Genomic DNA, 170,816 nt, shown 5'->3' with positions numbered 1-170,816 from the left:
TTCATTTAGCAAAAGCAGCCAATGCCGCTTTTCTAGTGTCTGGGGATAAACACTTATTAGAACTGCGGCATATATTTCCAGAACTGCAAATAACAACCCCCGCAGAGCTTTTAAGGCATATTTCAAAACATAACTAACAGTCATTATAATAAATTTACAGGAAGGCGTACCCATGAGGGTGCGCCTTTCTGTTTTTGGAGGCAATAATGAAAGGCACGAATATTTCTGAACTTGACTCTCTTCAGCCCACCGACCTTAATGCCGGTCAAGTTTTCAGCGGCAAGCCCTCTGGCACCACGGTCAGGGGCTATGCCGTTCCTTCGGCCTACACCCCGGCAATTGATCACGACTATATCTTCCATGAGTCGAGCCGCGACATGGTGGTCTGGTTCGTAAATCTTCAAGGGGCACAGGGGGCACATGAACCGCTCTATGTCTTCGGCCCCACAGGTTGTGGCAAAACAAGTTGCATCAAACAACTGGCAGCCAGGCTCAACTATCCGATCTTTGAGGTCACCGGCCATGGGCGGCTGGAGTTCGCCGATCTGGTGGGGCATCTGACGGTCAAAGACGGCAATATGACCTTTGAATATGGCCCTCTTGCCCTTGCCATGCGGTATGGGGCAGTTCTGCTGCTTAATGAGATCGACTTAACCTCACCAGAAATAGCCGCTGGCCTGAACAGCGTTTTGGACGGCTCCCCCCTATGCATTGCAGAAAATGGGGTGAAATTATCCAGCCGCACCCCATGTTCCGTTTCGTGGCCACGGCCAATACCAATGGCGCTGGCGATGACACGGGCCTGTACCAAGGCACACAACGCCAGAATCTCGCCTGGCTCGACCGCTTCACCATCTGCGAAGTGGGCTACCCTGATGCAACTGTGGAGAAAAAGCTGCTGTCCCAGCGCTTCTCTTCGCTGCCCGAAACGCTCTGTGCCACTATGGTGGACTATGCCAATGAAGTCCGCAAACTGTTCATGGGTGAGGCATCAACCGGCAACCTCACCAACACCATAGAAGTCACCTTCTCCACGCGCAGCCTGCTGCGCTGGGGGGATCTGACCGTGCGCTTCCAGCCTCTGGCCCACCAGGGCATACAGCCTGTCACCTATGCCCTCGACCGTGCCCTGGCCTACCGCGCCAGCCGCGAAACCCGCGCCATGCTGCACGAACTAGCTCAGCGCATGTTCGCGCAACAGGTGGAAGCTGAAACCCTCAAAACCGAAACGACTGAAGCAGAAACCTTGCAAGGTGAGCAAGCCCTGCGCTTCATGCGCAGCCATTTGAGGAACACTCCCACGGTAGCGCCCCGTGTCCATCTGGAGGTAGTTCATACCCTTTCCGGCAAGAAACAGAGCGGTAAGTTCTGGATCGGCGAAGCCCGACCTGAAGGCCTCATGCTCCATTGGGGCAAGCCGGACACTGCCGGGCAACAACACGTTATCTCCGCTGAAAATTGTGCGGGTAACAATTCCGTGCTGGAGCTTGAAGCCCGCGCAGCCAAAAAGCTCACGGAAGGTTACTTCCTCAACACTACAAAAAGTTCATTTTAGGAGACTGTTATGACACCGATTGTTTCTGACATTCGCATTCTGGACAATTTGCTGGCCCTTAACCTCAATGTCAGTCTGTGGTCAGCCCGACGCAAGATGAGCCAGGAGGACCTGGGCGGCGCGGAACTGCCACCCGAAGACCTGGCGTCCCTTGGTTCCAAACGCATCGCCGACCCGGAAAACCTCAAAGTGTTCGGCACACTCAAGGCCCGTGCCTTCAACTATCTGGACAGACACGGCGTGCGCTTCATGTCCGGCTGGGCCATTCCTGAAGAAAAAGCCGGTGAAATCGTGCATGAGCTTTGCAACATCCGCAACAACTTCCAGAAAGAAAAGGAATCCTTTCTGGCAGGCTATGACCAAAATGTGCAAAGCTGGATAGAAAAGCATCATCAATGGGGCGAGATTATACGCAACTCCATTGTGGGGCCGGACTATGTCCGCGCCCGCATGGATTTTCGCTGGCAGTTGTACAAGGTGTCTCCGCTGGAGCAACATATAGATAACACAGCCGTGCTGGAAGCTGGTCTGGCAGAAGAGGTGCAGGGTCTCGGAGGAACGCTCTTTGGCGAAGTGGCCAAATCCGCCGAAGACATCTGGCGCAGGGTTTACCACGGCAAGACGGAAGTAACCCACAAGGCCCTTTCTCCTCTGCGGACTCTGCATACCAAGCTCACGGGCTTGTCGTTTGTGGAACCGCATGTAGCTCCTGTAGCAGATATCGTGCAGGCCGCACTGCTACGCATACCCAAGAAGGGCAATATCATCGGCACAGACTTGCTGCTTCTGCAAGGTCTGGTCTGCCTGCTTAAGGACAGTGATGCTCTGGTGGCACACGCCCAGAAAGTTATCGAAGGCTACGGCCCGGCCTTTGTGCTGGACGCCTTGCTGGCTGGGGCGAACAGTATTTCCGACCTGGATAGCGGGGATGACCGAATCGATGGCAATGTTGATGGCGACCCGGATGACACGCCCATCCTGCCGGATACGCTCTCAGTGGAAACGGCTGTGCCGCATCCCGCCATTCCCAGCCTAGGCCTGTGGTGACGCCATGATACGTACAAAAGACGTTCTCAACTGTCTGCCCCTGCTGGCGTCCGTGCTGGGCGACCAGTACGGGGTACAGGTACGTATCGGTGGCAATGAAGCCTGCACTAACGGCAAGGTCATTCAACTGCCCTCATTGCCGATGGATTGCGAACCGGAATTGCTGGCATTGGCAAGGTCGTTTATCGATCATGAATCCGGCCATATCCGGCATACGGATTTTGGCGTGCTACAAGCCGCCAACCTTGATCCTGTGACCTTCAACCTCTTTAACTGCCTGGAGGATTGGCGCATCGAGAAAAAGCTGTCTGGCATTTTCCCTGGCTGCCGACACAACTTAAACTGGTTGATACGACGATTCTTTGTGGAGCAGGCACAGCCAAGGGCCGGGGATGATTCCCCGGCCCTTGCTGTTTTGGACTATGTGCTGTTGACCGTGCGGGCTTGGGATGTGGAAGAAGTTAACATTCCACGCATGGTAGCAGCAGAGGTGCTACGCCAGCACTTCCCCGGCCTGAAAGAAGTGCTGGATGCCATTCTGGCCAAGGTTTTCATCCATTGCCCGGACACGGCTGCAGCCATTGCCTCTGCCCGTCAATTGGCCCAGAGCATCCGGCAGTGGGAGCCGCAACAGCAAGAGAAGAAAACCAGAAGAAACGGAGCTGACCACACTGATTCTACCTCGCAAGGAGATCAGGATATTTCGTCTGATTGTGCATCTCAAACGCAGCAGCCCATATTCCCAAGCAAGGCCAAAGCCCAGCTTACAGCCCTATTCCATGCCGAAGCCCAAGACCTGCCTCAAAACCTGGGTGAGCTTCTTTCAACGGTACTTAATCTTTTTCAGGCAGAATCGGCCTTTGAGAAGGTTACGGTGGCTATTGAAGGGTTTCGACAGTCAGGGGCATTACCGGAAAAGCAGAAACTGCAAGCCCTTCAGGCCAGCATTGCCTTGCGCACACGTCTTCAGGGGCTTTTGCAGGCTCGGACACAAAAACGCTGTAGCATCGGTCGGCGCGGGGCCTTACACACCGGATCGCTCCATCGGCTGCAGACGGGCAATCCGCGTATCTTCTGCAGGGAGGCAGAACAAACCGACCTCAACACTGCTGTGCATATCCTGCTGGACGTCAGCGGCAGTATGAGCGGCGCTCCCATCGTTCTGGCAAGGCAGGCGTGCTTTGCTGTGGCAAAAGCGCTGGAAAATATCAAAGGCGTAAATCCTGCGGTCACGGCTTTTCCCGCGCTGGCTTCCACAAGTTCTGTATTCCCCATCATGAGGCATGGTCAAAAGGTGCCGGACAGCTTTGACATCAACGCTTCAGGTGGAACCCCTCTGGCTCCGGCTTTGTGGTGGGCTATGCAGACAATGCTGTTCCTCAGGGAGCAACGAAAAATAATTCTCATCATCACTGACGGTGTGCCTGATAGCACACACGCAGCAACCCACGTCGTGGGCGTAGCGCAAAAGCTTGGTTTTGAGGTGTATGGGCTTGGCATCCGTGATGAACATATATCCCATCTGCTGCCGCAGACCAGTCGGGTCATCAATGATCTGCCTGACCTGGCCCCCACCATGTTTGACATGCTTCAGGACGCTCTGCTGAAAGGATGGGCATCATGATGGTACCACTGGACTATTGCCGCTGGAGCCCGGCACGGCCTGTTTTAACCATTATCAACTTCAACCGACAGCGCATCCCGCGCTGCTGATACCCAAGGAGGTTGTATGAACCCATTGGCATGGATACCTGTTGCCATCGCTGTGCTGCAGGTCATCAAAGAAAACTGGGACGACTAACCATTAACAGGCACATAGGGGCGAGGTCAGACCCGCCTCCTGCATTTATGTAACTGAAAAGGAGAATATTCATGAACGGTAAGTGGGCATTTATAGGCGGCATACTGGCCGGAATCGCCGGGGTATTCACTGCAGCGGCGGTTGCGGTGGAACTGGAAAACGGGAAAAGTGTCAGCTGCGATACCGTGAATGAATCGCAAAGGCTGGCCTTGCCTGAAGGCGAAGGCCGGTAGAGGGCAGGCTGATTGCAGGACGGGAAGCGTGGGGACAGCTCCGCTTCCCGTCCTTTCGTACATGTTTTTCTACTGAGGAGTGCTATGTGTCCGTCAAATCTTGAGCCACTATTTCTCGAAGGAAATTTTTGAAATAAGTTCCTCATAGATTTGTTTTATTGAAAACTTATCACCATATTGCCTTCCTGCCAGATTTTGAATTTCATGTCCAAACACCTGTCTAAACATGTCTGTATGCATATTTCTAATTTTGAAAAAATTTGAGAAGGAGTGACGGAGCGAATGAAAACTTTTTCCATCAGCAATTCTCTTTTCTTTTAGGAGCAATCCAAACGCTTTTCCAACCTGCTTACCATATTTTGGAGATTTTTCTGTTTTATTTAGAGCTGGAAACAACCTAATTTGATTATTTTTTATTACATCATCGCGGTATAATATAAGTCCCAATTTTATCATATCGTCATGCAGTGGTATTTTTCGTTTTGCATTTTTTGTTTTTAATATTTTATCACATAGTCCATCAGAACTATCTTCTCGAATATCAATTAAAAATATGCCATTTTCGTCATAGATATCCTCGCAATGAAGTTGGCATATTTCTTCAAGTCGCATCCCGGTATAGAGAGCAATCAAGGGAGCCCAGTAAAAAGCGGGATTTTTAAAGGCACCTGGCTTATAATCCCCATTAAAAAATATCAGCTTTATATCATCATCAGAGAGGGGAAGCCTCTTCTCTATGTCCTGTTGTGTGTCTTTAATGCCAAGGCCTTGAGCAGGGTTGCGCTCAATTAAATTTTCACGCATAGCCCAAGTAAACATTCCGGAAACTGCTTCCACAATTACATTGATACTCTTAATACTTAATGATGTTTTATTTTTGTGCTTTTCAATAAAATCTTCAACAGAAAGCTCAGATTTATCTAACTGCTCGCGCCAGCGCGGAGGAAGTTTTTGAAGCGTATCTCTAAAGTTACGCATATCTTTTCTAGTGATTGAATGTATTGGTTTATCACCGATAATCCGTAATAGGCTTGTAACTCTGTTCTTGTGGTCGGCAAGAGAGCGCTGGACCCATGCGCCATCATTAATTTTTATAATACAGTATTTCTCTATCAGTTCACTAAGATAGGGAGTTGTTTCTTCAGCAGGCATTTCAATTTGTGGGTATGGTGTATATTCTGCTTGATGGTAGGGTTGCTCGTATGAAAAATCTCCCTTAAGCCTCGCTGCCCTGATTTTTTCGAGGCTGATCTGCATAGCCAAAAAACTTCTGGTAAGTCCATCTACATTATCACGAGAGACTTCTGAAGCTTCGAATACACCGCTTTTAACGAGTTCAAATACACACCGCTGAATATCGTTATCAAAATTTTCCCCTGTATTGAGATTGTAAAGTAAATTTGCAGCAATCTCTTCACTTACTTGTGCCAAATCAACCCGTTCGACGAGGCCCTTCTCATCTTCAATTTCAATGATATCAGGAGGCTCAGGCGATACTGCTTCTTGGTCAAGCTGATACTTCAAATATCCGTTCAGCCGTTTACGAATATCGGAAGGGGGTAAATCTCGTTTGCCTGGCGCATCAAGGATTTTGTCCAATTCATTCTGAAGAAATTTGCGAAGTTCAGCAATTCTCTTCATGTTTTCTGTAAAATCATCATGCTCGCCCATCGTCCAACGCTCCAAAGATTCTGTAGTCAAGGAATGCAGATAAGCAGCCATACGCGCTGCCTGGGATTGATAGGCAGTTCGTAGGCTGATTCGGATTTCCTTCGTTGAGCCTCCCCTAGCGAATCGCTTAGGAAGTTTATAGCGATAGTAGAAAATCCTTCCCTTTAGGTAAAGGAAGGGGGATTGGCGATTACCTGTGTAGCCAAGCATAATTTCGGCTCCTTGTGACCCAGCGAGTGACCCAGTAAAGGTGTCGCTTGGAAAGTTGGAGTCACCATAACTACCCTGCTCTTTTAACTTATCAAGCAATACAGCCAGTTGGTTCGAGTCCTTTTCATTCGCCTGCCGAGTCCCGCCCTCGGCACCATGAAAAAATTAAGGATTACAGCTGAATAGTTGTAATCCTTTTTTTGTTTTTCTGGCTTGAAATGCGCCCTTCCGGCCTGCAACTTTTCCGATTTTGACTATTCCCATCAGGCGGATCACGAATGGGATCGCGTATGCCCAACGCAGAGGCGCAAAGGCCCTTCCTCAGATACCCCGCTTAATAGCTCCGTTCCAAACCAAAACTTTCTTCTTACTTCGCATGATGATGGCAAGTATGAAGAATTTTCGGCTTTCAAAACACTTTATCTCAATATTTTAAGTAAGAATCCCAATTCGGCGCAGGGTTGCTCGCAGTCACCTTGAAGTTTGCTACTGCTGTAATTTTTTGAGCTGTTGTGCAACGAATATCATAGAGATTTCATCTGAATTATGAGGTATATTTTGAGAAAGGGATATGGGCAACAGCAAGTTGGTCAGCTGAAGAAATATTTTCAATAATGATACTTTTTATTGCCTTATAAACACGCTGGTTAGACGGGAAATTAGCCAATAGCGCCATTGTGAAAAATAATTTCTATCCTTGCAAGCTTGACACTTTTTTCTCAATGGTCCATTTTTGAATCGTGGTAAGTGTGCGAGAGAGTCCTTTGCACTGAATGCCAGAGCAGAGGCACCGAAGGGGCAAAGCCGAAAGGCTGAAACTCTCAGGTAACAGGATCGTACATCTTAGTGCTGCTGAATCCACTTGTGGAGACAGGGCGTGCCATTAAACCGCAGGTACGCTTATGCTTCACGTCCTTATTACAAACAATCCCCGCTTTCAGGAGATGACCCCCGAGGGGTTGAGCGTCAAGCTCATCTCGGGCTGATCCGCGTCCGTTGTTCGCGCGGCGCGCGATCAAATCCATCAGGGTTGGCATCTCGCCAATCATCCTCTTTACGGCAATTTTCTGCCCCGACAGATGCCGTACCGCTCACTGATTCTGTCATCTTGTGCTCAATCGCCTTCCGGGGCTTCCACTTCAGTGGACCTCCCATCTCTTGAACTCATCGAGCAGGCTCAGGCCCGTTACGACGCCGCTACCGCCCATGCGCCTATTCGCATTGACGGTGACGCGTTGCGGGACTGCGCCTTTGTGGACGTGGAGCTTCTGCGCGCAACTATTGAGAGCCTGGGCTGTAATATCAAAAGCCTTTTGAACCTCAATGGAAGGCATCCGGCGCCTGCGCCAGGCGTGCTTTCACACCACAAGGAGATGTAACGTGAAGTTGGAACTGCACCGCATCACAGTCAGCAAGCTGATCTTTGGTGCACACACAGGCGTCAGCGGCGGTGTGCTTACTGTTAATAAGGAAGAACTAACTGCCCTGCTCATGCAGGACGAACGCCTTGGCGGAGTTGAAATTGACGCTGCCCATCCCGGTGAAAGCACGCGCATCATGCCAGTGAAGGATGCCATTGAACCGCGTTGCAAGCTTGAGGGGCCGGGCGAGGTTTTTCCCGGCTGGATTGGCGACGTGGAAAACACTGGTGAAGGCAAGACCCTGGTTTTGAGCGGCATGGCCGTGCTGACCACGGGCCGCGTGGTTGCCCCGCAGGAAGGCATTGTGGATATGACCGGCCCCGGCGCAGACTACACGCCCTTTTCAAAGACGTGCAACCTTACCCTTTCCCTGTCTGCCGTAGCCGAAATGGAACCGCACCAGTGCGAGGCCTGCTTCCGCCGTGCCGGACTGCGCGCCGCGCACTATTTGGCCGCAGCTTGCAAGAGCGCCAAGGCCGACAAAGTTGAAAGCTTTGATTTCCCGCCACTCAGCGAGGCCATGCACGCCCATCCAGGTCTGCCCAAGGTGGCTTATATCTACATGCTGCAATCTCAGGGTCTTTTGCACGACACATGGGTTTACGGCGTGGACGCCAAGCGAATCCTGCCCACCATGATCAGCCCCACAGAAATTATGGACGGCGCAATTATTTCGGGCAACTGCGTATCTGCCTGCGACAAGAACAGTACCTACGTCCATCTTAACAACCCCGTGATCAGAAGCCTCTACGAGCATCACGGTAAGGACCTCAATTTCGTGGGTGTCATCATTACCAATGAAAACGTCACCCTGGCGGACAAGAAGCGCAGCTCTTCCTATGCAGTCAAGCTGGCCCGCATGCTGGGCGTCGAGGCCGTGGTCATCAGTGAAGAAGGTTTTGGCAACCCCGACGCCGACCTCATCATGAACTGCCGCAAGTCCGAGCAGGCTGGCATCAGAACCGTACTCATTACGGACGAATTCGCCGGACGCGACGGCTCCAGCCAGTCACTAGCCGACTCGTGCCCAGAGGGCAATGCCTGCGTCACTGCCGGTAACGCCAACGAACTTATCGTTCTGCCGCCCATGAGCAAGGTCATCGGCGATCTGGCCCCTGCTGAAACCATTGCTGGCGGCTTCTTCGGCTCTGTGCGCGAAGACGGCAGTCTTGAAGTGGAATTGCAGGCCATTCTTGGCGCGACCAATGAACTGGGCTTCAACCGCATCGGTGGCCGCACCCTGTAAGGGGAGCGCTGCCGGCTCAAGGAGCAGGAGATCATCATGGCATATAAGCTTATACACTATATCAATCAGTTTTTTGCCGGAATCGGCGGCGAAGAAAAGGCCGACATAGCACCTGAAGTACGCGAAGGGCTTGTGGGCCCGGGCGTGGCTTTCAAGGCGGCGTTTGGCGGTCAGGCAGAAATAGCGGCAACGTTCATTTGCGGTGACAACTACTGCGCCAATCACCTTGATGAGGTGGCCGCCCAGATGGTGGAAACCGTAAAGCGCTTTGGGGCCGATGGCGTCATTGCTGGCCCGGCCTTTAACGCTGGCCGCTACGGCACTGCTTGCGGCGTTGTATGCGCGGCTGTCAACAAGCAGCATGGCCTGCCTGTGGTCAGCGGCATGTACCGTGAAAGTCCCGGCGTGGACCTGTACCGCAAGGAAGTGACCATCATTGAAACTTCCGACAGCGCCCGCGGTATGGGCAAGGCCGTACCCGCCATGGCCGCTGCCATGCTCAAGCTTTTGCGCGGCGAAGAGATCGCCGATCCCGAAGCCGAAGGCATATTCCCCAAGGGTATCCGCAAGAACATGTTTTACTCCGAACCCGGCGCGGAACGCGCGGTGCGCATGCTCCTCAAGAAGATCAAGGGCGAGGAGTTCAAGACTGAATACGCCATGCCCATCTTTGACCGTGTTGAACCGCGTCCGGCCATTGCAGATCTGAGCAAGGCCACCATCGCCGTGGTCACTTCCGGCGGCATCGTGCCCGAAGGCAACCCGGACCATATCGCCGCTTCGTCTGCGCAGAACTTCGGGTCATACAGTATTGAAGGCGTTAACGATCTTGAAAAGGGCAAGTATCTGACCGCACACGGCGGCTACGACCAAACTTACGCCAACCAGGACCCCGACCGTGTGCTGCCCATTGATGTGCTGCGCGATCTGGAAAAGGAAGGCAAGATCGGCAAGCTCTACAATGTGTTCTACACCACCGTAGGCAACGGAACTTCCGTGGCCAACTCCCGCAAGTTCGGCACTGAAATAGGCTCACAGCTCAAGGCGGCTCATGTGGACGGGGTAATCCTCACATCCACGTGAGGCACGTGCACGCGTTGCGGTGCAACGCTCGCCAAGGCCATTGAAGAAGCCGCTGATGTTCCCGTAGTCCATATGTGCACCATTGTTCCCATCTCTTTAAGCATCGGGGCCAACAGAATCGTACCCACGGTTTCCATCCCCTACCCCCTGGGCAATCCCGAACTGTCCCCCGCAGAAGAAAAGCACCTTCGCCGCGACCTGGTGCTTAAGGCGTTCAAGGCTCTGACCACCAAGGTGGACGGGCAGACGGTATTTTAAATCCCCTCCGGTAAGGCTTCGGCGGTTCTTGGGTGTTGTGCCCCTCGGGCCGCCGGGCCTGAAGACGGAAAAGAACAGCAGATTTTGCCAGGTGGTTCAACGCATGCCTCAGCTGCAAACGGGCTGCCCCGACAAGGAGTTTTTATGGAAAAGCGTGAACTGGTCATCATCGGCGCTGGCCCGGCGGGACTTTCCGCCGCTATCTACGGCAAGCGCGCCGGTCTTGACACTCTTGTGCTTGAAAAGGGCCGCCCGGGAGGCCAGATCCTGACGACCAGCAGGGTTGAAAACTACCCCGGCATCATCGACGGAACAGGCACGGGGCTGGCCGACGCCTTTCGCGCCCATGCGGAATTTTTCAAGGCAGAATTTCGTTCTGTTTCTGTGCAGAAGCTCGAAGTTCGCGATGGAGAAAAAATAATAACCCTCAAGGACGGCAGTGAAATTGCCGCCGGGGCCATCGTCGTGGCCAGCGGGGCTCATTTTCGCAAACAGGGCTGCCCCGGAGAAAAGAAATACACGGGCATGGGCGTTTCGTACTGCGCAGTGTGTGATGCCGCTTTTTTTGAAGACCTTGAAGTGGCCGTCATAGGCGGGGGCAACACCGCCGTGGAAGAAGCCTGCTATCTCACGGGCTTTGCTTCCAAGGTTTACCTTATTCACCGCCGTGATGAATTCCGCGCCGACAAGCTGGTGGTAGAGCACGCCCTGGCCAATCCCAAGATCGTGCCCGTTATGGACAGCGTGCTGGAATCCATTGAAGGCAGCGATATGGTGGAAAAGATTGTGGTGCGCAATGTGAAGACCAATGAGCTGCGTAACATCGAACTGAACGGCGTGTTCATCTTTATCGGCACATTGCCCAATGCCGAGTTCCTGCACGATCTGCTGCAAACAGACGCCGCTGGCTGGATTATTACCGACCCCAAACTGCAAACTTCAATCCCGGGCATCTTTGCGGCTGGCGACGTGCGCGACACCTCGCTGCGTCAGGTGGTAACGGCGGCTGGCGACGGTGCGCGGGCTGCCATGTCAGCTTACTCATACCTGCAATTTTAAGCACGCGGAGGATAGCATCATGACGACTGTTGGCATCAAGGCTGCCGCGTACTGCCTGAATTTTGCGCCGGAGCTGGCCCTGCATTATGGGGGCACTCCCGCTCAGGAACGCAAGACCAAGCCTGACTCCGAATTTTTGCGTGAACTTCCCAAGCACGCACAAACCTGGGAACAGGCCGCTGCCTATGCGCCCAATAAAACCTATGTGGGCAGCATGAGTCTGGAAGAGCTGGAAAAGGCCCCTGCTCCCTGGATTGACAATCTGGGCGAGACGCAGCGCTTCGGAAAGTTTGGTGAAATCATGCCCGAGGACGAATTCATCGGGCTTATGGATATATGCGACGTCTTCGACCTCATATGGCTGGAAAAAAAGTTTGCGGCAGCTGTAGCCGTGAAGCTGGCCCAGAACCCGGTCATGGGCGAAAAACAGTTGGCCCGGCTGGAAAAAGGAAGGCCCGAGGCCGAACTGCTTGAAGTTATTGAAAAGCACCACGCCCTGCCCCTCTATATCGAGGGCAAGCTTGTGGGCTGCTGCCGCCGGGCACACGATACTGATGAAAATCTCGAAGCAGGCGTCATGCTGGAGAATATGGCCAGCAAGGCAAGCGGTGTGCTGGCTCTGCTGCATCTCATCAAAAATGCCGGCATGGCCCCGACGGACGTGGATTTTGTAGTGGAATGCTCTGAAGAAGCCGTGGGCGACGCCATGCAGCGCGGCGGCGGCAATATGGCCAAGGCTCTGGCTGAAATCGCCGAATGCGTTAATGCCAGCGGCTTTGACGTGCGCGGTTTCTGCGCTGGGCCCGTGGCGGCCCTCATCACCTCTGCCAGCATGGTTGCCAGCGGCGTGCGGCCCAATGTGGTTGTGGTCAGCGGCGGTTCGGTGCCCAAGCTTTACATGAACGCGCGGGACCATATCAAAAAGGGCGTTGTGCCGCTTGAAAACTGCATCGGCAGTTTTGCCCTGCTGCTGACTCCTGATGACGGCCAGACCCCTGTCATGCGGCTGGACGGCATCGGCAAACACACGGTGGGCGCGGGTGCTTCGCCTCAGGCCATCACGACGGCCATCACTTTCGATCCTTTGGCCAGCGTGGGCCTGAAACTTACAGATGTAGACAAGTACGCGCCTGAACTGCACAACGCTGAAGTAACCCTGCCCGCAGGCGCTGGCAACGTGCCAGAGGCCAACTACAAAATGATTGCCGCCCTGGCCGTTATGAAGGGCCAGATTGAGCGCGGGGATATTCCCAAGTTTGTGGCAGAGCGCGGCATGCCCGGTTTTGCTCCTATTCAGGGGCACATTCCTTCCGGCGTGCCCTATGTGGGCCACGCCATTGAAGCCATTAAGGAAGGCCGCATCAAGCGTGCAATGATTATAGGCAAGGGCAGCCTTTTCTTGGGCCGCCTGACCAACCTTGCCGACGGCGCTTCATTTATTATGGAAGCTCCGGGGGCAGGCGCGGCAAAGGTGCAGAGCGTCAGCCAGCAGGATGTGACCGAAATGCTGCTGACAGCGTTGGGCGATATGGCGGCCAACCTGCAAAAGGGTCAGTAGGAGGCAGGCATATGGCTAGTCAAGACAACAAGCGCGCCATCCTTGGCAAGGCTCTTGAGGATCTGGTGACGCGGGCGCGTAGCGGGCGCGAACCGTGCCGCATCGGCCTCATGGCTGCTGGCGGCGAGCATTCTGATACCGAATTTCTTTCGGCTGCCGCTACGGCCATGAAAGAAGACGCTTCTTTGACTGTGGTCGGAGTTGGCCCACGGCCTGCGGGACTTATACCTGCAGGCATGGACTGGATTGAAACGGGCTGCGACGGCGGCGAATTGGCCGCAGGTATGGAAAAAGCCATGGAAGAGGGACGCATTCAGGGTGCTGTGGCCCTGCACTATCCCTTCCCCCTGGGAGTGACCACAGTAGGCCGCATCCTGACCCCTGCTCTGGGCAAGGCCATGTTTGTAGCCTGCACCACAGGCATGAGCGCGTCCCAGAGGCAACAGGCGCTGCTGCGCAACGCTGTTCTGGGCATGGCTGTGGCCAAGGCTATGGGGCTTACGTCGCCCTCGCTGGGCGTGCTCAATGTAGACGCGGCTCCGCAGGTGCTGCGAGCGCTGAACCGTATGGCAGAACGCGGCTATGAACTTCGTTTTGGACAGAGCGTCAGGGGCGACGGAGGCTCGTTGCTGCGAGGCAATGACCTTTTACGCGGCGCTGTGGACGTGTGCGTTATGGATACGCTCACGGGTAACGTGCTTATGAAGCTCTTTGGCGCGTTTACCTCTGGTGGAGCCTATGAAACCACAGGCTGGGGCTACGGCCCCTCGGTGGGCGAAGGCTGGAACCGGGTGGTGAGCATCATATCCCGCGCTTCGGGCGCTCCGGTCATTGCCAACGCCCTGGCGTACACAGCCGCTGCCGTGCGCAGCAACCTGCCCGCTGTGGTGGCTGAGGAGCTGCGCCGGGCCAAAGCCGCCGGACTGGACGAAGAACTGGCTGCCTTTGAAAAGGCCGGGGCGACCCCGATGGCTGAAGTGCAGGCTCCGCCTGCTGAACCCACGGACGAGGAAATTCACGGTGTTGACGTGCTGGACCTTGAACAGGCGGTATGCTGCTTGTGGAAGGAAAAAATATACGCCGAGGCGGCTATGGGCTGCACCGGGCCTGTGGTCAAGCTGGCCGCGGCCAATCTTGAGAAGGCCCGTGAAATCCTGACAGCCGCCGGGTACATGTAATCCTCCGACAGGCGGGCCGACCTTGCCGGGTTGTCCAGCACAGGCCCCGGCCCGCCCTTATCGACAAAGTTTCAACATACGCAAGAAAAGCGAGGTGCATAATGATTATTGTCGACAAGGAAAATTATGAAGCCGAGGTACAGCAAAGCTCCATGCCCTGCGTGGTGGACCTGTGGGGTCCGCAGTGCGGCCCCTGCCTTGCCCTCATGCCCGATGTGGAAAAGCTGGCCGCAGAGTATGACGGCAAGGTAAAATTCTGCAAACTCAACGTGGCGGAAAACCGCCGCCTTGTCATCAGCCTGCGCGTCATGGCCGTGCCCACCATCCTGTTCTACAAGGACGGTGAATGCGTGGCGCGTTTGACGGGAGACGCCGTTTCCCTTGAATCCATCAAGACAGAGACGGAAAAATTGCTCTAGGCAGTGTCAGCACCAGAGCGTTTCCTGTTATCTCTGCGTCGAACATAAGCTTTTGTTTTAGCCGAGCACCCTAAGGGAACACATCGACATTAAAGGCATGTTCTTCCTGATGTGACAAGGAAATTAACCTCGTGGCAACAGTGTTCAGAGGTTTTCGCATCGGCTCCGCCACGACGGAGTTGGCGCGACAACAACGTGGAAGACGGGCTGCCGCATCGGCCCGTACAGATAAAATGCCCATAATCATAAGGAGTAAAGCAATGGCTAAGCTCGAAGGAAAGAAGCTTCTGCTGCTTGGTGAAAGGGACGGTGTACCCGGCCCCGCCATGGCAGATGTCTTCGCCAATTCGGGGGCAGAGATCCTGTTCTCTGCCACCGAATGCTTCGTTTGAACGGCCGCAGGAGCCATGGATCTGGAAAATCAGCAACGTGTAAAGGACGCCGCTGAGAAGTTTGGTGGTGAAAACATCGTGGTGGTTCTCGGTTCTTCCGACCCTGAAGGGGCGGAGATCTATGCCGAAACCGTTACCTTGGGCGACCCCACCTTTGCCGGATCCCTGGCCGGAGTTCCGTTGGGACTCTGCGTGTACCACGTGCTTGAACCGGAAATGAAGGAAGCTGCCGATCCCGCCAAGTGGGATGAGCAGATAAGTATGATGGAAATGGTCCTTAATGTGGATGCCTTGGTGGCCGCAGTGAGCAAGATGCGCGCGGACAACAGCAAGTTCAAGCTTTAAGTTAATAGCCCCATTAGACAAAAGAGTCCCGCGCTCACTGTTTTAGTGAACGCGGGACCAATTTTTACGAATAAAATCATGCAGACCTGGGCATACACGCTAACGTAATCTGTTGTGGGCAGTGTACCCTATCGCCCAGAAAGTATTCCTATCACCCAGAAATCGAGTCCTTCCTACTCTGATTGAATTGCATGCCTGAAAGCCGCCTGCGCCAGTCTGCCATTGGCAATAATCAAAATACAATCTGAAACAGCTTTGTTATTGTAATAATCGCGACATCATTACTGCCTGCTGCACACATCATGCCCATCATCGACGGCAATAAACAGAAGTGAACAATGTGTAGCACAAGGCTACACCTGTAGCATTATGGCGCAACCAACGTGGCAACATCATGCGTCGGCCCTGAACATAACAAAAAAACATCCATATTTTTTATATAGTTATTTTTTAAGTACTGTTGGTAGATTTTTTGCTAGGGACTATGCATAAAAATCCAATGGAGGATACATGAACAACATTCACGGTATTTTCGCAGTAACGGTGACGCACTTTAATCAGGACGGCAGCATCGACTACAGCGCGATATCCAACCATATCCAATGGCTGCTCAAATCAGGCGTACACGGTATCATGCCCGTGGGAGCCACTGGCGAATGGCCTGCGCTTTCTATTGACGAACGCAAAAAGGTTGCCGAGTTCACGATGAAAGAGGTGAATGGCAAGGTTCCGGTCATTGTGGGCGCCATTTCGCCCAATGTTGATGTTTCAGTTGAACTTTCAAAACATGCAGGCTCAATCGGCGCCGCTGGTGTCATGATTCTTCCCCCTCCTGGCGTACATCCCAGCCAGCATGAAATTTATGAATTCTACAAGTACCTCTCCACCCAAAGCCCCCTGCCGGTGATGGTGTACAACAACCCTGGCAGCTGCGGTGTGGCCGTTTCGCCCGAAACCCTGATAAAATGCGCCCAATTGCCCAACATGGGTTTTCTTAAAGAATCCAGCGGTGATATTATGCGCCTTACCCGCTCTGTGGACGAGGTGGGCGACAAACTGGTGGTTTTCTGCGGATGCGAAAGCCTTGCTTACGAAAGTTTTGTCATGGGCGCCAAAGCCTGGGTTTGCGTGCTTGCCAACGTGGCCCCCGCCATGTGCGTCAAGCTGTACAACCTTATTGTTAAAGAAAAAAATCTTGACGAGGCACGCAAGGTATATCGGCAGATGCTGCCATTGTTGCGTTTGCTTGAAGACACGGGCGAGCTCTGGCAGGTGGTCAAGCATTCTCTTACGCTCAAGGGGTTTGGAACGGGCAAATTGCGCCTGCCCCGCCAGCCCCTTTCTGAAGGAGTGCGTATTGAACTTGAAAAAGTGCTCAAACAGGCCGACTTTTGCTAACATTCCTCATGAGGGGCGGCTTGGGGCCGTCCCTCATACACATACCTGAGCAACAAAAGCAAAGGGAACTACCATGAGCAGCAAAGACACCGCCGGAGCCGTAGTTATCGGCGGGGGGGCGGTAGGTACAGCAGTAGCCTGCTATCTTGCCATGGACGGGGTTGATGTAACCCTTGTTGAGCATGGCGAGTTCGCCTGGGGGTCCAGCCGCCGCTGCGACGGCCATGTGGTCACCTACGACACGCCGCCCGGCGCATACAGCCAATTTTGCAAATACGGACAGGATATGTTTCATGCGGCAGAAAAATTTCTGCCAGTAGACTTTGAATTTTCGCCAGAAGGTCTTGGGCTGCTGGTAGATGACGAACGGGATCTAGACGCGGTGTGCGCCAACTATGAGGGCAAAAAAAATGAGGGAGTTGACGTCACTCTGTGGGACAGAGACGACTTACGCCACCACGAACCCAATATTGGCGACAGCATTCTGGCTTGCCTGAATTTCAATGGTGATTGCAAGCTTAACCCCATGCGGCTTTGCCAGGGGCTTGCCATGCATGCGGAAGCCAATGGCGCAACCCTCATGACCAGAACCAGCGTCACAGGTCTGCGTACCGACAAGGGACGGATCACAACGGTTGAAACGGACAAAGGGCTCATCCATACTGATAACGTCATCCTTGCCGCAGGCGTCTGGACGCCCCTGCTTGCCGACATGGTGGGGCTTTCCGTTCCTGTTCGTCCACGGCAGGGGCATGTTCTCGTTACCGAACGCGTGCGCAACCTGGTGGGCAAAAACTATGCAGAATACGGCTATCTTCTGGCAAAGGGAGGCAAAACCCGCAGCGATGCCACGCCTGAAATGGAGCACTTTGGCGTTGCATTTGTGCTTGAGCCCTCGCATGCAGGAACAATTCTGCTTGGCAGCAGCCGCCGCTATGTTGGCATGAACATTCGCCCTGATCCAACGGTCATGCGCATTATCGCGCAGCGCGCCCGCCATTTTTACCCCGCCTTGGCCGATACGAGAGTCATCCGCTGCTACGCGGGTTTGCGTCCCTGCACTCCAGACGCCAAACCCATCATTTCGCCCACGCCTCTTCAAGGGCTTTTTGTGGCCACCGGGCACGAAGGAAACGGCATTGGCCTCTCGCTTATCACGGGCAAGCTTATTTCAGAAATGGTACGCGGTCAGGCTCCTTTTATGGACATCAGCTATATGGCCCTAGACAGATTCGGCACAAGCTCTGTGACGCATTCTGCCGGAACAACCACCGCCTGAGGAGAACAATCGTGTTTGTCAAAGTTACCCCTTCTGCGGCCAGGCAGGTGACCATTTACTTTGAAGGACAGCCCCTTGAGGTTGACGAAGGCATAACCGTTGCTGCCGCCGTGCTGGGATCATCCCACGGCTGGACCCGCACCACGCATGGGGGGCACAAACGCGGCCCCTATTGTCATATGGGTGTATGCTTTGAATGCCTCATGACCATTAACGGCGTTCCCAACCAGCAGGCCTGCCTCATTCCTGTGGCAGAGGGCATGCGGGTAAGCCGCCAGACAGGGGTTCCCAATTTTGACAAGGAGAGTTGCAACCATGCGTAGCACTTGGGATGTCATCATTGTCGGGGCTGGTCCCGCAGGTATGTGCGCAGCCATTGAAACAGCACGCCAGGGTCTGCACACGCTGGTACTTGAGAGGCAGGCCGAACCCGGCGGTCAGATATTCAAAAGCATCGGTTCGTCTGCCCTCGCTCGCAGTCTTGGGGCAGACTATTCTTCCGGCTTGCCGCTGCTGGAAGAATTCAAAAGCTGTGGCGCAACGTTTCTGCCCAGCGCCAATGTATGGGATATCGCCCCAGACAGAGTATATTTCAGCATACCGGGGCAAAGCCGTTGCATGACCGCCCGGCAAGTTGTGCTTGCCACGGGAGCAATGGAACGCCCTGTACCGCTGCCAGGCTGGACCCTCCCTGGCGTTATGGGTTCGGGAGCTTCGGATATATTGCTCAAGTCGGCCTCACTTTTACCGCAAGGCCCAGTAGTGCTGTGCGGCAACGGCCCCCTTATCTTTCAGGCCGCTGTACACATGCACCACTTCAAGGTTCCAGTGGCGGCAGTTCTTTTCACAGGCAGGCTCAGCAACATGCTGCGCGCCATGAAGCATATGAAAGGAGCCTTGTCGCGCCCAGGTTATTTCCTGCACGGCGTGAGCATGGCCGCGCAAACCTTTTTCAAGCAAAAATGTGTTTTCGCTGTTCGCGACCTCAAGATAGAACAGGCAGAACCGGAAAACCTGAGAATCAATTTCACCGCCTTGGGAGGCAGGAAGAAAAGCCTCTCTGCCTCAACGGTGCTGCTGCACGAGGGCGTCATTTCAGAAAGCCGCATCACCCGCCTTGCCCGGTGTCGCCATACCTGGGACGAACGCCAGCGATACTGGCATGTCAGCGCCGATGAATGGGGCCAGACCAGCGTGCCAGGCATACGTACGGCGGGCGACGTGGCCTGCGTTCGCGGCGCAGTTGCTGCACAGAGTGAAGGCCGGCTGGTTGGCCTGGACATCTGTCACGAACTGGGCCGTCTGGACATGACCAACCGCAACCGACGCGCAGAAATCCACATGCGCAGTGTCCGGCAATGCCGTGAGTTGCAGCCATTTCTTGATGAATACTTCGCTCCCACTCCATCCTTGTTACAGCCGACGGACGATGCCGTGGTCTGCCGGTGCGAAGAACTTACGGCCCAAGAACTGCAGCAGACCATCAAGCAAGGCTGTTTTTCGCCAGATGGTCTCAAGGCCCAAGCCCGTCCCGGCATGGGAACCTGCCAGGGCCGTATGTGCGGGCAAGCTGTGGCTGAAATGATTGCCCATACACAGGGGCTGCCTCTGGACCAATTACCGCAGTACACAGCCCAGCCGCCGCTTTTTCCTCTAAGTTTGGGTGAACTGGCGGACATGCCTATGCCCCCAGACCTCAACTAGAGCAGGTTAGCTTTGGGAACAGCACGCTCAAAGTCTAAAGCACGCCTGTTATGGCGCTTAACCACGCAAATTAACAACTCGCGACCTTGCGGCGGGCGCCTGCTCACGCAGCGCCTGGGCATGTCAGAGTGATAATGCCCCAGCCGCCAAAGACTTTTACAACAGGAGAATCCACCATGTCTCAGTTCCTTACCTGCCAGGAATATGAAAATCTGGCGGCCAGCCTGCAATACCCCACCCTGGCCTTTATTGGCGGCAAGTTTATTTCCGCCGCATCGGGTAAAACCTTTGCCACCATCAACCCCGCTACTGGCAAAGAGCTGGCTCAGGTTGCAAGCTGCGGCAAAGAAGACGTGGACAAAGCGGTGGCTGTGGCCCGCAAAACCTTTAATTCCGGGGTGTGGTCCAAAATGCACCCCACAGAACGTAAAAAGATCTTTCTCAAGCTTTGCGCCCTTATGGAAAAACATATTGTTGAGCTTGCGGTGCTTGAAAGTATCGACAGCGGCAAGCCCATCCGCGAGAACCTGTGTACTGATCTGCCTGAAACCATTGAATGCCTTGAGTGGCATGCCGAATTTACCGACAAGCAGTACGGCAGCACTTCGCCTTCAGGCGATCTCAAATGCGGCCTTATCGTGCGTGAGCCGGCAGGCGTTATAGCCTGCGTGCTGCCCTGGAACTTTCCTCTGCAAATGGTAGGCTGGAAGCTTGGTCCAGCACTTTCCGAAGGCAATAGCGTCATCATTAAACCCGCCAGTGTTACCTGCCTTTCTACCTTGCGACTGGCAGAACTGGCGGCAGAGGCCGGGGTTCCCGAAGGTGTGCTTCAGGTGCTGCCGGGCCCCGGCGGCCTGGTTGGCGAAGCGCTGGGCCGCCATATGGATATCGACGTTCTTTCGTTCACTGGCTCCACTGATGTGGGCCGCCGCTTTCTGCAATACTCTGCCGAAAGTAATCTGAAGCGTGTGGTACTGGAGCTTGGGGGCAAAAGCCCCTTTATACTGCTTGAAGACTTTACCGACCTTGAGCACGCAGCTAGCCATGCCTGCTCCGCCGCATTTTGGAATATGGGTGAAAACTGCACGGCCAATTCGCGCATCATCGTGCCTGCACGCAAGAAAGAAGCCTTTCTTGATGCTTTTCTGGCAGCTCTCAGCGAGTGGAAGATGGGCAATCCCCTTGACCCCGCCAACGCGCTGGGCTCAATGGTGAGCGAACAGCAATTCAAAACTGTCATGGGCTATATTGAAAAGGGTAAAGCCGAGGGCGGTCATATTGTCACAGGCGGCAAAGCGGCCCCTATCGGCAGCGGGCTTTTCATAGAACCTACAATTTTTGACAACGTGGGGCGCGACGCTACGGTGGTGCGTGAAGAAATATTTGGGCCTGTTACAGCCATTCTCACGGCCACATCCGATGAAGACGCGCTGGCCATGGCCAATGATACCTGCTACGGCCTGCATGGCTCTATCTTCACCGAATCGCTGACCAAGGCTCACACCTTTGCCAGCGCGCTCAAAGCGGGCACAGTATCCATCAACTGCTTCAGCGAGGGAGACAATACAACGCCCTTCGGCGGATACAAACTTTCCGGCTTCGGCGGCAAGGACAAGGGGCGCGAGTCTCACGACCAGTACACCGAGCAGAAAACCATATTCATCAATCTTGACAGATAGCCACGACAGGCCTGGTCAACCCTTCCTTGCGGTGACTGACCAGGCCTCAACTCAAGAGGAGCCGCCATGAACCTGTCTAACATGATCCAGACGATTGATACCCATACGGCTGGCAATCCAACGCGCAATGTAGTGGCTGGTTGCCCTGCCATTCAGGGAACAACCATGCAGGAAAAAATGGCCTATGCCAAAGAACATCTTGGCTGGCTGATAAGCTCTCTCATGCTGGAACCGCGCGGGCACAGCAATATGTCGGGCACCATATGGGTTCCTCCCTGCAATCCTGAAGCTCATATGGGCATACTCTTCATCGACGCTGGCGGGCTTATGCCCATGTGCGGGCACAGCACCATCGGCTGCGTCACTGCCATGCTTGAAAGTGGAACTATTATTCCTGAAGGCGACGTGTGCAATGTCAATATCGACACGCCCGCTGGCCTGGTACGAACCAGGGCGGAAATGAAGGGTGGTAAGGTAACTCGCGTGACCTTTCGAAATGTTCCCTCTTTTCTGTTCTGTTCCGGGATTGTTGACGTGCCGGGCATAGGTGAAGTGCCTTATGACGTTGCGTATGGCGGCAATACATACGCCATCACCGACGCCAAATATTTTCCGGGTCTGAACCTGCGCTCTGGCTACCGCTCAGCGATTGAAAAGGCCGCCCAGGCATTCGGCGGAGCTGTGCGCAATGCAGTAGATTTCAAGCATCCAGAGCAACCCTTTATCAATGTCATCACCCACGTGATGTTCTACACCAAACCTGACGATCCAAAAGCCACCTACCGCAACACGGTGGTCTTTTTGCCAGACTCCCTTGACCGTTCCCCGTGCGGCACTGGCACTTCGGCCCGGGTAGCCGCACTTTTTGCGAAGGGTGAGCTGAAGCTTAACCAGGAATTCGTGCACGAGAGCGTCATTGGCACGCAATTTACAGCGCGGATTGTGGAACCAGCCACAGTGGGTCCCTGCAAGGGGGGAGTGCCGGAGGTAAGCGGAACCGCCTACCTTACTGGTTTCCACAAGTTTGTTATTGACCCTTCCGACGCGCTAAAGAACGGATTCAGGCTGGACTAACAGCGAGTTATATAAAGAAACGGACATCGGTTTGTGGGGTAAAATGACTCCGCAAAAGAGTGCGAGCTAGCCCGCATTAGTTACATCAATAAGTTCTCACAAACAGCATCCACGGATCGCAGCATTTTTGTTTCTACGCAGGCTTTGCACCATTTGCGCGTCTTATCGCTCTCCCTTGGTGCAAAGCCTGCACTTTTATGTATTCTGCGCGCATGCTCTGACGCCTTCTGCATTGAACAGCATGAAGGCGCAAAAATGCCATAAATATATACTTTGGTAATACCGCAAGGCACGCTTTTACGTTTCAAACGCCTAGCTCTGCTATTGGCAAAATTACTCTCATCCCCTGATTTGCTTCTTTTCAAAGCTTCGGCTGCTCACGCCATAGCAATGGCTGTTCACAACAAACAGACACAAAATACTCTTTACACGTAACCTTGTTTCAAAAAAATACATTTGTAGCATTTTGCTGCACTGCAACAAAATTATAATTTCGAACGATACCGTATAGTTTAATTATTGCAGACAGTTTCATTGTGGCAAATTTTTTGCAACACAATGAAATCAAACAGCATACAACGTTGGTTAATTTTCAATGTGATTACCGAATGGGGGGGGTGGGACAAGGTTTACTTCTAATTTAAATAACACTTGGCACCCATACGCAGGGGGAGGAAGATTTTATGGCTGAGCAAGGTAAGTTCAAAAAGGAATTAAATACTACAGATCTGACTTTTGTAGCCTTGGGAGCTATTTTTGGGTCAGGGTGGCTGTTTGGCGCAAGTTTTGTGGCGCAGTATGCGGGCCCTGCCGGTATTATTTCTTGGGTCATTGGTGGTATCACAGTATTCTTCCTTGGCCTTGTATACTGTGAGCTTGGAGCAGCCTTACCCAAGGCTGGCGGCATTATTCGCTTTCCTGTGTTTTCCCACGGTGAACTTGTGGGGTATCTGCTTGCCTCACTGACAGTCATTGCCTTTTCAAGCCTTATTGCCATTGAAGTTGTAGCCGCGCGCCAATATGCTGCAGCATGGCTACCCTGGCTTACAGCTGATCCTTCAGGCTCGCCAACTCTGGCAGGCTGGATAGCGCAACTTTTGCTGACAATCCTTTTCTTTATAATCAACTATAACGGTGTAAAATCATTCGCTATTGCCAATAATATCATCAGTCTCTTCAAGTTTGTGGTGCCTGCGTTGGTTATGATAGTGCTGATGTTCTACTTTCAGCCTGAAAATCTTACTGCGCACGGCTTTGCACCATTTGGAAGCCACGGTGTGCAGATGGCAGTAACCGCCGGGGGCGTCATTTTTGCCTATCTTGGCTTGACTCCTGTGGTTTCTGTGGCCAGCGAAGTAAAAAATCCCCAGCGGACCATCCCCATCGCCTTGCTGTTATCCATCGTACTTTCCACCATTATATATATCGTACTGCAGCTGGTTTTTCTTGGCAGTATTCCCCCGGACATGCTTTCTGAAGGCTGGGGCAGCATAGCCGCAAAGTTTTCTCTTCCCTATCATGACATTGCTTTGCTACTGGGTCTTGGTTGGCTGGGTATACTTGTAGTGGCCGATGCAGTCATTTCACCCGCCGGAACAGGAAATATCTACATGGTCGCGACCCCCCGGGTCATTTACGCATGGTCGCGCAGTGGCACATTCTTTAACCGGTTTTCTGCCGTGGACAGAAAATCGGGCATTCCCCGTCCTGCTCTTTGGCTCACACTTGGGCTTTCCATATTCTGGACAATGCCCTTCCCCCCTGGAAGGAACTCATCAACGTGGTTTCCGGCGCATTGTGCCTCAGTTACGCCCTTGCCCCCATTGCCTGCGGCGCACTGCGCATAAACGCTCCTGACCTCCCCCGCCCCTTCAGGGTGCGCGGATTGAAGATCATATCTCCGCTGACCTTCATCATTGCATCCCTTATTGTGTATTGGTCGGGATGGAGCGTTATTTGCTGGCTGTTCCCCATCGAACTACTGCTGTTTGTTGCATACATTCTGGCCAGCAAAAAAGTGCCGACCCAACACGTAAGTCTTCAGCAACAAATCAAGTCGACCCTCTGGCTTGTGGCCTACTACATACTGACCTTGATCATTTCCTATCTTGGATCTTTCGGCGGCAAGGGAATCTTGACCTCGCCCTGGGATGTTGTCGCTATGGGGCTTGTAGCGCTTCTCTGCTACTATTGGGCTATGAAAACATGTCTGCCCAAGGCCAATATCACCGAAGCCCCCGACGCTGATTAGCTCTTTTGCGTCCACCCTTAACTTCATGCGCCGTAGCCTCCCCGTTACGGCGCATGTCTCTGTTGTTACAACAAGGCAACGTGCTTCAAAACATTTTTTCCCCTAATACGCGCAGAGCAGATAAACATCAAAAGTGTTTATCTGCTCTGGCTGCCAGAATACTATGACACGTCCAATACCAAGTATGCGTCGCAATCGCAGGGGTGCTCAAGCCCTGCACAAGTAGCGGGCCTCCAAAAATTATTGTCCCAAACCGTATTTTTTCATTTTCCGGTACAGAGTCGTTCTGGCTATGCCCAGAGTTTCAGACGCTTTGCTAATATTTCCGCCGGATGCCTCAAGAGTTTTTCGCACCAAATCTTCGCACAGGTCGTCCATAGAGGTGTGCCCAAGGGGTATATGAGGTTTGGCATCAACCAGAACATTTTCATGCTGTTCGAAAATATGGCGCGGTAAGCAGTCAAGCCTGATGGAGTTACCGTCTGCGAGGATACACGCTCTTTCACAAACATTTTGCAGTTCCCGCACATTTCCCGGCCACGGATATGCCTTGAGCGCTTCAATCACGGCCGGCTCAATTGTAGCCAGAGTCATACCCATTTCCTTACAGAGATTGCGCCAGAACATCTTTGCCAGCAATTCAACATCGCCTTTGCGCTCACGAAGAGGCGGCAACTCTATTTCCACAACGTTAAGCCTGTAGTAGAGGTCAGAACGAAAAGTTCCGGCCTGCACCTCATTAGCCAGATTTACGTTGCCCGCCGCAATTACGCGTGCATCAAGCCGAACGAGGCGATTGCTGCCAAGAGGCGAGAATACCATTTCCTGAAGTACGCGAAGCAGTTTGGCCTGAACAGACAGGGGCAAGCTGTTCACTTCGTCTAAAAACAGTGTTCCGCCATTGGCTGCTTCAAGCCGTCCCTTTTGTCCCCCCTTCCGAGCACCGGTGAACGCGCCCTCTTCATGACCAAACAGTTCGGCTTCAATAAGATCATTGGGAATGGCGGCACAGGAAATACCGACAAAAGGCCGTTCAGGGTTGCTTCCTGCATTATGGATGGCCTGAGCGAACAATTCTTTGCCAGTACCGCTTTCACCATAAATGATTATACGCGATGCTAACCGGGAAGCTCGCCGGGCAAAGTCAATCGCCTGCCGCAAGGTATGGCTTGCCCCAAGAATGTCTGTGAACTGGTATCGTGCGGTGTGAACTGACGCGACCTCACGGGCCGCCTGAGGATCTTTTCACGGAGACGGGGACGAAGTGCCATCCCGGTTTCTGACTCTACCGCCTGCGCTGCTGGAGTCAGGATTCAGCGAAAGAGCCATGCCCACAAGATTTCCTTCATCCAGCTCTACTGGTGAAAAGGTGCAGGCAATGCGCTGAGGACCGTGCTCTGTAAGAAACGTCAAACTGTCGTGCCCCAACCTTTGTCCAGACAGTGCCAGCTGCAGACGCTGCACGTCAGAAGGACTTACAAGTGAAGTTGCACTTCTGCCCGACAGCTCCAGCCCGCGTGACGTGAACAATTTCGAAGCGTGCCTGTTGGCGTGAGTGATGCCGCCATTATCGTCGAGCACCAGCAAAGGATAGCTCAACGAATCGTGCGCACTGCGTAATAAGGCTTTAAGCTTTTGCCCGGTAACTTCAATGTTCTGTTGCCGCACCCGCATGCCGATATAGTTGGCGAAAGTGGTCACCATTGCGAGCGCCTGTATGTCAGGGCTTGCAATGTTGCCTGAAATGGTCAGCACAGCCAATACGCCAGAAGCATCGGCCAGAATAGGCGCAGAGGCGCAACGCCACGAATGCAGGCCCGCATTATAATGCTCGTAACCAAATATTTGCACAGGGCGGCAACGCTCCAAAGTCATGCCAATGGCAGAAGCTCCAACCTTGTTGATGCTTCTGTCAGCGCCCGGCATATTGTATTGGGTACGGGCCATATCCAAGAGATCTTTATCACCCACAGTAGCGATAATATGACCGGATGGCGCGGCAAGAATGGCCATATACCCGGTGCCTTGTATGCATGAATTCAGCATCTCCAGCACAGGGGACGCCGCAGTGAGCAACGTGGCAAATTCGTCGTACAAGTCGTCCAAATGCTGTCTCTCCAGCACCGGAACATCAGGAACCCGCATGGGGTCTATACGAGCGGCCCTACTGAGCAACCATCCGTCCAAAATATGATCAGGCACGCGCCCACGGATTTCACCACCATCGATAAAATCCTTCCAGGCTTCATGAATGCTTTGCTGATATACGGGATTATGGGGGGAAACCTCGACCGGAAGACACCTCATGTTGTCACTCCTCCTGATCGTGTAGCGGGAATAAAACAAAGTTGTAGCATAACGCTACAATTATTAAATATTGTATCAATCCGAACTTTTTTGTGCAACACAGATTACTTTGATAATATCAACACTATTTACAGCGGTTTTTTATTAGCATTGAAAAGATCTCCACGCAAAACATTCACATTTAATTTATATAGTGTAACAAATTAACATATAAATAACATACCATTATAATAAACAATTGAGCTTCTGAACAAAAATCATGCTTAGTTTCTCATAAAAAAATTTGATGAATGCTGAGCTATAATCGGTAACGTCCAGTTTTGCCGAATATAGCGATAATTGAACACGTGATTTACTCACAATCTATGCTTGGCATTCCAATTCGGAGGGGAGAGCAGAAATATCCAACCTGGGGTTGCTGCTTTATAAGGCATTGGCACAATAAGGTGCCACGCGAGGCTGACAAAAAATTTTCACGAAGGGGATATAATTGGGATAATACTGAAGTAGTCTTGATAAATCACATAAATCATCAGATATTGAAAACTTGCTGAAGCTTATAGCAAAACCCTCTGGCTTTAATTATCACTTCTACTCTTAGTTTTGCATGGTCGCAGTAGATAAAAAAACGCAATTCACGCGCCAATCTCTCTTTGTCAGACCACCACCAAAACAAGGCACGGCATACAAAAGGTATGTCGTGCCATAAACCTCAATACTTGAGTGGCAATTTTCAATGCCTACTTTCGTCACATGCTGGCTTCTTCAAAAAAAGCGTCTGGCTGTAAGATAATCACGTCAGAACTGTTTCTGTCAAAATCCCATATGCCTTCTGCCTGCCACTGGCGCATCACCTTGTGGATGGAAGTACGGTGCATGCCCAGCAGATCTGCCATTTCGCGGTAGGACATATCGCGGTGAGCACATAGTGGATTTGACCCCGGCACAATTCGCGAAGCAAGGTACTTGCAAACTCTGGTCAGGGGCGATTCCAGGCTGAGCGATACGAGTTGCTTCGCCAATAGCCCGACCTTTTTGGAGTAGCTCTCACAAAGATTGATCAAAAGCTCGGGTTTTTCCCTACTCAAAGCCTCAACATCTTGCCTGGAGAATGCATGCAGGTAGCAATTTTTTGTGCACTCATGATAAAATCTGACCCGCCGAGCTGGAAACCGGCTTATCATAGAGCTTGATTCAAAAAGTACAGTTTCATTAAAGCAGCAGCCGTTACCCAGATACCACAATGTTTTTTCATTACCTTTAGCGTCCAAAGCCATCAAACGCACCCTGCCGCTGAGCAAATAATACATCAGCGGCGATTCATCGCTGAACCTCCAACCTTTTCCCCATCGCCGCGGCTTGTCGCTAACTACCTTGCCCCAGCATTCATTATGCTTAAACAATTCTATAAAAGACATGATTTCCTCCTGTGCAAAGAGGTTCTATTCTGCACTCGCGTCCTAGCATAGCCATAAGAAGAAACATGTATAGTACCATTTTAAGACAAAAATTTAAAAACAAATTAAATATTTATTTATAGGTATCGATTAAAAGGCAATTCAGGCCAAGATAGCAGCTTGTTCATAAAAGAACGTTACCCCGCTTTTTTTGTGAATAGTGTTGCACGAACTACAATTTTTACGGTCAGCCAAGGCTAATGTGCAAGGCACGAGAAGGCTTGACGACAGTAAAGCAAGAAGCAAGCCCGATTGTGTAAAAAATAACCTTGCCGAAAGGAGAGTTACATGGGCCATCCGACTATCTATCCCACAGGAGTTACAGTTTATAACCCGGAAAAAGCATGGAGCGGCTTTACTATTCTGCAAGCTCCCGATAACGGCGCCTTACTGATTGGCATGAATGGGCACGAAGTTCGTATGTGGAAGGACCTGCATGGCTTTCCCAATAAAATGTTTCCCGGCGGCATGCTCATGGGCAGCACCGGAACCCGTCATCCCAAGCATGGCCTGCAAGACCAGCTTGATCTTGTGCAGGTAGACTGGGATGGAAATATCGTGTGGAAATTCGACAGGGCAGAATTTGTAGAAGACCCGGGCAGCGAAGGCCGCTGGATGGCGCGCCAGCATCATGATTTTCAGCGTGAAGGCAGCTCCACGGGCTACTATGCCCCAGGTCAGGAGCCCAAGATAGATTCAGGCAACACGCTTGTTCTGTGCCATAAAAACACCATTAATCCCTACATCAGCGACAAAATGCTTGTCGATGACGTCATCTACGAAGTTACATGGGACGGCGACATCGTTTGGGAATGGAACTGTGCAGACCATGTAGAAGAAATGGGCTTTACCGAAGCAGCTCGCAACGCCATGTGCCGTGACCCCAACTTCCGCGGGGGCACCATAATGGAAAATGCCCCGGGCGTTGGCGACTGGATGCACGTCAACTCCATGTCCACGCTTGGCCCCAACAAATGGTTTGATGCAGGCGATGCCCGCTTCCACCCGGACAACATTATCATTGACGGGCGCGAAACCAACATCATTCTGATCCTGGACAAAAAGACGGGCAAAGTTGTCTGGCAGCTTGGGCCCGATTATGACCGCACGCCCGAAGAAAAAGCCATCGGCTGGATTATCGGCCAGCATCACGCCCATATGATTCCTCGCGGCCTTCCCGGCGAAGGTAACATTCTGGTATATGACAACGGTGGCTGGGGCGGATACGGCAACCCCAACCCTGGTGCCCCCCGAGGCGTCAAGGCTGCGCAGCGCGACTATTCCCGCATTCTTGAAATAGATCCCGTGGCCATGAAGATTGTGTGGCAGTACACGCCGCATGAAGCTGGCTTCCTTGTTCCGCTTGACGCCTACCGTTTCTACAGCCCCTTCATCAGCTCGGCACAACGCCTGCCGAACGGCAATACACTGATATGTGAAGGATCTGACGGCCGCGTATTTGAAGTGACCGCCGAACATGAAATCGTTTGGGAATACATATGCCCTTACAAGGGGCACATCAGCCTGCCAATGAACTGGGTGTACCGTGCATATCGCCTTCCCTACTCATGGGTACCCCAGGCGGAAGTTCCCGAAGAAAAAGCCATTGAACCAATGAGTGTAAAAGACTTTCGCGTAGCTGGAGCAGCCCCCTTTGGCGCCATGTCCACAGTCAAAGTCAAGGGCACCATTGGCTACTACAGCGGCGCTGGTCACTGCGTGGCTGCTACCGAATAAACCGTCTCCATACCCAATCCCATTGCCATGAGACCCCGGATATGCCGCCGGGGTCTCTTTTTTATTCTGGCAGTTACGAAAACGTAGTGCCAACAATTTTTATCTTCAGGCAGCCGTGCAGCTACAATTCCAGATCCATACGCGACCTGAAGAACGTAAGCCTGCTCGGCTAGCCTCGGCACGGATAAATAAGTCATATAGATCAATACCCGCAGCCCGATTTTGCGGCGGTTGTACGATATGGCAGTTTATTGGGGGCAAAATAGCAAAGGCCCCTGAACAGAAGATTTTATCCGCCGTCAGGGGCCGCATGACCGATCGGTAAAAAGGCTAGAAGGTATAGCGGAACGACACAGAAACGCGCCAGTTGTCATCAAACTGTGAATCCTGGGCACCGCGCCACGTATCTGAATCCAGGTGCAATTTAACGTAAGCGCCTTCCAGGTTTACCTGAAGATTTTCATATATCTTATAGGTATTGGAGAGGCTCGCTTCCCACGCATGGTCGGTTGTCGTCAGATAGGCCATAGGCCCGTCTGCCCGTGTGGGATAAGAAACCATGTTGGCCTTACGCGGCATATCCGAACTGTTGGTGCCGTGAAAATAGGCAAGCTTGAGAGTGTGCTTCAGGTCATCAATGAAGCTCACATCCTTGATGCTGCCCACAAATCCCATCATGCCGCCGGGGTTATGCCCCAACACCTTCCAGGAATCCAGGTCAAAGAAACCGCCGCCAAAGCCCAAAGGCGTCACTGGCCACGGCGTATTAAAAACGGGCAACCGTTCAGAACCATTGTACGGGTTGTCGTCGTCGCCGCTGCCATACCAGGCCAGCACTCCCGGCGTACCCCAACCGAGCTTGTAATCAACCCGCATGGCCGCATACCAGCCCTGGCGCAGAAGCTGAAAGGTTTTACCAGCGCCCTTGGGGTCAAACTGGGTGTAGTTTTTTAATTCGCCCATATCCACACGGCCATATGTACCTTCAACGGCAACATCCCAAGGCTCCCACTGGCTCAGATTGACCGTCAAACCACCCCACCAGCCATTTCCCCAGGTATTGCCAGCATTGCGGTAGTTCTTTTCAAACGTCTGGAAGTAATTCATGCCGCTACCAAGTATGGGCATAAGCCCGCCACGGGGCGCGTAGATAGCAGGTTCGCGCTGAGAGGCATTATCATTTATGCCGCGCAGGCTGTTTTCCCCAATAAGGGCGTACATTCCCCAAGGTGAAATTTTTATTCCTTCTGCCTTTATGGGCAGTACAAGGGCAAAGACATCCAGATTATCCAGGTAATTTTTTTCAAGACGTCCGCCTTGGGTATTCTGGGAATTGTCATTGTAGGGCCTGCCCCAGAAAAATGTAGAACCAATAGAAAAATCATTGTTTTCGTAAATTGGAGAATTGACCGTAATGCCGGACGTAAATTGCCCGTACACGGCGCTCCAATCGGTTACGAAACCGGGCAACAACAAAGGCTGTATGCCCATTCGGATTTTGGTTTCAGTTTGTGGCACCCGCCAGTCAATATAGGCAGCACGAATGCCAACGACATTACTGCCGTCACCTCCAAGAGCCGCACCATCCTTGGCTGATCCCCAATACTGACCATTTGTGCCTACGGTAACAATCAGACTACCTGACACGTTTTCGCTGGCTACAGCGTCCAATTGAAAGCGCAGACGCTGCAAAGCTTGAAAAGAATCACTTCCTTTCACGCCAAGCGGAATAACGTTGGAAGTTTCAAAACTGACGTCAAAGGCCCCCTTAACCTTAAAATCTACGGCATTGCCCCGAACTGCAATCAACATGAACACGGCACAGAACAGCAGGCAAAACAATTTGCTGCCAAAAGTTTTCATGGCTTCTCCTGTGAATATAGGTGCACCCCCTGCACCCCCGCTTCATTCACAGGACAATGGCTTTTTAATTTTTTCACATGTGTCGTCTGGGCAACACTTTTCGCAAATAACCCCTTTTTTCACATAATTGTTTATTGCTTTTGCGCTAAATATGGAAAGACTTGGCTCGCACAATAATAAATTTATAAAAAAAAATGAAAAAATGTTGCTCAGCCTACAACAATACGCAACTAACTAGTTAATAAAAGTACAACCTCCTGCTCCCGTTGAAGTAGAAACTTTCGCCAACGCACAAAATTCATGAATAAATCCTAGCGCCAAAGGAAAAACCCATGCCAGGCCAAGAGAGAATACGCAACAATTACTTCGACGGACTTCAAGTCACCGGTCGCCATAAAGCTGTATTTTTCATTATTATGGTGGCCTATTTTTGCGAACAAATGGACAACTGGAACTTCGGCTTTATCGCCCCGGCCCTGATGCAGCACTGGGGGCTGACAATGCGTGACATTGGCACTGTCACGTTTTGGTATTTTACTGCCATGACATGCGGCGGCTTTGTGGGCGGGTTCATATCCGATCTAATTGGACGCCGAAAAACATTTCTTATTGCCATCACCCTGTTTTCGACGGCGTCCATCATCAACGGATTGACGGACGACTTTCATGTTTTTGTAGCTTCACGGGCTCTTACGGGATTTGGGGTATTTTGTCTTATGGTTTGTTCCCAGGCCTATATTGCTGAAATGGCTCCAGCGGAAAGCCGGGGGAAATGGCAAAATCTCGTGGCGGGTGTCGGCTTTTGCGCCGTGCCTGTCATCGGCATGCTTTGCAGAGCTATCATTCCACTACATGAAGAAGCATGGCGCTACATATTCTATCTTGGCGGTATGGGCTACATCGCCCTGTTTATCGCCTGGAAGTACCTGGATGAATCCCCACGCTGGCTGGTAAGCCGTGGGCGCATCAAGGAAGCGGAATTTGTCATGCGCGACCTGACTCATCTGGATATTGACCTTTCTGAAGCTGCCAGCAAAGGCGCTACAAAAAAGCCGCCCATGCGTGAAGTTCTGCTGGGTATGATCAGCCAGAAGTACATCAAAAGAACACTGGTCATCCTTGTGTTGGTGCTCTGCACCAACCCCGCGACTTTTGTAGTGACAAACTGGACTGCCACGCTGCTCAAGGCTCACGGCTTTACCCTTGAAGAATGCCTGATGGCTACGACCCTCATTTCAATCGGCGTTCCCCTGGGCCTCTTCGCCTCCAGCGCCTTTACCGATATGGGCGGTCGCAAGATACCGCTGGTCATCATGCTGGCTGCAATGGCGGTGCTGGCTCCCATATTTGGCAATGTCAGCTCTTACTGGACCGTTGTAGGCGTAGGCGCTCTGCTCACTGCCTTTGTTATGGGCCTGGGATTCACAATTTTTTCCTATACGGCAGAATCCTACCCCACCCATTTGCGCAACACCGCCACGGGGTTCCATTCTTCCATTGGCCGTCTTGCCGTGGCCTTTTCCCAGCCGCTCATTCCTCTAGTCTACGCGGCATACAGCTTTGACGGCGTGTTTTACATATTCAGCGCGCTTTGCGTTGTGCCAGCTCTTGTGCTGGCCCTGTGGGGCGCCCGTACGGGTGGCAAGTCTCTCGAAGATATTGCCTGACCTTCAACCCAAATCTATTTCAGACTGCCGGGCGGGCAGATTCATCTATCAAGACTTGCCTGCCCGGCTCACTTAATTCCAAGGAGAATGCCGTGAGCATCACCCTTTACACCGCGCCCGACTGTATTCGATGCAAAATTGTTAAAAACTTTCTTGCCGAACGCGGGCTGGACTACGACACCATTGATTTCAAAGCCGATGCGCAAGCATTTAACACTTTTTACCGCACCAACCGCAAATCCATTTACCGTAACCCCGAAGGTGTGGAATTTCCTCTTTTTGATGATGGAAAGGTTATCAAGCAGGGATCAGGAGAAATTCTGGCCTATCTACTTTCCGGTCAAGTTCTCGAGAGCTGCGTGACCAGAAGCGACATGCTACACGGTAAAATTTCTGGCATCTACCCTTCCCAGTGCCCTGATGGACAAGAAGAAAATATGCTTACCCTTGTTGACCGCCTTGCAAAAGGCGGCCTGCAGGTATGGCTGCAAGTGGATGGACGCAAGCCCGCGCTGCTGCAAAATTTTTTGTGCAACAAGGACGTGCGTGTCATTCTTAATGTCGTGGGCGGAAACGCCAGCACAGAGCGCACCCTGGGCGGCGCCCCCACAAAGAGTGAACTTGCTGAAACCATTGACCTTGTGCGCAATACGCCGGAAGGCATCATCCGCTTTTTTGCAGTTCCCCAGTCACGCGAGGACGGCACATGGTCCTGGCCTGACAGGTCCGAAGCCGTTGCAGCGGCTCAAATGGTGGCCGAGGCCTGCAACTTGCCTACCCTGCCCTACAGTATCGACGCCGTTACGCCAGAAATGGCCTGGGATATGCGCGGGCTTGAGGCGCTGCCGGAACAAACGCTGCTCATATATCGTTCCGCTTCACGCCAGTTTCTGTTCAAAGCCGACATCGCCAAGTAAGAGGATCATACCGTGCAATCATATGATGTTATTGTAATTGGCGGCGGGCCTGGCGGAACTACCGCAGCCCGTATTCTGGCCCAAGCAGGCAAGAAAGTAGCATTGATTGAAGACAAGCACTGGGGAGGAACCTGCCTTAACGCAGGCTGCATTCCTACAAAGATGTTGCTTGGGGCAACGGTCCCGCAAAGTCTTTTACATGCCCAGGAACGAGTGCGTCTCGCCCAAGGCTCTATACAGGTTGACTTCGCTGCTCTGCAAAACCGTGTCGCACGCTTTACCAAGGGAACAAGCCAGACCCTTGCAAAAACGTTGCTTGGCCTGGGTATTACTCTTTTTGAAGGTATCGGTGTTTGCGCGGGACAAAAGGATGGTCAGGCCTGCATACAGGTCACCACAGACGAAAGCCTTGCTGAGCTGACAGGAAAGAAGGTCATTCTGGCCTGCGGCACATCATCCGCAAGCTTCCCCGGCCTTGTGCCCGACCACAACAATGTTCTGGATAGTACGGATCTTCTGCGTATTCCGGCTGTTCCAGAAAGCCTGATTGTGGTGGGCGCAGGAGCTATTGGTCTGGAAATGGCAGATTTTTTTTCAGCTATGGGCAGCGCCGTTACTGTAGTGGAGGCCGCTCCGCACATAGCACCTACAGAAGACGCAGACATAGCCAAAGAAATGCTTCGTGCCCTGACCAAAAAGGGCATTGCCTGCCATGAAGGAACAAAGGCCAAAAATTTAACGTCCGTTGACGGCAAGGCCCAACTGGAGCTTGAGGATGGCACCGTCATCACGGCAGCCAAAGCCTTGATCGCTGTGGGGCGCTTTCCCAATACGAAAACCCTCGCTGTTGATAGCCTTGGCGGCAGCCTCACAGCTCGCGGCTATGTTCAGGTGGACGAAACCCTGCAAAGCGCGCCCGGCCTGTATGCCATCGGGGACGTTAACGGACTCACCCTTCTGGCGCATGCGGCAGAGCATCAGGCCGCCTATGTGGCCAAACACATTCTGGGCGAAACAGAAGGCGCGTATGTGCCCGGCCCCGTTCCATCCTGCGTATACGGCAGTATGGAAATCATGCGCGTTGGCAAAACCGCCAGTGAGCTTTTGCGCCAGGGCAAAGCTGTGGACGTATCCCAGGCTGCACTTTCAGCCAACCCCATTGCTCAGGCCAGCGGAGGCACAGCAGGTTTTGTAAAGATTGTTTGGCACGATGGTCAAATAGCAGGTATCGCCGCTGTCGGGCACGGTGTATCGCACCTTGTGACAGTGGCCCAATTGCTCATAAAGGAAGGATACACAGAATCCAGGCTGGATGAGGTCATGTTCGCCCACCCAACGTTGGATGAAATAATGCCTATGGCCATACGAGCGCCCAAATCCACTGCATCCAAGATATAAGGAGAGCAATATGCACTTTCCAGACGACAGGCTGTATCATTCAGATCACCTTTGGGCACAAGAACAGCCAGATGGGTCTTGGCTTATTGGCATTACAGACTATGCCCAGGATCAGCTTGGCAGCGTAATATTTGTGGATCTGCCGCAAATGGCAGCCAGCTTTGAACAGGGGCAATCCTGCGCATCTATTGAGTCTGTAAAAGTGACCAGCGATGCCATCATGCCCATTGCTGGCACAATTGCAGAAACCAACGCAGATCTTGCCGACACCCCTGAACTGCTTAACAGCGATCCTTATGGGCAAGGCTGGCTGGTACGCGTCACTGCTGGCAGCCATGCTGCGGGAAGTTGCCTGAACAGTAGCGCATACACTGCTCTTATCAAGCTATAAAACCCACAAAATAAAACCGGCAGGTTACTGGTGTAGTTATACCAGTAGCCTGCCGTTTATCTATTAATCTCGCCACATGCGTGTCGTACACAGGCTACAACAGCCATAAACTTTGTTGTTTTTGGTGGATTGGCCCGCTTTGCAGGGCAACGCCAGAGAGTTTTTGTAAATCATTCTTTTGTCCAGCTGGCGGCGTTGAAAGGCCATTTTTTACTCCAGTCATGTACCCTGGCAATACACTTCTTTCGCAAAAAGCCTTTTCCATCGCTTGGTACAAAATCGTTTATTGAGAAACAGCCCCTTAGTTGGCCAAATTTTTATGGATCTCCACAGCTTCTATGTCCACTATATCCAGCCAGTGACGTACTTCAATGCCCTTGGGAACGGCAGAAGCAAGCTGCATGACGCAACCGCTACATCCGGTAACGACATGCCGGGCTTCTGAAGCAAAACCTTCAATAGATTTTTGAGCTATCTTCATCGACAAGCCGGGATTACTCATTTTAAGGATGCCCCCCATGCCGCAGCATAGCCCTGTGCCTTTTTTCAAACCGGGCAGACCACGCTTGAGCAGGGGCATATCCGGGTCCACAGTATTCCAGTGACAGGGTTGGTGGTACGCTATGACAGAAGGGGCCTGCCCGGTGGTCTGTATATGCGGGTTTTCCAGCAAGGCAGACAGTGCCTGGCACTTATCTTTCCACTCCTTGCCTTCATCTTCAGCCAACAAGGCAGCGTATTGCTCAAGACTGTGTTTGCAGGAAGCACAGAATGTGGTCACCAATGGTTTGCCCAGCGAGCGCCATACTTCCAGATTCTGATTGCGCGCGCTTTCTTGCGCCTTGTACTGCCCGGCATGGTGCAGAGTTCCTCCGCAACAGGTGAACCCCGCCGGATCAAGAACATCATAACCCCAAGCCTGTAGCAGATTTTCCGCTTTTTGCACCCAGCGTGGCCGCGCGTTCTTTGCTGTACACCCACTGAACAGAACAACACGTTTGCCCTGAACACTTTCGCGTGGTTGAAGCAACATCCAGGGAGCACACGGCGGCATATCCACCAAGGCACGGGCAGTTTCCAGCAGAGAACGCAGATTGTCAGGCACTATGGCCTCTGGCGTGAGCATGGCGAGCTTTCCGGCCATGGGCCAAAGAGGGCCAGCCCTGCGTATCCATACTTCCCATAGCGCCTGCGTCCAATGGGGATTTTTCGCGCGGGCATCCGCTAGAAGATCCGCGGTGGAAAGCTTGCGTGCACAGGTTCGCTGGCAGCGGCCACATCCGGCGCACATGCGCGCAAGCTCACGCACTGCGGCCCAGGAAAGGGTATCCTCTGCTCCGCTGCCGTAAGTGTCGTCAAGTGGCTCCATGAGCAGACGCTTGGCCTTTGGCGCATATTCCTCACGCTTGAAAATTTCATACACCGGGCAAACGTTCAGACACTCGCCACACTGCGTGCAGCCTCTTTTCATCTTAATACCCTTTGCCGGGGTTGAGTATTCCCTTGGGGTCAAAAACACGCCGAATGCCGCGCATCAGGGCGTGTTCATCCTTACCGAGCTGCTTGCTTACGTCTTTGAGGTATCCTGCCCCGTGCTCGCCTGAAAGACTACCGCCAAATTCCAGAGCGGCCGCATCCAGTTCATGATGCGTTTTTTCAGTACGCCGGGCATCGTCAGGATCAGAGGCATCATAGTGAAGATTTGCGTGAATATTGCCATCACCCGCATGACCAAAGGCAACAAGCCGTTTGCCGTTGGATGCGGCGATCTTTTCAAAACGGCGCACTGCACTGAGAATAGAACCACGGGGAACGGCCATGTCACCGCCGATACGGTCTGGCCCCAAAACATAAGAAGCCGCCGAGACTCTGCGACGGTACGCCCAAATTTTGTCCTCTTCATCCTTGCCCACGCCTTCCATACGCCACAGAGCATCATGAAGCTGATGAGAAAGGCGGGCATTTTCAAATGGAACAGTATCGTTGCTGCCGTCTACCTGAAAAAGCAGGAGCGATTTGACCGTATCTGGCCAGGGTACTTCGCTAGTTTTTGTTAAAATTTCCAATACGGTCTCATTCATGAATTCAACGGCGCAGGGCAAAATACCTGCGGCAAAAACCTTGCCCATTGAGGCAAGGGCAGCATCGAGCGAGGCATACCCTACCAGCACAGAGGCAGAAGCTTCGGGCTTGGGAATGAGCTTCAGGGTAAGCTTGGTGATTACGCCCAGCGTTCCTTCACTGCCAACAAACAGGCGGCCAATATCAAGGCCAATAACATCCTTGTGCGTACGGCCCCCAAAGCGGAGCAATTTGCCGCCTGGGAGCACGGCTTCAACACCAATTACGTAATCTCTAGTAACACCGTATTTAACGGCACGCAGGCCGCCTGCACAGGTAGCCACATTGCCGCCCACACTGGTGGCTTTGGCGCTGGCAGGATCGGGCGGATACAGCATTCCCAGTTTTTCGCATTCCTCCTGAAGCTGGGCCGTGCTGACGCCAGGCTCAACCTCGGCCACAAAGTCATCCCTGGAAATATTCAGAATCTTATCCATACCAAGCATGGAAATGACTATGCCTGGAATAGTGGGCACACATCCGCCTGACAAACTTGTTCCCCGTCCGCGTGTGTGAACAGCAATATTTTCAGTTTCAGCCCACCGCATAAATTCGCAAACCTGATCGCTGTTTTCAGGACGAACCACGGCTAGCACCGTACCGACCTTCAAACTGGCATCAGAAGCATAAACACGCAGCACTTCAGGGTCAAAAGCTACCCCACCCGGAAACAGTTTTTCAAGAAATTTTTTATGTGCAGACGTGAGTGATGACGTATAGTTATCCAGCATATTGCCCTCCAGATCAGAAGGCGGCAAAGAAAATATCAGGATGGCATATCCCCTAATTTTCAAACCACCGCAAAATCGTATGAACTAATGCCATGATGCAGTTTATTGACCGAGATTATCATGCATTCATATTGATGCTGGCATAAATATGGATGCGAGCTCTGGTTCAAGCTGGCAAACAGCCTACAGAGTGGGTCACGCCAAACATAATCCGGCCAGGCTGAGATCGCCTGACAGACAGCAGGCCCCGCCTCCAGATAAATGTGAACCGAAAAATCTATACAAGGGGCAGGAGTAAATAGCCACAGCTGATCGCGCAGGTAACCTTAAAAGCTACCTACACAACCGGAAAGTAAGAACGTTTAAATCAGGAGGTGAAAATCAAGAGAGGATATATTGGCGAGACAAAGACCATCCAAAAAACATTTGTAAAATTTTTCAGACGTAAAAAAACCTTTGTGGATTCACTGCACGTTTATACATTGCCAGGTGTAGCCGGACTTTTGCATCACTATCAACATAAAACAGCTAAAACTTCAGGCATCAAAAAATCTGCTACATCCAGTTTAAATCATTTTGTGTAATATTTTTTATATCCTGTGCCATGCATCATAATTTTAATTATCACAAATATTTTTTAGAGGAGCCACACAGACTTTATTTCTTCCTTCTGCTTTTGCCGCATACAATGCAGCATCAGCAAGTTTTATGGCATGGTCCTGCAACTCACTGCAACTATACATGTCTGCCCATGAATCTAGCAAAACTGCTACTCCAAGGCTGGCATGCAAGGTAACTTCTCTTCCGTCTTCCAACTTCAGTGGTGAGTTCTCAATCGCAGCTCTGATCCTTTCAGCAGCTACATAGCCCTGTGACAAGTCGGCATTACAGAAAAGAAAAATAAACTCTTCCCCACCGTATCGCCCCATAATATCTGACTTTCTCAGGCTGAGTTGAGCTTGTTCCGCAACAAATTTCAGGGCGCTGTCGCCTTCAACATGACCGTATGTGTCATTAAAAACTTTAAAGTAATCAATATCCAGCAAGCAAAAGCAACAGCCTTTGCGTAAGGAAAAAGAATTTTCCAGTTTTTCCTTAGCCATAGAGAAGAACGAACGGCGATTGAAGACACCTGTAAGAGGGTCATGTTGCGCAAGGTACTTAAACTCAGCTTCGCTTTTTTTAAGCTTTTGCAAAGTTTCGCTACGGCGCTTCACTTCTTCTTGAAGAGATACGGCAAGATTAGTTAAAGCCTCTTCTTTTTGCTGCAATGCCTGAATAGTCGTTTCCAACTGCACAACCATCTTATTGAAGGAAGATGAAAAATCTCCCATAAAATCCATACGTTGTGCGTAGTCACCCCTTTCAACCTGCTGCACCTTCCAGGCCATATGGCGCAAGTTGGCCTGCAAGGCCTTGCAGAATCCGGCTACAACGCCGCGCAAGGCTATCTGTTGCGAGAGATCTCCACGAGCGAACGACGCCATAACCTCACGCAAATTCATCATTTTTTCATGAAACTGGACAAATTTTTCGTCTTCTGCAAATTCTTCAGGAATCTGTGGAGGCTTTGCTGTCTCCAGCAATTGCTCTGCGTGGCCAAGAACCATGTGAGCTATTTCTGTGCGATTATTGCCGTTCATAGAAGAGTAATCCTCATCAGATTCAGTTCATCTCTAACCGACGGCATTGGCACTGAACCGGCAGGTGCGGGCGCCTGTGCACCAGCAGTCAATTTCACGCACTTCAAATTTTTTGCCCGTGAAAGATTCCAGAATTCCCTGAATAAACCCTTCGTCATAAACACAGATTTGTTCATTGGTGTCAGGCAGGCCGGAACAATCAAGATCTTCTTCGACATTCAGTGTAAAACACAAGTCTTCAAGATTGATTGATTCAACCCTAAAAAGGCCCATTCCCAGATCCCTGAACTTGTTTTCAATAACCATCACTAAACCGGGAATATCTTCTACATCCGTACAAAATTTATTGAAAAACTCTCTTCCGGCAACTGCGCCAGCCCTGCGAAAGATCTCATCTGTCTTTTGATGTCCATAATCTTCTTCCAGAATATCGCGCAGCGTATATTGCAGCAGTCTGTAAACCTCAACGCGCGTGGTTGCGCCAAGGCTTGGGCGCGCTATAGCCAACTGGTCGCCAATGGTGCTCCAGGAAAACGTATACTTTCTTTCAGTAGTCATAAAAACCATCCCCATTTCATGTGGCGGAAACCCATCCCAAAGATATCAGCTCCGCCTGTTCACCCAAAAATCTGCAACTCGCCCAACCAGATCTTCTGAAGGCGTAAGGACTCCGTCACCATCTTCCCAGGCTGCGGGGCATGCCTGATGCGGATGTTTATCAACATACACATAAGCCTGCATTTTTCTCACCAGTTCCGCTGCGTTTCGCCCGACATTGTAATAGTTGACCTCTGTTCCAACCAGGATGGATTCAGGATTTATGATGAACGTGCCTCGCAGGGCTGTTCCCGCTTCTTTGTCGTACACTCCAAAAAAATCTGCTATCTCCCCAGTTGTGTCAGACGCCATAAGGAAATTGACATCCCGAAGCAGTTTTTCGGCTTTGCACCACGCCAGATGAGAAAACTTTGAGTCTGTTGAAATAGAAATAACCTCAACACCCATATTTCTCAGCTGCTTGTAGTATCCGCCAATATCGGCAAGCTCTGTTGGGCAGACAAAAGTGAAGTCTGCCGGGTAAAAGTAAATAACAAGCCATTTTCCGGAAAGGCTGTACTCAAAAAAACTGTGTTCCTCGAAGCTGTCCGAGCTTGGGTTGTACGTAGAAAAAGCGAAATCCTTAATCTTTTGGCCCAACCCGGCGGGACATGTTCTTTTATTGTCGTCATTATCTTGCATTGGAGCGCTCCTTGTTTGCTATTTATCAATCCAACTGATTTTCAAAACTCACAGAAACTGAAACGCACAGGTCCAGTTTCAAATGGCATTCAGCCCAGAGTAGTTAAAGGCAAGCCCTGAAAAAACAGCCAGCACAAGAACGTCAAAAACGTATCCGCACCCCGCTTCTCTGAGGAAAAAACCTGAAAGAGCGCGGGCATCATAACAGTTCGTTGGATACAGCCCCCAAAAGCCAACTTCACTTATGACAAGCTGGCAGCAACAAACAAAATGCTCCTCAATTGTTTATATAGTATAATACAAACAAATGATCTTGAAAAAATCAATCTTATCTATACACAGATATTATTGATAAAACAGCCAAATATGACCAATACATTCAAGTATAACATTTAAAATATGAACATTCTTTATTTCTATACAGGATAATTTTAAACAAAAATACAGAATATCGATCATACACAAACATATAAACACACGACCCACTGTTCATCTAAACTATCAGGCGGAAAATCAAATATCATTTCAATCTGACATATTTCACCGTGAGAACAAGACAGCGGTCATTTCATTAAAGAAAGGCACTTGTTTGCACCTGGCTAAAATAAAAATGACCGCGTTATGTGATCGCTGACAAAGCGTGACTATCATACTCCAATAAATCCTGCCGCCATGCAGGCATTCGATGCCCCGAGGATCTTTTATCGGGGCAAATGAGCAGTAATAGACTAAAAACCAACGTGATATTGGACAGTGCCTTCACGAGATAAATTTCAGTTGTATCACGGAAAACGAGCGCGTTATGCAGGCAGTGTATCCAGATGGGACTGGGCAGCAATAAAAGGAGAAATTCCACGCGTAAGCAAATGAAAAAGCGTTCTCGACGACACGGTTTAGCCATGTATAATTGTATAGTGGGGACAGGTTCAACAAAAGGAGTACAAACTCTGCCCATACTGGGTGTTGAGCGAGCTTGCGTGGCTATTTGTCACCTTGCGAATCGGCTTTTGCCTCAGCTTCAATCAATTTTCCCTGCTTATCGCAAAGCCCTACAAGAACAGTTTTTCCATTATCAGCAACCTTGAACTGACCAAACCGGGCCTTTTCATACTGTCGAGCCGTACCTTCTTGAAAGTAGAAGGCTGTGGCAACGGTGGTAACGGCATGTCCACGTTCTTTGTAAGCAAGAAGAAACTCGCCGGGCAGCAATGGCTTGCCGTCATCCAGTCGAATAAAGGACGCCGCCAGTGGCACAGGCTCATTAACAATACGCAATACGGCAAAGCCTTCTACAGCCGTATCCTCGACCCTGCTTTTTGTCTGCGATACATTGCTGTTGTCACGCGCGGCTCTTGCCTTGGACAGAGCTGCGCGAATGTCGGCATTAACAATATACCTGAGATCCATATAATCACCCATAAGCAACGCCCGTGGGTCCACGGGGGCTAGTGGCAACAATATGGTCTTGCCGTTGGCAAGCACCGTTTCCATCTTTTGCACAGAAAAGGCATAGCCAGCAAAAAAGAGTAGCAGAACCGCCAGTATGTAGAACTTACGCATGACTTGCCTCCTGCTTCGACATTTTCGTCTTCCAGATTTGCAAAATCAGGGCAAGCAATAACAGCAGCACGCCAGTTATCGTCAGGTAGGCGGATTTCATCGAAAACGGCACTGCAAGGTTGTAGTAGTAGAAAATCATGTAGGCCAGCAGGTACGCCAATACAAAGCCCTGCATGACAGCGTTGCCCAACTGTCTTGCCAGAACAAGACCAAAAACAGCTAAAGTCGCTCCTGGCTGGTACCGTGAAAGAACAATAAATATAACCATGCCAATCATGACTGCCGCCCGTACTTGCCAACTTCGCTTCCGGGTCAGAAAAAAAGCTACGCACGCTGTTCCTACAGCAGCCCCCAGGCCAATACCCGCCGCACCTATAACCGGAATGCTCAAAAAATGATTAAGGCCATAGGGCAGGCCAAGAGCGGCTATCTGGAATAGCAGCATCCCCGCATAAGCCCCAAAAAACCACGCGTCAGCGATGGGTCCTCGTGAGCTGCCACGCCATTTTCCTTCGCGCATGCAGAAGTACGCCAACCCCAAGCCTACCAGTATCCACCATAGCGTGGAAAGGTTGACGGCAATACTTACCAGATGAGCAGAAAGCCCATCTCCCAATCCCTCATAGAGCAGGAATGAAATTCCAATTGCCACACAACCGCAAATGGATGCAGCTGCCAAAAAAGTATAGGCGGCGGCACGCATGAAAATGCTGATGCCAACGAGCAGAACAGCCAACGCAAAGCAGGCCAGCATAGGTTTGTCGAATGTCAAAAAGAGGGAAATGGCAATTCCAACAGAACCTGTGATGGACAAGGCGAAGCCAAAATGCCGCGAAAATATTTGATTCCCGGCTACCAGCATACGGCCCACAAACAGTATTGGCACTGAGACAACAAGAATGCTCAACCATTCATATGAATCGATTCCCAGTGTGGCAAACAGCAAAAAGCCCAAAAAACAGACAAATAGAAGCGCCGTCAGCCAGCCCCCCAATGATAACAGCAGGCGTATATACCACGGGGATATGGGTTCTTCCAGCCTTGGCAAGGAATCCTCCGCCTGAACCGCGCCGTGGGCTTGCAGATTTTTCCATAATGCCTGCCACGAAACATCAGGCCGGGCACGGCCAAAAACAGTAAAGCCAGAAGAATTTGAAAAACCTGTTGCGGCTTCGCTCTTTTGCTCGACAGCCATGCTCCGTTGCAAATGCAGCAGAATTTTTGCCAATCCCGCAGTGATGCCGGCAATAAGAAGGCCCCACAGCAAAAAAGCAGTAACCACGCCGGCATCAAAAAACAGCTCGCTCTTGGCCAGCACAGCGATCAAAATAACTGTGCCCGCTCCAAGCAATGATGCAAGCATAAAAAGATCAGGTTCTTTTTTTCTATACCACCAGCATGAAAGGCACGCGATGATCACCGCAAAAAGGACAACAAATTGATGGGGCAGCCATAATACCAAACCATCCGCCACATAATATGCATCAAAGATAGTGATAATCAGATAGGAGGTAGTTCTGACAATCAGATCAAAAAAGAGAAGTCTGGGCAGCCAGCGCGACCGCAACCATGCGCGGGATTCCTTTTGTCCTGCCCTGCGCGCGGCCCATTCCCAAAGTGCAACGGCGCAGGCGATGACAAGCAGCCATTCAGGAAGGACAAAAAATTGGCTAAAAGCATCAAAGGGCGACGAAAGACTGCGCCCAAGCCAAAGAGCTACAAAAACATTGCCTGAAAGCCAGGAAGCAAACCATAATCCGGCCTGTTTTCCTGCAATGGCGAGCAAAACCAGCAAGACTGTCCATACCCTGAACAGTTCCCAAAGCTCTGCTCCTGTCTGATAGGTCTGACCGAACACGGCCAGCATCGGCCCCATTGCAACCCCGCAGGTCAGCAGCAAGGCCTGCCCAAGACGAGTATCCAGCCCCCGAATGACGGCCCCGATACCTCCACCCGCAACAACCAGACCTACAAGACCCATGCGCTGGAAAGGACGCATATCGCCCCAGTTCCAGGCAATGAAACAGATGAGGCCTGCCAGGAAAAAAAGCACGCCGCCAAGTATGGAGACCTGACGCCAATAAGCCAGCCATGCACTACCGTCTGGTCTGAACCCGCAAAAATCAAGCGCCTTGGACCATGCTGTGGGCGAAATGCCCCCGCTATCACAGAGAAAACTCAGGGAGCTGCGTGTCAAAGGCGGTAAAAGTTCTTCAGTAGCGGAAGCGCGCTCCACCACAGGAATATCCGTATCAGAATGCGCGGAAGCGCTCACTTCATTCATAACCTGCTCTCATGGCTTGAAATATATACATTTAAACCGGCAATTTTCTGATTGCCTAAGCCCAATATACCATAATAGGCATGAATGGCGATAACAATTATTATACTTGTTTGCGTATCCAACCGCCTGTACAATACTTCCAAATAATTGCTGCAAGCATAAAAAAAGCGGAGCATCTGCCCCGCTTTTTTATGGTATTTCTGTATGTTGCGTCAGCTGAAATAGCCGCTTTGGCGCATAAGCTCCTGCCCATTGGCAAGTGAAGGAACAAGGGTCGCAACCATAATGAAATAGTGCACGGCCACAACGCGGAACGAATATTTCGGCAAAACAAAAATGAAAATAAAGCAGATGGCGGCAACAACAAAAACCAGAATATTGGCCTCCTGCGATCCCCATGCGATGCCCGTCAGCCAGATCAATGCGTAGATGCACCAGGCCAGAACCATCGCGCAAAGGAAAAGCACATTAAAACGGGGCTGGTTACGCCAGCTCTCCAGATAAGCTGCAATCATTTATTTTCCCGTGGCCGCCACGGAGCCGAGCTTGCTCCCAATGGCGATGCTTGCGGCAATATTGCGGGCCGCCGTGCGAAGGTTGCTTTCCCCCGCTTCCAGAGCTTCTGCGATTGTGCAGGGGCTAGAAAGGATGCTGAATACAGCGTCAATGCCGTGATTATGCACAACATCGGCGTCGTGACGCAGTGAACCGCCTATGCCGATAACAGGCTTGCCGTAAAGTTTCGCTACGCGGGCGACACCTACAGGAGCTTTGCCAAAGGCAGTTTGGCCGTCAATGCGGCCTTCTCCGGTAATCACAAGGTCAGCGTCTTTGACCACGGCGTCCAGCCCCACGGCCTCAGTGACGATTTCGCTTCCAGGGCGCAGTCGCCCTCCCAGGAAGGCATACATGCCCCCACCCATACCGCCAGCTGCGCCAGCACCCGGTATTTCGGACATATCCACGCCAAGATCACGAAGCGTAATCTCGGCAAAATTTTTAAGGTAGCCGTCAAGCTGCTGCACCAATTCAGGGGTAGCCCCTTTCTGAGGGCCAAAAATGGCCGATGCGCCACGCGGGCCGCACAGGGGGTTGTCCACATCGCAGGCAACGTCAATGACGCACTCTTTCAAGCGAGCGTCAAAGGTAGACATGTCAATGCTGGCCAGCTTGCCAAGCCCAAGTCCGGTGGGTTCGATTTCCTGACCGTCAGCATCAAGCAGTCGCACGCCAAGGGCCTGAAGCATGCCTGCTCCGCCTTCGTTGGTGGCGCTTCCGCCAATGCCGAGGATGAATTTACGGGCTCCGGCATCAAGAGCAGAACGAATCAATTGACCAGTGCCGTAGCTTGTGGTGCGCAGAGGATTGCGCTTTTCAGGCGGCACAAGCCCCAAGCCGCTGGCAGTGGCCATTTCGATCACAGCCGTACTGCCGTCACCCGTAAGGCCGTAAAAAGCTTCCACTGGTTCACCCAGGGGGCCTTTGACAGTTACGGATATGCGCTGACCACCAGTAGCTTCTACCATCGCCTCAACTGTTCCCTCGCCTCCGTCAGCTACGGGAACCTTGACGTAGACAGCATCAGGAAACACTTCTCGAAAGCCCAACTCAATGAACGTGGCTACCTGTAAGGCCGACAGACATTCCTTGTACGAGTCCGGCGCAATGACAATTTTCATGAAATGCTCCTTTTGGATGACACTGGCATTCTGGCCAAGATACTATATGACAGGATGGTGTAAAGTTGGGGTATCGGCTCTGGGCCGGGAAGACAAGCCCCCCGGCCCAAAATACTTGAGAAAGGCTTAGAGGAACATCTGCAGCAAGAGTGTGCCGCCGAGGCCAAGAACAGCCGCGATGGTCGTACCCGCAGTATAGGTTGCGTACATCGAACCCATAGGAATGCCAAGTGATTCCTTGACGAACCAGAAGCCGGAGTCCGTCACCTGTGAAGCGCCGATGGCTCCAGCGCCGATAACGATGGCCATAAGAGCCGGATCAATCTGGGGGTTAGCGCCAAGCACTGGCAGAATAAGCCCCGCCGCAGTCATCATTGCCACAGTGGCGCTGCCCAGGGCAAAGCGCAAAGTAATGGCGATAACCCAGGCCAGGATCAGGGGGCTGATCTGAATGCTGGTCAGCACCTGCTTGAGCACGAGGCCCACGCCGCTGTCCGTGATAATCTGGTTAAGAGCGCCAGCCGCGCCGATAACAAGCATGATGGAAGCCAGAGGAGCCATACCGGCTTCACTGAATCGTCCAAGCTGGTCCCAGTTGAAGCCACGGCCAAGGCCCAGCACAAAGTAGGCCACCACTGCCGAAATGAACAGGGCGATCATCGGCGTGCCGATGAAGTTTACATAGGTCATATAGGCAGGCGGATTATGCTTGTCAATGTTCAGTTCCACAACTGTCTTGGCGATCATGAGCAGCAGGGGCAACAAAATGACAAACAGCGTTCTGCCGAAGGGGGGCAGCTCCGATTCCTTGCGGGGTTCAGTGTCCGCATAGGCGCCAGTCAGGGGAACGGGGGGCAGACGCTTGGCAATAAACTTGCCATAGATGGGGCCTGCAATGCAGGCGGCGGGCAGGCCCACGATCAGACCAAAGAAAATAACCTTGCCCACATCGGCCTTGAGCAGGTCGGTGACGGCCATAGCCGCAGGATGGGGCGGCACGATGCAGTGAACAGTGGTCAGGGCCACCACAAGCGCCATACCCACCTGAATGAGAGGCAACTTGGATTCCTTGACGATGGAGAACATAAGAGGCGTCAGCAAGATGATGCCTACCTGAAGAAATACAGGGATACCGCACACATAGCCAACGATCATCATGGCCCAGTGCGCTCTGGACTGCCCCAGAATGCGAATAAGCGTTCGGGCCAACCTTTCAGCCGCGCCAGAAACTTCCATGAGCTTTCCCAATATTGCGCCAAGCGCAAGAATTGGCGCGAGGAAGCCCAGAGTTTTGCCAAGGCCGCCTTCAAAGGCCACGACAATTTTGGCCAGTTCCATATTGTGCGTCAGCGCCAGGAACAGGCTTGCAGTTGTAAGTGAAACAAACGCGTGAATTTTGAAGCAAATACACAGCACGATGACTATGGCAATGGCAATGGCAAGCATTGTCATTGAATAGCCAATACCAAAGGCTTGGACGGTTCCCATCATCACTCTCCAGACAGCTAGTTACAGTGCAAAGCCGGTATCAGCCGGCTCCAAATACTCCTGGAAGAGCGGCCGACCCTCCGACGGCTGCTCTTCCAGGGAAAGCATTCCTTAGCCATTGGCCTTTTTGAAATTGAATGCATAAAGCGCCGCCAGGCGAATAGCCTCAACCATACTCACAGGACTGGCCTTGCCCTTTCCGGCGATATCAAAGGCAGTGCCGTGGTCAACCGAGGTGCGCAATATGGGCATACCAAGGGTAAGCGAAATAGTACGCTCAAAGTCCACCATCTTGGTGGCGATGTGCCCCTGGTCGTGATACAGCGAAAGCACAGCGTCCCACGCGCCTTTAAGAGCAAAGTGGAACACCGAGTCCGCCGGGTTTGGCCCGTGAACATTGAAGCCGCGCTTTTTGGCTTCTTCAATGGCCGGAACGATCTCAACGTCTTCCTCATTGCCGAAAAGGCCGTGCTCGCCGCAGTGGGGGTTCAGCCCGGCTACGACAATACTGGGATTTTCAATACCCAGCAGGCGCATGGCTTCAGAACAGCGGGCAATGTAATCCAGCACGCGGTCTTTTTTCACAGCCCGGCAGGCATCCATGAGCGAAAGATGCCGAGTGAGAAAGAACACGCGCAGGCTGTGTACCTGAAACATGGTAAGCGGGTCTTTTGTGCCTGTGAGATCGCCAAGAATTTCAGTATGCCCGATGTAGGGCACCCCGCCAGCCTTGAGGGATTCTTTGTTAATGGGTGTGGTGGCCAAAGCATCGGCCTTGCCAGCCATCGTGATTTCCACAGACTTTTTAATGTACTCAAAAGCTGCTTTGCCGCAATGGCCCTGGACCTTGCCGTACTCAAACCCGGCCAGATCCACATTGTCCATGTTAAGAATGTTGGCTGCGCCTTCGCGCCAACCTTCAAGGTTTTCGTCAACTTCATTGAAGTCGGGGCTGACATTCATGATGGCAGACGCGCGCTTCATGATTTCAGTGTTGCCCACCACAAGCACGCGGGCCATATCAGTGACAACAGGGTCCACCAGGGACGCTGCCAGAATTTCCGGGCCAACTCCAGCCGGATCGCCCATAGGAGCGCAAATCAACGGTTTCATATATGTATCCTCGTTTTTTACTGTTCAGACAGTCCTTTTTGAAATGCGAAACATTTCAAAGCTAGTCTGCTCTAGGACGGGCGCTTGCGAGTGGAAATCTTGGTGAAGAGATACTCCACACATTCCACCAGGCTGTTCTTGTCGCCCACAAAACCACCCTTGGTAATCATTGGCAGATCGGCCTGAACACCGCCAATAATATGACCATACACAGCCAGGGGTAACACTTGGTCGCGCACTGTGAATCCGCCCGCCTTCAAGGTGCGGATAACGGATACCGTAACCTCGCCGCCCGACGTATACAGGCCGCCAATGCGCAAAACTTCTCGGCGCAACACCTCATCAGTCACGTTTGCGATGGCCTCATTGATGCGTTGCGAAATCTCTGAGTGAGTGAGGTTCATCTTTTTCGACATTTCATCCAGAGAAAAAACGTCTTCCTTGTTGGCAGCCGTGCAAACGCCAAGCACGGTGGTGCCTGCCGGCGGAGTGCATACAACATCAAGCACCCGGGCGCACTCGCTGGCAGCCTCATCTTTTCCTGTCAGAATCTTGCTGACATTCATTGGCACAAGATGGCAGGGATGCGCCAGACGCAGAGCCTCCATTTGCACGCGGGTAAGTTCGCTGGTGCTGCCAACGGCAAGGAATACCCTGTTTTCGAATTGTGACCGGGGAGCCTGCACACGAACGGCAGCCAGCTCGGCTGTGAAGGGGCCGGGGTCAACAGATACCAGAGGGTACGGAGCGTCGGCCAGAGATTGCGCGATGGTTGTAATATCTTCATCGGCCACGGCGTCGCAAACTACCACGCGGCAGCCTTCGGCACGCAGGTCTTCAATGGCCTGCCGCACAGCGGCTGGTCCGCCAAGAATTTTTTCAAGAGGAACAAAGCCGCACTTCATTGTGCTTTGTTCGGCAAAAATCTTGAGAACTGAAGTGTCTTTGACGGGCGTGGCCGCATCCTGGGCAATGGGTGAACGCTCCAGAGGCACGCCATGCACGATCTGATACCCACCCACGCAAATACGCCCAGAAGACGGATAGGACGGCACCAGCACGGCCAAGGATTCCTCATGACCGTAACTATCGTCCATAGCCTTGACGGCAGCCTCAATTTCCGCCCCAACATTACCGCGCAAGGTGGAGTCCACCCGCTTGGAAATCAGGGCTGGCTTTTCGGCACAGAACATTTTTACCGCCGCGTAAACGGCGTCCCATGCCTTTTGGCGTGAAAGTAGACGGCTTTCGGCATTCAGCGAAACCGCAGTGAACGCTTCGAAGTACTGGGGGTCCCATTTATCCAGTCCAAGGCAAGTTGCACTTGAAAAGCCCTTGGCCGTGAGCAGCGCCCCGTTGGCGTTAGCACCTGTAAAATCGTCAGCAATTACAGCTATATTCATGGCAAACTCTTTTGACCTGTTGGCCGTTTGGCCAGGCCTGACAAAGGTTCGTAAAATGACTGCCTTTATTCAATTCCGGCATAAAGCAACCGAGCGCCGTTGGCTTCCAGATTTTTCCGGGCATCTTCACTGAGCCCGGTATCTGTAATAATGCGATAAAACTGCTCAACTCCGGCCACTCGCCAGGGGCTGAACTTTCCGTATTTTGATGAATCAACCAGAAGAATGCTCTTGTCAGTGCTATCCATAAGCTGAATCTTCCGATTCATTTTTTCCGAAGAACTGGTGGTCACTCCGTGCTGCTCACCCCACACATTGATGCCTACAAAGGCCACTGTCGTGCGAACACGGCGCAAGTAAGCCACAGAGTCGGTATCGTTGCAGGCCCGGCTGATGGGGTCTACCCTCCCCCCGGCAAGAAACACCTCTATGTGGGCGTTGCCTGAAAGAAGCATAGCAATTTCCAGATCGGGAGTAACAACCGAAAGATGCTTGAAAGGCAATGTGGGCAACAACCGCGCCAGCTCAAGGGTAGTCGTGCCCGCGTCCAGGCCAATGAAGTCACCCTCCACAATAAAATCGCATGCGGCGTGCGCTATGGCGACCTTTGCCTCTTGCATACTGGCAGCTTTGTGGGACCGGGGGATGTCATGCGCCTCAAACCCAACAGGAACTGCGCCGCCCCAGGTGATTTCAAGCTGATTCTGTTCTTCCAGCACCTTAAGGTCACGGCGTACTGTCATAACGGAAATACCCAATGTTTCCGCAAGTTCACGGCTATTAAGAGCGCCCCTGTTCTTAATCAGGCGGGCCATCTTTTTTCGGCGTTCAACAGGCAGCATGGCAAAACTCGTTTCGTGACATTTTGATGTTATTTTTTAGTCAATTTTGTTATTTTTTGTTATGATCTGTTCCAAGGAAATCGTCAAGATATCAGATGAAAAAAGCTCCAGGCTCAATACCTGGAGCGATGATTTTTTTACATATTTTTTTTCTATGTTGTTTTTTGTGACATTTTCTTCACATAAGATTTGTTTTGAACAAAATTTATGGTTTTACATTACCATTTTATGTTAAAAAATAGCAAAAACACAGTTCTTCTGAACATCGAAAATTCCACTATAATTACAGGGTAAAACAGCACATCTAGTTTAAAATCATACCCAACAAACTCTACGAGCAAACATACGTACGCACATTAACGCATCGCTTAAGCGCGTAAATAAACATAATATTGAACCATACCTGTATATTATCCTCTTTCACCTTGATACAAACTTAAAATCACATACACGATAATTACAAATTGCTTTGAGAAAGCATGAATTCGTTGTATAGCTGGTGCTGAAGGATTGCGAACTGACCTGCCCAAACAAGGCAGGCTTTCTGCATTTATCAGTATTGGACACGAAAACGTGTTGAAAACGTACAGGAGATTTACGTGAACAAGGTATTAACCATTGCGCTGGGCCTATGGCTGACATGCGTCTTCTCAGGCAGTGCTATGGCCAATAGCGATATTGTTACCGCCTCAGACCATGAAGCAATACTTGAAATCGCCAAGGGCTTTGGCAGCGCAGAATTGAGCCAGACGGCCAAGGGCGCGCCCATTATCAAGGGCCGCATGGACGGCACCAAGTACGCCATCTGGTTTTCGGGCTGTACTGACGGCAAGAACTGCAGCGCCTTGCAGTTTATTTGCATATGGAAAAGTAATGATTTCTCGCTTGAGCAGATCAACACCTGGAATGCGCAAAAAATGTACACCAGGGCGTATATTGACCGTGATTCTGACCTTATTCTGGAAATGGACATCTTCATGCGTTATGGCATGAGCAAGAAGAATCTGGATGAAGTGTTTGACCTGTGGCAAACATCAGTGAAGCATTTTTCACAGCAGCTTTCCCAGAAAACTCAGCCCAATTAGCGCGACTTTATCCGCATCACACAAAAAAACCGACCCTTGGGTCGGTTTTTTTGTGGCCTATTGATCTAAAAGAAAAATAAATGGATGGAAAAACTGAATCCGCTAGCTCTTTACAATTTTTTCAAAGCTACTCTGCGTAAAAACTCAGGATCAACTTTTTTGCAAGGGCTGACAGGCCAAACCATCTATCGTGCATGCTCTTTCTGCCAGCCCCTTTACAGCTGTTACGCAGAAGGCCCGACGGGATTAACAGAACCCGCAAAGGGATATGGTCCCGCAAAGGTCACGTCTGTAGGAATCTGGCAGACGTGCGTGTTTAATGTCTGTTTTTCCCAATGGTGCAAAAGATACCCTGGCGCTTCCATACGGAAGGTATCGCCACCTTCGGGTGAAAGATCCAGATCTATCTGCATGGCCGCCGAAGGCGCGGTTACGCACAGACGCCCTTGCCACTGGGTGATTATTGGCCGGTGCATATGCCCGAAGCACAAACGCACCTGCGGATTGGCCGCAACAACATCCGCAAATCTTAGCTGATTTTCAAAAGGCTCATCCATAACACCCAAGCCCGTGCTGAACGGCGGATGGTGCATGAAAAGCAGCGTCTGAACATCTGGCCTTTTACCCAGTTCATCCACGAGCCAAGACTCCACTGCCGGAAAAAAATGGCCGGAGTGTGAACCAGGATGCATGCTGTCCAGCACGATCAGGCGTAGATCATCTTTTTCAACAGTGTAGCAGATATGCGGCGCTACCTTGGGATCCGACGGGCACCAGTCCTGCAGTACGGTCTGCATTCTGTCACGCCTGTCGTGGTTTCCAGGCAAGGCATAGACAGGAATATTCAGAGCGCTAAATGCCTCAAAAAGGAGGTGGTAGGCATTCAGGTCGCCGCTGTCAGCCAGGTCGCCGCTAAGAACGATAATATTCGGCTTTTGGGCCATCGCCTTCAGGTATGCCACGGTAGCATCAAGGCAGCGCTTCGTGTCTACAACCCTGAACGACAGCTTGTTATCGCCGCGCAGGTGTGTATCGGATAATTGCAAAATACGCATAACGTACCCCTAGACTTGCGGATTTGCCTCGGCCTGCATGACGTTACGCTCATGCGCCAGGCGCTCGGCTCTATTATGCCGACGTTGAATGGTAAAGGCCGAGAATGCGCTGGTTGCAGCAGCTATGAGCACAAAGATGCAAATGTAGAACGGGTTGCCGTCATTCCACTGCATGAGCACTGTGCACACACCCGGCACAATGCCAGCCACAAGAAAACCCGGAAACTGGTAAACAATTGATATGCCCGTGTAGCGCACTTCGGCGGGAAAAAGATCCGAAAAAAGCGCGGCTTCCGGTCCAAACACACCAGCATAACAAATGCTGAGGGGAATGGCGATGGCAAGACCGATAAGGAACATGTTGCCGCCACTGCTCTGCATAAGCCAGAAAGCCGGAAAGATCGTCAGGCCGCATGCCAGGCTGGCAAGACCGTAAATACGTCCACGCCCAAAGCGGTCGGCAAGACGGCCTGCAATAAGAATAAAGGGACACATCAACAAAGCCGCAATCATAACTGCTGTAAGCGCTTCTGTGCGGGTAACGTTAATGTATTGCACGAGGTAGCTGATGGAAAATACAGCAAGAACGTTAAAGAACACGCCGTCAATCCAGCGCGCGCCCACACCAAGAGCAATATTGCCGGGGTAGTTTTTGCAAACGGTGACAATAGGCAGAGCCTTTTTCTCAGTATGGCCTTCTTCCTGAACCTTGCGGAATTCAGGCGTTTCAAGAATGTGGGTACGCACATAAAGGGCAACGCCAATCAGCACGACACTGAAAATAAAGGCAGCGCGCCAGCCCCACAGCATGAATTCTTCATTGGTCAGCAGCCACGAAAGCAGGGCTACCACACCAGAAGCAAGGCAAAGCCCCGTGGCCAAGCCCATCTGCGGAATACTGGCGTAAAAAGCTTTTTCACGTTCATCGGCATATTCATAGGTCATGAGCACTGCTCCGCCCCATTCGCCGCCAAGGCCCAGCCCCTGGCACAACCGCAGCGTTTGCAGCAGAATGGGAGCAGCAATGCCAATGGATGCGTAGGTAGGCACCAGACCAATGCCGACAGTGGCTATGCCCATGATGAGCATGGTAAGGATAAGCATGCGCTTGCGGCCCAGCTTGTCGCCGTAATGCCCAAAGATGAACCCGCCCAGAGGACGCGCCAGATAGCCAATAGCAAAGGTGCTGTAAGCCAGAATAGTTCCAATGAAAGGGTCTGTGGTGGGGAAATAAAGTTTGTTGAACACAATGCCAGCCACGACCCCGTAGAGGAAAAAGTCGTACCATTCAATGGTGGCGCCGAGCAAACTGGCAATAACCACCTTGCGCATTTCTTTTTTGCTGGTAGTAGGTTTTCCCTTTCCTGCGTTTGGCATGTTCCCCTCCGCGGCTTTGACAGGGGTGCCCCCTGCATCTGCCATTAAAATTTTTAATAATTTTTCAACAACAAATGAGAACAATTAAAATTTTGAGCTAAATAAAATTTTCTATTTAGTTCAAACACGAAAAAACAGCCTACAAATAGGCATTTTTCACTGGCATTAGCACGCTGCAGATTTTTATGTCAATTGAAACATTATTAAATTTTTCAACTTATTTTATTGACTCATAGAAAAGTACATGGGAAGTTATGAGCATGAAAAGTTGCTCATAACTCATATTGGCCTCATACCCGCACGTACTGGTGGGGCATAACCTTTGGCCAAAGCCGGAAAATACACGAGAGTGGGCATAAAGGAAGAAAAGATGACTGTTGACGGTGAAAACCGGGGAACCGCAAAAAAAGCAACGCTGGCGGACGTGGCCCGCATGGCGGGAGTATCCCCCGCTACGGTTTCAATGATTCTTAACGGGCGCGAAGGCGTTTCTTTTGCGGAAGAAACCATTAAGGGGGTTGTGGCTGCCGCTGCCAAACTCAACTATGGCCAGGGGCGGCGCGGCAAGGCGGCAATGGGCGACGGCCCTGTCATATTGATAGTCGTGCCCAACGTCACCAATCCGTATTATGCCACCATTATTCAGGCCATACAGCAGGCAGCAGCGGAAAAAAACTATACTTCCTGTATATGCACAACGTATCGTAGTCTTGAAAGTGAACTGGCGGCTGTGCAGCTTGCGCAGTCCACTGGCATGTCGGGCATTATCTTCACCATGCTGGCTCATCCCGATGAAGTCCTTTCCCGCGTAGGACGCAAAATGCCTGTAGTTGTTATGGGCGACAGGCGCGTTGACCTCAACGTGGATACGGTTGAACTTAACAACTATGATGCAGGCAGCCTTATTGCCCAGCATATGTGCGAGCTGGGACACAAGCACATGGCCTATATCTCCACAACGCTGGATGCCAGCAACTCCATACGCGTGCAGCGCCTTAAAGGACTTCAATCCACCATCAGCCGGCTCTGCCCGGAGGGCAGCCTGCTGGTAAAGAGCCGCAACATCGCGCCTGAAGTTGAACTGAACAACCTGCTCATCGAGCATACTGTTGGGCATGAGCTTGCCAGCAGTTGCTTTGAAGACAAAAAGATTACCGCCTTCATCGCTGTAAACGACATGGTCGCCTATGGCGTCATGGACGCCGTGCTTGATGCCGGTTTCAGCATTCCCGGCGATTACAGCGTTTGCGGGTTTGACAATCTTTTGCCCTCAAATTTCGGCAAGGTGGCCTTGACCACCGTTGAGCACTATATTCAGGACAAAGGGCATAACGCGCTGGACCTGCTTCATGCGAGAGTCAGCGGGCAACTTTCAAACCGCAACATTACCCGGGTTGAAATAAGCCACAGGCTCATTGCGCGTTCTTCGACGGGAGCCCCCAGGGCAAGTCAGACCGAGTAGCGAAAAATAGCATATTGTGCGGGCTGAAGCGCTTTCCTGCGGTTTTTACCAGCAGACATCGTGCCTGGAGCCCAGGCCGTGCGACATAAAGTAACGGTCAGCTTCACCACAAAGTACGATATGCTTCCAGTAACCTAGACATACAGCAGGGTATTACATGCTGGAAACCACCGTTGTAATTATCGGGGGCGGCGCTACGGGCACAGGAACGTTGCGCGACCTAAGTATGCGCGGCATACCCGCCATCCTCCTCGAACAGGGAGGCATTGCGCACGGCACCAGTTCACGCTTTCACGGCCTGCTGCACAGCGGGGCGCGGTACGTTGTTAACGACAACGAATCCGCTCGCGAATGCATTGAAGAAAACATGATCGTACGCCGCATCGGCAGACAGTGCGTGGAGCAAACTGAAGGTTTTTTTGCGCTTACGCCCCAAGATGATCCTTCCTATGTGGAAAAATTCATTGATGGATGCCGCACGGCGGGTATCGACGCACAGGAAATTGAAGTTGCCGAAGCGCTGCGGCTGGAACCGCATCTTTCGCCTGAAGTACGGCGCGTGTTTCGCGTGCCTGATTCGTGCGTTGACGGCTTCCGGCTGGTTCTGCACAACGCCATGTCTGCCCAAAGGTATGGCGGGCGTATGTTCACCTATCACGAAGCCACAGGCATCACGCTGCGCAACGGACAGGTCTGCGGCGTAACAGCAGTCAATCGCCATACTGGAGAAACGGTTGAAATAGCCTGCCAGTGCGTCGTCAATGCCGCTGGATCGTGGTCGGGACATATTGCAGGCATGGCGGGCCTTGATGTTTCCCTTTCGCCCGACAGAGGCACCCTAATCGTCTTCAACCACCGCTTCACCTCCAGGGTAATCAACCGCCTGCACCCGAGCGGCGATGGCGATATTTTTGTGCCCCACGGGTCCATTACCATTCTGGGCACAACATCCGCAGCCACCGACAAGCCTGACGATACAACTCCAACCACCGAAGAAGTTCTGCGCCTGCTCGACATCGGCGAACCTCTTTTCCCTCAAGTGCATCAGTACCGCATTTTGCGGGCTTTTGCCGGAACACGGCCCCTCTACACCCCCGGTGGAACTTCTGGGCGCAAGGCCAGCCGCAATTTCCACATAGTCGACCATGCAGACGAGGGGCTGGAGGGCATGGTCAGTATTTTTGGCGGCAAGCTGACCACCTATCGCCTTATGGCCGAACGCGTTGCCGACAGGGTTTGCGCAAAGCTGGGGCAGTGCGTTCCGTGCAAAACAGCAGATGAGCCCCTTGTACATGATGTGGACGAAGCCACGCTCAAACGCGCCGCCCGCTTTTTCCCCATGCAGGGGCTGCACCTCATGGCCGACCGCCTTGGAGATGACCTGCCGGGCGTGCTGGAACTTGCCGAAAAGCAGCCAAACAACCCCCTGCTTTGCGAATGCGAAATGGTGAGTATGGCTGAAATTGAATATGTGGCGCGACAGCCAGCCATTTTTTCCCTTACGGATATACGCCTGCGCACACGGTTGGGCATGGGAACCTGCCAGGGGGCCTTCTGCTCCCTGCGCACGGTTGGCGCTTTGACCGAGCACGGCGTTCAGCTTGAACTGACGCCCACAGACAATGTGCGGCGTTTTCTTCAGGAGCGCTGGGGCGGACTGCGTTTTGCCCTCTGGGGCATGCAAGCCCGTGAAATGGAACTGAGCCGGGCCATATACGCCTCCACCCTCAATCTTGACGGAGCCGAGCATGAGCAGGATTGTTGACGTTCTTGTAGTCGGGTCCGGCATGGCCGGGCTGGTGGCTGCCCTGACTGCGGCCAGCCAGGGCAAAAAGGTGCGCATGCTCACTACCGGCATGGGTTCTCTTGCCATAAGCGGCGGCAATATCGACCTGCTCGGCTATGTTGACGGCAAGTATGTGCCCGATCCCTGGGCAGGCATGGCTCTGCTGCCAGCCGGGCATCCATACAGACTTATGGGTCAGGAAAATGTGCGCGCGGCCCTGAATTTTTTTCAGCATCATATGGCTTCCCAGCAATGGGGCATGCATCCGGCTGCCAGTTGGGACGGGCAGGCCCGCAACGTTCATACGCCGACTATTATGGGCACGCTCAAACCCACATACCTTCTACCGGAAAAAGTAAATGTCGACGCCTTAACGTCGGCACGCCGCGTGCTTGTACTCAGCGTGGAAGGTCTGCGCGATTGCCGTCCGGCCCTGGTCGTAAGCCAGTTGCGCCGTTATAAGGCATGGGCCGACAGAGAGTTTTTACAGATGACGGTCCCCTCTCCCCTTGGGGAAGCGCACCGCAGCGCGAGCGCTCTTGACCTTGCCCGTTTGATCGACAGGCCCCAAAGCCGTCAGTGGCTGATTGAAGCTCTAGCCGCGCATGCAGGGTCCTGCGATCTTGTGCTGCTGCCCCCTCTTTGCGGTAGCAAGGCACAGCCGGAAAACTGGCAGACCATAGAGAACGCCGCGGGTTGTCCCGTTGTGGAAATGCTGTCCATCCCCCCTGGTGTGGGCGGGTTGCGGCTGCGCGACGCCCTGTTGCGCGCGCTGCGCGATCACGACTTTGAAATGGTTGAAAACGCCAAAGTTCTGCGGGCCGAAACCAGCGATAAGGCCTGTACCGCCCTGGTAGCTGAAGCCTCCGGGCAGGAACGCCGCCACGAAGCCAAAACCTTTGTACTTGCCACAGGCGGCATTCTTGGCGGCGGGCTGGAGCTTGCCCCCGGTAAAATACGCGAAAGCGTCATGGGACTGGATATAGCTGCCCCTGCTGATGTTGAGCAGTGGGCGTCTCCTGACCTGTTTGGCAAACACTTCTTTGCCAGTGCTGGCGTTTGCGTTGACAACACCATGCGCCCTGTGGACTCACAATCCGCTGCGCGCTGGTCCAATGTCTTTTTTGCAGGGCGCAGCCTGGGCGGCTACGACTACGCAGCTGAAAAAAGTGGTCACGGCGTTGCCGTGGCAACGGGCTGGCAGGCGGGGCGTATGGCCGCCGCGGCTTCGGAGGAATAAAAATGAGCGTCCACATAAGCCCAGATAACTGCATCGCCTGCACCACATGCGTGGTGCATTGCCCGGTGGCCGACGCCACGCCCAATTTTCTTGGCCCGCGCATGATTGGCCCTGCGTACGAACGTTTTCGTCTTTTGGGACTGAACGAAGACCCTTCCTTGCACTATTGCTCCAACTGCAAGAACTGCGACATCACCTGCCCGCACGGCGTGCCTGTGTCCAGCCTGAACATGATGGCTCGGGCCGACCAGTGCCAGAAAACGCCTCCCGGCCTTCGGGACTGGATTCTGGGACACGGCGAGCTTATGGCCAAATGGCTGCATCTTATCCCTGCGGGCCTGAAAAACTTCGGCATGCTCAACCCGTTTACGCGGCAGGTGTTACATAAACTCGGCATTCATAAGCGTGCCCCGCTGCCCGCCTTTGCAGGCCGTAATTTTCGCCATCTCGCCCGCCAGGTAAAACAGCCCGACACAGGACGCAGCGTGGTATTTTACCCCGGCTGCTATGTTGACGTGTACGACCCGCAGACGGGCCTGGACATGATATGGGCAATGAACCGCGCAGGTTATAAGGTTATTGTACCGCAAGACCTTGTGTGCTGCGGCCTGCCAATGGTTGCTAATGGTTTTTGGCAACATGCCAGAAGCAATGCAGAGCATAACCTTCGCTCGCTGGCCCAATGGCGCGATCAGGGTTTACCAGTGGTTACCGGCTGCCCGAGCTGCGCCCTGATGTTTCGCGTTGATTTGCCCGAGTATTTCCCGGATCTGGGAGAGAAGTACGGCGCTTGCCGCCTGGAAGATGCGCAGGATTTTCTGCTGGCCTGTGCTGACTCCGGCGAGCTGGATCTTGCACCAGCAGCATCTGGAAAAAATCAGCCAGACATGAAAATCATGTATCATGCTCCCTGCCACTTGCGCGCTCAGGGCAACGGCCTGCCCAGCCTTGAACTGTTGCGGCGGCTGCCAGGAGTCAGCGTTAGTAACGCACACGCAGGATGCTGTGGCATTTCAGGAAGCTACGGCTTTAAAACAGAAAAGTATGAAATTGCTCAACGGGTCGGGTCTACGCTCTTTTCCACAATTCGGGAAAGCGGTGCGACGCTTACCGCTTCTGAATGCGGCACATGCCGGGTACAAATTGAGCACGGCAGCGGCACTTCCTGCCAGCACCCCGTCAGCATTCTGCGAAGCAGGTTGGAGCATTCTGACGTTAAAAAAGCTTAAATGCTCTACCGCTGTGCAAAAATGCAGCACGCCGTAACGCTTTGTGAATTATAACAAAATTGCATTTCAGCAGAATGGCAACTGGGGAATATGAAATATTTCAAAAGTAAGCTGCTGAAAAATAGAAGAATCAGCTGACGGGGCTGTATAGCTGAGGATCAAGGCAATGAACATGCCGCAACCGGGTCTGGCACGCCCCCCAGGAAAGCCCCACGCCAAACCCCTGCAAAACAACATTCAAGTTTTTTTCTCGGGCAGTGGAAGCCAGCTCGCCACAAAGCACGCCAGGAATTGACGCAGAATTCAAATTTCCATAACGGGAAAATGTTGCTACAGGGACTTTTTGCGCCGGAATGCCCGTTTTTTTAGCCACGGTTTCAACAATATACCGATTGCCCTGATGCATGACGAAGTAGTCGATCTGCTCCGCACTATAGCCGGAGCGTTGCAGAATATCATGCAATAACCGGGGCTGTTCGGACATGGTGAAGGAAAAAATACCCACACCGTCCATATGAAGATTATCAAGGGAACGGGCACTTCCGTCTTCGGAAACCACCTCTGCTCCTGTTAATGGAGATGCTGGCATACGCCCGCCGCCCGCCGGAATGTACAATTTTTCCAGTTCGTGACCATCGGCGCGCAGAACAAAATACATTTTTTCCGCATCAGGGCAAAACCGAATCCAGGCAGCGCTGCCAGCATCGCCAAAAATTGGCGCTGTGGTGTGGTCATTTTTGTTGGCAACACGCGAGAGCGTATCCCCGGCGCAAAGCAATACTCCATCGCCACCTGCCGCCTGGGCCATCATGCCAGCCAGCCACAAACCATAGACAAATCCGGCGCAACCCTGGCAAACATCAAGAGCTACCGTTTCCTTGGAAAGGCCAAGGGCGGCATGAAGAACATAGGCGTTCCCCGGCATGAGATAGTCTGGGGTCTGGGTTACTGAGACAATGGCCGTGACATCCTGAGGGGCAATATCCATCGCCAGCATGAGAGAAGTTGCAGCCTGACGGCACAGGTCACTGGTTGTAGTGCCGGATGCGGCAACCTGCCGTGCATCCATGCCCAGCCGCTTCTGCAAACGCGCCAGCTGCGTACGGTCATTGCCCCAGTGCTGCGGTTCGTCTTCAAGGCGCAGCGTGGTTTCCCCCAGCACAACGGAGCAGCCTGCAAGCTCCACATTGTCCAGCACATAATTACCCATGCAGCGCCACCTTCAAGTTATTCTTGCTGTTAATCTCGTACGATAGCGTATTTTAAAGCTGGGCGAAAGGTTTCATAAAGCAGTATGGCCGCTAGGGGCTGTCTCCAAATAAATGATTTTGCGCCAAGGGCAAGGAAAAAGGCCTTTTTTACGAAAGGAATGTACTCTTACGGTACATGACTGGAGTAAAAAAGGGCCTTCTGACGCAGCCAGTTTGACAAAAGAATTATTTAGAAACAGCCCCTAGAGCGGCCACACAAAATAACGGCCCGGGATTGACCCGGGCCGTTATTCTTTACATGGCTGAATCCTAGCCGCCACTTTCGGTGGTCAACTGCACATACATTGTATTGCCGCTGGCATCGTTGTATTCAGTGTAGGTTTCGCCATTCAGCACCTTGGTTTCATCACTGGCAGTCCAGCCAGAATTCAAAATGGCATCATCGGATGTGGCGCGAACGAAGATGTCAGTATTTTCATTGGCGCTGTTCTTCAGGTTGAACAGGCTGTCGAGATTGTTGTTTTCTCCAAACATAGGCTCGTCGCCCGAACCCACGAAATCAAGCAGCACACTTTCATAGCCATCGCCGACCTTGCCGATATTGTGCAAGGTCTGGTCAAATTCTTCCTGATTGGGATTCTCTGCGCCATTGAACCGAACAAAGAGCAAATCACTGTCTCCTGTCAGGTCGTCATGGGAGCTGAAATCATACTCATAGGCATTGACCACCAGATCCAGATTGGTTCCTTCATCAATGACCCGTACGGCAATATCATGATTGCCAACACTGTTCATGATCAAGTTGTAGGCGTCTGATCCCATATCAACGCCTTGCAGGATAATTTCATGAAAATTATTGATATTGTTCTCAATAGCTCCGTTTGCAAACCAATTTCCGTAGTACTGCATGAAGGTGTCGTGGTCAGGAGCGGAAAGGATCAACAGATTGTATCCGTCACCGCCATCAATATTGAGCCCACCAGAGGCACCAATATCCACGGCTCCGTTCAGCTTCACCACGTCATCGCCGCCACCCGTCTGAATGGTTACGCGCCCGGTGCCGTCGGTAACAATGCCACCATTGATTTCAACATAGTCGCCACTGTAACCGCGAGAAACAATCTGCACATGGCCGCCGTTGATGGCTTCAATGGCGATGCCATTGGTCATACTTTCAAGGTCGGTGCCCACCTTGGCAGAAATGATGACAGTCAGGGCCGAATCTGAAGTAGCATTTTGAATGGCGTTGGAAATCGTGATTCCGGGGGCATAATTGCTGTTTCCGTCAGATTGAACGCCCACGCTGTGGTGCGCATCAGTGGCTTCAATATTGACGTTATTGGAGATGATCTGCACGGAGCTTTGTCCGGTGGCGGCAATGCCCACACTGGTTGATATACTTCCTGCTTCGGGATTGCCCGTAGCCGTGACCGTGAGCGAATCAGCCCGAATATCCACGCTCGAGGGAGCGTAATAGGGAGAACCGCCCATAGGAATCTCAGCATCCGCAGACAAAATGCCGGTATTGTGCGTTGCGCCTCCAGCCGAAATGGTCAGCTGATTAACGGCATCAAAATCGTATGCCGTTGTGTACCCAAGGCTTGTTGTGTTTGGCAGCTTGTTTCCAGATCCATCATATGCGTCTCGCCACAGGTTATCTTCTGAATCAGACATGATAACGAACTTATGCCCGCTGGCTTCGATGCCCACGCTATAACTGTCCGCCGAAAGTCCGGTTCCGGCTTCAACTCGCGCGTTTATTTCCGCCTCTTTGGCTCCAAGCGCCAACACATAGCTGGCGCCATTATTATATGCATAGCCGCCGTAACCGTCAGGATAAAGGGCATAGCCCACATAAACGCCTGTAGCTGAAGTGGCGCCGCCATTGTCGACTGCGGTGACGTTCAGCGTAAACCGCTCATCTGCGCTGATGACAAAGGTTTCTTTTTTGTGCGTATGTGTCGCATTAATACCAATGATATGATTTATGGCTGAGCTGCCGTCAGCCCCCACAGTACCATTCAGGTTAATGTTCTTGCCCGTGAGGGATGAGGACGCCACAACAGCGGCATCAGGAATGTAGTCATACGGGCTGCTCGCTGGCATGGCCGTTGCCCCGTTGTAGTGCACCACGGCGATATTTTCACCATTGGCACTTACTGACAGCTTCACGTTCCCCTGTTCAGCCTTCAGGTCGGCAGTTCCATTGCTTATCTCAAGGGCAGAAACCCATTTTTGACCGGAGCCAGAGAGGTGCTGGCCCTGCATGGCGACGTCGACATTGATGTTGCCGCTATTGGAGGCAACGTTTACGTCGCCAAACTGCGCATTGATGCCAGCAGCTTCATAACTGCCGTTCTGCGCACCCAGATTCAGGGCAACATTCACATCCTTTTCAGCCCGGATGTCCACAATGGCCTGCTCGCCACGGTTTGAATCAAAATCCAGCTTCTGAGTTAAATAAGGATTTTGGGAAGGAGCAAATTTGTCAGCAAGATACTGTTGGTAAAGACTATAAGTATATTGATATTGTTGATTTTTATCTGAAAAATCCCCTTCCACTGGCAGATCATTACCTCCAAGCCCAACACCGGAAAATACGCCAAAAATGCTGGAGGATTGATCCAGCGATCCGCTCTCTGTCCTGTTATTAACGGTGATGTCAATATTGCCATTAGCTGCAGCTACGTTTACGTGCCCGTTATCCGTGGCGGCAACCCCGGCAACAGCAGTGTTGACGCCAGCCGTTCCGGTCAGATCAGCGCTGACCTTTACATCGCCTGCGGTGGCGGCAAGATTAATCTCTGAATTGTCGAATTCCCTATTGATGTAATGACTGCCCCAGTCTCCAAGAGTGCCCGCATTTTCCAGCACGCCCCCCGCAGAATGCGCACCAGTGATGACGGCATTTTGGGCAGCAGATCCGGCCGCCACTGAAGCCACGCCGACGGAAAGCCCCTGCGCCTCCAGAGAAACGCTGCCCCCGTCTGTAGCGTAAGCGCCGCTGACGTAGGCAGCGCCATCCGTTGAAAAACTGGCTTGGTCACTTACGGTCTGAATGCTCAAATCACCGCCAGTCACCCGAACTTCATTCTGGGCGGCCGTACCTTGAGAGGCCACGGTAGCCGTCACATTTGCCGTATAGTTTGTGGTGGTCCCACCATCATAACCAGGTCCATAAGGATTATGATCGACAAATCCGGGCAGGGGGTCGTGATGTTCCACTCCCTGTAGAACCGCGGCATTATCATTATTGCTGATACGCAAAGAGCTTGTGCCAGATTTCAGGTCAATCTCAAATCTGCTCTGCCCGCCATCAGCCGTAAGCGACGTCTCCGTGAGCTGATAGTGCATCTCGCGGCCGCCGCCAGCATCATACGCGCCTTCGCCCGCCGGAGGACGCGGCAGCTTGATGGCTGCTGCAATATCCGCTGTGCTGGCGTTTGTAAGGTGCGCACCGTGTGCGACCTCGCCAGCCCAAGTCTGATCCGTCACCAGCATGGTAGCATCTTCGGGAGCCTTCCAGACAATGGAGGTCATGTCATTGTGGTCGGCGGTAGAGGCAACCCGCACTCCGTGGCTGGACTGCTGCCCGCTGCCGTCAGTGAACACCAAGGTGTAGTTTTCTGAAGCTGCCGCGCCGCCAGCCGGGTTCGTGAGGGTAAAAACAAGTTCGCCCTTTACCGGGTCATACACGGCCTGATACCCGTCAAGATTGAATGTCCAAGTGCCGTCGGCGTTGGCAGCACCAGCGTAGCTTGCACTGCCGTCAAAGTTGGTGATGGTGAGCATATTGCCTGCCACACCGCCGCTGGCAAGACGTTCCAGTTCAAGGTGAACTTCGGGATTATCCTGTCCGTCAGCGCCAAGAAGCGCTACGTTCGAATATGTGAGTGAATAATGCAGTGGAGGTTGCGTTCCGACCCCACTGCCAGTGTTTCCCCCACCGGAGCCGATTGTGCCAGTGGGCTGTCCCGCCATAGCGGCAAGCAGTGAACTTTGCATGCCTGGATCACTGAAAGCGTTCTCAGCTCCGGGGGCATAGGCCATACCGTCAAGGTGCTCGACTCCGCCGGCAAGTTCGCTTCCAGAAAATTCATTGTAGCGGGCGGAGCGCTCTGCGGCAGAGGGGCCTGCGGCTGGCGCGAGATCAGGCCCAAAAGCGCTGAAGAAATCGGCGCCGCTGATACGCTGCCCGTCCACTTCAAAGTCGGGCGTATTATCCTTTGTATATTCAGTATAAAAATCCGCCAGCTTGATGCTGCCTCCGTCATCAAACCGAAAGACAAGACTAGTATCATTCTTTTCCAGAGTTATCTGGTTTGCGGAAAAATCTGCAATAAATGTAGCTTGTTCTATTGAATGAACCACGCTCTGCTGTCCGACAGCTGGACGAGTAAGGAATATATTGCTCATGATGCCCCCTGAACCTGGTCATGGTGCTTGAGTCAAGTAACACACGGCAACACTCTCAGACTGTACGTCTAAAAAAAGTTGTGCCTAGGTTACACTAAAAAAAGGGGATATTATAGGGGAGACCCGGAAGTAATCACCGAGTATCCGGGGAGGCAAGAACGCTCCCCAATCAGCTATTTATGTAACATAACCAGCTGACTGATTAAACTAAGGGGAAGGCGAACACATAAAAGTTCACGCTTCATACGCAGGTAATCGTGTGTATACTACCTTGTTGCATCGAAACTAAATACTGAAATAGCATCTGTCAACACGTAAGTATCAAATTAAACCACGCTGCCACAATTTTAACCGTCAGAAATAATAATAAAAAAATATACAAATAGATATAACTTAGAAACATTGCAGTAATTTCATAGTAATAACTGTTACTACAACTTGAAGCATCATATATAAAAACAAATAAAAATTTATTTAGCTTTTTACTTGCCTATAACCGTTTGAACCTATGCCCCATGGGGACTTTTCCAATTCTAATCCGCAGAGGGCGCGCGTGGGGCGGCAGCTGGCTCTTCAGATACTTCCGCAAAGCCTCAACAGCTATTTCCACGCCCTCCTCAGCCTGACATAACAATTCAACATGCATGCCGGTCAGCGGATTGGGCACGCCTTCAGCCCTCGCCAAACTTACGCCAGAAAAAGAAAGCGCGGTATTTTCAACTTCAGCGGGCAGCACTTTAAGACCACCCACATTAATCACGCTGTCTGCCCGGCCCACAATACGTAACCACGATCCGTCAGTTTCCACCATATCTCTGGTATTGAACCAACCTTCCGCGTCAAAGGGCGAAGGAGCATTCAAGTAGCCCAACATCCTGTTCTCGGCCCTGATGTGCAGCTCGTGATCTTGAACACGGCTTTCCACGCCTTCACCGCCGATCTGTATCCAGAGTTCATCGCGCTTTCGCGTGCGCACCCGCAGAATACCCAGCTCAGACATGCCGTAAGTCTGCCGGATATCCACCTGTGGCAAAAGGTCAGCAATGGCCGACAGGGTATTCTGGTCCATTTGTTCGGTTCCATAAGTGATAAGCCGCAAAGACGGCAAAGCTTCCGCATCAAGAAGCCCACTGTGGGCCAGCATTCGCAAAAATGTCGGCGTTGTGGGCAACAGTTGAACGCCATAATCGCGAATATCTTCAAATACGGCGGTCACGGTGCGGGCTGTCGGGCGCACCACGCGGCCATTGTTAAACAGGGTATGGAACAGGGTGTTCAGACCGCCAATATGGTCGAACAGCAAAAACCCCAATGTCGTCCAGGCTGGTCGCGGGGTGGCATAGCGTGCAAGGAATTTTTCAAAATCGTGTAAAATAGCCTTGGGGCTGCCAGTGCTTCCTGATGAAAAAAGAAGCAGCCCGGCGTGGCCCAGAGAACGCAACTGATCAAGCAGTAGCTGTTTGCTCTGCTTTTTCTGCCTCCGGGTAACTTTGCCATCTGCAATGACTACATCGGCATGCCCTGCTGCGAAACAGTATTCGTGCTGAGTGTAGTTTGCTGATGTCAACGGCATGACGATGGCCTTTGCATCCACAAGCGCCAGCAAGGCACGTATGCCGGGGGCATCAAAATCCCCCACAAGCGCCACTACATCGCCGGGCGCAATGCCCGCACACAAATCAGGCGCTTGTGCGATGTCGGCAAGGCTGAGACTCTGCCCCTGCCCGAGCAGAAAGGGGCGCTCAGGATCTGCGCTGCGCAGGCAAAGATCACGATAAAGACTCACACGCCCCCCACATGAAGACACTGGCCGGAAATCATGCCGCTCGCATCATCCAGCAGCCAATGAACCGTTTTCCAAACGTCTTCAAGCGTTCCCTGACGGCGAACAACCTGTCTTTCAACCAGGGCGTCAAGCTTGTGCTGTGGCACCCCCGCAATGAGTTGGGTGGGAATGGGGCCGGGAGCCACAGCATTGACCGTTACCCCCCAGGAAGACATTTCACGCGAGAATGCCCGCGTGAATCCTTCCACGCCAGCCTTGGCGGCCACATAGGCGCTCTCGCCCTCAAGCCCAAGGGCTACGGCAATGGATGAAAAATTTATTATCCTGCCCCCCTTGCGGCGTGCCAGCAAGCGCCCCGCCTGAGCAGAACAGTACATGGTTCCTAGCAGGTTGACTTCCACAATGCGGCGCATGGTCTCTGGCGGCGTTGTCACAGTAAGGTTCATTGATGCAATCCCCGCAGCGTTGATGACGCCCCACAAGGGGACGTGCCGCAGCCGGGCAAAACAATCAGCCACCTGCTCTGCAACGGTGACATCACAGGAGAGCACTTCGCACGGAATATCAGCAGGCGGCGTACGGCAAAGCCCTGTCACGCCATACCCTTCCTGCATGGCGCGCATAGCCAGATGCCTGCCCAGACCGCCACTGATGCCAGTTATAACAACATGCCGACCAGCCATGCTATTCCTCTTGCCCAAGAGCTGGCAGAGAACAAATATATTCTACCAGGGTACCCACAGTGTGGTAAGGGCTGTTTTTTTCTGACATAATACTGTCATGAACCCATACGAAGCGAATGTTATGGTCTGTGCAATATTCTTCCAGGGCCAGCATCAGCTCCACCAGCATCAATGACGAAATGATTCCGCCCTTGCTCATAAGAGGAGTTTTTTCTTCAATCACCGGAGCAGCGTTGTCTTCTTCTGCCAAAATACGCAAAATGGCAGCACGGATAAAATCGAAAACGTCTTCCTTCATCATTTGCAATAACTCTCTATTTAATCGTATAAAATCATACTGTCTGGATGAAAAACACCATCAGCAGGGCGATATTCTTCACCTGGGAAAAATATGGCCAGTAAAAAACATGATTGTTTATATGTAAATCAATGAACACAGTTATTCATCGGCACAGTCGTAAAACACAGTCTTTTAAAAAGTAGAATAAAAAGCACATTCCTTCAAATGGCAAATCAGGCGTCATTTCTGACTGATTTTTCAGCCTGTAAAGGGAAGAAATATGGCCAATACACACTTCACGCACGCGACACTCGCCGCCATTAGCTCGGTTGTAGCCGAGAATAAAATATCCATAGAAGACGAGCTTGAGTATTTTTCAGAAGACCCCGCACAAGCGCAGCGGTTTGCGGCTGTGAGCGGCCTGCACACACGGCGCAGGGCTGACGATGACGTTACGGCATCAGACATGTGCGCTCAGGCAGCGAAAAATCTTTTGCAGCGCACCAGTACAAATGCAAATGACATTGGCGCCATCCTCTTCGTAAGCCACAGTGCGGACTATTTGCTGCCCGCAAGCGCGGCCATTCTGCAACACAAGCTGGGCCTGCCCCGAACCTGTGTGGCTATGGACATGAACGCCGGGTGCGCGGGTTTTGTAAATGGGCTGTGGATGGCGGCAAGCCTTGTTGAGTCGGGGGCATGCAAAAAAGTGCTTCTTCTGGCTGGCGACACCCCGGGGCGCTTTCAACCTGCCGCCAACAGGGTTGTAGGCCCGATTTTTGGCGATGCGGGAACCGCAGCCTTGATTGAACACAGCGAAACGCCCTCAACCATGAGCTTTTCCTTCGGCACAGACGGCAGCAAGCATGAAGCCCTGATTATTCCCGGCGGCGGAAGCCGTATTCCATATGTGGATTCTGAAGGAGCGGACAGCCCGTTTAATCAGACCATAGCCGACGGCAAGGGGAATCCCTGGACCCTTGGCAGGTATTGTTCCATCTGGATGGACCCAATGGGGATCTATACTTTCAGCACCGCCGTCGTCCCTCCGCATATAAAAGAACATCTCGCCTTTGATGGACTTGAGGCAGAAAGCATAGACAGGCTTTTTCTGCATCAGGCAAACAAGATCATTGTGGATTCCATTGCCAAAAGAGTCGGAATCAACAAAGACCGTGTACCGGATGAATCTTTGCGCCTCTATGGCAATATGGGCGTGTCGTCCATCCCTGTTCTTATCTGCGCTCATTACGCCAAGGAAGATTCTGATCTTTCAGCCACAGGACACAAGAACAGCATGCTCTGTTCTTTCGGGGCCGGCCTTTCGTGGGCTTCGGCCATACTTTCGCTTGATAAAACAATTGTTTTGCCTGTATGCGACTACATAAAAGAAAAAACGGAATCCAGGGCGAAGCGCATCGAATACTGGCACAGCAAGTTTTCTGGTCCCAAAACCAATGAGGACGCGCCATGATAATTGACCCCATTATTCCGAATGGTCCTTCCATAACCCATCATGAAATCGAGCATGTAACTTCAGCCTGCGCAACGGGCTGGAACATGCGGGCCAGCAGTTACACCAACGCATTCAGACAGCTCATGGCCCAAGTCACCGGGCATAAATACGCTTTGGCGCTCTCAAGCTGCACCGGAGCCATGCATATTGCCTTCAACGCCCTTGGCCTGAAGCATGGCGATGAAGTGCTCGTGCCCGATCTGGCAGATTTTTCTGTGGCTGCATGCGTGATATATTGCGGAGCAACTCCGGTTTTTTGCGATGTTGAACCTGATACCTTGTGCCTTTCATCAGAAGATGCGGCCAGCAAAATAACCCCCAGAACAAAGGGGTTGATAGCTGTGCACCTTTATGGGCAGCCATGCCGCATGGAGCCACTGCTGGACCTCGCAGCCAAAAACGGACTCTTCGTTCTTGAAGACGCCGCGCAAGGCATCGGAAGCAGCATCAATGGCCGCCCGGCAGGTTCGTTCGGACATTTTTCCACCTTCAGCTTCAAAGGCAACAAATCTGTCGTCAGTGGTGAAGGCGGCATACTGCTTACGTCAGACGACCGATTGTTTGATCTCGCCGCAAGATTGGCCGCTGGGGGCCGCACGCCGGACAATCCTTTTGCCTATGATTTTGTCGGATTCAACTACTCCATTTCTACACTGCAAGCAGCACTGGGCTTTGCCCAAACCAGCCGTCTGGATGAGCTCATTGCCCAAAAGAAGCAAATTCATTCATGGTACAGCGAACGTCTTTCAGGCATGCCCGGTATCCGCCTGAACGCCGAACCGCAGCATTGCCAACCCAGTTTTTTGACCAACCTTCTTTTCATCGATGCCCCCAGTATCCAGCGCGTCAAGATGATTACCCAGTTGCGCGCAAGCAACATCATAGCTGAACCTGTGTATTTTCCCATATCTTCAATGCCCATGTTCAAACAGGCTGAAACGCCTGTCGCCTATGCTGCCTCAACCAAAGCCATTTGTCTGCCAAGCGGCCACAATAGAACGGAAGAGGAAGTGGACTATATTTGCAGAGCCATACAGCAAGTTATGAAGGAACCGGGACGCGACAAAGCCCAAATTCCTCTGACTGGCTGGCTTAAATACAAATCAGACTCATTGGAGTTTTTTGCCAGAATCAAAGAAGAGGGCTTTATCATTCCTTTTGAGCACGAAGGGCATTCCTGCGAACTCAGAGTGGTAACAGCTGCCAATACGCAAGACGCAAAACTGGTTGAAACACTCACCCGCTGGCGTGAAGCAAGCGCCGCAGCTTTTCTCACCCGCACTGAAGTAACTGAACAAACCATGCAACAAATTTTGAACAATTATGTTAGTGCACTACGGGATTATGTTCTGTTTTTCATTTTCAGCGACGGCTATCTGTACGGGCAGGTGGCTCTGAACGACTTTGCGTTTCAAAAACATGAATGCTGCATTGACGGGCTTTATATTGAAGACCATGCCCCCAAGGGCCTTGCAGCGGCTGCCTGCGAAACCATCTTTGCATGGGCAGAGAAATCACTTGAAATAAAAAATATTTTCAATCATGTGGTGGCAAGCAATAAAAAAGTTCGCCTTCTTGCAGCAGCCCAAGGCTTCAGGGAAATCAGCCGTACCGCCCTCTACAAGGAAAAAATTCCCGGAGGCGAAATATTTCGGCCCATGTATATGCCGGGCCATGATACTCCTGACGAGTACCTGCTGATTTGCAAAAAATCACTTTCCAGCAAGGAAATATACGACAGCAAATAGAGCTTTTTTAACTGCCCCGCTGGTTCCATCTATAAAAAAACAATAAAGGACAGAGTATTATGATAAGCCAGGAAGAAATACACAAAATACTCGCCGAGGCTCTGCGCATGACCCAGGAAGGCGGAGACGTCTCTCACAAGTACAGCCCGTCCTTATCGCTAATGGGTACCGACGGCATACTGGATTCACTTGATACAATGCTATTTTTAGATAATATTGATGATCTTCTTACGAAAAAAATGGGAAAAAGTGTTGCCGTGGCTATGGACTCGGCTTTTGAGCACGAAGACAACCCCTATCAGACCATGCAGTCGCTGGCAGAATATCTGGTGTCAGTTCTGAATGGAGAAGAAGGGTAAGCAAAAAGATTCCCAGCGTATTGTCCGGCATCGGCTATCAGATAAAGCCCTAATGCCGTCCTTTCCGCTGCACTACGGAAATCTAAACCGGGATTTATACGCATGCACCCTCAAGAAGACGCCCGCGCCTGCCTGCAGGAACTTCAGCAAAAGCCTCCGGCCCTCCCCTTTGAGCCGGATCTTCTTCCTATGCTTTTTGCCGCAACGAAAAGCAGTTCGGCTACTCCTGCCAAGGGGCTGGTAACACTTATTGAGCGGAGCCAAAAACTGACCACTCGTGTTCTGGCTACTGCCAATTCCGCTGCATACGGCCAGGAATTCAAAGTATCCACACTACACAGAGCCATAAATATTCTGGGCTTAAAAACCATACGAACCCTGGTGGTTATGGTGGGCATGGCTGCTGTCATCAAAGGGGCAAACCTGCCAAAGGGCTTTAGCGTCAGAGAGCTGTGGGTGCATGAATTAAAAACTGCAACTATTGCCAAGATTCTTGCCGCAGAACTGGGCGGCCCCAATGGAGCGTGGGGTTCCACCGCCGATGAAAAAAATCGTCTGATAATGGACCCTGACGAAGCCTATATCGCTGGTCTTCTTCACGATATTGGCAAGGTTTTTTTTGCATCTACCCGCCCGGACCTGTGGGAAACGATGGAAAACATGCGTAACGAATCCAGCCAGCAATATTTTGAAGTTGAAAATGCTTACTGGAGCATGGATCATGCGCTTATTGGGGCGGTTATTTTATATCAGTGGAAACTCCCCCTTATTCTCACAGAGCCCATAAATTGGCACCACTCCCCTGAACTGGCCCCCACTTGCAAAACGGAGGCGCGGCTTATTGCCGCAGCCAATATAATTGCCCGCAACGAACCAGATGCAGAAGGAAACCTGTGTGAAGAGGCCATTGCCCTTCTGCCGGAGCGCTGCGATATTGCTGCTATTGGCACAGCAATAGCACAATGTTTGGCTGCCACAGATAATGAAGCCTTCACGACTCTTGTTGAATAGATTGAATGTCCGCATAATCCGCAAGCATAGTTCCTGAGGATAAGAATGCAGATAGATCGTGGGCTGGATAAACTGCTGCATGGTCAGTACGACGAGGCTCTGGAGGCATTTTGCCAGTCCAGTCCTTCGCCACAGGCTGAAAAGCTTTGCCAGATAACAAAGGCACTTGCTGAAACAAAAGATTACGCAACGGAACTTGCAAAAGGAAATCTTTCCGTTTCACCGCCAGCTTCTTCAAATTCGTTTGCAGCGGAGCTTACTACGCTGCACATGAACCTCAGACGCCTTGCGCGCCAAATGCTCATGGTCTCAGCCGGCTATCCGGCGTTGCCCGCAGACTACATGGGTGAACTTTCCGACGGCCTTGATTTTGTCATGAATCAGGCTGCGACATTAAAAAATCAGGCCGAGTACGATAAAAGTCATGATTCCGAAACAGGCCTTCTCAACCGCAAGGCCTTCGTGCGTTCGGTTCGCGGTATTCTTCAAGAGCAGCCGGACAGGGTTGGGGTGCTGTTCTGTTGCGAACTGGACAACATCAAATACATCAATGATGCCTATGGCTACGATAATGGCGACCTATACCTGAGCAGGGTTGCGGAAGTGCTTTCGGCCTGCACCTATGGCACAAGTTTTCTCGCTCGCCTGGCTGGCAACGAATTCGCCGTGTATGCTCATGGTTTCAACAATGAGGACGATGCCTTCGGTTTTGCGCAAGGCTGCCTGAAAACCCTGCTTAATACCCGGGTTATGCTGCGAAACGAAGAAGTGTGGATTCGAGCCTCAAGCGGCGCCGCAGTTTACCCACATGACGCTCTTGAAGGCGATATTCTCATGAACTGTGCCTATCACGCACAGCTTGAGGTCAAGAGCCGCAACCGGGGTACCCTGATGCGATTCTGCCCGGAAATTTATCGCAGAAAAGCCAATGTATTCGGCAGGCAGGAAAAACTGAATGAGCTGCTCGACGGCAAACTGCTGCGCTTTGCCTTTCAGCCCATTGTCAGCCTGCACGATGCCCGTATAATCGGCTATGAAGCGCTGATGCGCCCCACCATACCGGACTTTTCCAATCCGCTGGATGTTCTGGCTCTTGCTGAAAACCAGTCCAAGCTCCTTCAGCTTGAAAAGGTGACGTTTGAAATCATCTTTGAATGGGTTTACAGCCACAAGCATCTGCTTGCTGACAGAAAAATCTTTTTCAACACTATCTCCACCCGGTTTTTAAATTTGGCGGAACTGCGCGGCATTCACCCGCAGTGCGAAGACATATGTAAAAATATGGTGTTCGAGATTCTGGAGACAGCAACCGTAGAAAATTCGCTGGCGCAACAGGTCAAAGACTTTCGCGCAGAGATGTCCACTCAGGTGGCTCTGGACGATTTTGGCTGCGGCCATTCTAATATTCTGCGGTTGATTAACCTTTCGCCTGATATTCTTAAAATCGACAGATTTTTTATCAAATCCATTCACAACACTTCCGCATCGCAGAAAGAACTTCTTTCCGGCCTGCTGAACTATTGCCGTGCCAAGGGAATTTTGAGTCTTGCTGAAGGCGTGGAAACTTCAGACGAACTGGCCAGCGTGATACGTATGGGTTTTGACTATGTGCAGGGTTTTTATCTAGGCCGGCCAGAGAAACATCTGAATGAACTTGATAAAAGCATCCAGGCTGAGATTTTGGATTTTCGCCAAAAATTTTCTCCACACAAATAAAAACGGAAACTGTGAAATGGTACGACAACCATTGATATCCGGCAATTTTTATGGCCCGAAACACTGCTGAGTTTCGGGCCATTTATTTTGCACAGGCAAGCTGGTGGAATACAAAGCCCGTAATCAGGCAACATGCGGCCCGCCAGCCCTCCTGTGCTATCAACTGCTATTGAGGGGCAACACCCAACCGCAAGGCGGCCTCTTCAAGGCTGCGTTGGGCATATGGCATTTTTTCCTTTATGCGCGCCTTATACTGCGCCTTTACCGCTGTCACAAGCTCCGGTTGCGCCACCTTGGGTGATCCGCTTGTAAATGGCGGCGCGGGATCGTACTCGAGAACCAGCTGTTTTGCCTGGGCAGCTTCTTGCCCAGCAATGAGAGAAAGCAGCACAAGGCCAAAGTCCACACCAGAGGTGACGCCAGCCCCTGTAACGCGGTTGCGGTCATGAACAACACGGCTATTCGTGGGAACAGCTCCAAAATATGCCAGCTCATCCAAAAGCGTCCAGTGCGTTGTGGCCTTGTAGCCCTTCAGCAAGCCTGCCGCGCCAAGCAAAAATGAGCCCGTGCAGACACTGCTGACCCATTGTGCCTTTTGCCCCACAGCGGCTAGCCACTCTATCATATCTTTTTGCATGATCTGTTTGTACGGGTCGCTTGTGCCGGGCACACACAAAATGTCCGTATCCGTGATGTCCGCAAAGGTTGCTGTGGGCAACAAAACAAGCCCCTTGTCAGCCTGGCTTTCGGCATGGACAGGCTCTTTGTCCCGCCAGACATAGTCAACCCTGAACTGTGCCCCGGCAAGCACTTCTGCCGGACCAATCAGGTCCAGCGCCGTCATGCCCTCATAAAGCACAAAAGAGATGTGCGGCAGCTTGGCAGCTGGTTTCGAGCCAGAAATGCCCATACTTTCGTCAGTTTTTGCCATAGAATTGCCCGGCAGAGACATCGCCGCGGCGGCAGACAGCATGGAAACAGTAAAATCTCGTCTTGTCATTGGTACTTCCTTTATTGAGGCAATAATTGAAGAAAATACCATAAGATGCGCCTTGAAAAAGCTCTTCTCGTGCCAATCAGCAACGGGATTTTGCCATCTTGCATAATGCAGATTGGCTTCTTCCAACCACTGAGGTACAGAGGCAGCATGTTTCACCTGCAAACAGCCAAGGCACTGTCATGAAATCAAATTTAGCAACGCATAGAATAGGTATTCTGGCGCTTGAGGGCTTTGTTCCCTTTGACTGCACAATTCCGTATCAGATGCTCTCAATGGCTGTCCCAGGTGGCAGCCATGCGGCATACGAAATCTGTTTTATCGGAGAAAAAAATATTGTCTCTTCCGAGCAGTTCAGCATTACCCAAGTGCTTCCCCTGACTGCCATTCACGATATGGAAACAATTATAATTCCAGGGATTATTCAACCGTTTTCCTACCACAATACCGCTGTTTTTGAGGCTTTGCGCATGGCTTATACCGCTGGCATCAGGTTGGCTTCCATCTGCACAGGTGCTTGCATACTGGCGGCTGCTGGTTTGCTGAACGGCCTGTCTGCCACAACACACTGGGCAATTGTTGAAGAATTTGCCCAAAAGTATCCACAAGTCGCCGTTGAACCAGACATTCTGTTTTGCGACAATGGGCAGATCCTCACTTCAGCCGGGCTTTCTTCTGGCATTGATCTCTGTTTGCACATGGTACGAAAAGATTTGGGAGCCGCTGCGGCAGAAAAACTTGCCACCTATTTTGTTGTGCCACTTGAACGAGACGGCGGGCAAAGACAATTTGTAAAGCATTCCACACCACAGTCTGCCAGCAATTTGTCTGCCCTGCTGCTGTGGTTGCAGGAAAATATGCATAGAACCATGACATTGCAGCAGATATGCCAGCAAGGAAACATGAGTCTGAGAACACTGAACAGGAAATTTCAGGAACAAACTGGTGTGCCGCCCATGACATGGCTGACCAGGGCGCGCATACGGCGGGCGCAAACACTTCTTGAGTCCAGCGCAATGTCGGTGGAGGAAATCGCTGCCATCACCGGATTTGGTTCAGCGGGATCGTTTCGGGATCATTTTCGGCATATCGTGGGTACAAGCCCCACGGCCTGGAAAAAAACACACAATCTTTATTACGCGCAGCAATCTTGATCTGCTCGCCCCCACGCGGGCATCTGCCACACACCAGGCTGCTTTCGTGAGGCTAGAGGTTAATCGTTTGGTTTAAATATGAGCTTCGTGCTCATTTCGGCATTGCACCGGATTAAAAGTAAAAAATGACATCCTCACAGCGCAATGGCTTGCGGCATAGCGTCGCGCTATAGGAAACAGTAAGCGGGTAAAGAACCACGAATGAATACACGGCCTGGGGCAATTACGCCGCAGGCCGTGAAAAGATGACGATATAAGAGGATGTTTACTGTGCGTCTTCAGTATCACGCACTACTTCAAGAATGGGCGGTAGGGCGCGTATGGCCTCAATGAGCTGATACAGTTGCGTGGCGTCGCGCACTTCAACAGTAAAGCGCAGCTTGGCGCGGCCATCCACCAGGTTGTCCATATTCAGCCCGGTGATATTCACATTGTTCTTGGCCAGCACCTGCGCCACAAGAGCCAATACCCCGTGCTCGTTCTTGGAAATAATAAAAATGCCAGCCTCATATGGCTTTTCTTCCGCGCCATCCCAATGGACAGATATGAGCCTTTCCGGCTCCATATTGGCCACGTTGGGGCAGTCTGCGCGGTGCACACTAATGCCAAGCCCACGGCTGATATAGCCAATAATTGGGTCGCCGGGCACAGGATTGCAACACTTGGCAAAACGCATGAGCACGCCGTCCACGCCAGAAATGCCCACCCCTTCAGTCTTGCGGGTGGCGGCATCCTTGCTTTCCTTGACAGTGGGCGTTGCAGGTGCGGCTGCGACCGCGTCAGGATGCAAAACAGCATATAGCTTGTTGAGCACCTTGCGCGGCGTGGTATGGGCATAGCCTACTGAGGCTATCAGATCATCCACGCCTTCAAAGTTCATCTCTTGGGCCACAAGGGCCATGTGGCCTTCTTTGATGGCCTTATTGACATTAAGACTGACCTTGCGGCCTTCTTTTTCCAGCATGTCCCGCCCGAGGGTGACGGCGTGGGAGCGTTCTTCAGTACGCAGATAGTGCTGAATGCGGCTGCGGGCCCTGGCGGTTTTGACAATCTTGAGCCAGTCCCTGTTGGGATTACGGCTGGGGTCTGTAACAATTTCAACAATATCGCCGTTCTTCAGCTCCGTACTCAGGGGCATCAGACGGCCATTAACCTTTGCCCCGGAACAGTGCTGGCCGACCTTGGTGTGGATGATAAAGGCAAAATCCAGAGGCGTGGCCCCTTCGGGCAGCTCTTTCACATCGCCTGCAGGCGTGTAGACGTAGACCTCGTCCTTGAAGAGATCCATCTTGAGCGAATGCATGAACTCGCGAGAGTCGGTTTCTTCACTCTGCCTTTCAAAAATTTCGCGCAGCCAGCCGAACTGCTCCAGATCTTTGCTGTTGACGCGCCCTTTTTCCTTATACAGCCAGTGAGCGGCCACGCCGTGCTCGGCCTGACGGTGCATATCTTCAGTACGAATCTGAATTTCAATGCGCTCGCCCTCTGGCCCGATGACTGTGGTGTGCAGACTTTGATAGCCGTTGGTTTTGGGCATTGAAATATAGTCTTTGAACCGGCCGTGCACGGGCCGCCACTGCGAATGCACAAGGCCAAGCGCGGCGTAACAATCCTTGATATCTTTGACCAGCACACGAAAAGCCATAATATCGTGCATTTCGTCCAGAGTCAGGGATTGGGATTGCATCTTCTTATAGATGCTGTGCTTGTGCTTGATGCGCCCGTAAACCTGACCTTCAATGCCGTTTGAGGCCAACAGGTCTTGAATGAGCTCCACGACCTTGGCGATAATCTGCTTTTCCACCACCTGATGCTTGTCGAGCCAGTGGTCTATCTGATTAAAAATGTCTGGGCGCAGATATTTGAAACTCAGGTCTTCCAGGTCACGCTTGAGGATATACAAGCCAAGGCGGTTGGCCAAAGGCGCATAAATATCCATTGTTTCCTGGGCGATTCGCTTTTGCTTGTGGGCTTTTTGAAAATCAAGGGTGCGCATATTGTGCAGACGGTCAGCCAGTTTGACCATAAGCACACGCATGTCGTGGCTCATGGCCAGAATCATCTTGCGTATGTTTTCAGCCTGCGCTTCTTCCTTGTTTTCAAACGGGATCATGCTGATCTTGGTCACGCCGTCGACAATGTCGGCAACGTCTTCGCCAAAATTCTCGTCCAGTTCTTCAATGGTGGCCTTGGTGTCCTCCACCGTATCGTGCAGCAATCCGGCAGCCACGGTGGCTTCGTCAAAGCCCATTTCAGCCAGGGTGTCGGCCACTGCCAAAGGGTGAGACAAATAAGGCTCACCTGAAAGGCGCGTCTGCCCCACATGAGCAGTAGCGGCGAAAACATAGGCTTTCTGGATAAGCTCCAGATCAGCGGCGGGGTTGTGCGCCGCAACTTTGTCGAGAATTTCCTGTATACGAATCATGCGTAAGTCCCATCCGGGGCGTAAAATCTTTGTTATGTTTTTGACTATGTTCTCACTTGCGCGGCCTTGTCAACGTTACAGGCTGTGTGAAAATCCCTGTATTTTCAGTAAAGCCCGCTAAAAGCCCGGCAAGGCGATGCCTTGCCGGGCTGCAAATACAATTGATCTGTCATCGTTTCGGCACAAACTGGGCTTACTCTGGCGTAAGGCTGTATTCTTGCAACTCTTTGGGTACCCACCACTTTTCAAAATTGTACATTATGCCCGCAAGTGTCGGCTTAACCCCTTGAAAGCGCTTTTGCACGACGGGCAAGGCGTAGGGTACGAAAAGAAAGCAATAGGGCTGCTCCGCATCAAGTACTTCCTGCATGCGGTAGTACAACTGCGCACGCGTTTTCTGGTCAGGCGTTGACCGCGCCTCTTCCAGAAGCCTATCCACTTCGGCATTTTTGTAGTAGGTAAAGTTGAGGCCTCCCTCAAAAGCCTGTGAGGAATGCCAGACCTGATAAATATCCGGGTCCTGGGGGGTGGTCCAACCGAGAATTATGGCGTCAAAGCGCCCTTTATTGACAAATTCGCGAATAAAGGCAGCCCATTCTACCGTGCGGATGCGCACGTCAATGCCAACTGCCCTGAGTTGCGATTGCATTACGGTGGCTGTGAGAATGCGCTGCTCATTGCCCTGATTGGTCAGAATGGTAAAGGAAAACGGCTTGCCGTCCTTGTCCAGCAGGCCATCACCGTCGCTGTCGGTAAAGCCCGCCTCGGCCAGCAGGGCACGGGCGGCAGCAATATTTTGCGGCATGGGTTTCAAGGTTGGGTGGTACGCCCATACGCCCGGCTTGAACGGCCCAAAAGCCGGAATCCCCTGCCCCATCAGCACGCCCTGAATAATGCTCTCACGGTCAATGGCCTGCGAAATAGCCCTGCGCACGCGTACGTCTTTGAAAAACGGATGCTGCAGGTTGAAGCCCAGAAAAACATAGGATGAATCCAGGTAGCGAAACTTGTTGAAATCACGCTCCCATACCGGCCCCGAAGTCTGCCGCAGATATTGCAATGGTGAAAGACCCATAACGTCAACCCGCCCAGCGCGAGTCTCCATAAACATAGTAGCGTTGTCGGGAATGATGCGGTATACGACCTCGGCGATATGGGGTTTGCCATCAAAATAGCTGGCGGAAGCTTCAAGAATGATACGACTGCCCGGTTCCCAGGATTTAAGGCGGTAAGGGCCGGCGCCTACTGGTTTTCGCGAAAGAGGCGTGCTACGGATGTTCTGCCCTTCCAGTAAATGCCGGGGCAGTATGGGCTGCATCCATGTGGACACAGACCGCGCAAAAAAATGTTCATATTCTACTTCAAAGGTGTAGCGATCAATCACGCGAAAATTTTTTATGCGTGAAAAGTCCTCGGCGTAAGGACTGCCCGTGGCCGGATCAGCCACAACCTTGCAGGTGTAGGCCACGTCTTCGGCAGTAAGCTCGACGCCGTCTTCCCAAAGGATGCCCTTGCGCAGGGTGAAGCGCATGAGCCGCCCTTCGTCTTCCATGCTCCAGCTTTCGGCGGCCCAGGGCTCGACCTGGAGGTCCTTGTCGTAACGCAGGGGCGACACATAGATAAGATTGGCCACTTCATGCGACGCTGAATCAGCAGTAAGATAGGGAATCAGATTGGATGCTTCCCCAATGCTGCCAAAAAGAATGCGCCCACCGTCAACGGGGTTGTCCCAAGCTTTTTCTTTTGGATTCCCTTCATTAGCAAAAAGAAATGAAACACCAAAAGATCCCATAAAAACAGTCAGTAAGAGCGTGATTCCAGCCCTGACAATTACACTCAACATACTGTTTGCTCACTCAAAATTTATTTTTTCCATATTGTGAAGCTTCATATTGCTTTCGCCCCCCTACCTGTGCTATTTATCGCAAACATCATAACAGCGCCCTGTCATTGAAAAAATTCAACAAGTCTGACAGGGAATTTTGGGGAACGCATGAGCCGATCAGAACAAAGCGTCGTACGCGAAATGTGCCAAGCCTTTTTGCACGATAGCGTGCCGGAATACATACGCGACGCAGCGTACTATATACTGTCCGAAGGTGAGGTGCAAAAAATAAATATTCAGGAAGGCGAGACCTGGGACGTACAAGGCGTCATTCAGGGTGACGACCTGCAGGTCTATACGCCCAGCCTGAGTTTGACCATCACCGACCGCAGCACGCGACACCAGTGCAACTGCTCAGATGCGTTCACAGGTATTTGCCGACATGTGGCGGCCCTTGCTTTGCGCCTTGTGGAAGAGCTGCGCAAAGAGCAAGGCGATGCCGAAGAAAGCCCGCCACCAAGCACGGACTGGAAACAGAGTTTCCGCAATTTTTTCTCAACGGATATGGAGCCAGAACCAGGCCGCCACTACCTCATCTTCCGGTTTGAACCGGAACAGGGGCGTCTTCTGGTATCCTTCTTTCGCGGGCGTCAGAACAAATCCGGGCTGTCCAGCGTACACAATGAAGTAACGCTGGAACAGATCATCAACAATCCCGACTGGTGCGAATTTTCGCCGCAGCTGCCCCATGTGGCCCGGCAGATTGGTCAGCATCTCGATTATTACGGACACAGGGTTGAAATCCCCCAGGGTCTGACTTCGTGGTTTTTCTGGTCAGTGCGTAAGGAATATTATCTGCTCTGGAAAGACACAGACAAGCCCTGCCGCATTGAAAGCACGCCTTTTGCCCTCAAACTCAAGCCCATCCTGGACGATTCCGGCTTTAGCTTCGAAGTGCTGCTCAAGCGTGAAGGCCGCCCGCCCCTGCCCATTCGGGCTGGCGCTGCCAGCCGCGCTGCTGCTGAAAGCCGTAGCTCGCAGAACGAAAGTTCCGCCCCTGAAGACGCGCCCATTACCTTTCACGGGCAAATGCCGCTGTGGGTCTGTTACCAGCATAATTTCTATCCGGTGCAGACGGGCCTTTACCCTTCACTCGTGCGCAACCTTATTTATGAGCGCCCTGTGGTGCCCCACGAAGAAATATCCGAATTTCTCGACAGGGTGTGGACGCGCCTGCCCGCTTCGGAGCTTTACGAGCCGCAGCAATTCCTCAAGCAGATGGAACCGGTGTTTCAGCCGGCCACCTATAATCCCAAGCTCTTTCTTGATGAGGAAGGCAGCCTGCTCACCCTTGAGATCGACAACATCTATGAAACCCGACACGGCGAGTTCACGCTCAACGGGCCCAACCCGGACTTTCAGACCGGCAGCTATGCCTATGAAGGACAGACCTTCCTGGTGCGCCGCCATCAGGACGAAGAAGCCCTGCTGATGACCGAGCTCGCTGGCATGGACTTTCAGGCCCGTTCGAGCAAGTTGTGGTTTCTTGAGCCGGAAGAAGCCATTGCCTTTCTGCTGGACTACTACCCCAAGCTGGTTGAAAACTACCGCGTCTACGGCGAAAAAGCCCTTTCACGCTACAAGGTGCGCACGGCCACATCCAATATTACCGCAGAAGTGGTCAGTAATGAAAAAGAAAAATGGTTCTCGCTGGACATCACGGTTGACTACGAAGGCCAGTCACTGCCCCTTGAAAAAATCTGGAAGGCGTGGACACGCGGCAAGCGCTATGTGCAGTTGAAGGACGGCTCGTACACGAGCCTGCCCGAAGCCTGGCTTGAAAAGCTTTCTCACAAGTTGACGGCCCTGGGTCTTGACCCCTCCAAGCCGCCGCAGCACAAGTTCAAACAGTTTGAAGCCCCGGTGCTGGACAGCTTGCTTGAGGACCTGCCCGGCGCTGCCACAGACTCTTTCTGGAACAACCTGCGCGAGAAAATACGTTCCTTCCGTGAAGTGCGCCCCATTGAACCTCCCAAGGGGCTCAATGCAGACCTGCGCGCCTATCAGGTGCAGGGGCTCTCTTACCTCAACTTCTTGTCTGAATACGGCTTCGGCGGCATTCTGGCTGACGAAATGGGTTTGGGTAAAACCGTTCAGACGCTCGCCTTTATTCAGCATATGGTCCAGAACAGTCAGGGCGGCCCCAACCTTATCGTGGTGCCTACCTCAGTGTTGCCCAACTGGGAACGTGAAGCCGAAAAATTCGTGCCCAGCCTCAAGCTGCTGACTATTTACGGCACGCGCCGCGAAGGCATGTTCAAGCATATCTCCAGCTCTGACCTCATCATCACCACATATGCTTTGTTGCGGCGCGATCTGGAAGAGATGGAGAAGTACGAATTCAACACCGTTATTCTGGACGAAGCCCAGAATATCAAAAACCCCAATACGATCACAGCCAGAGCCGTGCGGCGCATCAACGCCCGCATGCGCCTGTGCCTGTCGGGCACGCCCATCGAAAACAATCTTTTCGAGCTCTGGTCGCTGTTTGAGTTTCTCATGCCCGGCTTTCTGGGTTCACAGCACGCATTCCAGCGTGGCATTGTCAAACCCATCAAGGACGGCGACGCCGAAACCCTTGATTACCTGCGTACTCGCGTGCGCCCGTTCATTTTACGCCGTACCAAGGCCGAAGTTGCCAAGGATCTGCCGCCCAAGGTGGAAAGCGTCACCTGCTGCGCGCTTGAAGACGCTCAGGCAGAGCTTTACGCCGCCTTGGCGCGCAAGCTGCGTGCCCAGGTGCTTGCCGACGTGGATCAAAAGGGTTTGGCCAAGAGCCAGATGTCCATTCTGGACGCCCTGCTCAAACTGCGCCAGATCTGCTGCCACCCCCGGTTGCTCAAGCTGGATATGCCCGGTTTCTCCAACAACCTGCCTTCCGGCAAGTTCGACGCCTTCAAGGATATGATTATGGAAATTGTGGAAGGTGGGCACAAAGTGCTTGTCTTCTCACAGTTTGTTCAGATGTTGCAGATTATCAAGCAGTGGCTTGAGTTCTCGCAGGTGCCCTTCTGCTATCTCGACGGGGCCAGCAAGGACCGCTTTGATCAGGTGGACCGCTTTAACAACACCCCCGAGATTCCCATTTTCCTTATCTCGCTCAAGGCAGGCGGCACGGGCCTCAACCTTACCTCGGCAGACTACGTTATCCACTATGACCCCTGGTGGAACCCCGCTGTCGAAAGTCAGGCTACTGACCGTACCCACCGTATCGGCCAGACCAGACAGGTGTTTTCCTACAAGCTTATCTGCCAGAACACAGTGGAAGAAAAGATACTCAAGCTTCAGGAAGCCAAGCGCGGCGTGGCCGAGGCCATTATTCCCGGCCAGGACACGTGGAAATCTCTTACACGCGAAGATCTGGAAATGCTTTTTGACGTGTAACAGCTGCCAGCAGGCTGCCGCATAGGTTCAGCCAGCAGTGCCTAAAACATAACAAGGGCTTACTCCACATGGGGTAAGCCCTTTATTCTTCGGCAGCTATTGTGGCCGTCCAACCGCCCATCCGCCAGCCCAAGCATTTTTAACTGAGCCTTGCAGCATGCCGCGAAGTTTGCCGGAAGCCGCGTTAATTGCAAGCGCCGAAAAGCCACATGCCCCCCTTCACGGGTGGTCTGCTTGGTATGTCGCCCGCGCTGGATAAGGAGTAACAGGACCGTAGATTGGCGAAGCAATACTACGAACCGGGTAACGTCCTTTACTTTTTGCAGCAAATATCGCATGGTCTGCGGATTATAACAAATAGACTCAGGTATCAGCCGCATGATTCAGGTAAGCCATCTTCTTAAACGTTTCGGCAGCAATGTTGTTTTACAAAACATCAACATGCATGTCCGCCAGGGCGAAATTTTCGGCATTGTCGGGCATTCCGGCGCCGGAAAGTCTACACTTTTACGCTGCCTCAACGGGCTTGAAGCCTATGATGAAGGCAGCGTCAAGGTTATGGGCGTGGAAGTGGCTTCGCTCGACCCCCGCGACCTGCGCCAACTGCAAAGCAAGATGGGCATGATCTTTCAGAATTTCAATCTGATGGCCCGCAAAAACGTTTTTGATAACGTGGCCTTTCCGCTGCAACTCTGGCACAGATCTGACCGCGAAAAACGCGTCATGGAACTGCTTGACCTGGTGGGTCTGGCAGACAAGGCGCGGCAGCGTGTGCAAAGCCTGAGCGGCGGCCAGAAGCAGCGCGTGGGCATTGCCCGCGCACTGGCCCTGAACCCCAGCATTCTGCTTTGCGACGAAGCCACCTCTGCCCTTGACCCCAAAACAACCTCGTCCATTCTTGACCTGCTTGAAGACATCAACAGGCGGCTCAACCTGACAATCATCATGGTTACGCACCAGATGGAAGTGGTCAAACGCCTCTGCCACAGCCTGCTGCTGCTCGACGGCGGCAAAACTGTGGCCCTGGGCAAAACCGAAGATCTTTTTCTGTCGCCCACAAAAGACATGCAGGCCATTGTGGAGAATGAGTACACCCTCATTCCCGGCGGCACCAATATCAGGCTCATGTTCCCGCGCGAAATTTCGCAGCAGAGCGTCATCACGCAAATGGCCAGAAGCCTCGGCATAGATTTTTCCATTGTAGGCGGCAAGCTTGAGCGGTACCTTGATGATGTTTTCGGCTTCCTCATTGTCAATGTGCAGGATCAGGACATCGAAGCCGTGTTGCGCTACCTGAAGGAACACCGCCTCTACTGGGAAATACTGGAATACCCTGTGAAGCAGGCTACGGATGCAAGTAATGAGTGAATTGAGCACCCTCGCCCAACTGGCGCAGGACTTTGAACCTCTGTGGGAGCGTCTTCAGGACAAGATGCCGGAAATCCTCACCGCCACCTGGGAAACCCTTGAGATGGTGATGCTTTCTACCTTCTTTTCACTACTCATTGGTTTTGCCCTGGCCATACTCATGATTGTGACCAACCCCATTGGCCTGAGCCCTTGCCGCCCGGTTTACCGGGTTGTGGACTTTGTGGTGAACCTGGTGCGCTCCTTTCCCTTCATCATTCTGCTGATCGCCATTATCCCCTTCACACGCTTTGTGGTGGGCACGTCCATTGGCAGCGCAGCGGCCATAGTACCCCTTACCATTGCTGCGGCTCCCTTTGTGGCCCGGCTGATCGAAACCTGCTTTCTTGAAGTGGACAAGGGTGTTATCGAAGCGGCCCGATCCTTTGGGGCCAGCAATTCGCAGATCATCTTTCGCGTTCTCTTTCCCGAAGCGCTGCCCTCGATCGTGCTCAATATCGCTGTCATTGCCATTACCCTGCTTGGGTACTCGGCCATGGCTGGCACTGTTGGCGGCGGCGGCCTGGGCGACCTGGCAGTCAAGTACGGCTACAACCGCTTCCAGGTTGATATAATGATCTATTCCGTTATCATCCTGTGCGTGCTGGTGCTGCTTATTCAGGGCATCTGCAACTTTTTGTACAAGATACTGCGATAAAGTCCCGCCAGTTACTCTACGGGACTTGATTCTTACCCGGCACAGTCTTACCCAAGCAAGGAGCCACCATGAAACGTCTGCTTCTGTCCCTGGCCATGATTCTGACTCTGGCCGTTCCTTCGTTCGCCGCCGAAGACATCGTCATTGGCGTCACCCCCTTCCCGCACAAGGACATCATGCTTGTGGCCAAGCCCCTGCTGGCCAAAGACGGCTACAATCTGGTCATCAAGGAATTTACCGACTACGTGCAGCCCAACATGGCTCTTGCCAACGGCCAGCTTTTCGCCAACTTCTTCCAGCATGCGCCGTATCTGGACAACATGAACAAGGAAAAGAACCTTGGTCTTGTTTCCATCGGCAAGGTGCATATCGAACCGCTGGGCGTGTATTCCAAAAAAATCAAGAAACTGTCTGACCTCAAGAAGGGCAACGCCGTTTCTGTTCCCAATGACCCCACCAACGAAGCCCGCGCCCTGCGCCTGCTTGAAGCCAACGGCATTATCAAGATCAAGCCCGGCGCTCTCGTGACCGTGGCCGACATTACTGAAAATCCCCTTGGCCTCAAGTTTCATGAGCTGGACGCCGCTCAGTTGCCCCGCACCCTGGACGACGTGACCGCCGCCGTTATCAACACCAACTTTGCTGCTGAGGCCGGTCTTATCCCAGCTCGTGACGCTCTGGTTCTGGAAGGCAGCGAGTCCCCTTACGCCAACATTCTCGTTGTGCGCGAAGCCGACAAGGACAGCCCCAAGGCCAAAGCCCTGCTGAAGGCCACTCAGTCGCCCGAAGTCAAGGCCTACATTGAAAAAGAACTGGTGGGCAAAGGCATTATGCCTTCGTTCTAGAGCACTTGAGCTTTTTCAAAGTTAAGCGAATACCTTAAAGGTATTGGGATGCCAATTCTCAAAACCTGAAAGCCAAAAGTCTTTTTTGAAATGCCGGGGCAGGCCTAGCTTGTCCCGGCATGATTTAGCCGCGCAGGAAACCACAACAAAATAGTTGTTTCCTCCGGTTCAAAACTGAATGAAATTTTTGAGGCGGCTCCGACGGAATACTGCTTTCCGTTTGGGCCGTCTTTGCCTCAAGCCGCCAATGTGCTAGCATGGACGCGTACGGCATCAAGGCAGAAAAATGCGGGAGACAGCCATGTCTACGATGGACACCTGGAGAGGAAGTAAGGCCAGTGAAACCCATAAAGCTTTTATGGGTTGGGGCGGCCTGACGGTCAACGACGACACTGTCGACATCCTCGACATGTTACGCGCGTATTATGACGTTGCCGCAGGAGAATCCTGCGGCCAGTGTTTTCCTTGCCGCAGCGGCCTCAAGCGCATTGCTGCACGCCTTGCTGAAATCTGCCAGGGGCAGGAACGCCCGGACGATCAGAACTATCTGCGCGAACTGGCTGCGATGGTTCGCACCAGCGCCCGCTGCGATATTGGCCAGACGTCGCCCCAGCCGCTGCTGGATGTGCTGGAGCAGGCTCCGCATCTGCTCAAGGCCAGAAAGACCACAGGCGGCAACTACACCAGCCTGATCACCGCGCCTTGCGTCAACGCCTGTCCAGGGCACGTCAATATTCCTGACTATATTGAAGAAATTCGCTTCAGGCGTTTTGAAAAAGGCTTGGAGCTGGTTATGAACAACTGCCCCATGCCTGGCACCATTGGCCGCGTGTGCGAGCGCCCCTGTGAATCCGCCTGCAAGCGCGGTCTCAAAGGCGCGCCAGTGGCTATTCGTAACCTCAAGCGCTTTTTGTTTGACCGTAACGCCGCCCTCAACAACCCGCCTGAGCCACAAAGTCTGCCTGCTACGGCCAAAAAGGTTGCCATCATTGGCGGTGGGCCTGCAGGTTTGTCCTGCGCATACTACCTTTCCCTTTTGGGAGCTGCACCCACAATTTTTGAAAGGCATGACGTCTGTGGCGGCATGGCCAAGTTCGGTATTCCCGATTTTCGCCTGCCGCCCGCAGTTCTGGTGCGCGAGGTAAATGTGGTGGCCGCCGCTGGTTGCGAAATTCGCAATGGCGTTGAAATCGGGCGCGACATTTCTTTGGACCAACTGCACGAAGAGGGCTTTGAAGCGGTATTTATCGCTGCTGGCGCGCCCCACGCGCCGGGCATGCGCTGCGAAGGCGAAGACAGCTGCCCGCAGGGTTACCTCAGCGGCATCCACTATCTTCATGAAGCCACCCGAGGCAGGCAAGCCGTGACTGGAACCCGCCTTGTGGTGGTTGGCGGCGGCAATGTGGCTATGGACTGCGCACGCACGGCCCTTCGCCACGGCTTCAAGGAAGTGCGCGTGGTTTACCGCCGCACAGAAGCTGAAATGCCTGCCGACCCGGTGGAAATTGAAGAAGCCAAAGAAGAAGGCACGCTCTTTACCTTTCTGGCCGCTCCCCTGCGCATCGAAAGCAAAGACGGCCGCGTTACCGGGCTTGTCTGCCAGAAAATGGAGTTGGGCGCTGCCGACGATTCAGGCCGCCGACGTCCAGTCGCGGTTGAAGGGGCCGACTATGAACTGCCCTGCGATGCCATCGTGTACGCCATTGGACAAAAAGTGGCTCTGGAAGTCATTCTTAAAGGCAAGGACGGCGCTCTTAACAAGTACCGCACCCTCGACGCACACGAAATTACTGGCGAAGTCACCACCCTGCCCCGCATTTTTGGCGGCGGGGACTGCGTGACAGGCCCAAGCTCGCTTATTGCCGCCCTGGCCGCTGGCAAACGCGCTGCCACGCACATTGCAGCCCATTTGAACGACTCTGCCGAAGGGCCTTCTTCACGAGAAGAACTTGAGCAAATGCTCATGGGCGTAAATATGCTGGATGCAGAAGAAGTTGCGCCCCTGGAAGATCCAACGCCGGCCATGCCCATTCATGCCATTCCCTTGCGTGAACGTCTGAGCGGCTTCACCGAGGTGGAAACAGATCCGCTGGAGTGGGAGGCCGTGCGCGAATCGTCACGTTGCTTGCGCTGCCTGCGCGTTGTTATGACGGCACACTAGATTTTAGCACATATTTAATTGATTTTTTTCAAAATACGCGCAAAACATACTGGCGCAATCGCCAATGCTTTTCCCCGGTATGCGCGCAAACGGCAACAGTGCGGATATGAATGTGCCATGCACAGCAATAATAGCACATCAGAGCATCCGCCCTCGAGAATCGGTCGCGGCCTGATAGCCGCCTGACGGCGGGCACATGCCAGTGCCTGTTTTGCGGCAACGATTTGCAAGCAAATCCTTGCGGGCATTCCAGCATGAAGTGCCCTGACAGTGCTGCGGAATTATGATGGACAGGCCACCACGGCCCAAACGGGAGTTTCTATGTCATCTGTCACCATCAATGGAACACAGGCATCCTTTCAGCCTGGACAGACCATACTGGACGTTGCCGAGTCTCTCGGCATTTATATCCCCACCTTGTGCTGGTTGCCCAAAACCGGGCACGGCAAGGTGTGTCGCATCTGTTCCGTGGAAGTAAAGGGACGTGATCGGCTGCTGCCCGCGTGTTCTGCGCCAGCTGAAGACGGAATGGTAATTGAAACCGATTCTCCGCTTGTGCGTGCTACGCGCAAAAGCATTCTTTCCCTGTTGGTGGCTGAAGGCAGGCACGACTGTTTCTTGCGCAAGCTGCCCCCCGATCTCTGGCCGCCGTACCAAAAAGCGGCGGGAGACATGCCGCACCGTGAGCATCCCTGCCCTGCCGAAGGCAAGTGCCAATTGCAGGCCCTGACGATGAAGTGCAACGTGCCCGTGAAGGACCTAGTGCCAGAACCGGGGCATTTTCCGCTGGATGACGAGCACCCGATGATCACACGCGACTTCAGCCGTTGCGTGCAGTGCGGGCGGTGCGCCTCAGTCTGTTCGGCCATTCAGGTAAATGATGCCATTCCGCCGCAATTTGGGCGTCGCGCTGAAAAAGAATCCTGGTGGCCCGTGGTGGATTACACACGCTGTACCCACTGTGGCGAGTGTGTTCAGGCATGTCCCACAGGCGCGCTTACGGCCAAAAAGGCTTACGGCCTTGCTGTGCGCGAAGACAAGGTAGATACGGTGCGCACCACCTGCCCCTACTGCGGCGTTGGGTGCCAGTTGAACCTGTCCGTCAAGGATGACCGCATCATTGAAGTCAACGGCGTTGAAAACGCCAGCCCCAACAAGGGCAGCCTGTGCGTCAAGGGGCGCTTTGGCTATGACTTTATCTACAGCAAAGAAAGGCTTACCGATCCGCTTATTCGTCGGCAGGATGGCTCATTCAGAAAAGCCTCCTGGGACGAAGCCCTGGACCTCATAGCCGCAAAATTTTCTGAAACTATTGAGAATCACGGCCCGGACGCAGTGGCCGGGGTGGCATGTGCCCGTAGTATCAACGAAGATAACTACCAGATGCAAAAACTCTTTCGCGCGGTGTTCAAGACCAATAATATTGATCACTGCGCGCGTACCTGACACGCCCCCACCGTGGCCGGTCTGGCCACATCGTTTGGTTCAGGTGCTATGACAAACAGCTTCGCCCACTTGGGTGAAGCCAAGATGCTGTTACTCATAGGTTCCAATATCACGGAGGCTCACCCCGTGGCAGGAACCCTTGTTAAACGGGCCGTGCGCAACGGCTGCCGACTGATTGTCGCCGACCCGCGCCGCACAGCCATCGCCAAAGAGGCGGAAACACATCTGCAACTCCGTGTGGGTTCAGATATTGCCCTGCTCAATGCCATCATGCATGTGCTCATTCGTGATGATCTGTACGACAAGCATTTTGTGGCACGGCATACTATTGGCTTTGAAGAACTGCGTCGCAATGTCGCTGACTGCACCCCGGAAAAAGCAGCGCCCATCTGTGGCATTGCCCCGGAAGTTATCGAACGCACAGCCCGTGACCTGGCCTCGGTCAGGCCGGCCATGCTGGCCTATACGCTTGGCATTACGGAGCATACCTGCGGTGTTAATAACGTGCTGGCCTGCGCTTCGCTGCAAATGCTGCTGGGCAATATGGGCAAGGCGCTGGGCGGCGTGAACCCCCTGCGTGGGCAGAACAACGTGCAGGGCTCCTGTGATATGGGCGCGCTGCCGGATACCTACCCTGGTTACGGCAAAGTGGCAGACAAGGCTGCAAGAGAAAATCTGGAGCACTTCTGGGGCACATCCTTGCCTACAGGGCCGGGTATGATGATGCCCGACATGCTGGACGGCCTCAAATCAAAAAAAATCAGGGCCATGTACATTTTTGGCGAAAACCTCGCCAACACAGAGCCTGATATCAGCCATGTGGAAAGCTGCCTGTCTTCTGCCGAATTTCTGGTAGTACAGGATATTTTTCCCAATGAAACAACGCGGTTTGCACATGTGATTCTGCCTGCCGCTGCCTGGGGTGAAAAAGACGGCACCTTCAGTAACAGTGAACGCCGTATCAGCCGGGTGCGCGCTGTCAGCCCGGCCCCTGGTCAAGCCAAGATGGACTGGTGGATCTTCAAACAGCTGGCGGCCCGCTTTGGACACCAGTGGCAGTCCGACTCGGCCCAGGATTTATGGGACAATGAAATATCCGTGCTGGCCGAGCTGTTTCGGGGTATCAAATACCGCCGTATCGAGGGCGACGGCCTGCAGTGGCCCTGCACGCATGAAGACCATCCCGGCACCCCTGTGCTGCACAAGGACGGCGCATTCACGCGGGGCAAAGGGCTTTTTGTGTCGGTAAAATGGACTGCCGCTGCAGAAGTGGCCGACGAGGAGTACCCCTTTGTGCTCAGTTCCGGCAGACGGCTCTACCACTACCATACGCGCACGCAAACGGGCCGCAGCAAAGGTCTTAATACGCTTATGGGGCACGACACGGCAGACATTTCCACTGCCGATGCCGCCCGCCTTAAAATTGCTGACGGCGAGACCATTCGCGTATCTTCCCGCCGGGGATCTGTGCTGGTTCGAGCCAAGGTAACGGACGACATGCCGCTGGGCATGGTGTGGATGGCCTTTCATTTTCGGGAAAGCAACGCCAACTGGCTTACCAACCCGGCGATGGACCCGATTACCAAGACAGCCGAATACAAGGCATGCGCTGTAAGGGTTGAAAAAGCAGAAGCGGCTGACGCTGCCCCCAGATAATTCGGCGCAGTCCTGCCAGCCCCAGTATTGGGTGCTACGCAGGGCTGCGCTTGCCTAGCGATCAGTTTCGCAGGCTTGCCTGCTGCGGTAGAGCATGGCGTTTTTTGGCTATGACTGCGCTGCAGTACTAAGCGCGGTGTTTGGCTGACATTTTCACAGTCAGTCATGGCAGCCAAAACCAGTTACGAAAAAATCATACCTTTCAATTTACCAGACAGCCCGGCAGTGCCGGGCTGTCTTTTCGTATTCATAACAGTGTGTAATATTAGCAATAGTTTGTATTTTCAGCATACAGGCAGCGGCAATGACATATTGTCATGACGATTATTTCTTCTCATTTTTTTCACCTTTCCGCTTTATCATGCATTTTTTGCTGGTGATTTTCATTAACAATAGGTAATTTGGATCACTAATATCTGCAACTCATCGCAGGTGTACCCTGCCCTGGAGGATCTCTGATGCTTACATCACCCTACAAAGAATTTTACGAAGCCATCGCGGCCTTTATTCCAAAAAATCGCATATATACCGACCCACTACGCTTGCTGGCCTATGGTACGGACGCTAGCGTCTACCGCCTCACCCCGCAACTGGTAGTGGACGCCCTGGATGAGGCCGAAATTGTTCAGCTCATGGGTGTGGCCGACCGCCTGCGCGTACCCGTGACTTTTCGTGCGGCAGGAACCAGCCTTTCTGGCCAGGCAGTGACGGATTCTGTGCTGGTGCGCATCGGGCAAGGCTGGAAAAACTGGCGCGTAGGCGAACAGGCTGAAAAAATCACCCTGCAGCCCGGCATCATCGGCTCTGGCGCCAACAAAATTCTGGCAGAATTCGGCAAAAAAATCGGTCCTGATCCTGCCTCTATCGACAGCTGTTTCATTGGCGGTATTTTTGCCAACAATGCCAGCGGCATGTGCTGTGGCACCTCCGACAACTCATACAAAACCGTGCTTTCTACCCGTATGGTTTTGTCCGACGGCACTCTTGTTGATACGGCAGACGCCAAAAGCCGCGCCGCTTTTGCCAAAACTCACGGGCACATCCTTGAAGGCCTGAAGAATTTGCGCAAAAAAATTATGGATGATGCCGCCCTGGCTGACCGCATTCGCCGCAAGTTCAAAATCAAGAACACCACGGGCTACAGCATCAACGCCCTCGTTGACTATGAAGATCCCTTTGAAATCCTGCAGCACCTCATGGTGGGCTCCGAAGGCACGCTGGGCTTCATTGCCGAAGTGACCTACCGCACCGTGGAAGAAGCTCCCTTCAAGGCGTCCGCCCTCATGTTGCTGCCCACCATCACGGCGGCCTGTGACCTTGCCTCGGCTGTGGCCACTCTGCCTGTGTCATCGGCAGAACTTATGGACAGAGCCTCCCTGCGCTCGGTGGAAGGCACACCCGGCCTGCCCGAAGGGCTGGACACGCTGGACGACGCCGTCTGCTCCCTGCTGGTTGAAACCCGTGCCTCAACCAAGGAAGAACTGGACAAAAACATCGCCACCATTAATGACGCCTTCAAGGACGTGCAGTTTGTTCGTCCCCACGCCTTTACCGACAAGGCTGAAGAATACAGCAAACTGTGGCTGATTCGTAAGGGCATTCTGGCTTCGGTGGGAGGCATGCGTCCCGTGGGCACATCCATTGTTATCGAAGACGTGGCCTTTCCTCTTGAACGTCTTGGTGAAGCCGCCGCTGACCTGCAAGCCCTCTTTGCCCGTCACGGCTACACAGTGGCCCCCTTGTTCGGCCATGCCAGAGACGGCAACCTGCACTTCGTTTTCTGGCAGGACTTTGGCTCGCCCACAGAAGTGGCCCGCTATGCGGCCTTTATGGACGACTTCTGCAAGCTCATTACTGAAAAGTACGACGGTTCTCTCAAGGCGGAACACGGCACAGGCCGTAACGTGGCCCCCTTTGTAGAAATGGAATGGGGCGCAGCCGCCTATTCCATCATGAAATCCATCAAGGAACTGCTGGACCCCAAGAGCATTCTTAATCCTGGCGTGCTCATGAATTCTGACCCGCAAGGGCACATCAAGAACCTCAAGCCCTTGTATCCCGCTGACGAGCTTGTGGACAAATGTATGGAATGCGGCTTCTGCGAATCTGTTTGCCCATCACGCGACCTCACGCTTACGCCGCGACAGCGCATTACCGCCTACCGCGAAATATGCCGTCTGCGTGAAACAGCGCCCGACAGCAAGGAACTGAAGAAGCTCGAAAAACAGTATGAATACATGGCCAAGGCCACCTGCGCCGCCGATAGCCTGTGCCGTCCCCGCTGCCCCGCAGGCGTGGATACTGGCGTATTCATCAAAAGTCTGCGTAAGAAAGATGCTGGCAACCTCAGCAACAAGATTGCCGGCAGCATTGCCGACCACTTTGCCGGAACCTGCCGCGCCATGTCGCTGGCCCTTACTGGCGTGGACAAGCTGCACCGTGCTCTTGGCAGCACCTTTATGGAAAACGGTTCAAGGTTGCTACGCTGCATCACCTTCAACAAGGCCCCCTTGTGGAACAAAGACATGCCCACAGGCGGCAGCAAGATACGCCTGCCTGAAACGCACAGTGCCAACCCCAAACGGGTGGTGTACTTCCCCAGTTGCATAGCCCGTAACATGGGCCCCGGCGAAGAACACACAGACCGCAGAACTGAGCCGGAAGCTGTTATCAGCGTGCTGCTCAAGGGCGGCTACGACGTTATTCTGCCCAAAAATCTGGACAAGCTCTGCTGCGGTATGGCCTTTGCCAGCAAGGGTCTTTCTGATGCGGCTCATAAAAAAGAAAAAGAACTGGAAGCCGCTCTTAAGGAAGCCAGTAATAACGGCCAGTATCCTGTACTGTGCGAAACCAGCCCCTGCCTGCTGCACATGAAGCAGACCCTTGACCCGTCTCTCATTCTGATGGAACCCATTGAGTTCATTCTTGAGAAGATGGACGGCTGCCTCAAATTCACCAAGCTGCCCAAAACCATCGCCCTGCATGCCACCTGCTCTGTGCGCAAGATGGGCCTTGAGGGCAAGCTTGAAAAGCTGGCCAAGATGTGCGCTGAAAACGTCATCGTTCCAGACGGCATCAACTGCTGCGGCTGGGCAGGCGACAGAGGCTTCACCCATCCCGAACTCAACGAATCCGCACTCAAGGGCCTGCGCATGCAGGTCAGCACATGCGAAGTGGGCTATTCCTCAAGCCGCACATGCCAGATCGGTCTTTCTCTGCATAGCGGCATTCCGTATTACTCCATCGTCTTCCTGGTGGACGAAGCCAGCGTATAGGCGCAAACCACCTATCCCAGCCTGACAATACAAGGGCCGCTGAGTGCATCAGCGGCCCTTTAAAATTACCCGGTCATGAGCGCAGTCATCAACACAATAAAAAATTTTCAAAAAATCACACGCCAAACAAGCTCCGCACGATCTTGATGCAAACCCGGCAGCATCGTGTTTTAGCGGTGAAGCATTGCATGTGGTGAGTGCAACATTTTTCAAACGCAACCTGCTTCCGGTATTACGGATGGGGCATTCTCTGCGCCCAGCCCTGCGCAAGTTGTACATAGGTGGCAACGGCCCGTCGCTAACGGTCTGTCGAACCCAACATGCCAAAACTATGCCTGCAGAGCGATGCTCCCCGGTTTAATTATAGTTTGCACGGCTTTTGTATGTGTAGGACTTTACTTTGCCCGCCAATCACGTATGGTGCCGAGGACGTGACAGCCCGCGAAGATATTTCGCTGTCCGGCGCCCCGGTTTACCGGGTAGCCGAAGGGCCGGATGCCGGAAATGCCGGGCGTGCGGATTCTTTTTTCATCTACGTAATTCTTTATTATTTTGCGTAGTTAGAAAAAATGTAAAAAAAAATCTACACATGCCCCTTTTCAACCCGCCAGCGTGTCTTATTTCATGACTGGTGCGGGGCCCGATTGGACAGCATGTTCATCAAGGCCTGTAACGCGCAATATTTCCAGCGCGGCCGCTTGTTTGCGTCCAATGCTGTGTCCCCCAAGGGACAATAATAACATTTCCGGGAGGATCTGACGTCATGAAGCTGAAACCCCTTAACGACCGTGTTCTGGTCAAACGCCTTGAATCCGAAGAAAAGACCGCCGGTGGCCTGTTCATTCCTGATACGGCTAAAGAAAAGCCGTCCAAGGGTCAGGTTGTGGCTGTGGGTCCCGGCAAGGTAGGGGATAATGGCGAGCGCGCCCCTCTGGCCGTCAAGGCCGGCGACGAAGTGCTGTTCAACAAGTACGCTGGTACTGAAGTGAAGCTTGACGGCGTTGACCATCTGGTCATGCGTGAAGAAGACATTCTCGCCATCATCGACTAGCTCCCACCTTTGCGAATTACCATTTAGGAGGAAATGTCCCAATGTCTGCTAAAGAAATTTTCTTTGACGTTAAAGCCCGTGAAAAACTTTCCCGTGGCGTAGATAAGCTTGCCAACGCCGTTAAGGTTACCCTTGGACCCAAGGGCCGTAACGTGGCTATTGAAAAGTCCTTCGGCGCTCCCGTTATCACCAAGGACGGCGTGACGGTTGCCAAAGAAATCGAACTGTCTGACAGATTCGAAAATATGGGCGCTCAGCTCGTTAAGGAAGTGGCCTCCAAAACTTCCGACGCCGCCGGCGACGGTACCACCACCGCTACCATTCTGGCGCAGGCCATTTACCGCGAAGGCATCAAGCTTGTGGCCGCTGGCCGCAACCCCATGGCCATCAAGCGCGGCATCGACAAGGCTGTTGAAGGCCTGATCGCTGAGCTGGCCAATCTTGCCAAGCCCACCCGCGACCAGAAGGAAATTGCCCAGATCGGCACCATTTCCGCCAACTCCGACACCACCATCGGCAACATCATTGCCGAAGCCATGTCCAAAGTGGGCAAGGAAGGCGTCATCACCGTTGAAGAAGCCAAGGGCCTCGAAACCACCATGGACGTGGTGGAAGGCATGCGCTTTGACCGCGGCTACCTGTCCCCCTACTTCGTGACCAATCCCGAAAAGATGGTTTGCGAAATGGACAATCCCTACATCCTGTGCACCGAAAAGAAAATCTCCAGCATGAAAGACATGCTGCCCGTGCTTGAACAGGTTGCCAAGGTGAACCGTCCCCTGATGATCATCGCTGAAGACGTGGAAGGCGAAGCCCTGGCCACTCTGGTGGTCAACAAGCTGCGTGGCGCCCTGCAGGTTGTGGCCGTGAAGGCCCCCGGCTTTGGCGACCGCCGCAAGGCCATGCTGCAGGACATCGCTGTGCTCACCGGCGGCCAGGTGGCTTCCGACGACACCGGTTCCAAGCTTGAAAGCATGACCCTCGCCGAACTTGGCACCGCCAAGCGCGTTGTCATCGACAAAGAAAACACCACCGTTGTTGACGGCGCTGGCAAAGGCGACGACATCAAGGCCCGCGTGAAGCAGATTCGCGCCCAGATCGAAGACAGCTCCTCTGACTATGACCGCGAAAAGCTGCAGGAACGCCTCGCCAAGCTGGTGGGCGGCGTAGCCGTGGTTCATGTGGGCGCTGCCACCGAAGTGGAAATGAAGGAAAAGAAAGACCGCGTTGAAGACGCCCTCAATGCCACCCGCGCTGCCGTGGAAGAAGGTATTGTGCCTGGCGGCGGTACCGCCCTCATCCGCGTGGCCAAGGTCCTTTGCGACATCAAGCCCGCTGACGACGACGAACTGGCTGGCGTGAACATCATCCGCCGCGCCATTGAAGAACCCCTGCGCCAGATCGCCCACAATGCCGGCTTTGAAGGCTCCATTGTGGTTGAAAAAGTGCGCGACGGCAAAGATGGCTTCGGTTTCAACGCCGCTACCGGCGACTACGAAGACCTCATCAAGGCTGGCGTTATCGACCCCAAAAAGGTGACCCGTACAGCTCTGCAGAACGCCGCTTCCGTGGCCTCCCTGCTGCTGACCACCGAATGCGCCATTGCTGAAAAGCCCGAACCCAAGAAAGAAGCCGCCATGCCTGACATGGGCGGCATGGGTGGCATGGGCGGCATGGGCGGCATGTACTAAGCCAGCCCACAGCTTCTCAGCTTATAGAGTGATAAGGCCCCCGCTATGCGGGGGCCTTTTTGCAATAGAGGGACTCACTATGATCCGTTATGGCTTTGCCTGCAAAACCATCGGCTTGCCAAATGCCTTCCAGACCTGCCTTACCCTGGGGCGCGCCAGCCATGACAATTTGCTGGCCGCAAGCCGAACGAATTTGCGTGCCTTGGAAAGTGTGCTGCGTTATTGCCAGCAAGAGTCATTGGCCCTCATGCGCATTAGTTCTGATATTATTCCTCTGGCTTCACATGAAGCAGTACATTTTGACTGGCAGGCTGAGCTGAAATCCGAGCTTGCAGCGCTGGCCGATGCCGTGCGCCAAAGCGGCGTACGCCTTTCCATGCACCCGGGCCAGTACACAGTGCTCAATTCGCCTCACAGCGATGTGGTTCGCCGTGCTGTGGCCGACCTTGCTTTTCATGCTGACTTTCTTGAAGCCATACAAACCGGGCTTGATTCTCGCATTGTGTTGCACCTTGGTGGTGGCTACGGAGATAAAAAAAACTCATTGGAGAGGCTGCGCGCAAACCTTGCCGCTCTGCCCTTGTCTATCAGGCAACGGTTGGCGCTGGAAAACGACGAGCGCATCTATACCGTTGAAGACGCATTGAGTTTGTACGATGAATTTGCGTTGCCTGTCATTTTTGACGTTTTTCATCACGAATTGAATCCCCCAGACCACGGCGACATGTTGTATTGGCTCGATCAGGCCAAGCTGACATGGAGTACGCACAGCGGCAGACAGAAAATCCATTATTCGCAGCAACTGGCAAACGGCAGACCGGGTATGCACTCCCAGACCATCAGCATGAAGCCATTCATGCAGTTTCATGCCCTGCTCGGCACGCGTGATCTTGATGTCATGCTGGAGGTCAAGGACAAGAATCTTTCGGCCATCAAATGCGCCAATTTAACATGGCCCGGTCTTCCCCGGCGTAAGCTCACAGAAGAATGGGCGCGCTACAAATACTTTGTGCTGGAACGCTCACCTCAAGGCTATGCAGCGATACGCCAGTTACTCAAGAGCGATAGGCCGTCAGCCGAAGAGTTTTATGCAATTCTTGAGAATACCCACGCCTGCGATCTCGAACCGGGCAAGGCCAGAAATGCGGCAGAACATGTGTGGGGATATGTAAGCAAGGCGACCCCTCCCAAGGAGGCAGCCCGTATGCATAAAGACCTTGAAGAGCTTGGCTCAAGCCTTGCCCCGCTGGCCCGTATAAAGCGCCGTATACTGTCTCTGGCAGAAGCTCAGGGGCATGACTATCTTGTGAACAGTCTTTATTTTTATCTATAGTATTGCTATGGCCAAGCGCCCGCATGATTCTGCCAACGTGTGCTGCTGCATATCCGCGCAGACATGACCATATGAGTGCTTATTGCTCTCAATTGATGCCGTGTTTGATAAAATCCCGTTAGGCCGTAGGTACTGGAGCAGATTAACTTTGAAATGCATTACATTTCAAAGTTGTCATTCTGCCGAAAAATGCAATTTTCGGCAGAATCCATGCCGCGTGGCACATACCAGCCTGTCACAACAATATTTACATGCAAAAGAGCCCGGAACCAGTGGTTCCGGGCTCTTTCTTACATCTATTGAACGCCAGGTTTGCTAATCTTTCAGCAGGCGGGCTGCCTCAAGGGCTTTGGCCTGTTCCTCGAAGTTCTGGAAGCCAGCATGGTGCAGGGAATCCAACACAGTGTCGTCCCAGTTCCAAGTGGCGTAGATCACAGGCTTGTGGAAGGTAGAACGGAAGCTCTGCAGTTCAGCACGGTAGAAGTCTTCCTTGGGGGTATCAAGATGCTCGCGGAACTGTTCGTGCCGACGCTGCAACTCGCCTTCATACCATTCCTGAATATCCTGCGGGTTCTTGTACTTCTTGAGGATATGGCCGTAACCGGCCTTTTCCATAAGTCCCGCAAGACGCTGGTGGTGCTGCTGGCCAAGCCATTTGCCAAGATCCGAAGTGGGGATCTTTTCAGCTTCAACTGCAGCGATGTCAAACACGGTCTGATAGTACGTGTCAGGCACCACCGAGGCGGACGTAATGCCCGCAATGGCCACCAAACCGCGCAGAATCAAGCTGTTTGACACGCCCTGGCCGCAGAAGCCCACTTTCTTGCCGTACTTGAGCCCGGTGAAGATACTCACCAGTATGGCCCAGACAACAGCGGGATCTTCTTCGTCATAAATGTGCGCAAGGCGCGCATTATCGCGGTCAGTGGCAAGCACCATCTGGGTCATGTCGTTGGAGCCGATAGAGAACCCGTCAAACTCCGAAATGAACTGCTTGGCCAAAATGGCGTTGGAAGGCAGTTCAGACATGAGGATAATCTTGAGGCCGTCCTGGCCGCTCTTGAGCTTGTGCACCTGCTCAAGGTAGCTGCGCATGGAGCGGGCTTCTTCCAGAGTACGCACGAAGGGCAGCATCATACGCAGGTTGCTGCCGCCATATACGCCCCTAGCCAGCTTGAACGCCTCAATTTCCCAGTCATGAATGTTACGGGAAACACCACGATAACCAAGCATGGGGTTGTCTTCAAAGTGTTCGAAGAGGTTGCCGCCAAGCAGGTTGCGGTATTCGTTACTCTTGAAGTCAGTTGTGCGGTAAGTGATGGGCTTGCCGTAGAAGGCCATGGCAAAAAGAGCCAGGTTTTGGGCAAGAGTTTGCACATAGTGCTCTTTGCCGGTACGGAAGCCGCGTGCTTTAATCATGCTGCGGATTTTTTCCGTCAGATTGCGCACGTCGTCCATTTCTTTCTTCAGACCAGAACGCAGGCCCACTTCTTCACGCAGGTGAGCTATATTTGCCATAAGGCGCGTTACGCCCGGCAGGTTTTCAATACGCTTCACATGAGCGTCGACACTGGCCTCGATTTCGGCAATACGCTTGCCAGACTCGGGGTCGTTGCTGTTTTGCAGGGCAAGCTCATCATCATAACCCATGATGATGCGAACATGGTCAGCCAGATCGGGAGAAGTTTTAAGAACTTCAATACGACGTGAGGCCATTTCCATGTGCTGGTCAATTTTGTGTTCCAGCTCACGCATCTTGCGGTGCTGCAACAGCACGTCTTCAGCAGTAAGGTTATTGCCGCTATCAGCCAGGGCACCCAGCTCAGCAGCAAGGCCCGTGATTTCGCCAACGTGTTCGCGCAGGTTAAGATTGAAGACGATAAGCCCAACAGACATCTGTTCGCGCAACACCTTGGAAAGGCGGTCTTCAAGCTCCTTCAGCTTGGCATGTACCACGCCTTCAAGCTCGCCCTTGTCAAAGGCTTCCAGAGCTTGAGGATGGATGCTGATATTGCCCAGCATGAACTCAGCCCGCAAAAGGCCCACTTCAAACTGGTCAAAATTGCGCAAGCGGGAAAGAAAGAGCGCCTGGCCAACGTCGGCAAGCACAAGGCCAACCTTGGTCTTGGTGGCGGGCAGCTTGGCCACGTCCATTTCGCCGCCCACTTCGTGCAGGGGCAAAAGGCCGCGGTACACACGCCCACGCGTGCCGTCAACCGTGATCTCGGCACCATCCAGAGCGCGCAGTACATCCAGACGCTGAATACCGATAACGGCGGCAATGCCAAGTTCGCGCGAGGTAATGGCCGCGTGGCTCGTGTCGCCGCCAACGTCAGCCATAATGGCAGACGCCACACGCATACCCGGCACCATGTCCGGGTCGGTGCGTTCGGCTGCAAGCACATCGCCCTTGGATATCTTGTTCAGCTCCAGAGCCGAGCGCAAGAAACGCACCGTGCCCTGCCCTGCTCCGCGTGAAGCTCCGTTGCCTTCGACCAGCACTTCAGCTTCTGCCGCAGCCTTGGGATCGACCTCACGGCGGCGCATGAAGATGGTGGTGGGGTGCAGCTCCAGATCTTCGTTCCAGCGGGTTTCAGGCCGCGCCTGCACGAACCAGAGCTTGTCATTGGCGTCAATGCAGAATTCCGTATCCATGATCATGCCGTCGTAAGCCTTGCTTACGGCACGCACGCCCATGGCCACGCGCTCGGCCTGACTGAGCGAAAGCGCCCAGCGCAGAGCTTCAAGCTCGGGCACTTCCACTTCTTTGGTGCCGCCCCGTTCATCATAAATGATCTTCATGTCCTTGCAGCCCATCTGACGGATAACAACTTCGCCGCCATCGTCGCGCTGGAAGACATAAAGCTTGTCGGGCGTAACCTTGCCGCCAACCACAGCCTCACCAAGGCCGTAGCTGGCGTCAATGCTCACCAGATCCCGGCGGCTGGTGCCACGGCAACCGGTGGCAGTATCGGCAGAAAATGCCGTGCCGGAGATAACGGGATTAATCATCTGCATCATGCACACAGAAAGAGAAGTGTGCTCGATGGCCCATTCTTTTTTGGCTGTTTCAGCGATGGACTCGTCGCCTGTTTCTTCAGCCTTGGCCAGCGCGTCCAGAATGGCCTCACGGCGATAGGTCATGGAGCGCAAGTTGTAGGCAGATGAACAGTCCCAATGGTAGGCTTCAACAACCCTGTCTTCGCCCACCATGTTCAGGTAGGTATCCTGAAGACCAGCAAAAGCTTTTTTGCGGGAGTCTTCGCCAGCGGCGGAAGAACGCACCGCAACCGGGGTCATGTCGTCCGTGTTGTCCTGACAGATTTCACGATACGCCGCACGCACGGCCTCGTCGACTTCGGCAGGAACTTCAACGGAAAGAATAGCGGCCTGTACGATGACAGAGCGCTTGCGCAACTGGTCAATGCCCTCGGGAGACGTGGCAAAGCCTTCAACGATATTGTTGATAAAGGTGCGCAGCTTTGTGTGCGACTGCTCGCCTTCGGCCTTGGCAGCCTGATATATCTGCTTGCCGAGCTGGCGCACGAACTTTTGCAGAAAGTCCGGGTCCTGGTTAATTTCGGGGTCGTTCCAGTCAATGCGTCCGTATTCACGGTCCACAACACTGCGTACCACACGCCCGTTCACCTTGGTTTCATCAAGAAGCTGGTGAAAGGCCAGAGAAGAAATGGCGCGAAAATAAGGCGCCTGAATGCCTTCAATCTGGCTGATTAACGCCGTGTTATAGTTTTTACCACCAACAAGCAATTCCGCTTCGGGTCCAAGCTGCACAATGTCGGCGCCAGTAAGCACCAGTTTTTTCTGAATGGCTTCAGGGGTATTCCCCTTTGCTTTATTCTGCGCAGGTTTGGCGGCGGTACTCTTACCCATGTCTTCCTCCGGTTTGGGAAACAGAAGCATTGCAACCTAGGAAATTGTATATCGGCATCAGAAAACTGTCCACAAATTACCTTACCACGGAAGGTTATTTGGCTTTTACAGCAATTTTACTGATGAGCCGGCCCCTCAAGATTGCCGGCATTAGCGGATTTGGCTTCCGGAAGACAGTCTTTCGGAAGCCAAAAGGCGTCAATGTCGCGGGGTCTAGCAGACCCGTGAACCACAATAAGGGCAAAAGGTGATGTTTTCCATCGGGATGGGCTGACCGCAGGCTTCGTTGGCGCACACGCGGGGCACAGGGCCGAGTTCCACGATGAGCTCGCCTTCACGCACAGAAACCATCTGCTTGCTTTCTTTGAAGTCAGCGGTTTTCAGCACACGTTTGACCATGCCGTCCACGGGGGCAAGCACGGCCTTTTCCTGCTTCATGATGGACACGTTGAACAGTTCTTCCCCAGCCTTAACCACATCACCGGGGTGAACGTACATGACCCACAAGTCGCCATTGCTGGGCGCAGCCACATGATACTGGTTGGCCGGATCGGCCATCAAAGCACCCTTGGCAGCAGTGCCCACAGGCTGACGCACCTGCACTTCGCAGCTCATGAACTCAGAGTCCAGCACATAGCGGCAGATGGATATGCCAGCCTCATTGGGCGTTGATATGCTCAACAACTGCAAGTGATGCGGTTTGCCGCTGCTGTCGTTGAAATACAGGTCCTGACCCGCTTTCAGCCCCTCAAACCACACATGCAGGGGCAAGTTATTCGGGTCGCCAAACTTTGCCTTAAACTGAACGGTTTTAAGGGCGTCTGCCGGGTGGTTGAGATAGAGCACAAACTCTTCTTCATTGGGCTTGCGTTTGAGAATATCGGCGCAGGCCTTTTCTTCCGCAGCCAAGTTCACGTCAACCAGAGATTCCAGAGGCGAAGTCTCTATCCGGCTGGCAATGGCGTTCTTCCACTCCGCACCGAAGGCGCTCATGTAGACCCAGTCAGCAGGAAAGCCCAAAGGCAGCTTGCCGAACTTGCCGAGCAAAAGGTTGCGGAAGGCATCGTTGCAATCACGGTAGATGTGCAGGCGAGCCTTGCGCATTTCCTGCGACAGCTCTTCTTCAGGGGTGCGCGTCACTTCGGCGAGCACCTGAAGCAGATAGCGCACTTCGTCTTCGCCGCCACGCTTCCAGGCCCCGGTAACGGCCAGGAAAGCCGTGTTCCAGGTGATCTGGGAACCGGGCGTCACGTCATGATAACGCACAATCTGACGAGTGCTTTCAAGGAACTTGAGCATATAGGGCAACAGGTGAATGTAGCCCTGCTTCATGGCCCCTTCCTGCGAGGAAGAGGTGGCCCCGCCGGGCATGCCGTGCAGGGTGACGTCATAGTCTATCCCCTGGAAGTACGGCGCGCAGTAGCGGTCATAGTACGGCATGATCTGCTTGCACACGAAGTTGGCGTCGCGGATGGCGCCCTTGTCCAGGTGGCACTTGAGGCCAAGTTCGTCTTCGATGTAGGCCATGGTGGCCAGCACATCGCCCTGGCCGTACGAACGCACGGCTGATCCCAGACCCACATCTATAATATGGGTTCCGGCCTTGGCGGCTGCGCCGCAGGCGGGCACAAACAGTCCGTCGGTGTAATGGCGGTGATAGTGCAGTACCAGTTCAGGCCAGGCTTTGCGAATAGCTGTCACCAGTTCGGTCATGAAGCGCGGGGGGCATACCCCGGCCATGTCTTTAAGGCCCAGAATGATGTGGCGTGAAGCTTCTTTGGGGTCAACGCCCATAACGCTACCCACCATGCGCAGCATGCCTTCCGTAACGCCAAGGTAATGCTGCACATCAAAGCCCTTGGCCCAGGACATGGAGATGGCAGGCTGGAAGATGACGTCATTACGGCCAAGAACCACTTCGGCCATAGGACGCATATTTTCAACATGGTTCAGGAAGTCAAAGCAGCGGATGATCTGGTAGTGATCGCAGATCATTTCCCCGGTCTTGAGCATAAGATTGCGGGGCTGGGGCGTGTAACCAAGCACGTTGGTAGAGCGCACCAAGAGCTGCTTCATGGTCTTGGGGGCAAAGCGGTTCCATTCCTTCGCTTCAGTGAAGGGATAGGTCATGTTGGCAAGCATGGCCACATGGAAATGCGCGCCGCCGCCATTTTCTATGGAGAAGTACCCTACGTTATCCAGATACGGGCCAATAAGCCTGTCTTCGGCAAGACGGAAGCGGTTGCCGGAGTTGGACTGGGTGAAGTCGCGCGGCGTGGTGTCGGTAAAGTGCACCTGCCCTGAGTCACGAATGTAATCCAACGTAGCCAAGCGGTCGCCCTGCGGATAGGGCGAAGGCTGCTTGCGCTGCGCCGAGGTAATGGCGGGCAACACAGGCTCGAAGGGGCCAAGACATGGCGTGGTATCCGAGCGGTATTCGCCAAGCTGCACATAAGGGTTGTAGCCCTTGGCGGAAACTTCGGCCACAAGCTTGGACAGGCGCTCTCCCTCGGGAGCAAGGTCGGTATAGACCATAAGCTCCGGGTGGTCGGCAATGAAGTTGGTATTGATCTTGCCCTGACGGAACAGGGGATTCTTTATGACCTGACGGTAGAAAGGAATAGTCGTTTTGATGCCGCCGATCACATACTCGCTAAGCGCGCGCTCCATAATGCCCAGGGTCTTTTCCCAGTCATGCGCGTAGGAAATGAGCAGGGCTCCCGCAGAGTCATAGTTGGCGGGGAACTCGTAACCCGCGCTGATGTTGGAGTCCAGGCGCACGCCGGGGCCGCCGGGAGAAACATAGCGCGAAATCAGGCCAGAGTTGGGGGCGAAGTTGTCCTGCGGGTTTTCGCAGTTGATACGCACCTGCATGGCACAGTACGAGGGACGCAGGTTTTCTTCGCGGTAACGCAGTTCCGCACCAAAGGCCACGGCAATATGCTCTTCCACAAGGTCTATGCCATAACGGCATTCCGTGATGCCGTGCTCCACCTGAAGGCGTGTGTTGACCTCAATGAGGTACGGCGTTCCGTCAGGCGTGACCAGAAATTCCACCGTGGCAAGGCTGTGGTAGCCCACAGCGCGCACCAGACGGCGGGAATAATCCTTGAGGCGCTCACGCAAATTGCGTGAAAGGCCGGCCCAAGGCGAAGGAGTGATTTCAATGAGTTTCTGGTGGTTGCGCTGCACCGTGCAATCGCGTTCATCAAAAGCAAAGACATTGCCGTACATGTCGGCAATAACCTGAATTTCAATGTGGCGAACATCGGCAAGAAACTTTTCCACAAACAGGCGCGGGTTGCCAAAGGAAGCCTGAGCCATAGTGGAAGCTTTGAAAAAGGCGTCTTCCAGCTCTGCTTCATTATGGATGGCAAAAATGCCACGGCCACCGCCGCCGCCTTCAGCCTTGAGCATGATGGGCAGCCCCATCTCGCTGATGAGCTTTTTGGCCGTGGGCACGTCAACAGCGCCGTCAGAACCCGGAACCACCGGAATGCCGAGCTTGCGGGCAACTTCGCGCGCCTGCACCTTGTTGCCAAGCAGGTTCATTGCCTCGGCGGTAGCGCCAATAAAAGTAATGCCCGCTTCTTTGCAACGTGCGGGAAAGCGCGTGTCTTCAGAGGCAAATCCCCAGCCGGGGTGGATGCCTACAACGCCACGCTGTTTCGCCTTGGCAATAACACTGTCAATGTCCAGATATGCACGAGGTTCTGCACCTAGCAGGACCAACTCCTGAGCGGTGGATGCCGCCGGAGCGGTTTTATCCACATCGGTGGCAGTCATGGCTGCCACCGCGTCAAACCGTTCCCTAATGGAACGGCAGATGCGCCGGCCCGGGATACCCCGGTTGGCGACAAGTATTACCTTACCCCTCAAAAAATCCTGCACTTCCGAGAATGTCTTGTTGGCCATGCCTTTTAACCCTTTACTGCTGCTCTGCCGGTACGCAGAAGGCTCCCGCTGAAAAATTCCTCAAGCCGTCCGTTTTGGTTAAGACAAAGGCCGCCTGCCGGACCTAAGCCCGTCAGCCAGCCGCGCACAATGCGCCCATCGTCGCGCAGCTCCACATCTTTTCCACGCCATAGCAAAAAACCGTCGGCGTGCTTTTTCCACTGCCCGGAAAATGAGTGGCAGTGAATATATGCCGAATGCATGCGTATTACAAGCTGTTGCCATAAGGCTTCTGCTGTAGAAATATATCGCCCCTCCTCGGCTTTAAGCTGATCGCGCAAACAGGTTGCTTCCATTGCCGCGCCAGCCCGCAAAAGCTCTACTGGCGGGGAAAAATCCACATTGATGCCAATACCCGCCAGCAATATGCCGCCGCGCTCTTCAAGTAGAATGCCAGCCAGCTTTTTGGGCTGCCCATCTGCATCTTCAATTACGATGTCATTGGGCCACTTGAGCTGCACAGGCCACCCCAGCAGCCGCAAAGCTTCTGCCAGCAGGCACGCTGTGGCCGGAGCCGCTGCGGATCCGTCAAAGGGCGGAGTCATAGGCAATCTTATGGCCGCGTAAACATTACCAGGTGGCGAATACCAGTTGCGGCGCAACTGACCGCGTCCGGCAGTTTGTGCGGCACACTGCACGCTGTCCCACGGGGCCAACATATCGCGAGCGGCCATGTGCATGGCTGTATCAAGGCAGGAAGAAATATGGCCGAAACGCCAAACAACAGGGCCGGATGGATGCGGCTTTGGTGAAGGGCAAGCGCTTCCCTCATCTGGGTGGCTATGGCATACTGTGAACATGGAACTTTACCTCGTTGGCGGCGCGGTGCGCGATATGCTGCTGGGCCGCACGCCCACGGAACTGGATTTCGCCTTTGCTGGCGATCTGGAAAATTTTTTATCCCTTCACCCGGATGCCCGGCGCGTGGGCAAGAGTGTGCACGTTTGCCTCTGGCATGGACGGGAGTGCATGCCGTTTCGTGGAGCCGGACCAGAAGAAGACCTTAGGGCGCGCGACCTTACAATTAACGCCCTGGCGCTGGACAAAGCCGGAAAGCTGTATATGCATCCGCAGGCGGTCAACGACCTGCAACAGCGAATCCTGCGCCCGGCATCCCCCACAGCTTTTGCCGACGACCCTACGCGCATCTTCCGCCTGGCACGATTTGCCGCCTACTGGCCTGACTGGCGCATTGACAAAAGCGCCTTTGAACAGATGCGTGCCCTTTCCTATACGGAGCGCGCCACCCTGCCTGCCGAACGTGTTGGGCGCGAAGTTCTCAAGGCTTTGGCTGCCCCGGCCCCTGGCCGATTCTTTCGAGTGCTGGCACAAGGGCAAAGCCTTGCTCCCTGGTTCGCTGAACTGGAAAAAGCAGACAGCATTCCGGCAGGCCCTCGGCAATGGCATAGTAACTCGGTTTTGGGGCACAGCCTGCGTATCATGGATACTGTGGCCGGTGATTCATTGGCGGTCTGGATGGCCTTGTGCCACGACCTGGGAAAAATTTTAACGGATCCTGCCCTGCTGCCCCACCACTACGGCCATGAAAAAGGCGGGATAGCCCTGAGCCTGGAACTGGCCCGCCGCCTTCGCCTGTCGACCCGGTTCGCCAAAGCAGGAGTGCTTGCCGCTTCGGAGCATATGAAGGGCGGCATGTATACGACCCTTCGCCCCGGAACCCGGCGCGACCTTCTTTGGCGGGTACACACAGCGGGCTTTGATCAGGCTTTCTGGCGGCTGGTTGATGCAGACAGCGGTAGCCCCATCAGTTCCACGGCCCTGGCGCACTTGGCTGTACTTCTTGACGTACGGCTGCCCAAGGACTGGCACAACAAGGGTGAAGCTTCAGCCAGAAAACTACGGGAACTGCATTGTCAGGCTTTAGCAAGACAATGACGGGTTCTACGCTTCTTCACCACACAGCGCGGCCCAGGCTGCATCCATGAACTGTTCGCAAAGATCATCCATAACCGGGCTGTGATCCAGCCCGCACAAATGCCCCATGCCGTGAGCCAAAAGACGAATGGCGTGTTCTGACGGATCCTGCCCGTACAAGAGGCATTCGCGCTGTAACGTATCCAATGAGAGCAGCAAGACGCCAGGGGCGTCAGTTCCACCAGGAAAAGAAAGAATGTTGGTCGGCCCCGCACAATCAAGATGCCGGGCGTTGGCCTTTGCAACAGCGGCGTCATCCAGCAAAAAAAGCTCCACCGCTATGGGGGCGTGAACGCCGTAATCACTGGAATCTGTAGGCACATCAAGCATCGCGTCAAGTGCGGCACGCATCTGTCGCCAGTGCAAAGGGGCTAAAGCGCTCCCTTTTGGATAATGGCGAAAGACAGTAACCCGCCCCTTATTATTACTGCGGGACCGGGACGGTGGAGGCGACATCACTGTGCGCCATCACCCGAAGGTTTTTGCTGTGTGCCTTGTTTCGCCTGACCGCCTTGCCCCTCTGCCCCGTTCACAAGGCCAGAGTTATCAGCATTGCCCCCTTGCCCAACGACACCTTTGCCGGAAGCAGCATGCTCTGTGGCAGCATTGGCCATTTTGCCTGTTGCCGCCACATCTTTCGTTGCGGATTGAGCAGCCGCAGGCGCAGCCGGGGTTGCCACCTGCGCGGCAGCAGCCTTGGCTTCTCCCTTTGCTTCCTGCCGGACGCTGCCCTTGGCATCCTTGGCTTCGGGCTTGACCTCTGCCTTGCCCACAACCTTGGCTACATCGCGAATTTTGGCGTCAGGATAGGCAATACGCTGATGAAAAATACCCGTAAGAATGCGCTGGAAATTTTCACTGAGGTAGTGCAGATCCTTGAACGTCAGCTCAGACTCGTCCAACTGCCCTTCAGAAAAAATCCCTTTGATAATAGCGTCAATATGGCTCTTGATTCGCGCCGGGGTAGGTTCAGCAAGCGTGCGGCTTGATGCCTCAACCGAGTCAGCCAGCATAAGTATGGCGGCTTCCTTGGTCTGGGGGCGCGGCCCCACGTAGCTGTAGTCAGACTCTCTGGGCTTTTCACCCATATCAATGGCTTTCTGGTAGAAAAAGCGAATAAGGCGCGTGCCGTGGTGCTGCCCGATAATATCCGCAATGTCCTGTCCCAGTTTATAGCGCTCTGCCAGCTCCGTGCCTTTTTTGACATGGGACAGAAGAATGAGTGCGCTCATGGACGGCGCAAGCTTGTCGTGCTTATTGGGCCCGCCAAACTGATTTTCAATAAAATATTCTGGGTAGGACAGTTTGCCAACGTCATGATACAGGGCCGCCACCTTGCACAACAGGCTGTTGGCTCCAATGGCCTTGGCTCCGGCCTCCACCATGTTGGATACCACCAATGAGTGGTGGTAGGTGCCGGGCACTGTGACCATGAGTTCCTGCATCAGAGGCTGTTCAAGACTCATGAGCTCCATCAGCCGGAAGCGTGTGCTGTAGCCAAAGCTCAACTCAAGCACGGGGCTGACCGCAAAAAGCAAAATAAGCGAAAGCAGGCTGTTGATGGCCACAGCTGCCAGCTGCATGGGGAGCTCGCCAGGAGCAGTCTGCGACAACAGCGCGGTGCCAAACCATATGAGCACCTGCCCAATGGTCAGCGGAACAATACTCCACACCACGTCCTGACGGCTTTGGGCATTGGTCACAAGCCATGTGGCCAGCATGCCGCCAAGGAATTGATACAGGAAGAAATAAAAATCTTCCTGAAACATGAGCATTACGAAAAATGACAGCAGCAGCCCCATAGTGCAGTAGCGCCGGGCCGCAAAGATCATGGCCACCAGCCCCACGGCTCCTGCAACAGGAAAGCCAAGGCTCAGTGTATTAAGAAAAGTCACGCTGTCCACGCGCAAACCAAGCACATAGACTATTTTGGCCCCAACGCTGAAAAGCATGAGCAGCAGCGATATGAGCAGCATATCCTTGCAACGCAAGGGCGTACCGGGCTTGCCGCTGGGAGCGACAAAAAAGCCCACGCTCAGGAGCAGGGAGCAAATAAAGGCTCCCATTGCAGCGGCCCAGTGCATGGGGTCTGAGGAGGATTTGTAAAGAGTTTGAAGCTTTATTTGCTGTTCGCGGCTTACCCGCTCGCCCTTACGCAGCAGCAGCTCGCCCTTGAGTATCTGGTAGTATACCGGCTCCACCATACTCATAACTGCATTGCCGCGCCTTTGCGTGGCCTCGCGGTTAAGCGTAAGCGAGGCGGGCACGGTTGCTGAAAGCAGAATATTAATGGCTCGGCGTGACTGTGGATTCAGGGTAGGAACCTGCCGCACAAGAGAAGACACTTCCGCCAGAAACGATTGGAGGTCAGGCAGATTCGTCACTTCTGGACGCAAAATTTCCGTATTGTTGTCCAGATTGCGTATAATAACGCCACTGCGTCCGACTCTGGCCGAGCGGATATCGCCCACCAGCCCTTCGGCCATATGTTCCCGAATACTGGGCAGCAGAGTTTTTAGAAGGTAGGCCTGCACTTCAGGATGCGCCAGTTCAGGCAGCACTTCATCAGCTACAGGAGGCGTCAGCTCGTCGGCAAGTCTTTGCAGGGGGCCTTCCTGCAACTTGTAGTCTACCCCATTGTTCAGACTGCGCAAAATTTCAACAATACGGTTCTGAAAGGCCGCATAGGGTTCCAGACTCAGATCATATACCGGGGGCTGCAAAAGCAGCACTTGCTTGCGCCGTGCCTTGGTGGCCTGAGTGTCTTCCACCAAAATGTCACGGTCGGAAATAACGTCAGAATCCGCAATTTGCCCGGCCACATATATTCTGGGTACTACCTCAAAATTGGCCCCAGCCAGTAGCGACAGGGCAAAAAAAGTAATGATGAGGGCAGTAAGCCCCCAGCCGCAATGGTGCCGAGCCCTCAGCGCGTGGATGAGGGCCAGGAAGCTAGCGGGCCGTGCCGTCTTTTTCTGCATTATCATAAGCGTTTACTATGGCTCCGACCAGGGGATGGCGCACAACGTCCGCTTTGCTGAAGCGGTGTACAGCCAAACCAGGCACATCAGGAAGAATATTCAGCGCGTGAATAAGGCCCGACCGAGGGCGCTGGCCGCCGGGCTGCATTGGCAGGTCAATCTGCGTGGTATCGCCTGTGACCACCATGCGCGAACCGAATCCCATTCGTGTTAGAAACATTTTCATCTGTTCCTGAGTGGTATTCTGTGCTTCATCTAAAATAATAAAGGCGTCATTGAGAGTACGACCTCGCATAAAAGCAAGGGGCGCTACTTCAATGGAGCCTACCTCCATCATGGAAGCCACCTTGGGCTGAGGCATCATATCATGCAGCGCGTCATACAGAGGACGGAGGTAGGGATTAACCTTCTCCGCCAGGTCGCCGGGCAAAAAGCCCAGGCGCTCTCCCGCTTCCACAGCTGGACGCGTCAGAACAATGCGCTTGACCTTGTGCTGCTGAAACATCGACAACGCCATAGCCACAGCAAGATAGGTCTTGCCCGTGCCAGCAGGCCCAGCCGCGAACACCAGTTCATGACGCCGCAAGAGATCGAGGTAGGTACGCTGGGCCACATTGCGTGCTGTGACCGTTTTGCGGGGGGTATTAACAAAAACAGCATCACGAAAAATCTGGGCCAAACTCAGCCCCGGATCACCCCTGAGCATCTCGTAAGCCCGGGTAAAATCCTGCTGACTCAGCGCAAGTCCGCCTCGCAGCAAATCATAAAGCTGCACAAAAACGTTGCACAAGACCTGACGCACATCAGCGTCGGGCGATTCAATATAAATGCTGGCCCCTCGGCTGGTGATTTGCGCGCCGCTGGCAAGAGCCAACAGGTCAAGATGCGCGTTGTGAGGCCCAAACAGCTGATTTGCCAGGGTGGGATCGTCAAATTCAACGGTTTCATACATTGAAGATCTTACTGCCATGCTCGCTCTCTAGCCTATTTTAATTGGGCTGTCCATCATTGGGCTCAACCACACAGACAGTCTTTCCGCCCGCTTTTTTCCAGCCGCGTGCTGCCAAACAAACCGTGAAAAAATCACCAAAACTATTTTCTGGTCTACATTTTGCATAATTTAGGCTCAGATATTTCAGGGAATTTTTTTCCGGGAGGAATCATGAGCATATCCAGCGTCAACAGCTATAGCACAGCCATGCTGCAGTGGCAGGGTCAGCAGTTGAAAAGCACGGGAACTGGCAGTTCCTCCGGCACCTCCAGCAGTTCCTCCAACAGCCTGAGCAGTCTTTTTAGCTCCACAGGCTCTATGACCAATCAGCTTTCCAGCATGGTTGAACTGACCAAATACGCTATGGAGTCCATGGGGCTTTCCAGCAATAGCCGCGTCACGTTCAGCCAGATCACCAAATATCGCGAACAGCTGCTTTCCAGTTTTAACGACAGTGTCAAAAACGGCCTCGCCAGTGTTGGCATCAGCAAGCCCGAAGACATCACCTTTACATTGGACAAGGACGGCAAACTGGCCGCCTCCAGTTCCAATGCCGCTGACCAGAAAGCCGCCCAGACATGGCTTGATTCCAACACCACCATTGGCAAGGAACTGCGTTCAACTCTCACAAACGCCGGCGTTGACGCAAGCACCTCTGTGAGCATGAAAGTCAGCAGCACGGGCAAGCTCACAGTGGTCAATACAGCCCAGGCAGCCATACAAAGCGGGCTCGATTCCAGTAGCGACCTGAGCACAAAGCTGCGCACCGCCCTCGGAGAAATGGGAGTGGATTTGAGCACCCCCATTAATTTTACGCTTAACAGTGACGGGCAGCTTGTTGTCAGTGATGAGAACAAGCAGGCGGATGCTGTTAACGCGTGGCTGGCAGAAAATCCTGATCTGGCCAACGCCCTTTCGACCCAGATTAAAAAGCAGAACGTTGAGGCCTCTACCGTGAGCCTCAGACTGGGCGCATCGGGCAACGTGCAGGCCACGGTCAACAACAAGGAACTGACAGACGCTCAGGCCGCGCTCAACAGCAGCACGCTGGGATCTACGATCAGCAGCGGCCTGAGTAACCTGAGCATTGATCCCGATGTGAAATTCACGCTCCAGGTCAATACAGATGGCAGCGTTACCGTCATCAGCGACAGTGCCGACAAGTCCAAGATACAACAATTTTTCGACGAAAACCCTTCACTCGTCAAGCAATATAAGCAAGTTGAAGCCCTTTCTGGCCTTGATGACGCGCGCAAGGCCATGCAAGTATCCCCATCGGATATGCGCAAACGCATCCAGGTAGAGTCTATGGCGGCATGGTGGTCAGGTTCTGGCAACGCGAATTCGTACTTTGGCAATTACTCAAATGGCAAAATGGATCTTCTGGCTGGCCTGAATCTCAACGTCTGAAATACTTCACAGCTCCGCATTAAGCCGACTATCAGCGCCAGACCAAAAGTCTGGCGCTTTTCTGTGCGCATACGGTCCGGTCATTTCAAATCCATAGCGTTCTGCTTCGTCTTTACAGCACTTCTGCAACCTTTAGCAGTATTTCCATAACTTGTTGACAAGGAGTTCATTATTTATAAAACTAGTTGGGTTATAAGGGGCGATAATACATATTTCATGCCAACCCGTTGGCACCCTTCATACGCGGCAGCCTGCGGCCCACCCCCCGGACAAGCAGTCAAGCAATAGAGCCATTTGGCATCACGCAACTCAAATGCGTGCTGCTGGCAGAGGTATACTTTTTTCAGAATACCTTTGTTGCTGACCTGAAAACCGGCAGCCCTCTATAGGTAATCCCCGCCAGCATTCGGAAGTCGTTCCGACGCTGACGGTTTACATCGGTTAAGGACCACAACTTTTCCCGCAAGGGATTTTGGGGACGTTTATCGAACCAATCCAAAGTTTGCTCCCAAGCAATGCACCTTTTAGGAGGAAACCATGACCCTGAAAAAAACCCTTTTGTCCGCACTGGCTGGCCTGCTGCTGCTTACCGCCACCCACTCTGCCGTCCAGGCTGAAGAGCTGACCGGTACCCTGAAAAAAATCAAGGAAACCGGCGTAATTGTTGTAGGGCATCGCGAATCCTCCGTACCTTTTTCTTACTATGACTTGCAGCAAAACGTCATTGGCTACGCGCAAGACTACTCCGACAAAATTGTTGAAGCTGTGAAAAAACAGCTCAACATGCCCGACCTGAAGGTTCGCTTTGTGCCTGTCACTTCGCAGAATCGCATTCCCCTGCTCCAGAACGGCACCTATGACTTCGAGTGTGGTTCGACCACCAACAACCTTGACCGTCAGCAGCAGGTGGACTTCTCCAACACATTTTTTGTGGTCGGCACACGTCTGCTCACGCATAAAGATTCGGGCATCAAAGACTTTGATGACCTCAAGGGCAAGAACGTGGCGGTCACTGCTGGCACCACCTCCGAAATGCTGCTGAACAAGATGAATGACGAGAAAAAGCTTGGCGTCAGCATCATCAGTGTAAAAGACCATGGCGATGCCTTCCGCACGGTGGAATCGGGCCGCGCTGTAGCTTTCTTTATTGATGACGCCCTGCTGGCTGGCGAACGCGCCAAGGCCAAAAAACCCGCTGAATGGGTTATCGTGGGCACCCCCCAGAGCTTTGAAGCCTATGGCTGCATGGTGCGCAAGGGCGACGCCCCCTTCAAAAAGCTTGTGGACGGCACCATTGCCGACCTGCAGCTGAACGGCGAGGCCGAAAAATCCTACACGCGCTGGTTCAAGCAGCCTATTCCTCCCAAGGGCATGAACATGAACTTTGACATGTCCGATGAAATGAAGAACCTTTTCAAGGCCCCCAACGATAAGGCCCTGAATTAGTCTTTTTGCTTTGCTTTATCATGCGAAGCGCCAGCAGAGCCACTCGCTGGCGCTTCGCCGTCAGACGGCCCACACACGACGAGGCATAATGAATCACGCTTTATCTTTATGGATGGAATTTTCTGATGCAGGCTAACTGGAACTGGGGCATTTTTTTTGAACAAGCGCCGTTCGGAAACGTCACCTACCTCAACTGGTTGATTGACGGTTTTCTCACTACAGCGGCTCTTTTTATCTGTGCCTGGATTGTAGCCTTCATAATAGGCTCGTTTTTTGGAATACTACGCACCTTGCCCAACAAGTTTCTTCGAGGCGTTGGTGCTACTTATGTTGCTATTTTTCGTAATATCCCCCTGATCGTCCAGTTTTTTATCTGGTATCTGGCTGCCCCCGACCTGCTGCCGCGCGATCTTAGCGTGTGGTTCAAGGCTGAACTGAATCCCAACGCGCAATTTTTCATACTTTCTACCTGTGCCTTGGGTCTGTTCACGGGCGCGCGAGTCTGTGAGCAGGTACGTTCAGGCATTTTGGCCCTTTCGCGCGGGCAACGCTATGCAGCTCTTGCTCTGGGCCTCACACTGCCCCAGACGTATTTTCATGTACTGCTTCCCAATGCCTATCGCATTATCGTTCCCCCACTGACCTCAGAAATGCTCAACATGGTCAAGAATACGGCAGTGGCCTCCACAATCGGACTTGTGGAGCTGACCTCGCAGGCAAACCGCCTGTTGGAATTCTCGGGCTTTGCCTACGAATCCTTTATTGCCGTTACCATGGCCTACGTGTTTCTGAACTTTGTCGTCATGCGCATTATGAAAGTGCTTGAAAAGAAAATGCGGCTTCCCTCCACAGGCATTGGAGGCAAAAATGTTTGATTTCGACTGGAGTATAATTGAGCAAAGCCTGCCCCTGCTGAGTCAGGGCATTATGGTAACGCTCAAGATAACGCTCACTTCCATTGTGTTGGGCATGGTGATCGGTACCCTTCTGGCCGTGGCGCGCATATCCATATATGCACCTTTGCGCTGGCTTTCGGCTGCTTACGTTAACTGCTTCCGCTCTGTTCCTTTGGTGATGGTGCTGCTGTGGTTCTACCTTATCGTGCCGCAATTTTTGACAAAATTTCTCAATCTTTCTCCCCTGACAGACATTCGTCTTGTTTCTGCAATGGTGGCCTTTACCGCATTTGAAGCCGCCTATTACGCCGAAATCATTCGCGCGGGCATGAACAGCGTATCCAAGGGACAAAATTATGCTGCGCTTGCCCTTGGCATGACAAAATCGCAGACACTTATTTATGTTATCCTGCCGCAGGCTTTTCGCGTTATGACGCCCCTGCTGCTGACACAGGGCGTGATTCTGTTTCAGGATACGGCCCTTGTGTATATCATAGGCCTTGCGGATTTCTTCCGCACAGCCACCAACATTGGCAAGACCACCGGCTATGAAATAGAAATGGTGCTCTTTGCGGGCGCCGGCTACTTTGTGGTCTGCTTCTGCGTTTCTCTGGCCGTAACCGTGGTAAAAAAGAGACTTAAGCTATGAGCACTCCTACCGAAGAAGCAATGATTGTTCTGAACAACGTATCCAAGTGGTACGGTGACTTTAACGTACTGCGCGACTGCACCACCAGCATACATAAAGGCGAAGTTGTGGTTGTTTGCGGCCCTTCCGGGTCGGGCAAATCAACGCTTATCAAGACCGTCAACGGTCTTGAACCAATACAGAGCGGTCAGATATTCGTTAACGGCACTGAAGTGACCAGCAAGCGCACCAACCTTGCAACCCTTCGCAGCCGCGTCGGCATGGTTTTTCAGCATTTTGAACTTTTCCCGCACCTGAACATTATTCACAACCTGATTCTGGCGCAGGAAAAAGTACTCAAAAGAAATCATGAAGAAGCCAGAGAAAAGGCCCTTGCCCTGTTAAGCCGGGTAGGCCTTGACCAGCATACGGAAAAATATCCTTCGCAGCTTTCTGGTGGTCAGCAGCAGCGTGTGGCCATTGCCCGCGCACTGTGCATGGACCCCGTGGCAATGCTTTTTGACGAACCCACTTCTGCCCTTGATCCTGAAATGATCAACGAAGTGCTGGATGTTATGGTCGAGCTTGCTTACGAAGGCATGACGATGATGGTGGTCACTCACGAAATGGGCTTTGCCCGCAAGGTGGCTCATCGTGTGCTGTTTATGGAAGAAGGCCTTATTCTTGAAGACACGCCCAAGGAACAGTTCTTTGACAGTCCGCAGACGCAGCGTGCCAAGGATTTTCTTGCCAGCATCATCTCGCATTAGTATTGCAGCCTGACGCAGGCCGTTCAACGGCAGCAGAATAAAATCATTAAGGAAGCACTGATTAAAGAGCCTTCTGGAAACGCGCAGTTATTTTTTTTGGCAAGGCGCGACCTTTTTTTGAAGCAGGAGTGGACTCTTCCGTCCTCAACCGTTTCAAAAAAATGAAGCAACACAGCCAAACGGAATAAATCAGCGTTTCCCTAAGTATAACATGCAATAAGGCCGCCCCAAGGGGCGGCCTTTTCTACATACGGCGTATTGTTGCAAACGATTAAACCGCTCCAGGCTTGCGCGCCTGAGGGTTCAGGCAATTCTGAGGCAGTCTGCCGTCAAGAGCGTCAAATATTTTTTGCGCAGAGGATTCGCCCATGTCCACATGTGAGTCAATGGTGGCAACGCCACGATGCGGGGTCATGAGCACGTTGTTCATGGTTCGCAAGGCAGGATGTGCATGGGGTTCGTGCTCAAAAACGTCCAGCCCTGCTCCGGCAATGCGTCCTTCCTTCAAGGCAACGACCAGCGCTTCTTCATCCACTACCGGGCCACGCGCAGTGTTGATCAAAATGGCGTGAGGCCGCATAAGTGCGAATTCTGCCGTGCTGATGTAGTGCCGCGTATCTTCGGTCAACGGAATATGCAGACTCACAAAATCCGATGAAGCCAGCAGTTCTTCCTTACTCATGTACTGTGCGCCCGTGGCGGCTTCAAAAGCTTCGTTTCTGCGACGCCCGGTATAGCTGAGGCGCATGCCGAAGCCCTGCGCACGCTTGGCCACCGCAAGGGCAATGCGCCCACTGCCTACGATGCCCAGTGTCTTACCGCTCACACGCAGGCCCATATGTATTGTGACGCCCCACGGGGTCTCATCATTGCGCACAGTCAGGTCACAATCGTGCAGCTTGCGGGCCACGCCAAGTATGAGCGCCCAGGCAAGATCCGCAGTATCCGTTGTGACAGAGTCTGGATTGTGCGTCACCCAGATGCCGAGGCGGGTTGCTTCTTCAACAGGAATATGATCGTAGCCGACGCCATAGCTGGAAATAATTTTGCAGGTGGGAGCAAGCGCTTCCATAACAGCGGGGCTCAAATGCAGCAGAGTTGCCACAACGGCATCCGCGCCGCGTACAGCCTCAACCAGAGCAGCTTCAGACAGGCCTTCAGACGGTCCCACATCAACCTGGCAACGCGAACGCAAAAGATCCAGAGCTTCAGGCAACACACTACGGGTTACATATACACGGGGCTTGGTCATAAATTCTCCATTCGAAGAGGAAAAGGAAGGAGGAAGATGCTTACAGCATCTTCAGACGAGAAGCTTGCATTGCGGCAAGCTGAAAGCCTATTCAGGGTAGTTTACTATTGAGAACATATTTTCTCATTTCAAAGCGTTTTCACGTTGAACATACTCTGGCGTCTGCTCACACAGCCGGAACAATTTCAACCGCCATCAGCTCGTCGACATAAGCGATAAGCGCTGATTGTGGTGACAACAGCGCCAGCCAACTGCTTTTGTGGAGCTGATGGCATATATTTATAGCGTAATTGTGGACAGGAGTGCGTCTTTGATGTGACCTGCGAGTAAAATAATGCAAAAATTCTTGGCCAATATTGACGAGAACGCCTCTCCAGCTATTTTTTTGTAAAAGTTTTCCTTTTATTCCGCATGTGTATCATAAGGATACACTCTCATCATAAAAGGTTTGTTCTTCTGGATATGGCAGGGCACTCATCTCGTAACGACACAGGCTAGAGAGTACACCCCATAAGCGGCTTTGCACTCAACGCTTCCATATCTGCCAGCATTTTGTTTTTCAGGGCTGTTGCCCTTTCTGTTTCCAGCATAACCATGTCTACTTGGCGCGTATGGATGAGCAAATACCCCAGTAGGCGTGTTTTCATCAGCGTTTCCGGCGCGCTGTAGCCTTCAGCCACTGCAAAAACCGAGTCGTCCTTCACATCCGCACGAAAACCATGCTGCTCAAGCAAGTCTGCCACCATACGGGCTCGCAGCTGACGGCGCTTGCGGTCAGCCGCTCCGCCCTTGAACTGAAAGTTCACAAAATTTTCGTGGCTTTTTTCGCCAGCGAGGCTTTCCACAGTACAGAAATGATACCCGTACCGGGCCTGCAATATCATATAATTGTCAGAGATAAGAAAGAAGTTTTTGTTGGCCATAGCGTTGGGTGCTGTGCTTTCAAGCTCAGGCCGCATGGTGCTTTCAAGCATCACAGTCATAAATCCGGACGCGCTGGCCGCTGGCGGCCCAGCCCAGGGTACGGCCACCATACCGTCCCACAAGGCAAGCATGGGCGCACTGGCAATGACCTCCAGATCCACCACAGGACCTGACACACGATGCCGAAAACCGCCCCCCATATCCACGACCCAGTATTGCAGTTTGACTCCGGCCTTCAGCTGCTTGCCCATGCGCCTGCTGGCGTCGGCGTCTTCCTCTTCAAACATGAGGCGAACTGATTTTTCATGGCAGAAACGGGTGATGTCGTGCAAGGTACGGCAATGGTCGGGGGCGAATTCTGGTGCGTCGGGGTCCAGCAGATTGAGGGGCACCATAAGCTGGCTTAGAGCCTGCAAGCGCTGATGCACTGGGCTACCCTCCATAAGATTGGGCGGCTCGGCTTCAATGGACACCAATTGCGGCTGTCGCCCGGCAAAAACAGCGCACCGCCTCGCGTCCAGCGTGGCTTCATCAGCCTTATCTAACAGCAAGCAGGCATCGGGCAAACTGAAAACAGCCGGAAGCCGATATTCCCGCGCCACTGACGCCAGATGGCCCGCCATGCCCCCAGTTTCGCTCACAAGCCCTGCCGCGCGCGAGAGTAGCGGCGCCCACCGGGGCAAGGCGCGCTCTACAACCAGAATGCCGCCCTTGGGAAAAGAAAGCATGTCGGCTTCCTTACGCGCCACAAAAACTGGCCCCATGCCCACGCCGGGGCTTACGGCAACGCCGCCTGCCGCCAGCACTTTGAGCCCTTGCGGCAGATCTTCAAGCGCAAAGGCTTCGCTTCCCTCTTCTCCGGGTCGCTGATGATCAGTATGACTTTGCTCTGTAGCTGAATCTGCCGCGTGCAAAGGACGGCTCTGCAAAACCACAATACGGCCATCTTCCGCATCCAGAGCCCACTCCACATCCTGTGGCTCGGTATAGTAGGTCTCAAGCGCAATGGCTACTTTGGCAAGTTCAGCGGCCTGTTTGTCTGTAAGACTGGGCGGCGTTCCCTCAGGCCCAGCCAGACGCTTGCGAATAAGCTCAGGAGGAATTTTGCGGCTGAAAATAAATACGTCAGGGGTAACAGCGCCATCCACAACAGCCTGCGGCAACCCGGAAACAGCGTTGAGAAGAATTTGCTCACGCCCGCGACTGGCGGCGACGGGATCTCGACTGTAGGCCACTCCCCCGGCAGCAGCGGGCACCATAGCCAGCACCCCGACACACATGGGGGCAGCATCGTCGGGAATGCCGTGTTGGTATCGGTAGCTCATGGCCGTCACCGCATACTTGCTGGCGATGATTTCTTTCCACACTTCACAGGCTTCTTCAGGCGGCACGTTAAGTTCCGACCTGTACTGCCCCGCAAAACTGACGCCAAGGGAATCCTCGCCCACAGCACTGCTGCGCAGGGCCAGCTTGAGCCCGGGGCCAGCCTTGGCACGCATGTTTTCTACAGCTTCCGTAATGGCTTCTTCAAGCTCTGGCGGCAACGGAGCCATCAGCACGGCTTTTTGCAAAGCGGCCGCAAGGCTGAAGACCTGATCCAGGCTCTGCATATCCGTGGCTTGAATGCGCCGGTTCAGCTCCTGCTGCAGACCATTATACTCCATAAACCGATAATAGGCGCTGACGGTCACGGCAAAGCCATCCGGCACGGTGAGGCCGGCATTGGCGGCAACCTCGCCAAGGTTGGCCATCTTGCCGCCAACAAGGGTGAGATCGCTCAGATCAATCTGATCGAGGTGCAGAATAAGCGGGCCATCCAGATGGGGCAATTCTTCCAGCAGGATCTCCATTTCGGCCCGAATGCGGTCGAAAGATTCCTGCAAGGCGGCATAGCTATTGTCGGACAGGGCGTTCAGGTCACGCACCATCTGAAAAACCGCAGTAACTGCGCGTGTGCTGACGGCATGCACATAGTCCATACCAAAGGGTTTGGCGCCAGAGAGGCGGTCTTCCACCTCACTCATCGCCTCAAGGGCACGCTTATTGGCAGAGAGCAGGCGGCGAAACCGCGCGCAACGTTCACGCAGCCGAACCTTCAGCTCCTCTTCAAGGGCCAGTTCTGCCGGGTCGGGCTCCGAGGGCTGCTCTCGCCCCAGCAAGCGTTGCAAGTACTTGAGCAGAGCCATCTTACACAGCGGAGCGAACCGCTTCCTCCATCTTGATGATGAGTTCACTGATGGCTACAGGCTTGAGCATGTAGTCATATGCGCCAAGATCAAGCCCTTCAACGGCTACCCCCATACAGGCATGCCCAGTCAGCAGGATGACTGGCAACCTAGGGGCTTTTTGCTTCATGTGGCGCAGCGTTTCAAGACCGTCCATGCCCGGCATGCGCACGTCCATGATGACAATATTGAAAGGCTCGGCACCCGAGTCCACAGCCTGACTCACCAGCTCAAGAGCCGTTTGCCCGTCTGGCGCAGTAACAACTTCCATTCCACGCCGGGCAAGGCGCTTCTGCATCAGTTCAAGAAATTCCAGTTCATCATCAACAAACAATGCGCGCATGGGGCCTCCTCGGTTACAGGCAGTGCCGCGGCCTTGCCGGGCAGGTTGCCGATGCGTTGTTTTGCCGCCAGTAAGCTTTGAGGTCAACGGTCTTTCATGGATCGAGCCGGGTTCGCAGCGTCAAATGCGTCTCGTGGTCAAAAAGTCTGTTCTCTGGAGCAGATTACCTTTGAAATACTCACATTCCCCAATTGTCACTCATTCCAAAATACAATTTTGGCTGAATTCACACCGCCTGCGGCGCACTGCATCTCGTGCAGGTTTAGAGCACTTTAATCTTTTCACGGGTAAAATGCCCTTGGCCTTTCAAGAATCTGATGCAGGTCTGCGCGCCCGGTTGACGCGCAATTGGTTGAAAGAAAAATTCCGTTTCTACCCAAAAGCCATAAATCATTTTACAGCTACCTGGGCTCCAACCCGTCGTCTGGCGGCAGTTGCGGCGGTTCGGCAGGCAGGGTGACGCTGAATGTGGTGCCCTGCCCAAGCTGGCTCTGCACCTCAATGCGGCCGCCCAACTTTTCAAGTATGGTATAGCAGATAGCCAAACCAAGCCCGGTGCCTTCCCCAACTTTCTTGGTAGTAAAGAAAGGGTCAAAAATACGGCTCATAGTTTCCTGATCCATACCGGGACCAGTATCGGTGAATAGTACGCGAACGCCCTTCTTCCAGGCAAGTGTGCGAATGGTCAAAGAACCGTTTTTGCCGATGGCGTCGATAGCATTGTCGATAATATTGATAAATATTTGCTCGAGTTGCGCTGGATCAGACAAAATGACCGGAGTATGGGGATCATATTCTCTAGTAATAGAAATATTGCGGTTGGTAGCCTCTGTCTTGAGCATTTCCGCTGCCTGATCCGTCAGAGAATTGATGAGAATTTCTGTTCTGCCTGGATTCATGCGGCGGCCAAAGCCGAGCATGCGTTGAGTGATCCCCTTGGCGCGCTTTACATGCTGGTCAATTTTTTCTGTGCTTTCAAGAATTTCCTGATAATTTTTCATACTGGTAGAATCTTCGTCTTCCATCAGATCGCGAATCCAGCCAGCATTTTCCTGTATGAGCATAAGGGGATTATTGACTTCATGAGCAACACCCGCAGCCATTTTACCCAAGGCCGCCATCTTGCTGGACTGCAACATGCGGGCATCAATATGCGCCTGCTTCTGGTCTGACTCCTCCAGCGAGGCCACAAGCCTGCGGGTACAGAAATCTGCCCCCATGCAGATAAGCCCACTGCCCAGTACCACAAAGAAAATGATGAGAGCTTTGAGCTGGCGCAAGGGCCGCAGGCTCTCGCGCACGTCATCCAGCACCACAAGCCGCCAAGGCATGGATTCCAGCGGCATCATGGCCGCCAGCATTTCCTGACCCTGTGGCGTTTTGAGGTATTGGGTAACGACGTTTTTACGCGTCATGTCCGGCAGAGGCACGTTGAACTTGTCCATGCTCTTGCCGTGGTAGCGGGAATCCGTTTGCAGTTCGCCCTGAGCATTGACCAAAAACGCATCACTGTGAGGGCCGGAATATACGCGGCGCAACAGAGCAACCACGGCGTCCATATCAATGGTGGCACGCAGGATATAGCTGCGTCCGCCCTCGTGCCGCAGCACGGCGATGATAAAATGCGGCTCATTTCTGTAGCCCATGAAAACATCGCTGACATACACACCCTTGCGCAACACCTCTCTGAACCAGGGGGTATCGGAGTAGTTGTTGTCGCTAAGGTCATATGGCCCGACATAGGAAACGTGTCGCCCGTCCATGCCGATAACGCCAACGTCCACAAAGGAGCGGCTGTTGTTCTGCATGACGCTGAAAATTTCGCTCAAACGCGCGGGATTGCTCAATTCGGTATAGGGATGAGTAAAGGCAAGATTCTTGATCTGCGCCACACGCTCAACCATAAAGGTATCCAGAGCACGGTGCTTGCTGCTGGCCACAGCTTCAATACTTGCGCTGATTTTTTCGTCATAAATGACGCTCAGCCTGTCTATGCAAAAAAGCCCCAAGGCCACCAAGGGCGTAAGCGCCATGAGCAGCAGGGTCACCAGTAATCGGCGGTAGATAGCCTTGTAGCCGCGGTGGGTTGCGGGTGCTGCTACGGACATGGTTGCTTTTCCTCCACATCGGTGGTGGCCTGCGACAGGCTTTCCCCTCTGAACAGCATGCGGCAGTGGTTCAGCATTTCCTCGCGTCGTGCGGCAACTTGAGCGGCATCCTGCATAATCATGTCCAGCTGCCGGGTGTGGATGGTCATGTACCCGGCGATAGCCAGCAGCAGTTCGCCTTCTTCGCGGTCCATCCCCTTGAGTGTGGCGCTGACCGCATCGTTACGCACCATTGGCGCAAACCCGAATTCCCATAAAATTTCTGCCACAAAGCGTACGCGCAAAATACGCCGCTCAATGTTGGCCGCGCCGCCGCGCAGATGGAAGGTGAGGTAATTCTCAGGCGTGCGGTCTCCAAGGCGTGCCTCGACGGACACAAAATGAAAACCAAAGCGCGAATGCAGGCTGCAATAGTCGCGCGAGATCATGAAATAGTTTTTTTCTGAAAAATAAGCTGTTTGAGCCGCAGGGTCCAGATTGGGATTGGCCGTTGCCTCAAAAAGCACAGACAAAAAACCCTTGCCATCCACAGGCGGCGGCCCCTGCCAGGGATAGGCATTCATGCCGTGCCAGAGAGCACGCATGGGCACGGAAGCAATTTGTTCAATATCAATCACCGGGCCTGAGGGCACAGTGAGAAAACCGTCGCTGAGGTTCACAACCCAGAACTGCTTGAGAACCTTGTCGCGCAACTGTTTTACGCGCTGCGGGGCATACTTTTTTTCCGCCCCAAGGGAAAACATGGCACTCACCGCCCTTTCATGACAATAGCGGGCGATGTCGTGATAGGTCTGGCAGTTGGCTGCCTTGAATTCCGGGCTGTCCACATCCATAGTCAGGGGCAGGATGCGGGCCGAAGCCTTTTGCAAAATGCGGTACACAGGGCTGCCCGGCATGTAGTCGCGCCCCGGAGGCACATTGGGCAAAAGTGATTCCTGCCTGTCCACATACACCTGACAGATGTCGGAACACAGGGTGATCCTCTGCCCGTTCTTCAGCGTGTCCATTGCGCCAGCCAGACCGAAAATGACCGGCTTGCCAAATTCACGCGCCAGAGAAGCCAACCGAGAACCAGCCAAGCCTTCTTCGGCAATGATGCCCGCAGCGCGGTCCATCAAGGCCCCCCATCGATAATTGTCGTCAGGCACTACCAGAATGCCGCCTGGCGGGAAGCGCCGGGCATCCTCCCATCGGCGCGCCACGCAAACCGTTCCCGCCACTCTGCCGGGACTCACAGTATACCCGCCTGAAAGGCGCAGGCTGGCGTGCACTTCGGGCAGCACTGGCGGCATGTCCACAGCGTCTACTGGCAGGGGAATGGGACGAACCAGCAGCAAACGCAACTCCCCTTGCGGGGTGCGCACCCAGGAAATGGAAACAGGGCAACTGAGGTACGCTTCCATCTCAAGAGCCAGGGTGGCTATATCCTTGGCCGTATCCGCATCCAGCGCGGGGCGAACCGCATTGTCAGGGCTGGTCAGGCTGATAATTTCATGAGGAGGCCGCCTGTCTACCGTGGCGTGGTCTGCAGGCAGGACGGAATAATCCAGCTCTTGTGGCAGGCCGTGGCTGGCATAGATATGAACCTGCTCGCCATGCGCACGCACGGGACTGCACGAATGAGCCAGCCCGCCCCACGCGCCGTCCTCCACAGCCATGCAGGAGATGCACACGCCTGTTCCAGCCTCTGTAAGGCCTCGCGCGCGCCGATAAACCAGCGCCTGGGCACGTTGCTTGCGTGCCAGAGTGATATGAACCGCGTGCAATATTTCTTCATCAGGAGCATTCAGGGGAACAGATGGCCCCCAGAGGATCAGGCCGGGATCATCGCTGCCGCGCGCTTCTGGCGGCCACAAACGGCCACGCAATACCAGACGCATGCCCTCTTGCGGGCAAGAAGCGCGCAGGCGTGCCAGCGCAGAGCAAATATCCTCAATCAGATCCAGCGGCAGTGGCGTATCCTCCACCAATTGCCCAAGACTGCGTGAAAGCTTGGCAAGATGCTTGGGCGCAAGCCCACCCGCCGCCTGGATACGGCGATTGATCTCGCTCTGCAATTCAGCGCTCTGCAAGAAATGCTGGCACCCGGCCATTGTGATGACAAATCCCTTGGGCACCAAATGGGGATGGCAACGGCGCACCTCTTCAAGCCGCAACGTTACCGGGTCTACCAGAGGAAATTCGCCCTGACCTGAAAGCGCTTCAATATCTGTATTTTCATCAAGCGGAAGCACCAGCGGCCCAAGAAGGCACAGCTCCGGCTCATACACATCATCGGCAACCATTTTCTGAAGTTCGCCAAAGCGGGCATACAAAGCTTCGCAGGGGCCGGGATCAAGCCTTTCAAGCTGTTTGACGCATTGAAAAACCTGAGTTGCCATGCTGGTGCACAGCGCGCGCACCCGGTAAAGGCCAAAAGGATGGTCGCAACACAATGTGTATTCAAGAGCGGTCATGGTTTCCTGAAAGGTATTCCATGCCGTTAAAAACAGCTTGAAGGAATGATGGCGCAGAGCAAAATAGTGCTCGGCCTCACTGTCGGAAGCCGTGCCACTGACGGCGCGCTTGGCGGATCGCGAAAAAAAAACCAAAAGGCGTGAAAGAGGCATGCCGGCTCCAGAACTCATGACAAAGCCCGGGTTTGCAAAACCAGGGAGGCCTGAACCACCGAGGGCATAATTGCTTGCGGTGGCTGTGGATATACGCCATGCGCCGGACTGCTGCCCTAACGCAAGCGTACACACTGCTGTTGTTACATCGCGGTAACACAGGCAGCACAAGGTACGCAAGAAGATGACAAGCCATGCAGGCCCGGGCACGCAAACAAAAAATAACTTTGGCCTGCCACCGTTCAGATCTTTACAGTTGCCTGCTGGAAAGAGCTTTTTAAACCATAGAGCCAGATCTTAGCTATATAGCTGAAATAACAAGCGATATTCCACGAAAAGCAACGACAAAAGACCAGACTGTCAGTACAATCTAGCATAGGCACATACGGCCTTCAAGCAGCATGTGACATAATTCGCAAATATAAGTTGCGTGAATGGGTTGTGGATTTAGCCCCGCATGGGGGGCACCCCGTTCTGCCCGGAAGGCATGCCTGGCGCGGTCTGCTGCGCTGCTGCGCCTTCGGCCAGTTGCGCCAGGGCGCGCAATTGTTGCATGCTCTGATCCAGAAACTGCGGATCGCCGACATCCTGTTTCAGAAAATCGTTAATGGCTGGCATACTGGTGATGGCTGCGTCGATCTCCGCGTTGGTGCCTCGCGCGTAAGCCCCTATGTTAACCATATCCTCAACTCGCCGGAACGTGCTCATATTGCGCGTAACAACCCGCCCTGCCAGAACATCCTGCCGTTCGCAGATATCTGAACGAAGTCGGCTGATGGAACGCAATACATCGATGGCGGGAAAATGCCCCTGGTCAGCCAGATCGCGGGTGAGCACAATGTGGCCGTCCAGAATGGACCGCACAGCATCGGCAATAGGTTCGTTGAAGTCGTCGCCATCCACCAGCACTGTATAAATGCCCGTGATGGTTCCCTTGGCAGACCGCCCCGCCCGCTCAAGCAATTTGGGCAACTGGGCGAAAACTGTAGGTGTATAGCCCTTTGTGGTGGGCGGTTCGCCTACGGCAAGGCCCACTTCACGCGCAGCCATAGCAAAACGCGTGACAGAGTCCATCATGAGCAGCACGTCCATGCTTTTATCACGAAAATACTCGGCAACAGCTGTCGCCGCATATGCCGCACGCATGCGCACCAGAGGCGACTGGTCGGAAGTGGCGATAACCAGTACGGAACGCGCCATACCTTCAGGGCCGAGGTCACGCTCCATAAACTCCACAACTTCGCGGCCACGCTCGCCTATGAGCGCAATGACGTTTACGTCGGCTCGCGTGTAACGCGCCATCATACCCATAAGTGTGGACTTGCCCACGCCGGAACCAGCCATAATGCCCACGCGCTGCCCCTTGCCAAGGGTTAGCAGGCTGTTGACAGAGCGCACGCCCACGTCAAGAATATCCGTGATGCGTGGACGCTGTAGGGGACTCGGCGGGTCTGCGTAGATGGGGGCAAGCTCGGGATGCCACTGCTGACGGGCCACAGCGGCCCATTCAGGCACATAGGGCAACTGTTCTTCAATCTGACGGGCAAAGTCGGCCTTGGCATTTTCGCCCATTGGCAAAGGGGAAGAATAGAGTTCCGTGCTGACAGGCGGCCCCGCATCCAGCGGCGTGCCAAATGCGTCAAAAGCCCGTCCCAGAAGTTCCGGCCCAACGGGAAAAACAGGCGGCAGGCTCGTATTACGGATGCGGCTGCCGGGCCGGATACCCCGCATATCGCCATAGGGCATAAAGAGCAGGTTGCCGTCTCTAAAACCCACGACCTCAGCTGCGATGCCTTCACCGCCTTCATCGGGCAACATGTGGCATACAGCGCCCAAGGGCGCGCGCAGGCCGCTGCCTTCAGCCACAAGGCCAACAACCTTGTTGACCTTTCCGTAAAGACGCACGGGATTGCTGGCTTGCAGCAGTTTTATGCAGGCTTGCGGGTCCAGTTTCATGACATCCCCACAGTCTAGCGGCCTTTTTCCGCACCGGGCAGAAACCCGCCCTGCGAAAAAACGTCCTGGCTGTCATGATCGCCCTGCTCTGCGTGGCCGATCAGATCCGCCAAAGCGGAAGGATCAAAATCTTGGGAGGACGACTGCTCCGGCAAGCCGAGCCCGTCTTCCGCATCCAAGGGAAAAAGCTCGTCTTCCAGTTCAGCCAGTGTGGGACTTTCAACCTGCACTGCGCTACGGGGAGCCGGAACAGCAGCCCCCCTGGTTTCAGCCTGTGCCGGGGACACATCTGCAGCGGGATTGGCTGCATGACCGGGCATGCCGGAAGCATCCGCTCCGTGCTCTGGCCCTGCCGGAATTTCAGCGGAAGTTGCGGCTGCAGGAGCTGAAGGATGCTCGGCGTCTGAATTTCTTTGCGGGTCCAGATGTTCAGCTGAAATCTGTTCCGCGGAGGTCTGTTCAGCGGGGATATGCTCTGGCTGCATATGGTCTGCAACGGAATGCGCGTTTGCCGCACTGTCAGAAACGTCTCCCGCAGAATCATGCGCCGAATCGTGCGCGGAAGGATTCTGCGCAAAAACCTCAGATGGCATGTCAGACGACGGTTGTGTACCGGACGCCAGAGATGACAACTCCGGCTCTTCCACCATCAGGGCTTCCGCATCGGGCACAGGCTGCTGATGATCTTCTTCCAGCGCCAGTTCTTCTGTAGCATGAAATTGCTGATCGGGCTGCATGTCAGAATATTCGTCAGGCTGTTCGGAAGGCAAGTTTACATTCAGAGGATCAGCGCTGTCGGCTGTTGATAGCTGCTCTGCGTGATCTGCCGCGCCGGGCTGGTCAACAGGCGAAGTAAGATCATCAGGCGATGCGAGATCATCAGACGGTGAAGGTTGCTCCGGCGCAGGAGCCATTGCGGCAATGCGCTCAGCCTCCTGGTGCACCAGCTGGCTGAGAGCTTCGCTGTTCTGTTCGTCGTCCTGCCCTGACCCCAGGCTCAAGTGCGACATTATTCCATTGACCAATTCCGTATAATGCTCGCGGCGGCAGTCAACGCTGCCGCTAATGCTTTCGGCCAAAAGTCCGCCACGCTCCACCGATGCGTCGCCGCTGACAATCCACTGCTGCAACTCTGGCACGCGCTCACGCGCGGCCATAAACATATCACTGACAGTGGCCTCATCGTCGGGGTGTACACGCACAGTAACAGTGGCACGATCTTCAAGAAGATTAAGAGCTTCAAAAACCAAAGATTGCATTATGTTTTTATGCTCTTCATCCAAAACCCAGCCCGTGCCAGCCTTAACGGCCTCCTGCATGAGCAGAACCAGCTCATCACGCCAGGATTCGCAAATGGAGTGGCGTTGACTGTCCAAAGCATACAGTACAGCCCCGAGGGCCTGCCCCATTTCTGCACGAAATTCCTTGAGCTCCTGCCCTGCCTGATCCATACCGGCCTGAAAGCCTTCAGCATGTCCGCCGTCACGCAAGGCTTGCGCTTCCTGCTTCAGCGCCAGGGCCTGATCCAGTTCCGCCTGGGCCTTTTTCATTTCTTCCTGTGCCTGCGCCCGCACGGTTTCACTCTCGTGCGTAAGCCTTCGGCTCAGTTCATGAGCTTCAACTTTGGCCTCATCCAGAACTTTTTGCCGCTCTGCATAGGCAGCACCAAGAATTTCGCGCGCCCTTTCCTCGGCCTTGGCGCGCACACGCACAAAATAGTCTTCCTGCTGCTGTTGCTGCATGCGCTCACGGCGCAGGGGCTCCTGCATGGCGTCGAGTTGCTCCACGGTGGCTTCGCGCTCACCCATGAAGACAGTACCCCATTTTTTGCGCAACTGATCTGACGCCATGACTTATTCCATATTGCAGTTTTTGCGGTACCCACAGGGCTACGGACACAATATCGCTTGAAAACCCAAATTGCCAAACAAGACGCTGGTTCTCCATTCAGGCACGGCACAGGGCAATCCAGACCAGGCGTTCCCAACCGGAAGCCCTGCCAACCGTGTCCAACGGGCCTATACGAAAACTTCGCCCGCACCTCTGCTGACAACAAGCTTGTTTTCAGCCTCAAGGCGGCGCACGATCTTAACTATATTCTGCTGGGCGGCTTCCACGTCCGAAAGCTTGGTGGGGCCCATATATTCCAGTTCTTCGCGGATCATGTTGCCCGCGCGTTCAGACATATTCTTGAAGAATTTTTCCTTAAGATCGTCGCTGGCTCCGCGCAGGGCCAGGGTGAGATCTTCATTGGAAATTTCCTTGAGCATTTCTCGCACGCCTCTGTCGTCAATATTCTTGCAGTCTTCAAAGACGAACATGAGATTGCGAATATCTTCTGCCATCTGGGCGGAATCTTCTTCGATTTCAGACAGCACTTCTTCTTCAGTGGCACGGTCCACGGCATTGAGAATTTCGGCCACAGACTGCACGCCGCCCACTTTTTTGCCCTCTTTGCCGCCCATGGCGATCAACTGGCTTGTGAGCACCTTGTCCACTTCCATGAGCATATCTTCAGGCACGGCTTCAAGGCGGGCCAGACGCATGAGCACCTCGGCGCGCACGCCTGCAGGCAGGCTTGTCAATAAATTGGCGGCCTGATCGGGATGCAGATGCCCGAGTATAAGAGCCAGAGTTTGCGGATGTTCATTGCGTAAAATCTGCGAAAGAAGGCGCGGACTCACCTGCTCAAGCTCACGGAAGGGAGCCGGGCCGGTTTCAAGGCTGAGTGAATCCATTATATATTTGGCTGTTTCGGGGTCAAGGTTCTTGACCAGCAGGCGCTTGAGGATATCACTACCGCCCGCGATCATGTCCACACCTTCCACCAGGGATTCGTGAAACTCGCGTAGCACTTCTTCAACGTCTTCGCGGGGCACAGGCTCCAAGTCCACGATGGTTTTGGAGATTTCGGCTATTTCCTGCCTGTCCATGCGCTTAAACACGTCGGCCGTGAACTTGTCGCCCATGGCGAGCAGCAGCACGGCTATGCGCTGTTTGCCGGTCAACTCCATCCTTATGCTCCTTAACCTCGGCCCGGGTGGGCGCGGAGGGATTTTAGTCCTTGTCCGAAAGCCAGCGCTTGATAAGCCGCACGGCCTGATCCATATGCTGTTCTGTAATTCTGAACAGCCGCAGCTTCAATTCTTCCACCCGTTGATTTGTCTCTTTTTGCGCCAGACGCAAGGCCTTGAGCTGAGCCAGAGACGGCGTTGAACCACTCCCCTGACCTGCGGGCAAACCTGTTTGCGATGGGCTAGGCTTTAGCTGTTTCATCACTTTTCATCCAGCCGCGCACCAAACTTACCACCTGCTCCATATGATTGTCGGACAGGCTGAAAATGTGCGCTTTCAAAGCTTCAATGTCCTTGAACACCAGATCGTCCTCATCATTCAAATTTTCTTGCAGGGCCTCGTCCTCAGTTCTTGCGGCCTCTTCCAGGGCCTCATAGAGGGCAAGCTGCTCTTCTGCGGCTGGCAGGCCTTCCAGACCTTCAACCATTTCGCCAGCTTCAACCTTGGGGCGAATAAGAGCCAGCACCACAGGCCGCACAATAAGCATCAGAAACAAGAAGGCCAGCAGCGCATTGAGCAGGGGCTTACCCAGACGCTCCGCATAATCGGCCAGTATGTCGGCAAAATTGGGGTCCTTGGGCGGCTCCGAATCGGTAAATGGCGCGGAGCTGACCTCAAGAGCGTCGCCGCGACCCGTATCCAGCCCCACAGCATTATGTACAAGCTGGCGCACCTGTTCAAGCTCTTCGCTCTTGCGGGGCATGAAGCTCCATATGCCATCCGTCTTTACATACGTGCCATCTATGAGGACTGCAACAGTCAAACGGCGTAATTCACCCACATTTGAAACAATCTGCTGCTCTTCTTTGTTGATTTCATAGTTGGTAGTGCGCGATTCGCGCGTACCGCTCTGGTCAGAAACCGAGCCAGTAATGCCGTCGCCTCGAAAATTTACATCCGGTGAACCTGCTTCAAGATTGGCGCGGCCCTGCTGCGTTTCTTCCTGGCGGTATTCACTGCGCACCGCTGTTTTTTCAGGGTCAAAAAGTTCACGGCGTATGGTTTTCTGACTGAAATCCATATCGGCGTTGACCTTGGCAATCACGCGGCCAGGACCAAAAAGGGGTTGCAGCATCTCTTCAATGCGGCGTTCAAGATTGCGCTGCACTGTCTGGCGATATTCCATCTGGGTAGTGGTTATACCCGCCAGGCTGTCTTCTTCCGGCTGGTAAAGAACCTTGCCGCTGGTGTCGGTAATGGAAACATGGCCTCTGTCCAGACCTTCCACAGACATGAGCATCATATTGAGAATGGCGTTGATTTCTTTCTGATCAATCTTGATATTGGCCCGGATAAGCTTGAGGACCACTGAAGCTGAAGGAGATTGGCGTTCTTCAACAAAGAGGCTGCGACGCGGAATGACCAGATGCACACGGGCGCTTTCCACACTGGGGAACTCGCTGATGGTACGGGCCAGTTCGCCCTGGAGGGCGCGGGTGTAGTTGATCTTCTGTACGAAGTCAGTCTGGCCTACTTTGATTTTGTCAAAAATTTCAAAGCCAATGCCCTGCCCCACCAGACCGCCTTCGCCCGCGATCTTGATGCGCTGGTCGTAAACAATTTCCTGCGGCACAAGGATGGTCGCGCCGTTGTCGGCAATCCGGTAGGCCACCTTGTCGCCCTGCAGCGCTTTGACGACCACACTGGCGTCTTCCGGGCCAAGGTTGGAGTAAAGAACACGGTATTCAGGGCGGCTCAACCAGATGGAGAGGCCAATGACAGCAGCCAGCAGGCCTACAGCCCCGCCAACGGAAGCAATGCGTTGCAGTGGGCTCATTTTGGCCCATATCGCCGTGAAGGAATTGACGAATTGTTGAATGAATGCAGGCATGGTCCGCTCCTGTGCGCGCAAGCGCTGGTTTTCCGACGCCAAGGCCGGGCTCTCTTACCACTAGCAAGAGCCATGCCACTATATAGTGTATGAATTTTGGCAGGTTACTATTGAGCCCACTGCCACTGGGCAGCACGCAGTTTGAACACTTCAACTTTGAAGAATTATTTGCGTCGGCCCCTGAAATTAACGCAAAAAAACCTCTCCCCAACGGCAAAGCCGCATGGAGAGAGGTCGTTCAGGAGCGTGATCAGAAGATGTGATGCGTTAAGGCTAAAACTGCATTTTTGAAATTTCTTTATAGGCTTCCAGCACCTTGCCGCGCACAGCGGTAGTAAGCTTCATAGCAAGACTGGATTTCTGCATGGTGATCATGAGTTCCTGCACATTCTGGGTGCGGCCAGAAGCGAACTCGTTGATGGCGTGGTCTTTCACGCTTTGCAGCTGATTGACTTTATTAAGAGAGTCTTTGAGCGTGCCCGTGAAGCTGCTTTCCGGCGTCACCGGGGTGGAGGCGGTGCCAGGAAACTGCATCTTGTCCACCTGAGCGCCGAAGTTTTCGCCAGTATCAACCTGGCTGCGTGCAAGGCTCTGGTCCAGCGTGCGGGAAAAAAGCGTTTGCCCGCTTACTGCCGAACCCTGCTGCAAACTGCCGGACACCTTGCTGAAATGCTGCATGGCTTCACTATACGCGCGCATGCCTGTTGCCTGAATGCTCATGGTATTCTCCTGACTCCGCTCACTGATTCCGCACGTTTTCGCGTACGAACATATTTTTATTGCTATTTGCCAATTTCAAGGGCTTTGACGTACATGCCCTTTACAGCGTCCACCGTCGTAACGTTGGCTTCAAAGTTACGCTGGGCCGTCATAAGATTGGCCATTTCTTCCACCACGTTGATGTCGGGATACATCACATAGCCTTCTGCGTTAGCGTCGGGGTTACCCGGCTCATACACGCGCTTGAAAGGACGGTTGTCCATTGTCACAGCCATAACGCGCACCCCTTGAACCGCACGGTCAAGCGCCGAACGCATATGCACGGAAAAGGGATCGTCCACGTCAGCCGTCTGCTGCACAACACTGCGCCTGCGGTAAGGGCCACCCAAAGGGGTTCGCGTGGTCTTGGCATTGGCCAAGTTCATCGAGATTGTATTGATGCGCGTACGGTCAGCCGCAAGGCCCGATGCGCTTATGTCAAATGCTGTCATGAAATCCATGACGTCCTCCTGATACTCGAAGATCCGTGAAGGCCACCTGCGCTGTTTTTGGGGTCAACAGTTACCTGTCACCTCCAGCAAAACAGCCGGTAATTCGCTGATCATTATCTGATCTGCGTTTCTTAAACCTGCTTGCCGTCTTGTATGACGGTATGCATGCCTTCAAAAGTCTTGGTCAGAATTTGGGCCAATGCGGTGAACTGTAACTGGTTCTTGGAATGCTTGGCCATTTCCTTATCAAGGTTCACGCGGTCTTCACCGTGAATAAGCCTGGGTTTGAAAGCCTCCGACCATTCAGGCCGGAAGGATTCAGGATCAAAGGCTGAAGGAATATGTTCCCCGTTGGTACGGCTCATCTGGCCTTCCATATCCTGCCCAAGGGCGGTCTGGAGTTCTTTTTCAAAACTCAGTTCACGCGGCTTGTAGTTGGGCGTGTCAATGTTGGCCAAGTTGCCCGCAATGACATTCTGCCGTTGAAGCTGCATGTTCATGACCGTGCCAACAAGGCCGACCTGGCTGCTGAACAAACTTTTCATGATGCCTCCTGCAGTCCGTATGGATTGCTGCCAAGTCAAAAGCAAAACCCATTCCAATATTTATTTATTTAATTAAAACATTATGTTAAAGTAAATTTTTTCATTCAAAAAAGTATCCGGCCTCAACGCCGCCACTTTATTGACGAGGTCAAGGCCGGATACGGCGCATACTTTTGGGGAACGAATTGTGCGATGAAGCTACAGACGCATCTGACTGTCAGTAACGCCCAATGCACGCAGGTGCAGATATATCTGGGCACAGGCAGAAGCATCTGAACCTGCATGGTGATGCTCAAGGCCTATGCCAAAATACTCGCAAACGTGATTGAGCTTCTTTGAAGGCAAGGGAAGGCTGCGCCGTGCGCCCTTCAAGGTACAGAGAAAGTGGCAGCGAGGGGCGTCGGTTCCGGCTTCACGGCAGCAGGCCTGCAATACGCGCCTGTCGAAAGAAGCGTTGTGCGCCAGCAGCGCATCAGCTCCGGTAATGAACGCTTCCATCTGCGGCCAGACTTCAATAAAGCTGGGAGCACTCTTTAACATGCTCCAGGTGAGCCCATGAATTTCTGTAAACATAACTCGCGAAGACGGCGGGCAGATAAGGCTGTAAAACTGGTCTACAACGCGCCCGTCTTCAATGCGGGCAAGGCCCACAGCGCAAGCGCTGTGGGCCGCATACCCGGAAGTTTCAAAATCTATGGCCACGCAGGGCGCGGCATGTGCAGTCTGCAAATTTACTCCACGTTCTTTTCGGCGTTACGCGCAGCTTCGGCCAGCCGGGCCATAATATAGTCACGCATACGGGCGTCATCTTCTTCAAGGTTAAAGCAGCGGGCGTCTTCGTCCATCAGGCCGCTGGGCACAAAATCGCCCTTGTCTTCGGCGTCCGTTACCATATTGTTGTAAAAGCAGACAGACAGCCAGCGGTTATCCGCTTCATCGTCAACCACATCCAGCAGTACAAAAAGCTCACGTCTGCTCTGAGCAACGTGCCGGGCGCGCAAAGAATAGCTCACGCCGGGGCGCGCCTTGAAGGTAAAACTCATACCGCTGTGCGCAGCCAGAAAATCCATATATGCCGTGAAGGCCGCTTTGGCGTTCTGAGGATCGGTTTTCCAACCATCAAGAAATTCCCTCAATTCCTGCGAACCAGTAACGTTCATATGTACTCCGTTTTTTATCTGCTCCACTGCCAGGGGGGTGTGCCAATTTTCAGGCCCCAGATCCCCCGCCTGTCCACAACAGCCTGATGTTCCTGTATCATCCAGCGGCGGCAAAAAATGGCCCGGCAGGTTTGTCGGTCTACCCAGGCCAACCCTTCGGCCACCAGCTGATAATTGACAGATGCGCCGCCAACCTGAATAAGCGCGCTTACGGTGCCAGATTCACTTTCACCTATCGGCTCTACCGTAACCTTGGTGCCGCGCGCCATAATCTCTGATAGGCGCTGACGGGCTTCCGGACCAAAAGGCTGGCTCAAGGTAGGCGCGTCGATACCATAAAAGCGCAACACGGTGTCAGCGTCTTCGCTGCCACGCGTTTTACTGACAGAAACGGTGTTGCCGTCCTCAACACTAATAACCCAGGCGTCCCAGGCAAAAGCCGGGGATATTCCCCAGAGAAGGCAAAGGATAAGGCAGAGGCCAAAAGTCCGAATCACCATACACACCCCAATGCACGACCTGAGTCTCAAAATAAACGCCTGACGCATAATGCCAATATCCATAAAACAATGCCCGTGCCGCAAGCCCTTTGTCAAGGCGCGGCACGGGCATGTACTAAAGCTCAAAGCTCTGTTTCGGGATTTGCTGCCGTCAGGCGGCAAGGCAAACCGAAGCCCTTATACTATCCCCATACAGATCGTCCAACCTGGTAGGCCACCATAGCGACCACATAGGCCACAGCGGTGTTGAAGACCATGCTGAAAATCAGCCAGCCCCAGCTGCCCGCCTCTTGCTTGATGACCACAAGAGCCACAAAGCAGGGAGAGTACATGAGCACGAACAGCATGAGCGAAAGTGCAGTAGCCTTTGACCAGTTGCTGTCGCTCTTCAGGCGTTCAGCCAGGGGAGCGGCGTCTTCAGGGTCCTGTTCGCCAATGGCGTAGGCAGTGCCCAGGGTGGACACGATGGCTTCCTTGGCGGCAACGCCAGCCAGCAGGGCGATATCCGTGCGCCAGTCAAAGCCCACAGGCTGTGTGGCGGGCTCAATGGCCTTGCCCAGACGGCCAGCAATGGAATACGCAAGCTCTTCTTCGCCCAGTTCGTCGCGCACGCTGGTCAGTTCTTCTTCAAGAGGACCACGCTCTTCAGCACCTTCAGGGAAAGCGGCAATCTGGGTTTCAAGCTGCTCAATCTTCTGTTCAAAAGGCGCGGCCATTTCTTCGGGCATCTTGGGGAAGGTCATGCCCGCCCAAATGATGATGGAAATAGCCACCAGAACGGTACCAGCCTTCTTGAGGTACATCCAGGCACGTTCCCAGCAATGCAGCAGCAGGCTGAACAGCGTGGGCAGGCGGTAGGGGGGCAGTTCCATTACGAAAGGAGTCGCTTCGCCCTTGACGATGGAAGAACGCAGCAAGCGCGCCACCAACAAGGCCATAACCCAGCCGACAAGCATGATAAGGAACATGACCGTGGGGGCATCATCAGGGAAGAAAGCGCCCGCCAGCATCAGAAAGACCGGAAGTTTCGCTCCGCAGGCCATATAGGGCAGCGTCAGCAAGGTAGCCAGTTTTTCTTTGGGGCTGCGCAGGGTGCGGGTGGCCATAGCGCCGGGGATGGCGCAGCCGCCAGCAATGCCGCCGGAAATGATGTAGGGCATGACCGAAGCGCCGTGCAGGCCGAAAAAGCGGAAAATACGGTCCATCATGTAGGCCACGCGGGCCATGTAGCCGCTGTCTTCCATAAAGGAAATCAGCACAAACATGATAAGGATCAGCGGCACAAAGCTGATTACGCCACCCACACCGGCAATGATGCCGTCAACAATCAGTGATTTGGCAAGGCCGTCAGGCAAAACATCGCCAAAAAATTCACCAAGCCAACCAAAGCCGTCTTCAACCCACCCCTGCGGATATGCGCCCACCTCAAATGTGACATAGAACATGAGGTAGAGCACGCCAATCATGATCAGCGGGCCAAACAGCGCGTTGGTGAGCACTTTGTCCAGCTTGTCGGAAAGGGCAAGACGGTCCTTGCCGGGATCTTGCTCAAAAATGCCGTCGCGCAGAATGCTGCGAATGTACCCGTAGCGGTGGTCTGTAATAAGCGATTCGAGGTTGGCGTTAAGCGTAGCGCGCGTGTGGTCAGCTATTTTTTTGCGCAGAGCTTCAAGTTCGTCCGTGGTTTTGGGATCGGCGGCGCGGGCTTCATGCAGCACCACATCGTCACCTTCAAGCAGCTTGAGGGCCACCCAGCTTGGCAGGTAACGGTCAGTCAGCAGGTTGGCTGCCACAATGCGCTTTTCAAGTTCAAGCAGGGTCTCATCAAGCTCTGCGCCGTAAGAAATGCGCATAGGCTCGCGCTTGCCCTTTTTGCTCAGCTCGACAGCGGCTTCCATAGCCTCCTTGAGGCCTTCACCCGTACGGGCAACCATCGGCAACACGGGAACGCCCAGCAAGGTGCCCAGACGATCCATATCGATATGCACGCCAGAAGCGCGCGCTTCATCCATCATGTTGCAGGAAAGCACCACGGGGGTGCCCATTTCGAGCATCTGTACGGTGAGCAACAGATTGCGCTCAAGGGCGGAGGCGTCCACCACGTTAATAACAGCCTGCACGTTGTCGCCGGCAAGTTCCTTGCGGGCCACAAGCTCTTCCTGTGAATACGCAGTCAGCGAGTAGGTGCCGGGCAGGTCCACCACGGTGACGTGCGTGCCGTTTACCGCGATATGTCCTTCTTTTCTGTCAACGGTAACGCCGGGGTAGTTGCCCACATGCTGCCGAGCGCCGGTGTAGCCGTTAAACACGGTAGTTTTACCGCAGTTGGGATTGCCAGCCAGGGCAATTCGCAGTGCCTGGCCGTGATGGCCGTGATGGCCGTGATGCCCGTGCGCGCCATTATTCGAATCTTTTATTTCACTCATGCAAGTGCCCTCCCACTCCACAATAGACGCAAAAAATTCCTTGCAGATCACTGACCATGATCATGCCGGAAAAATTGCTCATTCGCGCCTTCCTGGAGCTTCTGATTGTGACCGTTTTTGGACGGGCTTCACTAGCTGTCTTGCACATGCCCGCCACCGCCATTGAATGACGTTCGAATTCCCCCGAAAAGAAATGAAAATGAATTCCAAAGTCCTAGCGTGTTTATATGGTTGAAGCAAAAAAGTCAAGCCGCGCGAATGTAGTTTCTTCCTTAATGCGGTATCTCATCAACACATAAGATTTTTCTGACATAAATTTTTGAGGTTAAAATGCATTCGCCCGGTTGTGGAAGTTAACTTCCGCAACCGGGCGATTTACTGGAGCCATGTTGACTCTCCCTGTGGGGTGATTGTGACATCAAATTTTAGTCACCATTGCCTATGCGTCTCGCAGGCACTCCCGCAGGGATGATACGCCGCATGAATGCACCATTTGCAAGGGAATATTGCGCGAACGAGCCACGTGTACAGCCTTGCGCTTGGCCTCATGCGAAATTTTGTTGGTGAAAACAATCATGGCATCAGGGTTGCCGATTTTTTCAATGAAGTTACGTTCATTGCGGCTGATGCACTTGAGGGAATGCCCGTTTTCCTTGGCTGCGGCTATGTAATCTTTTTGCAACCTGTCCATGCCGCCTATAAGTGTTACGCACATACTCTGCTCCTTTTATGTGGGGCCCGCCAAAGCGGTAAGCGCCGTTATGGGTGAATCGCGTTGACCTGTTTGTAATTGAAATTCAATTTCAAAGTCAAGTACATTTGATCGCTTTTACCGCTTTTTTTAAAAAATATTTCTGTTAAAAGATTAACATACTGAGATAACAATAAAATAATATAAAAATTCAAGCTATAATCCCGCACCCGCAAAGCCGAATCCCCCACCTAAACGAAAGCTTTATAGCAACAAAAAAGCCCCCTCCAGCAATGGAGGGGGCAGAACTGCAAATTCGTGAACTGTGTTTACTTCCAGCGGGCCATAAACTCTTCAGCACTATGCCCTTCGTCAAGATGCTTAAGCAAAGCGCTACCAAAAACTACGGCATCAGGACGAGCATCAGCAGGCAATGCTTCCAGCTGCGCAGGTTCACGCAGCCCAAAGCCCAAGGCCAACGGTAGCTTGAAGACAGACCGTGCCCTGCGCATGGTTTCTGCCACCTGGGGAGCCACATTGCCCCTTTCCCCCGTGATGCCCATAACAGAAACCACATACACATATCCCTCGCCTTCTGCGGCATAAAGGGCCATGCGCTCGGCACTGGTGTTGGGGCCCACAAGAGGAATGAGCGCTATTCCTTCCTTTTTCAAAGCACTGCGCAAAGGCTCTGCTTCTTCATACGGCAAATCGGGAACGATAAACCCGTGAACGCCACCCTTGGCAGCGTCTTGGGCCAGTTTTTCATAGCCGTACTGCAAGAAGGGATTAAGGTAGCCCATAAGCACAACGCCAGACTGAATCAGACCTTTGCGCTGGATAAGGTCCATAAGGATGCCGCGCAAATTAACGCCATCACTCAGCGCCCGGCGCGAAGCGTCTTCAACAACAGGGCCATCGGCAACAGGATCAGAAAAAGGCACGCCGATTTCGATGATGTCCGCGCCGTTTTCATCCAGTTCCATCAGGGCAGGCCAAAAGCTTGTCTGATCGGGAAACCCCGCCGTAAGAAAGGGAATCAGAGCCGGACGGCCAGCAGCATTGGCCTTGCGAATCTTTTCTTCAAGCAGGTTCATGACTACACCTCGCCCTGCCCCGGAGCAAAGCCCAGAGCTTTATTGATGATGCCAAGGTCTTTGTCGCCCCGGCCCGAAAGATTGACCACAACCTGCTGACCCGGTTTGAATTCTTGCGGATGATCCAGCACCCAGGCCAGAGCATGCGAAGATTCCAGAGCAGGCAAAATGCCCTCGGTGCGGCACAAATGCTGGAATGCGGCCAGGGCGTTGGCGTCCTTGACCATGCCGTAATGAACGCGGCCCGTCTTGTGCAACCATGAGTGCTCGGGGCCAACGCCAGGATAATCAAGGCCAGCAGAGATGGAGTGTGAAGGCTCCACCTGGCCGTCGTTATTTTGCAAAAGCATGCTGTAGGCGCCGTGCAGCACGCCAGGTGTTCCCATATTGAGGGGAGCGGAGTTAAAACAACCGGTTTCACCGGTTCCTGCCGCTTCCACACCGATAATACGCACGCTTTCATCTTCAAGGAAGGGATGGAACATACCTATGGCGTTGGAGCCTCCGCCAACGCAAGCCACCACGGCGTCAGGCAGGTTTCCGGTTTTTTCCAGCATCTGGGCCCGGGTTTCACGGCCAATGACGCTCTGAAGTTCGCGCACAAGCAGTGGGAAAGGATGAGGGCCAGCTGCCGTGCCAAAGCAGTAATGCGTAGTTTCCTGACTGCCGATCCACGCGCGCAGGGCTTCGTTGATGGCATCCTTGAGGGTGCGGGTGCCGCTTTCCACAGAATGCACGGTAGCGCCCAGCAGCTTCATACGCATGACGTTGGGAGCCTGGCGCTCCACATCTTCAGCGCCCATATAGACAGTGCACTCCAACCCGAGACGGGCGGCAGCGGCAGCCGTGGCCACGCCGTGCTGGCCTGCTCCGGTTTCAGCCACAAGGGCGGTCTTGCCCATATATTTGGCAAGCAGGGCCTGACCAAGAGTATTATTCACCTTGTGCGCGCCCGTGTGCAGCAGGTCTTCACGCTTGAGCCAGAGATCAAAGCCGAGCTCACGCGAAAGCGTGGGGCAATGGGTCAGGGGAGTTTCACGCCCGGCGTAGTTGTGCAACAGATCCTGCAACTCGGCCTGAAAGGCCTCTGTAGGATAAATGTTGTGCATGGCCGCTTCCACTTCCATGAGGGGCGGCATAAGCAGCTCAGGCACAAAGCAGCCGCCAAACTCGCCAAAATAGCTGTTTTTCATGACAAATACCCATTGCCTTTCTGTTTTGCGGCAACTGCCAGGGCAGCTGCCAGCTTTTGCGTATTCTTTTGACCCGGCGCGTCTTCCACGCCGGAATTGAAATCCACTCCGTCAGGTGAGCAAAGGCTTACGGCCTGTCCTACATTATCCGCACTCAGGCCTCCTGCCAACAGCCAGGGGTGCGGGGCAGGCAGATGGCTCAAATCCTGCCAATCCAGCTTTGCACCGCTGCCGCCTCCGGTAGTTCCGGCATCAAGCAGGTAGCAGGCGCAGGCTCCCGCATGTTTTTGCAGTTCATTGTAAAGCAGCGCCCTGTGGCAGTATCGCCCTGGCCAGACCACCCGTATGACTCTTTGCACGCCCACAGCCTTGGCGCAGTCCAGATCCTGCTTTCCGTGCAATTGGGCCATATCCAGCCGTGCTTCGGCCATAATACGGCATATCTCTTCGGCATTCTGGTCTACAAACACACCCACGCGCAGCATTTTTCCGCTTTCAAGGGATGCCACATGGGCAGGAGTCACATACCGGGGGCTGCGCGCATGAAAGATAAAGCCGCACATGCCCGCCCCCAGCGAAGCCGCCATGTCCAGATCCTGCTGCCGGGTGAGACCGCAGACCTTAACGAGCATGACCGCCGACCTCCCCTGCCATTTCAGATGTTTCATGTTCAACGCGGCTATCGTTTGCAGCTTCGGCCAGCAGTCTGGCCAAAGCCCTCCCCGGCTCCGCGCCCTCCATAAGAGCGCTACCCACCAGGGCCGCATTAAAGCCCGCCTGCGCAACAGCCTGTAAATGTTCGCCCCGGTCAATGCCGCTGGCAGCAATCCACACTTCGCCCTTTTGGGGTGGACAGGCCCGGGCCAAGGCCAGGGCTGCTTCCCGATCTGTAACCAGTGTTTCCAGATCGCGGGCATTTACCTGGATGATACGCGCCCCGCTTTCCCGGGCCAAGCGCAAGTCTTCCTGGTCAAAAACCTCAACAACGGCGTGCATGCCGTGGCTTTCAGCCTGTTCCCGCAAGGAGCGCAGCACCGCGGCGTTCGGGGTCAGGCGCACGATAAGCAGAAGCGCCGACGCTGGAGTTGCCGCTGTGGCCGCTACCTGCAAGGAATCAAAGATGAAGTCCTTGCGCAGCAGGGGCGGGCGGGCCCCCGCATACAAGGCAGGGGCTGCCGCTCGCGCCAGATAGTCCAGGCAGCCGCGAAAGTGCGCCTCTTCCGTCAGGATGGAAAGGCAGTCGGCCCCCGCCGCCGCGTACTGACGCGCCACATCTTCAACCTCAAGACTTTCACAAATAGCGCCACGTGACGGCGAAGCCCTTTTATATTCGGCCACGACCGTGAGGGGTTGACCCTGAATGGTCACAGCGGAACCGGATTCTCCGCGCAGGGTCGCCAGAAAATCTGGCCGCGGCCCCTCTAGTGGAGCGGACATCCCGCCCCGGTCAGCCAGAAACCGCAGGGCGTCTACCTCGGCCTGTTTGGCCTTACGAAAACGCTCAAGCAGCATGCAGCACCTTCCTGCCAAAACCGCCGCTCACGGCTTCACGGGCACGCGCCATGCACAGCGCCATATCCATATTTTCTTCCAGCAAGTAGATAGCCAGACCCACATTGAGCGTAACCATATCCATCATGGCACGGGGGCCATTGCCGTCCAGAATATCCTTAAGCACAGCCACGGCCTCTTCCTTGCCGTTAACCGACAGGTCTTCCACACTGCAAGGCTCAATGCCGAATTCCGCAGGATCAAGAGTCATTGAGGTCACTGTGCCCGCGTGCAACAAGGCTATCTGGGCAACACCGATGGGGGTGATTTCGTCATAATTGCCCGCGCCGCAAACCACAGCGGCCCGATAAAGCGGCGACTGCAAGAGTGTTTCAGCCACAAGATCCACCAGTTCGGGACGGGCCACGCCCATGAGCAGATGGCTGGGGCGGGCCGGATTGATCATGGGGCCCAGAATGTTGAAGAGCGTACGCACGCCGAGTTCCTTGCGCACAGGGCCGATGTTGGCGAACGACGGATGAAAATGCGGCGCGAACAAAAAGGCGAAGTTACGCCTTTTGACCATTTCGGCCACTGAAGCCGGATTGTTGTCCAAAGCAATGCCCAGCGCTTCCAGAGCATCGGCGCTGCCGCACTTGGAAGAAACGGCACGTCCGCCATGCTTCACCACTCTGTAGCCCATACCCGCCAAAACAAGCGAGGTGGCTGTGGAACAGTTGAAGGAATTGCGTCCGTCACCCCCGGTGCCCACCACGTCGATGGTTGTGCCAGAGATTCCGTCCACACGCACGGCTCTGGCCAGCGCAGCTCGGGTGGCATGCGCCAGTTCCAGAGCGCTTTCACCCTTCATGCGCAGCCCCATGAGAAAGCTACCCGCCTGAGCCGGGCTCATTTTGCCGTCCATAAGCGCGGCAAACCCGGCAGCGGCCATTTCTGCACTGAGGTCTTCCCTGCGGGCCAGCCTGTCGAGAATGGTCGCAAAGTCACTGGCATCGCCGCCGGTTCCCATGATGGATTGCGGGAAGTTGCCCAGCAGGCGCAGCCCCTCGGGAGTAAGCACCGATTCAGGATGGAACTGCACGCCAACCCAGGGGCGGTCATTATAGCGCAGGGCCATAACTTCGCCTTCAGGAGCACGGGCTGTTACCGTAAAGCGGGGATTTTCGGCATCTTCGTCGGCCCGCACTATCAAAGAATGATAGCGCCCTACCCGCATGGGGTTGGGCAGGCCCGAGAACAGGCCCGTGCCGTCGTGCACGATCTCTGACTGTTTGCCATGCATGATGCAGGGCCCCACTTCAACCTTGGCACCCGCGTGCAAGCCGAGCAGCTGATGCCCCAAACATACGCCAAGCACGGGAATTCTGGGGTTCAGGCGCTTAAGGAACTCAGGACAATAACCCGCGTTGGCTGGATGCCCCGGCCCCGGCGAAATGCAAACCATAGCAAGTTCAGGGTTCACAGCCATATCCAGCACAGCCGGATCGTCATTGTGCAGCACCACAGGCTTGTGGCCCAGAGCGTAAAAAGCCTGCACAAGATTGTAGGTAAAGGAGTCGTAGTTATCTATGAGCAAAAACATATTCGTCTTCCTCCGCACGCAGGGCCAGGCGCATAATGGCTGATTTGTTGCACACTTCCTTCCATTCCATATCCGGGTCGGAATCGTGGACTATGCCCCCGCCCGCCTGCCAGAAGAGCCTGTTGTCGCGCAGCCACATGCTGCGGATGGTGATACCCATATCCAGATTTACGCTGTCCTTGTCCAGACCAAGCCAGCCTATGCAGCCCGCGTAGGGGCCACGGCTGCGTCCCTCAAGCTCGCGGATGATCTGCATGGCGCGAATTTTGGGCGCGCCGGAAACAGTGCCAGCCGGAAAGGTAGCAGCCAGCACATCCAGAGCGTCCAGCCCTGTGTCCAGACGGGCCGTGACCCGGCTTGTCAGGTGCATGACGTGGGAGTAGCGCTCCACTTCCATATAGCGTTCAAGATTTACCGTGCCGGGGCGGGCCACGCGGCCCAAGTCGTTACGGCCAAGATCCACCAGCATGACGTGCTCGGCGCGTTCCTTGGGGTCATCGCGAAGTTCCGCGGCCAGGCGTGAGTCTTCAAGATCATCGGCCCCACGCTTGCGCGTTCCTGCAATGGGTGAAAGTTGCAGGCAGCCCGCAGTGCAGCGCACCATCACTTCTGGCGAAGAACCAAAAAGCGTCAGCTCTGGAAAGGACATGTAGAACATGTACGGTGAAGCGTTAAAGCGGCGCATGCGCCTGTACAGCTCAAAAGGATTGCCCATAAAGGGGGTGGAGAACCGCACAGAGGGCACCACCTGAATGGCTTCGCCCTGACGCAGCATTGCCTTGATTTTGCCTACAAATTCCTTGTACCCCTCTTCGCCGGGTTCGGCGCAAACTCTGTCTGGATCAATGTCCGGCCCGGAACTCTTGGTTGAGGCACGCGGTTCCAGCGATTGGCGGGCGCTTTGCAAGGCACGGTGTTCGCCAAGGCTCACCTGACATAGGCGGTTGTATAGGTGGTCGAAAACCAGCACCGTGGCAGGCAGCATGAGTATGCAGTCAGCCTCATTTTCTGGCATGACAGCGGCGAGACTGGGATTGAACAAACCAGCCATGCCAAAGCCAAGGTAGCCATACAGGGCGCGGGTAATGGGCGGCAATCCGCCGAAATTTTCCGGCGGCACAACCTCAAGCGCAGCCATGAGATCCCGAAGCCCTTCAACAAAGGGACGGCCTTCAAAGGAGGACAGGGGGGCCAGCCTTTGATCCTTCATGTCCAGAACCAGCTTGCCCTCGCGGCAGAAGACAAAAAGGGCCGGGTCGCAGGCAAGAATGCTATAACGGCCCCAGCGGCCATCCACTTCTGCGCTTTCCAGCAGTATGCCGTTGCCCGTTCCCACCATGCCCATAAACAGGCTGATGGGGGTATCCATATCCGCTGGCAACCAACGAGCGGACTGGCGCAGCGTAAGCAAGTGCAACTTGTCACCGTTCTCTTTCATCTGCCGTATCCTTTGGGTTTTGAACATACAAAAAAGCGCCGCCTCCTGTGGGGAGACGGCGCCTGTATACAGCTATGCCAACGTACCGGAACTATTTAGCCCGCACGTCTCCCCTACGCAGTTGGATGCGCCACCACCAGCCCTGAAAGCTGCAAGAAATGGTGTTGGGGAATGCGTTCATTTGAATACCTTATTCCGTTACAATTTTTTAAGAAGCTACACAGCGCGCTACGAACTGTCAATGAAAATATTTAACCTTTATAATCATGCCAGCCACAAACAGGATAAGTACTGCCGCGCACCAAGCGGTATACGGGGTACATGATGACAACATGTTGCCCGTATGACAAACATTTCTACGTAAAAGCTACTCGGGCATGCGGGCAACCACTGCGAGTTCGCGCGGGGATGCTACCCACGGTTCGCCAGTGGCTACATCAAGAACATCCAAAACTTCAAATCCTGCTTCACAAATTTCTTCAGTAATCGTCTCTGGATCGAAATATTGCATCCAGTTAAAAATCTCAAAACGCCGGGCCGGCTCCACTATTAAGTAGTGGTCAAGACTTACTTTCTGCTCTGGATAGAGAATGGCGTTGCAAAAACCAAAATAGTCCTCGGCTGACCAAAACCCGTCCATCAGCTTTCGCGCAAAAGTGGTGCTTTCCTTCAAAGCTGCAAACTGCTGCGTTGTAAAAACATCGAAGACAAAAATTCCACCCGGTTTGAGCATTCGCCTGACCCTGCAATAAAGTCCCTTGCGCTGTTCGAGTGAAAGCGTGCAGAGATCACCATAGATCAAGCTGGCGCAGTCCTGCTTATCCGGCATTTTGTCCACAAGATAGTCTGCATTTAGATATCTGATGGGCAAATCATGCACAGAAGCATAGTTACGTGCATAATCAATCGAATTTGCAGAAAAATCTATTCCCGTAACATGGGCCTGCCGTTCTGCCATCTGAGCCGCATAGAGGCCGGGCCCACAGCCAAGGTCACATACGCATTTCCCGGCAAGACCAATTTTTTGGTCAATCCACGCCACAATACTACCAATGGTCTCTGCCCGGCGCGAGGCATGATCTGTTTCCGCGTTCAGATGGTTACGCAGCATCTGACCTGCTATATGTGGATCTGTCCAGATGATGTTTGTTGTATACCGGGAAAAAGGCTCTGGCTTTTCATGTAACATCTTTAATTCTTTGTACATACCAAGTTCATTCCTGTATCCGGAGCAATCGTTGTATTTTGGCTGTTGCAGCAATGTTGCACATTCCTCCAGACATACCACCGATGATTCTACTTCGCAGGAGAAGCCTTGTCGCGCATAACCCGGGCCTTGCAAATAAGTTCAGGGCGATACTCAAAGTGCATGATGTCGTATTCGTGCCACTTGCCGCCCCAGATAAACCCGGCCTGTTCCATAGCGCTGACAATCGCTGGAGGATAGCTGAACTGAAGAGGATGCGGGCGCAGCTTGCTCCAGCGCCAGTAAGGAGCAATGCGAGAACTCAAATCTATGGCAATGCCAAAAGCGTGCGGACTCAGGCGGGATTCCCCCGCAATGCGCCGCCACATGAAACCGCCGTCCATTTTAAGAAATTTCCGCAACTGGGGATCTTCACGTACAGCTTCAACCAATGCCGCGTCTGCCCCGGCCAGAGCCATGCCTGCAGCGGCTGATAACCGTAGGGGTTGCCCCGCAAGCCGTGTTGGCACAAGCTTCTTGTTCACCTGGGCTGGCGTGCCGCCATAAAGCGCGGCCAACAAATCATACGAGCGCTTCCGGCCCGGCGATACTCCGTAGGGAGTGTCAGGGCGTTCAGGTTCTAGGGGATACGGTTCAGCCATGCTGGCGCGAACGTCCACATCCCAGCCATCACCCTGATTCTGCCCATTGGCTGCACCATCTGCGGAAGAGTGCCGGGCGTACAACACGCGGCCCTTGTCGCCCACCAAAAGCCACAGGCCTTGCACATCAGAAACCAGACCAGTGATTTGCGGATACGAAGCTTTTAGACACTGCAAATCCACGCGAGTGTCCATATCATCGCTGTTTACGTCAACAAATTCTTCCATCTTTGGCGCGGGGCCGCTTGCGCAAAGCTCCCTGTTGCCGATACGGGGCACAGCAGCCTCAGACGCAGGATTATGCGCAGATGAAGAGGCGGAAAAAAGACCGGGACTGTCAGAATCTTCAACAGCGGCTGCCGCATATGAAGTGCCAACCAACATCAGGCCCAGGCACAAAAAATAGATAGAGAGTTGTTTTGCGATGCGTGTCATATCCGCAACCTACTCGCGCCCCGCTTGTCAAGGCAAGCGCTTTTGCGTACATCAGCGCCATGTCTATCTGGAAATTTCTTTTGGTTACATTCGGCTGCAAGGTCAATCAGTACGAAACTCAATCTTTGCGCGAGGCGTGGCAAAAGCTTGGCGGTGTGGAATGCTCCAGCCCTGCCGAAGCGGATGTCATTTGCGTCAACAGTTGCGCCATCACCTCCAAGGGTGAAAGAGACGCCCGCAATGCCGTCTTTCGTCTGCGTCGCGAAGCGCCGAAAGCCCGTCTTATTCTTACGGGCTGCGCGGCACGCCTGTTTGCCGATTACAAGCCCCGGCCTGGGGCGACGTGGGCGGCTCCTGACCTGCTGGTCGCGCAGGAGCACAAGGACACCCTGCTGCAAGGGCCGTGGGTTACCCCTTCTTTTGCGCTGCACAACCTGGCGCCAGACTCGGAACAGTCGGCAGAAAAAACTGCGGTAAAAAAGACTCAAGAAAAACTTCCCGAGGTTGAAAAATCAACCTCCACAGTTGCGCCCGAAGCCAGCGCGGCTGCTCAGCAGCAGGCATTCCCGCCATTTGCCATTTCTACCTTCAAGCGCGCCCGCCCTGTACTCAAAGTGCAAGACGGCTGTGCCCATCGGTGCACCTACTGTATCGTGCCCCTGACACGGGGGCGGCCCCACAGCCGCCCGGCAGAAGATATCATTGCTGAGGCCCGCCGCCTGCTTGAGGCCGGGCATGTTGAGATCATGATTTCCGGCATCAACCTCGGCCAGTACGGTCGCGGCAATGAGCACATGGGAGACTTCTGGAATCTGCTGCGCACGCTTGATGCGGCACTGGCCCCAGAGTTTGCCGGTCAGGCACGCTTTCGTATCAGCTCTCTTGAGCCGGGGCAGCTCAATGAGCGCGGGCTGGACATTATTCGTGGCTGTAGCCTGCTTTGCCCGCATTTGCATATTTCATTGCAGCACGGCAGCCAGAGCGTACTTAAACGTATGGGACGTGGGCATTACACCGCCGCCATGCTGGAAAAAGCCGTAACGTCACTTGCCGCCCATTGGCCAGTTATGGGCTTGGGCGCCGATATTATCGCCGGATTTCCTGGAGAAACCGAGGATGACGTGCAGGAACTGCTGGCGCTTATTGAACGCCTTCCCTTGAGCTATGCGCATGTTTTTCCCTACTCGCGCCGCCCGGGCACTGCTGCCGAACGTTTTGACCAGCAGGTGCCAAATCCGCTCAAGCTGGAACGTGCCGCCAGAATTCGCCAGGCAGTTGCACAGAAACAACGCGATTTTCTTGATGCGCAACTGTCGCTTCCCCACATGCTGCTGGCTGCGGATGTTTCGGGTATGGGGCACAACACTCCCCAACAACACCCTGTCAAACAGATCAAGGGCGTTAACGAATACTATGCGGCCTGCTTCATGAACAATCGCCCAAATTCGGAAAATGAAAGTTCGCTGCCCTCCCCGGCCTTGCAGGCCAACGCCGGGCTGTTGGCTGTGCGCCCAGTAGATGTGACCGACAAGGGCTTGCTTGTGGAAAAGCTGCCCGTTCGCAAGGGGCAGGACTAGGAGCAGACTGTAACCAAGCCCAGTAACGCGGGTAAGCACTTTCTGCTACAGACTGCAAAAACAGAAACAAGTTCTTTGGCAACTGAATGCTGCTGCATTGAAAAATGCCCCAGTGCAAGTCAACGGTCTTCTATTTATACAAAAACTCCCCGCAATGCGGGGAGTTTTTGTATCTCAATTGTCTGGTTCAACCGTTAGAACATGTGACCTTTGAAACGTTTAGCCGCCCGGGAAGGATTCTACCTGCCGTGCCGCAACAGCTATCATTTCCTGCGCGGTGTCTGCGACCGTGCTTATGGGCCCAGCTTCAATATTGGCGCTTTCTGTTACGCCCCCTGCCGGAGCCGGAGACGCCTTATCAGGAAGCAGGTTATCAAGGCTTTCCCCACCACTGCTAAGGCCCACATGGGCATACGGATCACCTGCCAGGCTGCTTTCTGCTGCCGACAAGCCTGCCAGCGCGCCACCATCGGGCAAGTTAGACAGATCGGAGACGTCTGATGCTGCGTGCTCTTGAGCACCCAAGTCAGCTACAAGACCAAGTCCAAGACCGTCATGCGCAGCATATCCATGCTCATTTTCATTCTCTGCGTGACTGGTTCCGTGTCCCTGATCTTGGCGGTCGTGCAGATCGTCAAACATAATCCCGTCATCATCCAGGCCAAAATCGCCAAAGGCCGCAGGCGCAATGTCAGACTCATGTATGACAACTTCGATAGGCGGCTGCACACCATCAACGTAGGCAAAGAAGCTGTCCAGCCCCGGCCTGAGGTCGTTCAGGTCGTCTATGCCGCCGAATTCTATCTTCTCCACACCCTTGAGTATGGAGCTGTTCAACCCGTTGAGCCATGAGCCGTATCGGGCGATAAACTCGCTGAGATCCGCAGCCTGAAGGATCAGGGTGTCGGCTCCCGCGCCGCCGTCAATATTCAGCGCGCCAGCCCCGCTGATTGCGCCATCGATAATGATGGTGTCGTTGCCCGCACCTGTAGTTATCTGGTTACTGCCGCTGCCGCTGCGGAAAATATCGCCGTTAAGACGAATAACATCACCTTCGCCGCCGCTGACGCTGTGCCCGAGAATGACGTTCTTTCCGGCTGTAGCGTACATAGCGTATTCGGCATTGATTTCCAGGTTCAAAGCCTGATCGCTGCCAGACTGCACGGTATTTGTGCCGCCACCGACATTATACATGCCATAGGCCGTGCCGTTGGCACTTTCAGCGTTCAGGTTGATGGTGGATCCCGTAACCGTGGCTTTGCCGTCAAGAACTATGGCAGAAAGATCGCCCTTGATGGTCATTGTGACGCTGTCGCCCGTAATACTTGCGCCGCCAAAAACGCCATATGCCTTTCCGGCCGTGGAGGTGACATTCATATCCACGTCACCGCCAGCGGTAAGGATTTGCTTGCCGCTGCCTGTGGAATAAAACCCCGCCGCCAGAGCAGCCTGGCCCTGGGCGGTAACATCAATGGTGGCATCATGCCCAACATTGATGATGTTGTCCCCGCCACCCGAACTACTACTGGGTCTAACAGAACTTTCCACACCTGTTGCCCGGCTGCCTGCAATCTCTCCCGTATTGGTTACGTTAAGGCTGAAGTTATCAGAATTTATGGTATTTGTAGCAATGGTTGAGCTTCGGCCCTGAGCCAGCACGCCGCTGGTATTGCTATTTCCACGCACAGTTATATCAACGTCTCCAGCGACGTTAATTATATTTTGTCCACTATATCTTCCATCGTACGATGCCTCTATTCCTGAAGCATTAATAGTTCCATCTGAGCTGTATCCACCATCTAACGTCACGTTCACGCTCATGTCTGACGCATCAATATTATTTTTTCCATAGCCACTGGCAACAATGCCCTTAACAGTATAGGCAGCGCCAGTTCCGGCCACGTTGACGTTAAGAGCGCCCTCCTTGGCAGAAATGTTGGCAACACCACTGCCCGCCGCATCATATCCACTGGTTGTGATGCCTATGGCGGAGCTGGCTGAGGAATCTACATCAACATTAATATCCCCATGCTTGGCCGTGACATTATTAACACCTCCGTGAGTCCAGCCCACTTCGATCCCGGTAGCTCCATAACTCACGCCACTACCCTTCTCGGCATGCACTTTGATGTTAATATCATTTTCAGCTTCAACAACGTTGGTCCCTCTGGACCACGCGTTGATGCCGGCAGTCTGGTATGTGCCTTTATCAACGTTAATATTAATGTCGCCACCGCTTTTTAACGTGGTCACGCCGCCCAAGGTCATAACAGCTGCACTGGATTGGCTGGCATTAGTCAAGCGAACGTTCAGTTCGTCCTCCGCCGTCACGTTGATGGTGCCGCTTGTCCAGTTATCCACGGTTCTGCCACTGACAGATGTAAGATCAACGGTATTACCTTCTATATCGACCGTACCCTTATCCTTCACATGAACTGCGCCTGACGAGCCTTGAACGCTCACAGCACCGCCCTTCACCTCAACAAGAGAATTTTCGCCTTCGGCATTAACACCATAAGAGGAGCTACCCTGAATGTTCACCTTGCCGTCATGCCCTGCGTCAATATAATTCTTGCCGCCAGCAAGGGAATCAACAGCATTCCTATAGCTGGTAACAGTAATATCAGAACCGTCCACACGGTTGACGCCATCAGCCCCGGCAGACATACCTGCTCCATAATTGCCTGAAACAGTAACCTTGCCATCTTCAGCAGAGATGGTATTTTTTCCGTTAGTTGCATACAGGCCGTATTGATAGCCCGTAGCGCTGACAGTGGTGCTGCCCGTGGCATTAATGGTATTGCTGCCGCCGTTCACGGCGCTGGCTCCGGCATTGGTGCCGCTGCTATTGCCGTAAACCGATATGCTGCCATTGTTTACGCTGACGGTGTTTTCACCGCCGTCAGCCAACAGGCCGCTTGTTCCCTTTATGCTCACAGCGCCATTATTACCAACAACAGTATTTTCGCCGCTGCCCGTGGCAATAGCGCCAGCTCCCCCATTGCCTGTAATGTCTATGTCCTTGCCGGCAATACTGTTCAGGCTGTTGTCCGTGGCCCGAATACCCGCCCCCGAACGCCCGAGTATGGTTATTTTTCCGTCTTCAGCAGTGACAGTGTTAGTGCCGTTGTCAGCCAGCATACCCTCGCCGTTGTAGCTGTTAACGGTAATGGTGGCGTTGCCCCGGCCTTCAAGAGTATTTTGTCCGCCACCTGTGGCCTTAACCCCGGCGAGACCATACGTTTCTGCCTTCAGGCTGCCGTCTTCAGCAATGACATGGTTCTGCCCGCCGCTTTCAGCCAGAAGGGCGTAGCCTCCGCTTTGGGTGGTCGTCAGATTAACGTTGCCGCCCTTGCCATGAATAGTATTGCTGCCGCCATTTGAGGCGGTTACGAGGTTTTTGGCGCCCGAGATGGAGATATCGTGGCCGCTGATGCTGTTTTGCCCCTCATCGGCCATAACGGCGGTGGTGTTTCCCGCATTGGTAATACTTACTGCCCCTTTGCCCATATCAATAATGTTGCCGCCACCCTGCGCGGTGGCTGCAACGCCCTGAGCTACTGTGAGCGTGCCGTCAGATGACGTAATATGCGTAGTCTGGCCCGGTTGAGACGCCAACACACCCTGATTCAACTTAATGGTGTTATAGTCGTCGGCCATCTGTTGGGGATTGGCGGAACCGCTGGCATGAATGGAGCTGCCGCCGATAACCGTGTCATTCAGAATTATTTCATCATTCCTGTCAGAAGAAACAATTGAATATGCACCAGTTTCACCCTTGCCCTGATGGAATTCACCAATGCCTTCCAGATTGGCATGATCGCCATAGAGGCTGTCGTGAGCAGAGGAATTAAAATTCTGGTTATCTGTAGCGACCAGCTCGACATTGTAGTCAAACTCATTGCCGGTATACCGGTCAGTCACCGTAACCTGGATAAAATCTATAAGCGGCTTGCCATCAGCACCCATGCGCTGCATTTCAGCAATGCCATCGGCTGTCAGGCGAAATTCCAGACGTCCCGTGCTGTAGTCAAACGCTACGTCCACCCAAGAGTTTTGCCAGCCGTCGGGCAAAGATATGGCAATTCCGTACTGCACCCAGGGCGTAGCCCCTGTGAAATCCAGGCTGCCAGCAGGAATAGCCATTGGCGGCTGCCCGTCCTCAGCAAAAAATACACTGGTGGTCACAGGATCATTGGTATTTCCTGGGTTATACAGCACAGCACGCACAAAGGGGCCGTCTGGACGGGGCAAGGGCTCTGGCCCTGGGGTAGGAGGCACTGGTCCAGGACTAGGAGGAGTGATGCCGCCAGAACTGGAACCGCCAGCCGCAGCAAGAGCAGAATCAAAGGCCAGATCGCTGCCTTGTGCCGCCGATCCCTGTAAACTCATATCAAGGCCATCCAAGTGGTCAATGCCGCCAGAGAGTTCAGCAGTGCCGTGTTCGGCGTAATGGGAGCTTCGTTCCGCAGCCGATGGGCCAGCAGCCGGAGCAAGATCAGGACCAAAAGCCTTAAAAAATTCCGCACTGGAAATCAGTTGACCATCCACTTCAAATTCAGGGGCGTTTTCACTGGAGTACGCTGTATAAAAATCAGTGATGCTGACACTTGCGCCATCATCAAACTGAAAGGTAAGGGCATCGCCTGCGCGCTCCAATATTGCTTGGTCGGCAGGAAAACCCAAAGTAATCTGGGAATTTTCACCAGAAGTTAGCGCGGTGTGCTGACCAGCCGCAGGGCGGAGTATGGAAGTGCTCATAAAAGCTCCTAGACTTCTGTTTCGTTTCATCAAACTGTATAGGAATGATGAAACGGGTTGCAATAATGCCTGACGGTACGTCAGCACTATCGTTCAGCCCGAATATTTCAGGTATGGAGTGATTTTTAGCAGGATACAGAGAATGTTCTCTGTATGAGGAGAAACATGAATATAATGTGTTCTCCCCAGATATACTGTGCAAAGGGGGCAGCACAGCAATCCATGAGGCAAGAAAACGAATCAATTCTATAATCAAAAAGAATTATCAATTCTCATAAGAAAGTAACATCTGCGGAATATTTGTCAAGTTTTATGCCCAGTTTGGCAAACCGATCCAAAAATCTAACAACTTCTGACGGTCTGTTTCTCTTACCCAATGCTGCCACAAGCGGGCAAAAATAATAAATGCCCCGTGTTTTTTCACGGGGCATTTATTCAAGTTACGTAATATTGATCGAATAAATCCGGCAAACCAATATTGAGCCGTTAAATGCTTATTTTTGCGCCAAGCAACTTGGCAAAAGCCGCAATCCAGGCGGGATGGGCCGGCCATGCCGGGGCAGTGACAATATGGCCGTCCACCACTGCGTTGGTGAGGGTTTCGTTAAACTCTCCCCACTTGGCCCCAGCGTCCACCACGTCGGGCTTCACAGCAGGATAGGCCGTGCAGGTGCGGTTTTTCAACACGCCAGCTGACACCAGTATTTGCGGGCCGTGGCAAACTGCGGCAATAGGCTTTTGGGCCGCATCAAACTCGCGCACGATTTCAAGAATGCGCGGATTCAGCCGCAAATATTCTGGAGCCCGGCCGCCGGGAATGACCAGCCCCACATAGTCGGCGGTGTTCACCTTGTCAAAGTCGCAGTTAATGGAAAAATTATGGCCGCGCTTTTCGGAGTATGTCTGGTCGCCTTCAAAATCATGTATGGCGGTGCGTACTACGTCGCCAGGTTTTTTACCCGGGCACACGGCATCCACTGCGTAGCCCAGCATAAGAAGCATCTGAAAAGGTACCATCACTTCGTAATCTTCAACGTAGTCACCGGCCAATACCAGAATTTTTTTCATATTTTTTCTCCTGCGGCTCAGGTCAAACCATGCTGACAAAAGCCCGTTTTTGCCTGCAAGAGCGGCATGATGCCACCCTTGCTTTAAGCGTACTTATGTTTATATAAGCAGGCAGAGCCTATGGGCAAGCCCTAAAACGGCCATAGCCCGATGCCAGACTACACTTTTTGTACCCATTACGGTAAGGCGGCTCCCACGAGCACAGCCTGCTGTTTTTGGCATAAGATCAAGTATATTTGAGTATTTCAGGAGATTCAACATGCCCATGTTCGACTTTGTCTGCACTGGTTGCGGTAATACATTTGAAGATCTGGTCTTCGGAGACGAAACCCCGGCCTGCCCCAAGTGCGGCGCTGGAACCAAGCGGCAGATGAGCGTGCCGAGCCCGCTCAAAACAGGCGCTTTTCCCTTCAAGCCTGGGCCAGTGCGCCCCATGAGCAAAACCAAGCCTCCTTGCGCTGCAGGCGGCTGCCCTTCATCTGGCGGCTGCCCTTCGTCTGGCGGAGCGGGCGGCCTGTCCTAGAGCAGATTAACTTTGAAGTGCATTTCAAAGTTGCCGTTCTGCCAAAAATTGCTTTTTTCGGCAGAATCCACGCTGCACTCTTGTGCAGCGTTAGAGCACATAAACTTTCTCGAAGTTACCATGCTCTAGGGGCTGTCTCTAAATAATTCTTTTGCCCAACTGTCTGCGTCAAGAGGCCGTTTTTACTCCAGTCATGTACCGTGAGAGTACACTTCTTCCGTAAAAAAGGCCTTTTTCCTTGCCCTTGGCGCAAAATTATTAATTTAGAAACAGCCCCTAGCGGAGCCACGCAGGGAACTCCAGCTGATTACCCAAAGATTTCAGCCCTTGCGCTCCTTGCGACAAGGGCTTTCTTGCATTCGTAAGGGGCTTGCTCTACACTTGTTCAGATACTCTTAACCGGGAAGGAACCTATGCTCCGCAGCATGACCGGCTTTGGCCGCTGCCTTGTTGAAAATACCCATATAATCCAGCAATGGGAGGTCAAAAGCGTCAACAGCCGCCATCTTGACCTCAAGTGGCGCCTGCCTTTGGCCGTGCGCAGCCTTGAACCCCGTCTGGAAAAAGTCGTTCGCCGTTTTGCTGCGCGGGGGCGGGTTGATATCAGCCTTATCCTGCAATATGCCCCCGGCGACACGCCCGCCATGCGGTTTGATTCCAGCCAGGCAGACGCCATGCTCGACAGCCTGTACGCCCTTGCCCAGGCCCGAGGCGAAGATTTCACGCCAGACTACAACGCGCTCTTGCAAATATCTTCGTTGTGGGGCGACAATGGCGAAGAAATGGATGAAGAGCTGACCACCAGCCTTGAAGAAGGTCTGGCGCTGGCACTGGAAGACTGGAATGATGCCCGCGCGACTGAAGGCCGCGCTCTTGGCACCGACATGCACTCACGCATTTTGCGCATGGAAGAATGGACGGGGCTTATTGCAGAACGCGCCCCGGCCATCAAGGAAGAACGCGCTAACATCATGCGCGAACGCATTGGCGAGGCTCTGGCCCAGAACGGCCAGGAACTGGAAGAAGGCCGTTTTTTGCAGGAAATAGTCGTTCTTGCCGACCGCCTGGATGTGAGCGAAGAGCTGACGCGCCTGACCACGCACCTTGAGCGCCTGCACGACCTTTTGCAGTCTGGTGGCGACGCGGGGCGACGTCTGGACTTCACCCTTCAGGAATGCTTTAGAGAAATAAACACCTGCGGCAACAAGTTGCCGGATGTGCAGCTTTCGCGCCTGGTGGTAGATTTTAAAAATGAACTGGAAAAATGCCGCGAGCAGGTCCAGAATCTGGAATAAGCCATGTCTCGTGAACGCCTGATTAATATTGGTTTTGGCAATTATGTTCTGGCGGGCCGGGTTGTTGGTATTGTCAGCCCATCATCGTCACCCATGAAGCGCCTGCGTGAAGACGCACGGTCTCAAGGGCGGCTTATTGATGCGACACAGGGGCGCAAAACGCGCTCAATACTGGTAACGGACTCAAATCACGTTATTCTTTCGTCCATCCAGCCTGAAACTATCAGTCAACGTTTTGCGCAAGAGGAAGGAATCTGATGCCCCGAAAAGGCATTGCTCTGGTTATAAGCGCCCCCTCCGGGGCCGGAAAGACTACATTGGTCCAACGCCTTCTGCGAGAATTTCCCCAGTTTGGCTATTCGATTTCCTGCACCACTCGCCAGCCCAGACAAGGTGAGGTAGACGGCAAGGATTATGTATTTCTCAGCCGCGAGGAATTTGAGCAGCGGCGCGCCCAAGGGTATTTTGCAGAATGGGCAGAGGTGCACGGCAATCTTTACGGCACCCCGTTGGCTCCTGTGAAAGACAGCTTGCAGCGTGGACAGGATGTGCTTTTTGACATTGACGTACAAGGCGCGGCCCAGTTGAAGCTTTCGCTGGCTGAGGCCGTCTTTATTTTCATCCTTCCGCCCAGTATGACCGAGCTGGAACGCCGCCTGCGTAGCCGTGCTCTGGACGATGAAGCTACCATCGAGCGCCGTATGGCCAATGCCCGGCAAGAGATGCTTGAATCCCGCTGGTACGATGCATTGGTGATTAACGACGACCTAGACACGGCGTACGACGCTCTGCGCTCAGTCTTTGTGGCGGCAAGCCTTGCGCCATTCCGCAGCCCAGACCTGCCGGAAGCTCTGCTGGACAGCTGAGAAACCATACCCTCACAGCATCAAAAGCAGCCGCACGGCTTGTGCGGGATATACACGAAATGAAATTACTGGACACAGGTTCATGACAAAAGCGCTTTCCAATCCACAGCTGATAGTTGCTCTGGACGTACCGCACAAAACGGAAGCTCTGGCCCTTGCCCGCACACTGGCAGGCACCGCTCCCTGGTGCAAGGTGGGCATGGAAATGTTCACCCATGCCGGGCCAGCCTTGCTTGAGGAGCTGGTTGCACTGGGCTACAAAGTATTTCTTGATCTCAAGTTTTACGACATCCCCCATACGGTAGCTCAGGCTGTTAAGGCGGCCTCGGGCATAGGCGTGGACATGATAACCCTGCACTGTCAGGGCGGCGAGCGTATGTGCCACGCTGCCCGAGAGGCTGTGGCTGGCCTGCCCGGCAAAAAGCCCCTGCTCTTCGGCGTTACAGTGCTCACAAGCTTTGCCCAGGGTGAAATGCCGGGCATACAGGAAAGCACTGCCGACTTTGCGCTTACCCTGGCCAAAGGTGCGCAGATGTGGGGCCTGGACGGCGTGGTCTGTTCCGGGCATGAGGCCTCAGGCATCAAGGCATCTTGCCCTGCCCTCATGTGCCTGTGCCCCGGCATACGCCCATCCGGCTCTGCAGCAGATGACCAGCGCCGTACAATGACCCCGGCTATGGCTGTGGCTGCCGGAGCAGACTATCTTGTGGTGGGCAGACCCATCATCGCCGCACACGACCCACGCGTTGCGGCTGAGCAAATTTTGGCAGACATGACTTCTGCTGCATAGCAGCATGTCACCTCTGAAAAAGTGCACAGGCCTTACCACTGCACGAGAATGCAGCGAGCCGTAACACGGCGTGGATTCTGCCGAAATTACATTTTCGACAGAATGACAACTTTGAAATATGAAACGTTTCAAAGTTAATCAGTTCGAGAAACGGGGATTCAGATGGCTGGCCAGGAAATTATAAAAAACACGCAAACGGCTTCCAAGCCAGATTCAGGCGCAGCGCCGGGAAATAAAAAAACCGAAGTGCGCGGCGTGTTTTCAACGCAGGAAATTCGCCGGGTGGGTACTGGCACCACGACCCGTAAAACAGTACAAAAAGCGTTCTGGTTTATTGAGCAGCACGGCAATGTTTTTGAATGCCAGCCGCTCAACACCAACTACGTGCCCAGCGGCCCCAAACGCAAGATCACTATGGACGAACTTATCGCCAAGTTCGCCCCGGAGCCGGAATTTTATCTCAACTCCGTCTATCCCAAGATGCAGGAAATGCAACGGGCAGTTGATAGCGGCGACGAGCACAGGGAAAAAGGGGAAAGCTTCACCGCCGAGTTCGAGTACTCACGCGCCCTCAAAATAGACGAGGATAACGTGCGGGCCAACTTCGGCATTGGCCTTACCTACCTTGAGCGCGGCGATGCCAACAAGGCGCAGGACATTTTTGAGCGCCTGGTAAAACTGGACGGCGCTTTTGAGGCCGAGCACAAGCATCTGTTCAACGATTTCGGCATCAGCCTGCGCAAGAACAAAATGCTGGAGCAGTCTCTGGAATATTATCGGCGCGCTCTCGAACTGACAGAGAATGACGAAAATCTTTATATGAACCTGGCGCGGGTGCTGCTGGAGACCAGGGATATCAGCGGTTGTGTTGATAATCTGCTCAAGGCTCTTGAAATTGCCCCCAGGCACGAAGCGTCGCTCAAGTTCCTTGCGTGGCTTATCCAAAACAAACTCGTGCCCGCCGACAAAATTGATGGCGTCCGCGCAGCCTTGCAGGCCGTGGCGCAGGGCGCTGGCTCCACATCCTGAAATAGACATAGATTCTGAGGTTCCGTGAAAAACTGGCTTTTCCGCGTGCCCCCTGAGGGCACCCCCGCTTCGGCGCCCTCCTCATGGGCTGAAGATCTCTCCATTTCTCCCCTATTGCTGGAAATTCTCTGGCGGCGCGGCTTTGCGCAAAAGCAAACCATCAATACTTTCCTTGATGCCCGGCTTGATACGCTGACCCCGCCCCACCTGTGGCCGCAAGTTCCAGAAGCCGCACAATTGCTGGCGCAAGAGCTGCTGGCGGGCAAAAAACTGGCGGTATGGGGCGACTATGATGTGGACGGCATCACGGCTGCGACCCTGGTGCTTGATGTGCTGGAGAGTCACGGGCTGGAAGCCCTTTGGCATATCCCTGACCGCCGCAGTGAAGGTTACGGCCTTAATGTTGCTCAGGTAGAGGCTCTGGCGGAACAGGGTTGTGGCATTCTGCTTACCGTAGACTGCGGCATCGCCGATGTTGAGGCAGTGCAACGCGCAAGACAGCTGGGCATGACCGTTGTCGTCTCTGACCACCACCTGCCCCAGGAAAACTTGCCGCCAGCTCATGCCCTTTGCAATCCCCGCTTATGCCCTGCAGACTCTCTGCCCTGCCAGCACCTGGCAGGGGTGGGTGTGGCCTTCTACCTTATGGGGGCAGTCAACGCGGCTCTGGCCCCGCATACGGGCCGTCGTCACAAAATGGACCTCTGCCTTGACCTGGTAGCTATGGGCACCCTGGCCGACCTCATGCCCCTTACAAGCGAAAACCGCATTCTGGTACACGCAGGTCTTCAGCATCTGGCCAGGGCTTCGCGCCCCGGCATTGCCGCTCTCAAAGTCGCTAGCGGCATGGATGCCAAAACCAAGCTCTCCAGTGGCCAGGTAAGCTTTCAGCTTGTCCCCCGCATCAATGCCGCCGGGCGTATAGGCAATGGCGAACTTGCCCTGCGGCTCCTGCGGCAGAAAGACTTTTCTTCTGCCCTGCCCCTGGCCCAGCAGCTCGACGCGCTTAATACAGAGCGCAAGAGCGCAGAAAGCGAAATCCATAATGAGGCCCGTATTCAGGCTCTGGACATGCTCTCGCGTGAACCGCTGGCCAGCCTCGTGCTGTATGGGGAAAACTGGCATCCCGGCATTGTAGGCATTGTGGCTTCACGCATTGTGGAAGAATTTTACCGCCCGACCATCATACTTTGCCGCGATCAGGGAAGTCTCAAGGGATCGGGACGCTCGGTGCGGGAGTTTGACTTGCACGCGGGGCTGAACCAAACCTCCGAGAATCTTCTGGGATTTGGCGGGCACAGGCTGGCGGCAGGCGTGCGCCTTGCCCCTGAAAATCTTGGCAGTTTCCGCAGCGCTTTTGAGGCTGTTGTATCCCAAAAACTCGGCACAAGCCCCTTAAGCCCAAGCCTGACGCTGGAATGCCAGCTCAGTTTTGATCAGGCCAGCAACCAGAGCTTTCTTAAAGAGCTTGAAATGCTCCAGCCTTTTGGCCCAGGCAATGCAGAACCTGTTTTTGCCTCCCCGCCACTGCTCGTCAAAGAGCGCTTGCCTCTGGGCAGAGGCGGCGAACATGTGCGGCTGCGCCTTCAGGACGAGCACAGCGGACTTATACTCACAGCCAAGGCGTGGCGCATGGGGAAGGCATTGACGCCAGACGTTGTAGGCAAACGCATTCGCGTGGCCTATACCCCGCGCCTTGATACATATAATGGCATTACTTCCGTGGATGTGGGCATCAAGGACTGGCAGCCAGCCTCTTGATCGAAACATATTCAGATATATGAAAACCGCCTTTGAGGCGGTTTTCTTTTTTCAGCGCAGAAATACGGCAGTTCAAAGCCTGAGCAGACAATTGCAGCCAAGGCCCCCCAATGCCAAAATCTGGAGCATACCTTTTGAGAGTATTTGTCTAGAGCATTTTAATTTTGAAATGCTCAGGTGGCTGCGTGAGCAGACACCCGCCGTGGAGGCGTAAGCACAATTTATTTGTGCGATTAAGCGCCGTAACGAGCGTGTATTAAACTTTTAAAATGCACATTTTCAAAGTTAATCTGCTTAAAGTACTCTGGATGCTCAGTCCCAAGGCGGCCACAACGTTTGTTCAGCCTGGGTCTGCCCAATCTTGGGTATAATCTGGCTCAAGCAGTGCAGATCAAAAGGCATTGGCAGCCTGTGCGCCGCCTGGGGCATTTCAACACTGCAAAAGCATATTTTCAACGTCTTATCGGCAAAGAGCTTGGGGCAGATCTTTCCAGCTGGTAGTCATGCTTGGCGAACAGTGTTTGCACCGTAAATGCCACTTGGCTTCTTGCGGGCCCTCTGCACCAAAGTGTACGGCTCCCCGCCCGAATTTACTGTTGATGCCGTCCAGGGCCATCATCAGCGCTGTTTTGCGTATATCATTCACAGGCGTGGCCTCGGCAAACAAACTGCCTTGCAGGCAGTCCTGTGGGCAAAGATCGTAAAGCATTATGCCAGCTTTGGCATACGCAGGCCCCTCTTTGTACATGGAGGCTAATAATTTTCTGCCAGCTTGCAGCATTGTGACAGTATCCGCTGTTGCGGGCTGAAACGAATGTTGCGCTGTTGCGTCGAAGGATGGCCGATTGGCATGCCGGGACGTGCGTATATGAACTGCAATGCCACCCGCCACGAGTTTCTGGCGGCGCAAGCGCTCCCCAGCGCGTACTGTAAAGGTGGCCACAGCCTGTTCCAGCGAGGCCAGATCATAAACCTTTTCACCAAAGGAACGGGAAGACACCAGCGTACGCCGCGGGGTTGGCCCCTCATCTTCGCCTATACAGGGGACGCCTCTCAGCTCCATAGCAGTCTTCCAGCCTGAAATGGTCAAGAACTTGCGCAGCCACAAGTCGCTGGTTTCACGCAAGCCCCAGGCGGATGTCACGCCGACCTCATGCAATTTTCTGCTTTGCCGCCAGCCAATGCCCCACACCTCCCGCACGGGAAGTGCACGCAAAACAGTTTCTGCAACGTGCAAAGCCGTATCCCAAATATGCACGCCCGATGTTTTTTTTGCCAAATGATTGGCAAGTTTCGCCAGCGTTCTTGTAGGGGCAATTCCTACGGACACCACCATTCCCGTCCATTGTCGCACGGTCTCACGCAGCTGCTGTGCTATATCTTCTGCATTGGCTGCCAAGGGGCCGTCCAGGCGCACAAAAGCTTCATCAATGGAGTATTGTTCCACATACGGGCAGATGTGCTCCAGCGTTGCCATTACTCTGGCGGAGATATCGCCATACAGCGCGTAGTTGGAAGAAAAAACCGCAACATTATGCCGCTGGAGCTGCACGCGGGCTTTAAACTCCGGCTCGCCCATAGGAATACCCAAAGCCTTGGCTTCAGCCGAACGGGAGACAATGCAGCCATCGTTGTTGGAAAGAACTACTACCGGGCGGGCCGACAAATCGGGACGGAACAGCTTTTCACAGGATGCATAAAAATTGTTGCAGTCCACCAGCGCCCATAGCGGCTGACTAAAGTTTGTGGATGACATAGGTCACCACTCCCCATATGTGAACGTATTCGTGCTCTGTTATGTCAATTTCAGGATATTCGGAGTTTTCCGGCATCAACACTACCCTGTTCTGGCTGCGTACAAGCCGCTTGACGGTCAGTTCCCCATCCAGAGCGGCAATCACAATACGATTATGGGTGGCAGATTCCGAACGGTCTACCACTAAAAGATCACCATCGTGGATTCCGGCATTTATCATAGATTCGCCGTGAGCCCGCAAAAAAAAGGTCGCAGCCTCATTTCGGACCAGATGCCTGTGCAGGTCGAGACGGCAGTCGAGAAAGTCATCAGCAGGCGAAGGAAATCCGGCTTCCACGGGCGAAAGATAGAGCGGCAGACCTTCACGGTCTGGGGGACAATCTGCCCCGCCAAGAATTTCTAGATGGGCGGATGAGCTTTTCATGCGCGCAAAATAGCGTGCCTCTCTACCAAGAGCAAGGGCAAGACCAGAGGCAAGGCCAACCGCTGTACCGCCACGAGAAAGCCCTGTTCACACGTCAGCAACTGAAACTCTCAGCGTTGAACAGAACACCCTCAAAATGTCGGTTAATTTTACAATAATTGCAGTAAGTTTATGCTTTCAGCAGTACCTATTGGCTAGCCACTCCCAAAAAGGATGGCGTCTATTCCGCATTATATGGCGGCCTTTCACCAAAATGCACGCCCAACAATCAACTGCTACGGCAACAACGACATAAATTCAGCTAGTGCTTACCACAGTACCTCTTCACACATAATAACTATATAATTTCATATATAAAAACCAACACACATTAAAAAAATAGCCATTTTATATACATCTTCTATTATATACAACTTATGACCACATTTTTTATTTAATAAATAATTATATCATATCGTTAAGCTCTTATTATTTTCAGAATACATCAATAAACTTATTATGGATCAAGCAGCAATGTTTAATACTTCATCATAGTAACCTATTTACATCTATAATAAAGATTGAATTTGAAGAAAATTCAATCTATGTTTAAAAATCGCTCAGGACGATATTTCGTGGAGACTACGCCATGCCCAGCACACATTTTCCAAACATAGACCGCATATTGGCCGAAAAGCCACTAATGGGAACAGAGCGAAAAATTTTGCTTATTGTTATAGCTTCAATTTTTTCCACTGCCCTGTTTACTGTTTTCATATTTTACCGGTTCTTGGTCTATGATTTTAACGACAGGATCCTGAACCGCTCTGAAGCGATATTTTCGCTACTTCTGAGCCGTATTCCCGCACAAAGCGTCATAGAGCTCAACAATCCTGAAGACGAAAATACTGAAGCATACCAACAAGTCCACGCATTGCTTGATGGCATTCGCAAAACTACAGTTGTACGCTATTTATATACTGCAAAGCTTGGAAATGATGGACACCCCATATATATCGTTGACGGCCTGTCTCCGGAAGTAGAGGATTTTCGCGCCATCGGCGCCCCTATTGAAGGAGAAATTGTACCCATCGTGACTCAATGTCTTGATGGACAGGCAGTGCATGGGCCAAAGGCAATGGAAACTTCGTGGGGAACTATCATGCCAACCTGCAAGCCAATCAAGCAGGGGGACATCACGGTTGGCGCGCTGGTTATAGAGTTTGACGTGCAATCTTTTGTCGATAACACCCATCGGTCCATCTTGATATGTCTAGCATTTTCGTTCGGTGTGGCCATTGTTGTCACTATGGTGACTGCATGGCTATTAAAAAAACTGTCTGTTCCCCTGTACCGCAAGTTGGCCTATACCGACCTGCTTACTGGCGCATTCAACCGAAATGCCTTTGAACTGGATATTCGGCATATAACCAATGAAAAGAAAGATGGATTGGTTGTATTGTGCAGCGACATCAACCTGCTCAAAACAATTAACGACCAGGCCGGGCACGCCGCAGGAGACGCCCATATACGTGCTTTTGCCCGCCTGCTGCGATACAAGCTTAAGGATTTTGGCCAAACATACCGAACTGGTGGAGACGAGTTCACAGCATTGCTGCATAATATTACGATGTATGAACTCAACGAACAAATGGCAAAACTACAGTCCATTACTCAAAATATATCTATTAAGGGATTTCAGCTAACGTTTTCTTACGGCATGGCCCAGTTTGACCCGGCGGTTGATGATACAGTGCATGCCACACTCAAGCGGGCAGACCTCAAAATGTATAGCAATAAAAACAAAACAAAGTTGCTGCAAGACAGTTTTCAGGTAAGCGCAGACCCACGCTAGTCTTTGCTACACACATCGTTGCGATGCGTTTGGCGGCATAAAAAACGCCCGCAAAGAAACATCTTGCCCCTTTGTATCAGCGCAATTCCTGAGACAATCATCAACAACAGCAATTCGGGCGCAAACGGCAATCACCGGGGCAAGCCCACTCAAATGCGCTGGGTAGTGCAGTGTAGATCCCTGCTGAGAGCTAGCAGCATGCCTCATCTGCGGGTAGCTGCACATGGCGACGCCCCCCAT

The 170,816-nt window shown here is 53.3% G+C and carries 123 protein-coding genes, 2 pseudogenes and 1 riboswitch; of the genes and pseudogenes, 61 read left to right on the top strand and 64 right to left on the bottom strand.

Annotation, left to right across the window (positions count from 1 at the left end):
- Nucleotides 1-206 precede the first annotated feature (206 nt).
- The 4 genes and pseudogenes from HNQ38_RS14535 to HNQ38_RS05240 form a co-directional block, all read left to right on the top strand.
- Nucleotides 207-1,198: pseudogene (locus HNQ38_RS14535) on the top strand (AAA family ATPase); the annotation flags it as partial.
- A 366-nt stretch (nucleotides 1,199-1,564) separates the two neighbouring features.
- Nucleotides 1,565-2,602, top strand: coding sequence for a DUF3150 domain-containing protein (locus HNQ38_RS05250; RefSeq protein ID WP_221277811.1), 1,038 nt, complete (start codon nucleotides 1,565-1,567; stop codon nucleotides 2,600-2,602).
- A gap of 4 nt (nucleotides 2,603-2,606) precedes the next feature.
- On the top strand, nucleotides 2,607-4,226 hold the full coding sequence (locus HNQ38_RS05245; protein WP_183718348.1) for a cobaltochelatase CobT-related protein: 1,620 nt from the start codon (nucleotides 2,607-2,609) through the stop codon (nucleotides 4,224-4,226).
- A gap of 248 nt (nucleotides 4,227-4,474) precedes the next feature.
- On the top strand, nucleotides 4,475-4,636 hold the full coding sequence (locus HNQ38_RS05240) for a hypothetical protein (protein ID WP_183718347.1): 162 nt from the start codon (nucleotides 4,475-4,477) through the stop codon (nucleotides 4,634-4,636).
- Between the two features lie 108 nt (nucleotides 4,637-4,744).
- On the opposite strand, the gene HNQ38_RS05235 is transcribed toward HNQ38_RS05240, so the two are convergent.
- The gene (locus tag HNQ38_RS05235; protein ID WP_183718346.1) at nucleotides 4,745-6,517 is read right to left on the bottom strand and encodes a site-specific integrase; all 1,773 of its coding nucleotides are present in this window, start codon (nucleotides 6,515-6,517) and stop codon (nucleotides 4,745-4,747) included.
- Between the two features lie 742 nt (nucleotides 6,518-7,259).
- Nucleotides 7,260-7,364, top strand: a riboswitch (glycine riboswitch).
- A gap of 157 nt (nucleotides 7,365-7,521) precedes the next feature.
- Here HNQ38_RS05235 and HNQ38_RS05230 point away from each other — a divergent pair.
- The 16 genes and pseudogenes from HNQ38_RS05230 to HNQ38_RS14145 all read left to right on the top strand — a co-directional run.
- Nucleotides 7,522-7,896: pseudogene (locus HNQ38_RS05230) on the top strand (GrdX family protein); the annotation flags it as partial.
- A 1-nt stretch (nucleotide 7,897) separates the two neighbouring features.
- Entirely contained in the window at nucleotides 7,898-9,184 is a 1,287-nt protein-coding gene (locus HNQ38_RS05225; protein WP_183718345.1) for a glycine/sarcosine/betaine reductase component B subunit, read from the top strand.
- 36 nt (nucleotides 9,185-9,220) lie between these two features.
- Nucleotides 9,221-10,525, top strand: coding sequence for a glycine reductase complex selenoprotein B (gene grdB / locus HNQ38_RS05220; protein ID WP_183718344.1), 1,305 nt, complete (start codon nucleotides 9,221-9,223; stop codon nucleotides 10,523-10,525).
- Between the two features lie 144 nt (nucleotides 10,526-10,669).
- Complete coding sequence (gene trxB, locus HNQ38_RS05215; protein WP_183718343.1) at nucleotides 10,670-11,584, top strand: thioredoxin-disulfide reductase; 915 nt, start codon at nucleotides 10,670-10,672, stop codon at nucleotides 11,582-11,584.
- A gap of 19 nt (nucleotides 11,585-11,603) precedes the next feature.
- A complete protein-coding gene (gene grdC / locus HNQ38_RS05210) occupies nucleotides 11,604-13,142 on the top strand; it encodes a glycine/sarcosine/betaine reductase complex component C subunit beta (RefSeq protein WP_183718342.1) in 1,539 nt (512 codons plus the stop codon).
- An 11-nt stretch (nucleotides 13,143-13,153) separates the two neighbouring features.
- The gene (gene grdD, locus HNQ38_RS05205; RefSeq protein ID WP_183718341.1) at nucleotides 13,154-14,320 is read left to right on the top strand and encodes a glycine/sarcosine/betaine reductase complex component C subunit alpha; all 1,167 of its coding nucleotides are present in this window, start codon (nucleotides 13,154-13,156) and stop codon (nucleotides 14,318-14,320) included.
- Nucleotides 14,321-14,421: 101 nt separating this feature from the next.
- Complete coding sequence (locus HNQ38_RS05200) at nucleotides 14,422-14,739, top strand: thioredoxin family protein (protein ID WP_183718340.1); 318 nt, start codon at nucleotides 14,422-14,424, stop codon at nucleotides 14,737-14,739.
- A 260-nt stretch (nucleotides 14,740-14,999) separates the two neighbouring features.
- Nucleotides 15,000-15,476, top strand: coding sequence for a glycine/sarcosine/betaine reductase complex selenoprotein A (grdA, locus tag HNQ38_RS05195; RefSeq protein ID WP_183718339.1), 477 nt, complete (start codon nucleotides 15,000-15,002; stop codon nucleotides 15,474-15,476).
- Nucleotides 15,477-15,986: 510 nt separating this feature from the next.
- The gene (locus tag HNQ38_RS05190) at nucleotides 15,987-16,874 is read left to right on the top strand and encodes a dihydrodipicolinate synthase family protein (protein WP_183718338.1); all 888 of its coding nucleotides are present in this window, start codon (nucleotides 15,987-15,989) and stop codon (nucleotides 16,872-16,874) included.
- A gap of 73 nt (nucleotides 16,875-16,947) precedes the next feature.
- Nucleotides 16,948-18,153 (top strand): NAD(P)/FAD-dependent oxidoreductase, encoded by a 1,206-nt coding sequence (locus tag HNQ38_RS05185; protein WP_183718337.1) that lies wholly within the window; start codon nucleotides 16,948-16,950, stop codon nucleotides 18,151-18,153.
- An 11-nt stretch (nucleotides 18,154-18,164) separates the two neighbouring features.
- Nucleotides 18,165-18,476 carry a 2Fe-2S iron-sulfur cluster-binding protein gene (locus HNQ38_RS05180; RefSeq protein WP_183718336.1) on the top strand — a complete coding sequence of 104 codons (312 nt, stop codon included), beginning with the start codon at nucleotides 18,165-18,167 and terminating at the stop codon, nucleotides 18,474-18,476.
- A complete protein-coding gene (locus HNQ38_RS05175; RefSeq protein WP_183718335.1) occupies nucleotides 18,469-19,857 on the top strand; it encodes an FAD-dependent oxidoreductase in 1,389 nt (462 codons plus the stop codon). Before HNQ38_RS05180 ends, HNQ38_RS05175 begins: the two co-directional genes overlap by 8 nt.
- Nucleotides 19,858-20,033: 176 nt before the next feature.
- Nucleotides 20,034-21,536, top strand: coding sequence for an aldehyde dehydrogenase (locus HNQ38_RS05170; protein WP_183718334.1), 1,503 nt, complete (start codon nucleotides 20,034-20,036; stop codon nucleotides 21,534-21,536).
- 66 nt (nucleotides 21,537-21,602) lie between these two features.
- Nucleotides 21,603-22,610 carry a proline racemase family protein gene (locus tag HNQ38_RS05165; protein ID WP_183718333.1) on the top strand — a complete coding sequence of 336 codons (1,008 nt, stop codon included), beginning with the start codon at nucleotides 21,603-21,605 and terminating at the stop codon, nucleotides 22,608-22,610.
- Between the two features lie 683 nt (nucleotides 22,611-23,293).
- On the top strand, nucleotides 23,294-24,457 hold the full coding sequence (locus tag HNQ38_RS05160; protein ID WP_246387990.1) for an APC family permease: 1,164 nt from the start codon (nucleotides 23,294-23,296) through the stop codon (nucleotides 24,455-24,457).
- Nucleotides 24,391-24,861: a hypothetical protein gene (locus HNQ38_RS14145; protein WP_246387989.1), complete on the top strand. Its 471-nt coding sequence runs from the start codon at nucleotides 24,391-24,393 to the stop codon at nucleotides 24,859-24,861. Before HNQ38_RS05160 ends, HNQ38_RS14145 begins: the two co-directional genes overlap by 67 nt.
- A gap of 240 nt (nucleotides 24,862-25,101) precedes the next feature.
- On the opposite strand, the gene HNQ38_RS14440 is transcribed toward HNQ38_RS14145, so the two are convergent.
- The 3 genes from HNQ38_RS14440 to HNQ38_RS05145 form a co-directional block, all read right to left on the bottom strand.
- Nucleotides 25,102-26,043, bottom strand: coding sequence for a sigma-54 interaction domain-containing protein (locus tag HNQ38_RS14440; protein WP_343060102.1), 942 nt, complete (start codon nucleotides 26,041-26,043; stop codon nucleotides 25,102-25,104).
- A 63-nt stretch (nucleotides 26,044-26,106) separates the two neighbouring features.
- Nucleotides 26,107-27,168: a PAS domain-containing protein gene (locus HNQ38_RS05150; protein WP_183718331.1), complete on the bottom strand. Its 1,062-nt coding sequence runs from the start codon at nucleotides 27,166-27,168 to the stop codon at nucleotides 26,107-26,109.
- A gap of 749 nt (nucleotides 27,169-27,917) precedes the next feature.
- Nucleotides 27,918-28,586 carry a Crp/Fnr family transcriptional regulator gene (locus HNQ38_RS05145; protein WP_183718330.1) on the bottom strand — a complete coding sequence of 223 codons (669 nt, stop codon included), beginning with the start codon at nucleotides 28,584-28,586 and terminating at the stop codon, nucleotides 27,918-27,920.
- A gap of 327 nt (nucleotides 28,587-28,913) precedes the next feature.
- On the opposite strand from HNQ38_RS05145, the gene HNQ38_RS05140 reads away from it, so the two are divergent.
- Nucleotides 28,914-30,362 carry an aryl-sulfate sulfotransferase gene (locus tag HNQ38_RS05140; protein WP_183718329.1) on the top strand — a complete coding sequence of 483 codons (1,449 nt, stop codon included), beginning with the start codon at nucleotides 28,914-28,916 and terminating at the stop codon, nucleotides 30,360-30,362.
- 330 nt (nucleotides 30,363-30,692) lie between these two features.
- On the opposite strand, the gene HNQ38_RS05135 is transcribed toward HNQ38_RS05140, so the two are convergent.
- Nucleotides 30,693-32,225 carry an outer membrane homotrimeric porin gene (locus HNQ38_RS05135; protein WP_183718328.1) on the bottom strand — a complete coding sequence of 511 codons (1,533 nt, stop codon included), beginning with the start codon at nucleotides 32,223-32,225 and terminating at the stop codon, nucleotides 30,693-30,695.
- 332 nt (nucleotides 32,226-32,557) lie between these two features.
- Between HNQ38_RS05135 and HNQ38_RS05130 the strand changes: the two genes are divergently transcribed.
- From HNQ38_RS05130 to gcvH, 4 genes are all read left to right on the top strand, one after another.
- Nucleotides 32,558-33,892 carry an MFS transporter gene (locus HNQ38_RS05130; RefSeq protein WP_183718327.1) on the top strand — a complete coding sequence of 445 codons (1,335 nt, stop codon included), beginning with the start codon at nucleotides 32,558-32,560 and terminating at the stop codon, nucleotides 33,890-33,892.
- A gap of 92 nt (nucleotides 33,893-33,984) precedes the next feature.
- On the top strand, nucleotides 33,985-34,809 hold the full coding sequence (locus HNQ38_RS05125) for a glutaredoxin family protein (protein WP_183718326.1): 825 nt from the start codon (nucleotides 33,985-33,987) through the stop codon (nucleotides 34,807-34,809).
- Between the two features lie 12 nt (nucleotides 34,810-34,821).
- Nucleotides 34,822-36,207, top strand: coding sequence for an FAD-dependent oxidoreductase (locus HNQ38_RS05120; RefSeq protein WP_183718325.1), 1,386 nt, complete (start codon nucleotides 34,822-34,824; stop codon nucleotides 36,205-36,207).
- Nucleotides 36,208-36,217: 10 nt separating this feature from the next.
- Nucleotides 36,218-36,598, top strand: a complete 381-nt coding sequence (gcvH, locus tag HNQ38_RS05115) for a glycine cleavage system protein GcvH (RefSeq protein WP_183718324.1) — start codon at nucleotides 36,218-36,220, stop codon at nucleotides 36,596-36,598.
- Between the two features lie 301 nt (nucleotides 36,599-36,899).
- Here the strand turns inward: gcvH and HNQ38_RS05110 are convergent, their stop codons facing one another.
- From HNQ38_RS05110 to HNQ38_RS05050, 13 genes are all read right to left on the bottom strand, one after another.
- Nucleotides 36,900-38,069: a (Fe-S)-binding protein gene (locus HNQ38_RS05110; RefSeq protein WP_183718323.1), complete on the bottom strand. Its 1,170-nt coding sequence runs from the start codon at nucleotides 38,067-38,069 to the stop codon at nucleotides 36,900-36,902.
- Nucleotide 38,070: 1 nt separating this feature from the next.
- Nucleotides 38,071-39,450, bottom strand: coding sequence for an FAD-binding oxidoreductase (locus HNQ38_RS05105; protein WP_183718322.1), 1,380 nt, complete (start codon nucleotides 39,448-39,450; stop codon nucleotides 38,071-38,073).
- A 617-nt stretch (nucleotides 39,451-40,067) separates the two neighbouring features.
- Nucleotides 40,068-41,093: a GGDEF domain-containing protein gene (locus tag HNQ38_RS05100; RefSeq protein WP_183718321.1), complete on the bottom strand. Its 1,026-nt coding sequence runs from the start codon at nucleotides 41,091-41,093 to the stop codon at nucleotides 40,068-40,070.
- A gap of 33 nt (nucleotides 41,094-41,126) precedes the next feature.
- Nucleotides 41,127-41,651 carry a V4R domain-containing protein gene (locus tag HNQ38_RS05095; protein WP_183718320.1) on the bottom strand — a complete coding sequence of 175 codons (525 nt, stop codon included), beginning with the start codon at nucleotides 41,649-41,651 and terminating at the stop codon, nucleotides 41,127-41,129.
- Between the two features lie 45 nt (nucleotides 41,652-41,696).
- The gene (locus HNQ38_RS05090; protein WP_183718319.1) at nucleotides 41,697-42,332 is read right to left on the bottom strand and encodes a peroxiredoxin; all 636 of its coding nucleotides are present in this window, start codon (nucleotides 42,330-42,332) and stop codon (nucleotides 41,697-41,699) included.
- Nucleotides 42,333-43,313: 981 nt separating this feature from the next.
- Complete coding sequence (locus tag HNQ38_RS05085; protein WP_183718318.1) at nucleotides 43,314-43,892, bottom strand: GDYXXLXY domain-containing protein; 579 nt, start codon at nucleotides 43,890-43,892, stop codon at nucleotides 43,314-43,316.
- Nucleotides 43,885-46,176: a DUF4401 domain-containing protein gene (locus tag HNQ38_RS05080; protein WP_183718317.1), complete on the bottom strand. Its 2,292-nt coding sequence runs from the start codon at nucleotides 46,174-46,176 to the stop codon at nucleotides 43,885-43,887. The genes HNQ38_RS05085 and HNQ38_RS05080 overlap by 8 nt, the downstream gene beginning before the upstream one ends.
- Nucleotides 46,177-46,388: 212 nt before the next feature.
- Entirely contained in the window at nucleotides 46,389-46,691 is a 303-nt protein-coding gene (locus HNQ38_RS05075) for a hypothetical protein (RefSeq protein ID WP_183718316.1), read from the bottom strand.
- Nucleotides 46,692-47,855 carry a glycerate kinase gene (locus HNQ38_RS05070; RefSeq protein WP_183718315.1) on the bottom strand — a complete coding sequence of 388 codons (1,164 nt, stop codon included), beginning with the start codon at nucleotides 47,853-47,855 and terminating at the stop codon, nucleotides 46,692-46,694.
- Nucleotides 47,856-47,981: 126 nt separating this feature from the next.
- A complete protein-coding gene (locus HNQ38_RS05065; RefSeq protein WP_221277806.1) occupies nucleotides 47,982-49,346 on the bottom strand; it encodes a GntT/GntP/DsdX family permease in 1,365 nt (454 codons plus the stop codon).
- A gap of 108 nt (nucleotides 49,347-49,454) precedes the next feature.
- Entirely contained in the window at nucleotides 49,455-50,456 is a 1,002-nt protein-coding gene (pdxA, locus tag HNQ38_RS05060; protein ID WP_183718314.1) for a 4-hydroxythreonine-4-phosphate dehydrogenase PdxA, read from the bottom strand.
- Nucleotides 50,457-50,527: 71 nt separating this feature from the next.
- Nucleotides 50,528-51,859, bottom strand: coding sequence for a four-carbon acid sugar kinase family protein (locus HNQ38_RS05055; protein ID WP_183718313.1), 1,332 nt, complete (start codon nucleotides 51,857-51,859; stop codon nucleotides 50,528-50,530).
- 65 nt (nucleotides 51,860-51,924) lie between these two features.
- Nucleotides 51,925-52,701 carry a DeoR/GlpR family DNA-binding transcription regulator gene (locus tag HNQ38_RS05050; RefSeq protein ID WP_183718312.1) on the bottom strand — a complete coding sequence of 259 codons (777 nt, stop codon included), beginning with the start codon at nucleotides 52,699-52,701 and terminating at the stop codon, nucleotides 51,925-51,927.
- Between the two features lie 599 nt (nucleotides 52,702-53,300).
- Here HNQ38_RS05050 and HNQ38_RS05045 point away from each other — a divergent pair.
- Complete coding sequence (locus HNQ38_RS05045) at nucleotides 53,301-53,786, top strand: YbjN domain-containing protein (RefSeq protein ID WP_183718311.1); 486 nt, start codon at nucleotides 53,301-53,303, stop codon at nucleotides 53,784-53,786.
- Nucleotides 53,787-54,010: 224 nt separating this feature from the next.
- Here the strand turns inward: HNQ38_RS05045 and HNQ38_RS05040 are convergent, their stop codons facing one another.
- Entirely contained in the window at nucleotides 54,011-54,841 is an 831-nt protein-coding gene (locus HNQ38_RS05040) for a phosphodiesterase (protein WP_183718310.1), read from the bottom strand.
- Between the two features lie 9 nt (nucleotides 54,842-54,850).
- On the bottom strand, nucleotides 54,851-56,218 hold the full coding sequence (locus HNQ38_RS05035; protein WP_183718309.1) for an MFS transporter: 1,368 nt from the start codon (nucleotides 56,216-56,218) through the stop codon (nucleotides 54,851-54,853).
- A 370-nt stretch (nucleotides 56,219-56,588) separates the two neighbouring features.
- On the opposite strand from HNQ38_RS05035, the gene HNQ38_RS05030 reads away from it, so the two are divergent.
- The 4 genes from HNQ38_RS05030 (at nucleotide 56,589) to HNQ38_RS05015 (ending at nucleotide 61,935) form a co-directional block, all read left to right on the top strand.
- Nucleotides 56,589-57,680 carry a LacI family DNA-binding transcriptional regulator gene (locus tag HNQ38_RS05030; protein WP_183718308.1) on the top strand — a complete coding sequence of 364 codons (1,092 nt, stop codon included), beginning with the start codon at nucleotides 56,589-56,591 and terminating at the stop codon, nucleotides 57,678-57,680.
- Between the two features lie 157 nt (nucleotides 57,681-57,837).
- Nucleotides 57,838-59,445, top strand: a complete 1,608-nt coding sequence (gene glpA / locus HNQ38_RS05025; RefSeq protein ID WP_183718307.1) for an anaerobic glycerol-3-phosphate dehydrogenase subunit GlpA — start codon at nucleotides 57,838-57,840, stop codon at nucleotides 59,443-59,445.
- A complete protein-coding gene (gene glpB, locus HNQ38_RS05020; protein ID WP_183718306.1) occupies nucleotides 59,429-60,706 on the top strand; it encodes an anaerobic glycerol-3-phosphate dehydrogenase subunit GlpB in 1,278 nt (425 codons plus the stop codon). The genes glpA and glpB overlap by 17 nt, the downstream gene beginning before the upstream one ends.
- A gap of 2 nt (nucleotides 60,707-60,708) precedes the next feature.
- Nucleotides 60,709-61,935: an anaerobic glycerol-3-phosphate dehydrogenase subunit C gene (locus HNQ38_RS05015; RefSeq protein ID WP_183718305.1), complete on the top strand. Its 1,227-nt coding sequence runs from the start codon at nucleotides 60,709-60,711 to the stop codon at nucleotides 61,933-61,935.
- Nucleotides 61,936-62,065: 130 nt separating this feature from the next.
- On the opposite strand, the gene HNQ38_RS05010 is transcribed toward HNQ38_RS05015, so the two are convergent.
- The 5 genes from HNQ38_RS05010 to HNQ38_RS04990 all read right to left on the bottom strand — a co-directional run bounded on the left by HNQ38_RS05010 (nucleotide 62,066) and on the right by HNQ38_RS04990 (nucleotide 70,332).
- A complete protein-coding gene (locus HNQ38_RS05010) occupies nucleotides 62,066-63,145 on the bottom strand; it encodes a 3-oxoacyl-ACP synthase III family protein (RefSeq protein ID WP_183718304.1) in 1,080 nt (359 codons plus the stop codon).
- 310 nt (nucleotides 63,146-63,455) lie between these two features.
- Nucleotides 63,456-67,562, bottom strand: coding sequence for a hypothetical protein (locus HNQ38_RS05005; protein ID WP_183718303.1), 4,107 nt, complete (start codon nucleotides 67,560-67,562; stop codon nucleotides 63,456-63,458).
- 490 nt (nucleotides 67,563-68,052) lie between these two features.
- Nucleotides 68,053-69,348: an AMP-binding protein gene (locus HNQ38_RS05000; RefSeq protein ID WP_183718302.1), complete on the bottom strand. Its 1,296-nt coding sequence runs from the start codon at nucleotides 69,346-69,348 to the stop codon at nucleotides 68,053-68,055.
- Nucleotides 69,345-70,031, bottom strand: coding sequence for an SDR family NAD(P)-dependent oxidoreductase (locus HNQ38_RS04995; protein WP_183718301.1), 687 nt, complete (start codon nucleotides 70,029-70,031; stop codon nucleotides 69,345-69,347). The genes HNQ38_RS05000 and HNQ38_RS04995 overlap by 4 nt, the downstream gene beginning before the upstream one ends.
- A gap of 1 nt (nucleotide 70,032) precedes the next feature.
- Nucleotides 70,033-70,332: a hypothetical protein gene (locus HNQ38_RS04990; protein ID WP_183718300.1), complete on the bottom strand. Its 300-nt coding sequence runs from the start codon at nucleotides 70,330-70,332 to the stop codon at nucleotides 70,033-70,035.
- Nucleotides 70,333-70,591: 259 nt separating this feature from the next.
- Here HNQ38_RS04990 and HNQ38_RS04985 point away from each other — a divergent pair, with 259 nt between their 5' ends.
- From HNQ38_RS04985 to HNQ38_RS04965, 5 genes are all read left to right on the top strand, one after another.
- Nucleotides 70,592-71,785, top strand: a complete 1,194-nt coding sequence (locus tag HNQ38_RS04985; protein WP_183718299.1) for a ketoacyl-ACP synthase III — start codon at nucleotides 70,592-70,594, stop codon at nucleotides 71,783-71,785.
- On the top strand, nucleotides 71,782-73,575 hold the full coding sequence (locus tag HNQ38_RS04980) for a DegT/DnrJ/EryC1/StrS aminotransferase family protein (protein WP_183718298.1): 1,794 nt from the start codon (nucleotides 71,782-71,784) through the stop codon (nucleotides 73,573-73,575). Before HNQ38_RS04985 ends, HNQ38_RS04980 begins: the two co-directional genes overlap by 4 nt.
- A gap of 59 nt (nucleotides 73,576-73,634) precedes the next feature.
- Nucleotides 73,635-73,934 (top strand): hypothetical protein, encoded by a 300-nt coding sequence (locus HNQ38_RS04975; RefSeq protein ID WP_183718297.1) that lies wholly within the window; start codon nucleotides 73,635-73,637, stop codon nucleotides 73,932-73,934.
- Between the two features lie 102 nt (nucleotides 73,935-74,036).
- Entirely contained in the window at nucleotides 74,037-74,945 is a 909-nt protein-coding gene (locus HNQ38_RS04970) for an HDOD domain-containing protein (protein ID WP_183718296.1), read from the top strand.
- 45 nt (nucleotides 74,946-74,990) lie between these two features.
- The gene (locus tag HNQ38_RS04965; RefSeq protein ID WP_183718295.1) at nucleotides 74,991-76,661 is read left to right on the top strand and encodes a bifunctional diguanylate cyclase/phosphodiesterase; all 1,671 of its coding nucleotides are present in this window, start codon (nucleotides 74,991-74,993) and stop codon (nucleotides 76,659-76,661) included.
- Between the two features lie 166 nt (nucleotides 76,662-76,827).
- On the opposite strand, the gene HNQ38_RS04960 is transcribed toward HNQ38_RS04965, so the two are convergent.
- Nucleotides 76,828-77,661, bottom strand: coding sequence for a DJ-1/PfpI family protein (locus tag HNQ38_RS04960; protein WP_183718294.1), 834 nt, complete (start codon nucleotides 77,659-77,661; stop codon nucleotides 76,828-76,830).
- A gap of 179 nt (nucleotides 77,662-77,840) precedes the next feature.
- Here HNQ38_RS04960 and HNQ38_RS04955 point away from each other — a divergent pair, with 179 nt between their 5' ends.
- Complete coding sequence (locus HNQ38_RS04955) at nucleotides 77,841-78,812, top strand: GlxA family transcriptional regulator (protein ID WP_183718293.1); 972 nt, start codon at nucleotides 77,841-77,843, stop codon at nucleotides 78,810-78,812.
- Between the two features lie 265 nt (nucleotides 78,813-79,077).
- On the opposite strand, the gene HNQ38_RS04950 is transcribed toward HNQ38_RS04955, so the two are convergent.
- The gene (locus HNQ38_RS04950; RefSeq protein ID WP_183718292.1) at nucleotides 79,078-81,237 is read right to left on the bottom strand and encodes a RelA/SpoT family protein; all 2,160 of its coding nucleotides are present in this window, start codon (nucleotides 81,235-81,237) and stop codon (nucleotides 79,078-79,080) included.
- A gap of 193 nt (nucleotides 81,238-81,430) precedes the next feature.
- The gene (locus HNQ38_RS04945) at nucleotides 81,431-83,080 is read right to left on the bottom strand and encodes a peptide-binding protein (RefSeq protein ID WP_246387988.1); all 1,650 of its coding nucleotides are present in this window, start codon (nucleotides 83,078-83,080) and stop codon (nucleotides 81,431-81,433) included.
- A 150-nt stretch (nucleotides 83,081-83,230) separates the two neighbouring features.
- Between HNQ38_RS04945 and HNQ38_RS04940 the strand changes: the two genes are divergently transcribed.
- The 10 genes from HNQ38_RS04940 (at nucleotide 83,231) to uvsE (ending at nucleotide 102,029) form a co-directional block, all read left to right on the top strand.
- The gene (locus tag HNQ38_RS04940) at nucleotides 83,231-86,506 is read left to right on the top strand and encodes a DEAD/DEAH box helicase (RefSeq protein WP_183718291.1); all 3,276 of its coding nucleotides are present in this window, start codon (nucleotides 83,231-83,233) and stop codon (nucleotides 86,504-86,506) included.
- Between the two features lie 378 nt (nucleotides 86,507-86,884).
- Nucleotides 86,885-87,874 carry a methionine ABC transporter ATP-binding protein gene (locus HNQ38_RS04935; RefSeq protein WP_183718290.1) on the top strand — a complete coding sequence of 330 codons (990 nt, stop codon included), beginning with the start codon at nucleotides 86,885-86,887 and terminating at the stop codon, nucleotides 87,872-87,874.
- On the top strand, nucleotides 87,867-88,571 hold the full coding sequence (locus HNQ38_RS04930) for a methionine ABC transporter permease (RefSeq protein ID WP_246387987.1): 705 nt from the start codon (nucleotides 87,867-87,869) through the stop codon (nucleotides 88,569-88,571). Before HNQ38_RS04935 ends, HNQ38_RS04930 begins: the two co-directional genes overlap by 8 nt.
- Before the next feature lie 68 nt (nucleotides 88,572-88,639).
- On the top strand, nucleotides 88,640-89,416 hold the full coding sequence (locus HNQ38_RS04925; RefSeq protein ID WP_183718289.1) for a MetQ/NlpA family ABC transporter substrate-binding protein: 777 nt from the start codon (nucleotides 88,640-88,642) through the stop codon (nucleotides 89,414-89,416).
- 301 nt (nucleotides 89,417-89,717) lie between these two features.
- Nucleotides 89,718-91,577: an FAD-dependent oxidoreductase gene (locus HNQ38_RS04920; protein WP_183718288.1), complete on the top strand. Its 1,860-nt coding sequence runs from the start codon at nucleotides 89,718-89,720 to the stop codon at nucleotides 91,575-91,577.
- Nucleotides 91,578-91,898: 321 nt separating this feature from the next.
- The gene (fdhF, locus tag HNQ38_RS14140) at nucleotides 91,899-94,679 is read left to right on the top strand and encodes a formate dehydrogenase subunit alpha (RefSeq protein ID WP_183718287.1); all 2,781 of its coding nucleotides are present in this window, start codon (nucleotides 91,899-91,901) and stop codon (nucleotides 94,677-94,679) included.
- 458 nt (nucleotides 94,680-95,137) lie between these two features.
- The gene (locus tag HNQ38_RS04910; RefSeq protein ID WP_183718286.1) at nucleotides 95,138-97,954 is read left to right on the top strand and encodes an FAD-binding and (Fe-S)-binding domain-containing protein; all 2,817 of its coding nucleotides are present in this window, start codon (nucleotides 95,138-95,140) and stop codon (nucleotides 97,952-97,954) included.
- A 763-nt stretch (nucleotides 97,955-98,717) separates the two neighbouring features.
- Nucleotides 98,718-99,005 (top strand): co-chaperone GroES, encoded by a 288-nt coding sequence (gene groES / locus HNQ38_RS04905; protein WP_183718285.1) that lies wholly within the window; start codon nucleotides 98,718-98,720, stop codon nucleotides 99,003-99,005.
- Nucleotides 99,006-99,046: 41 nt separating this feature from the next.
- Nucleotides 99,047-100,696 (top strand): chaperonin GroEL, encoded by a 1,650-nt coding sequence (gene groL, locus HNQ38_RS04900; protein ID WP_183718284.1) that lies wholly within the window; start codon nucleotides 99,047-99,049, stop codon nucleotides 100,694-100,696.
- Nucleotides 100,697-100,775: 79 nt separating this feature from the next.
- Entirely contained in the window at nucleotides 100,776-102,029 is a 1,254-nt protein-coding gene (gene uvsE / locus HNQ38_RS04895) for a UV DNA damage repair endonuclease UvsE (protein WP_183718283.1), read from the top strand.
- A 315-nt stretch (nucleotides 102,030-102,344) separates the two neighbouring features.
- Here uvsE and HNQ38_RS04890 read toward each other — a convergent pair whose 3' ends face one another.
- From HNQ38_RS04890 to HNQ38_RS04880, 3 genes are all read right to left on the bottom strand, one after another.
- Nucleotides 102,345-105,920 carry a PEP/pyruvate-binding domain-containing protein gene (locus HNQ38_RS04890; protein ID WP_183718282.1) on the bottom strand — a complete coding sequence of 1,192 codons (3,576 nt, stop codon included), beginning with the start codon at nucleotides 105,918-105,920 and terminating at the stop codon, nucleotides 102,345-102,347.
- A gap of 213 nt (nucleotides 105,921-106,133) precedes the next feature.
- The gene (locus HNQ38_RS04885; protein ID WP_183718281.1) at nucleotides 106,134-109,835 is read right to left on the bottom strand and encodes a pyruvate carboxylase; all 3,702 of its coding nucleotides are present in this window, start codon (nucleotides 109,833-109,835) and stop codon (nucleotides 106,134-106,136) included.
- A 5-nt stretch (nucleotides 109,836-109,840) separates the two neighbouring features.
- Complete coding sequence (locus HNQ38_RS04880) at nucleotides 109,841-110,674, bottom strand: biotin--[acetyl-CoA-carboxylase] ligase (RefSeq protein ID WP_183718280.1); 834 nt, start codon at nucleotides 110,672-110,674, stop codon at nucleotides 109,841-109,843.
- Between HNQ38_RS04880 and HNQ38_RS04875 the strand changes: the two genes are divergently transcribed.
- Nucleotides 110,673-111,770 carry a polynucleotide adenylyltransferase gene (locus HNQ38_RS04875; protein ID WP_183718279.1) on the top strand — a complete coding sequence of 366 codons (1,098 nt, stop codon included), beginning with the start codon at nucleotides 110,673-110,675 and terminating at the stop codon, nucleotides 111,768-111,770. The genes HNQ38_RS04880 and HNQ38_RS04875 overlap by 2 nt on opposite strands.
- Before the next feature lie 6 nt (nucleotides 111,771-111,776).
- Here HNQ38_RS04875 and ybeY read toward each other — a convergent pair whose 3' ends face one another.
- The 3 genes from ybeY to HNQ38_RS04860 form a co-directional block, all read right to left on the bottom strand.
- Nucleotides 111,777-112,160 (bottom strand): rRNA maturation RNase YbeY, encoded by a 384-nt coding sequence (gene ybeY, locus HNQ38_RS04870; RefSeq protein WP_246387986.1) that lies wholly within the window; start codon nucleotides 112,158-112,160, stop codon nucleotides 111,777-111,779.
- Nucleotides 112,161-112,264: 104 nt separating this feature from the next.
- Complete coding sequence (locus HNQ38_RS04865) at nucleotides 112,265-114,796, bottom strand: HD family phosphohydrolase (protein WP_246387985.1); 2,532 nt, start codon at nucleotides 114,794-114,796, stop codon at nucleotides 112,265-112,267.
- Complete coding sequence (locus tag HNQ38_RS04860) at nucleotides 114,762-115,760, bottom strand: PhoH family protein (RefSeq protein WP_183718277.1); 999 nt, start codon at nucleotides 115,758-115,760, stop codon at nucleotides 114,762-114,764. The genes HNQ38_RS04865 and HNQ38_RS04860 overlap by 35 nt, the downstream gene beginning before the upstream one ends.
- 192 nt (nucleotides 115,761-115,952) lie before the next feature.
- Here HNQ38_RS04860 and HNQ38_RS04855 point away from each other — a divergent pair, with 192 nt between their 5' ends.
- The 5 genes from HNQ38_RS04855 (at nucleotide 115,953) to HNQ38_RS04835 (ending at nucleotide 120,931) form a co-directional block, all read left to right on the top strand.
- Complete coding sequence (locus tag HNQ38_RS04855) at nucleotides 115,953-117,191, top strand: hypothetical protein (protein ID WP_183718276.1); 1,239 nt, start codon at nucleotides 115,953-115,955, stop codon at nucleotides 117,189-117,191.
- Nucleotides 117,192-117,728: 537 nt separating this feature from the next.
- Nucleotides 117,729-118,637, top strand: coding sequence for a glutamate/aspartate ABC transporter substrate-binding protein (locus tag HNQ38_RS04850; protein ID WP_183718275.1), 909 nt, complete (start codon nucleotides 117,729-117,731; stop codon nucleotides 118,635-118,637).
- Nucleotides 118,638-118,762: 125 nt separating this feature from the next.
- Nucleotides 118,763-119,512, top strand: a complete 750-nt coding sequence (locus HNQ38_RS04845) for an amino acid ABC transporter permease (RefSeq protein ID WP_183718274.1) — start codon at nucleotides 118,763-118,765, stop codon at nucleotides 119,510-119,512.
- Nucleotides 119,505-120,182, top strand: a complete 678-nt coding sequence (gltK, locus tag HNQ38_RS04840) for a glutamate/aspartate ABC transporter permease GltK (protein ID WP_183718273.1) — start codon at nucleotides 119,505-119,507, stop codon at nucleotides 120,180-120,182. Before HNQ38_RS04845 ends, gltK begins: the two co-directional genes overlap by 8 nt.
- Before the next feature lie 20 nt (nucleotides 120,183-120,202).
- A complete protein-coding gene (locus tag HNQ38_RS04835; protein ID WP_183718383.1) occupies nucleotides 120,203-120,931 on the top strand; it encodes an amino acid ABC transporter ATP-binding protein in 729 nt (242 codons plus the stop codon).
- 271 nt (nucleotides 120,932-121,202) lie between these two features.
- Here the strand turns inward: HNQ38_RS04835 and HNQ38_RS04830 are convergent, their stop codons facing one another.
- The 26 genes from HNQ38_RS04830 to HNQ38_RS04705 all read right to left on the bottom strand — a co-directional run bounded on the left by HNQ38_RS04830 (nucleotide 121,203) and on the right by HNQ38_RS04705 (nucleotide 152,892).
- Nucleotides 121,203-122,183: a 2-hydroxyacid dehydrogenase gene (locus tag HNQ38_RS04830; RefSeq protein ID WP_183718272.1), complete on the bottom strand. Its 981-nt coding sequence runs from the start codon at nucleotides 122,181-122,183 to the stop codon at nucleotides 121,203-121,205.
- Between the two features lie 494 nt (nucleotides 122,184-122,677).
- Nucleotides 122,678-125,293: a PEP/pyruvate-binding domain-containing protein gene (locus HNQ38_RS04825; protein WP_183718271.1), complete on the bottom strand. Its 2,616-nt coding sequence runs from the start codon at nucleotides 125,291-125,293 to the stop codon at nucleotides 122,678-122,680.
- Between the two features lies 1 nt (nucleotide 125,294).
- Complete coding sequence (locus HNQ38_RS04820) at nucleotides 125,295-125,675, bottom strand: response regulator (protein WP_183718270.1); 381 nt, start codon at nucleotides 125,673-125,675, stop codon at nucleotides 125,295-125,297.
- 401 nt (nucleotides 125,676-126,076) lie between these two features.
- A complete protein-coding gene (locus HNQ38_RS04815) occupies nucleotides 126,077-127,783 on the bottom strand; it encodes a sensor histidine kinase (protein WP_183718269.1) in 1,707 nt (568 codons plus the stop codon).
- Nucleotides 127,774-130,392 (bottom strand): PEP/pyruvate-binding domain-containing protein, encoded by a 2,619-nt coding sequence (locus HNQ38_RS04810; protein ID WP_183718268.1) that lies wholly within the window; start codon nucleotides 130,390-130,392, stop codon nucleotides 127,774-127,776. The genes HNQ38_RS04815 and HNQ38_RS04810 overlap by 10 nt, the downstream gene beginning before the upstream one ends.
- A gap of 447 nt (nucleotides 130,393-130,839) precedes the next feature.
- The gene (locus tag HNQ38_RS04805; protein WP_183718267.1) at nucleotides 130,840-132,348 is read right to left on the bottom strand and encodes a FliI/YscN family ATPase; all 1,509 of its coding nucleotides are present in this window, start codon (nucleotides 132,346-132,348) and stop codon (nucleotides 130,840-130,842) included.
- Nucleotides 132,349-132,362: 14 nt separating this feature from the next.
- Complete coding sequence (locus tag HNQ38_RS04800) at nucleotides 132,363-134,198, bottom strand: FliH/SctL family protein (RefSeq protein WP_183718266.1); 1,836 nt, start codon at nucleotides 134,196-134,198, stop codon at nucleotides 132,363-132,365.
- Nucleotides 134,199-134,366: 168 nt separating this feature from the next.
- The gene (gene fliG, locus HNQ38_RS04795) at nucleotides 134,367-135,362 is read right to left on the bottom strand and encodes a flagellar motor switch protein FliG (protein WP_183718265.1); all 996 of its coding nucleotides are present in this window, start codon (nucleotides 135,360-135,362) and stop codon (nucleotides 134,367-134,369) included.
- A gap of 43 nt (nucleotides 135,363-135,405) precedes the next feature.
- The gene (locus tag HNQ38_RS04790) at nucleotides 135,406-135,624 is read right to left on the bottom strand and encodes a flagellar M-ring protein FliF (RefSeq protein ID WP_183718264.1); all 219 of its coding nucleotides are present in this window, start codon (nucleotides 135,622-135,624) and stop codon (nucleotides 135,406-135,408) included.
- Nucleotides 135,605-137,254 (bottom strand): flagellar basal-body MS-ring/collar protein FliF, encoded by a 1,650-nt coding sequence (fliF, locus tag HNQ38_RS04785; protein ID WP_183718263.1) that lies wholly within the window; start codon nucleotides 137,252-137,254, stop codon nucleotides 135,605-135,607. The genes HNQ38_RS04790 and fliF overlap by 20 nt, the downstream gene beginning before the upstream one ends.
- 273 nt (nucleotides 137,255-137,527) lie before the next feature.
- Nucleotides 137,528-137,974 (bottom strand): flagellar hook-basal body complex protein FliE, encoded by a 447-nt coding sequence (gene fliE / locus HNQ38_RS14435; RefSeq protein ID WP_183718262.1) that lies wholly within the window; start codon nucleotides 137,972-137,974, stop codon nucleotides 137,528-137,530.
- Nucleotides 137,975-138,036: 62 nt separating this feature from the next.
- Nucleotides 138,037-138,474: a flagellar basal body rod protein FlgC gene (gene flgC, locus HNQ38_RS04775; protein WP_183718261.1), complete on the bottom strand. Its 438-nt coding sequence runs from the start codon at nucleotides 138,472-138,474 to the stop codon at nucleotides 138,037-138,039.
- A 122-nt stretch (nucleotides 138,475-138,596) separates the two neighbouring features.
- The gene (gene flgB / locus HNQ38_RS04770) at nucleotides 138,597-139,010 is read right to left on the bottom strand and encodes a flagellar basal body rod protein FlgB (protein ID WP_183718260.1); all 414 of its coding nucleotides are present in this window, start codon (nucleotides 139,008-139,010) and stop codon (nucleotides 138,597-138,599) included.
- A gap of 198 nt (nucleotides 139,011-139,208) precedes the next feature.
- On the bottom strand, nucleotides 139,209-139,739 hold the full coding sequence (locus HNQ38_RS04765; protein ID WP_183718259.1) for a 3'-5' exonuclease: 531 nt from the start codon (nucleotides 139,737-139,739) through the stop codon (nucleotides 139,209-139,211).
- Nucleotides 139,740-139,741: 2 nt separating this feature from the next.
- Complete coding sequence (locus HNQ38_RS04760; protein ID WP_183718258.1) at nucleotides 139,742-140,170, bottom strand: hypothetical protein; 429 nt, start codon at nucleotides 140,168-140,170, stop codon at nucleotides 139,742-139,744.
- Nucleotides 140,171-140,184: 14 nt separating this feature from the next.
- A complete protein-coding gene (locus tag HNQ38_RS04755; RefSeq protein WP_183718257.1) occupies nucleotides 140,185-140,670 on the bottom strand; it encodes a thermonuclease family protein in 486 nt (161 codons plus the stop codon).
- A 182-nt stretch (nucleotides 140,671-140,852) separates the two neighbouring features.
- The gene (gene feoB, locus HNQ38_RS04750; protein WP_246387984.1) at nucleotides 140,853-143,096 is read right to left on the bottom strand and encodes a ferrous iron transport protein B; all 2,244 of its coding nucleotides are present in this window, start codon (nucleotides 143,094-143,096) and stop codon (nucleotides 140,853-140,855) included.
- A gap of 439 nt (nucleotides 143,097-143,535) precedes the next feature.
- On the bottom strand, nucleotides 143,536-143,811 hold the full coding sequence (locus HNQ38_RS04745; protein WP_183718256.1) for a DUF2325 domain-containing protein: 276 nt from the start codon (nucleotides 143,809-143,811) through the stop codon (nucleotides 143,536-143,538).
- A 305-nt stretch (nucleotides 143,812-144,116) separates the two neighbouring features.
- A complete protein-coding gene (gene trpA, locus HNQ38_RS04740) occupies nucleotides 144,117-144,884 on the bottom strand; it encodes a tryptophan synthase subunit alpha (protein ID WP_183718255.1) in 768 nt (255 codons plus the stop codon).
- Nucleotides 144,885-144,886: 2 nt separating this feature from the next.
- On the bottom strand, nucleotides 144,887-146,077 hold the full coding sequence (gene trpB / locus HNQ38_RS04735) for a tryptophan synthase subunit beta (RefSeq protein WP_183718254.1): 1,191 nt from the start codon (nucleotides 146,075-146,077) through the stop codon (nucleotides 144,887-144,889).
- Nucleotides 146,074-146,709 carry a phosphoribosylanthranilate isomerase gene (locus HNQ38_RS04730; RefSeq protein WP_183718253.1) on the bottom strand — a complete coding sequence of 212 codons (636 nt, stop codon included), beginning with the start codon at nucleotides 146,707-146,709 and terminating at the stop codon, nucleotides 146,074-146,076. The genes trpB and HNQ38_RS04730 overlap by 4 nt, the downstream gene beginning before the upstream one ends.
- Complete coding sequence (locus HNQ38_RS04725) at nucleotides 146,699-147,589, bottom strand: indole-3-glycerol-phosphate synthase (protein ID WP_183718252.1); 891 nt, start codon at nucleotides 147,587-147,589, stop codon at nucleotides 146,699-146,701. The genes HNQ38_RS04730 and HNQ38_RS04725 overlap by 11 nt, the downstream gene beginning before the upstream one ends.
- Entirely contained in the window at nucleotides 147,579-149,171 is a 1,593-nt protein-coding gene (gene trpD / locus HNQ38_RS04720; protein ID WP_183718251.1) for an anthranilate phosphoribosyltransferase, read from the bottom strand. Before trpD ends, HNQ38_RS04725 begins: the two co-directional genes overlap by 11 nt.
- Nucleotides 149,152-150,609 (bottom strand): anthranilate synthase component I family protein, encoded by a 1,458-nt coding sequence (locus HNQ38_RS04715; RefSeq protein ID WP_183718250.1) that lies wholly within the window; start codon nucleotides 150,607-150,609, stop codon nucleotides 149,152-149,154. Before HNQ38_RS04715 ends, trpD begins: the two co-directional genes overlap by 20 nt.
- Before the next feature lie 367 nt (nucleotides 150,610-150,976).
- Entirely contained in the window at nucleotides 150,977-151,816 is an 840-nt protein-coding gene (locus tag HNQ38_RS04710; protein WP_183718249.1) for a class I SAM-dependent methyltransferase, read from the bottom strand.
- An 89-nt stretch (nucleotides 151,817-151,905) separates the two neighbouring features.
- On the bottom strand, nucleotides 151,906-152,892 hold the full coding sequence (locus HNQ38_RS04705) for a M15 family metallopeptidase (protein ID WP_183718248.1): 987 nt from the start codon (nucleotides 152,890-152,892) through the stop codon (nucleotides 151,906-151,908).
- A 59-nt stretch (nucleotides 152,893-152,951) separates the two neighbouring features.
- Between HNQ38_RS04705 and HNQ38_RS04700 the strand changes: the two genes are divergently transcribed.
- On the top strand, nucleotides 152,952-154,469 hold the full coding sequence (locus HNQ38_RS04700; protein WP_183718247.1) for a MiaB/RimO family radical SAM methylthiotransferase: 1,518 nt from the start codon (nucleotides 152,952-152,954) through the stop codon (nucleotides 154,467-154,469).
- Nucleotides 154,470-154,688: 219 nt separating this feature from the next.
- Here the strand turns inward: HNQ38_RS04700 and HNQ38_RS04695 are convergent, their stop codons facing one another.
- Nucleotides 154,689-159,230, bottom strand: a complete 4,542-nt coding sequence (locus HNQ38_RS04695) for a beta strand repeat-containing protein (protein WP_183718246.1) — start codon at nucleotides 159,228-159,230, stop codon at nucleotides 154,689-154,691.
- A 486-nt stretch (nucleotides 159,231-159,716) separates the two neighbouring features.
- Nucleotides 159,717-160,298, bottom strand: coding sequence for a DJ-1/PfpI family protein (locus HNQ38_RS04690; protein ID WP_183718245.1), 582 nt, complete (start codon nucleotides 160,296-160,298; stop codon nucleotides 159,717-159,719).
- A 259-nt stretch (nucleotides 160,299-160,557) separates the two neighbouring features.
- Between HNQ38_RS04690 and HNQ38_RS04685 the strand changes: the two genes are divergently transcribed.
- The 7 genes from HNQ38_RS04685 to recJ all read left to right on the top strand — a co-directional run bounded on the left by HNQ38_RS04685 (nucleotide 160,558) and on the right by recJ (nucleotide 166,562).
- A complete protein-coding gene (locus HNQ38_RS04685) occupies nucleotides 160,558-160,821 on the top strand; it encodes an FmdB family zinc ribbon protein (protein WP_183718244.1) in 264 nt (87 codons plus the stop codon).
- A gap of 413 nt (nucleotides 160,822-161,234) precedes the next feature.
- Nucleotides 161,235-162,116: a YicC/YloC family endoribonuclease gene (locus HNQ38_RS04680; RefSeq protein ID WP_183718243.1), complete on the top strand. Its 882-nt coding sequence runs from the start codon at nucleotides 161,235-161,237 to the stop codon at nucleotides 162,114-162,116.
- 3 nt (nucleotides 162,117-162,119) lie between these two features.
- Entirely contained in the window at nucleotides 162,120-162,374 is a 255-nt protein-coding gene (locus HNQ38_RS04675) for a DUF370 domain-containing protein (RefSeq protein ID WP_183718242.1), read from the top strand.
- Entirely contained in the window at nucleotides 162,374-162,982 is a 609-nt protein-coding gene (gene gmk, locus HNQ38_RS04670; RefSeq protein WP_183718241.1) for a guanylate kinase, read from the top strand. The genes HNQ38_RS04675 and gmk overlap by 1 nt, the downstream gene beginning before the upstream one ends.
- Before the next feature lie 82 nt (nucleotides 162,983-163,064).
- On the top strand, nucleotides 163,065-163,772 hold the full coding sequence (gene pyrF / locus HNQ38_RS04665; RefSeq protein WP_183718240.1) for an orotidine-5'-phosphate decarboxylase: 708 nt from the start codon (nucleotides 163,065-163,067) through the stop codon (nucleotides 163,770-163,772).
- 162 nt (nucleotides 163,773-163,934) lie between these two features.
- The gene (locus tag HNQ38_RS04660; RefSeq protein ID WP_183718239.1) at nucleotides 163,935-164,801 is read left to right on the top strand and encodes a tetratricopeptide repeat protein; all 867 of its coding nucleotides are present in this window, start codon (nucleotides 163,935-163,937) and stop codon (nucleotides 164,799-164,801) included.
- A 24-nt stretch (nucleotides 164,802-164,825) separates the two neighbouring features.
- Complete coding sequence (recJ, locus tag HNQ38_RS04655) at nucleotides 164,826-166,562, top strand: single-stranded-DNA-specific exonuclease RecJ (RefSeq protein ID WP_183718238.1); 1,737 nt, start codon at nucleotides 164,826-164,828, stop codon at nucleotides 166,560-166,562.
- Between the two features lie 460 nt (nucleotides 166,563-167,022).
- On the opposite strand, the gene HNQ38_RS04650 is transcribed toward recJ, so the two are convergent.
- Together HNQ38_RS04650 and HNQ38_RS04645 are read right to left on the bottom strand one after the other, a co-directional pair.
- Complete coding sequence (locus tag HNQ38_RS04650) at nucleotides 167,023-168,318, bottom strand: Y-family DNA polymerase (RefSeq protein WP_183718237.1); 1,296 nt, start codon at nucleotides 168,316-168,318, stop codon at nucleotides 167,023-167,025.
- Complete coding sequence (locus tag HNQ38_RS04645) at nucleotides 168,299-168,742, bottom strand: LexA family protein (protein ID WP_183718236.1); 444 nt, start codon at nucleotides 168,740-168,742, stop codon at nucleotides 168,299-168,301. Before HNQ38_RS04645 ends, HNQ38_RS04650 begins: the two co-directional genes overlap by 20 nt.
- 628 nt (nucleotides 168,743-169,370) lie before the next feature.
- Here HNQ38_RS04645 and HNQ38_RS04640 point away from each other — a divergent pair.
- Entirely contained in the window at nucleotides 169,371-170,576 is a 1,206-nt protein-coding gene (locus tag HNQ38_RS04640; RefSeq protein WP_183718235.1) for a GGDEF domain-containing protein, read from the top strand.
- Nucleotides 170,577-170,816 lie beyond the last annotated feature (240 nt).

This window comes from Desulfovibrio intestinalis (assembly GCF_014202345.1).
Lineage (GTDB): Bacteria > Desulfobacterota > Desulfovibrionia > Desulfovibrionales > Desulfovibrionaceae > Desulfovibrio > Desulfovibrio intestinalis.
The sequence above is the reverse complement of the archived record's forward strand: the minus strand, read 5'-3'. Positions and strand labels throughout refer to the sequence as shown.

Bases quoted from the DNA above. Each gene is read 5' to 3' on its own strand.
- HNQ38_RS04975 (WP_183718297.1), top strand. From the start codon at position 73,635: ATGATAAGCCAGGAAGAAATACACAAAATACTCGCCGAGGCTCTGCGC.
- HNQ38_RS04695 (WP_183718246.1), bottom strand. From the start codon at position 159,230: ATGAGCACTTCCATACTCCGCCCTGCGGCTGGTCAGCACACCGCGCTA.
- HNQ38_RS04700 (WP_183718247.1), top strand. From the start codon at position 152,952: ATGTCTATCTGGAAATTTCTTTTGGTTACATTCGGCTGCAAGGTCAAT.
- HNQ38_RS04980 (WP_183718298.1), top strand. From the start codon at position 71,782: ATGATAATTGACCCCATTATTCCGAATGGTCCTTCCATAACCCATCAT.
- HNQ38_RS04685 (WP_183718244.1), top strand. From the start codon at position 160,558: ATGCCCATGTTCGACTTTGTCTGCACTGGTTGCGGTAATACATTTGAA.
- HNQ38_RS04835 (WP_183718383.1), top strand. From the start codon at position 120,203: ATGATTGTTCTGAACAACGTATCCAAGTGGTACGGTGACTTTAACGTA.
- fliE (WP_183718262.1), bottom strand. From the start codon at position 137,974: ATGAGCATTCAGGCAACAGGCATGCGCGCGTATAGTGAAGCCATGCAG.
- flgB (WP_183718260.1), bottom strand. From the start codon at position 139,010: ATGAAAAGTTTGTTCAGCAGCCAGGTCGGCCTTGTTGGCACGGTCATG.
- HNQ38_RS05135 (WP_183718328.1), bottom strand. From the start codon at position 32,225: ATGAAAACTTTTGGCAGCAAATTGTTTTGCCTGCTGTTCTGTGCCGTG.
- HNQ38_RS04935 (WP_183718290.1), top strand. From the start codon at position 86,885: ATGATTCAGGTAAGCCATCTTCTTAAACGTTTCGGCAGCAATGTTGTT.
- HNQ38_RS04640 (WP_183718235.1), top strand. From the start codon at position 169,371: ATGCCCAGCACACATTTTCCAAACATAGACCGCATATTGGCCGAAAAG.
- HNQ38_RS04850 (WP_183718275.1), top strand. From the start codon at position 117,729: ATGACCCTGAAAAAAACCCTTTTGTCCGCACTGGCTGGCCTGCTGCTG.
- HNQ38_RS05040 (WP_183718310.1), bottom strand. From the start codon at position 54,841: ATGCGTATTTTGCAATTATCCGATACACACCTGCGCGGCGATAACAAG.
- HNQ38_RS04930 (WP_246387987.1), top strand. From the start codon at position 87,867: ATGAGTGAATTGAGCACCCTCGCCCAACTGGCGCAGGACTTTGAACCT.
- HNQ38_RS05170 (WP_183718334.1), top strand. From the start codon at position 20,034: ATGTCTCAGTTCCTTACCTGCCAGGAATATGAAAATCTGGCGGCCAGC.
- HNQ38_RS04820 (WP_183718270.1), bottom strand. From the start codon at position 125,675: ATGCGCGCATTGTTTGTTGATGATGAACTGGAATTTCTTGAACTGATG.
- pyrF (WP_183718240.1), top strand. From the start codon at position 163,065: ATGACAAAAGCGCTTTCCAATCCACAGCTGATAGTTGCTCTGGACGTA.
- HNQ38_RS04985 (WP_183718299.1), top strand. From the start codon at position 70,592: ATGGCCAATACACACTTCACGCACGCGACACTCGCCGCCATTAGCTCG.
- pdxA (WP_183718314.1), bottom strand. From the start codon at position 50,456: ATGAAACCGTTGATTTGCGCTCCTATGGGCGATCCGGCTGGAGTTGGC.
- HNQ38_RS05185 (WP_183718337.1), top strand. From the start codon at position 16,948: ATGAGCAGCAAAGACACCGCCGGAGCCGTAGTTATCGGCGGGGGGGCG.
- trxB (WP_183718343.1), top strand. From the start codon at position 10,670: ATGGAAAAGCGTGAACTGGTCATCATCGGCGCTGGCCCGGCGGGACTT.
- HNQ38_RS04710 (WP_183718249.1), bottom strand. From the start codon at position 151,816: ATGTACAAAGAATTAAAGATGTTACATGAAAAGCCAGAGCCTTTTTCC.
- HNQ38_RS05055 (WP_183718313.1), bottom strand. From the start codon at position 51,859: ATGAATATAGCTGTAATTGCTGACGATTTTACAGGTGCTAACGCCAAC.
- HNQ38_RS04940 (WP_183718291.1), top strand. From the start codon at position 83,231: ATGAGCCGATCAGAACAAAGCGTCGTACGCGAAATGTGCCAAGCCTTT.
- groL (WP_183718284.1), top strand. From the start codon at position 99,047: ATGTCTGCTAAAGAAATTTTCTTTGACGTTAAAGCCCGTGAAAAACTT.
- HNQ38_RS05190 (WP_183718338.1), top strand. From the start codon at position 15,987: ATGAACAACATTCACGGTATTTTCGCAGTAACGGTGACGCACTTTAAT.
- HNQ38_RS04790 (WP_183718264.1), bottom strand. From the start codon at position 135,624: ATGAAACAGCTAAAGCCTAGCCCATCGCAAACAGGTTTGCCCGCAGGT.
- HNQ38_RS04675 (WP_183718242.1), top strand. From the start codon at position 162,120: ATGTCTCGTGAACGCCTGATTAATATTGGTTTTGGCAATTATGTTCTG.
- HNQ38_RS05105 (WP_183718322.1), bottom strand. From the start codon at position 39,450: ATGCTGGATAACTATACGTCATCACTCACGTCTGCACATAAAAAATTT.
- HNQ38_RS04970 (WP_183718296.1), top strand. From the start codon at position 74,037: ATGCACCCTCAAGAAGACGCCCGCGCCTGCCTGCAGGAACTTCAGCAA.
- HNQ38_RS04730 (WP_183718253.1), bottom strand. From the start codon at position 146,709: ATGCTCGTTAAGGTCTGCGGTCTCACCCGGCAGCAGGATCTGGACATG.
- glpB (WP_183718306.1), top strand. From the start codon at position 59,429: ATGAGCAGGATTGTTGACGTTCTTGTAGTCGGGTCCGGCATGGCCGGG.
- HNQ38_RS04950 (WP_183718292.1), bottom strand. From the start codon at position 81,237: ATGATTCGTATACAGGAAATTCTCGACAAAGTTGCGGCGCACAACCCC.
- HNQ38_RS04810 (WP_183718268.1), bottom strand. From the start codon at position 130,392: ATGCCTCTTTCACGCCTTTTGGTTTTTTTTTCGCGATCCGCCAAGCGC.
- HNQ38_RS05065 (WP_221277806.1), bottom strand. From the start codon at position 49,346: ATGATGGGAACCGTCCAAGCCTTTGGTATTGGCTATTCAATGACAATG.
- fliG (WP_183718265.1), bottom strand. From the start codon at position 135,362: ATGGAGTTGACCGGCAAACAGCGCATAGCCGTGCTGCTGCTCGCCATG.
- HNQ38_RS04760 (WP_183718258.1), bottom strand. From the start codon at position 140,170: ATGAACGTTACTGGTTCGCAGGAATTGAGGGAATTTCTTGATGGTTGG.
- HNQ38_RS04995 (WP_183718301.1), bottom strand. From the start codon at position 70,031: ATGGCTGGTCGGCATGTTGTTATAACTGGCATCAGTGGCGGTCTGGGC.
- HNQ38_RS04925 (WP_183718289.1), top strand. From the start codon at position 88,640: ATGAAACGTCTGCTTCTGTCCCTGGCCATGATTCTGACTCTGGCCGTT.
- feoB (WP_246387984.1), bottom strand. From the start codon at position 143,096: ATGAGTGAAATAAAAGATTCGAATAATGGCGCGCACGGGCATCACGGC.
- HNQ38_RS05160 (WP_246387990.1), top strand. From the start codon at position 23,294: ATGGCTGAGCAAGGTAAGTTCAAAAAGGAATTAAATACTACAGATCTG.
- HNQ38_RS05095 (WP_183718320.1), bottom strand. From the start codon at position 41,651: ATGACTACTGAAAGAAAGTATACGTTTTCCTGGAGCACCATTGGCGAC.
- HNQ38_RS05030 (WP_183718308.1), top strand. From the start codon at position 56,589: ATGACTGTTGACGGTGAAAACCGGGGAACCGCAAAAAAAGCAACGCTG.
- HNQ38_RS05245 (WP_183718348.1), top strand. From the start codon at position 2,607: ATGATACGTACAAAAGACGTTCTCAACTGTCTGCCCCTGCTGGCGTCC.
- gltK (WP_183718273.1), top strand. From the start codon at position 119,505: ATGTTTGATTTCGACTGGAGTATAATTGAGCAAAGCCTGCCCCTGCTG.
- fliF (WP_183718263.1), bottom strand. From the start codon at position 137,254: ATGCCTGCATTCATTCAACAATTCGTCAATTCCTTCACGGCGATATGG.
- flgC (WP_183718261.1), bottom strand. From the start codon at position 138,474: ATGGATTTCATGACAGCATTTGACATAAGCGCATCGGGCCTTGCGGCT.
- HNQ38_RS04875 (WP_183718279.1), top strand. From the start codon at position 110,673: ATGGAACTTTACCTCGTTGGCGGCGCGGTGCGCGATATGCTGCTGGGC.
- HNQ38_RS05010 (WP_183718304.1), bottom strand. From the start codon at position 63,145: ATGGGTAATTATGTGCTGGACAATGTGGAGCTTGCAGGCTGCTCCGTT.
- HNQ38_RS04755 (WP_183718257.1), bottom strand. From the start codon at position 140,670: ATGGTGATTCGGACTTTTGGCCTCTGCCTTATCCTTTGCCTTCTCTGG.
- HNQ38_RS05090 (WP_183718319.1), bottom strand. From the start codon at position 42,332: ATGCAAGATAATGACGACAATAAAAGAACATGTCCCGCCGGGTTGGGC.
- HNQ38_RS04800 (WP_183718266.1), bottom strand. From the start codon at position 134,198: ATGGCGTCAGATCAGTTGCGCAAAAAATGGGGTACTGTCTTCATGGGT.
- HNQ38_RS04945 (WP_246387988.1), bottom strand. From the start codon at position 83,080: ATGTTGAGTGTAATTGTCAGGGCTGGAATCACGCTCTTACTGACTGTT.
- HNQ38_RS05250 (WP_221277811.1), top strand. From the start codon at position 1,565: ATGACACCGATTGTTTCTGACATTCGCATTCTGGACAATTTGCTGGCC.
- HNQ38_RS04885 (WP_183718281.1), bottom strand. From the start codon at position 109,835: ATGGCCAACAAGACATTCTCGGAAGTGCAGGATTTTTTGAGGGGTAAG.
- HNQ38_RS04825 (WP_183718271.1), bottom strand. From the start codon at position 125,293: ATGGCTCTGCTCAAGTACTTGCAACGCTTGCTGGGGCGAGAGCAGCCC.
- gmk (WP_183718241.1), top strand. From the start codon at position 162,374: ATGCCCCGAAAAGGCATTGCTCTGGTTATAAGCGCCCCCTCCGGGGCC.
- groES (WP_183718285.1), top strand. From the start codon at position 98,718: ATGAAGCTGAAACCCCTTAACGACCGTGTTCTGGTCAAACGCCTTGAA.
- HNQ38_RS04725 (WP_183718252.1), bottom strand. From the start codon at position 147,589: ATGCTGCTTGAGCGTTTTCGTAAGGCCAAACAGGCCGAGGTAGACGCC.
- HNQ38_RS04845 (WP_183718274.1), top strand. From the start codon at position 118,763: ATGCAGGCTAACTGGAACTGGGGCATTTTTTTTGAACAAGCGCCGTTC.
- HNQ38_RS05130 (WP_183718327.1), top strand. From the start codon at position 32,558: ATGCCAGGCCAAGAGAGAATACGCAACAATTACTTCGACGGACTTCAA.
- trpB (WP_183718254.1), bottom strand. From the start codon at position 146,077: ATGAAAAACAGCTATTTTGGCGAGTTTGGCGGCTGCTTTGTGCCTGAG.
- HNQ38_RS05110 (WP_183718323.1), bottom strand. From the start codon at position 38,069: ATGAAAAGAGGCTGCACGCAGTGTGGCGAGTGTCTGAACGTTTGCCCG.
- HNQ38_RS05200 (WP_183718340.1), top strand. From the start codon at position 14,422: ATGATTATTGTCGACAAGGAAAATTATGAAGCCGAGGTACAGCAAAGC.
- HNQ38_RS05165 (WP_183718333.1), top strand. From the start codon at position 21,603: ATGAACCTGTCTAACATGATCCAGACGATTGATACCCATACGGCTGGC.
- HNQ38_RS04990 (WP_183718300.1), bottom strand. From the start codon at position 70,332: ATGATGAAGGAAGACGTTTTCGATTTTATCCGTGCTGCCATTTTGCGT.
- HNQ38_RS05145 (WP_183718330.1), bottom strand. From the start codon at position 28,586: ATGTCTTTTATAGAATTGTTTAAGCATAATGAATGCTGGGGCAAGGTA.
- HNQ38_RS04645 (WP_183718236.1), bottom strand. From the start codon at position 168,742: ATGAAAAGCTCATCCGCCCATCTAGAAATTCTTGGCGGGGCAGATTGT.
- HNQ38_RS05080 (WP_183718317.1), bottom strand. From the start codon at position 46,176: ATGAATGAAGTGAGCGCTTCCGCGCATTCTGATACGGATATTCCTGTG.
- HNQ38_RS05140 (WP_183718329.1), top strand. From the start codon at position 28,914: ATGGGCCATCCGACTATCTATCCCACAGGAGTTACAGTTTATAACCCG.
- HNQ38_RS04805 (WP_183718267.1), bottom strand. From the start codon at position 132,348: ATGAAACTGGACCCGCAAGCCTGCATAAAACTGCTGCAAGCCAGCAAT.
- trpA (WP_183718255.1), bottom strand. From the start codon at position 144,884: ATGAACCTGCTTGAAGAAAAGATTCGCAAGGCCAATGCTGCTGGCCGT.
- HNQ38_RS04880 (WP_183718280.1), bottom strand. From the start codon at position 110,674: ATGTTCACAGTATGCCATAGCCACCCAGATGAGGGAAGCGCTTGCCCT.
- HNQ38_RS04855 (WP_183718276.1), top strand. From the start codon at position 115,953: ATGAGCATATCCAGCGTCAACAGCTATAGCACAGCCATGCTGCAGTGG.
- HNQ38_RS04715 (WP_183718250.1), bottom strand. From the start codon at position 150,609: ATGAAAGAGAACGGTGACAAGTTGCACTTGCTTACGCTGCGCCAGTCC.
- HNQ38_RS04920 (WP_183718288.1), top strand. From the start codon at position 89,718: ATGTCTACGATGGACACCTGGAGAGGAAGTAAGGCCAGTGAAACCCAT.
- HNQ38_RS04860 (WP_183718277.1), bottom strand. From the start codon at position 115,760: ATGGCAGTAAGATCTTCAATGTATGAAACCGTTGAATTTGACGATCCC.
- HNQ38_RS04910 (WP_183718286.1), top strand. From the start codon at position 95,138: ATGCTTACATCACCCTACAAAGAATTTTACGAAGCCATCGCGGCCTTT.
- HNQ38_RS04955 (WP_183718293.1), top strand. From the start codon at position 77,841: ATGAAATCAAATTTAGCAACGCATAGAATAGGTATTCTGGCGCTTGAG.
- ybeY (WP_246387986.1), bottom strand. From the start codon at position 112,160: ATGCGTGCCGCACTTGACGCGATGCTTGATGTGCCTACAGATTCCAGT.
- grdC (WP_183718342.1), top strand. From the start codon at position 11,604: ATGACGACTGTTGGCATCAAGGCTGCCGCGTACTGCCTGAATTTTGCG.
- HNQ38_RS05175 (WP_183718335.1), top strand. From the start codon at position 18,469: ATGCGTAGCACTTGGGATGTCATCATTGTCGGGGCTGGTCCCGCAGGT.
- HNQ38_RS05240 (WP_183718347.1), top strand. From the start codon at position 4,475: ATGAACGGTAAGTGGGCATTTATAGGCGGCATACTGGCCGGAATCGCC.
- HNQ38_RS05150 (WP_183718331.1), bottom strand. From the start codon at position 27,168: ATGAGGTGTCTTCCGGTCGAGGTTTCCCCCCATAATCCCGTATATCAG.
- HNQ38_RS04815 (WP_183718269.1), bottom strand. From the start codon at position 127,783: ATGTCCGTAGCAGCACCCGCAACCCACCGCGGCTACAAGGCTATCTAC.
- HNQ38_RS05015 (WP_183718305.1), top strand. From the start codon at position 60,709: ATGAGCGTCCACATAAGCCCAGATAACTGCATCGCCTGCACCACATGC.
- HNQ38_RS04830 (WP_183718272.1), bottom strand. From the start codon at position 122,183: ATGACCAAGCCCCGTGTATATGTAACCCGTAGTGTGTTGCCTGAAGCT.
- gcvH (WP_183718324.1), top strand. From the start codon at position 36,218: ATGCACTTTCCAGACGACAGGCTGTATCATTCAGATCACCTTTGGGCA.
- uvsE (WP_183718283.1), top strand. From the start codon at position 100,776: ATGATCCGTTATGGCTTTGCCTGCAAAACCATCGGCTTGCCAAATGCC.
- HNQ38_RS04745 (WP_183718256.1), bottom strand. From the start codon at position 143,811: ATGTGCGTAACACTTATAGGCGGCATGGACAGGTTGCAAAAAGATTAC.
- HNQ38_RS05100 (WP_183718321.1), bottom strand. From the start codon at position 41,093: ATGAACGGCAATAATCGCACAGAAATAGCTCACATGGTTCTTGGCCAC.
- HNQ38_RS04680 (WP_183718243.1), top strand. From the start codon at position 161,235: ATGCTCCGCAGCATGACCGGCTTTGGCCGCTGCCTTGTTGAAAATACC.
- HNQ38_RS04650 (WP_183718237.1), bottom strand. From the start codon at position 168,318: ATGTCATCCACAAACTTTAGTCAGCCGCTATGGGCGCTGGTGGACTGC.
- HNQ38_RS05035 (WP_183718309.1), bottom strand. From the start codon at position 56,218: ATGCCAAACGCAGGAAAGGGAAAACCTACTACCAGCAAAAAAGAAATG.
- HNQ38_RS05235 (WP_183718346.1), bottom strand. From the start codon at position 6,517: ATGCTTGGCTACACAGGTAATCGCCAATCCCCCTTCCTTTACCTAAAG.
- HNQ38_RS05070 (WP_183718315.1), bottom strand. From the start codon at position 47,855: ATGAAAATTGTCATTGCGCCGGACTCGTACAAGGAATGTCTGTCGGCC.
- HNQ38_RS04890 (WP_183718282.1), bottom strand. From the start codon at position 105,920: ATGGGTAAGAGTACCGCCGCCAAACCTGCGCAGAATAAAGCAAAGGGG.
- HNQ38_RS05005 (WP_183718303.1), bottom strand. From the start codon at position 67,562: ATGAGCAATATATTCCTTACTCGTCCAGCTGTCGGACAGCAGAGCGTG.
- glpA (WP_183718307.1), top strand. From the start codon at position 57,838: ATGCTGGAAACCACCGTTGTAATTATCGGGGGCGGCGCTACGGGCACA.
- HNQ38_RS05050 (WP_183718312.1), bottom strand. From the start codon at position 52,701: ATGCTGCCTGTTGAACGCCGAAAAAAGATGGCCCGCCTGATTAAGAAC.
- HNQ38_RS05075 (WP_183718316.1), bottom strand. From the start codon at position 46,691: ATGATTGCAGCTTATCTGGAGAGCTGGCGTAACCAGCCCCGTTTTAAT.
- HNQ38_RS04960 (WP_183718294.1), bottom strand. From the start codon at position 77,661: ATGACAAGACGAGATTTTACTGTTTCCATGCTGTCTGCCGCCGCGGCG.
- grdD (WP_183718341.1), top strand. From the start codon at position 13,154: ATGGCTAGTCAAGACAACAAGCGCGCCATCCTTGGCAAGGCTCTTGAG.
- HNQ38_RS04865 (WP_246387985.1), bottom strand. From the start codon at position 114,796: ATGATAATGCAGAAAAAGACGGCACGGCCCGCTAGCTTCCTGGCCCTC.
- trpD (WP_183718251.1), bottom strand. From the start codon at position 149,171: ATGTTTTTGCTCATAGATAACTACGACTCCTTTACCTACAATCTTGTG.
- HNQ38_RS05085 (WP_183718318.1), bottom strand. From the start codon at position 43,892: ATGCGTAAGTTCTACATACTGGCGGTTCTGCTACTCTTTTTTGCTGGC.
- HNQ38_RS04660 (WP_183718239.1), top strand. From the start codon at position 163,935: ATGGCTGGCCAGGAAATTATAAAAAACACGCAAACGGCTTCCAAGCCA.
- HNQ38_RS04965 (WP_183718295.1), top strand. From the start codon at position 74,991: ATGCAGATAGATCGTGGGCTGGATAAACTGCTGCATGGTCAGTACGAC.
- HNQ38_RS04705 (WP_183718248.1), bottom strand. From the start codon at position 152,892: ATGACACGCATCGCAAAACAACTCTCTATCTATTTTTTGTGCCTGGGC.
- HNQ38_RS04690 (WP_183718245.1), bottom strand. From the start codon at position 160,298: ATGAAAAAAATTCTGGTATTGGCCGGTGACTACGTTGAAGATTACGAA.